This is a genomic window from Candidatus Accumulibacter phosphatis (assembly GCF_000024165.1).
Lineage (GTDB): Bacteria > Pseudomonadota > Gammaproteobacteria > Burkholderiales > Rhodocyclaceae > Accumulibacter > Accumulibacter phosphatis.
In genome coordinates this window covers 3,437,572-3,667,259 of record NC_013194.1, presented here as the reverse complement: position 1 = coordinate 3,667,259, position 229,688 = coordinate 3,437,572, and the positions used below count along the sequence as shown (strand labels likewise).

Below are 229,688 nucleotides of genomic sequence, written 5' to 3'. Positions count from 1 at the left end.
TCAACATCGCCATCGCTGGCGGCATGGAGTCGATGACCAATGCGCCGCATGTGCTGACCACCGCTCGCACGGGCTATCGCTTGGGTAATGGCGTGCTGCATGACCATATGTTCCTTGATGGTCTTGAGGATGCGTATGAGCAAGGCAAGCCGATGGGCGTGTTTGCCGAGCTATGCGTTGACAAGTACGCTTTTTCGCGCGAAGAGATGGACGCCTACGCCGTTGAGTCGGTAACGCGTGCCCAGAACTCCGTCGCCGCCGGGGTGTTCAAGGACGAAATCGCGCCGGTTACCGTCAGCACGCGCAAGGGTGATGTCGTGTTTGATTCCGACGAAACGCCGATGAAGTGCGATGCGTCGAAAATCTCCAAACTGAAGCCCGTGTTCAAGAAGGACGGCGCCGTGACGCCGGCCAACTCGTCGTCGATTTCCGACGGGGCGGCGGCGTTTGTCCTGATGCGCGAATCTGATGCGAAGAGCGCCGGTATCACGCCACTGGCGCGGATTGTCGGACATTCCACCTTCGCCCACGATCCGTCGTGGTTTACAACGGCGCCGGTGTTCGCTTTCCAGAAGCTGCTTGCCAAGCTCGGCTGGCAGGCCGAGGATGTCGACCTCTGGGAAATCAACGAGGCTTTTGCGGCGGTCACGATGGCGTCGATGCGTGACCTCAAGCTGCCGGCCGACAAGGTCAACGTCAATGGCGGTGCCTGCGCTCTTGGCCATCCGATCGGCGCCACGGGTTCGCGCATTCTGGTGACGTTGCTCTACGCCCTCAAGGCACGTGGGCTCAAGCGCGGCATCGCCGGCCTCTGCGCTGGTGGTGGCGAAGCCACCGCGATTGCCATCGAAGTTCTCTGATCGAGTCGCCAACGAGCGTTCCCACCCCGTTGTTCGGGGTGGGTAAGGAGTGAATCGGATGTTGATTGACAAGAAACACATAGGCATGAAAGTGCCGCCACATTCCGTCAATTTGACGGCGTGGCAATTGAAGTGGTTTGCCAAGGCGACGGGAGAAACCAACCCCATCTACTTTGACGAAGCCGCCGCGCACAAGGCCGGGTTGCCAGGCGTTCTGGCGCCGCCGACCTTCTTCTTCTGCATGGACATGGACAAGGAGCATCCCTTCGATTACCTCGAAACCATGGGCTGCGACCTGATGAAGATGCTGCATGGCGAACAGTCGTTCACCTACCACAAGCCGGTGTATTCGGGTGATGTCCTCGACTTCGACGGAGAGATCACCGATATCTACGACAAGAGGAACGGTGCGCTGCAATTCGTCGTCAAGGAGGTCAAAGTGCGTCGGCAGGGCGAATTGGTGTGCGATGTGCGCTCCGTGATGGTCATTAGGGCATAGGGGAAAGTCGATGACAAAACCGAATTTTGATGCGCTGAACGTTGGCGACGAACTTCCGTCGTTCACGACTGAGCCGGTGTCGCGACTCACGCTTGCCCTATATGCCACAGGCTCGGGTGACCACCACCCGCTGCACCTCGATCAGGACTACGTGCGCGCCAACGGCATCCCCGATGTTTTCGCCCATGGCATGCTGGGCATGGCGTATCTGGGCCGTCTGCTGACGCAGTGGGTGCCGCAGGCAGCCATTCGCAGTTTTGGCGTGCGTTTCACGGCCATTACGCAAATCGGCGAGCGCATGGTGTGCACCGGCAAGGTGGTTGAAAAGCTGGAGCAGGGTGGCGAAAAATGCGTTCGCCTGGAACTCACCTGCGCCAACGAGCAGGGTGAGGCGAAGCACAAGGGAGATGCAGTCGTGGCCCTGGCCTGATACGTCAAGAGCCCTAATCTGCGTCATCGCGGCCGTCGCCAGACGGCCGCAGTTTTGTTGTAGAGTGCACGCAGCCTGCCGCTGGGCATCCGCCTACCGTGGCGGTAGGCGAGTCTGACACACTGAAAGGAGATCACCGGAGTGGAAAACAAGAATCCGAATGAGCAATTGGGCGGCGTCGTCAACGCTTGGGCTGATATGCAGAAGCGCATGTGGGGCGATTGGTCCTCGCTGTTGCAGAATCTCCCGGGCGGCAGCGAAGGCCCAGTCGAAGCCGCAAAGAAGGGCGTTGCCGCCGCCAGCAAGGGTACCAACGAAGCAGCGCGCATGCTGATGGATCGCATGACCAGCAGCCAGGGCGCCATGAATCGCGTCATGGACTTCTTCTTCAAGTCGATGAAGATCGTGGCGCCGAATCTTGAGGCAAACAAGGACTGGCGCCCTGATCTCAAGGGTTTCGCCGAGCAGTGGGCCAAGGAGTCGACCGCCATGCTCGAGCGCAGTTTTGGCATGGGTTCGCACCTCGGTAACCTCAGCAGCACCTTGAGCAAGGACTTGCCCGATGCCATGGGCCCCTGGCTGTCGTTCCTGATGCAGGCGGCTTCCTCCGGTCACGTCGGCGAAGCGATGCTCGGCGGCACCTCGGGAATCAATCGTCTGTTGTCGATGGAAGGCGATGCCGCCCTGGCCGGCGTCGGAGAAATCCCCCTCTTCGGTGCGTCGCGTGAAAAGAACGCCAAGCTCTTGCGTTTGGTCGACGCCGTCGTCGATCTGCGCAAGAACAGCCTGACGTTCCACACCGCGTTTGGCGACGCACTGGCCAAGGCCGTCGAAGCGACCGTCGAGGAACTCGGCAAGGTGGCTGCCAAGGGCGAGAAGATCACCGCGGTGCGTCAATTGATGAGCCTCTGGTATCGGACAGCCGACAAGTCGTTGCTGGTGACTTTCAATACGCAAGAGTTCCTCGACAAGCAGAACGCGTTCACCGCGGCGCAGCAGCAATTCAAGCTCGCACAGCGGGCAGTCGTCGAGGACATCTTCCGCGGCCTGGACATGCCGACTCGCAGCGAACTCGACGAAACCTATCAAGTCATCCACGAACTCAAGAAAGAGGTCCGAGCTCTCAAGAAGGCACTGCTTCCGGCAGCACCGGCTGCCGTCGCCAAGAGCAGCCCGGCGCCTCGCAAGGCTGCGGCAGCGCGTGCCAAGAGCGAATGAGCCGAGAAGCCTGAAATTCGTTATCCGGCTGATAAGCTAATAGACCTTTAGGAGGGTGCTACCGATGTTTTCTTTTCCAATCCAGATTCTTCCCGCTGACGTTGCGGCTGAAACCGCAGCCCTGAACGAGAAACTTGCCAAGGGCATCAGCAATCTCACCAACCTGACGGACGACGATATCGATATCGGCAGTACGCCGAAGGATGTGGTTTTTGAACAGGATGGGATCAAGGTCTACCATTACCACGCGCTGGCCGAGCCCTCGCAGATCATGAAGACGCCGCTGCTGATCGTGCCGCCGCTGATCAACGGCTACGAGGTGGCCGACCTGCAGCCCGATCGTTCGCTGGTGCGCAACTTGCTGAACCAGGGCATCGACGTATACCTCAATGACTGGGGCTACCCGCGTCAGGTCGACAAGTACCGCACACTCGACGATTACATCAACGGCTACTTCGACGATACGGTGGACTTCATTCGCAAGCACCACGGTGTCGACAAGATTGCCCTGTTCGGGATCTGCCAGGGCGGCGCCATGTCGACCACCTACTCGACGCTCAATCCAGACAAGATCAGCCACCTTGTCCTGACGGTTTCGCCGATTGATTTCGACGCCTACAAGGCGAATCACAAGCCGCACGAGGGCTTGATGTTTACCATGGGTGCCGACGCCGACGTCGAAAAGATGGTCGCCGTGCATGGCAACGTGCCGGCCACCGTGCTCAACGAGTCGTTCATGATGGCGTCGCCGTTTATCCTGAACTACGGCAAGTACGCCGACGTGATCGATATTCTCGATGACCGTCTGGCGTTGCAAAACTTCCTGCGCATGGAGAAGTGGCTGTTTGGCGGTCCCGACGCGGGCGGTCAGATGTTCAAGGAGTTCATCCGCGACTTCCTCAAGGGAAACAAGCTCGTCAAGGGTACGCTCGAAATAGGCGGCCGCAAGGTCGACCTCAAGGAACTGACGATTCCGATCCTCAACATCTTTGCCGAAAAGGACCATATCGTGCCGCCACCGTGCACGGTCGCCCTCGGCAAGCATGTCGGCAGCAAGGACTACACCGAGTTCGCCATTGCAACGGGGCACATCGGTATCTACACCGGTGGCCTGTCGCAAAAGGTCTTGGCGCCGACGGTCGGCAAGTGGATGCGTGAACGCGGCGCCTGATGCCGGTTGAGCTTCGCGTTCGCCAGGACGCGGAGCGGTAAGCTGCAAGCAAGGTGGGAACGCGCGTCAATTCGCTGCGCGGTGACGGTTTCGGCAGTCAGGAGCCGCGCAGCCCGTTCCCACCGGTTTCACCAGTTCGGCGATTCGCCGAGAAATGAGCCGGTGGGCGTCTGGTTGAGCCAGCCGCCACGGATTGCGAATCCCTGGCTGCGTCGTGTCCCTGGCCAGAGGGCGGACGTTCGCGGCCGACACCGTTGCTTCGATTGCCCGCGCCGTTGGCCCCAGGCTCTGCGCGGCGGGAGGAGCAGTATTGCTGGTCGAACTAGCGCGGGTTCCTGTGCGCGACCACCACCAGACAACCCAGGCCAGGGCCAGTGTCGCCATACCCCAGAGACTCTCGATCGGTTGCAGGGCGACGGCGCTTGCGGTCATCCACGATACACCCCCCAGGAACAGCAGCGGTGCCACCGGCCAGCCGATGACCCGGAGTCGAACGCCCTCGTTCAGCTTGAGGCGGATCAGTCCAACTATGGTGGCGGCAGCGCACAGGTTGAGGGTGAATCCGATATAGGTGAGCAGGCTCTTGAAGCTGGCGCTCCATAGCAGGACCAGCGCCAGAGCGCACTGCAGGGCAATTGCGCGGTGGGGTGCACCGGCATGTGTCGCCAACATTCTCGGCAGCATTCCGTCACCTGCCATCCGCGCATAGACGCGTGCGCCGGCTATGGTCATCGCCGAGACCGAAGCCGCCAGCGTCAGAGTGATCAAAACCGTCAAGGCGTCGGCCCAGGCCGTTCCCCCCAGAGCCTCGGCGGCAATACGGCCAATCTCCACCTTGCCGGCCAGGGTTTGCCAAGGCGCGGCGAACACGAAGGCGGCGTTCAACGCCAGATAGACCGTCGTCACCAGCGCGGTACCGGTGAGCAAGGCCCGCGGCAGGACGTGCTGCGGATCGCGAACCTCGCCAGCGACATAGACAGCGGCATTCCAGCCGTAGTAGCTGAAGGACACCCAGATGAGCCCGAGGGCAAACGCTGCTGGGCCGCCGCCGTTGGGAGTTGGTTGCCGCACCACGTCGGCGGGAAGTCGCGACCAGGCCAGGACGACGAAGACGACGATCAGCATGATCTCGATACTGACAGTGACATTGTGCAGCCACGCGCCGCTTTCCATTCGCAGCGCGTGGATCAGGGCGAAGCTGCAGAGCAGCCCCGTTCCCAGCCATTGCGGCGAGCAGCGCGGAAACCAGTCCTTACCGTATTCCCCGAAGCCAAGAGCCGCCGCCGCCAGAGGGGCGGCGAAACCGACGATGATCGACACCCAGCCGGCGATGGCCCCGGCGGCCGGATGGAGGGTACGTGACAGGAAAACGTACTCGCCACCGGACTCGGGCATCCGCTGCGCCAGCGCGCCATAACTCAGGGCACCGCAACTCGCCAGGGCGCCACCGACCAGCCAAGCGAGCAGCACCTGCCAGGGTGACTGCAGACTGGCCAACAGGAAGCCGCTGGTGGTGAACACGCCGCTCCCCAGCATGCTCGCCACCACCAGCGTTGTCGCCGAGAACAGCCCAAGGCGGCGGGGTGCGGGCGAAGACATCACAGGGTGGATATCGCGCCAGCAGTAGTCATCGGCATCAGACGCAGCGGCAGCAAGCGCACACCTTGGATGGCTTCCTCTCGGAGCCGGTACCTGCGCGCGAGTGACTCCCGCTCACCGATCAGCAGAGCGGGGCAGGCGGAAGACGAGCGCAAGCGCGATGTCCATCGCCCCGGCGATGCGACCTTGCCATTCTCACGGCAGTCCCTTCGATGCCTCTTGCCGCTCCTCAGCATGGGCAATGACTCTGCTGCAGCTTCCGCGCACCTTCGAGCACCGCCTGAGAAGGCAGTTCAGCCGTCACCTGAAGACGCTGCATGGTCTGCAGGTGGGCGCCCATCTTCTTCAGCGCCTGAAGCGACGCAGGGTCAACGGTATTGACGTCGGGTCGCGACGTGTCTGCCGGCGTTGGCTCGCCGAAGATACCGGGTGCAGCGCGCGAGAGTGACGGCCAGCGGACCAGCACCCGTGTCGCTGCCGGAGAGTGCGCTGATTGACGCGTACCAGGCGACGGCATCACGGTGCGGGCTTCCTACCGGCACGGGTCATCGGCACGAAGCGTACCGGCAGCACGCTCTCACGTTCCAGCTTTGCACCACGCTTTCTCAGCAGACTGAAGTTTAGACACTCGCGATCGCCGGCGGATGCCGAAGGCATCCCGGCGCCGTGAAAAAACTTTTTTTAAAAAATGCAAAAAAAGACTCGACGTGACACGGGAATCGTGAGGTCGCCGCGCGCTGCTTGCGCATGGTTCTCGCGCAAGCAGCGCGCGGCGACCAATGAGGGATCGTTTTCGATCTCGGACTTTCCCTCATGTCGCTCGCTGCCAACGTTGGCTTGCTGCTCTCGGAATGGATTTCCTTTCTCCTGGTGGCCGTACCACCGCGTTCCCGCCGAACTTTCGTCGAACTCCTGATCGGCGGCATGCTCAACCCGGAGGGCTGGGTTACGCGGGCCATCGGGGCCATTCGCCGAGAGGCGCACTGGACGACCTATTACAAGCTCATCGAGCGGGCAAACGTGTCGGTCACGGAACTGTCGTTGCGTTTGTTGCAGCTGGTGCTGACGGTGTGCCCGACCGAACTGGTCACCCTGATCCTCGACGATACGCTGGTTCCGCGCGGCGCGAAGGTCGGGCCGGGGATCAGTATCAAGCACGATCACAGCCACAAGGCCAATCGGCCGACCTTTCTGAACAGCCAGTGCTGGGTCACGCTGGCTCTCGTTGTTCGCGTCCGGCTGGGCTCGGCGCTGACGGTGCCCATTCGCTCGTGGCTGCTCGAAGAGTCAGGCCAACGGGGCAAGCTCTGGGTGGCACGGCAGTTGATGGACTCGATCCGGGGGCAGGTCAAGGGGGTACGCTTGTTGATCGATGCCTGGTTCATGCGCAGCACCCTGATTCTTCCTTTGCTCGAACAACAGGTCCGGATCATCGGACAGGTGCGCCGCGATACGGCCTTGTTTCTGCCGCCCGAGCCGGAGCCGAAACGCCGAGGACGCAAGCGCAAGTACGGCCTCCGGATCGATGCCGCGGTACTCGAAGCCTTACCGGTGCAGGAGATGGAACTGGTGCTGTACGGCAAGGTGCAGCGGGTTCGGGTGCGCTCGGCCCTCGCCGTGGCGCGATTCTTGAAGGGTGTCCCGGTACGGGCAGTGTGGTGCGAGATGTTCCTGTCCGACCACACCTGGTCGCGTCGGCGCCTGATTCTGGCGACCGAGACCGAGCTCTCGGCGCAACAGGTGGTGGAGATCTACGCCGAGCGCTGGGGGATCGAGCCCTTGTTTCACAACCTGAAGCGCTGGTGGGGAGTAGCCAATCTGTGGCAGCGGTCAAAGGCTGCCCTGGAACTGTGGATGCAGATTCGCTCCACGGCCTATGCCTTGATGCAATTGCTGGCTCTGCAGTTGTGGCAGTCCTTTCCGCTGATGGCCATCGCGCCCTGGCGAAAGGGCGCCATGATCACCGCGGGCCTTTTCGCCCAGTGGCTGCGGATTCAATTTATCGGACTTCCCGTGCGTGACGCCTATGACCCGAAGTCCGGTCAATTCGTGATGCCTTTCCCCGGTCAGGATCAGCGTTTGCAGTGTTGAGGCGTCTGGCCCAGCGCCGATCGGCGCTGGGGAATGCCCTTGTCGTGCCGGTCATCGATCGCCTCCGCGGAAATCCCGACCGGCGGGACCCGCGCGTGTCTAAACTTCAGTCAGCAGGAACAGCTGCTGATCATCGAGTTCGCCGACCGGGATGATCATTCGCCCGCCGTCCCTGAGTTGCTCGACGAGTGGCTGCGGTACATGATCGGGTGCGCAGGTGACGATGATCGCGTCGAAAGGTGCGGCTTCCGGCCAACCCTGATAGCCGTCGCCGTAGCGCACCCTGACGTTGCGGTAGCCGAGGCGAGCGAGGTCGTTTTCAGCCCGTCGAGCCAGCGGTTCAACGATCTCGATGCTGAAGACTTCTTTCACCAGGCCCGACAGGACCGCCGCCTGGTAACCCGAGCCGGTACCGATTTCGAGGACGCGGTCGGCAGGTTTCGGGTCCAGCTTTTCGGTCATGAAGGCAACCACGTAGGGCTGGGAGATCGTTTGTGCGTGGCCGATCGGGAGCGGGTGGTCGTCATACGCGTAGCGGCGTAGCGGCAGCGGCACGAACTCATGACGTGGGACCGTAGCCATCGCCTGGAGCACTCCCGGATGGGTGATGCCGCGCCAATGGGCGCGCAGTTGCTCGCTTACCATGCGTGTCCGCGCCGCAGCGTACTCATCTTCGACAGCGCGCACCGGCGCTGCCAGCGACGTTGCCAGCAGCGTAAACCATAGTGCCAGCGATCTGCCGACGCGCAGCACGCGTGATTGACCCGACCAGCCGACGCGTGTGGCCTGCGGGCTGCGGGTGCGGCGAATTCTCTCGAACACCGGCTCTCCCAGGGAGGTTGGCGAGGCGGCAGAAATGGCCGGCTGCCACACGTCGGCAAGCATACCTGGGAAGCGTCGCCCCCCCGTTTGCCGACGACGATCGGTCTACCTCAGACCCCCCGTCCAAAACACATGGGGCCACTCATCAAGTATAGGTGGTCCAGCCGCTCAGTTCCATTGGCTGGTGGTACGCAATTCCCAACGTGCGCACGCTAGCCAGGGGCGCCAAACCCGCCGCGTCGTGACCAGTGGTGGCAAGCCTTCTAGCGGTCCGTCGGCAGTGATGGCGGCGAACCGGGCGATGGCGGCGCGTCAATGGCGATGGCCCGCAGTCCGTACCGGCGGCGCGCACTGGCGCACTGCGTGTCACCAGCCTGCACTTCGCGGCAGGGCGAGGGGCGTTGCGCGTAGAGCCGACAAACCACATGCTTGCCGATCTCGCCGGTCAGGGCGAGGCAGCGTGGCAAAGCGGAATTCGTTCCGGTCATGCAGACGTGCCAAGGAGTGATCTGTTCGAGCGCGCCTTCCGGCAGGCCGATGGCATCAGCCTCGGCCCAGTAGAACGATACCCGAAAGCTCGCGCAGCAGGCGCCGCAGTTGCGGCAGTCGACGCTGTCGGGCGTCGTCTCCGGCGACACGTCCGATAGCGCCGGCGAGTTCGTGCTTGGCATCATCCGAGGATCAGCGGGCACGCGCTGCGGAGGTGGGGAACATTCATTCGGTCGCCGCCCCAGTGGAGTTTTCGCTTCCGTTCGGCAGGTGCCGGCAGCGGTGGTTTGCGCAGGTATCGCCACGGCTCGCCGTCGGTCGGGTGAACTATAATGTCGCGCGGCAGCCAGCATCCGCCGGCGCCACGACCGCCACGACAACCGATTATTGACAGGTAGACCACACAATGACTACGCATCCGTCCGACTTGCTGGTGTTGAACGAACGAGGCGCGGGCCTCCTTCTGACGCCTTGCCCCGGCAGCAAGAGTGTCGCGCCAGGGGACGCCCTTGAGCAACTGAAGGCAGCCGGTGCTGACGCACTGATCACCCTGATGCCCGAGAATGAAATGGCCGCCAACGCTGTCACAGATCTCCCGGAACTGTGTGCGAGGCGTGAATTGCCGTGGTTTCATCTCCCGATCGAGGACGACCATGCGCCTGAGGCCGATTTCGTCCGGGCCTGGACGGTGCAGCGAGCGGCCGTCCATCAGCTTCTCGATGCGGGAAAGACAATCGCCATCCATTGCAAGGGGGGTTCTGGCCGGACCGGCCTGATGGCAACGCAAATCCTCGTCGAACGTGGCTGGTCCAAAGACGATGCCATTGCCGCCGTCAAGGCGCTACGACCGCAGGCCATGAGCCTGCTCGCGCATCAGGCCTACATTGCCCGGTTGCCTCCTGCCGAGGCAGCGCACCCGGGCTCGGGATCAGGCTTGGGCTGAACTGAACGCGTCGGCCGCTGGTCGACGCTTGTGGGAACGCTTGTGCCTGTGCGCATGCAGCGCGGCCACGAAGAGCTTGTCGTCGTCACTGATGTGGCGTTCGAACCAGTACTCGGAGTAGCGCAGGAAGGAATGCGCGTCGTGCGCGCCACTGATGACTTCGCCCAGTGCCTTGCGCAGGATACGCAAGGTATCGCGGTGAACCTTGGTATGGTCGACGAAATCGAGAGCGGCTTCCTCGGCAAGCCGCTCTTCCGTCGCAAAATGCTGCTCGAAGAGTTCGAGAAGGGAGTGGAATTCGTCTATGGGGACGTAACTGCTTTCGAAGCAGGCCGTTTTGAGCGTCTCGATACGGTCGAAGATCTCTTCATGCTGGGTGTCGATTTCCGGCAAATCGACCAGCAGAGCCTCCGGTAACAAGCTCGCAAGATAGCTATTCATGACAAGTCTCCTCTGCCAACCAGTGGTTTTTTTGCTTATCCGATGAGTATAGAAAGACTAACGGCAAAATTCCAGAAAAATCGGAGTTAAGTCAGCCGGCTAGTGCTGCATGGGTAGGCGAGGCCAGCTTCATCGGCGACGGCGACCCGCCGCATGGCCGCAGATCGATCTGGCGCCGGGCGGCCTTGCTCCGGTCAGGGCATCGGCCATGCCTCGGGTGAGGGCCGTGCATCCGCTTACCGCAGTTCCGCGTAGGACAAGCATCAGGAACCAACGGAGGAATCCATTGATGCCCTTTCCGACCGACGATCCCCGCCGCGACTGTCAACAGATCGCTCGTCATCTGGCCAGGGTGGACTTTCCCTGGGATACCACGCGCGCGCTCGAACTTGCCCTGTTTCGTACCTTCGCCTCACCGCGCATCGGCGGCCTCCTGCATGCCACGGGCGAATTCGCGGCGCGACCGCAGAAGCGCTACGACGATACCGACCTGCTGGTCAGCGAAATCATCGAGGAAGGTTTCGACAGCCCACGCGGGCGCCGAGCCATTGCACGCATGAACGCTCTGCACGGGCGTTTCCGAATCGCCAACGGGGATTTCCTGTACGTGTTGTCGACCTTCGTCTTCGAGCCGATCCGCTGGAACGAGCGCTTCGGCTGGCGGCGCATGAGCGAGTCGGAGAAGTTCGCCTGGTTCTGGTTCTGGCGGCAGGTCGGCGAACGCATGCAGATCCGGGACATACCGGAGGCGTACGACGAGTTCGAGCGTTACGGCCGCGACTACGAAGCCGCGAATTTCCGTTATACCGACAGCAATCAGCGCGTCGCACTGGCCACCCGCGAACTGTTTGCCGGCTGGTTTCCGGCCTTGCTGCGGCCACTCGTTCGCCGTGGGATTCACGCCCTGCTCGACCCGTCGCTGCTCGCCGCCTTCGACCTGCGCCCGGCGCCGCGCTGGGTGGTATGGACGGCCAACGCGGCATTGCGCGCGCGTGCTCGCCTGCTGCGTTGCCTGCCCAGGCGCCGGCGCGTGCAGCGGCGCACGCAGATGCCACGCGCCGACTATCCAGCGGGATATCGCATCGAGTCCCTGGGGCCTCCCCCTGTCGACTGACGGCTAGCGGACACGGTCTGCGGGCTTGCGGTCGACCGACGAGTGTGCATCCGGAAGCATCTCGACGACGTATGATTGGCAGGGGCCGCACATCTGGCGGCACATTCGGAGAGGCACTTACGAAGGAGACGCAGATGGTCAGGATCATGGCCAGGATTTCAGCCCTGGCGGGTAGGGAAACGCAATTGCAATCGGTGCTGCAGGATCTGGTCGGTCCCAGCCGCAACGAAGCGGGCTGTGTCAACTACGAGTTGTTCCAGAATGAGGACAATCCGCTCGAATTCGTCACCATCGAGCAGTGGAGCGATCAGGCGGCTGTTGACGCGCACCTGGCAACGCCGCATGTCGGCGCGGCGATCGCGCGGGCCAGCGAACTGCTGGCGCAGCCACCACTGATCCACCGCTTCCGGCAGGTCATCGGATGAGACCTGGGTCTGCGCCACACAGCGTCCGCCGGTACTTGTTGGCTGGTTCGGATGGCGGGTGAGGAACGCCTGGACACGGCGGTCGCCGTCGCTTGGCGCGCCAACCGACGCGGCGGCCGGCCGGGCGCGGTAATCGTCGTCATCGCGCTCGCCGTGGGGATCGGTGTGGCTGTGCTGGCGTGGATCTACACGTTCCAGGAAAGCCTGATCTTTCATCCGGAGCGGCTGCCGGCCGAGCACCGGTTTGCTTTCAGCGATGTCAGCGAAGTCAGCATCGACGTCGGCGGCGAAACCCTGTCGGCCCTGCATCTCAAGCTGCCGGCGCCAAGAGGTGTGGTGTTCTTCCTGCACGGCAACAACGGCAACCTGGCGACCTGGTTTACCAACAGCGACTTCTACCGCGCCGCCAACTACGACCTGTTCATGCTCGACTATCGCGGCTACGGCAAGAGCAGCGGGCGCATCGATAGCGAAGTCCAGTTACGTGCCGACGTGCTTGCCGCGTGGCAAGTCGTCGAACGTCAGTACGTCGGCAAGCGCCGGGTCATCTATGGCCGCTCTCTGGGTACGGCACTGGCGGCGGGACTCGCGGCACAGGTACAGCCCGACCTGACGATCCTCGTCTCACCCTACTGCAGCCTGGCGCAGGTGATGCAGGCCCACTATCCGCTGCTGCCGACCGTCCTCCTGCGCTATCGCCTGGAGACCTGCGCCGATGCCGCTCATCTGCGCAGTCCATTGCTGCTCGTGCATGGCGAGGACGACACGGTTATCCCCGTCTGGCATAGCGAGCAGCTACTCGCGGTGGCGCCGCAGGCTCGGCTGCTTCGCCTTCCCGGTGCGGCGCACGCCGACGTCCATCGCTTCAGCGCCTACACCAGCGAACTCCTGCGCACGCTCGATGCACTCTAGGCCCGCATCCGGCGCCCGTTGCGGGTGCACGAAGCCGTGCGGAGTATGCCACCGCCTGCTCTCGGCGCGATCCCGGTTAACCAGTGCCGTCCGACGCCATTCCACCCTTGACCAGACACACGAGGAGGAGCACCGATGCTCAAAGGATTGATGCAAGACCGCCCATTGCTGATTTCGTCGCTGATCGAGCACGCCGCGACCTGCCACCCGCGCGGCGAAATCGTCTCCCGCACAAGCGAAGGACCGATTCACCGCTGCACTTACGCCGACATCCAGCGCCGCTCGAAGCAGGTGGCACAGGCGTTGACGGCGCTCGGCGTGCAGCCCGGGGAGCGCGTCGCCACCCTGGCCTGGAATGGTTACCGGCATATGGAACTCTATTACGGGGTCTCGGGAATGGGCGCCGTGCTGCACACCATCAACCCGCGCCTGTTCCCTGAACAGATCGAGTACATCGCGAACCACGCCGAAGACCAGTACCTGTTCTTCGATCTGAGCTTCGTGCCGCTGCTCGAGCGGCTGGCTGGTCGACTGTCGTCGGTGCGCGGCTTCATCGTCATGACCGACCGGGCGCACCTGCCGGAATGCAGCATCCCCGGCCTGCTCTGTTACGAGGACCTGATCGCCGGACAAACCGGCGAGTACGCCTGGCCGCAGTTCGACGAGACGGCGGCCTCGTCGCTCTGCTACACGTCGGGCACCACTGGCAATCCCAAGGGCGTGCTCTACTCGCACCGCTCGTCCGTGCTCCATTCCTGGGCGGCCTGCGCCGTCGATGGCCTGGCTCTGGGGGCCGGCGAAACGGCCTTGCTGGTCGTGCCGATGTTTCACGTCAACGCCTGGGGAATGCCCTACGCCGGCGCCATGTCGGGTGTGCGGTTGGTGATGCCGGGTCCGGCGCTCGACGGCAAGAGCGTCTATGACCTGATGCGCGACGAAAAGGTGACGCTGGCGCTCGGCGTACCTACGGTCTGGTTGATGCTCCTGCAGCATGTCGATGCGGCCGGGTTGGAGCCCAAGGAAGAACTGTGCCTGCGGCGCGTCGTCATCGGTGGCTCGTCGGCGCCGCGCGCGATGAGCGAATGCTTCGAAACCCGGTTCGGCGCTTTTGTCGTGCACGCCTGGGGAATGACCGAGATGTCGCCGGTAGGTACCGTTTGCAATCTGCTGCCCAAGCACGCCGGCTGTTCGCTGGAGCAGCGTTTGGCCATCCAGGAGAAGCAGGGTCGCGCCGTGTATGGGGTGGACATGACGATCGTTGACGACGACGGTGCGCCCCTGCCGCGGGACGGCCGGTCTGCCGGCCACCTACTGGTACGAGGTCCGTGGATCGCCAGTGCCTACTTTCGCGACGAAGGCAGCGTTCTCGACGCCGACGGTTTTTTCGACACCGGCGATGTGGCGACCATCGACGCCGACGGCTACATGCAGATCACCGATCGCTCGAAGGACGTGATCAAGTCCGGAGGAGAGTGGATTTCGTCGATAGCGCTCGAGAATGCGGCCATTGCTCACCCGGCGGTCGCCGAAGCCGCGGTGATCGGCGCGCCGCATCCGAAGTGGCAGGAGCGGCCGCTGTTGATCATCGTCAGGAAGCCTGCTCAGGAACTGACGCGGGAAGCCATGTTGCAGTTTCTCGCGGGCCGGGTGGCCGCCTGGTGGTTGCCCGACGATGTCGCCTTCGTGGAGGAATTGCCGCATACGGCGACCGGCAAACTGCACAAGCTCAAGCTGCGTGAGAGGTTCAAGGACTATCGCCTGCCGGGCGCGTGAGCGGTAGCCAGGGCGTATGGTGGTATGCCCCCTTTGCTCGGCGAGGGCGTCATTACTCGCTGCCGCCAAGCGTGGAGCGTCTTGTTCCGTAACTCGCTACCAGCGGTTACCTGGCAAATGAGAATTCGGACGCTGCGCTTGAGGTCGTGTCCTGTTCTCGCGAAAATGGGAAGTCAGGTGCCAACAAGAAATGGAGAGTGGCATGAGCACAAGTTACGAAGCCGACGTGGTGGCGTGGGCCAACGAGCAGGCCGAGTTCCTTCGGGCTGGGCGCTTCGATCTGCTCGACCGAGAACATCTTGCGGAGGAGATCGAGGACGTGGGCAAGAGCGAACAGCGCGAACTGGCGAAGCGGATGGCGGTGCTCTTGGCGCATTTGCTGAAGTGGCAGTATCAACCCGGCCGCAGAGGGTCGAGTTGGGAAAGCACCATTCGCCTCCATCGGAAGGAGATTTCCTGGGTTCTCAACGAGGCTCCAAGTCTGGCCAGTAGACTTCGCGACCCGATGTGGGTTGATCGGTTCTGGTCAAACGCTGTTGCTCAGGTCATTTCCGAAACCGGTCTGGACTGCTTTCCGGAGGCTTGTCCCTGGTCGATTGAAGGTGAAGTCGTCAAGGAAGGCTGGTTCCCGAAGGCCTAGAATCACGCGTCGGACCGGCAGCCGGGGGTCGCCGAAGCAGCGGTGATCGGTGCGCCGCATCCGAAGTGGCAGGAGAGACCGCCGCTGATCATCGTCAGGAAGCCTGATCAGGAACTCAAGCGCGAGGTCATGCTGCAGTTTCTTGCGGGTCGGGCAGCCGCCTGGTGGCTACCTGACGATGCCGCCTTCGTGGAGGAATTGCCGCATACGGCGACCGGCAAACTGCACAAGCTCAAGCTGCGTGAGAGGTTCAAGGACTATCGCCTGCCGGGCGCGCAAGCGCTGGCAGGGGCGGGCCCAGGGGACGCCGGATCCCTGGCGAGCACCACGCTGGATTCTCGGCGCTGTCCCTGCCTGCCGTTCCCGGCAGCCGGTCCACCCCGTGCCCGACCCCGGTTGACACTGTCAGGCGCGCCGCAGATACTCTTGAGGGTGCCGTCGAGTCGCTCAGCCTTGGCCAAGTGCGCCGGCCATACCAACCCACGCCGACACCGCCACGGGTGGCGCAGAGCGGTGACGGACAACCCGATGCGTCGGAATGCGGCGCCTTGCCCCGAACGGACAGCTCCGCCCGACATCTTCAATGCATTTTCCTGGAGGGCTTGATCTCTCATGATCCATCGACCATTGATCGTCGCCGGAATCGTCGCAACCTTGTTGGCGGCACAGCCATTCTCCGGCGTGGCCGCGCCGATCCTGTTGCCGGGCTCGCCAATGACGCAGCTGCCTAGCGGCTCGCCGGCGCAGGGCAAGGTCGAGGAAGGTCTGAAGGCGCTCAACGCCGATGACCTGCCGGCGGCCGAAGCGGCGTTCACGGAGGCCGCCCGGGTCGATCCGGGTTTGTCGGCGGCCTACATTGGCCTGGCAGAAGTGGCGGCCCGCCAGGACAAGCCGGCGCAGGTCGAATATTGGCTGCAGAAGGCGCTGTCCGCCGACCCCAAAGGTGCGTTGACGCAGAGAATCTGGGGTCGCTACAAGTTTCAGCGCGGTCAGTTTGGCGATGCCGAAACCGCGTTCAAGAAAGCAGTGGCGCTCGACCCAAAATCGGCGGACGCTCATCTCAACCTCGCCGAGAACTACCTGCTTGGCCTCAAGAAGCCGAAGGCCGCCGAAGAGGCGTATCGTGCCGCCATCGCGCTTGATCCCGGTAACCCGCAGGGTCATCTGGGCCTGGGCGTAGCGTTGGCAGCGCAAGGGCGCCCGGATCTGGCGCTGGCGGAGTATGAGGCGGCGGTCAAGCTGGCGCCGACGGACCCGAAGTTCACGCATGCGCTGGCACGGTTTTACGCGTCGCAGGGCAAGTTCGACCCGGCACTCGCCGCGCTGCAGAGGACCATCACGATGGCTCCGGACTTTCTGGCGGCACATATCGATCGCGGTGACCTGTACCTGGCCAAGAACGATCTCGAGCAGGCGGCGGCGGCCTATCGTGCCGGCGCCAAGGCGGTGAAGAACCCGGCGATTGCCTACTTCAAGCTTGGTACCGTGCTCGAGGGACAGCAACGCTGGGCCGAGGCCGAGCAGGCCTATCTCGACGCTGTGAAGAGCGATCCGATGATGTACGGTGCCTACAACAACCTCGCCTTCATGGCCGCCGTGCGCAAGGAACGCCTCGATCAGGCGCTGGTGTGGGCCAAAAAGGCCGTCGAACTCGCGCCAAAGGTGACGACGCTGCAGGACACCCTCGGTTGGGTCTACCGTGCGCGCGGCGAGCTAGGGCCGGCGGCACAGGCGATCGAGAAGGCCGTTGCCGACAATCCAGGGAAGGCCAGCTTCCGCTATCACCTCGGAGTCGTCTACGCCGAGCAGGGAAAGAAGAAGGAGGCGGTAGCGGCGCTGCAGAAAGCGCTTGAACTCGACAAGAACTTCTACAATGCGGCGGACGCGAGAAAGCGCCTGCAGCATCTCTCGACGAAATAAAAAAAAGCGGCCCCGAGGGGCCGCTTCTTCTTGGTGCGCCCGGCAGGGCGCACTTACTTGGAGGTGAAAGTCCTCTACTCGCCCGACAAGGGGAAGAGTTAGCTGAACGGCAAGGGTGTCGCGGGTGACTGCGAATCTGGAGGAAGCCGAAGGCAAAGCGCTGGCCTGACGAACAGGAAGCGGATACGAGGCGGCGTAGCGGGGTGAGGTGTCCGAGATCATCAAAGCCCGAAACTTGTACGGAACGCTGCGACGTAGATCCGACAGGCATAAGCGTGAAGGTGGGTGCGCGATACCCGGGGAGATCTGCATGCGTGCCTTGTGCTACCGACCCCGAGAGGTGTCGGGATGCGCCTGCAGAAGTCAGCAGAAGGCATAGTAGGTTGGGGACGAAGCGGAGAGCCCGAGAAGAACTCTGACCGAAGGCCTGAACATTGAACCACGCGATTAGGACATTCGACCTCGATGCAAATCGATGAAGCAATAAGGCAGACAACTGCACCTGACCCGGAGGGAGGCGGACGGATTTCGCCATTGACCGAGTTGGGCGCCGAGGTTAGCACGGCGGCGGATGGGCAAACGAAAGCGGAAGGGCTGCGGCAGATGGAGGCCGTAGTTGAACGAAGCAATCTCTGGCAAGCGTATGAGCGGGTCCTGCGGAACAAGGGCGCGGCAGGAGTCGATGGGCTCACCGTGTTCGAACTCAAGGCATGGCTGCAACAGCACTGGCCAAGCGTCAAGGCAGCCCTCCTGGCAGGCGATTATCTGCCAGCGGCAATCCGGAAAGTGGAGATGCCGAAACCCAACGGCGGGGTGCGGATACTGGGTATCCCGACGGTGCTGGATCGACTGATCCAGCAAGCGCTGCTGCAAGTTCTACAACCGGAATTCGAGCCTGAATTCTCCGAACACAGCTACGGGTTCCGACCGGGCCGCAATGCATGGCAAGCGGTGCAACGAGCGCAAGGCTACATCAGGGAAGAACGCCGTTGGGTGGTTGACCTTGATTTGGAGAAATTCTTTGACCGGGTCAATCACGACATTCTGATGTCGAGAGTGGCGCGCCGGGTAAAGGATGAACGGGTTCTGAAGCTGATCCGGCGTTATCTGGAAGCGGGCATGATGTCAGAAGGAATGGTCAGCGCAAGGACGGAAGGCACGCCGCAAGGCGGACCGCTGTCACCCCTGCTGTCGAACATCCTGCTGACCGACCTGGATCGCGAACTGGAACGTCGGGGGCATCGGTTCTGCCGCTATGCCGATGACTGCAACATCTACGTCAAAAGCAAGATGGCAGGGCAGCACGCGATGGATGCGATCACCGATTATCTGGAGCAGAAATTGAAGCTTCGGGTCAATCGGGACAAGAGCGCCGTCGCGCGGCCTTGGCAGCGGAAGTTTCTGGGGTATAGCGTCACGTGGCACAAGCAGGCACGTCTGAAGATCGCTGATGGCAGTGTGAAGCGACTGAAAGACAAAGTGCGTGAAATCGTCGTCGGGAATGCCTTTCGCAACCTCGACCAAACGATCGCCGCCCTTAACCCCGTGCTGCGTGGCTGGACATCCTATTTCCGGCTGACCGAGGTCAAAGGTGTGTTGCAGGACCTGGACGGATGGATACGGCGCAAACTGCGTTGCCTTCTCTGGCGGCAATGGAAGCGTCCGGCCACCCGTAACAAGCGACTACAAGCGCGGGGGTTGGACGCGACGCGAGCATGGAAATCGGCACGCAACGGACGTGGCCCCTGGTGGAACGCCGGCGCGAGCCATATGAACGCGGCCTATCCAAAACGCTTCTTTGATGCAATGGGGTTGGTTTCGTTGCTGGACACTCAGCGACGCTTCCAGCAGGTTCAATGAACCGCCGGATGCGGAACCGCACGTCCGGTGGTGTGAGAGGGCGACGGGGGTAACTCCGTCCCCTACTCGATCCAGTGCTCTTTCAGGAAGTGCGACGACGACGCGCTGCACCGATGCCCAGAAGGCTGACACCCATAAGAACCAGGGTGGCCGGCTCGGGAGTCGTGAAGGTGTCGCGTTCCGCCGCGACGATGCCGCGGTCGACGATGGCGTAGGTGTCGAAGGTGAGGTCGCCACCGGCGAGACGCGTGAAGGTCACGTCGAACTCGAAGGTACGTTCCACCGAGCGGTCGTAGGTACCGACAGCATCGGCACCGACGCACGCACCGGTATCGGCCGACACGCACTTGGTGTCGACATCGATGATTCCCGCGCCGCCGCCGACGTCGTCGACCGTGACGATGGTGTGATGGTGTACTTGGCGAAGCCGGCCGTGATGCCGGCCGTGATCGCTGCGGCGATGGCGTCAGGGGTGGAAGCCGACGTGAACAAGCTACCACCCAGACCGGTGATGCTGGCGTCGAACGACGTGTCGCTGTCGAACCGGATACCAACCAGCTTGGCGTTGGTCGCCAGTAGCGCGGCTTTGGTACTGGCCTCCGTGGCGCCGCCGGGGTTGCTCTTGAATGGCGCGTCACCCAAGGCGGTGATGAAACGGTTGGAGCCGGGGCGCTATCCACCACCGGTGGCAGCGGCACTGACGCCGTCGTAGCCCAGTTCGGGCGTGTCGCCGCCGCCGCCGGCGCTCAGCGTATTGATCGTCGCCTGGGTCGTCGCCGCATTCAACGAGACGGTCTGCTTAACCCATGTTTAACAAGGCCCAGAAAACCCATAACTGAATCAATTGGTTGCGAGCCAATAAGGTAACTTCTCAAAAACCCCGGGCATGAGGATGGCTCTGGGTTGGTATCGGGGCGACGCGCTCACCCGCAGAGCACCCGTCTGAAGTGCCTGTCGAGCGGATAGACCCAGGCGGCTTTGATAGGCAGCAGGGCTTGGTGGTGAACATCGAGCTTGCCGCGTCCGGTGGTCTGTCCGAGGCAGATCCAGTTGGCCGCTTGGTAGGCGGTGCCGCGAAAGCGCTCTTGCTCGACGAAGGTTTCGAGCAAGAGCGGCCGGTAACCGTATTGGATTGGCCAATCGGTGTTGATCTGCCGGGCAGCGCGAGCCAGGAGGGATGAGGCCAGATTCTTGCATTCGATCCACGGCAGGATGAGGAATCGAGCATTGTTCACGACCCGGTGCAGGTTCTCCTGGCGTTGCGCAGGCGTCCAGCCGATGTAATGGTCGCGCGGCTGAGTCTTCCAGGCGGCAGCCCCGAAGCTGAGCAACGCGACGAGGCGTCCGCCGGCGCGAACGAAGTAGCGCAATTGGGCACCGGGCAGCGGTTGATAGCCGAGGTAGTGGTAGCGGTCGATGTACTCGTTGTGCAGCTGCGATTCGGCGCGATGGCTGACCCGCCGCAGTTGCAGCGTGCCCAGGCTACGCGGGCCGTCGGCGCGCAGGGGCGCATCGGGTTCGGCCAGCGCGGTACGACGGTGCCAAGGTTTGCCGTTGTGATTACCGTTGCGCGGCGACGGCAGGTGCAGCAAGCCATCGGTCTGCATGCGCAGCATCGCCACGCGGCAGCTCATCTCCTTGAGCCGCCCGTCCTCGCGGCTCCAGCCGAGCTCGCCACAGACCATCCGGGACAACTGGGCGCGCGAGGCGGCAGGATTGGCTGCGATCAGCCGGCGGATCTGGTCGAGCTCAGCGGTGCTGAAGAAGCGCCCGCAATAGCGAGCGGACGCCGTTTCAGGGGCCATGAACGGGAACCTTCGCCCCCGTCGGCGTGGCCTCGAAGATCCACTGCGCCAGGGGAGCAATCCGATGCCAGCCGAAGACGCGGTCCTGAACGTATTGCCAGAAGGACAGTCCGTTCTTTCGGCAGGTCTTCTTGAGACTGGCGAAGGTGTCGCGGCAGCGGCGGCCGGACTCGCTACGGGTCGAGCCGCTGATCTTGCGTTTCTTGACGTAGTCGCGGATATCCGACTCACTGAGGTTGTTGTGCAGGGGAAGCTCGGGACGTTGCAACACGCGCAGCAACTCCTCCTGGTTACGGCGCATTCGCTTCAGGGCCCGGTCGAGGCTGGCATAGCCGGTGCGGGTGGCACAGAGCTTCTCGAAGCGGGCTTCGATCGCGGCCGCGGTGAGCGCATCAGGCGCTTCCTTGTACGCCTTGAGCGCATCGTAGATCGCCCACAGTTCGCTGCGCACCGAGGCCAGCGCCTGGCGTTGCGGCTCGTTGAAGCCGAGTAGTTTGGCCAGCACGCGTTCGGCATGGATCCAGCACAGGGCATGGGTCAGCACATCGAACTGCCCGGCATCATCGCTGAGGATCGCCAGATCGGGGGCGGCGCCCCGCGCGACGACGGTACCGAGCAAGGCGCCTTCGGTCACCAGGCGAACATGGCGCGGATCGGTGATGGCCTGCTGAGCCAAGACCGCCTGCCAGGCGGTTTGACCCGTCCATACCGCCGGTGCCAGCGCGGTGAGTGCCTGGAGTTGGGCGCACGGCAGCTGGTGCTCGGCCAGGTAGGCCAGCGCGGCCGGATTCAGGGTGTAGGCCTCGTGCCCGGCACGGAGCAATTCCAGGAAATTGATCCGACTCTTGCTGTCGGTACTTGCGAACCAGGCGAAGCGCTCGTTGCCAATATGCGTACAGTACCCATTCTTGCCCTGATGGCGCGCCCCGGTATCGTCCACATGAACGTACCGGCTGCGCTGCAGCCCCGCTTGCAGCAGCGCGTCCTTCTCGCGATGGAACTCGCCATGGCCGTCGGTGATCAACGCGCTGAGCTGCCCGGCCGAGATAGCGATCTGCCACTCCTGCAGTTGCTCAAGCAAGAGCGGCTGCGTCACATGCGCATGGTGGTACTGGTACAGGATGAAGGCGCGCAGCTGCGGGCCGAAGTGCACACCACCGATCTCGACAGGCAACTGGCCGATCAAGCTCACGCCCTCCGGGGTGACCCAGCGCTCCAGCCGATACCGGGTGTTGTGCACCCCCATCCGGAGCTCCTGTACGACGAAATCCTGGTAGCCCTTGAAGCGACTGTTCGGCGGAACCTCAACGCTCATCAAAACGGACCCATTTTCGCTCGCGAAAACTGACCCATCACTTGAGTCTTTTTTTGCGCGCGCCAACAGTGTTTTTCGCGGCATTATGGAGCAGCCACCCCCAGCGGCTGACGCTCAGCCCGGCGAAAATTCTCTTGTTTTGAACGAACAGGAGCATTGTTCATGGCGGAGAGCCACGTGGTTACGGCCCTGATCAGCAAGCGCGCCGAACTGGCTGGGCTGATCGAGCATCATCAGAAGGAAATGGATCGTCTGGCGGATGATCTGGCCCACCTTGACGCCACCCTCAAGCTGTTTTCCCCGGAAATCGACCTGCGGACGATCCGGGCCAAGGCCCACCGGATGCGGAGCCGTTTCTTCCGGCCGGGGGAATGCCAACGCCTGGTTCTGGACATCTTCCGCGAGGCTCAAGGCGCAGCGCTGAGCAGCCGCCAGATCGGCCAAGCGCTGGTGGCACGTCGGGGACTGGAACCGACCACCATCATGATCGAGCAGATGCGCAAGAACGCCATTGGCGTCGTGCATCGCCTGGAGCGTACCGGCACCCTGATCCCTGCAGGCCGTGACGGGCACGGCGCCACCTGGGCGGTCGCCTGACGCCTTCACACCACCAGGCTTTCCCCCAGTCGGTGGTTGCCCTGCCAGTACCCACACCAATCCCGACTCACCAGGGCACGGGCGCACTTGCCGAGGATGTCCCGGAAGATGTCGCCGTTGCTCCAGCGCCGGGTGTCTTCCCGGTAGGCCATCTCGTTGGCGTAGTTGTCGAGGTACTTCGGAGCCGCCTTGTGGATCTGGCCGATGTGGAAACGGCGGAAGCGAGAGAAATACGATTCCGCCAGGTTGTTGGTCGTGCCGTCATCGGCGCGGTACTCCTTGCCGTGGTTCACCCGGCGAACCGCGTACTTGGCAGGGAGCCGGTCGTAGGCGTCCGATTCGTCGGCACAGATCACCGCACCTGGCGCGATGTAGGCTGGCGCCAGTTTGCCGAGGTCGGCCTGGTTCTCATTCTTGACGATGAAGGTCAGCGTCTTTTTGGCCCCGGCGTTGCCGGCCTCTACCTCCGCCTCGGTGTGCGCCTGACGCATCACCAGGATGCAGCGCTTGTCCGGGTCTTGATTCTCCGCCAGGCGCCGGTCCACCCGGTCTTCCTTCTTGTTCTCCGGCCGGACCTTCCCGCCGACATACGCGCCATCCACGTGTATCTCGCCCTGCAGGGCGGATTCCTCCCGGCCCACCAGCAGGCTCTCCCGGATCTTGTGCAACAGCACGTAGGCAGTTTTGTGGGACACGCCCAGGTCGCGACCCACCTGCAGCGCGGAAATGCCCTTCACGGCGTTGGTAAACAGGATAACGGCCGCCAAGTACAGGCGCAGCGGCAGCTTGTGGAAGGCGAAAATCGTTCCAGACGTGACCGAAAAATCCTCCTGGCAGCCCGCACAACGCCAAATCTTGCGGGCCGGGCGAAAGTAGTGCCGGCGCGCCATGCCGCAGTGCGGGCAGACCACTTCATCCCCGTCGCCCCAGCGCACCTCGCGGAACAGGGTAAACGCGTCGTCGTCACTCATCGCCAGGACCTGAACCACGGACAGGGTACGGGCTTTGGCTTTCAGGAGGAAATGTAAACTCATCGCACGGGCTCATGGGGTTGGGGCATGAGCCGCAGTGTAGGGCGCTATAGGCTCACAGAATGAGCTCGCCAGAAAGAACAGGGGCGGCGGCGTCGCCAAGCCCGGCGGACGAGTGGGGTGGCTGCTCCATAATGCCGCAGAAGAAGCTCGCAGGCGTCCAAAAGCGTGATGAGCGTCAGACGCAGGCCAAACCGATCGTCGAGCGCTTCTTCGCCTGGGTCGATGAGCGCTTCGAAGCCCAGGGGTTGCTACCGAGCAACCCGCTGACCAAAGCACTCGCGTATGCCCGCGAGCGACGAGGCGGGCTGGAAGTCTATCTCTCCGATCCGGAGGTGCCGATCGACACCAACCACCTCGAACGCGCTCTGCGGGCGATTCCGATGGGGCGTCGCAATTGGCTGTTCTGCTGGACCGAGTTGGGGGCCAGGCACGTCGGCATCCTCCAGAGCCTGATCGTCACCTGTCGACTGCACGACATCAATCCCTACGACTACCTGGTCGATGTGCTCCAGCGTGTCGGCCAACATCCGGCCAATCGTGTCCCGGAACTCACGCCCCGGATGTGGAAGAAGCTCTTCGCTGCCACCCCGCTCCGCTCGCCACTGGCCAGCTTGGGCAAAATAGCGGCTGATGCCGTGTAGTTACCGGTTACGCTGCAACAGATCGAAGCCAAGTAGCGCGTTCGGCATCGAGCGGCCAAAAAAAACCGGCTCCTTGCGGTGCCGGTTTTTTCTCGATGGCGACCGGCGGTTCGACTGAACCCGTCGCCGCAACCGAACTCTACACGCCGCGACGCCGGCGGGCCAGCCCCAGGCCGAGCAGGCCAAGCGCCGCCAGGGACAGAGACGCAGGCTCGGGAACAGTGCCACCGAAGACATCGCGCTCGCGCGCGACGATGCCGTCATTCACCAGCGCGGAGGTGAAGAAGGCCTTGTCGCCCGCGGCCGTCCGCTTGAACGTGACGTCGAACTCGAAGGTGCGGTCCTTCGAGCGATCGTAGTCACCTGTGGCCAACGCACCCGAGCAGGTGCCGATATCGGCGGACACGCAAACGGTGTCGACGTCAATCTCCGGCATGCCGAAGCCAAGGTCGTCGACGGTGACCTTCGTGTATTTCGCGAAGCCGGCAGTGATGCCATCGGTCACATCTTTGATGATGTCTGCCACGCTCGTGCTGCTTGCGTACACGGTGCCTCCGAGCGGCGCGCCGTAGGACGAGTTCACGGAAGTGAACCCGCTGTTGTAGGCCAGCGCCACCAGCGAGATGTCGTCGGCAGCGAGCGCGGCCTGAGCAGCGGCAAGGCTACCCTTGGCCGTCGCGTCCGTGAACACGAACATGAAGCGGTTGGACCCGGTCCGCCAGGCGAGATCGCCGCCTGCCAGCGAAATGGCGGTATAGCCAGACTCGGGGAAGTCCCCGCCGCCGTCCGGAACGTTGAGGGTCACCGTGCCCACGTTCGTCACGAAGGTCGGGACGTCAGTAGTCAATCCGGTACCGATGACGGCGCGGCCGTTGGCCGGAAGACCGGGGGCGAGATAGGCACCCTCGGAGAACACTCCGACGCCCGCCGAAACGTCACCAAACTTGACTTTCAAGCCGGTGAACAGGCCCTCGGCCGCGAGCTTGGCCGCAGAGACTTGCGAGCCCATGCTTCCCGACGTGTCGATTAGGAAGTGGACGTCGACCAAGGCGTCCGTCGGACCGGTGGACTCAACGACCACCGTCTTGCGGACGGTGACGCTATCGCCCACGCCGAGCGTGGCGCCGAAGCTGGCCGGCGAGATGGTGTCGGCGAACACCGCCGTCGACGCCAGCGCCACTGTGGATACTGCCAGGAATTGGCCCAATCTCAGGACCGAAGTGAATGGACTGAACATAGTTGTTTTCTCCAATAGAGGGACGATGAGGACCGATGACTTTCCGCCAGCGATTGGGTCGAAGAACCGCAACGCAAAACGCACACATTAAGAAGCAATCCGCGTGCCAGCCAAGGCGCCTGATTCTTCTACCCATTGAATTTACTTAGAAATTTCCGGTGATACGGCTGCAGCTTGTTGTCCGACTTGAGGACGGGTCGGTGCTGTCGGGTCATGTATGTAAGAAATTTCGACATCGGTTGCGGTTCAATCGGCGTGCCAAGCCAGCCGTCCGCCAGGGCGCCCGCCTCGAAGGCGTCGAACTCCGCCGCCGCCTCGGCGCTGGGCGCCCGCGCAGACCGACGCAAGCGCCGCGGCCAACGCCTTGCGACCCGGAGGCTGGGTCAGTTCTCACATTCCAACATTTCGCCCGAGCAGTGATGGCAAGTGTATGAATGTGAGAACTGACCCTCCCCGCGCTCTTTGCTTTCTGGTTGAGTGTGATCACCCGATTTGATGTTCTGATGTTCAGGTACGGCGATGTCTTGTAGGGATGATCGTTCGCAATCGAACCCTGGGGCTCCGCCCCAGACCCCGCGCTCGCCGCGAGGCAGCCGCCGGGATGAACAAGTTGTTCCCGGCAACTGCTCGCCAGCATCGGGACCCTGCAAGGCGTCAAGAGGCTTTCGCGGCATAAACGGGCGATGAAGCCCGCCCATTTATTCCACGGTCCTCTTGACCCCTTTTCGGGTCAAAGAGCGACCCCTGCCGTCAGCGTTTTCGTTGAAGGTGCCACGTCAACGCCTGCCGACCGGAGCGTCCTTCTGGGGTTCCGGTTGCCTCTCGTCATTCCGTGACCGTCCGGAATCCGTACCGCTGACCGAAAGCCAGCCAGGCCCGTCGGGCGGAATGGCGAGCCGCTTCGGACCCCTCCACGCGCCCCAGGAGGTCCAGCAGCGCTTTGAGTGGCGCGTCCGTCTCGTTGCCGATGGCGTCAATGACCGCTCGTCGGTCGCGCAGGCGCTGGGCACGCTTGCGCTCTTTGTCCGTCATCGCGCGCTCGCCCTGAGGTGGGCGACCTCCTTTCGGGACGGTCACCAAGGGGTCGGTCATCTTCTCCTCCGGTTCGGGTGATGGTCACGACAGAACACAGCCGCTCGGCGGTCGTGCCTCCCAAGGTTCGCAGGCGTCGTTTCGCTCGGAGCTACTGCCCCGGGTCGTTGGGGGCGATTCACGAACCGCACCATCGAGTCGCCTGCCCGGCGAGTCCTCACCGGCCGGCCCCCACGCGACGCCGCGAGGGCGCCTCGGGGGACGCGAAGACCTCGAGGTAGAGCTTCTCGTCGAGCTGCGGCAACTCCCGCTGCGCCGCGGCGGCGAGCAGTTCGGCGGCGAGCGTGGTCAGGATGCGGTAGTTGCCGGCGGCGTGATCACACAGCGTGTGCGCGAGCGCCGGGGTCATCAGGCTGCTGTTGCCGGCGTGGCTCAGCAGATGGGTCAGGCAGGCCAGCAACTCGTCTCGCGAGGCATACTCGGTGGCGAGGCGGGTACGGATACGAGAACCGAGCGGGATCAAGTCCTCGCGGCGCAGCGTCTCGATCAGACGTGCATCGCCGGCCAGTACGACACACAGGGGCGGCTGCGAGTCGAAACGGGCACTGGCGAGCAGGCGCAACTCGCCGAGGACCGCCGGACTCATCTCCTGCGCCTCATCGACCAGTAACACCGCCCGGCGACGGGTCGTTTCCAGATGCGCGAACCAGACCTCACGCAGGGCCTTGAAGCCCCCCCAGCGGTTGTGCGGGCGCAAGGGCACGGCGAAGATGTCGCCCATTTCCCGATAGAAATCGGCCAGATTGCTCTGCGGATGGTTGATCGCACCGACGCTGACATCCGCCAGGCGCCCCAGACGGTCGGCCAGGAGGCGCAAGGCCACGCTCTTGCCGGTACCCGGATCGCCGTGAATCATCGCGAAGCCGCCTTCGCGGATCTGGGCGTGCTCGATTCGCCAGCAGAAGTTCTCGATCCGGGGCGGAACAAAGAGTGCTTCGATCGGCAATTCGGCGGCGAAGGGATTCCACTTCAGCCCGTAGAGGGCGAGGAGCCGCGGGTTCATGCCGGCTCCTGGTCGTCGGACGGCAGATACGCCGGCGGCAGGCCCGTGGCGGCGTAGTCGGCGAGCAGCTGGCGCAGCAGCGGCGCGATGCCGGTGGACGGTGGCACCAGCGCCGTCGTCGTGACCGGTGCGAGGCGCCGACGCTGCCCATCGGCGTTGGCCGACTTGTCGAGCGCCTTGAGCGGGCAAAGCACGGCGCCGGTGCGCACATCGACGAGGTCGACGTGCGTCAGATCCCAGCGGGCATAGCGCAGAGGCACCACCGGCAGGTGGCGATACGCGGCGGGGATCTCGAAGCGGGTCCCGGCCAGACTGATCGTGCCATCGGCACGCCGCTGGCGGCGCGCGACCTCAATCCGGAAAGCGGCCCGCAGTGTCGTCGTATCCGGGCAGTCCCGGTGGACACTGGGTCCGGCGAGATAGCGCGCCAAGGGGGTGGTGTCGATCTCGGAATGCACCGTGCGGTGGTACTCCTGTTCGACCCAGGCCTGGCTGGCCTGATTGAGCAGGTCGAGCGTCAGCACGTCCTCGCCTTCGAGCATCGCCATCAGACGCCCTTCGATGCGTCCCCAGAACGATTCCTGCTTGGCATTCTGATACGGCGAATACGGCAGGGTCGTCTGATGCACGACCCCCAGACGGGCGAGACCGCTGACGGTCTCTTCGGCGAGCATGGCGGCGCCGTTGTCAGTCATCAGGGCGCGTGGCAAGCCGCGCTTCATGAAGGCCTGCGACAGGCCATGCACGAGACTCTCGGCGGTCTCGTCGAGATACCACTGCAGATGGCAGACCAGCCGCGAGCGATCGTCGATGACGCCAAACAGCAGCGGCTTGACCCACAGGCCGGCGCGGGTGAGGACCTTGCGGGAGCAATGATGGAAGTCGAGATGCCAAAGGGCGCTGACGTAGTCGACTTCGTAGCTCCTGACTTCCAGCCGGTCGAGCCGGTCGCGGGCCAGCAGCGCGCCGGCGGTCGTCCGTTTGGGCGACGCCTGGCGAAACATCCCCTGCGTCTGGAGGTAACGACGGATCGTCGGATACGACGCCAGCGACGCGTCGGTCCCGGCCAGGGCGACCCGCAGATTGTCGAAGTGCAGTTGCACGGTCCAGCCCGGATGCTCGTGATACTGCGCCGTCAGGATCTGGATGACCACGGGGGAGAGGCTCTTGAAGCGACCGAGGTTGCTGCGCAGGCGATTGCGCAGACTGGCCACCGGATCGGTGGCCTTCCGGGCCGCGTAGTACCAGCGCTCGATGGTCGAGGCGCCAAAGCAGACGTCCAGTCCGGAGACCGGATGCCGCCAGGACTTGGTCGACAGGGCGAGGAGTGCCGGGGATAACTCGCCGGCGGCGGGCGGCGCCGCCAGCAAGGGGCCGACGATCGCAAAGCGCAGGCGCGCCCAGCGATCACGTTTGAGGGGATCGTGAGAAGAGGTCAAGAGGGGCTTCCAGAACGTCGGCACCGGCGGCACCAGGACGGGAAGGGAAGCCTACAAGCCCTGGCAGATGTCGCCTATCCCCATCCTCTGCGGGAAATCAGCGACCCCCACGCAACGCGCTCGGTCGGACCGTGATCGGCGTCAGAAAGACGAGGAGATGCCCCATGGCTTCTGCGGCGTCGCCGACAAAACATTCCAGCAGACGGGTCGGAAAGCGCTCCGTCACCGGCGGCATAAAGCGCGCGCCCGAGGCTTGCCAGAGCGTGCTCAGCGGGAACTGGTCTTTCCACCATTGCCGCCAACGTTCCAGGGTACGCAAGGGAATCGCCAGTGTCGCCGACAGCCTCGCCGCCCCGGGGTTCTGCCCGGCATGCCGGGCAGAACCGAGCACCACCAGCAGCGCCAGATAGACGCGCCGGCCCAGGAAACGTACCGACATCGAGGTCGTCCGACGACGACAATCGCTGCAGCAGAAGCTGAACCGCCGAGCAAAGTCGGCGTACCGTTCCGGCGGGCACCCCCGCGGCTTGCGTGGGTAGTCGGCACGGTGCAGAACACCGCCGCAGGCGCAGCCTCCCGCTCGCGTTTCGCCCGCCAACTCCGCGTCAACGCGCAGCAACCAGCTAAAAAAATGAGGATCCTGCAATAGGGCATGGCACACTGGCATGGTCTCTTGGAGCGCAAACCAGAGATTCCCCCAAAGGGCGCGTTTGTTCAAGCTCCCCGAGGGGGGTCGCCCCCGCAACATCACCCGGCTTGATCAGGCAGGCAGGGAAGTCCATCACGGACGTGGACCGTGCTCATCTGGTCTTCTCAACTTGACCTCACAGAATGATGATAACTCAGGCATGAATTATTGGTGCTTAGGTGCCGGGAATACCACTTGTAACGGTGAGACTCCCCCTGCGGAGAATATCGGTCCTAACAGTGCGGGCTTCTTCGCACAGACACAGCAGATGACCGGGCGAGTGATCATTGGCTCGGTAGCTGCGGTTCCGGTTCCGGAGCCGGCTTCTCTTGCGCTTGTTGGGTTCGGCTTGGCTGGATTGGGACTTACAAGACGAAGGAAGCAGCAGATCGCATAGCAGTCTGAGAAGTTGTTGCACGGACGGAACCCCGCTTCGGCGGGGTTTGCTTTTTTGCACCGAGCATCGGAGCGATCTGACGGGAGAAAGTCACGCCGTTGCCTGCTTCGGTTATGCGCGGCTTACCCCGTGCCTGTGTCAAACACGAACTGGAGACCGAGTGAGCAGCCCCAAAGCTAAGACAACGTAAGGCGTTAAGCAAAAATAACTTGAACATTTGTGGTGATTGGCCTATGGTTTCAGCATGGAGCAAGAGCTAGCCATAGAAGCCAAGTATCAAGCGCTGTGCGGCAGGCTGGATGAGGCCACGCTTCGCCTTTGGGCGGCGACGGAGGCACGAAGCCTGGGGCGTGGTGGCGTCACCTTGGTCGCCAAGGCGACTGGCCTGTCGCGCACGACGATTCATGCGGGTTTGAGTGAACTGAACGCACCAGTTTCGGCTGGGGAGCAAGGCGTGCAACTCCGAGCGCGAGCGGTAGGCGGGGGGCGAAAGAGGCTGATTGACAAGGATGCCAGCTTGCTGAGCGATGTCGACGCCTTGGTGGAGCCGACAACGCGTGGTGATCCGATGTCGCCGCTGCGCTGGACCTGCAAGAGCACCTATCGCCTGGCCGAAGAACTGAGGCGGCAGGGGCACACGGTCAGCCAGCGGAGCCTTTGTGATTTGCTGAGTTTGGCGGGCTTCAGTCTGCAATCGACGCGAAAGACGCGAGAGGGTGGGCAGCATGAGGACCGCGATGCCCAGTTCGGCCACATCGCCCGTACTGTTGCGGAGTATCAGGCGGCAGGCGATCCGGTGATTTCGGTGGACACCAAGAAGAAAGAGTTAATCGGCGACTTCAAGAATGGCGGCAAAGAGTGGCAACCCAAGGGAAAGCCAGAAGAAGTCCGGGTTCATGACTTCATTGACCGTGAACTCGGCAAGGTCGCGCCCTACGGAGTTTATGACTTGACCACCAATACGGGCTGGGTCAGTGTCGGCATCGACCACGATACCGCCGAATTTGCCGTCGAAAGCATCCGGCGCTGGTGGCGTGAAATGGGACAGGTGACCTACCCGAATGCTCGCCGTCTGCTGATCACCGCGGACGGCGGTGGCAGCAACGGTTATCGCGTGCGTCTATGGCGAAGGGAGTTGCAAAAGCTGGCAGATGAACTGCGCCTGACGGTTCAGGTTTGTCATCTCCCGCCCGGAACCAGCAAATGGAACAAGATCGAGCATCGCATGTTCTGCCACATCACCGCGAATTGGCGCGGACGACCGCTAGTCAGTCGACAGGTGGTGGTGAACCTGATCGGTAACACGACAACCGAGACAGGCTTGCGAATCCAGGCTGCGATCGATGAAAACGCCTATACGTCGGGAATCAAGGTGTCCGACGAAGAGCTTGCTTCACTTGCTATCGAGCGCGACGCGTTTCATGGCGAATGGAACTACCGGTTGATACCCCGGAAAAATGACGAATAACTCGTATTGTTCAAGTTATTTTTGCTTGCCGCCCAAGTGTCGTGCCTGGGCGGGAAAGGACCACGGCCTTACTTCGGTTTCTCGATGCGCGGGTGTGTCGCTCAGGCGGCAGAATCGCGCGAGTCGGCTGTTGTACGTGCTGCGGCGCCACTTGATCTGGATTCGGCGTGGCCGCCTGTCGTCCTTCGAATCGTCCCGCTTGCAGTGGCGAGATGCCTCGCCGTCGCCAGCCGCTTGACCGAACTCCCTAGCTGCGGTATACGCCGGTAGGTAGTGGGGTTGTTGGCTGTGCGGCGTGAACGATCTGCCTGGTTCGTTGGACCTGTGGGCGGGTCCGGACCGATTCAGAGAAAACCTTGAGGAGTTGCGATGGAACGTGAAGCGATGGAGTATGACGTAGTGGTTGTCGGCGCCGGGCCGGCGGGTCTGTGTGCGGCGATTCGTCTCAAGCAGATCAATCCCGACCTCGGGGTCATGGTGCTCGAGAAGGGTTCCGAGGTGGGGGCGCACATCCTTTCCGGGGCGTTGTTCGAGACCCGGGCGCTCGATGAGCTGCTTCCCGACTGGCAGGCGAGAGGAGCACCGGTGAACACGCCGGTCAGTGAGGACCAGGTCTTCCTCTATCGCAGCCAGAGCGCAGCGACCCGCTTGCCGGGTTTTGCCGTCCCCACGCCGATGCATAACACGGGCAACTTCGTGATCAGCCTGGGGACGCTTTGCCGTTGGCTGGCCGAGCAGGCTGAAGCCCTCGGTGTCGAGATCTTTCCGGGTTTTGCCGCCGCCGAGGTGCTCTACCACGAGGACGGCTCGGTCAAGGGTGTGGCGACCGGCGATCTCGGACGCGACAAGCAGGGCGAGGCGAAGGATAGTTTCCAGCCCGGAATCGAATTGCACGGCAAGTACACACTGTTTGCCGAAGGCGCACGCGGCCAGCTCGGCAAGGAGTTGATCGCCAGGTACGATCTCGCCGCCGGCGCGACGGCGCAGCATTACGGCATCGGTATCAAGGAACTGTGGCAGGTCGATCCGGCCAAGCACAAGCCGGGGCTCGTCGTTCACGGTGCCGGCTGGCCGCTCAGCGAGCACGGCGCCACCGGTGGTTCCTTCCTCTACCATATGGAAGACAATCAGGTCGTCGTCGGTCTGATCGCCGATCTCAACTACGCCAATCCCTATCTGTCGCCCTTCGAGGAGTTCCAGCGCTTCAAGTCGCAGGCCGAAATCCACAAATACCTGGAAGGCGGCAAGCGCCTGTGCTACGGCGCGCGGGCCATTACCAAGGGTGGGCTCAACAGCCTGCCGAAGCAGACGTTCCCCGGCGGTTTGCTGCTCGGTTGCGACGCCGGGACGCTCAATTTCGCCAAGATCAAGGGCATCCACACGGCGATGAAGTCCGGGATGCTCGCCGCCGAGACGGTCGGTGCGGCACTGCACGCAGGCGATTCGGGGCGTAGCGATCTGGTCGCCTACGCGCAGGCCTTCCGGGACTCCTGGCTCTATGCCGAGCTTCATCAGGCGCGCAATTTCGGGCCGGCGCTGCACAAGTTCGGGACCTTTCTCGGCGGTGCCTTCAACTGGATCCAGCAGAATCTGTTCGGCGGGCGGATGTTCTTCACGCTCAAGGACAGGACCAGCGACCACGAACAGCTTCAGCCCGCCGCGCGCTTCCAGCCGATCCAGTATCCCAAGCCGGACGGCGAAGTGACCTTCGATCGGCTGTCGTCGGTGTTCATGTCCAATACCGCACATGAGGAAGACCAGCCGGTCCACCTGCAACTGCTCGACAGCAGCAAGGCCATAGCGGTCAATTTCAAGGAATACGCATCGCCTGAACAACGTTACTGCCCGGCCGGGGTGTACGAAATAGTCGACGAAGCTAGCGGCCCGCGCCTGCAGATCAACGCCTCGAACTGCGTGCATTGCAAGACCTGCGATATCAAGGATCCGACGCAAAACATCCGTTGGGTGGCACCCGAGGGCGGCGGTGGGCCGAACTATCCCAACATGTGAGCGAGCTGGCGACCTGTCCAAGCGTCCCGGCGCGCGTGGAGCGCTTCGGGGCAGGCCAACGCGTGGAATTCTTCGTCAGCGGCCGGCCGGCGCGGCTGGCTGGTCTCTGGCGGCGTGTTGCGCGAGCGCCCAGTCGACGTGCTCGCGTACCAGCAGTGACGGGTCCTGCAGTCGTGAGCGCAGCGCCGCGATGATCGCCGGCGAACTGGCGGCGTTGCCGAGTGCGACGGCGATGTTGCGTAGCCAGCGCGCGTGCCCGATCCGGCGAATCGGGCTGCCGGCCAGCCGCTGGCCGAAGTCGTCTTCGCTCCACGCGAACAACTCCGCCAACGGCACGGCGTCGAGGCCGTTGCGAACGGCAAAATCGCGGTCGCCGAGGCGCGCAAAGCGGTTCCACGGACAGTACAACTGGCAGTCGTCGCACCCGTAGATGCGGTTGCCGACCAGCGGCCGCAGCGCGACGGGAATGGCGCCCGGCAATTCGATCGTCAGGTAGGAAATGCAGCGGCGGGCGTCCACCTCATACGGTGCCACGATCGCCGCGGTGGGGCAGGCCTCGAGGCAACGCCGGCAGTCGCCGCAGTGATCAGCGACCGCGGCGTCATGCGGTAGCGGCAGATTGGTGTAGATCTCGCCGAGGAAATGCCACGAACCGCCGCGTGTCAGCGACAGCGTGTGCTTGCCGCGCCAGGCGATCCCCGATCTGGAGGCAAATTCGGTTTCCAGGACCGGTGCCGAGTCGGAGAACACGCGGCAGGCAAAGGGCTCGCCGTGATCGAGCGCCGCGACTGCCTGCCGGATCCGATCGGCGAGTTTCTGGAGTCGCTGGCGAACCGTCTTGTGGTAGTCGCGGCCAAGCGCATAGCGGGAGACATAGGCCTGGTCGCCGTCGGCGAGCACCTGTCGGGCGTCGGCAGCGGCCGGCCAGTACGCCAGGCGGGCCGAAATGACCGACAGCGTACCCGGCACCAACCGCTCGGGTGCGCCCCGCAGCCCGGCGTGTTTGGCCATATAATGCATTTCGCCGTGACGGCCCAGCGCCAGCCAGCGCCGCAGCCACGGAGTCGCCGCCGTCACGTCGATGCCGGCAATGCCAATCGCGGCGAAGCCGAGTTCCTGTCCCCAATCCTTGATCCTTCTCGCCAATGCGGCGTAGGCGTAGTTTTCGGCGCGCTCGTCAGCCGGGCCGACGTCGCCACCTGTTTGGGAGTGACTTTCTTGCATAGCCCGGATCATAACCAGTCCTCACTCACCCTGCACCTGCCGGACGAAGCGGCGACCAGCGGACTGGGTCGCCACCTGGCCCCGGCGCTGGCGCCTGGCGTGGTCGTCTGGCTCGACGGCGACCTCGGCACGGGCAAGACCACCCTCGTTCGTTCGCTGTTGCGCGCATGCGGCCATGCCGGGCCGGTCAAAAGCCCTACCTACACATTGGTTGAAATTTATGTGATTTCGAGGATATACTGGTATCACTTTGATTTCTATCGTTTCAACTTTCCAGAAGAGTTCTTGGATGCAGGGCTTGGCGAGTACTTCCGTGACGATGCGATTTGCCTGGTCGAGTGGCCCGAAAAGGCTGCCGAATACGGGCCAGCGCCAGATCTCGTCGTTCGCTTCCAGTTTGCCGAGCCGGGGCGGACACTGGAGTTCGTCGCGTGTAGCGAGAAGGGGCAAGAATGTCTGAACATGCTGAAGAGCGGCTTGCCGGACGCCGCCGACTGATCAAGCTGGCCGGCGCTTCGCTGTTTCTCACGGTCACTCCGCTGTCGCAGGCGGCCACCAATCGCAACACGGGCATTCTCGCGGTACGCATCTGGCCGGCGGCAGACTATACGCGGGTGGCCATCGAACATACCGCACCGCTGAAGTACACACACTTCATCGTCAAGGACCCGGAACGTCTGGTGGTCGACCTCGAAGGTGTCGAATTCAACAATGTCCTCGATGGCCTCGGCAACAAGGTGGCCCCCAACGATCCAAACATCAAACTGCTGCGCGCCGGGCGTTACAAGCCGGGTGTCGTGCGCCTGGTGATGGAACTGAAGGGCGAGGCCAATCCCCAGGTTTTCGTCCTGCCGCCGGTTGGCGGTTACGGGCATCGCCTGGTGCTCGACGTCTATCCCTTGAACCCGCCCGATCCGCTGCTCTCGCTGCTTGACGGCAACGAGGCGCGACCCGCGCTGGTCGAGACCCGGCCCGCCATCAAGACCGAGAGCCGACCCGAGGTGGTGGTGGAAACGAAAGCCAGCCAGAAGCCCGAGCAGGTCGCCGAGCAGAAGCCGGCAGCCAAGCGACAGGGCCGGCCAGTCGTCGATCGCCTGGTCACCATCACCCTTGATCCGGGGCACGGCGGCGAGGATCCGGGAGCCATCGGCAGCGGCGGCAGCTATGAGAAGAACGTCACGCTGGCGGTGGCCAAGCGCCTGCGTGCCAAGATCGAGGCCGAGCCGAACATGCGCGCCGTGCTGACGCGCGATTCCGACTTCTTCGTTCCCCTGCACGCGCGTGTGCAGAAAGCCCGGCGAATCCAGTCCGACCTCTTCGTTTCGATCCATGCCGATGCCTTTGTCAGGCCCGATGCGAACGGGTCGTCGGTATTCGTCCTGTCGGAAAGCGGTGCCTCGAGTTCGGCCGCGCGCTATCTGGCGCAGAAGGAGAACGCCGCCGATCTGATCGGTGGCGTCAATATCGACGTCAAGGATCCGATCCTGGCCCGCACGTTGCTGGATCTCTCGCAAACGGCGACGATCAACGACAGCCTCAAGCTTGGCAAGGCGGTACTCGGCGAACTCGGCGGCATCAACCGCTTGCACAAGGCCAGTGTCGAGCAGGCCGGCTTTGCGGTGTTGAAAGCCCCCGACATCCCGTCGATCCTCGTCGAAACGGCCTTCATCTCGAATCCCGAGGAGGAGAAGCGCTTGAACGACGACGCCTACCAGGACAAGATGGCCGAAGCGATTTTCTCGGGAATCCGGAAATACCTGGCCAAGAACCCGCCGCTGGCCAAGTCGACACTGGCCAGACTCGATTAGCGCACCTGCTGACGGGCCACGAAAGCGAGGATTGGGCGGACCGCGACCGCGAGAAATAGAGGTTCCAAATCTCGGTCGGCGCTGCTAGAATACCGCTCCTGCATGCGCCTGAAGCATGGCCGTGCCGCTGTAGCTCAGTCGGTAGAGCAGCGCATTCGTAATGCGAAGGTCGACAGTTCGATTCCGTCCAGCGGCACCAGTAAATCAAGCACTTGGCCCCGGTCACAAGCCGGGGCTTTTTGTTGGGCCGCCGCCGGACCAGCAGCCGGTGGGAGGTTTTTGGGCTTGGCGCAGGCTGTTCTCCCTTCCGGTCGGCTCTTTCTTGGCGCTTGGGGAAGAATTTCTGCCGTGCCCGTGCCCGTGCCCGTGCCTGATCGCCGTCGGCGGAGATTTTCTCTTGTTGCCATCTCTCGGCGGCGCGTGAAGATAGACAGGTCGCTTCTCACCGATGGACGTCGGCGACTCTACTGTGGCCCTGCGCACCGCGCAAGCCGTTGCGCACGAACGCCCATCCTGCGCGAGGATGCGAATGTCGCCCAGGGCAGCGAGGCCTCTGTCTGGTCAGACATTCATGCAGTTCGAAGGCGAAGCTCCCCCCGGCAACCCGCGGTTCGGCAGCCACATCGAGACGCCGCTTGTCGAGATCGAGCCTTTCTGGGCGGGTCAGCGCTGGCGCGGCTCCCACCCCCGCGGCCCGGAGATCGGTCGGTCGAGCAGCACCTCGGCCATGGCGCGGTCCTCGTTCCCCTATGCCGCGACAAAGAGATGAACACAAGACAGGAAGCTCTCGTCGTTAGCGAGTCGTTACCGCTCGGTCAACAACCGCACCTGCACTCGCCCCTTGCCCAGATGCGCGGCCAGCAGTCTGTAGGTGTCCCGGTCGAATCGCCCCTGGCCCGACTGACCCAGAAGGATCTCCTGGACTCCGACCTCGCTGCGCGCGCTGCCCAGGTGCCGCCAGCCGTTGACGACGTGGACTTCCTCCACTCTCCGCAAATCGTCCCGCTCGACGACGCCGATCGCTCCGGGGTAGGGCCAGGCGGTGAGCTTCAGCTTCATCAGCGCCGACAACATGCGATCGCTGTGCACGCCGATGGCTTCCTTGCCCACACAGGCGCCCCGGCAATGCTTGACCTGATGGGAAAAGCAGGGGCGTCCGGGGCCGGCGGGTTTCTCCAGTCCGAGGATTATCGGGCACAGTCCATTTGCTGCAGCCACCTTGCGCAGGCTGTCGGTGGCTTCCCGCCGGTTGGCAAAGAGACCGAAAAGGTCGTTCGAGCGCACGAAATCGGCAGTCTGGCCGCTGACCAGTCTGAGCCGGCAATCGCCTGGCGCCACCTGCACCAACTGCCAGGTGCACAGGTCCGAAGAGCGGCGCAACCGATGATTGTGTATCGGCTGACATTCCTTGATCAGTCGCGATTCCAGCAGCAGGGCGCCCAGCTCACCGACCGTCTCCTGCCAGCGAAGGCGACGCACTTCCTGACTGAGGCGCATCTCCTTGTACTCACGCAGGTCGGACGCGAAGTGAGCGCGTACGCGCTGACGCAGGTTGACGCTTTTCCCCACGTACAGAAGTGCGTCGTTGTCGCCGTAGAACAGGTACACCCCGGGAGATTCGGGCAGATCGTCGAGTAGGGCAGAATCCAGGTGGGGCGGCAGGCTGGGGCGCTTGAGCTGCTGACGGATGGCTTCGGCCAGAGCCTCTTCGCCGCGTTCCCGTTTCAACACGCACCAGAACTGCCCAAGCAGGTGGGCAGCGGCCAAGGCGCCGGAGTGGACGCCCGTCGTCAAATCATGACGGACCATGAGACTCTCCAGGTGGTGCTTCTGGTGTTCCGGGAAGAGCTTGCGAGACAGACGAACAGTACACAACACGTCGGCCCGGAAGGACTTCCCGAGACGTTGGAATTCTCGCTTGACGAAGGCATAGTTGAAGCGGGCATGATGGGCAATGAACAGACGCCCGTGCAGGCGATCAGCCAGTTCTGCGGCGACCTGGGCGAAGGTCGGGGCGTCGGCCACCGTCGCGTCGCGGCTACCGTTGAGTTGCTGGATGAATTCAGGGATAGGCCGCTGTGGGTTGACCAGAGTGCTCCAGGTCGAGACCCGGTCACCCTCTGCTTCCAGCACGCCGATCTTTGTGATGCGGTCCCGTAACGGATTGGCCCCGGTGGTCTCCAGGCCGATGAAGGCGAGCCGCGCGGGAATCACAAGGTCAAGCCGGGTGAGCGGCAGATCGAACCGTTGAGCGATGTCCTTGCCATGATGGCCGACCGTCCGGACAAGAGGATCATAGGCGATCCAGCGAGTTGCGTAGCTCGCCTGCCTGCTCCTGAAACGAACGTCGCGTTGCCTCATCCATTTTCGCCAACTGCCGATAGACCATGCCGAGGCGCGGATTTCTCGAGAGTTTTTCGGTGTTGCGCGCAAAAAAGTCCCAGTAGAGCGAGTTGTAAGGGCAGGCTCGCTCGCCGGTGCGCAGCTTCTTGTCGTAATGACAGCCCTTGCAGTAGTCACTCATGCGATCGATGTAGGCGGCGCTGGATACGTACGGCTTGGTGGCCAGCAGCCCGCCGTCGGCGAACTGGCTCATGCCCAGGGTGTTGGGGAGTTCGACCCATTCGAAAGCGTCGACGTAGACGCCGAGATACCAGCGATGTACCCCAGCGGGGTCCAGTCCGGCCAGCAGCGCAAAGTTGCCGATCACCATCAGTCGCTGAATGTGGTGGGCGTAGGCCTGTTCGAGAGACTGGCCGATGGCGTGGGCGAGACAGCGCATCTTGGTCTGACCGTTCCAGAACCATCCCGGCAGCGCCCGCGTGTGGTCAAAGACGTTCTGCTCGACATACTCCGGCATGTGCGCCCAGTAGAAGCCGCGAACGTACTCGCGCCAGCCGATAATCTGCCGGATGAAGCCCTCGGCTGTTGCCAGGGATACGCATCCCGCGTGCCAGGCGGCTTCGGCCCTGGCGACGACCTCGCGCGGGTCGAGCATCTTGGTGTTCAGTGCAAATGACAAGAGCGAGTGAAACAATCGCCAGGCGCGATGGCTCATCGCGTCCTGAAAGAGACCGAAGTGCGGCAGCGCCTTCTCGATGAAGGCATCGAGTTGCTGCAAGGCGTCGGCGCGATTGAGCGGCCAGGCCAGTTGTCCCGCGTTGGCCTCGCCGAAGCTGTTGACGCCTGCGGAGACGATCGTCTGCCAGAGCGCTGAATGGTCGTGAGACGCCCGGAAGTCGGCGGGTTCGGACGGTAGCCCCGGCCAGGGCTTGCGGTTGTCGTGGTCGAAGTTCCATTGGCCGCCGACGGGTTGGCTGGCGCCATGGGTCAGCACTCGATGTTGCACCCGCATATGGCGGTAAAACTTCTCCATCACCCATTGCTTACGGCCCGAAAACAGCCGCGCCGCCTCGTCGCGCAGGGTGTAGAAGTGCTCGCTTTCCACCATGCGGCAGGGGATGGATCGGCTCCGCCCGTAGTCGGCCAGTTGCGCGTCGAGTCGCCATTCGTCAGGCGTCTGGTATTCAAGGGCTCGAACGTTGAAGCGAATCATCAGCGCATCGAGGTTATCCGGCAGCGCTTGCCGGTTGTCCGGATCATCGATCGTCAGGTAGTGCACTCTGTGTCCGGCCGCACGCAACTGACGCGCCAGATCGCGCATCGCGGCAAAGATGGCGATGATTTTCTGGGCGTGGTGCAGCACGTAGTCGGTTTCCTGGCGCATTTCCATCAAGACGTACAGAACGTCGTCGCGCTGTTGCTCGAACCAGGTGTGCCGTGGGTTGAGCTGGTCCCCGAGAATCAGCCGAAGGGTTGTGCCGGGACTCATGCGGTTTTCTGGCAAAGCCCGCGGCGCCGGCGTTGCGGCAAGCCGTGCTGCCGTTCCAGGCCGGGCCAGTCGCGCGTCAGAGGGAAAGGTCTGTCGCGCGGCCGCGACTGAGCAGGTCCGGTCGTCAGCATCGCGCGAACGACCGCAACACCTGTTCGGCGAGCGTCCGGCCGCTGCGCCAGGCACCCTCCACTTTGCCACCGTTGAGCCAGTCACCACAAAGCCCCAGACCAATCTCCGGGCGCCAGACGCAAGCCTCGGCGAGGGCCGGTTCGGTGTCGGCGTAACGCCAGCGGTGCGCATTCCATTCTTGAGGGGACGGACCGCCCAGTTGGCCAAAGGCGTACAGCAGCGCTGCGGCGACGCTCTCGGGATCGTCTTCCAGATGCGCCTCGCTCCATTCTGCGCGGGCATGCAGAAGCCAGGTTTCCTCGCCGCTGCGGCCCGGCTTGCTGTTGTTGCGGGCGATCCAGCGCAGAGGGCCGTGATTGACGAAGGCGGCATCGAAAGGCAGGTCCACCGGTGCGGCAAAGCGCAGGAGCAGCGCCCAACAGCCGCGCATCACGGCACTGCCGGCCAGTGCCGCCAACTCAGGGGCCAGCCGCTCCAGCAAGGGTACCGCCTGCGGCGCCGGGACGGCCAGCAGGACGGCAGCAAAGCGCGCCTCCAGCCAGCCCTGTTCGGCCGAGAAGACCTGCCAGCCCGGCGCCCGGTGCCTGAGCTGCTGGATGCGCGTTGTTGCTTGCACGGTCAGCGTGCTGGCCAGATAACGGGCAGGCGCCGTCATGGCCGGCGTGCCGACAAAACGCTCGACCGTCGATTCGCGTCCTGCCGGCGAGTCGCCATCAAACAGCCATAGCCTCGGCGTCCACAGGCCGGCCACCCCGGCCTTCTGCCAGCGTGCCACTTCTGCACGGAAATCGGGGTGGCGAGCGGTGAAATACTGGGCGCCGTGATCGCACTGCCAACCGTCGCCGCGACGGGTGTTCATGCGTCCGCCCGGGCCGCGACTCTTGTCGAAGAGACTGACGTCGAGGCCAGCCTGTTGCAGTGCCGTGGCGCAGGACAGGCCCGCGATGCCGGCACCGATCAGCGCCAGATGGGGAGTGGGATTCATGGTTTCCTTGTCAGTCATCGATCCGACGAGCGTGCGCGCAGATCGTTCTCGGCACAAGTCATTGCCAGCCTTGCAGCCAGTGCTTGCGGTCGGTCAGATGGCGCCAGGGCAGCGAGACCACTCGACGAGAGTACACCGCCTCCAGTTCGATGCTCTCGATTCGAGTCGCCGGGGGCTCCGGCTGAATCACCCCGGTAACGATGAAGTGCTTCTCCTTGTCGTGCGGGGTAGCCGCTGTCCACTTGCTGAGCAGCAGCTTCTGCGGGTTCAGGCGGCGAGTAGTCGGTAACCCGGAAGCCTTGACATCGATTCCGGATGGGGCGGATGATCTTTCAGTCTTGTTCATAAATGTCCTAGACAAAACATGCGTTGAGTAGTATTGTAAGGGCAAATGTACGGTACAGTTCGATAAATTGTCTATAACAATGGATATTTTCGAATCGATCAGTCTGCTGATGTCTGGGGCTGAACACGAATCCATTCCTGCAGAGCAGGCGAAACTGGAGGAGAGACGTCATGGAAAAAGTAGCTTTGGTCACCGGCGCGGCAGGCGGGCTGGGTCAGTCGGTAGCGGTCAGGCTGGTAGAGGCAGGCTGGCGATTGGTCGTAACCAGCCGGGAAGGCGAGCGACTGGCCAGCAGCTACGGCGACCGCCACCTTCAGGTGGTCGCTGACTGCTCCAGCGTGGCCGGGGCGCGCCACATTCTGGAGGTGGCCAAAGCGCACGAGATGCTGCCGACGGCCTTCGCGCACTGCGTCGGGAATATTCGCCTGGGCGCCTTGCATCGGCTGTCCGAGGCCGACTTTGCGGCCTGCCTCAACGCCAACCTGATCAGCGCCTTCCATACGCTGGCGGCTTTCATCGGCGCCGTGCGCGACGCGAAGTGTCCGGGATCGGCGGTGCTGGTCTCGTCGGCGGCCGCACGCATCGGCACGCCCAATCACGAGGCGGTCGCGGCAGCAAAAGCCGGCGTCGAAGGACTGGTACGCAGCGCGGCAGCGACCTATGCGGGTAATGGCATCCGGATCAACGCCGTCGCCCCCGGCATCATGGACACGCCGGCCGCGACGGCTATCCTGGGCAGCGCGATGGGCCGCGACGCGGCGGCTCGCCAATACCCCTTGCCGGGCATTGGCTCGCCGGACGAACTGGCGGAGCTGATGGTCTGGCTGCTTTCCGAGAAGGCGGCCCGGGTGACCGGCCAGGTGTGGTCGATGGACGCTGGCTTTTCCACGATCCGGCCACTGGTCAGGTAAGGCGGTATGGAGCACTCGCTGCCTGGTCCCATGCCGCACAGCGTTGCCTGGCTCGGTTACGGAGGACTGCTGCCGTTTATCGTCCTGGCGCCCGCGAGCCTCGTCGACCCACAGCACGCAAGGCTCTGGAACGCGGCCCTGCTTACCTACGCGGCGGTGATCCTGACCTTCGTCGGTGCCCTGCATTGGGGATTCGCGATGGCTTTGCGGGATCTTGGCGCGAGTCGGCGGACGCGCTGCTTCGTCTGGAGCGTCGTCCCGGCGCTTCTCGCCTGGTCGGCATTTCTGTTTTCGCCGATGCTGGCGAGTCTTCTTCTGGTGACCGGGTTTCTGGCCCATTACTGGCAGGATAGACTTCTGGTCGCCGCGAGCCATTTGCCGACCTGGTACCTGCCCTTGCGCTTCCGGCTGACCACCGTTGCCTGCCTTTGCCTGATGGCGGGTGCTTTCGCTGAGACCTCGTAATCGGTCAAGAACTGTCGAGCAAAGGAGTAACGATGAACGCCTTCAACAGACTTCCGGGATTCGTGCAGACGCCGGCTGGGCGGGAGCGTGACGTCCTGCGCCTCTTGCCCCGCGTGCTCGTTTTCGGCACGCTGCTCTTGGCCCTGCCGTCGCTCGGCGCGAGGATCTTTTTTGGGGAAGGGGATGCCGTGGTGGCTTCTTCTCTCCTCCAGATGGTCGATATTCTGGCGATCAGTATCCTGGTCCTGCACTGGACGGCAGTGTTGACCATAGCCATCGCTGCATTCATCGTCATGATCATGAAAGGGCCCGCTTATGTGGCGGACGCGTATCCCGTCGAGGATTCGGAGAGCCCGGATTCTTCGGACCGGCGTTAGCATTCTTCGTGCCGAAGGGTTGTTCGCCAAATGCTCCGGGCTACTGTGGCAGCGAATGGAAGCCGAGCCAAGATGGTCGACGATGAGCAAAGCAAGCGCGATGTGAATGCCTCGGCTGTTCCCGGCGGACGCGGGTCCCGGCTCGCTCGCTTGGGCACTCTCGCTGGTGGTGTTGCCGGGAGCATGTTGGCCGAAGGCGCCCGCCAGTTCGCCCAGGGGAAGCGACCACGAATCCGTGATCTGCTGCTGACCCCGGCCAACGCCCGCCGTGTTGCCGATCAGCTTGCGCAGTTGCGTGGTGCGGCGATGAAGTTTGGTCAATTGCTGTCCATGGATGCCGGCGACCTGTTACCGCCGCATTTTGGCGATGTCCTCGCCCGCTTGCGCGCGGACGCGAAAGCCATGCCAATGAGCCAGCTCGTCAATGTACTCGAGGCCAACTGGGGAAAGGGCTGGGACCGTCACTTCCGGCAGTTCTCCTTCACGCCGCTGGCGGCGGCATCGATCGGACAGGTGCATCTCGCGGAAACGAAGGACGGGCGGCGCCTGGCCATAAAAGTCCAGTACCCCGGCATTCGCCGGAGTATCGACAGCGACATCGACAATGTCGCCACCTTGCTGCGTTTTTCCGGCCTGCTGCCCAGCGGCCTGGATGTCGGGCCGTTGCTGCGCGAGGCGAAACGTCAGTTGCACGCCGAAGCGGATTACCTGGGCGAGGGAGTCTGGCTGCGCCGCTACGCCGGACTGCTTGCCGACGCGCCCGAGTTCATGCTTCCCGAGGTGTATGACGACATGACGACGGACAGCGTCCTGGCGATGTCCTGCATGGGTGGAGTGCCGGTCGAATCCTTGCTGGATGCCCCGCGAGCAGAGCGCGACCGTGTGGCCGGGCTGCTCTTCAGCCTCCTTTTTCGGGAGATCTTCGAATTTCGATTGATCCAGAGCGACCCCAATTTTGCCAACTTTCGCTACGACCGCGCCACCCGAAAACTGATTCTGCTCGACTTCGGCGCCACCCGACCCTACACGGCAGAGATCGTCGACGCCTATCGCCGGCTGATGGCGAGTGCCATCGTCGGAGAGCGGTCGGAAATGAGTGCGGCCGCCAGCGCCATCGGCTATTTTCGGGCGGACATCGGGGAACGGCAGCGGCAACTCGTCCTTGATGTCTTCCTGCACGCCTGCGAACCCTTGCGCCATGCCGGTGCCTACGATTTCGGCAATTCGGATCTGGCAGCGCGCATCCGCGATGCCAGTCTGGCTTTGAGCACCGAAAGGGATTCCTGGCATACGCCGCCGGCGGATGCGCTGTTCTTGCACCGCAAGGCCGCCGGTCTCTATCTGCTGGCGGCAAAGCTCAAGGCGAGGGTGGATGTTCGCGCCCTGTTCCTGCCTTACGCGTCCCGGCAGGCGCCGTCATGAGCCGGCGGTGAGATGCCTGCCGCCACCTGACCCGTCGTGCGCTCGACAAGTCGGCCTTCTGATTGCCGATCCACCGTTGGGGTCCTTCAGGCTCGATCTGCACGCCATCGATCGAGCAAGGGCTGCGGCGCGCTCGAAACCGCTCGCTGGCCGGAACTTGGGCCGGTAGACTCCTTGCCGCCGCTGAATTCCTTTGTCGAACGGCAGGAAGATCGACAAAGGACTGTGGACTTCAGACAAGAAAATGAGCCGACCCACGAGGTCCGGCTTTTTGCTTCAGGGGCGCGGAGGATGGGTCGGGAAGCGATCGGCGGGCGGCTCGCTGCCCGCGTCCGTCACTTCCACATCGCCCGCATCCGGGCGGCGAGGTCCAGCGCCTGCTGTTTCGCGTTCGGATTTGCCGGCGACGCTGCCGCCGGCGCCGGCCAGGCGACCTGCTCGAAACAGGGCAGCAACGCGTTGGGAATGAAGCGTGTGCGGTTGGCATAGAGATGGCGATCGCCGAAGCCGGGCTGGTGGGAAACGTAGAAGCGCTGCGGCACGATGAGGTCGAGGTGTTCCTTGGCGCGGGTCATGGCAACGTACAGCAGGCGTCGCTCTTCCTCGATTTCGGCTAGCGAGCCGGTCGCCATGTCGGAAGGAATGCAGCCGTCGACGACATTGAGGACGCTGACGGCGGTCCACTCCTGGCCTTTCGCCGAGTGGATCGTCGACAGGATCAGGTAGTCCTCGTCGAGCAGCGGCGGCCCCGCCTGGTCGCTGGTGGCCTCGGGCGGGTCAAGCGTCAATTCGGTGAGGAAACGTTCGGCGCTAGGATAGGTGACGGCGATGCGGGCGAGTTGTTCGACGTCGGCCTGGCGGACTTCGGCATCATCATGCAAGCGGTCCATTTGCGTCTGGTACCACGCACAGATCCGGTCGAAGGTCGCCGGCCAGGGTGTGGCCGCCGGTTCGCTGGCGGCGACTACCGCCGCGAACTCGAGCCAGCCGGCCGTGGCGCTTTCCGGGACTGGCTGTTCGGCAAGCAGCGTGCAGCCGGGGCTGGCGCTGGCGATATTGTCGAGCACCCGGCCGGCGGTCTTCGGGCCGATGCCGGCAACCAGTTGCATGGCGCGGAAACCGGCAAGGCGGTCGCGCGGGTTCTGCGCCCAGCGCAGGAGCGCCAGCACATCCTTGACGTGCGCCGCTTCGAGAAACTTGAGGCCGCCGAACTTGACGAAAGGAATGTTGCGCCGGGTCAATTCCAGTTCGAGCCGGACGCTGTGCTGGGCGGTCCGAAACAGTACGGCCTGTGCCTTCAGCCGGATACCGGATTCACGTCTGGCGAGCACCTGCTCGACGACGTGCAGCGCCTGATCGGCATCGTCGCGCACCGCAATCAGCCGCGGTTTGCCGGTGGACGCGCGGTCGCTCCACAGGTCCTTCGTGAAGCGCTCGCTGGCGAGGGCAATGACCTGGTTGGCCGCGGCGAGTATGTCCTGGGTCGAGCGGTAGTTGCGGTCGAGCGTCACGAGCTGCGCCGGCGGATCGAAATGCGCCGGAAAATCGAGAATGTTGCGCACGGTGGCGCCGCGAAAGGCGTAGATCGACTGCGCATCGTCGCCGACGACGGTGAGACCGCGGCCGTCGGGCTTCATCGCCAGCAGGATTGCCGCCTGCAGGCGGTTGGTGTCCTGGTATTCGTCGACCAGCACATGGCTGAAGCGTTCGCCGATTTCGCGACCGAGGGCAGGGTCGCTGACCATCTGCGCCCAGTAAAGCAGCAGGTCGTCGTAGTCGAGCACCCGCTGCGCCTGCTTGGTCTCGACGTATTCGAAAAACAGGCGTCTCAGATCGGCTTCCCATTCCGAACACCACGGAAAGGCCGACTGCAGTACCTCGCCGAGGCTGGCGCGGGTGTTGACGACGGCGGAGTAGATCGCCACGCAGGTCGCTTTCAGCGGAAAGCGTCTGCTCTTCGCCGACAAGCCGAGGCCGTGGCGAACGAGATTCATCAGGTCGCCCGAGTCCTGCCGGTCATGGATCGTGAACGCGGGGTCGAGCCCGATGCGGCCCGCGTACTCGCGCAGCAGGCGTGCGCCGATGCCATGGAAAGTGCCGGACCAGGCGAGTGCCGGTGTGCCGGCCGGCGTGCGATCGGCCGCCCGCCGGACGAGAATGCGTTCGACGCGCCGTGTCATCTCGCTGGCCGCGCGTCGCGAGAAGGTGAGGAGCAGGATCCGGCCGGGGTCGGCACCCTGGGCGACGAGATGGGCCACACGGTGCGCGAGGGTACTGGTCTTTCCCGATCCGGCGCCGGCGATGATCAGCAGCGCGCGCGAGTCCGGAGCCTCGCCGGAAGGATCGGCGGGTCGGCCGATGCCGAAAGTGGCAGCTGCGCGTTGCGCCGCGTTGAGTCGCGCGAGCGGATCGGCGACGGGGGGCGGAGTCAGGTCGGCTGGCAGCATCATGGCTTTGCCGGTCGCGCCCGCAGGAGCCGACTGGGTGGAGGGTGCTGCCGATGCGTCTGTCGGGCGTGTTCGACTGCCTGAACCATTCTGACCGAGATCTCCTCAACTACTGTGGGTATCGACAGTATAGCGTGGTGGCACGGGTTCTCAACGGATCGGGTATCCGGGAAACGGCAAGTGTGTGCTCGTCAGCACGGGTCGAGGTTCGCGAAGACCAGTCCATCGCCGGGAGAGAAGCCCAGGCCGCAGACATCAGGCAGCATCAGCCGGCCTGCCGCAATGGTAGGTGGTACTCCGGTGTCGCGACTGAGCCACGCGGACGTTGCCAGTCCGTGCTCCCGGCGATTGTCGAGGGCGGCCGCGAGATGCCCGGCGGCGATGACGCCGCAGGCGCTGTCGACGCTGCTGGTGACGATGCATTCCAGGCCCGCACTGGCCGCCCGCCGGGCGATGGCGATGGCGGGCAGCAGGCCGCCCGAGCGTGTCGGCTTGATCACCAGCCGGCGCACCGTGCGCGTGCGCAACAGTTGGTCGAGGTCGAGGCTGGCGGTGGACTCGTCGACGGCGATGGCGATCGGCGTGCTCGCCTGCAAGGCTTGCAACTGATCGAGTCGCGGCTCGGCCAGTGGCTCTTCGATCATGTCGATCGGCAGGTCAGCGCAAGAGCGCAGGAAGCGCTCGGCAGCGCCGGCGGTCCAGGCGCGGTTGGCGTCCAGTCGCAGTTCGACGCCAGCCGGTAGCAGGCCGGCGATCTGTCGCAGGCGGTCGATTTCGCGATCGACAGCGGCGACGCCGACCTTCAGCTTCAGCACGCAAAAACACTCGCCGCAGGCAGCCAGAACGGCGGCGTCGGTAACTTCGCCGAGACTGCCCAGCGCGGCATTGACCGGTACCGCGCGCCAGTCGGCCGCCGGCCCGGCTGCCTGCCGGGGGTCTTGGAGGTAAGCCGCAAGTGGCCGTCCGGCGTGCTGCGAGAGGAGGTCGAGGAGCGCCATTTCGATCGCGCAGCGGGCAGCCGGCGCATGCCGGCTGGCGGGGTTGTCCAGCGCGGCCAGAGCGTCGCTGGCCGGCCTGCCGATCAGCCGCCGCGCTTGCGCGCGCAGGGCAGACTCGGCTTCGGCAGGCGTCTCCGTGCCGCTCGCCGGCAGCGGCGCGCAATCGCCGTAGGCGCGGGCGCCGTCGTCGGTGTCGAGGCGCAGCAAGCAGCCCCGACGTTGCGTGAAGGCGCCGGTGGCCGTCAGCCAGCGTGCGCGCAGCGGCAGACAATAGCGATGCACTGCGGCAGCGGCGATCTTCATGGCGCTGGCCGCGCCGCGTTCGCGCCTTCGGCGCCGACCGGCGATGCGGCATCCGATCGGTCAGCCGGGCCCTGGCGGACTTGGCACCCGGTCAGGGGCGCCGCCGGTAGCGCGAGAATCGGGGTGCCCGCTTTTCGAGCCAGGCGTTGCGTCCTTCCTGGCCTTCTTCGGTCATGTAGAAGAGGCCGGTGGCGTTGCCGGCGAGTTCCTGAATACCAGCCAGGCCGTCGGTATCGGCGTTGAAACCGGCCTTGATCATGCGCAGCGCCATTGGTGAGAGTTGCAGCATCTCGCGGCACCAGCGTACCGTTTCTTCCTCGAGCTCGGCGAGGGGAACGACGGCATTCACCAGACCCATGGCGAGCGCCGCCGGGGCGTCGTACTGGCGGCAGAGCAGCCAGATTTCCTTGGCCCGCTTCATGCCGATGGTGCGCGCCATCAGGCCGGCACCGAGTCCGGCGTCGAAGCTGCCGACGCGCGGTCCGGTCTGCCCGAAGCGGGCGTTGTCGGCCGCAATCGTCAGGTCGCAGACCAGATGCAGCACATGCCCGCCGCCGATGGCATAGCCGGCGACCATCGCCACCACAGGCTTCGGGCAGCGGCGGATCTGCATCTGCAGATCGAGGACGTTCAGGTGCGGCATTCCCGACTGGTCGTGGTAGCCGCCATCGTCGCCACGCACCGTCTGATCGCCTCCCGAGCAGAACGCCTGGTCGCCGGCACCGGTCAGGATGATGACGCCGACTTCCGTATCGAACTGTGCTCGGTGCGTGGCATCGATCAGTTGTTGGATGGTTTCGGGCCGAAAGGCATTGCGTCGTTCGGGCCGATTGATGACAATGCGGGCGATGCCTGCGGCGGTGTCGTAGCAGATGTCGGAGTAGGTCGGGTCGGCAGGGCGTGGCTGCCAGTCGAGGGCGGGGCGGATCATGTCGGCGGTGTCATCAACGAGGGGTGAGGACGGCAGTATAGCGGCTGACGGTAGTCGGTCGACGGCGGCAAGTCGTCGGGCAAGCTGAGGGGTACCGGCGCCAACAACGACGAGGGGGGGATGACATGCAGCGCAGGATCCTGGCTGGTGACCGACTGATTGCGGCCTTTCTGGTCGGCTGTGTACTCTTCAACTACCCCGTGCTTTCCCTCTTCGACCGCAACAGCGAGGTCTTCGAGATCCCGCTCATCTATGCGTATGTTTTTGTCGCCTGGGCCTTTGTCATCGCCTTGATGGCGTGGGCCGTCGAGCGCCGCGTCAGGTAGTCGGCCCAGATGCTCGAAGCTCCGGTCGTCGTCGCCGCTGCGCTGTTCTACCTTGGGCTGCTGTTTGCCGTGGCCTGGTGGGGTGACCGGCGCGCCGACCAGGGCAAGTCGATCATCGCCAACCCGACCATCTACGCGCTGTCGATGGCCGTTTACTGCACCACCTGGACGTTCTACGGCAGCGTTGGCCGCGCCGCCGTTTCCGGGATCGGTTTCCTGCCGGTCTACCTCGGTCCCACGCTGGTGATGGCGCTCGGCTGGTTCGTGCTGCTGAAGATGATTCGCATCGTCAAGGCCAACCGCATCACGTCGATCGCCGACTTCATTTCCTCGCGCTACGGCAAGAGCCATCTCCTCGGTGGCCTGGTCACGATCATCGCCGTGGTCGGCATCATTCCCTATATCGCTTTGCAACTCAAGGCGATGTCCGGCACCGTCAGCCTGCTGCTCAGCTACCCGGAAATCGTCATGCCGAGCCGCAGCGCCACGATGTCGGTGGCGGCCGACATGAGCTTCTACATCGCCCTGATCCTGGCGGCTTTCACGATCGTTTTCGGAACCCGACATCTCGATGCCACCGAACGTCACGAAGGCATGGTGGCGGCGATCGCGCTGGAGTCCGGCGTCAAGCTGGTCGCTTTCCTTGCTGTCGGCGTCTTCGTCACCTATGGTCTCTACGACGGCTTCGGCGACATCTTCGAGCATCTCGCGACGCATCCGGAGTTGCGCCATCTGATGACGGCGATTCCGTCCGGCCAGGGCTACACGGGCTGGTTTTCGCTGATCCTGCTGTCGGGGCTGGCGGTTCTTTTCCTGCCGCGCCAGTTCCAGGTTGCTGTCGTCGAGAATGTCAACGAGGCGCATCTGAAACGCGCGGCATGGCTCTTTCCACTCTATCTGCTGCTGATCAACATCTTCGTCCTGCCGATTGCGCTCGGTGGTCTGCTGCATTTCTCCGGGCAGGGCGTCGATGCCGATACCTTCGTTCTCACGCTGCCGATGTCGCAACGGCACGAGGGACTGGCGCTGCTGGTCTTCATTGGCGGCCTGTCGGCGGGGACCGGCATGGTCATCGTCGAAACCATTGCCCTGTCGACGATGGTCTGCAACGACCTGGTGATGCCCCTCTTGCTGCGCCACAAACGCCAGTCGCTCGACGAGTCGAAGGACCTCTCGGGAGTGCTGCTCGGCATTCGACGCGGCGCTATCGTCGGCATTCTGCTGCTCGGCTACCTCTATTTCCGATTGGCAGGCGAGGCCTATGCGCTGGTCGCCATCGGTCTGATCAGCTTCTCGGCAGTCGCGCAGTTTGCGCCGGCGATGATCGGCGGCATGTATTGGCGCGGTGGTACGCGCGGCGGCGCGCTGGCCGGCCTGTCGGCGGGTTTCCTGATCTGGGGCTATACCTTGTTGTTGCCGTCGTTTGCCAAGTCGGGCTGGCTTCCTGCCGCCTTTCTGACGCAGGGGATATTCGGGATCGATCTGCTGCGGCCGCAGCAACTGTTCGGTCTGACCGGTCTGGACGAAATCTCGCACTGCCTGTTCTGGAGCCTGCTCGCGAATATCGGCGCTTACGTCGGCGTCTCGCTGCTGCGGCCACCGATGGTCGCCGAGGCGACGCAGGCGACGGTTTTCGTAGACGCCCTGAAGGATACCGGGAAGCTCGGTGCGGTTCTCTGGCGAGGCCGCGCAAAGGTCAGCGATCTGCAGGAACTGGTCGGACGCTTCCTCGGGCCGGCGCGTGCCCAGTCGGCCTTTGCTGCCTATGCGCGTCGGCAGGGTCGTGGCAAGCTCGTCACGCTCGAGGCGGATGCGCAACTGGTCCAGTTCGCCGAATCGCTGCTCGCCGGTGCCATCGGCAGCGCGTCGGCGCGCGTCATGGTCGCCTCGGTGGCCAAGGAGGAGCCGCTCAGTATCGACGAGGTCATGCACATCCTCGACGAGGCCTCGCAGCTACGCACTTATAGTCGCGAGCTTGAGCGCAAGTCGCGCGAACTGACTGCGGCGACGCTCGAGTTGCAGGAGGCCAACGAGCGTTTGCAGGAGCTCGATCGCGTCAAGGACGACATCATGTCGTCGGTGACGCACGAGTTGCGTACGCCGCTGACCTCGATCCGCGCTTTCTCGGAGTTGTTGCGCGACGATCCGAAGATGCATCTCGCCGACCGCGAACGGTTTCTCGGGTTGATCGTCAGCGAAGCCGAACGTTTGTCGCGCCTGATCAATCAGACGCTCGATCTGGCGAAGATCGAGTCGGGCAGAGCCGACTGGAACGGCTGCGAGCTCGACCTGAAGGAGGTTGTCGAACAGTCGCTTGCCGCGACCAGTCAGCTCTTCCGCGAGAAAGACGCGCACGTGGATCTCGATCTGCCCGATAATCTGCCGCTGATTCTGGCCGATCGGGATCGGCTGATCCAGGTGATGCTCAACCTGCTCTCGAACGCGGCGAAGTTCCTGGTGCAAGGCGCTGGCCGGGTCAGCGTCAAGCTGCGCGTGCTGGCGGATGCGCTCGAGGTCAGCGTAAGCGACAACGGGCCGGGGATTCGTCCCGAAGATCAGGAACTGATCTTCGAGAAGTTCCGCCAGGTCGGCGATACGATGACGGCCAAACCCGCCGGTACCGGTCTGGGCCTGCCGATTAGCCGCCGGATCGTCGAGCACTTCGGCGGCCGGCTGTGGGTGGAAAGTGTGCCGGGTGAGGGTGCGACGTTTCGCTTTACCCTGCCTTTCGCGGATGCGCAGGTGGAGGAGGCTGCGGTCGCGTAGTTGGTTAGCGTGGTTCAATGATGATCGGAGTGTTGATGAGCAAAAAAATACTGATTGCCGACGACGAGCAAAACATTGTCATCTCGATCGAGTTTCTGCTGCGCCGCGAGGGCTTCGAGGTGCTGGTGGCCGGTGATGGGGAGGAAGCGCTGGCCAGGGTGCGTGCCGAGAGACCCGATCTCGTCCTGCTCGACGTGATGATGCCGCGCATGAACGGCTTCGATGTCTGCCAGGCCCTGCGGGCCGACCCCGACCTGAGCGGCACGCGCATCCTGATGCTGACTGCCAAGGGGCGCGATACCGAGGTCAGCAAGGGTCTCGGGCTCGGGGCCGACGGTTACATGACCAAGCCCTTCTCGACCAAGGAACTGCTCGCCGAGGTGCGCAAACTGCTGGGGATGTAGGCGGTGAATCCCACGCGCAAGCTCGTACTGGCAGCCGTGGCGGTCTGCCTGTTCGTGCTTGTTCTGGTCGTTGCGACGGCGGGCTTGATGCTGGCCAGTGAGGCCGGCGAGAGCGGCGGCGGCCGAACGCCCGAAGAGCGGGTCGTGGTTCTCGTCGTCGTGGTCCTGGCTGGCGCTACGGTGGGCTGTTGGGCGTTGATCAGACTGCACGCACTTTACGTCGCCGCATCTCTGCGTATGGCCGAAGAGCTGGCGGCGACGGTTGCCTACAATGGGCTGCGCCTGCCCGAGCAGAGTGCCCCAGAACTGCGGGTGCTGGCTCAGGCGGCCAATCAACTGCTGTCCGTTCGCGACGCGCTCGAAGAGGATGTCGCCGAGCGGGTAAACGAAGCGCGCGCGTCGCTCGAGGAGGAGCGCAGCCGTCTGGCGGCGCTGATGGCCGAGCTGAGCCAGAGTGTCGTGGTCTGCAACCTCGACGGTCGCGTACTCTTGTACAACCAGCGGGCAAAGCAGGAACTCTCGGGTGGCGCTGACGGCAGCACTCTCGGGCTGGGACGTTCGATCTACACCGTTTTCGATCGGGCGCTGATCGAGCATGCGCTCGAGCGTCTGCAGCAGGCCGGTCGCGACCAGGCGGGAGGCGAGGAGAGCAGGAAGCTCGTCGGGTCGGCGCAGTTTGTCACCGCCACGCGTGCCGGGCGCTTGCTGCGCGCGCACATGTCGCCCGTACTCGGCGGCGATGGTCAGCATGGTGCACGCGTTGGCGGACTGTCGATTACCGGTTTCGTGCTGGTACTCGATGACGTGACGAGTACCAACGAACGGCACGGGCGACGCGATGCCCTGATCCAGTCATTGATCGAGGGCGGGCGCGGACCCCTGGGCAGTATCCGCGCGGCCGCCGAGATGCTGTCCGATTTCTCGGACATGCCGCCCCGGCAGCGGGACCGTTTCCTGAGCGTCATCCGCGACGAAGCGAAGGCGCTGTCGGTTCATCTCGAGAGCGCGGCGGCAGCCTTTTCGAATGACCTGCGCGAACGCTGGTTGCTCGAGGAGATCCACGGCGCCGAACTGCTCGACGTGGCGGTACGCCGCATCGGCGAGCGACGTGAAGGCGAGCGGCGCGCGCTCGCCGTCAAGACCGAGGACGTCGACGAAGACCTGTGGCTGCGCGTCGACAGCTTCGGCCTTTTGCAGGCCTTGCGCTACCTGGCTCTGCGCTTGCAGGATGAGTATGAGGTACGCGAGGTGCGTCTCTCGCTGGCGCGCAGTGGACAGCTGGCACAGCTCGATCTGTCGTGGCTCGGCACCTTCATGAACAACGAAACCGCGATGGGCTGGCTGCAGGATCCCATGACGACCGGCGGCGAAGCGTCGCCACTCAGCGTCGTCGACGTGATCGAGCGCTGCAATGGCGAGATCTGGTTTCAGCGCGTGCGCGTTTCGCATCGCGCGATCTTTCGCACGATGCTGCCGGCAGCCGAGGCACCGACAGATCTGCCGCGGGCTATTGTGGCTGCCGAGGAGGGCGACCGGCCCGAGTTCTACGACTTCGATATCTTCAGCTGGTCGGGGGCCAGCCATGAGCTCGACGATCGGCCGCTGACGGAGTTGTCGTACACGGTGTTCGATACCGAAACCACCGGCCTGCAACCGTCCCAGGGAGACGAGATCATCCAGATCGGCGCGACACGCATCGTCAATCGCCGCCTACTGCGCCACGAGTGCTTCGACCAGTTGATCGATCCGCGGCGGCCGCTGTCGCAGCAATCGATCGAGGTGCACGGCATCACGCGCGAGTTGCTCGTCGGGCAGCCGACCATCGATACCGTTCTGCCGCAGTTCCAGACTTTTTGCGCCGACACGGTTCTCGTCGGCCACAACGCGGCCTTCGACATGCGCTTCCTGCAGCTCAAGGAAAAGCAGACCGGGGTACGTTTCGACCAACCGGTGCTCGATACCTTGCTTCTGTCGGCGGTCCTGCATCCCAATCAGAACTCTCACCGCCTGGAGGCGATTGCCGAACGTCTCGGCGTCTCGGTATTTGGAAGGCATACCGCGCTCGGTGATGCGATGGTGACGGGCGAAGTGTTCCTGAAGATGCTGCCGCTGCTTGCCGAGATGGGCGTGACGACGCTGCGGCAGGCACGCGAGGCCAGCGAAAAGACCTACCATGCCCGGCTCAAATACTGAGGCGGCAACGCGGGTTGCCCCCTACTCGCCGTACGTCGCGCTGCGCCATCTGGTCCGCGGTCGGCCACTGACCGTCGGGCCGGCGGCGACCGTGCGCGAGACGCTGCTGCTGCTTGACCGGATGCGCGCCGATGCGGTCGTCGTCGTGGATGAGGGCAGCCGGATGCCATTGGGCATCATCACGCTGCAGGATGTGGTGCGCCGGATCGCGATCGAGACTTGCGATCTGCAGGCGCCGATTGCTGCGGTGATGACCGGGGGCCTGATTACCATTCCGGCCGACAGTACCGCACATCAGGCGAGCGTCGTCATGGTGCGGCGCAGCGTACGCCATCTGGTGCTCACCGAAGCCGACGGCAGCTATTTCGATCTGGTCTCTCAGACCGATCTCTATACCTTGCCCGGAGCGCAGAGCAGTGACCTGGTCCGCTCGATTCTGGCGGCGCGCGATCTGTCGACGCTGGTCGCGCTGGCTGGCGAGATCCGCGCCTTTATTGCCCGGCTGGTTGCCGAGCGGCTCAGCGCTGACGCGCTCTGCCATCGCCTCTCGTCGCTCAACGACCTGCTGACCCTGCAGGTCATCGAACTGGTTGCCGGCCAGTTCGAGTTGCCGTACGTGCAGTGGTGCTGGCTGGTCTTTGGCTCCGAGGGGCGACTCGAGCAGACGCTGGCCACCGATCAGGACAACGGCCTGATCTTTGTCGCCGAGTCCGATGCCGAGGCGGCCAGCCTTCGCCAAGCCTTCCTGCCGTTCGCCCGGGCGGTCAACGAGGCACTCGATGCCTGTGGCTTTCCGCTGTGCAAAGGCAACATCATGGCCAGCAATGCCCAGTGGTGTCTCTCCAGCGACGAGTGGCGAGTCGCGTTTTCAGGGTGGCTGGAAGCCCCGCACCCCGAGGCCTTGCTCAACTCGAGCATCTTCTTCGACCTGCGCGCCCTCTACGGACAGGAGTCGCTGGTCAACGATCTTCGTCACTGGCTCCTCGACCGTACGCCGTCCTACCCGATTTTCCTGCGCGCGATGGTCGAAAACACGCTGAACTGGGAGTCACCGCTGAACTGGTGGAAGGGATTCCGCTACGATGCCGACAAGGAGTTTCCGCACACCATTGACTTGAAGAAACACGGCTCGCGTCCCTTCGTCGACGCCGCGCGTATTCATGCGCTGGCTCGGCAGATTCCCGACACGAATACCGTCGAGCGCTTGCGCATCACCGGCGAGCAGACCGGCATGGCGCCGGACCAGATGGCGGCGCTGACTGATGCGTTCCAGCATATTCAGCGGGTCAGGCTTGAACAGCAGGTGAAGAGTGGCACCGGTACGGCCAGCAACCGTGTAGATCCCGACGACCTGCACGAACTCGATCGCCTGATCCTCAAGGAGTCCTTGAAACAGGTCGGGATTCTACAGCGGCGACTGGTCCGGGAGTACGCTCCGGCCTAGCCGCTGCTCCGCGCGACTGGCAGCGCCGGCCTTTCGGCCGGCGTGCGCAGCCGGAGCGGGAAGATGACCGGCAAGCGATCAGATGCCGGCACGCGTGCGGAAGCTTTCGGGAACCGCCGCCGTCTTGCGCGCTGCGTAGTCGAAGAAAACGATGCCCGTTTTTCCGCAGGCCACGTCGCGCTGAGTCGCCTTGTCGCGCATCCGCCAGACCAGATCGCAGCCTTTGCTGCGGAATTCGTCGGCGACCATGTCAACGACCATCACCTCGCCGTGGAACGCTTCCGACTGGTACTGGAGCGCTGCGTCGGCAACAACGATCCCGCGTCCCTCGACGTCCAGTTCGGTGTAGCCCAGCGACTTGAAGAAGCGCACGCGTGCCTCGGAAACCAGGGAAAGCAGCAGCGCGTTGTCGAGGTGGCCGCCGTAGTTGATGTGGCCAACGTAAAGCGCAATGTCGGTCGAGAATACGAAGTGGTCGGGCAGGTGTATCTGTACTCTTGCCATGGCTGCTTCCTTTGGCCGACGGACGCCGCGACAGCGTTCCGGCGAGCGTGCGGCGTTGACTAGGTCGCGAATTCTCTCACGCTTTCGGCAGCAGGCTGGCGAGCGCTGTCCTTACTGGCGCGCGGTCGGCGACATCAGCAGGATGTGCAGGAACCGGTCCACCCAACGGGCGAGTGTGACAAGCGCCTTGCGAGTACCGGCGGCAATGACGTCCCCGGCGGCGATGCTGCGTTGTTGACGTGCGCGCTCAACGATCATCATCATCTGTTCGCGGGTGAGGTCGGTTTTCATGCTGGTCTTCCTTTGTAGTGGTCTCGGTATCCGAGAATTCACGGGTACTGTATTTCCTTGGTGGCGGGCTGGCAAACGATCTAATATCAGCCAATGCGTGAGAAAATTTCAGCCATATGACCTACCGCCTGCCTCCGCTGAACTCCTTGCGTGCCTTCGAGGCCGCCGCTCGTCATCTGAGTTTCAAGGATGCCAGCGACGAGCTGTCGGTGACGCCAACCGCGATCAGTCACCAGATTCGCGGCCTCGAGGAGTACCTGGGGTTTTCCTTGTTCCACCGCTTGACACGGGCGCTCGAGCTGACGCGCGAAGGTCGCGCCATGCTGCCGAAGGTGCGCGAAGGCCTGGAGTGCTTTGCTGCTGCCATCGAATGCACCCGCCAGCAGCAAACGGGCGGGCGTCTGATCGTGACATCGCCGCCGGCTTTCCTGACGCGGTGGCTGATCCGCCACCTTGAGAAACTGACGGCCTTGCACCCGGAGGTGGAACTGCACCTGACGGCATCGCTGGAAACCATCGACGGGCGTGATGCGTCCGGCGTTTCCGGTCTTGAAGGAATCGACGTGCGTGACGACGAAACCGAAGTATTCATTCGCTTTGGTCGTGGTCAGTACGATGGTTGTCGCGTCGATCGCCTGTTCGCACCGGTCTACGTGGTGGTGTGCAGTCCCCGTCTGCTGTTCGGGATGCGGCCGCTGAATGTGCCGGCTGATCTGCGCCGTCACAATCTCCTTCATGACGAATCGATCATGGAGCTGATGGATCGTCCGAGTTGGGAGGAATGGCTGCAGGTTGCCGGCGTGACAGGTATAGACGCTGACGCCGGCACTCATTTCAGTGATCCCGGGCTCGTCCTCTCGGCGGCGATCGATGGTGTCGGTGTGGCGTTGGCGTCGAAGCCGCTGGTCGAAGCCGAGGTGGCGGCCGGTCGCCTGGTAGTGCCATTCGACATCATCATCCGGCGGACGCAGGCTTACTATCTGGTCGTGCCGGAAGCCGTTGCCGATCGTCCGGTGGTCAGCGCCTTTCGGCGATGGCTGCTTGGCGAGGCGGCGAAGGTGCGCGCCGACTAGGCAGCGTGCCGTTGGGGCGCTGCCGGACCGGCGACTGCGCCGATCTCTTGTCGGGTGCCTCGTGGCGACCGACGCGACGAAGGGCCAGGCGGCTTCGCTGGCCCCTCATGAACCTCATGCAAGCAGTGTCAGGAAGTCTTGTCTGCGGTCGGTGCGATCTCGGCAGTCGGCGACTCGCTTGCCGACTTGGCCGGTGGCTCGACCATCGGCTTGGCCTTGCTGCTGACCAGACTGTGCACCTCCGAGGCGAGCTGGACCACCCGCATCGACAACTGCTCGACATCACGCCTGGTTGCCAGAACCAGGAAATCGAGCGGCCGTACGACGCGTTCCTTGACCAACTCTTCACCACGCGCAATAGTCGCCGTGGCGCTGCTCTTCAGTTCGGCGGACTTCTCCTCGATTTGCCGACGCGCCTTGGGGCTGAAGGCCTTGCCTTCACGTACCAAGTCGCCAAAAGCCTGCGTACTGGTCCTCGTGGCCAGCGAGTAGGCGCCAAGACCGCACAGCCAGAGTTTGCGTACGGATTCGCGGCCGTTCGTCAGGAGTTGCTCATTGCTAACCCGGTCGACCAATGTTGTCAGTGTGTTGCTCATCTGTTTCTCCTTTATCCAACGGGATCCGAAAGTTTGCGTAGCTGCTTGACCAGCCAACACAGCCAGTCTAGCGACAAGCCCTAGAGCGCACACACTAAAGTGCTGGGTGCCTTCCTCTAATTGAGATCTGCCGTGATGATGTATCCTTGGCGGGCCTCAAGGGCGGGATCGTCTGCCATTGCCCGGTGACCGGGCGATTGTGTGGTCAGCGCGCCGTGCGTCGGTCGGCGCCATGCCGCCGGTGGCCGCGGCCAGGCCGATGGCGTCTGTACGGCAGGAGGCTTCGCCGGGAGGGGAGTCGCTGCTGCTGTCCGCCGGCCGGTCGGATGGCTGCGCAGGCGTTGTCGCCGCGCCAAACACAGGGGGATGCATGCACAAACTATCGTTGATTGATCTGGGCTTCTTCCTTGCCGAGTCGGAGGCCAGTCCGAAGCACGTCGGCGGACTCATGATCTGCAAGCGGCCGCCTGGGTCGCGAGCGGCTTTCGTCGGCGACCTGCACCGGGAGTTCCTGACGTTCACCGACGTCGAGCCACCGTTCAACCGCGTGATCCATTTTTCGCTGACGGGCATGCCCACCTGGCAGGAAGCCGAGTCGGTGGATCTCAGCCAGCATGTCTTCTACCACCGCCTGCGCAGAGGCAAGAACGGCAGGCGGGAACTGTACGAACTGGCGTCGCGTCTGCATCAACCGATGCTCGATCGCTCGCGCCCCCTGTGGGAATTGCATGTCATCGATGGCCTGAGTGAAGCGCGTTTCGCCTTGTACCTGAAGATGCACCACGCTTGCGCTGACGGTGTGACGATGATGCGGTGGGCAGCGGACTCGCTCTCCCGTGCCGCGTCGGATCTTGAAGTGAGGCCGCTCTGGTCGATCCGCCACCGTACCGGCGAGGGCAAGGAAAGGCGCTTGAAGGACAAGATGGCGCAGTCGCTGCTTGGCGAACTGGCGGGCGCCGGCAAGCTGGCGCTGGGCGTTGGCCGTCTGGCCGGGATGCTGCTGCTGGAAAGCGTCAAGCTCACCAAGAACGCAATTTCGCTACCTTTCGTGGCCGATGGCAACACCCCGCTGACCGGGCAGGTGACTGCCGGCCGCCAGTTCGCCACGGCTGGCGTGGCCATGGACAGGGTCAGCGGCATTCGCACGAGGACGCGGTCGACGCTGAATCATGTCGCGCTGACCTGCCTGGACGGTGCCCTGCACCGCTATCTGCGAGACGAAGGGGTCGACCTGAAGCGGCCAATCACGATTCAGATGCCGGTCAACCTGCGCAAGGAAGGCGAGGAGGGCGCCGGCAATAAAATCGGCTTCGTCCAGGTCGAGTTGTCGCCGCCAACCGACGATCCCTATGTTCGCCTGCGCAACATCGGCTTCTCGCTGCGCAATGTCCGCTCGATGATCGATAGCGTCGCGCCAGAGGCGATCGAGTCCTACACGGTGCTCACGTCCCTCGTCGGCCTGCTCACGGAAAAGCTGAACCTGAGCAACCGCCTGCCGCCGACCGGTAACACGCTGGTGTCGAATGTCCCGGGTCCGAGCGAGTACCTCTACGTCAAGGGAGCGCGGATCGACGAACTGCATCCGATCAGCACGCTGCCCCCCGGCAATCTGCTCAACATCACCTTGTTCAGCTATGCCGGGCAACTCTTCTTTGGCCTGATCGCCACGGACGAACTACCGAACCTCGATCGCTTGAGCGAGTACGTGAGCGAGGCCTTCACCGAGCTCGAACAATCGGTACTCGACGCCTTCAAGCCGTCTGCGTAAATCTGCGGTCGGTGCGGGGTCCGCGCGACGGCAGAGTGTGCCGTCGGGTATGGGATCGCTCGTCGACCTGGTCGGCGAACGCGAGTGTGCCCGCGATCGGCAACTGGCTGGCACCGCAAGGCGCGAAGCCTGGACGAAAAAAGACCGGGCATTGCACCCGGTCCAACGCTCGGTATCCATGTCGCTGCAGGGCTTGATTCCGCCCCTATTGGACTTTCGCTACATCATTAGCGCGATAGGCTGGGCGCTACTCCGAGCAGGACACCCGCGACGTGGTGTCGTTCGTTGGCTTCTTGAACTGGAGTGGAGTGAAACGACGACTTGAAGGCCTGCTGGCCGAGTGCAGCCATTTGCGACTCGTATTCCTCGAGGGAGATCGCGCTCCGGGCGCTCTGGCGCCGATGGAATTCGCTGCATGGGTTCTCGGTTCTCATGAAAAGTGGCCTTGTGATGACAGCCCCGGAAGGGACAGGCGAACGATACCGCTGGCCGTCAGGATGTTCCGTGCCTAATGTCACAGTGTCAATAAATCAGCGCTATCCGAGTAGTTTGAGCGTGGACCGGGAATGCTCTGCCAGCGGCCATGCGCCGCGCGGGCTTGCCGGTGGTGGCCCGTCGCGGCGCCCTTCGCCACACTTCGTCCCGATCCGTGACCGTGGCGTGTGGTCCCGGCAAGTGGCGGCGGCAAAAACTGTTAGCATGCGGCTACGCTGGGCTGACACGGAGCGCGCGCCTGTAGTGACCAGCGCTGGCGCCTTTTCCTCAAACTGAACGAGATGATCAACGATCTTCCTCTCGATAATCATCCAAGCACCCCGTTGGCCGAGAGACTGCGACCTCGAACGCTGGCCGAGGTGATCGGACAGACGCATCTGCTGGCGCCGGGGAAACCTCTGGCGACGGCGTTCCAGTCCGGACAACTGCACAGCATGATTCTCTGGGGACCCCCGGGTGTCGGCAAGACGACACTGGCGCGATTGATGGCTGATGCCTTCGACGCCGACTTCATGGCGCTCTCGGCGGTCTTTTCGGGCGTCAAGGACATTCGTGCCGCAGTGGCGCGTGCCGAAACGACACGCGCGCTCAGTGGTCGGCGGACCATTCTCTTCGTCGATGAAGTACATCGTTTCAACAAGGCTCAGCAGGACGCGTTTCTGCCGTATGTTGAAGGCGGGCTGCTGACCTTTGTCGGTGCGACAACCGAAAACCCGTCGTTCGAGGTCAACTCGGCGCTGCTCTCGCGGGCTTCGGTGTACGTTCTGCACCCGCTCTCGGCGACTGAATTGGGCCAGTTGTTCGAGCGCGCGTGCCGGCTCGCGCTTCCCGGTCTCGGCTTCGACGCTGACGCGCGTGCGCGTCTGATCGGTCAGGCTGATGGTGACGCTCGGCGTCTGCTCAACCTCGTCGAGCAGGTCGGTACGGCGGCCGCTACGGAGCGCGTGACGAGCGTTGACGGTGCGTTCGTCGACCAGACGCTGGCGCAGAGCCTGCGTCGTTTCGACAAGGGAGGTGACGCGTTCTATGACCAGATCTCGGCCCTCCACAAGTCCGTTCGTGGTTCGTCGCCGGACGCCGCGTTGTACTGGTTTTGCCGGATGCTCGATGGGGGTGCCGATCCCCGCTATCTGGCGCGGCGTCTCATCCGCATGGCCTGGGAAGATATCGGTCTGGCCGACCCGCGCGCGGCACGCATCGCCCTGGACGCCGCCGAGACGTTCGAGCGTCTCGGTTCGCCGGAAGGCGAACTGGCCCTTGCCGAAGCGGTGCTCTATCTGGCGATGGCGGCCAAGTCCAATGCGGCCTACCTCGCGTATAATGCCGCGCGCGCTTTCGTCAGTAGTGACGGTTCGCGCCCGGTGCCGGTCCGTCTGCGCAATGCGCCGACGCGCTTGATGAAGGACCTGGACTACGGCAGGAATTATCGCTACGCGCACGACGAAGCCGGCGCCTATGCCGCTGGTGAGAGCTATTTCCCCGAGGGCATGCCGGTGGTCGATTGGTATCGACCGGTCGAGCGTGGCCTCGAGATTCGGATCGGCGAGAAGCTGGCACAGCTGCGCGAACTCGATCGACGTGCAAGAGAGAAAAAGAGCTAGACCGATCACGATCGCGGCCACCCCGCCAGACCTGCCGGTGCTGCTTCGCGGCGGGCAGATCCGCGAGTCGGCCCGCCGCCGCCAACCCAAGGACTGAGCATGCTTGACATCCAATTGCTGCGCACCAACATCGACGCCGTCGCCGAGCGACTTGCCACGCGCGGCTTCGCCCTCGACAGGTCGACCTTCCTTAAACTCGAAAGCGAACGCAAGGCCTTGCAGACCCGCACCCAGGATCTGCAGGCCAGTCGCAACAGCCTCTCGAAGGAAATCGGCCTGCTCAAGGCGCGAGCGCAGGATGCCTCGGCAGGGATGGCGCAGGTCTCGGCCCTGAAGGACGAACTGGCAGCCAACGAAGTCCGCCTTGGCGAGCTGCTCCGCGAATTCGACGCCTTTCTGGCGGTGGTTCCCAATCTGCCGCAGGACAGCGTCCCGATCGGACGCTCCGAGGCGGACAACGTCGAGGTGAAGCGCTGGGGTGATCCGCGCCGCTTCGAGTTCACGGTCAGGGACCACGTCGACCTCGGCGAGGCGCTCGGGCAGCTTGACTTCGCCACGGCGGCCAAGATCGCCGGCACGCGCTTTTCACTGATGAAGGGGCAACTGGCCCGCCTGCATCGGGTGCTCGCCCAGTTCATGCTCGACACACATGTTGGGCAACACGGCTACACGGAGGTTTACGCGCCTTATCTGGTCAACGGAGCCAGCTTGTTGGGCACGGGCCAGCTGCCGAAGTTCGAGGAGGACCTCTTCAAGATTCTGCGCGCCGACGCTGAACCGCTGTACCTGATTCCGACGGCCGAAGTACCGGTCACCAACATTGTGCGCGGCGAGATCCTGCCCGCAGAAGCGCTGCCGCTCAAGCTCGTTTGCCACACGCCGTGCTTCCGTTCGGAAGCGGGATCCTACGGTCGCGATACGCGCGGCATGATCCGCCAGCACCAGTTCGACAAGGTCGAGCTGGTGCAGATCGTCGCTGCCGAGGATTCGATCGCTGCCCACGAGGAACTGACCGCCCACGCCGAACGAATCCTCGAGCTGCTCGATCTGCCTTACAGGCGGGTCGCGCTGAGTACCGGCGACATGGGTTTCTCGTCGGCGAAAACATACGATCTCGAGGTTTGGCTGCCCGCTCAGAACGCCTACCGCGAGATCTCGTCGTGCTCCAATTTCGAAGCGTTTCAGGCACGTCGCATGCAGGCTCGCTATCGCAACGAGCGCAACAAGACCGAGTTGGTGCATACACTCAATGGCTCCGGGCTGGCCGTCGGACGCACCTTGGTGGCGGTCATGGAAAACTTTCAGAATGCCGATGGCAGCATCTGTATTCCGCCCGTACTACGTTCCTACCTTGGTGGTCTGGAGACGATCGGCAAGCCTTGATGGATCGGACAGGGCGAGGAAGGAAGCGAAAAGTCTTGCCCGAGCGCATATCATCCGCGCAGGTTGTGCTACCATTGCGCGCCTGCGGAGAGGTGGCAGAGTGGCCGAATGTACCTGACTCGAAATCAGGCGTAGGTGTGAGCCTACCGAGGGTTCGAATCCCTCCCTCTCCGCCAGGACACCAGACCCAAATTGTCTGCACCAAAAACGAATACCCCGCTGAACGCCTTGTTTTGCGGGGTTTTTCGTGTAAACCTGTTGACCTCGCTTACTCCACAAATGTCATTTCTGCGCTCTTAACGGCCATTTCTCTCGAAACCTCCTGACTTCTCAAATTTGGTACGGTTTTTTCAAGCGGTTGTTTTGACGTGACTTTCCGAGGGGCCTGGACGGGTTTTGCGATGGCGTGTGCCCTGGTTTCGTGAGGTACGCCAACGCGAAATGAGGCTCATCTGGTGCGCCTTTGTAGTGCGATAATGACTGTCGCACAACAACAAAAAATCCTAAAATCATGCACATACCAGAGCTTGCCAGCCAATGACGACGCCTCCACCACACCCCGGCGTTCTGACCGAAGCGGACACCTGTCGCGAATATGTCACCCCTCGGCTGGTCGCAGCCGGCTGGTCGACCGAACCGCACGCCATTGGCGAACAGCGCAGTTTCACCGACGGACGGATCATTGTCACCGGCGGTCGGGTTCGCCGCGGAAAGCAGAGGCGTGCCGACTATATCCTGTACTACCGGCGTGACTATTTGCTCGCTATCGTCGAAGCGAAGGCCGTTGGCCTAGCCGTCGAAGCCGGCGTGCAACAGGCCCGCGAATCCGCCGAGATGCTCGGACTGAAGTTCGCTTACGCGACCAACGGTCAGCGCATCATCGAGATCGACTACCTCAGCGGCAGCGAGCGCGAGGTCGAGCGCTTCGCAACGCCCGCCGAACTGTGGCAACGTCTGAGGGCTGCCGCGCAGGTGCCAGAATCTGCTACCGCACATCTGCTTGAGCCGTTCAATCTCGTTTCCGGGAAGGTGCCACGCTACTATCAGCAGATCGCCATCCATCGGGTCATCGAAGCCATCCTACTCGGAGAGACACGCATCTTGGTCACTCTGGCCACGGGCACCGGCAAAACCTGTGTCGCTTTCCAAATTTGTTGGAAGCTGTGGAACAGTCGCTGGAACCGGACCGGCGAGTACCGTCGTCCGAAGATACTGTTTCTGGCCGACCGCAACATTCTCGTCGACGACCCGATGGCCAAAATGTTCGCGCCCTTCGGTGAGGCTCGCCACAAGATCTCTGGTGGCGACGTCAGCAAAAGCCGCGACCTGTACTTCGGCATCTATCAGGCCCTGTCCACCGCCAGCGAAGACATCTTTCGCCAGTACCGCCCCGATTTTTTCGATCTCATCATCGTTGATGAATGTCATCGCGGATCGAGTCGCGATGACAGCAGTTGGCGAGTCCTCCTCGACTACTTCGCGTCTGCCGTCCAGTTCGGCATGACGGCGACGCCTCTGCGAGACGAGGCGCGTGATACTTATCGGTATTTCGGCAACCCGGTTTACACCTACAGCCTGCGCCAGGGGATCGAGGACGGCTTCCTCGCGCCTTATCGTGTGCATCGTGTGATCACCAGCGTAGATGCCGCGGGCTGGCGTCCGTCAAAGAACGAACTCGACCGCTTTGGCCGCAAGGTGCCTGATGAGGAGTACCAGACGAAGGATTTCGAGCGTGTCGTGGCACTGCGCTCGCGCACGCGGGCGATTGCTCGGCACCTGACCGATTTCCTCAAGGGCACAGACCGTTTCGCAAAGACGATCGTATTCTGCGTCGACCAGGAACACGCGGCCGAGATGCGGCAAGAACTGCTGAACCTCAACAGCGACCTTGTCAGCCAGTACCCTGACTACGTCTGCCGGGTGACGGGCGACGAGGAGGCCATTGGCCTGACCCATCTCGCGCACTTTCAGGACGTAGACAGACCGACCCCGGTCCTCCTCACCACCTCCCAATTGTTGACCACCGGCGTCAATGCCGAGATGGTGAAATACGTCGCGCTGGCACGCGTCATCGGCTCTCACACGGAGTTCAAGCAGATCATCGGCCGTGGAACGCGCCTAAAGGTAGATTACGGCAAGGAATACTTCGTCATCATCGATTTTACCGGCACTGCCACCCGCCACTTCGCCGATCCTGATTTCGATGGCGAGCCGGCACGTATCGAGGAAGTCACCGTTGATGAGAGCGGCGAAACGTTCGACACCATCGTCGAAACGCCCCCGCACGTTAGGCAGCCCGAAGTGGAATACCGCGTCGAAACGAACGATGGCGAAGTCGGTAATGGCATCATCCTGACCGACCCGCCAGACGAGCCGCGCAAGTTCTATGTCGACGGCGGCGAAGTCGAGATCATCGGCCATCTCGTGTACGATCTCGACTCCGACGGCAAGAAGCTGCAGGTCGTACGCTACACCGAGTACTCCGGACGTACCGTCCGTTCGCTGTACCGTGAGCGCGCCGATTTGCAATCCGCGTGGGCCAATCCCGATACCCGTAGCGAAGTTCTCCGGGAACTGACCGAGCGTGGCATCAGCTTTGAGGAACTCGCGGTGAGCGCCGATCAGCCCGACGCCGATCCATTTGACCTGCTGTGCCATCTGGCCTGGAATACGCCGTTGCTGACCCGCCGCGAGCGGGCGAAACGCGCGCGCCAAACCACGCCGGACTTCTTCGGCCAATATAGCGAGACCGCCCGCGAAGTCCTTTCGCTGCTGATCGACAGGTACATCGATCGCGGCATCCTGCAATTCAACACCCTGTCCGAACTGATGAAGGTCACGCCCTTCGACCGCTTCGGCACCCCCTCCGAGATCGCCAGCCGCCACTTCGGCGGTATGCGCGGTCTCAGGGAAGCCGTGTCGGGATTGCAGGCAGCCCTTTACCAATGAAAAGCCCCGACTGAATGCCCCTGTCAACAGCCCCCAAAGCGAGAACACCCCGAAGAGTCAAGGCAGCGCTCACCACCCGCGAGAACTTGTCGTCGCTAATCGGCACTGCTCGCCAAATTCTGCGCAAGGACAAGGGTCTCAACGGCGATGTAGATCGTCTGCCCCTGCTCACGTGGGTGATGTTCCTCAAGTTCCTTGACGACCTCGAAACCGTTCACGAGGAAGAAGCAGACCTCGATGGCAAGCGCTACCAGCCGATCATTGAAGCGCCGTATCGCTGGCGCGACTGGGCGGCGAGGGAAGACGGCATCAATGGTGATGAGTTGCTGGCGTTCATCGGTCAGGAAGTCACCGTACGTGCCGATGGGAAAGTGGGCAAAGGGCTGTTCTCCTATTTGCGTGGTCTGGCAGGCCTGGGCGAGAAGGGTAGCCAGCGCGAGGTGGTGGCCAACGTCTTCAAGGGCGTGCAGAACCGGATGGTCAGCGGCTACCTGCTGCGTGACATCATCAACAAGATCAACGGCATCCATTTTCGCAGCAGCGAAGAGATTCACACCCTGTCGCATCTCTACGAATCGATGCTGCGCGAGATGCGCGACGCGGCCGGCGACTCGGGGGAGTTCTACACACCGCGCCCGGTCGTCCGTTTCATGGTCCAGGTTACTGACCCGAAGCTCGGGGAAACCGTGCTCGATCCGGCGTGTGGTACGGGCGGTTTTCTGGTCGGGGCCTACGACCATATCGCCGCACAGGTCACCACACCGGCTGAATGGCGCAAGCTGCAACGGGAAACCCTCTTTGGCCAGGAGGCCAAGCCGCTGCCCTACATGTTGGTGCAGATGAACCTGCTGTTGCACGGCCTGGAGGCGCCGCAGATCGCTTATGGCAACACGCTGGATCGCCGGATCAACGAGATCGGCCACGGCGAGCGCGTGGACGTGATTCTTACCAATCCGCCTTTCGGGGGTGAGGAAGAGGTCGGCATCAAGGCCAACTTCCCGCCCAACATGCAAACGGCCGAAACTACCCAGTTGTTCCTGCAGTACATCATGCGCAAGCTGCGCGTGGTCGGCGCACCGGTGCGGGGTGGCAAGCCTGCCGCACGCGGTGGCCGCGCTGCTGTGGTCGTGCCCAATGGCACCCTGTTTGGTGATGGCATCAGCGCTGTCATCAAGGAGGAAATGCTCAAGGAATTCCGCCTGCACACCATCGTGCGCCTGCCGCAAGGGGTGTTTGCACCTTACACCGATATTCCGGCCAACCTGCTGTTTTTCGAACGCGGCGGCCCCACTGACACCATCTGGTACTACGAAATGCCGCTTCCCGAAGGCCGCAAGAAGTACACGAAGACTACGCCACTGCAGTTTGATGAGTTTGCCTCGGCACTGGCTTGGTGGGACGCCCGCGAGGAGGGCCCGCAGGCCTGGAAGGTGGATTTCGCAGCCAAACGCCAGGCTGCCGTCGACGTTGCCACGCCAAACTGGCAACGGGCGGAAAGCGAACGCAATGCCGCCATTGCGCTCGGCAAACCCATTCGCGGAATCGAGCAAACCATCCAGGCGGCAGCAAATGGCGACAAAGCAGCACTGCAAGAACAACTGCGCGCCCTGAAAGCCGGGCAGCAGGCTCACGAACAGGCCGCCAAGGTAGCGCAAGCCGAAGGCGACGCGCTGTACTGGCCGATCTACAACCTCGACATCAAGAACCCCAATGCCAAGGCCGGCCTGGAGCATGCCGACCCGAAAAACCTGATCGCCTCGATGCGCAGCCACGAGACCGAGGTCATGCGCCTCCTGGGCGAGATCGAAGCCTTGGTAACCGAGGTTCAGGAATGACAACGGCGCCGCCGAATCACACCGACTACGCGGTCGTCCACGCGGACATCGTCGCCCTGCTGGAAACCGCCCGCCGTGCCGCAGCGCGCAGCGTCAATGCGGTGATGACGGCCACCTACTGGGAGGTCGGCCGACGCATCGTCGAGTTTGAACAGGGCGGGCAGGAACGGGCGGCTTACGGGCTGGCGCTGCTCAAGCGCCTGTCTGGCGATCTGTCCGCCCGCTTTGGCAGAGGCTTTTCTGAGCGAAACCTGGAGCAGATGCGGCTGTTCTACCTGTCTTGGTCGCCGGAGAAGATTTCGCAGACGGCCTGTGCGAAATTGGCCACCCCCCGGATTTCGCAGACGCTGTCTGCCAAATCTGCGGCACCGGGAAATCTCCAGACAGCGTCTGGGCCATCCCCGGACCTGCCCGTGCTGGCACAAGCCTTCCCTTTGCCCTGGTCCGCCTACGTCCGTCTGCTGTCGGTCAAGAACCCTCAGGCCCGCGCCTTCTACGAGACCGAAGCCCTACGCGGTGGCTGGAGCATCGCCCAGCTGAATCGCCAGATCGGCAGCCAGTTCTATGAGCGCACCGCCCTGTCGCACAACAAGGCAGCGATGCTGGAGAAGGGCGAAAAGGCCGAACCCGGCGATGCGATTACGCCTGAGCAGGCCATCAAGGATCCGTTCGTGCTGGAGTTCCTGAACCTCAAGGACGAGTACTCGGAATCCGACCTTGAGGAAGCTCTTATCCAGCACTTGGCCGAATTCCTGCTGGAGCTGGGCGACGGCTTCGCCTTCGTCGGCCGCCAGCAGCGACTGCGCATCGACGACACCTGGTTCCGCGTCGATCTGCTGTTCTTCCACCGCAGCCTGAAGTGCCTGCTGATCATCGACCTCAAGGTGGGCAAGTTCAGCTACGCCGATGCTGGCCAGATGCATCTGTACCTGAACTACGCCCGCGAGCACTGGATGAAGCCCGGCGAAAACCCGCCGGTGGGCCTGATCCTCTGCGCCGAGAAGGGCGCCGCCGAGGCCCACTACGCGCTGGAGGGCCTGCCCAACAAGGTGCTGGCTGCCGAGTACCGGACGGTGCTCCCGGATGAAAAGCTGTTGGCTGAGGAATTGGACAAGACTCGGCGGGAACTGCAGGCGCGGCGAATCATTCGGGGTGGTGACGCTGGGGACGAAGCATGAAAGCGTGGCCCATTATCCCGCTACGTTCGGTGCTCTATTCGCACATCGATGCTGTGGTGAGCGCACAACTTAATACCGTAAATTTGGCAGGCGTGTATGGGTTTGGTCGTGGACTGTTCAAACGCGGCCCGATCATGCCGCTGGACACTACTTACAAATCCTTCCACCGCTTGAATGCTGGCGACTTTGTAATCAGCTCGCCGAAGGCATGGGAAGGCGCTGTCGCACGCATTTCTGAAGAGTTTGACGGTTGGTTTCTGTCACCCGTCTTCCCAACATTTCGAGCGGATGCAGAAAAACTCGATACACGCTTCCTCGACTGGTACTGCAAGCGTGACGCTGTGTGGAGACAGCTACAGGGCAAAGCAAAAGGAATGGGCGCTCGACGCGAGTCCGTCAGCCCAGATCAGTTCCTCAGCATCGAGGTGCCTCTACCACCTCTCGCTGAACAGCAAGCCATCGTCGCCCGCCTCGACGCGCTGGCCGAGAAAACCCGTCAGGTCGAGGCGCATCAGGATGCCGTTGAGCACGATGCCGAGCATCTGCTGGCCCTGCGCTTCCGCGATGCCATCGCCAATGCGGCGACACGGACGATGGCGGAGGTGGCGCCGCTGGTGCGACGGGAACCGTCCATTGACCTCAATGGCAGCTATCCGGAGCTGGGCATCCGCTCCTTCGGCAAAGGTACTTTCCACAAACCGCCACTGTCTGGCAGTGAAGTTGGTACCAAGCGCCTGTATTGCATCGAACCGGGCGATCTGTTGTTCTCCAACGTGTTCGCCTGGGAAGGTGCGATTGCCATCGCCCAGCCCGAAGATGCTGGCCGCTTCGGCTCCCACCGCTTCATCACCTGTCAGGTCCACCCTGATCTGACGACTGTCGCGTTCTTGCGCTACTACTTTTTGACCGACGAGGGGATGCTGAAGATCGGGGAAGCGTCGCCTGGTGGGGCTGGCCGCAACCGTACGTTGGGGTTGGAAAAGCTGATGGCTATCGAAGTGCCCCTGCCGACGCTGACCACGCAGCAAGCCTTCGACCGACTGCAGGCCGAGGTCGCCGGCCTCAAGGCCAAACACGCCGCCATCCGCAGAGCCAGCACCGCGCTGCTGCCTGCGACGCTGGAGCGGGTGTTTGCCGGAGGCGATTGATGCAGTTCATCCGCCAGGGCCCCGATATTCCGGAGCGTCTGCTCCAAATGCACGAGGACGGGTGCGTGGTGTTGTTCTGCGGTGCCGGGATTTCCTTCCCCGCTGGGCTGCCGGGCTTTGCCGGTCTGGTGGAAAGCCTGTACCAAGCCCTTGCGGTTACGCCCAGCGCCGTGCAGCAGTCCGCGATCAAGGTCGGGCAGTTCGACACCGCCATCGGTCTGCTGGAAGCCGACGTGGTCGGTGGTCGCGAAACCGTGCGCCCGGCGATGGCGGCGATCCTCACTCCCGACCTCACGCTCCCTAGCGCGACCGCTACCCACGAAGCCTTGCTGACGCTGGGTCAAGACCGCAAAGGTCGCACTCGACTCATCACGACCAACTTCGACCGCCTGTTCGAGCAAGTGATGGCATCGAAGTCGCTAAAGCTGCCGACCTATCAGGCACCGCTGCTGCCCGTGCCGAAAGCGCGATGGGATGGACTGGTGTATCTGCACGGCCTGCTGTCAGCCGCGCCCACGCCGGGTGAACTGGATCGACTGGTCATTTCCAGCGGCGACTTCGGGCTGGCCTACCTGACCGAACGCTGGGCCGCCCGCTTCGTCAGCGAGCTGTTCCGTGGCTATACCGTTTGTTTCGTGGGGTACAGCATCAACGATCCGGTGTTGCGCTACATGATGGACGCGCTGGCCGCCGACCGCCTACTGGGCGAATCGCCGCCGGAGATGTTTGCCTTTGGCAGCTATTCCAAGGGCAAGGAGGCGGAGCGCGCCAATGAATGGAGGGCAAAGAACGTCACCCCGATTCTTTACCGCGAACACCGGTATCACACCTACTTGCACAAGACATTGCGCGCCTGGGCCGCGACCTATCGGGACGGCGTGCGTGGCAAGGAACGCATCGTTGTCGAATGCGCCATCGGCCGCCCTCTTGCAAGCACGAAGCAGGATGACTTCGTCGGCCGCATGTTGTGGGCGCTGAGCGATTCGCGCGGTTTGCCGGCGAAACGGTTTGCGGAACTGGACCCCGTGCCATCGCTGGATTGGCTGGAACCTCTGAGTCAGGATCTCTACCGCCATGCCGACCTGGGCCGGTTCGGCGTGCCTGCCCAGTCCGCCGTTGATGAAGCGCTTGCGTTTAGCCTGACGCGCCGGCCAGCGCCCTACCCAGTTGCTCCGTGGATGGCGATGGCAGACGGCGGGAATCGCGTCAGCGGCTGGGACGAGGTGATGCGCCATCTGGCCTGTTGGTTGACGCGGCATCTCGACGACCCAAAGCTGCTGTTGTGGCTGGTCAAACGCGGTGGGCAACTGCACGATCAATTGATCTGGTTGATCGAGCGACGCCTAGAAGAACTCGGCAAGCTCGAACGTGATGGCGATGCAGCCGAGCTGGCGCGTATTCGCAAGAACGCGCCGAATGCCATCCCACGTCCTGCGATGCGCACCCTCTGGCGTTTGCTGCTCAACGGGCGCGTCAAGTCGAGAGCACGCAATCGGGACCTCTATCGCTGGCGCGAACATTTCAAGCGCGACGGGCTTAACGCCAGCATGCGGTTGGCCTTGCGCGAGGCCCTGACGCCGTACGTTTTAGTGCGCGAACCGTTTCGCTGGGCAGAGGAAGTCGAAGGAGGAGACGCAACAGAGCACATCAAGGATATTGTCGAATGGGATATCGAGCTCGCATCAGATCACGTCCATTCCAGCTTCTGCGACATGCCCAAGGATGAACGCTGGGCGGCAGCGCTTCCGGACTTGCTGAATGACTTCAGCTCCTTGCTACGTGATGCACTCGATTTGATGCGCGAGTTGGGCGGCGTGGATAGCCGCAGTGATCATACCTACCTGTCTCAACCATCGATCTCCGAACACCCGCAAAACAAGGGCTTCCACGATTGGACTGCGCTGATCGAACTGACCCGTGATGCGTGGCTGGCCACGGCCGCGCAGTTCCCGGAACAGGCAAGGATCGCCGCCGAAGCTTGGGCGCACGCTCCCTATCCGGTGTTCCGCCGCCTCGCGTTTTTCGCTGCTGCACAGGGGGATGTCGTTCCCGCTCGGCTGGCGCTCGACTTTCTGCTCAAAGACGATCACTGGTGGCTTTGGTCGGTGGAGACCCAGCGCGAAACGATGCGCTTGCTCGTTGCCTTGGCACCGCGTCTCAACGAAGCAATGCTCGCCGAGTTGGAGCGAGCCATTCTCTGGGGTCCGCCACGCACTATGTTCAGGGAGGACATCGAGGACGATGATTGGACTCAACTCGTCGATCGAAATGTCTGGTTGAGACTTGCCAAGGTGGCCCAAGCCGGCGCGGCGTTGGGGGCCAATGGCAATGCCCGGCTCGCAGCACTGGCTGCTCAATATTCAGTGTGGCAACTTGCGGCGGACGAACGTGACGAGTTTCCCTCATGGATGGAAGGCGGTTGGGTCGGCGATCGTGATCCATGGGAGCTGTTTGCCCCGGTACCACGCACCCGACGTGGGGTACTGGAATACCTGCTCGCGCATCCGGTGCTGGGAGCGTCGGAGCAAGACGACTGGCGGCAACGGTGTTCCGAGAGTTTTCAGGCAACCGCCTACGCCCTATGCAAACTCGCGCAGCAGGGCAACTGGCCCGTCGAACGCTGGCGCGACGGGCTGCAAGCCTGGTCGGAAGAAAAGCTGCGCGATCGCTCATGGCGCTACATGGCACCGGTTCTGGCGTTGGCGCCGGATGAGATCCTGCCAGCCCTGACACACGGCATCAGTTCATGGTTGCGGTCGATTGCCAAGACCTTTCAGGGCCACGACGCGCAGTTCCTGACGCTGGCCAGACGCACTCTGCAACTGGATTTTGGACCTGAACACAGCGTCGACGACCCCGTCTTTCGTGCCATCAATCACCCAGTAGGCCATGTGACGCAGGCGCTTTTGGATTGGTGGTATCGACAAGCGTTGGAAGACGGGCAAGAGCTACCCAACGCCATCAAACCCGTCTTTTCCGAGCTATGCGATACGGGGGTCGCCAAGTTCAAACACGCTCGGTTATTGCTGGCGGCTCACGTCATCACCTTGTTCCGAGTGGACGGAAACTGGGTGCAGCAATACCTGTTGCCGTTGTTCGATTGGCGGCGATCCGAAAACGAAGCGAGCGCGGCGTGGGAGGGTTTTCTGTGGTCACCGCGTCTGTATCGGCCGCTGATGGAAGTGCTCAAATCTGCCTTTCTTGAAACGGCCAATCACTACGCACAGCTGGGAGAACACAGCAGGCAGTACGCATCGCTTCTGGTCTTTGCAGCTCTTGATCCGGGAGATACGTTTACCATCCCGGAATTGGCCAGCGCGGTCCGCGCGCTCCCGTCTGAAGGATTGCGTGAGGCTGCGGAGGCGCTGACAAAGGCGCTGGAAGGTGCCGGCGATCGACGCGAAGACTACTGGAAAAACCGGATTCAGCCATTTTGGGAAAGGATCTGGCCCAAGTCCAACGATCGAGCATCGGACACGAACGCCGGGTATCTGGCGCGGCTGTGCATCGCCGCGGGCGATGAATTTCCGTCGGCGATTGCACGCGTCGGCAACTGGTTGCGGACCGTTAAGCATCCCGATTACGTGATTCGCCGATTGCATGAATCTGACCTTTGTGCCCGTTTTCCAGAGAACGCTCTGCAGTTGCTCGACGCCATCCTGGCCAACCAGCCATCCTGGCTACCTCCGGATCTGCGCCAGTGCCTGAATGCCATCGCTCAGGCGGCCCCGAACTTGCGTCAGGATCGTAGGTTCATTCGAGTGGATGAATTGGCACGGAGATTTGGGGTTTGATGTCGGGACTTTGTTGACGAACGATCCGAATAATACGCTGTAAGGCGAACGGTGCACGTACCACTGCTCATGCCCAGAAGTGGCCGGACTGAGGCGCTGAGGGTGATGTTGATCACGATTCTAGCCCACGTCTCGGAAGCCCAAAGCTCCTTTTCAGGCGGCTTCGAATCTTGGCGGGATCACCCAACACCACCCATTCCAAACCGTACCCGCTGCCCCGCCCACTCCACCGGGAACGGCGCCATCAAATCCTTGACCGCCAGTGACGCCGGTTGCTTGCCCCCTAGAATGGCTTCTCTGCGCGGATGCGAATCAGCAGTTGCCTTTCTTGGCCTGGCCCGGTGGACAGTGCCCGCCACCCTGATGTGAGACGCCGTGGTTGCCACGGCCGGTGTAGTACTTCTCCCCACGAGGACCGTTATGCTGCTTCCAGTAGCCCGGATCGCGCCACGCATAACCGTCCCAGTAATAGCCACGGTCGTTGCGGCTGCCGAAGGTGATGGTGACGCCGGGCGCCTGAACTCGCACTTCGCCGAGATTGACGTTGACATCCACTGCGTTCGCCCACATGGGGCAAGCAGCGATTACTGCTGCAAGAAAGAACTTTTTCATTTGCCATTTCCTCATGGATCGAGACGGTCGAATTAGGCGCCCGTCTTCTGAAGGATTGCGACGATTTCCTTGGCGTGTGGAGCACAGCTTTTCGCGTCAAGGCTCAGATCAAACGCCTGGTTGAGAACGTCTGCAACGAACTGCTCCGCTTTCAAGGAACGGCCTCGTATCTTGAGCCCGAAGATGATGTCTCCTGCCTCGATCCTGTATCCGTCAAGGTCCGGCGCCTCTTTTGCGGCAGCCCCGAGTGGATTCCACTTCGCCAGAACCTTTGCGACCGCATCAACTTGTTCTTCGTTCATCTTGTTCGCTCGCTTCCAGCGTCGCGCGAGATTCCAAGAGCCTGCCAGAGAAAGTCGAACGAAATCGTGCGTCGGCCCTGCTGTGCCGCTTGCCGCTTTTCGCTGGCTTCATACATGCGGATCAATCCTTTTACACGTTCCAGCCCTGCGGGCGTGTTGATTGCCTGGCGGGGAGTCTTGCCAGCGAGCGCCGGGATGGGCTCGTCGGACCACTTGGCGTACATTTCCCGGAGGGTGCTTTCGACCACTTCCGCAAGCGCCTCCGGTGACAAATCGAGGCCAGCGCCGGCGGGCTTCGCTCTTTGGCCGGCAGGCATGCTGCGCAGCAGTCCCGCGGGGTCGGACAACTCGCGGGACAGGAATCGAACCGCATTGCCGGCAACGGACTCGAACCAGAGACGACCTTCATCTGCGTAGCGCTGCGTCTTGTAGAACACCGTGATCTTGTTGGGACTCTTCTCGACATTGATCGTCGCCACCGAGCGTGTCTGCCCTTCTTTGCAGTCGATGAGGCGATTCCACGCGGAATCGCGGTCACCTTCAACGTCGTTCTGCGCAGACAGGGACTGCGTCAAGGCCGCCCAATCCTGGACGCGATAATGGTCCGTGATCAGCAACATGGGCTCGCCAGAGTAGGCGTCCCTGAAAGCCGGCATTGGCAGCGGAGCGAAAAACTGTGTGAGCCATTGGCGTTGGATGATGGAACTCAGCAGGTGCGGCAGGTCGCTGCCTTGCCCGTCGAAGAGATGCATCGCCTCGCGTATTCTTGCCGCAACGGCCGGCCCGGTAAGATGCGAAAACGCGTATATCGCGCCAGACAATTCGTAATGGCCATCGACCGCCATGATCCGTACGCCGATCTGTACTCCCAGTAAGGCGGCTTGGCTCCCAGATCTCTCGCGCACGATGATCGGCGGCGCTTCTACGTCGAGCGAATCGCAGAGCGTCAGTTGTTGGCCGGGAACAACGTCGGTCACGTCGTAGAGGCGCAAAGGGCGCTCAGCCAACTGCGTGATCCAGCGGCGTTGATCGACCGTGAAGAGCGGCCCCCCCGGACCGAGCAGGTATTCGGATACTGGCCTGGGCTCGCCATGCACCAGAATCTCGCCTTCGGCCAAAAGCCATTCCGTGGCGTTGCGTTGAATGCTGCTCCACGTCTCCTGGTCATTCGCGTTCAGAGCTTCTTCTTCCTCGGGGCTCAATTCATCGAAGAGCCTTTCTGTAATGGCGACGCTGACCGCCTTGCGATGTTTGTTCATCAGCCAGTCGATGGCGCGCTCCGCGGCTCCTGCATGGCCTTTCCGTTCTGGTTCAACGAAGTCTGCGGGGCTGTTTGCACAGCACTGCTTGTATTTCTTGCCGCTGCCGCAGGGGCAGGGATCATTCCGACCAATCTTGTAGGTCATCTGCTGGGCTCCACCCTCTCTCGTAGTTCCTTACCCGGCGTGAAGTGAGGCACCCTCTTGGCGGGAACCGGCACTGTCTCACCTGTCATTGGATTGCGCCCGTTTCGCGGTGCGCTGTCGTTCAGCGCGAAGCTCCCGAAACCATGAATTTCGATACGACCTCCGCTGACCAGCGCTTCGCTCATCCCTTCCAGAATGGCCTTGACCGTGAGTTCATCGTCTTTGGCGGTGAGTTGCGCGAAATGTGAGTGTGCGGCGAGACGAGTGATGAGTTCGGAACGGGTCATGCCGACATTTTACTTGGTCTGCCGGTGTCGGATGGCACGCGATCTCTCGTTGAACGGTTCGTTGCGCAGTTGCACGGTGGGTGGTGTTGGGGTGGAGGGAGAGAACTTCCAGCTACCCGATACGGTCTCGCTGCGCAATCCTGCGGATAGCGGCGAGCGTGCTCTTCATAGAAAAATCCTGTGGGGGAATTTCATACGTACCTGATGGCCGGCCTGCCTCTGGTGTTGGGTGTCGAAGTGCATGCGGGCAACGCGCATTCGTCGAAGCACGGCCAGCCGGGGCTGCTGAAAATTCTGGATGCGCTGCCCTGGGCGAAGAAGCCGAAGCTGGTACGCGGCGACAACGGCTACGGAACGGACGGCCTGATGAGTGCGCTGGAAGAGCTGTGAGCAGCCTTACCTGTTCAAGCCCAAGCTATCCAAGACCGTCAAGCGGCACATCAGCTGCCTCTGTGACGAAAGCGATTGCACGGATGCGGGCCAAGGCTGGGAGGGGAAGGCGGGGCAATGGGCGCTCCAGGGTTGGAACGGAAAACGATGTGTGGTCGTCCTTCGTCGTCCGCTCACCAGCGAGAAGGTGGCACAGGACGATAGCGGACAGCTGATGCTGTCCTCATCGACGCCAAGCGAAGAAGGGCAAAGGAGATCAGCGGCTACGAGTACGCCGGTGTCGTCACCAACACCAGCTACGCGATTCTCAGCCTCGGTCAGCTCTACCCGGATCGGGCCGATGCCGAGAGCGCCTTCGATGAACTCAAGAACCAGTGGGGCTGGGGCGGCTATACCACGCACGACCCGCATCGATGTCAGTTGGCTGCTCGTGCAGTGGCACTGATCCACAACTGGTGGAGTCTGTTCGTCCGACTGGCACATCCGGAAGCGCGGCGCGAGGCCATCACCAGCCGTCCCTGGCTGATGACCTGCGTTGGGAGAAAAACTGAACATGCCGGGCACACCACCGTTACCCTAACCGGATTGCATGCTCACTTCGCGCCAGCGTGGGCGGCACTGACGCGAGTCTCTGCCTTGCTTCAAGGCTGGGTGGCCGAAACTGCGAAGCAGTTGACCCAGCCCTCTGTCTGGCATCGGGTCTGTGATCACCTCAAGCGGTTTCTCGCCGGCATCGGTGCGCTGCCAAGCCAGCCGTTGCTCAAAAAAATATGCGAATGGGGTCGACTGACTGCGGTTCTAGGTTGATCAGCAGGCTGGCCATGAGCGTCTTGCCGACGCCGGGATCGTCCGCCAGGAGGAAGCGCAGTGGTTGGCGACGTAGCATGGTTTCGTAGAGGCGGTGATCTGATACGGCAGCGGCTGGACGATCGAGGTATGCACCGCTTGCATCGGGTCGAACAGATGTGCGAGGCGAATGCGCTGGGCCTCGGAAACCACGCGGAAGAGGGCGCCTTCGAGGCTCCAGGGTCTACCCTGTTCGACCAGTTCCGGGCGGGGGTCGTCGTGGCGGTAGGGCAGCTCGTTGGCTACCTTGCCGGAGGCGGTCTTGTCGGTCAGCTCTAGTGCTTCCGAGCCAAACCAGTGGACGCTGACCAAGCTCACCAGGGCGTCAGGGACGATACCGCGGATCGCCGTGTTGGTTTGAAGTTGTTCGAGTTTCATGCCGATCGACGTTTGGAGTTGTTGTTATCTGCCGTGCTCGTCAGACCTTACCCATCAAAGTTGGGGGCTGGCGCCACAGTTTGCCGGAGTCACCCTTGCGCGCAGATGATTTTGCGCTTGCTGGTTTGCCCTCGCTGACAGGGTGTCCGGGCTACCGACTGATGGCGCCCCCGATAGCGGTCGAGATCGGCAGAGCAAGGTGCACAGTCGAGATTGACGCTCCTTGATGGAGGCTCCTATACTCTTCATGGTGCCGTTGGATTTCCCATCCTTGTGCCGATCGGGCCGTGATGGAAAACCCGTTCTTCGAAGACCACTTCAATATGCGCGACCATTTTCGTGCCGTAGATTCCTGAAGGGGCGTGGTCATGCTCTTCACGGCACTCTCGTGTCCTCAGTGCGGCGCACCGCTTCCCCGGCAGGCCAGTTGGCGGACGGTGAGTTGTGCCCACTGCGGAGCAACGGTAACCCGCAGCAAGTCGGTGGTTGAAGCAGCCCGGTTTCGCGAAGCGCGTGCACGGGTCTATGCGCAGGCGTGCTCCGCCTGCGCGCCTGCGTCACGAGTGGTAAACTGGCGCGCACAGCGTTTTCGGATCCTGGCCCCCCTGGGCAGGGGAGAACACGCCGAGGTGTATCTCGCAGAACGCATGGGTCCGCTGCCGCAGCGACTGACCTTGAAGCTGGGCTACCCGGAAACCAAGCCGGGAGTGCTGGCGGCAGAGGCGGATGTCCTGGCCAGCTTGCAGCAGAGCAGCGTTCAGGGCGCCGCCTATTACACCCAGCACCTGCCTCGACCCATGGCCGCAGGCGTGACGGACGATGGCAACGGGCCGGAGCGCGAAGTCCTGCTGCTGTGCCATCCCTCCGGGTACTGGGGCAGCCTCGCCGACGTCATGCACTACGCGCCGACCGGCATCGACCCACGGCATGCCGTCTGGATCTGGCGTCGTATTCTGGAAGTGCTGGCCTTTGTGCATGCAAGTGCCTGGACGCACGGTGATCTCGCTCCCGAGCATCTGCTGGCGCATCCGCGTGATCACGGCGTCCTCATCATCGGATGGTCGAGAGCGCAGCCGATCGCGAATTCATCGGCCGTTGCCCGCGACCTCATGCAATCGGCGTGGGCAGTTCGCGCACTGCTCTGCGGCGGCGACGATCTGCCGACCTTGTCGGAGCGGATTCCCGCCCCCCTGGCAGAACTGCTGCGCCGGAGCAGCGAGGAGGCCGCCTGGTGCGCTCGCGCGGGCGCGCGTGGGCTCGACGAGGCGTTGGTCGTCGCAGCGCGCGAGGCTTTCGGGCCAGCCCGGTTCATTCCCTTCAACCCTACCGCCGCTTATTGCGTCTAGGAGATCATCATGGGCTACGGAAATTACTCGCAAACCGCTCACGAGGCGTTGACTGCCGATCGTGCTTCGTTGCCGCGTACGGAGGTTTTCCGGCAACGCGGCTGCCATGCCTTGATGGACCCGCGCGGGCTTGCTGTGCGCGAATCACGCGACAGCGACGAACACCCGGTTTCGCTGGCCATCACCTTTGCCCTGGACGTGACCGGATCCATGGGCAATATTCCAGAGCTGCTGGCGCGTCAGGAGTTGCCGACGTTCATGAAACTGCTGGCCGATTGCCGAATTGCCGATCCGCAAGTGCTTTTCATGGCCATTGGTGATGCGTATTCGGACGGTGCGCCATTGCAGGTAGGCCAGTTCGAAACCACTGCCGAGCTGATCGATCAATGGCTGACCTGGAGCTATCTCGAGGGTGGGGGAGGTGGCACGGGCTCCGAGAGTTACGAGCTGGCGTTCTATGTGCTCGCTCAGCACACGGATATCGATTGCTGGGTCAAGCGCAAGAAGCGGGGATATCTCTTCATGACCGGCGATGAACTGCCTTATCCCATCGTTTCCCGCCGCCAGGTCGAAGGCCTGCTCGGCGATCAGCTTGACGAGGACCTTCCGATCGAAGACGTGATCGCTGCTGCGGCGGAGACCTACCACCTGTTCTTCCTGATCCCGGATCTGCAGCGACGCAGGCAGTGCGAGCAGCGGTGGCGCGAACTGCTGGGTGATCATGTGATTTGCATGGAGTCGCACGAAGACACCTGCGCCGTTGCGGCAGCGATCGTCGGGCTCACCGAAGGCGCGTTGGCCAATATCGACGCGGTGGCCCAGGTACTCCAGGCGAATGGCAGATCGCGCCAGCGCGTGGCAGCGACAGTCCGCGCGCTGCAACCCTACGCCGACCTGCTTGATCCGACGGCGATCAGGCGGGTCCACGCGCAGCCCTCGTCAGTCAGGCAGGCCAGGCCGAATTGGTGGCGACGGCTGTTTTCCTGAGCGGGGCCAGCGATCAGCGCGCCGCGTTTCGTCTCATTGCTGGGTCTTGGCTTCGGCGATTGCGGCAAGGGCCTGTTTACGGATGCGCTGTGCCGCCGCTGGTCGGCGCACACGGTGGTACGCTTCAACGGCGGAGCACAGGCGGGGCATAACGTGGTGCTGCCGGACGGCCGGCACCATACGTTTGCGCAGTTTGCCGCCGGAACACTGGTGCCGGGCGTGGCGACGGTGCTTGCCTACCCGGTGGTCGTGCATCCCGCGGCGTTGTTGGTCGAGTACGCCCGTCTGCGGACGCTCGGAGTCGAGGATGCGCTCGAGCGCCTGAAGATCGACCATCGGTGCCGCATCAATACCCCTTTTCATCAGGCTGCCGGCCGCCTGCGCGAATTGCAGCGAGGAACCCAGGCGCATGGTACTTGCGGTGTCGGGGTTGGCGAGACGGTGCGGCACGCCCTGTGCTTCCCGGATCATGTCTTGCGCTATGGCGATCTGGCACGTCCGGCCCTGGCAATGAAGAGGCTGGACCTCATCCGGCGCGATCTGCTGGCAGAATTCTCCGCGATGGCCGAGAAGCCGGCGAGGCAGGGCCTGGCCAGGCTTGAATACCAGGTACTCAGCGATGAAGGGGCTGCCGAGCGCTGGCTGAGTGGCGTTGTGGCACTGCTCCGCCAGGTGCCGCCCGCCTCGCCCGCGCGCATTGCGGAACACCTGAATCGGCCGGGCTGCGTGCTCTTCGAGGGCGCGCAAGGCGTATTGCTGGACGAATGGCGTGGCTTTCACCCACATACGACGTGGAGCAGCATCCATCCCGAAGCGGTCGAAGCGGTTGCTGCGGAATATGGCTTCACGGCACGGGTCGAGCATCTGGGCGTGCTTCGTTCCTTCCTGACTCGCCACGGCGAGGGGCCGTTCCCTACGTGCGATAGCGCATTGGGCTTGTTGTTGGAACCGCACAACACCAGCGACGGTTGGCAGGGGCAATTCCGACGAGGTCATCCGGATGCCTTGCTTCTGCGCTATGCGTTGTCCGTTCTTGGGCCGCTCGATGGATTGCTGGTAAGTCATCTCGATGTGTTCGACCGGGTCAGCGCCCTGCAGTGGTGCGACGCCTATCAGGCCGCACCGACTGGCGATGAGGCAAACCTTATGCACCGAGATGCCGCGCGGCCAGACTTGGTCACCCAGTTGTTACCCGGTGCGCCGGGGAATCTGGCACATCAGGCGGCGCTGACCCGCTTGCTGTCGTTGGCCGCCCCGAGATACGGCGCCGAGCTGATTACGTCGTCACCGGCTCTGCTGGAGCGTACTGTCGCGCTGGCAAAGTGTCCGGTCTGGTTTGGCGCTTACGGGCCAACCTATGAAACCGTCAGGAGCGTTGCCGCGTCGCCTTAGCGGGCTGCTCGGGTAAGCGAAAAAGGGTCGGCTTTCGGGAGCGTCGAGACGATCCTCTGGTGCAGGAGTGTTCTCGATATGGCAACATGATCGATGCTGCTGTCGGTGAGCCGACAACAGGCGAGCCGAGCCGTTGGCGCGGGTCCTGAGAGCTATCGACAGACCGGCGGCCTGCCGGAGTGGTAATGGGCAGTTCTCGAACAGCGGGGAGTTTGGCAATGAAGATACTGGTTCTGGCGCTTTCTCTGGCGATGCAGGCTGCGCTGCTTGCCCATGCCGAGTCGTCGGTACCCACGCCCACGGGCATCGGGATCAAGGACTACCCGTGGCAGGCGCTGGCCGGCGAGAAGAATGAAGCGCTGGAGCGCAAGGGTGACAGGAAGCGCGGTGAGCGACTCTTCGCGCTCTGCCGTAGTTGCCACCTGCCGTCGACTGGCGGACGTCCCGACGGCAGCATCCCGCAACTCGCGGGCCAGCACAGCAGCGTTCTGATCAAGCAGATGGCCGACATTCGCGTCGGTGTCCGGCACAACCCGACCATGTACCCGTTCGCCGCGGTGCTGAACGATCCGCAGGATCTGGCGGATCTCGCCGCCTATCTCGAAGGGCTGTGCATCCCCCGCGAGCATGAACAGTACGAAGCTCACGACGCCGTTCAGCAAGTAGCAACCGGCAGAGAGCTTTACGAAAGGGCGTGCAGGGTATGCCACGGGCCGCGCGGTGAAGGCTCCCGCCATAAGCTCTATCCGGCGATCGCAGGACAGCACTACAACTACCTCCTGCGCCAGATGACCGCGATCCGCGACGGCAAGCGCCCCACCGCCGATCCCGAGATGGTCAGGGTCATCAGCGGGTACAACGACGATCAACTGCTCGCGATTTCGGCGTACCAGGCGAGCCTGGTGATGCCGGGAAAGATGTGCAGGGCCAGGACGCCGGTCACGAAGGAGTGAGCACGCGGTTCGCGTGCGACTACCGGCAAGCGCTAACACAGGTGCGGCATGGATGAGTTTTTCTTGGTCATCGCATGAGAATCGATCGTTTGCCGCGCGCTACCCTGCCTTGTATGGTGGCGACATTCCCTCACGAAGGGCAATTTCAAGCGCCAGGAGCCGACACCATGAACCATCCCACACTCTTCGTAGCCCGGTCTCAGGGTGGCCAGGAACAGCGTGGCGCCCGCGGCCCGCTTGGTCGCTCCGCATGGCGAGTCGCCCTGCAGAAGCTGTTCGCCGGCCTTTGCGAACCGACCCAGACCATTGTCAAGAACGCCGCCGCCTATCCGGCCACCTTCATCAACCTTCCCTGATCCCGACGTTCCTACTGGCGGGTCCTTGCCTCTTCCCGCCGCGCCAGTTCCGACCACGTGAAGTCGATGTGCCCGAGCATCGCCTGTCTGGCCTCGTCCGGCTGCTGCGCGCGGATCCGCTCCCAGATGCCAAGGTGCTGCCGGCGAAGGTGTTCGGTGACGTCGCCCGTCGGATCTTCCATGGCCATCAGATTGAGGCAGATGTGCTCGCGCAGCATGCGTACGACGCCTGAGTGCAGGTAGAGAAACATGCTGTTGTGCGAGGCTTCGGCGATGGCCTCGTGGAAGTCGGCGTCGGCCCGGTACTCCGCCTCCTTGTCCCCCGTGTCGTAGGCTTTGGTCAGGCGCCTGACGATACCTTCGATCTTCTCCAGATCGCTGGCGTTGGCGCGCAGCGCGGCGTAGTAGGCGGTCGCACCCTCCAGTTCGCGGCGAAACTCCAACGTATCCCAACGCAAGTCCGGATGCGCGGCCACCAGTTGCCGCCACGGTGACGAGATCGCCGCCTGCAGGCGATCGCTGACGAAAACGCCACTGCCCTGCCTGCTGAACAGCAGGCCACGCTCCTTTAGGCAAAAGATCGCCTCGCGTACCGAGTTTCGCGAGACGCCCAGCGATTCCGCCAGGACCCGCTCGGCCGGCAAACGCATGCCGACCGGCCACGAACCATCCAGAAGGTGCACTTCGAGTGCCCGCCGGGTCTGTTCTGCAACGCTGTGCGATGCCATGGTCATCCTCCCTGAGCTTCCTCGACGACCCGCCTGGCGCCAAGAAAAGAATTGGTACTACCAATTTCCGGTGAATTCTATCCCTGGTTAATCTTTGCGCCATCGGTTTTCGTTAAGTGCAACGTATTACTATGGAGTGAATGCCCCGCTGGCGTTGCCAGAAAAAGGGCGTAATCACCCGTCGGGTCTCTGGAGGAGGAAGCCAAGAATGAACTCACTCATTTCTGCACTGCGTGCGCATTTCCCCGCAGCAAGCGTCATTACCGACGAACTGCGATTGCTGGCCTGGGGCACCGATGCCAGCTTCTACCGGCTGATCCCGCAGGTCGTGGTCGTCGTGGAGAGCGAAGATGATGTGGCGCACGTCCTGGCGGTGGCCGCGCAGCAGCGTGTTCATCTGACCTTCCGTGCTGCCGGCACCAGCTTGTCGGGGCAGGCGGTGACCGACGGTATCCTGGTCCTCATCGGCGAGGCCTTCGCCACTTGTGAAATCGCGCCGGACGCCGCCACCGTGCGCGTCGGGCCCGGCATCATCGGCGGCGAGGTCAACTACCGTCTGGCACCGCATGGCCGCAAGATCGGTCCCGACCCGGCCTCGATCAGCGCCTGCAAGATAGGTGGCATCGCCGCCAACAACGCCTCCGGTATGTGCTGCGGTACGGCGCAGAACAGTTACCGCACCCTCGCCGGCTTGCGCGTGGTGTTTGCCGACGGGGCGGTACTCGATACCGAGGACCCGCTCAGCGTCGCCCGTTTCCGCGCCAGCCATGCGGCCCTGATCGGCGAACTGGCACGCCTGGGTGCCACCACGCGTGCCGACGAAACGTTGGCGGCGCGCATCCGCCACAAGTACAAGATCAAGAACACCACCGGCTACAGCCTCAACGCGCTGATCGACTACGAAGACCCGATCGACATTCTCTCTCACCTGATGATCGGTTCGGAGGGGACGCTCGGCTTCATGTCACGCATCACCTACCGCACCGTCGTCGAGGACCCTTGCAAGGCGAGCACGCTGGTGTTCTTCCCGACCATCGAGACCGCCTGCCAAGCCGTCATCCGCCTCAAGCAGGAGCCGGTCTCCGCCGTCGAGATGCTCGATCGCCCGGCGCTGCGCTCGGTGGAGGACAAGCCCGGCTTGCCGCCCATCATCCGGACGCTGGGCAACGATGCCGCTGCTCTGCTGATCGAGGTGCGCGCGGAAAACGCCTCGCTCCTGCAGCAACGCATTGACGCAGCACTCGGCGCCTTGACCGGCATTGCCACCGTCGAAGCGCCGGTGTTCTCCACTGACCCGGCGACCTGCGAAATGTACTGGAAAGTGCGCAAGGGCACCTTCCCCTCGGTCGGCGCGATGCGTCGCGCCGGCACCACGGTCATCATCGAGGACGTGGCCTTCCCGATCGAATCCCTGGCCGCCGCCACGCTCGACCTGCAGGCGCTGTTACGCCAGCACGGCTACAGCGAAGGAATCATCTTCGGGCATGCGCTCGAAGGCAATCTGCATTTCGTGTTTACCCAGGATTTCTCGGATGCCGCGGAGGTGGAACGTTACGCCCGCTTCATGGACGACGTCTGCAAACTGGTCATCGACAAGTACGACGGTTCGCTCAAGGCCGAGCACGGGACAGGCCGCAACATGGCTCCCTTTGTCGAGATGGAATGGGGCCGGCAGGCCACTGACCTGATGCGCCGGATCAAGACGCTCTTCGACCCCAATAACCTGCTGAATCCCGGCGTGATCATCAACGACGACCCGCAGGCGCACCTGAAAAACCTCAAGCCGATGCCGGCCGCCGAAGACATCATCGACCGCTGCATCGAATGCGGCTTCTGCGAGCCGCTGTGCCCCTCGCACCGCCTGACCCTTTCGCCGCGCCAGCGCATCGTCAGCTGGCGGGAACTCTCACGCCGGGCCGCCGCCGGCGAAGAGGCCGCCGACGTCGGCAAGGATTTTGCCTACTTCGGCCTCGACACCTGCGCCGGCTGCGGTCTTTGCTCCACCGCCTGTCCGGTCGGCATCGACACCGGCGAGCTGACGCGCCGCCTGCGCGGCCGCGGGCTGGGCAACAAAGCGCCTTCGCATCAGGTCGCGCACTGGACGGCGGAAAATTTCGGCAAGGTGGCCACCGTCTCCCGCGTCGGCCTGTCCATCGGCCATGCCGTCTCCAGCGTGGTCGGCGAAAGCCTCGTCGCGCGCCTCTCGCGTGGCGCCTGGAAACGGGGAATGCCACAGGCGGGCAGGGCGCCCAAACCCCACAGCGGTACCGGTGCGGGCGATCCGGTGGTGTATTTCCCCGCTTGCGGCGGCCGCATCTTCGGCGCCAACACCCCCGACGAGGCAACCCTGCCGGAAGTCATTATCGAGTTGCTGGTGCGCGCCGGCTACGATCCGCGCTTGCCGGAAGGCTTCGACAAGCTCTGCTGCGGGCAGATGCTGGCCAGCAAGGGCATGGCCGAGGAGGCCGAGCAGATGGCCGACAGCGTGACCGCTGCGCTGCTCAAGGCTGCCGACGATGGCAATGGCGGCCACTATCCGGTGATCATGGATGCCAGCACCTGTTCGGTGCGCATGCAGAAGCTCCTCGCCGGTCGCCTGACGGTGCTTGACTTCCATGAATTCGCTCACGATGCGCTGTTGCCCCGCTTGATGGTCACGCGCAAGCGCGGCCCCATCGCCCTGCATATTAATTGCAGCGTCCGCCGCGTCGCTTCCGACAGCAAGCTGCGCCGCCTGATCGCGGCCTGCGCCGAAGAAATCGTCGAACCCGCCGGCGTCACCTGCTGCGGCTTCGCCGGCGACCGCGGTTTCGTTGTCCCAGAACTCAACGTGCACGCCCTGCGCAAGGTCCACGAGGCACTGCCCGCCAACTGTTGCGAGGGGGTCTCGACCAACCGCACCTGCGAAATCGGCCTCACCGCCGAAACCGGCCGCCCCTATCGCTCCATTGCCTACCTGCTGGAAGAGTGCAGTCGTACGGAAACCATGGGAGCCTGCTGAGCCCTGGCAACCGCCGCCACAACAGCCACACAAGTGGCTTATTACAAAGGAGACTCCCATGACGTGGCAAATGAATGTTGATCCCCTCGGCAACATCGGATTGTCCGCGCTTGTCGCGGCAATCCCGATCTTCTTCCTGTTCTGGGCCTTGGCAATCAAGCGCATGAAAGGCCAGTTTGCGGCAATGGGAGGCACCGGACTGGCCATCCTGATCGCGGTGTTCGTCTACAAGATGCCCGTGGATCTGGCGGCGCTGGCGACACTGTACGGTGGCGCATTCGGGCTGTTCCCGGTCTGCTGGATCGTCATCACCGCGCTCTTCATCTACAACATGTCCGTGAAGACAGGGCAGTTCGAGGTGATCAAGAACTCGCTCGCCTCGATTTCGGACGACCGGCGCCTGCAAGCGCTGCTGATCGCGTTTTCCTTCGGTGCCTTCATCGAAGGTGCCGCCGGCTTCGGTACCCCAGTGGCGATTACGGCAGCGATGCTGGCCGGGCTCGGCTTCAACCCGCTCTATGCGGCGTCCATCTGTCTGTTGGCCAACACGGCGCCGGTCGCCTGGGGTGCCATCGGGATTCCGATCGTGGTCGGCGGGCAGGTCGCGGGAATTCCCGACTTCGCGCTGAGCCAGATGGTCGGCCGGACACTGCCGATCGTCAGCGTCTTCATCCCCCTCTATCTGGTTGTCGTCATGTCCGGGTGGAAGAAGGGCCTGGAAGTCTGGCCCGCTTGCCTCGTCAGCGGTGGCTCGTTCGCCATTGCGCAATTCTTCTCGGCCAACTCGCCGGTCACCGCACCGCTGCTTCCCGACATCATTGCGTCGCTGGCGTCGATCGTCTGCACGGTCGCCTTCCTCAAGGTCTGGCATCCGAAAGAGAGCTGGCACTTCGCCGATGAACCCAAGAGCCTCGGCAAACAAGCGCTCAAGTTCACCGGCGGGCAGATCTTCCGCGCCTGGGCACCCTTCATCATCCTGTCGCTCTTCGTCTGCGCCTGGGGTATCAAGCCGGTCAATCAGGCGCTCAACCAGACGACCAAGATGATCTTCGACTACGCCATACCGATTTCCGGTCTCGACAAGATGGTGATCGATCAGGCCGGCAAGCCCAAGCCCGCCGTCTATAACTTCAATTTCCTGAGCGCCGCCGGCACGGCCATTCTCTTCGCCTGGTTCTTCTCGATCATGGTCATGGGCGCGTCGCTCAAGACGGCCGCAGGCGTCGCGGGCGATACGCTGAAGACCCTCAAATGGCCCATCGTGACCATTGCGACGATCCTCGGCTTCGCCTACATCATGAACTTTTCCGGCATGGCGATCACGCTCGGTTATGCGTTCGCCACGACCGGCGCGGCCTTCCCCTTCTTCGCCAGTCTTCTCGGTTGGCTGGGAGTGTTCATGACGGGTTCCGATACATCGACCAACGCCTTGTTTGGCAAGCTCCAGGCGGTCACTGCCGAGAAGCTCGGTATCGACCCGGTGATCACGATGTCGGCCAACACCTGCGGCGGCGTGTGCGGGAAGATGATCTCGCCGCAATCGATTGCCGTTGCCACAGGCGCCACAGGACTGGTCGGTCGCGAATCCGAGATCTTCCGGTTCACGTTCAAGCACTCGGTCTTCCTGGTGGTGATCATCGGTATCCTGCACATGCTCTGGACGTACGTATTCCCCGGTATCGTTCCGGCTTACGTCAAGCCTGTGGCCGCCGCCGCCGCTGCTGTGGCCGCCGCCACCGTGAATATGGACGGCCTGATGTGGCTGGGGATATTCGTCGGCATCGTCGCTCTCGTCACCGTGTTCTCGCGAGTCGTCGGCGCCAATCTGGTTGGTGCGGTCAGAGGCGCCGATCAGGTCCATTTCCACTGAGAGGGCTTGCCGGACTACATCCAGCCCGGCCCTGGACTGCTCCTCAGGGGACCGGCTGGAGATGAACTCCGAGGTCAGTTCAGGATTGACGCCGTTTGCAGGCGGTGCCTATACTCTCGATGGGACCGGCCGACTGGTTTTTCCTGGCGAAATTCCGGGGACGCGCAAGACGGCCAGTGCGGCAGCCACCAAGGCGGGATTCGTCTTCCGCCCGGTCCCGTCCACCAGATGATGGGCTCTACACAGGAAGGAGGGCGGAACATGCAACGCGCACTTCCCGATCTCACGATCACGCCGCCGGTAGCAGGCGAAAAAGTGACCCTTGTCTTGCACGCCGACGGGAAGCAGTACGACCTTCCGGTGCTCGGAGGTACGCACGGTCCCAAGGTCATCGATGTCCGGCGGCTCTACGCCGAGACGGGCTATTTCACATACGACCCGGGATTCCTGTCCACTGCCAACTGCGACTCGGCGATCACCTACATCGACGGTGACCGCGGCATCCTCCTGCACCGGGGGTACCCGATCGAGGAGCTTGCAGCGCATGCCGACTTCCTGGAGGTTTGTTATCTGCTGCTCTACGGGAAACTGCCCACGCCGTCGGAACTCGCGGACTTCGGCTACGTGATTGGCCATCACAGCATGGTCCACGAGCAGTTCAAGCGATTCTTCGCGGGCTTTCGCCGGGATGCCCACCCGATGGCGGTGATGGTGGGCACCGTTGGCGCACTCAGCGCGTTTTACCACGACAAGATCGACATCACGGATCCGGAAGCGCGGATGGTGTCTACCCACCGGCTCATTGCCAAAATGCCGACCATTTGTGCCATGGCGTTCAAGTATTCGCTTGGACGACCGTTCATGTACCCGCGCAACGATTTGAGCTACGCCGCGAACTTCCTCCGGATGGCTTTCGGCATACCCGCGGAGCCCTACGTGGTAAACCCTGTACTGACTCGCGCCATCAACCGTTTCCTGGTGTTGCACGCCGATCACGAACAGAACGCTTCTACCGCGACGGTGCGCATTGCCGGCTCCAGCCGTGCCAATCCGTATGCCTGCGTGGCCGCCGGCATCACGGCGCTCTGGGGGCCGGACCACGGAGGCGCGAACGAGGCGGTGGTGAACATGCTGGAAGAGATCGGCAACAAGGACCGCATTCCCCTCTACATCAAGCGCGCGAAGGACAAGAACGATTCGTTCCGGCTTACCGGCTTCGGCCACCGGGTGTACAAGAACTACGACCCGCGCGCGGCGATCCTTCGCGAATCCTGCCACGAGGTGTTGGCCGAACTGGGCAAGACGGACGAGCCCTTGTTCGCGCTGGCGCTCGAACTCGAACGCATCGCCCTCGATGACGACTACTTTGTTCAACGCAAGCTGTTCCCGAACGTGGACTTCTACTCCGGCATCATGTTGCGGGCGATCGGCTTCCCCACAGCGATGTTTCCGCCCCTGTTCGCGCTTGGCCGCACCATCGGCTGGATTGCCCAGTGGAAGGAGATGATCGAAGCGTCGGATCAACATATCGCCAGGCCGCGGCAACGTTACATCGGCGAGGCGATTCGGCCCTATGTGCCCATCGCGGAGCGCTGATCCGCCAGAGACCGGCGACAGACGCTGCTCGGCAACGACGACGGCCCCGCCGAACGCCACGTTCGGCGGGGCCGTCGTGTCAGCGTGGTTGACCGCGCCGGCCCGATAGACAGCGTTTCCCGGTGATGAAGCGCCGACAGCTACTCGCCACGGCTGCGCTATAGTTTCTGGTTTCTTTGGGGGTACCGATGCGGCATCTGCACGGTCTGGTCATTGCGGCATGTCTTCTCCTTCTCCTTGGGTCGCTCGGTTGCGGACATCTGACGCCGTCCGAGCGGGTGCCCGCGACGGGCAGTTTCAATGCCATTGGTATGTCTCTGGTGCTGGTGCCGCCCGGCGAGTTTCTCATGGGTGGCACGGAAACCGCCGAAACCCTGGTTGCGGCCTACCCGGATTCGGGGAAGACGCCGGACTACTTCGCTGACGAGTATCCAAGACACCGCGTGCGTATCACCCGGGGATTCTTTCTCGGCCGCTTCGAGGTTACGGTGGCGCAGTTTCGCCGATTCACCGACGAAACCGGTTACCAGACCGAAGCGGAGTCGGACGGGGCCGGCGGTTGGGGATGCGACTCTTCCACGGGGCGGTGCGAGGGGCGGCGACCGCAATACACCTGGAGAAACCCCGGGTATGCGCTAGTGGACACACAACCGGTCGTCAATGTCAGCTACAACGACGCGCTGGCGTTCTGTCGGTGGCTGAGCGAGAAGGAGGGCAAGCGCTATCGCCTGCCGACGGAAGCGGAATGGGAGTATGCCAATCGTGCCGGCACCGGCACACGCTACGCGAACTCCGACGATCCGGCGCATTTGCCGCACTTCGCTCGCGCCATCGATCTGTCGCGGCATTCCGAATTCGGGCACGTACAGGAAATCGTCATCAAGCCCGACGACCCGACCGCGTTTCCAGCGCCGGTCGGCAGCTACGCGGCGAACGCACTCGGGCTGCATGACATGCACGGGAACGTCTGGGAGTGGGTTGCGGACTGGTACGGCGCCACTTACTATGCCGAGTCTCCCGTCGACGATCCGCAAGGGCCGGTCACGGGCCACTTGAAGGTGCGCCGAGGAGGCGCCTGGAACAGTTTTCCGATCTGGTTGCGATCGTCCTTCCGCAACTGGAATTCGCCAGGCAGCCGGTGCGTGAACCTCGGCTTCCGCGTTGCCCGGGACCTCTAGGACGATGGCCAGCGGGCTTCGGTGCAAGCCCTCCGAAAGACCGCGATCGGATTAGCCCAGGAGGCCGGCGGCGATGTTGACGGTCAGGGCCAGCAGCGTGGTGTTGAAGGCGAAAGCGATCATGCCTTGCGCCATCGCCAGGCGACGCATGCGTGTGCTGGAGATCGCGACATCCGCGGTCTGCGAGGTCATGCCGACGATGATGGCGAAGTACAGGAAGTCGGTATAGACCGGCGGCTCGTCGCCGGGGAATTCGAGGGGAGGGTTGCCATTTCTGCTGCGGGAGCCGTAGTAGGCGTGAGCGTAATGAAGCGCGAACGAGGTGTGCACGAGCAGCCAGGACGCCACGAAAGTTCCCGTGACCAGGGCCAAGCGCAGGCTCTGTCGGAATGGGGTGAGGTTGTCCAGGCCGGAAAGTTCGATGACGATCGCTGCGAGACTGGCCAGCGCAGCAGCCACCGTGAGAAAGAGGACGACGGCAGCACCGTCATCCTGGATGCGAGCCCGCCACCGCATATGTTCCACTGATGCTCGGGCCATCATCACCCAAGCCAGTGCCAGAAAGAGACCTGCTCCGACGTCCCAGGTGACCAGGGCTCGGGTCGAGGGGGCGAGTTCCGGCGGCAGAGCCAGGAAGGTGAGCGCGCCGGCGACACAGGAGGTCACCAGCCGTGGCCGCGCTCGCACTTGATGCCAGAGCTTGGTGAGTGGGGGGTGGGTGGGAGTCATCGCAACGCCATTATGCAGGCGACGGCCGTGGGCCGGCAATGTGCCCGGCGCCGCCTGGACGCCCGGACCTGCAAGTCGCCGTCCGCTTGGGAGGCGCCGCCCGCAAGCCGTCGTCGTGAAGCGGAAGGGACGCCAAGCCGGGCACTCATCCGCCAAGCATGACGACATTGGCGGCGTCGCCAAACACCTCCCGCACGGCCGGAACGAGATGGGGATGGTGGCTGAGGAAGATCACCTGCGTCGTCTTGGAGAGGTCGGCGATGGCCTCGATACCCGCCCGGGCGCGCACGTCGTCGTAATTGATGAACAGGTCGTCGGCGATGAACGGCAGCGCGCACGCCTGGCTGATGTGCATTTCCAGCGCGGCCAGGCGCAGGGCGAGATACAACTGATCGCGCGTGCCCTCGCTCATGCCGCCGATGCCGACGGTCCGCCCGTCGGCCCGCAGGCCTTCGAGCAACGGCGGCCTGGCCTCGAAATCGACGGTCAGCTTCGCGAACGATCCCAGCGTCAGGCGGCAGAAGATCTCGCCGGCGCGCGCCAGCATCGGCCCCTGGCGGGTTTCGCGGTAGCGATCGATTGCCCAGCGCAGCAGGCGCCCCGCGGTATGCACCTGGATAAAGCGCTCCGCGGCATCTGCCATGCTGGCGAGCGCCTGCTGGCGCGCCGCCTCGGCGCGTGCTGCGTCGTCCTGGCCGGCGATTCTCGCCAGCGACGTGCCGGCGGTAGCGAGTTCGGCCGCCAGCGTCACCTGCAGTTCGCGCTCGCTGGCCAGCTGACGAGCGATTTCCGCGAGGCGGACGGTGACCTGCGTCATGTCGGTGGCGTCGACTGCGGCGGCAAGTGCCGCCAGCGGCAGCCCGTCGCCTGCCTCTTCGGCGGCGCGCCTGGCCGCAGCGGCGGACAAGGATAGCGCGCGCGCCGTGTCGGACCGGGTGACCGCGGCGTGCAGGTCCGCGTGACTGGTGGCGCGGGCCAGGCGCAGCAGGGGATCGACCGCCGCCCTCGCAGTGTCGATGGCGCCGGCCACCTCGGCGATCTGCTCGCCGGCCCTGGCGATCTCGCCGGTCAGGCGTGCCGCCTCGCGTGCATCGTCCCTGGCCTGGAGCAGGCGAGCGTTGAGCCGCCGGGCTGTCTCGTCGGGTGACTCGCCAACCATCGCGGGTGCCAGCAGGTCGGCCAGGCGGCGACATTCGCTGCGGAAATCGTCGAGGTCCTTCTGCATGGCGGCGATGCGTGCCTGACGCAGTTCGCGGATCGCCTGCCGTTTGTCGTCGATGTCGTCGAACAGCTTCAGCGTCCCTTCGAGCGTACCGACGTCGGTATCTCCCGCCAGGCCAGCCGAACGCAGGCCCTGCTGCCAGCGTTCCTGCCAGTCGGCAAGCGCTGCATCGGCGGCGTCGCGTCGTCTGGCGAGATCGGCGGATGCACTCTTCGCGGCCGCCAACTGACGGGTGAGTTCGGCTCGTCGTGTAGCCGTTGCCGCCGCTTCGTCCACCAGGTGCCTGGCTGCGAGGATCAGCGCTTCCAGATCGCTCGGCAGCGCCACGCCGACGTCGGCGATCGCCGCGCGCAGCGCTGCCTGCGCGCGCGCCACCGCGTCGGCCGTCTGCTGCTGCTCGGCGCGCGCTTGCAGGGCGGCATCTGCGGCGCGCAGGGTGGCGGCGCGGGCCTCCTGCCAGCCTTCGAAGGCGGCCAGGGGCAGCGTCGGGACGCCGAGCGCTGCCGCCTGCGCCGCCCACTCGCCGTCGATCGTTGCGGCCTCGTCAGCCAGCGCCCGCAGACGTTCGGCGATCTGTTCGGCCTGCCGATGCCGGCGCTCGGCATCGTCGAGCTTTGCCTGCAGTTCGGCGGCTTCGTGCGCCTTGGCGTGACGCTGGTCGGCCAGCCGATCGGCCGTCTCGACGTGCTCCTCGTAGATGGCCGCGCTGTCGGTCAGCGCAGCGCCCCCGGATCTGATCGCCGTCCACACCGCGTCGCGCACGTGGCGGGCATCGGCTACCTGGCCGCTGGTGACCGGATCGTGCGCGCGCCGGAATTGCGTCGTGGCGAGTTCCAGGCTTTCGATCTCGGCAGCGACTTCCAGCGCTCTCTGCCGCAGGGCGGTCTGCGCTGCCTCGTTCTCGGTGGCGCGCCGCAGCAGGCGCTCGGCCTGTGCGGCGGCCGGCAGGGCGAGCTGGCCCGGCGGCGACAGGTCGGTCTTCCAGGCGCCCAGGCGGCTTTCGGCCTGGTGCAACTCGCGTTCGGCCTTGGCGACTCTGCCTTCTTCACGCTGCTGTGCGGCGCGAAAGTCGCCGAGTCGGAGCGCCGTCTCGAGTGCGGCCCGCAGGCTCGGGGAGATTACCAGCGTCGGCAAGGCCGCCAGGTCGGCCTCGATCGCCTCGACTTCGCGTGCCTTCTGGTGCGCCGCGTCGGTGGCCGCGGCCAGGGCCAGTTCGAGGGTGGCGTGCCGGCGCGCCAGCGCGGCCAGCGACGAGCGCACCGGTGCCGGAGGCAGTCGGCTGGCGAGGTGATCCTCGTCACCGGCCGGCCAGCCCAACTGCCGCACGCAGGCCTCGATATCCTGCCAATGCACCTTCACTTCCTGCTGCCGCTTGTCGATGTCGCGCGTGTGGAAGCGCGTCTGTTGCCGGCGCTCGGCGAGCGCCGTGATGTCGGCTGCGCAGGCCAGCACGGCGTCGTCAAGGACGATCGTGGCGAGCAGCGCCTGCAGTTGCCCGGCACGTTCCACGAGGAGCTTCTGCCGCGTCGTCGCCGAGGCCATCTCGCGTTCGGCGGCGGCGAGACTGGCGCCGGCGTCCGCGGGAAGCTGAATCACCTCGCCGAGGGCAGCCAGTTCCTGCTGGCTGCCTTGATGGGCACGCACCGAGGGCGCTACCCGACGCACCCGTTCGAGAGCGGCGCGTTCGGTCTCGAGGGCCCGTACCTGATCCTGCAGGCCGGCCATGCGGTCCTGCAATGCCTGTACCTTGCCGCTGGCGTCGAGCCAGTCGCGTGTGCGCATCGTCGCTCGCTTCAGCTCCGCTTCAGCGACCGCCAGTTCATCTTTGGCCGCGTAATAGGCGCGGTCACGGGCGTGGCGGCGCGCCCAGAGCTTGTCGGCCTCCGCTTCGAGCTGGTCGCGGACGGCGCCGAGACTGCCGATGCCGGCCGCTGACTGGAAAAGGATTCGGCCGATGTCGTTCGAGGCATTGAGGATCTCGTTGCCGCCACGGATCAGGCGCAGATGATCGAGAGCGAACATCTGGTCGAAGAAGGAACGCTCGGAGTTGCCCAGGAAGGGCAGCAATGCGTCGTCGCCGAGCGGCTGGCCGGCCGCGTCGAGCAGCGACTTGCTGCTCTTCCGCAGCCGCTGAAAGTCGAGCGAGTCGGCAGCGTGGGTGATCGACCCGGCGAGCCGCAACTCACTGCGCGGATGCAGGAAGTCGTAGGTCGAGCGGGCTTCGATGCCGAACAGCAGGTCGAGGATGGCGGCCCGGATCGTCGACTTGCCCGCCTCGTTGGCGCCGACCAGCATGTGGAAATCACACGGCGCGGCCGGCAACGTCAATGAGCAGTCGGTGAACTTGCCGTAGCGATGCAGATCGAGTCGGTTGATTCGCATCGCCGTGTCACTCCGTTTTCATCAGATAGGCGATCAGCCCGGGAGCGACGGCAGCGACCAGCGGTGACACGTCGCCACTGCGGATCGCGGCAAACTCCGGCACGCATGCGGCCAGTTCGTGCGGCGCGCGGTCCACCAGTTGTCGCAGTTCCGTCGTCAGCGAGTCGAGGAACTCCCGGTCGCCCGGCGCCTCGTCGAGTAGTGCCTGGAGATCGGCGATGGCGTCGGCGCGCGCGCGGATCGTCTCCCGATCATGCGCCGGTGTCGTTTCGATGCGCACCTTCTCGATCCAGATTCTTTCGCCGGCGAGGGCGGCGGCCAGAGCGAGCGTCTCGGCGCGCAGCCGCGCCTCCTTTCCGAACAGTTCGCCGTGCGCCGTGCTGCGCCCCTGCAGGACGACACGCAAGGCCAGCGGTTTGCCATCCGCAGTTTCGTCGAGGAGAGCTTGCAGGCGGCCGGCGATGGCGTGCACCGCGGCGTCGAGGTTGCTGGCGGTGGCGAGATCCACGGTCAGCCGGTGCCAGCGCAGGACGTCGGTAAACAGCCGTTCGACGGCAACGATGCCAGTCTCGGTGGCGCTGACCAGCACGGCGCCGCGCGCTCCGGTTTCGCGAATGTGCCGGCCCTGCGTATTGCCCGGATAGACGACCCACGGTTCCCGGCAGACCTCGGCATAGTCATGCACGTGTCCGAGGGCCCAGTAGTCGTAGCCCTTGGCGACCAGTTGCGCGAGCGAGCAGGGCGCGTAGCTGGCGTGTTCGGCGTTGCCTTCGAGCGCCGTGTGCAGGACGCCGATGTTCAGCCAGCCGGGGATGCGATCGGGATAACCGACGGCCAGGTTTTCGGTCGTGGCGGCGTCCCGGAAGCTGCGGCCGTGCAGCGCGACGCGCAGGTGCTCGATACGGAAAGTTGACGGCTTGCGCGTGTCGAAGGCGCGGACGTTCGGCGGCAGCGCTAGTCGCCGGGTCATCTCGCTCTCGGCGTCGTGGTTGCCGTAGAGCAGGAAGACCGGAATGCCTGCCGCGTGCAGGCGGCCCATCTCGCGGGCGAAGAAGTAGCCGGTGTTGTAGTCGCGCCAGGTGCCGTCGTAGAGGTCGCCGGCGATGATCACGAAGTCGACCGTTTCGTCGATCGCGGCGGCGACCAGGTTGCGGAAAGCGTCGCGGGTTGCCGTGCGCAGCATTTCGGCAGGCGCGTCGCGGTAGGCGGCCAGCCCGGTGAGCGGGCTGTCGAGATGGATGTCGGCAGTGTGGATGAATTTCAAGGAGAGCTCCGGGGCCCTGAGCTTGTCGCTGGGAAGCGGCAACGGCTTGCTGCCCGCAAGCGGATGATGGCATCTTCACTCCGCCGCGTCGACCCGACCTGGCGGTCGCTCCGGCCAGGTCGCCGTCAACTTCGCCTTCGCTGGCGCGTTGTAATAGCATTAACCAGATTCCGGGCCAGGCCGCAGTGACCAGCCCCGTCGTTCCGGGGTGTTGCGGGAACCCCTGGCGCGAAGCCGGTGCCCGACGGCCCTTGGCCCGCCGGAGAAGGATCTTCCGGACCCGGCGCCTGCCACCCGGTTTTCTTTTTTGGCGCCTGCGGACGGCGCTTGGCGCGTTCAGTCACCGCCATCAATCCGACACCTGGCAAGGTGATCATTTCTGCCGAGTCCGTATTGACCGGCATGGAAGTGATCGCTGAACCTGCATGGCCGACTGGCCATTCCGACAACCGAGCACGCTGTGCTCTCCCCGGCGCGCGGGAACCCGTGCTGCCGATGAACCTTCCCGACAGGTCGATAGCTATCCATGCTGAAGGATCTCGGCATGATGTTTGCTTCGCAGTCGCAGGGGAAGGACATCAAAGGAGTTTGATAGACAATGTCCAGGAAACTGTTTTCGCGTTACTCGCTCGGCGGCCGCGCGCTGCCAAACCGCGTCGTCATGGCGCCGATGAATCGCAACCGTGCCAGCGACTGGCAACTCGCACCGACGGCGCTCACCGCCAGGTACTACGCCCAGCGCGCGTCGGCGGGGCTGATCATTGCCGAAGGCACGCCCGTCTCGCCGCAGGCGCGCGGCTGCGCGCGTACTCCGGGGATCTACAGCCAGGCACAGATTGCCGGCTGGCGCAACGTGACGCGCGCCGTCCATCGCGCGGGTGGAAGAATCTACCTGCAACTCTGGCACGTCGGTCGCGTCGGCCATTGCAGCCTGCGCGCCGACGGTTCGCCGCCGGTCGGGCCGAGCGCGATCGGCCTGGAAAAGGACCGGGTGCCGATCCTCAGGGCTGGCGCCGAGCCGGTGCTGGTTCGCTGCGACCCGCCGCGGGCGCTGAGCAGTGAGGAGGTCAGGGCGACCGTCGATGATTTCGCGCGAGCGGCAGAAAACGCCATGGTGGCCGGCTTCGACGGCGTCGAGATCCATGCCGCGAACGGCTATTTGTTCGATCAGTTCCGCTGTCCTTACCTCAATGACCGTGCCGACGAGTATGGTGGCGCTGCCCGGGCGCGCTGGCGCTTTCTTCTCGAGACGGTCGAGGCCGTCGCGGATACGGTCGGCAAGGCGAAGGTCGGTGTCCGTATCTCGCCGCTCGGCACGGCGCACGAGATGCAGTTCGACCCGGCGCCGCTATTCGCCTACGGCTATCTCGCCTGTCAGCTCGACCGGCTGGGGATTGGCTATCTGCACGTCTATGACCAATCCGGAAGCTGGATGCACGACCCGCAGAGCGACCTGCTGCAGCACCTGCGAGCCTGCTTCTCGCAGACCTTGATCCTCTGCGGCGGCTTCGACCGCGCGCGCGCCGAAGCCGCCTTGCGCGCGGACTGCGGCGACCTGATCGCCTTCGGCAAACACTTCATCGCCAATCCCGACCTCGTCCAGCGCCTGCGCATCGGGGCGCCGCTGGCGCCTTGGGATTCGGCGACGATCTACAAGGGAGGTGCCAGGGGTTACGTCGATTACCCTACTCTCGAGGAGGAGGCGGTCGGCGAGACGTGATCACCGCCACGCGCATTGCCGCTCGTCGCAGCGGACATTGAGTGATGAAACTCCTTTGCGACGAAATGCTCAAGGGTCTGGCGCGCTGGCTGCGCACCGCGGGTCACGACGTCGCCATGGAGCCGGACGGCACCGCGGACCGGCGCCTGATCGAACGTGCCATGGCGGAAGAGCGCCTGCTGCTGACACGCGATCGCAGTCTCCTGGAGATTCGCGGCGCACAGAAGGTCGTCCTGCTGCTGGCCAGCAACGACCTCGAGAGCAGCGTACGGGAACTGACCGGCCGGCTGGGGATCGACTGGCTGCACCAGCCTTTCAGCCGCTGTTCGCTGTGCAATACGCCCTTGGTGGCCGTCGAGCGTCCGGCCGATCTGCCGAGCGATATCGTGCGCGCGTGGTTCTGCACCACCTGTGGCAAGTACTACTGGCGCGGTGGGCATGTGGATCGGATGCGGCATCGCCTGCAGCGTTGGCAGGGGATGCCCGGAGGCGAGTCCTGAGCGCGTGTCCGGCGTGCGGCGAGAGGCCGGCGAAGCGCGGTGCTGGCCGCTCAGTGCCCCATGATCACGACCGTATCGCCTTTGCGATTGGTGAACTGTCCGAGAACCGGCTTGCGCTGTTCAGTCAGCCAGAGGTAGAGAGGATCGCCAGGTTTCGGTGCCAGGACGAAATAGCGAAATTTGGCCGCCTGATAGGGAGTCATCAGTTCTTCCCGCGTCACCGGCATATACGGGTAACCCCGGCCCGCGTAGTAGGCAATCCGCAAGTCCTCGTAGTAGATGGGATCGGCGGGATTGGTGTTGCGCGACAACCAGCTTGCTGCCTCGAGATAGTGTGTCTTCTTGGTGCCCAGCGAGATCACGTTGCTCAGCATGACGACGACGGCTGCCACGGCCAGGGCCTTCGCCAGACGCGGGAAGCTCCTGGCAAACAGCAGGCAGGCAACCGCCAGCAGGGGCACCGCCAGCAGATTCAGCAAGCTCAGATAGCGGGAGTTGATGAAATGCTGTTGAATGAAGAACAGGAACAGCACGCCGTAATAGGCCAGCCAGGCCCAGACGAAGGGCCTCAGTCGTTGCCAGCAGGCGCGCACCACCTGCCCACTTTGCGGGTGGAGCAAGGGTAGAGCCAAGGGCCCGCTGAGCGTGAAGAACTTCGCCAGCATCGTCACCGTCACGCCAAAGAAGACGATCTTGCCGGCGTCGTCTGTCGAATACTTGGCCAGCGCCGCGCTGGCAAACTGGCTGGCCATCAGGTTGAAGCCGGCGACCAGGGTGCGGGGATCGAGCAGGGACAGATAGTATGCGATCCGCGGTTGGGTGATCCCTCCGCGGGCAAGCATCGCCAGCGCGGCAATCAGGACCGCAGCCAGCGGCAGCGCAGACAACTGCACGAGCCTCAGCCAGCCCGCGCGCCGATGCAGGTCACCGACCAGGCAGAGGGCGATCGCCGGCAACACGAGAACCGCTTCCAGGCGAAACAGGCAGGCACAGACCGTCGCCAGTTGGATCAGCGCGGCGCGCCGCCAGCCACCGCTCTCCAGCCAACCCAGAGCCAGGGAAAGTGCGAGAAGGCAGAAAAACCAGAAGCCCTGCTCGCGGATGATGTCGTCGCGAAAGTGGTTGAACGCGGGCATCGACAACACTACCAGGCAAGCCCAGTAGCCACTGCCGGCGGCGAAGCGCTCGCTGACCGAGACCAGCAGAGCACAGGTTGCCGCCATGAAGAACGCGCCCCAGAGATAGGCCGCCGGCTCGAGCGGGAGGGCGGACAGCCAGTGAGTGCCAGCCAGCAACAGAGAAAACCACGGCCAGTCAAAGCCCTGAAAAGCCGCCTGCGGGCCTTGTTCGAGAGCCTGCTGGGCAACCGCCAGATACAGCGCAGCGTCCTTGCCCACGGTGACGGTGCCGGCAAACGCCACCAGCGAGAGGAGCAGGCTACCCAGGAAAGCGAGCGCCGTCGGCGGCAACCGACGCACTCGCTCCACGAGATCCGACATCACGAAATCCTTTCCAGAAGGTGGCACCTGCAGGCGTCAGGGCCAGGCGAACAGGCGAATGGCCTTGCGCAGGTAGGTCCAGCGCAAGGCCTGCGCTACGCTCAGGTGCACGGCGGATCGATAGAAGCGGCGGGCCGTCGCCTTGTCGCCAGCCAGCACGGCGGTGCGAAACAGCGACAGATAGCGTTGCGCCGCGTAGCGCTTGCGCAGCGACTGGCATGACGCGGGCAGGGCAGCGAACACCTCCCGCACCATGGTTGCGGCGCGTTCCTCTTCCTGATCACGGTCGTGGCGCAAGCTGTCGGCATGCTTGTGGATGCGCGCCAGCGGTTCTCTGGTGATCACCACCGGCGCGCTGACCAACAGGTAGGCAAAAACCGGAATGTCCTCGCCGGCGCGCAGGTTCTCCGGGTAGGGCCGCTGCAACAACAGATCGCGGCGAAACAGCGAGCAGCCGTGCGAGACCGAGAGGCGCTTCTGCAGCAGATAGCGCCGGGCGAGTTGCGCCGGCGAGGCGACGGGAACGGGGCTCGGTAGGCGCAGCCGCTCGCGTCCATCGGAATACACCGATAGTTGGGCGCCGAGAAACATTCCTGCTCGCGGGTGCGCAGCGACCAGCTTGCGCAGCGTCGCCAGGGCATTTGGCAACAGCTCGTCGTCGGCGTCGAGGAGCAGCACGTGCGAGCCGCGTGCCAGGCCGATGCCGCGATTGCGTGCCGCGGCCGCCCCGGCGTTGGCCTGGTCGATGACGCGCAGGCGAGGATAGCGGGTCGCGTAGTCCGCCAGCACATCGCCGGTATGGTCGCTGGAGCCGTCGTTCACGACAATCAGCTCGACATCCTCTGCCCCCTGCGCGAGCACCGAATCGAGCGCGCGCGGCAACAGGCGAGCGTAGTTGTAGGCCGGAATGACGACGCTGATCAGTGGCTCGACCGGCTCAGTCATGTCCATTCACCGCCGCACCGAGCCGCGGATGCCTGGCCTGGCCGGCGATCGACGGCCGGCGGACGCCGTTGCGTGTCGCCGCCGCTATGAATCCTCGCAGCCAAGCTGTGCCACCTCTCTCTGTCGGGGAGCCTGCCGGGTGGTTCCGGCACTGAAACCCGCATTGTCCGCGATCCGCACCGAGATGCAACAGCGCCTGCCGGCCAGCGGGCAAAAGGTGTACATTGGCGCCTTCCGACACAGGCGAGGACGGCGCGGAGCATGTGGCAGGACGAACAATGGCATCGATAGTCGGCTTGACGCGCCGGAGGGCGGACGCGCGCCGCTGCTTGGCCACTGCCGGCGATGCCGATCGAGCGCCGCCGGAACGCGCATGCTGAGCCTGTTGCGCGCCTGGCGGGAACGCGGCTGGAGCGAAATCGATGCCGCGGCCTATGCGCAGGCCTGGCAGCGCTTCGGCGGCAGCGTGGCGACTCATCCCCTGATCGTCGAGCGACTGGCGGCTCTCGCGCGCATTCCCGTGCGCTACCTCGGCTGGTTCGCCGGCGGCGAGTTGCTGGCGGCGATTCCCTGCTGGGGCAACCATCTGGCGCTCGCCAAGGAGGTGCTGAAGAAACGCCGTCAGCGCGGCGCCTTCGACCTCGGCAACGCCGAGGTCATTCTGCCGATCGCCGAAAACGCGCGCGTGCCCGTGCGCCAGGTCATGCGCTACGTTTCCGAAGTGAACGCCGGTCAGATCGCCGGTCTCAAACCACAGCCCGAAGGGCTGGCGCTGGCCCGCGCGCCCGAAGAGTACTCGACCAAGTTTCGCTACAACCAGCGGCGCGAGCTGCGCCTGCTTGCCGAGGCTGGCGGCAGTCTGCGGCCGATGCTCGACTATTCCCCGGTGCAGCAGGCCCTGATGTACGCCGACCTGTTTCAGCGCCGCTGGGGCTTCGCCCCGCGCGGGAAGGCGCATCTCGGCGAGGTGTTCGGCCTGCTGCGCGAATTCATCACCGGCTCGGTGCTGCTGCATGACGAACGGCCGATCGCCATCCAGATTCTCTATCGGGTCGAGGCGCCGAAGTGGGTTTCGCTCGAATTCATCAACGGTGGCGTTGACCCGGCGACCCGCGACTTCAGTCCGGGCAGCGTGTTGAGCTTCGTCAATACGCAGGCGGCCTGGGCCGAGGCGCGGGCCCTCGGCAAGCCGCTGCGCTACTCCTTCGGTCGCGCCGACCGCGGCTACAAGGACCGCTGGTGCCATCGCGTGCCGGTCTATAGAATCTAGAATCCACAGAGACTTGTCTTCCCCGCGTCCTGCGCGGGTTCATCGTCCGGGTCCGCCATGAGTTCACTGAAACAACAACTGCTGCGGCGTCATCGCCGGCAAAAACACCTCGTCCTGCTGGCGACCCTGCTGCTGCTCGCGCCAGTCGGTATCTTCGTCGACTGGTGGCTGGTGCCCCTGGTGCTCTTCGTCGGCTGGATCGCGCACGAGGCCTGGTTCGCCGACCACCTCTTCTATTCGCCGCGCGACGACTACCAGTATGCCTTTCCGGCCGACACCGTGGCGCAGAACGTCTCGCTCGCCGACGGTGTGCTGCGGTTGAGCGCACCGCTGGCGGCCGGCGAAACGCTGATTCTCGCCGTCGAGCTGCGGAGCACGCGGCTGGGCCACTTCCTCGACCCGCATGTGTGGATCGGCGACGACCGCCAGGATTTTGAACGCGGCGTGCGTGGCCGGCGCTTCCTGAACCTCTCGGGACAGGCGGTGGCGGTCGGCATGGGCGAGTTGGCGATCGAAGGCCGCTTCTGCCGCCTGCCCGCGATGGCGACGCTCTACACGTTCGACAATCCCGACTACGCCGAGCGCCGCATCATGGTCCTCGCGCCGCACGCTGACGATGCCGAACTGGCGGCGTTCGGCCTGTATAGCCGGGCGTCCGAGGCAGTCATCGTGACGCTCACGCAGGGCGAAGTCGAGGCGGCGAACTACCAGCGCCTCGGGCTCGCTGCCGCGCCGGCGGCGCAGCTCAAGGGGCGCCTGCGCACCTGGGACAGCCTGGCGATACCGCTCTGGGGCGGCGTTCCGCAGAGCCGCTGCGTGCAGCTTGGCTACTACTGCCTGCAACTGCCGGCGATGCTCGCCGAACCCGAATTGCCGGTCGGCTCGCGCGAGTCGGGTGAGCAGGATGTGCGCAGCGCCCGTCGGCACAATCCGCTGCGCCTGCCGGCGGACAGCGACGGACTGCCCTGCGGCAGAAACCTGCTGGCCGACCTGGTCGCGTTGATCGAACATTTCCGCCCCGAAGTGATCGTCACCCCGCACCCCGAACTCGACCCGCATCCGGATCATTTCGCCACCTCGCTGGCCATCGATCAGGCTGTGCAACGGGCATTCTGGAAGCCCGAGATCGCCCTGCTCTATGCCAATCACCTGCTCGACAACGATCGCTGGCCGATGGGTCCGGCGGGCGACGGCATCGCCTTGCCGCCGGCGCTGGCGCCGCTGCCGGCCGACGGCCTGTGGAGCCCGCACCTGAGCGCCGAACACCAGCTCGACAAGGCGATGGCGCTGGCCATGCAGCACGACCTGCAGCGTCCCCTGTCGCTCAAGCATCGCCTGCGCCGGACCATCCAGCAGCTCCTTGCCGGCCGCCGCTGGCCGGCGACCGGCGAGAACGACTTCTTCCGCAAGGCTGTTCGCCGCCACGAACTGTTCTGGGTGCGCCGCTTCGACTCCTGACCGCCGCGACCACCCCATCGATCCCATGACCCACGCTACCCGTTCCGTGCCCGGTGCGCCGACGAGCGCCGCGCCATGCCCCAGTTGCCAGGCGCCGATGTCGGCGCACAGCTTTCAGCGCCAGCTCAACGGCCAGGTCACCCTCGACATCTGCTTTCCCTGTCAGGGTATCTGGTTCGACGAGTTCGAGAGCGCCCAACTGGCGCCCGCCGGCGTCCTCGAGCTCTTCCGTCTGCTGCACCAGCATCACGCCGACCTGCGCCAGCCCTGGCGCGACCCGCTGCACTGCCCGCGCTGCCGCGAGTCGCTGCTGCACTGCCTCGACAACACGCGCAGCGGTCGCTTTGCCTACAGCCGCTGCCCGCAGCGGCACGGCCGCTACAGCGCCTACTCGGCATTCATGATCGAAAAAGGCTTCGTTCGCCAGCTCAGCGGCGCCGAAGTCGAGGACCTGGCGCGGCGGGTGCAGACCATCCGCTGCTCCGGCTGCGGCGCGCCCGTCGACATCCGCCGCGAGCACGTGTGCACGCACTGCCGGTCGCCGATCGTCATCCTCGATCCGGACGCCGTGCAGAGCGCGCTCGACGACTTCGGCAAGAAGGCAGTACGGCAGCAGACTCTCGACCCGCACGCCCTCGCCGATGCCCTGATCGCCAACGAGCGCGCGCGCTCGCAGACCCGGCGGCAAGAGCGCAACGAAGGCGTCGACGGCGGCATTTCGGACCTCGTACTGGGCGGCATCGAGATGGTGTGGAATCTGCTGAGGCGATAGCGTGGGAGAGGCACCGACCCGCTTGCAGGAGAACCTGCTCGCCCGTTTGACGGCACTCCACGGCGACCGGGGTCTGTGGGAAGACTTCGCCCAAGGGTGGGCGCAGGAATGCGGAACGGTCGTTCCAGCCGACCCGCAGGCACTGATCGAAGAGTGTCTGCAGCACGATCCTCTGGACCTGCTGGAGGCGACACTGGGCATCGCACCAAGGCTCGGCATCGCTCCGGCTGTCACGGGGAAGTCGAATCCACGCTGCGAAGTGGCCATTGGCATGTGCCTGCTCGCGTGCGAAAAATACATCGTGCAGCAGGCCAGGATCGTCGGCGCCGCTCCACCCGACGACATGCTGATCGGTGTCGGTCATCAACTGGCGGCAGCACTGGTTGCTGGCGTATGGTGCCAGAATGGGGTCAGGATCAACATTGACCCGAAGGTGCGCAAGCCGGTCGCGGTGAACGTCCTGCCGCAGCACGCAGCACCGCTGGAATATGGTTTCCAAGGCGACCGCGAATGCGCCAAAGCCGAACTGCAAGCGCTGGTCAATGCGTCGCTTGCCGATCCGGCCCTATTCGACAGGCCAGCGCGTCTCCAGGAACTGTGCGAACGCGGCGCACTGCCCTCTGACGCGGTTCTCAAGCGGGGCCTGGATCGTTATGAAAGCCAACAGGGCGCGCGCCCGATGTTCGGCCTGAACTCTTCAGATCATCACCCGATGGCTGTGACTGTCCTTCGGCAGGAGTTTGCGACGCAGTTTCGCGTGCCGACTTTCTTTTATGCTGCGGCGACTCGTGGTCGCCTGCAGGACGCCGAAGCAGATGTTTGGAACGGCCTGCAGGGGGACCTGCTGCACTATCTCGAAACCCTGTTTCAACAACTCTACCCGCAGGAGGCGAAATCGATGCAAGCTCTGGAGGATATGCGTTTTCGAGTGGCACTGTCGTTTGCCGGTGAGCATCGTCTCTATGTCCGGGACGTCGCCTCGGCACTGACGGAGAAACTGGGCAGAGAGGCCGTTTTTTACGACTACAACTTCAAGTCGCAGACGGCCGTTCCGGACTCGGACCTCCTGCTGCAGCACATTTATCACGATCAATCCGACCTCGTAGTCGTCTTCCTGGGCGGCAACTACCAAGGCAAGGAATGGTGCGGACTCGAATGGCGGGCGGTGCGCGACCTGATCAAGAAGCGCGACGGGAAGCGGATCATGTTCTTTCGTTTCGACAATGTGCCAGTCGACGGTGTTTTTTCGCTCGATCTCGCCATCGACTGCGGCGAGCATTCCAGCGCCGAGGCGGCGAGCCTGATCCTCGAACGTCTGCAGGTAACTTTACCGAAACCGTAGCGTCGTAGGTTGGGTTAGGCCGCAGGCCGTAACCCAACATCCCGCGGCAGAAACGTTGGGTTACGCTGCGCTAACCCAACCTACGAAGCCACGCAGCCACGAACCCACGAAGCCACGCAGCCACGGCACTCCACTTCCGGAATGAACCACCCTACAGGCAGAACCCCATGGCACGAGACGTCAAGAAACTCCTCCAACACCTGGAAGCCGACGCCATCCAACCGCTCGACAACGGCGCCGTGCACCAATGGTCGCAGAACGAAATCGATGCCCTGCACCTGGCGCTGGCGGCAGAGCGGCCGCTGCTGGTGCGGGGAGAACCGGGCACAGGCAAGACGCAACTCGCGCTCGCGGCGGCGGCAGCGCTCAAGTGGCACCTGCAGTGCGTCACCGTCAGCCCGCGTTTCGAGGCGCAGGATCTGTTCCATCGTTTCGATGCCGTGCAGCGGCTGGCCGACGCGCAGGCAGCCGGTGCCGGCGGCGGTGGCGTCAAGCGCGACGAGGACTACTGGCTGCCGGGGCCGTTTTGGCGAGCCTTCGACTGGTCCGGCGCAAGGGGTTACGGACCTCGATCTGGCGAGTCTCCGGCAGACGAGGCTGCCACGCCCCCCGGCCACGTGATCCTCATCGACGAGATCGACAAGGCCGACAGCGACGTGCCGAACAGCCTGCTCGAAGTCCTCGGCAGCCGCGAGTTCCCGAACCCGGTCAACCAGCAGCCGATCCGCCCGCAGGACGGCCTGCTGCCGCTGGTCGTCATCACCACCAATGAAGAGCGCGAGCTGCCGGCCGCCTTCCTGCGCCGCTGCGTGGTGCTGACGCTCGAGCCTGACGAGTCCTACGTCGACTTCCTCGTCAAGCGCGGGCGGGCGCACTTCCCGAGCACCTTGCAGCCGGCTGATCGTCGGCAGAAGGAGGAGGAGATTTTCCAGACGGCGGCCGAGCAGCTCGCCGAGGACCGCAAGAACGCCAAGGCGGCCGGCGTGCCACCGCCGGGCCTCGCCGAATATATCGACCTGCTGACCGCGCTTCGCCGCCTGGCGCCGGGAAATCCGGAACAGCAAGGGGATTGGCTGGCCCGCCTCGCGCGCTACGCCTTCCTGAAGAACGGCGTCGTCGAAGACAACCCGAAGCTCTCGCAAAACCCCTCGGCCGCCGACAAGACGGGTTCATCGAAGGGATGAGACGCTCGCCGTTGCTGGCGCGCGCCGACCTGCTGCACGCGCTCGAACTCGCCGGCGACGATGGCGACAGTGAGCGGCGCTATGCCGGCGCGCTGGCCTTTTTCGAGCGGCCTGGAGATGCCATGGTCCGCTTCGCCATCGGGATAACGGCCCGCATCGACGCCGACGTTGTTACAGGCGTGCCCTCCGGCGCGACTCCCGAACCAGCCGCAACCGACCGTCTGCAAGCGCCGCTCTTCGCCATCACCGCCTGCCGTCGCCTCGACGTGCCGGCCGACTCCGACGACACCCTCAAACCCTCGCCGCTGACGCCCGCGCAATGCGCGCCCCGCGCCACGGACGGCAGCGCCGCACCCTTCGTGCCGCTCGTTCGCCGCGCGCGCCTGTGGTCGGCGCTCAAGCGCTCGGCGCTCGAAGTCCGCCAGAGCGGACTCGACATGCCGCGCCTGCTCCGCGAACTGGCGCGCGCCCGACCGGTGCGGCGGCTGCCGAACAGGCGTCAGGCGATCTGGGGCGGCGAGTTTGTCATCGTCTGGGATCGCGCGCCGCATCTGCTGCCCTATCAGGAAGATTTCCAGGAGATCGTCGACGATCTGCTGCTGCAACGCGGTAAGGCCGGCTGTACCCTGTGGCTGGTCGACGGCAGCCCGCAGCAGGTCACGTGGCGCTGGCCCGCCAGAGCGGACGCCGCCGCCTTCGCGGCCATTCCGCGGCCACCGGCGGGCACGCGCGTGCTGATTCTCTCCGACACCGGCGCGCTTGCCGGTTGGCCAGGGGCGGCGCGTACCTGGGCCGAGTTTACTCGCCGCCTCGCACAGCACGGCGCGCAGCCGGTCGTTTGGGCGCCGCTGGCGCCGGCACAGATCGAAGTCGAACTGGCGCGGCGGGCGCACGTCTTCTGCCTGCAGGCGGGGGGCGGGCTGCGGCGCCAGCGTGGGCGCATCGCCGACGACGAGCAGCGGCGTGCCGAAGCCGCGCGCCTGGCGGCGCTGCGCGAGCGCCTGCTCGCGTGCATGGCCTTCTGCGTGCGCGTCGAACCGGCGCTGCTACGTGCCTTGCGCGGAGTCGCTCCGGCCACCGCCGGCGAGCCGGGGCTGGAAGCGCTGGTCTGGAGCCACCAACCGGTGGTCTACGACAGCCGCGTTTCGCGCGCCGTCACTGCCGGGCATGTTGCCCACTACCGCCAGGCGTTTGGCGAACTGACGGCCGACGAGCAGGTCGCGGCGCTCGAGCGGACGCTGCACATCCACGCCTGGCGCGGGCAGGCGACCGAAGCGGCCGAGTTGCTGATCTGGCAGGCGCACGCCAGGGACGAGGCGAAGAGCGCCCGCGACGCCCAGCTCGAGAAGGCGTGGCGCTGGTTCCAGTCGTTCCGCGCAACGGCGACACGCTCGACGACCCCGGACCCGCAACTGCGCCAGTACACGCTCGACCTCGTTGCCCGCAATGGGGCCGACCTGAAGTGGGTCGAGGATAACTCCGAGTGGTTGGCGCCGGTCTGGGTCGCCACCGACGAAACGTCGTCGCCGGCCGGGCTGCGGCCCGCCGACCTGCTGCGCGCGATCGGCGCCCGTGAGGATCTGCAGCCAGTCACCTGCCAGCTTGGCGTGCAGGCGGCAGGACTGATGCTGTGGGCCGCCGAGCGCCCTTCCGGGCCCGCGCATTCGCGTGTCGGTTCTCCGCTGCAGATCAAGCGACTGCTGGTCAGCGACGGCGAGGGGCGACCGGCGCGTCTGCTCGACCCGGCCGCCAGCCCGCAGCAGCCGGTCGCGTCGCTCGCCAGCCTGCGTGACCCGGCAGCCGCGCTGACGCTCACGGCCGGCCAGCACAGCTACCGCGTCAGCCACATCGAACGCCCCGTCTGGGCGCAGGAAATCGGCCGTGATGCGAGCGGGCTGTACGCCGACCTGCTCGTTCCGGTCGAGTCGGGAGAGGCGCCGGACGGCGCGCAGCCGATCGTCCAGCGCATGCGCTACATCGAGGCCGGGCACTTCCGGATGGGTTCGCCGGCTGCGGAAGCCGAGCGCTATGAGGATGAAGGCCCGCAGCACGCGGTGACCCTGACGCAGGGTTTCTGGCTCGCCGACAGCGCCTGCACGCAGGCGCTGTGGCAGGCGGTGATGGGCGACAACCCCAGCCATTTCACCGCCGAGAACCAGGGCGGCGCGCAGCATCCGGTCGAGCAGGTGAGCTGGGATGACGTCCAGCTTTTCCTGCGCCGGCTCGAAGCGCGGTTGCCGGCGGGCTGCGGCGCCAACCTGCCGAGCGAGGCCGAGTGGGAGTACGCGTGTCGTGCCGGGACCACGACACCGTTCAGCTTCGGCGAGACCATCACGCCCGAGCAGGTGAATTACGACGGCAGATACCCCTACGCCGGTGGCAGCAAGGGTTTGTATCGCCAGGCGACGGTCCCTGTCAGGAGCCTGCCGGCGAACGATTGGGGCTTGTACGAGATGCATGGCAATGTGTGGGAGTGGTGCGCCGACGGGCGACGCGCGTATGCCGAGCGCGACGAAACCGACCCAAGGGGGGCGGCGGGCCAGGGTGTGTCCGGGCGCGCGCTACGCGGCGGCTCCTGGTACGACTTCGCCTGGAGCGTCCGCTCGGCGTACCGCTTCGCGTACGCGCCCGGCAGCGCCGACCGGGGCGTCGGTTTCCGCTTTGCCCTGAGGTCCACGAGCCCAGCCGGGGCCACGGAGTGGCCGGCGCCGCGGAGCGGCGCTGACGGTGCCGCGGGACGCGGCACCGTGCCGCCCCCGGGACGGGGGCGGCAACGAAAAAGCGCAGGAAGCGCTGAGGGACGAAGCGCGCCGGGCCGCCAATGACCCCTCGATTTCTCGAACCCACACCGCGAAGGGAGAACGCCGCATGAGCTGCGAGTTGCATTTTTTCGCCATCCCCGCCCTCGACAGCCGCGCGGCACAGGACGCGCTCAACGGCTTCCTGGCGCAGCACCGCGTGCTGAGCGTCGAGAAGCAGTGGCTGGAGGCCGGCGTCAATTCGCACTGGGCGCTGTGCATCGGCGTCGACACCGGCGTCGGTCCGCTGCCGGACGCACTGAAAGTGGGCCAAGGCAAGGCCGGGCGGCCTGGCAGGGTCGATTACCGCGAGGTGTTGTCGCCGGAAGATTTTGCCGTTTTCGCCGCCTTGCGCAGCCTGCGCAAGGAGTTGAGCGAGCGCGACGGCGTGCCGCCCTATACGCTGTTCACCAACGAGCAGTTGGCGTCGATGGCACGCGATCGACCGGCCAGCGAACAGGCGCTGCGCGCCATCGACGGCGTCGGCGAAGCGCGCTCGCGCCGGTACGCGCCGCCGTTCCTCGCCGCCATCGCCGCCGCCTGCGGCGGGCCGGCGGCGTGAAGCGACTGGCGATTCGCCTCGAGGAGGTGGCCGAGCGCAGCAACCTCATGCTCGCCACCTGGAAAGCGGCGCGCGGCAAGCGCCAGCGACCGGCCGTGGCGCGTTTCCTCGCCGACCTCGACGGCCAGCTCGATCATCTGGCAGCCTGCATCCTCAACGGCCAGGCACCGCAGGGGCAGTACACGAGCTTCACGATCCACGACCCGAAGCGACGCCTGATCCACGCCGCGTGTTTCGCCGACCGTGTTCTGCAGCACGCGATACTGAATCTCGCCGAGCCGCGCTTCGAAGCGATGCTCGTCGATTCGACGTACGCCTGCCGGCCGGGCAAGGGCGTGCACGCCGCGGCCCGGCAGGTGCAGCGCAATCTGCAACGCTTCGCCTGGCGCGTACAGGTCGACGTCGACAGCTACTTTCCGAGTATCGACCACGCCTGCCTCAAGGCGTTGCTGGCCACACGCTTCAAGGGTGCCGGCTTCCTGGCGCTGCTTGGGCGAATCATCGACACCGCCGGCGATGCCGGCCGCGGCCTGCCGATCGGCTCGCTCACTTCGCAGCACTTCGCCAATGCCTACCTCGACACCGCCGATCGTCGCCTGCTCGAAGATCGCCGGGTGCGCGCCCACGTACGCTACATGGACGACATCCTCTGGTGGTGCGACAGCCGCGCCGACGCGCTGGCGACGCTTGCCGAGTTGAACGATTTTCTCCGGCGCGAGCGCGGCCTGCAACTCAAGCCCAAGGTCAGCATCGCGCCGAGCCGCACCGTCGTCGCCTGGTGCGGCTTCCGCATCGACCAGGCAGTGATCCTGCCGAGCCGGCGCAAGCTCGCGCGCTATCGCCGGCACGCGCGCCAGATCGAGTGCGCGTGGGCCAGCGGTCAGGTCAGCGAGGCCGAAGTACAGCGTGCCAGCGCCAACTCGCTCGCCACGCTCGCGCACAGTCGCAGCCTCGGATTTCGCCGGCGCTTCTGGCAGCAGCACCCGAGCCTTGACGATCTGGCAGCCGGTCAACCCGATCACCCGTAGGTTGGGGTGAGCCCGCGAACCCCAAGACCCAGGCGATCCACTATCATGCCGCCATGCGCTATCGTCGGGCCAATGTCGCCGGGGCGACGTACTTCTTCACGGTCAACCTCGCCGACCGCCAATCGAGCCTGCTCGTCGACCACATCGATGCCTTGCGCGAAGCGCTGCGACGGGTGCGCCAGGTGCATCCCTTCGGTATCGACGCCATGGTCGTTCTCCCCGATCACCTGCACGCCCTGTGGACGCTGCCGCTCGGCGACGCGGACTTCGCCACTCGCTGGATGCTCATCAAGGCCGGCTTTTCGCGGCAGATTCCGGCGACCGAGTTCCGTTCGCCAAGCCGTGTGGCGAAGGGGGAACGCGGGATCTGGCAGCGCCGCTATTGGGAGCATGTGATTCGTGACGAGGAGGACTTCGCACGGCATGTCGAATACATCCATTTCAATCCCGTCAAGCATGGGCTGGTGCGGCAGCCGGTGGAGTGGCCCTATTCGTCGCTGCACCGGTATGTTCGGCTTGGCTTGGTGGGGGCTGAGTGGGCGTCGGATGGCCGTGGCGAGGGGCGGTTCGGTGGGTGATGGCGAGGTGTTGGGGTTCGCGGGCTCACCCCAACCTACGACGTTTTCCGGACCGGGAGCCATGGCTGGCGCGATGGGCAGGCGATATTCACCTATTGATGCCGGCCGAGTCGCGGATGATGGATGCCGTGATCAGCAGCCTGCAACCCGTAGGTTGGGGTGAGCCCGCGAACCCCAACACCCGATCGTCACACGACCGCTCCGCCATCGTTTCGCCATGCGTGCGCCGGCGCGGCGAGCGGTGGAGTGGCTGGATTCACCCATTCGTGCTTCCCGGATCGGCGATAATGGATGTCGTGAACAGTGCCGATTGCCAGCAGAGCAAGAAGTGTGTCCGAGCGCGCGCTACGCGGCGGCTCCTGGAACAACGACGCCAGGAACGTCCGCTCGGCGAACCGCAACGCGAACGCGCCCGACAACGCCAACCAGGACGTCGGTTTCCGCTTTGCCCTGAGCTCGATCGGCAGCGGGTGTCGAAACACCCCGGCATGGACTTGCCGTTGCCGATGGACCAGGCGCTGTTTCCGGTGGTGGGTGCCGCGGGGCGCCTGCCCAAACTCGAAGGCTCCCGGGGTGTGGGTAGTGGCGGCGCCGCAGCGCCGTCGCGACAGCTCCCCGGGAAGCCGCTTTCCGGTAACGGGCAATGAACGCCGTCCTCGATGCGGAAACCTGGCGCCGGCGTGGGCCGGCGGCCTTCCCGCCGCCCTGGGCGAGCGCCTGGGGTGGCGATCGCTTCGGCCTGTGGGCCGATCTGGCGGTTGCCGGCGTCGTGCAGCGCCTGCGCTGGATCGAGCCCGGCAGTTTTCTGATGGGCGACGAGACGCAGCCGGAGAGCCAGGTGCTGACGACGATCGACGCCGGTTTCTGGCTGGCCGATACGGCCTGCACGCAGGCGCTGTGGCTGGCGGTGATGGGCGAGAATCCGAGCTATTTCAGCGAGGCGAATGAACGTCAGCGAGGCAGTCCGCAACATCCGGTCGAGTGCGTGAGCTGGAACGATGTGGTGTTGCCGCCGGACGGTTTCCTTGCCCGCCTGCGGCCCTTTACTGCCGGCGTTGCGCCCGAACTACCGACCGACGCCGAGTGGGAATACGCGTGCCGCGCCGGCACCCGGACGGCCTACAGTTTCGGCGACCGGATCACCTCGGAGCAGGTGAACTGCTTCGGGCGGTTTGGTGAGGGCATGACCGTGGCGGTGAGAAGCTTGCCGGCGAACCTGTGGGGACTTTACGAGATGCATGGCAACGTGTGGGAGTGGTGTGCCCATGCCATTGATCGGGAGTGGCGAAGCACCCAAGGCGATGGCAGTGTGGCCGCGCGCACGCTGCGCGGCGGCTCTTGGCTCTACGATCCCATGGGCGCCGGCTCGGCGTTCCGCCGCGGGTTCGCGTCCGACGGCTCTCTCCAGCACGACGGTTTCCGCTTTGCACTGAGGTCCACGGGCCCGGCAGCGGCCCGCTAAGGCGGCAAAACGGCACCCCCTGCGGGACGTTTCGCCAACATCCTGCCAGCCCGTCGAGGCATCCTGGAGAACTTCCGAAAGCGTCGCCTGTTCTATACATCCGCCTGCTTTTCCCGTAGAATCTGGTCCTTGACTTGCGGCCCGCGGACCGTTGCGCGGCGGGTCGGAGTCTGGTGGTCTGGGGTCCGAGTGGTTGTCTCGTTATCCGGCGGCGCAAGCCGCCGTTTCAGTTTCAAAGCCTCCGCAATGGGTGGTCCATGTCGCACCTGATGAATACCTACGCTCGCTTGCCGATCGCCTTCAGTCATGGCGACGGGAGTTGGCTGACCGATACCGAGGGCAAGTGCTATCTCGACGCCTTGTCGGGTATCGCCGTCAATACATTGGGGCACAACCATCCGGATCTGGTCGCGGCGATCGCCGCGCAGGCCGGGCGCCTGCTGCACACCTCGAACCTCTACCGCATCCCGCAGCAGGAGCAACTCGCCGACAAGCTGGCGGCGCTGGCCGGCATGGACGAGGTCTTCTTCTGCAACTCGGGTTGCGAGGCCAACGAGGCGGCGATCAAGCTGGCGCGTTTCTACGGCCACCAGCAGGGCATCGACAGCCCGGCGATCGTCGTCATGGAGAAGGCGTTCCACGGCCGCACGATGGCGACGCTGTCGGCGACCGGCAATCGCAAGGCGCAGGCCGGTTTCGAGCCGCTGGTTTCGGGTTTTGCGCGCGTTCGCTACAACGATCTGGAGGCGATCAAGGCGGTTGCCCGCAACAACAAGAACGTCGTTGCGGTGATGCTCGAAATCGTCCAGGGGGAGGGCGGCGTCAACATCGCCGATGTCGGCTTCCAGCGCAGCCTGCGCGCGCTCTGTGACGACCGCGGCTGGCTGCTGATCTGCGACGAGGTGCAGTGCGGCACCGGCCGCACCGGCACCTGGTTCGCCTTCCAGCACGCCGGCATTCGCCCGGACGTGGTGACGCTGGCCAAGGGGCTTGGCGGCGGCGTGCCGATCGGCGCCTGTCTGACGGCGGGCAAGGCGAGTCGCCTGTTCAAGCCGGGCAATCACGGGTCGACCTTCGGCGGCAATCAACTGGCCACGACGGCGGCGCTGACGACCCTGGCCGTGATCGAGAAGGATGGCTTGCTCGCCAACGCCGTTGCCGTCGGGCAACTGATCCGCGATGGCCTGGCGCAGGCGCTGGCCGGCACGCAAGGCCTGGTCGACATCCGCGGCCAGGGACTGATGATCGGCATCGAACTCGATCGCGCCTGCGGCGAACTGGTGACGCGCGGCCTCGAGGCGGGCGTGCTGATCAATGTCACCGCCGACAAGGTGGTCCGCCTGCTGCCGCCGTTGACCTTCAGCGCCGACGAAGCGCGCGAGCTGGTGGCGCGCCTGGCGAAGCTGATCGGCGATTTCCTCGCCGCCCGATAGAGAACCGCCATGGACAGCGTCAAACATTTTCTCCAGTTCCGGGATTGCACGCGTGCCGAGTACGCGCATCTGTTCGAGCGGGCGCGCTGGATCAAGGCCGAGTTCAAGGCCTACCGCAAGTACTGGCCGCTCTGCGATCGTACGCTGGTGATGATCTTCGAGAAGGCGAGTACGCGCACGCGCCTGTCGTTTGAAGCCGGCATGCAGCAGCTCGGCGGTTCGGCGATCTACCTGAACAGCCGCGACTCGCAACTGCAGCGCGGCGAGTCGGTGGAGGACGCCGCGCAGGTGATCTCGCGGATGAGCGACGTGGTGATGATCCGGACTTTCGAGCAGGCGATGATCGAGCGCTTCGCCGCCAATTCGCGCGTGCCGGTGATCAATGGCCTGACCAACGAGTATCACCCGTGCCAGATCCTGGCCGACATCTTCACCTTCATGGAACATCGCGGCTCGATCCAGGGCAAGACGGTCGCCTGGATCGGCGATTCGAACAACGTCTGCAATACCTGGCTGCAGGCCGCCGAGGTGCTCGATTTCCGCGTCCATGTGTCCACGCCGCCGGGCTATGAGGTCGAGCCGGCGCGTGCGGGCCTGCATGGCACGGCGCATTTCGAGCAGTTTGCCGATCCGATGGACGCGGCACGCGCGGCCGATCTGGTAACCACCGACGTGTGGACCTCGATGGGTTTCGAAGCCGAGAACGACGAGCGCCGGCGCGACTTTGCCGACTGGCAGGTTGATGTCGAGATGATGCGGGCGGCACGGCCGCAGGCGCTGTTCATGCACTGCCTGCCCGTGCATCGCGGCGAGGAGGTCGCTGCAGCCGTGATCGACGGCCCGCAGAGCGTCGTCTGGGACGAGGCCGAGAACCGCATGCACACGCAGAAGGCCTTGCTCGAATACCTGCTCCTCGGCCGTGTCGATGCCGCCGGGCCTGGCACCAGTGCCAGTGCAGACTCCAACACCAAGACGCGGCCCTGAGCGGCCCGATGCAGGAATAAATCATGAGTGACATCAAGAAAGCCGTACTCGCCTATTCGGGCGGTCTCGACACTTCAGTGATCCTGAAGTGGCTGCAGGATACCTATGGCTGCGAAGTGGTGACCTTCACCGCCGACCTCGGCCAGGGCGACGAACTCGAGGCGGCGCGTCCGAAAGCGCTGCAGTTCGGGATCGCGCCGGAGAACATCTACATCGAGGACTTGCGCGAGGAGTTCGTGCGCGATTACGTCTTTCCGATGTTCCGTGCCAACACCGTGTACGAGGGCGAATATCTGCTCGGCACCTCGATCGCCCGGCCGCTGATCGCCAAGCGGATGATCGAGATCGCCAACCTGACCGGCGCCGAGGCGATCGCGCATGGCGCGACCGGCAAAGGCAACGATCAGGTTCGCTTCGAACTCGGCGCCTACGCGTTGCGCCCGGACATCAGGATCATCGCGCCGTGGCGCGAGTGGGACCTGCTGTCACGCGAGAAACTGCTCGCCTACGCCGAGCGCCACGGCATCCCGGTCGAAATGAAGCACCGGCAGGGCGGCTCGCCGTATTCGATGGATGCCAACCTGTTGCACATCAGCTACGAAGGCCGCCACCTCGAGGATCCAGCGGCCGAAGCCGAGGAGTCGATGTGGCGCTGGACGGTGTCGCCGGAAGCGGCGCCGGATGCCGCCGAGTACCTCGACCTCGAGTTCGCCAGGGGCGACCTGGTGGCGATCAACGGCAAGCGCCTGCCGGCCGACGCGCTGCTGGCGCTGCTCAACCAGCTCGGCGGCAAGCACGGTGTCGGCCGCATCGACCTGGTCGAGAACCGCTACGTCGGCATGAAGTCGCGCGGCTGCTACGAGACGCCGGGCGGCACCATCCTGCTGCCGGCGCACCGCGCGATCGAGTCGATCACCCTCGACCGCGAAGTCGCGCACCTGAAGGACGACCTGATGCCGCGCTACGCCAGCCTGATCTACAACGGCTACTGGTGGAGCCCGGAGCGCCTGGCGCTGCAGACGCTGATCGACCACACGCAGCAAGCGGTGAACGGTTGGGTGCGGGTCAAGCTCTACAAGGGCAACGTCATCGTCGTCGGCCGCGATTCGAAGACCGATTCGCTGTTCGACTCGACGATCGCCACCTTCGAGGACGATGCCGGCGCCTACGACCATAAGGACGCCGGTGGCTTCATCAAGCTGAACGCGTTGCGCATGCGTATCGCGGCCAATCTGGCGAGCCGCAGGAGCTGATCCGGGGAGGATCCGTCGATGTTCGGGCTGACGGAAGAGCAGATTTCGGACTTTGGCATGACCTTCGGGATCGGTGCCTTCATGCTCTTCATGCTGTTCATCATCGGCGAGATCGCCTGGAAGTCGAAAGCCGGCAGGACCGGGACGATCGTGCTGTTCTTCGTGCTGTCCTTCGGCATGATCGGTTTCATTACCAAGACGATCCTCGAGAAATTCTGGAGAATGTGAAGATGTCGCAATTCGACAATGTCAGCGTCGTCAAGCAGGCCAATGTCTACTTCGACGGCAAGTGTGTCAGCCATACGGTTTTCCTTGCCGACGGTACGCGCAAGACTGTCGGCGTCATCCTGCCATCGACGCTGACCTTCAACACCGGCGCTCCCGAAGTCATGGAAGGGGTCGGCGGCGCCTGCCGTGTTCGTCTTCAGGGCGAGGGCCAGTGGCGGGACTACGCGGCCGGCGAGTCCTTTGCCGTGCCGGGCGATTCGGCGTTCGAAATCGCCTGCGACGAGCCCTATCACTACGTCTGCCACTTCGCCTAGGGCGAGCGGCGGGGCGCCCGCCGCTGCCGCCTGAAACCGCCCATTGACCATCAGAAACCACCGAACGGACGCCGCATGCCTTCATTCGATTTTTCTTCAGAAGCCGACATGGCTGCACTGACCAATGCGATCGACGTCACGCGTCGGGCCATCGACAATCGCTACGACTTCAAGGCAACCAGTGCCAAGGTCGAGTTGAACGAAAAGGACAAGCTGATCACGCTGCACGGGGACTCCGACTTCCAGCTCGACCAGATCAAGGATCTGCTGTTTCCGGCGATGGAGAAGAAGGAGAAGGAGAGCACCAAGCGGCTCGACAGCCAGCCGGTGCAGCGGGTCTCGGGCAACAAGGTCAAGCAGGATCTGAAGATCAAGGTCGGCATCGAGTCGGAACTGGCGAAGAAGATCGTCAAGCTGATCAAGGATTCGAAACTCAAGGTGCAGGCGTCGATCCAGGGCGATGCGGTGCGCGTCAGCGGTGCCAAGCGCGATGAGCTGCAGGCCTGCATCGCACTGGTCACCAAGGAGATTACGGACTTTCCGATCAAGTACGGAAACTTCCGCGATTGATCGACGGGGCGGGCGAGACCCTGTGCCAACGCGCCTTTCCCTTGCTGCAGTGCGAGATGCTGTGCTAGCGTATGCGGTTGATGTTTACGAGGAGCACCCTGTGCCGCGTCGAGAAAAGTGGCCAGCCGTTGATTGCCTGGCGGCGATTGCCGGTCCTGCGAATGCGGGTCGTTCGCTCGCCGCCGGTACTTCGCGAGTACGGCAGCGATTGCTGCCGACGAGCGCCTGATGCTCGATAAGCCTGCCAAGCATTCCCCAGCCGAGGACAAGGCCGACCTCGGCGTCCTATCCTGGACTGAGGAACTGCGCCGGGTGGCCGTGGCGGTCAGCAAGAAGGACCGTCGCCCCGCCGCTTCCCGCCAACAGCTTTTCTACCTGCTGCACTGGACTCCCGATGCCCGGGGTTTCGGGATCAGCGTGCACAAGGGCCGTGACCCGGAGAGCGCCGATGCCTTGTGGGCCATCGATCGCGCGCTGAGCAAGCCGCCGCGCTTTGTCGGCGACGAGGATCGGCCGATCCTCCGCCTGCTGTGGGCGGAACGTTCCTTCGACAGCGGGTTGCGCGCTTTCGGGCTCGGGCCCCGGCACGGCGGCGAGGTACTCGATCTGATGGCGCAGACCGGTCGGCTGTGCCGCAAGGACGACTTTTCGGTGCTGACGCTCGCCGAGGCGCGCCCGGCGACGCTCGGCTGGCAGCTCAATGCCGACGGACGACGCATCCCCTTGCTCAAGCCCGAGCCTCCCGCGAAGCTGATCATTCCTCTGCTGGCGCCGTGGTACCTCGATCTCGACAAGCGCCAGATCGGTCCACTACTGGTGCGCGGCAATCAGGCAGTCGTCGCGCGACTGTTCTCCCTGCCGCCGCTGTCGGCGACGGCGGCGGCGCTGGTTGGTGAAGCACTCGCGGAACCATCGGGAGAACTGCCCGGCGACCCGGAAAATGCCAGCGCCAGTATGCGCAGCCTGGAGGCCGATCTGGTGCCGGCGCTTCGCCTGGAGACGCTGAGTACGCACGGCAACCGTGCCTGGCGCGACTACTTGGCGAGCTACGGCGGCGGGCCTTTCGATATCGCCTTGCCGGTTTTCCGCTACGCGGACGTCGAATTGCGGCCCGACGACACGCACGATGTCGCAACTCTGACGACTGGCGAAATGGTTCGCATCGTCCGCGACAGCCAGCGGGAAGAGCGGTTGATGGACGAACTGGCCGCTGCCGGTATCGAGAAGATCCCGGGTTATGTGCTGCAGACCTTCGGCAAGCCGCCGGACAACGCCTACGGGCTGGCTTTCGAAGGCTGTTGGCCGGTGTTGATGCGCGAGTGTCTGGCGCGCCTGCGCGGCGCTGGCTGGCAGGTCGAGTTCTCCGCCGATTTTCGCCATCGCGTGCTCGAGGTGGAGTCGTGGGACGCTGACCTGGTCGAATCGGACGACGGCTGGTTCAGTCTCGACATGGGCGTCATCGTCGAAGGCGAGCGCTTGCCGCTGGCGCCGCTGCTGGCAACGCTGTTCCGGCGTGACGGGCGGTGGCTGGATGCCGCCTTGCTGGCGCAGATCGACGATGCCGAAACGATCGAGCTGGTGACTCCCTCGTGCCACCGTATTCGTGCGCCGGCGTGGCGTCTGAAGCCACTGGCAGGAACGCTGATCGATCTTTTCGATGGCTTCTCCGGCGGCACAGCCTTGCGTCTGTCGCGTTTCGATGCGCCCCGTCTGGCCGAGTTCAACGACAGCAGTCGCTGGCGCTTCCGGGGACAAAGCGATGTCCAGGCGCTCGCCGAGCAGCTGACGGCGGCGCAGGGAATCAGCCACATCGCGCCCCCGCTTGGCCTCGGGCTCGAACTGCGCCACTACCAGACCGAGGGGCTGGCCTGGCTGCAGTTCCTGCGCGAACAGAACCTGGCAGGGATTCTCGCCGACGACATGGGCCTCGGCAAGACGGCGCAGACGCTGGCGCATCTGCTGCTGGAGAAGGAAGCCGGGCGGCTCGATCGCCCGGCGTTGATCGTCTTGCCGACCTCGCTGATCTTCAACTGGAAGAACGAGGCGGCCCGCTTTGCCCCCGGCTTGTCGATCCTTTCGCTGCATGGTCCGGAGCGCAAGCGCCGTTTTGCCGAGATCGCCGGGCATGACGTGGTGCTGACCACCTACCCGCTGCTGTGGCGCGATGCCGCCGAGTTGACCCGGCACAGTTACCACCTGCTGATCCTCGACGAAGCGCAGACGGTCAAGAACGCGCGCAGCCAGGGTGCTGAAGTGGTGCGCAAGATTACCGCCCGGCATCGCCTCTGCCTGACCGGTACGCCGCTGGAGAATCACCTCGGCGAGCTGTGGAGTCAGTTCGATTTCCTGCTGCCCGGCTTTCTCGGCAGCAACCAGAGCTTCACCAAGCACTGGCGGACGCCGATCGAGAAACAGGGCGATGCGCAACGTCGTGACTTGCTCGCCCGCCGGGTTCGCCCGTTCATCCTGCGCCGCAAGAAGGAAGAGGTGGCACGCGAGTTGCCGCCGAAGACGATCATCGTGCGCAAGGTCGAACTCGCCGGGAGCCAGCGCGACCTGTACGAAACGGTGCGCGTGGCAATGGACGAGAAAGTCCGTGAGGAGATCGCCAACAAGGGCTTCAACCGCAGCCAGATCGTCATTCTCGATGCCCTTCTGAAGCTGCGCCAGGTGTGCTGCGACCCGCGCCTGGTCAAGGCCAGGTCCGCCCAGAAGGTCAAGGAGCGGGCCAAGCTCGATCTGTTGATGACGATGTTGCCGGAGCAGGTGGAGGAGGGCCGGCGCATTCTCCTGTTTTCGCAGTTCACCAGCATGCTGGCGCTGATCGAGAAGGAGCTGAAGCTTGCCGGCATCGACTACGTCATCCTCACCGGCGACACCCGCGATCGCGAAGCGCAGGTTCGCCGCTTTCAGGCGTGCGAAGTGCCGGTCTTCCTGATCAGCCTGAAAACTGGCGGCGTCGGCCTGAATCTGACCGCCGCCGATACGGTGATCCACTACGACCCGTGGTGGAACCCGGCTGCCGAAAACCAGGCTACCGATCGTGCGCATCGTCTCGGCCAGGACAAGCCCGTCTTCGTCTACAAGCTGATCGTCGCCGGCAGCATCGAGGAAAAGATCCTGGCTCTGCAGGAGCGCAAGGCTGAACTGGCCGCACACATTCTCTCGGAAGACCGTGGCGTCGATGCCAAGTTCGGTCGTGACGACATCGCGGCACTTTTCGCGCCGCTTCCCGACTGAATCGCTCGGCCGTCGGCGATTCGTTGGCAGCGGTTGTCGCGGCTTGGTGACGGTCAGCCGAAGTGACGCCTTAAGCCTGGTTTAACCGGGCAGGCGCACGATCAAATGTCATGCCATCGAGAAGCGATGGGCGACGAGCCCGCGCCGGCGCTGCCCAGGGCAGCCGCGGCCACGATAGAATATTGCCCCCTGCGGAAAATGACGAACGACCATGAGCGCTTACAAGGATGTCCCCGCCGTCTCTTTCGACGACCCGGCACGGCACGGCATGACCCAGCGGTGTACCTGGATCAGCGTGGTAGTCAATGTCTTCCTGACCGCTGCGCAGGTGGTCGCCGGCATCCTTGCGCATTCGCAGGGCCTGATCGCCGACGGACTGCATTCGCTTTCCGATCTCGTCTGTGACTTCCTGGTTCTTTTCGCCGCCCATCACAGCAAGGATCCGGCCGACGAGAGGCATCCCTACGGCCACGCCCGCGTCGAGACGGCGGCATCGTTTGCCCTCGGAGCGATTCTCGCGGCGACCGGTACCGCCATCATCTGGGGTGCCGGGATGAAACTGCACAGTCTCGACGAGTTGCCGCCGGTGGCGCCGCTGGCCCTGTGGACGGCGATCCTGGCGCTGGCCGCGAAAGAGGGGCTGTTCCGCTACATGCTGCGGGTCGGCGAGCGCCTGCGCTCGCCGATGCTGATCGCCAACGCCTGGCATGCGCGCTCCGACGCCGCTTCCTCGCTCGTCGTTGCCGTGGGTATCGTCGGCAACCTGATGGGCTTCAATTTTGCGGACTCCGTCGCCGCGATCATCGTCGGCTTCATGATCGTCCGCATGGGCGTGGTTTTCTCGTGGGAGGCGATTCTCGAGTTGATCGATACGGGCTTGTCGGTCGAGGAAGTCGATGGTATCCGTCAGGTGATCATCGACACCCCCGGGGTGGGCAGCCTGCATGAATTGCGTACCCGTCGTATGGCACATCGCTCGCTGGTCGATGCGCACGTCTGCGTTGACCCGCGGATCAGCGTTTCCGAAGGGCACCGCATTGCCGAGATGACCCGCAAGCGGGTGCTCGACAGCCATCCGACGGTATCCGACGTGCTGGTGCACGTTGACGTCGAGGACGATCTGGACCATGACAGCAGCAGTCAGAGCATGCCCGATCGCGCCGAGCTGATGGGCGATCTGGCGCCGGTGCTCGCCGGACTGCCGGAGCCGCAGCGTGTGGTCCTGCACTACCTCAACGGCCGGGTCGAGGCCGAGGTGTATCTGCCGCACGAGGCACTCGCCGACCGCGCCGCGCTCGGCAAGGCCGAGCGCGAGTTTGCCAGGCGCCTGGCGACGCATCCGCAGCTTGCGGCGCTGTCGATCAATTTCCGCCGGCGGGTTGTTCCTGCCGAGGGCGGCTGACGCTCGACGACGGCCTGCCGAGCGGCCGCCTGCCAGCGGGATCGCGCGCGCAAGAATCCGGCTGTGCCGCTGCGACCGGCGCGCTCGTGGACGGTCGCGCTTCGTTTGGTGAGCGGAGCCGGCATTCAGGATAGAATCATGCGCTTTTTGGGCGGACGCCGCGCATGCCAACTGGAATCATTGAGTCGCTGGACCACGAGGCGCGGGGAATCACCCGCCTCGACGGCAAGACTGTCTTCGTTGAGGGTGCCTTGCCCGGCGAAACGGTCGAGTACGCCAGCTTTCGCCGCAAGCCGAGCTACGAACTGGCGCGAACGCTGCACGTTCTGAAACCCTCGGCGGAGCGTGTGGCGCCGCGCTGCCCGCATTTTGGCGTCTGCGGCGGTTGCAGCATGCAGCATCTCGATCCCCTGGCGCAGGTGGCCGCCAAACAACGTTTGCTCGAAGACAATCTGCGGCATATCGGCCGGATCACTGCCGAGCAATTGTATGCACCGATCTACGGTCAACCGTGGGCCTACCGGTTTCGTGCCCGCCTGTCGGTCCGCTTCGTGGCAAAAAAGGGTGGCGTGCTCGTCGGCTTCCACGAAAAGAAGAGCAGCTACGTGGCCGACATGCGCCAGTGCGAGATTTTGCCAGCGCACTTGTCGGCGATGCTGCTGCCCTTGCGCGAGCTGATCGGCCGGATGAGCATCCGCGATCGTCTGCCGCAGATCGAGGTCGCCGTCGGTGAGCGGATGACGGCGCTGGTCCTGCGCATCCTGGAGTCGCTCGATGCCGCCGACGAGGTCTTGCTGCGCGATTTCGCCGACCGCCATCAGGTCGTCTTCTACCTGCAGCCGCAGGGACCGGCGACCGCCTACCGCTTTTGTCCGGTCGACGGGCCGCGCCTGTCGTACCTGCTGCCGGATTTCGCCGTCGAGCATTTCTTTTCGCCGACGGAGTTCACGCAGGTGAATCACGCGATCAACCGCGTTCTGGTGCGCCGGGCGCTCAGCCTGCTCGACCCCCGGCCGGGTGAGCGCATCGCCGACATGTTCTGCGGGCTGGGCAACTTCACGCTACCGATTGCCCGCGCGGGGGCCAGTGTCGTCGGCATCGAGGGCAGCGCCGAACTGGTTGGCCGTGCTGCCGAGAATGCGACGGCGAATGGCCTGCACGACCGCGTCGAGTATCGTGTGGCGAACCTGTTCACGGCGACGACGGAGAGCATCGGCGCTCTCGGGCGCTTCGACAAGATGCTCATCGACCCGCCGCGCGAAGGCGCCCTGGAACTTGTCAAGTCGCTTGGTGCCGACGGTCCGGGCCGCATCGTCTACATCTCGTGCAGCCCGGCGACACTGGCGCGCGACGCGGCCATTCTGGTCAGTCAGAAGGGCTATCGCCTGCGCGGTGCCGGCGTGGTCAACATGTTCCCGAACACCTCGCACGTCGAGTCGATCGCCCTGTTCGAGCAGGACAACTGCTCAGGCCTGTGACAGAATGCCGGCGAGGGTTCTCGTTACGGTTGAAACACAGGGAGGTGTGCGATGCATATGGCGGATGCACTACTGTCGCCGGCGGTGGGCGGCACATTGTGGGCGGTGTCGGCGGCTGGCATCGCCTATTGCGCGAGAAAGGTAAGGGACGATCTCGACGAGCGCAAGGTGCCGCTGATGGGTGTTCTCGGTGCCTTTCTCTTCGCCGCGCAGATGATCAACTTCAGCATTCCCGGCACCGGCTCGAGCGGTCATCTCGGGGGTGGGCTGTTGCTGGCGATTCTCCTCGGCCCGCACGCGGCCTTCCTGACGGTCGCCTCGGTTCTCGTCGTGCAGGCGCTGTTCTTTGCCGACGGCGGGCTGCTGGCGCTCGGCTGCAACATCTTCAATCTGGGCTTTCTCCCGGCCTTCGTCGCCTACCCGCTGGTCTACCGCAGAATCGCCGGCGCGCGACCGGGCCCGCTGCGCCTGAGCGTGGCGACGATCGTCGCCGCCGTCGTCGGGCTGCAGCTCGGCGCCTTCGGCGTCGTTGTCGAGACGGTGGCGTCGGGAATCTCGTCGCTGCCGTTTTCCACATTCGTTCTCTTCATGCAGCCCGTTCATCTGGCGATCGGCATCGTCGAAGGTTTCGTCACGGCAGCGATCGTTGCGTTCGTCCATCGTGCCCGGCCCGAGCTGCTCGACGCTCTGCCGGCTAGCGCGGGCGCCCGGCCGCTGCGCGCGCTGCTGCTCGCCTTCCTGGCCGCCGCGGCAGTCACCGGTGGGGTGCTCTCATGGTTTGCGTCGAAAAACCCGGACGGTCTCGAATGGTCGATTGCCCGGGTCACCGGCGCCGACGCGTTGCCCGCGCCGGAGCAGGGTGTCCACGCGGCCCTCGCCGCTCTCCAGGAGAGGATCGCGGTGCTGCCGGATTACGCCTTCCGGAAGTCGGCAGAGGCAGCCAGTATCGCCACGGGCGACGAGGCCGGCGACGATCAGGAAAGCCGACTCGGCAGCAGTGTCTCGGGAATTGTCGGCGGTTCCGTCGCGCTGGTGCTTGCCTTCCTGATCGGCTTCTTGCTCAAGTGGCGGGTCCGAGCAGCAAGCGGGGGCGGCGGATCGCGACGATGAGCGGCCGGCAGGTGCCGCGCAGCGACGGTTCGCCGTCCCTGCCCTGAGCCCGACGCATGGCGTCGATCGATTCGATTGCCGAGAATCTCCGTCACCTCGACGAGTTCGCGCGGGCCGATACCGTCGTCCATCGCCTCGACCCGCGCGCCAAGGTGGTGGTGACGCTGGCCTTCGTCGTGATCGTCGCGTCTTTCGACAGGTATACGGTGGCGGCGCTGATGCCGTTTGCTGTCTTCCCGATCGCCCTCGCCGTACTCGGCGGGCTGCCCGCAGGCTATCTGGCGAAGAACGTCGCGCTGGCCATCCCCTTCGCTTTGCTGATCGGTCTGTTCAACCCGTTTTTCGACCGCGAGGTGGTCTTCCACCTGGGCTCGCTGCCCGTGACCGCGGGCTGGATATCCTGTGCGTCGATTGCCGTCCGTGCCGTGTTGACGCTCGGCGCGGCGCTTGTTCTGGTCGCCCTGACCGGATTCCCGGCCGTTTGCGCGGCCCTCGAAGGGCTCGGCATGCCGCGCGTTTTCGCGGCACAAATGCAGTTCCTTCATCGCTATCTGTTTGTCCTGGTTGATGATGCGGCGCGCAGCACACGCGCCCTGGCGCTTCGCTCGGGTGGCAACGCTCCCCGGCCGACAACTGTCGCCTCGCTGCTCGGTCTTCTCCTGCTGCGAACCTGGCAGCGGGCAGAGCGGATCCACCTGGCGATGCTGGCCAGGGCCTATCAGGGCGAGTTGCACAGCCGGGAAACTTGGCGTTTCGCTGCTGCCGAGGTCGCCTTCGTCATCGGCTGGGTCAGCCTTTTCTGCATCTTGCGCTATTACGACCTTACGCGGCTACTGGGTACGCTAGTCGCACGGGTGTTGCCGTGAGTCACCATCTGGTTGAGTTGCGGAGCGTTAGCCATGTCTATCCCGATGGCAGCGTGGCGCTGCGCGATGTGTCTATCCGCGTCACGCACGGCGAGTGCGTGGCGATCATCGGCGCCAATGGCGCCGGCAAGTCGACACTGCTGCTGCACTTGAACGGTTGTCTTGCCGCCAGTTCGGGCGAGGTGCGCGTTGGCGACTTCCCGCTGACGCGCAAGACCCTGACGCAGGTTCGCCGCACGGTCGGCATGGTCTTCCAGAATCCCGACGACCAACTGTTCATGCCGACCGTTCTCGACGATGTCGCCTTCGGACCGCTCAATCTTGGTCTGCCGCAGGCTGATGCCGAGCAGCGCAGCCGCGCCGCGCTCGAACGCGTTGGCGCCTGGCATCTGCGCGACAAGCCGCCGTACCTGCTTTCCGGCGGCGAAAAGAAGCGTGTGGCGATTGCCACGGTGCTTTCGATGGCGCCGGACATCCTCGTCATGGATGAGCCGACGAGTGGGCTCGACCCTGTCGCCCGACGTCAGTTGATGGCGCTGGTGAGCGAGTTTCAGCACACCAGGATCCTCGCCAGCCACGACCTGGACATGGTGCTGGCGCTGTGCGAGCGCACCGTCGTCCTCCACGAGGGACGGGTTGCTGCGGACGGGGCCAGTCGCGACATCTTTCGCGACGATGCGCTGCTCGCGCGGTGTCGCCTGGAAAAGCCCTTGGCCATGCAGGGGTGCCCGGTCTGTGGTGTCGTCCGGCTGTTGCCGAGGTCAGGCGCCGCCTGAACACGGCGCACTGCAGGTCCGGGCAGAGGCATCTTCCGAAGCCTGGATAAACCGCCGTGGGGTGTCGATAAATCTTACACGGGGGAGCAGATTTCCCGGTTTTCTCCGGCCATCCCCATGTTTTATCGATGTACTTAGTAGATGGCACGTTATGTGCTTTTCTACAGCTGAGTCGCCTAGCCAGAATCGACCATAATTCAAACGATCGCTACCTTCCCCCCGAGGAGAAAACAATGTCCGCCGTCCGTTCCCTGTTTAAAAAATCCCCCCTTGTGGCTGCCGGAGTGCTCGCCATGTCCTTGTTGGCATCGACAGCCGAGGTGTCGGCCGCCCCGGTACTCGGTGGCCAGCTTTTCTGGTCCGGTGGCGACGTCACGATCACCGTGCTGCCGGCGACAGCCGGTTACACCAGCCAGCTCAAGCTCTTTTCCGCAGATCCCGATCTGTTCATAGCGCGCAACGTGGACGTCGGCGCCAGCCTGACGATTGGGGCGAGCTTGATCGACGTCGCTCACAACATCGGCGATGAACTGGTGTTCGGTATTTTTGTCGAAAATACCGGCGATACCTTCCTGATGGGGCCTGGTTCACGGAACGGCGATGGTCTGTTGCATGCTGGTGTCGACAGCCTCGGCGGTGGGGTGTTCCAGGTCGGCTTCGAGGATATCCGTGGTGGTGGTGACCGCGACTACGACGACAACGTTTTTCGTTTCGAAGGCGGCGTGATTACCAGCGTTCCCGAGCCCGGATCGCTTGCCCTGCTGGGTCTGGGACTTGGCCTTGCCGGGTCTTTCCTGGCACGCCGGCGCGTCAAGGTCTGACCGACAGGCTGCCGACGAACATGAAAAAGCGGGGCTCTGCCCCGCTTTTTCATTGTCCGACAGGGGAAGCAACGATCCCTTTCCTGCGACCACAGCGCCAACCACGAGACACGCGACCGGGGGTCGGCGAGCGTCAGCGGCGGCGCGGCGGCATTGAACCGATCGTCGTTTCCGCAGCCGGAGGTGCAGGCATCACTCGCCTTCTCGATGGTAGGCGACGATCCTTTCGACCTCGTTCCGCGAACCCATGATCACCGGGCAGCGCTGATGCAGGCCAGTCGGCTGCAAGTCCATGATCCGCTGGGTTCCGGTACTCGCCAGACCACCTGCCTGTTCGACGATGAAGCTCATCGGATTGCCTTCGTACATCAGGCGAAGTTTGCCTTCCTGGCTCTTGGTGCGCAGCTTGCGGTCCATCGGATACAGGAAGACGCCCCCGCGGCAGAGGATCCGATGTACATCGGCGATCATGGCGCCCGCCCAGCGCATGTTGAAATCCTTGTTGCGCGGGCCTTCCTTGCCGGCGATACACTCGTCGATGTAACGTCGGACAGGGGGATCCCAGAATCGCATGTAGGACGCGTTGATCGAGAATTCCTGGGTATCGGCGGGGATCTTCATGTCGGGATTGGTGAGGATGTACTCGCCGATCCGTTGGTCCAGCGTGAAGCCGTTGACCCCGTGACCGGTGGTCAGCACGATCATCGAGGACGGTCCATAGAGGGCGTAGCCGGCGCAGACCTGACGCGTGCCCGGCTGCAGGAAATCGTCTTCGGTCGGTTCGCCAGTGGCTCCCTCGGGGCGGCGCATGATCGAGAAGATGGTGCCGACCGCGCCGCAGACGTCCGTGTTCGACGAACCGTCCAGCGGGTCGAAGACCAGCAGATACTTGCCGCGCGGATACTGGGCGGGCAAGTGGTACACGTCGGTCATCTCCTCGGATGCCAGGGCGGCGACATGCCCGGCCCACTCGTTACGTTTGATGAAGAGGTTGTTGGCGATCACGTCCAGCTTCTTCTGGGTTTCCCCCTGGATGTTCTCGGTGTCGGCCGTTCCGAGAACGCCCACCAGGCTGCCGTAGCGCACGGCGCTGGAAATGGCTTTGCAAGCGATCACGACGTCGTTGATCAGGGCGGTGAAATCGCCCGAGACGCCCTGGATTTGTCGTTGTTCCTCGATGATGTATTCAGTGATGGTGGTGCCGATTGGCATGATGGTTACCCCTGGGTTGTCTGGAAGTACATCGGTTGCCGGCCCCGCCTCTACTTGTGCCAAGCCGACAGAGTAAGATTTTACCCCTACGCACCCAGTGGTTGAAAGGCCGCTGCGCGAATGCCTGGCCGTGGCATCTCCGCTTCCGGGGTGCCGAGCGCGTCGGCGCTTTGTCGCCGACGGCGCTGATTCGTCGCGACGACGAAGAAACGTGCCGGCATCTTGTCTTCCGTGAACTTGTGCACGGCGTTGACAGGGTAGCGGTGCTAGTCTGGCATCGGATCGACCGGCAACAGTTCGGCAGCGCAGTTGGTCTCGGGAGCCGTTTGCAGCGATCGCCCCAATGACGAAAGTAGATGAAGAACCCAACTTTTTTTACCAGGAGTCGTTATAATGATGTTGCACTGCAACAAGACTGAGTTCACGAGACTCCAGCCGGACCATGAGAGTGTCCAGTGTCACAAGTACCTGAGGAGTAAGCGTATGAAAGCACCGAAAATCCTGCCGTGGATCGCCCACAAGACCGGCATCAGCGAAGCACTGGCGCTCAAGTTATGGCGTCGGGCTGCCGGAGAAGCCGAAGTGATGACCGGTTGCTGTGACAGTTCCGATTACTATCGCCTGGCCGTCGAGCGTTTCATCGACTTCGCTGAGGCCGAGGGCGGTCGGGCTGTCGTGCGTGAAACGCGCGGCGCGAAAACGTGCATCTCCTGGCTGTGGCGTCACCAGCACCGCGTCTCGAAACTGAACCTGATCATGGCTCAGTGCCTCGCCCGGCTATGGCAATCGAACGTGAACTCGTTGTTCGGTGTGCGCCAGCACGCTGCCTGAAGCTGTGATGCGGCCCAGGCAGCCGGTCGGGCTCAGTGGCGACCAGCGATGGGCAATGGGACTTGTAGAGAAGCCGCCAGTTCTCGGCTCAAGCTTGTCGCGTCCACGCCGGCCGCCAGTCGGCTGATGCGCACCGAGTAGCGGTAGCCGCCTCCGCCGTTGGCCTGCGGCTTGATGCGTGCATCGTAGCCGGCCTCGCGAGCACGATCGTACAGGGCCAATGCGTCTGCCTCACTGTCGAGTGTTGCCAGTTCGATGCCCCATCTTCCACGCCGCGCGGCGGCGCGCTCGCTGGTCGGCGCTCGCGCCAGAGCGTCGCCAGGTATGGCGGTCAGCCCTGTCCAGACTGATACCTGCTGTCCCGTAACGATCTCCAGTGGTAGGGGTGAGGCGTCCTTGGGCGCCACATAACAGCGTAGTGGTTCGTTGATCTGCTGCGCTTCTTGCTGCGGGTGCACGACGGTGATGCTCCCTTCGAGCAGACAGATTCGGTCGCGTTCGCCGTCGGCGCTGCCCCACAGATCGGTGCCTCGCAGCCCCGCCGTGATCGTGCCGATGCGCAGGTTGACGGCTCGCCGTTGACGACTCCTGGCATCAGCACCCGTCGTGAGGCGCAGTGCTCCTTGTGGCACGTCGAGAGCTGCGGTGAATACCTCTCCCTCGCGGACACCGAGTGCGTTCAACTGGAGGATGGTATCGGCACCCAGGGCGACCACGCTGCCATCGGCCAGTCGGATCCGTACGCGGGCGGTGGCCCCGGTGATGATGCGGTCGCGATTCTGCAGGACCACTCCCGGGCTGAGTTCCTGCCGCGTTCCCTGCCGCTCGACCCAGGCGGGTACCTGTACACGTTCGACCACAGCGTCGGCCTGAGCCCCGCCGGTCGACGCCTGCGTCGGCAGGCTCGCCGCCAGCAGACAGGCGGCAAGAAAGGCGTGCATGCGATGCCTGTTCATTGATGCTCCCCAGTGGCGAAGCCGAGAATTCTACACCGTGACTGCGCTGTTCGGCATGCTGCGTTGGCGGCGACTTGCGTTTGCCCGGGCAGCCGGTAGACTGAATGGATGCGAGGAGAGTGGAGCGATGAGCGACTGATGCTGGCCTACCGTACTGGGGACGCAGACGCGTTCACGACGCTCTACAGTCGTTATCGGGGTTCCCTTTATCGCTATCTGACCCAACATTGCGGCAATGCGGCGCTTGCCGAGGAGCTGTATCAGGATGTCTGGATCAAGGTGGTCAACGCGCGCACCGATTATGAGCCGTTGGCTCGCTTCTCGACGTGGATTTTCCGGATCGCGCATAACCGTCTGATCGATCACTACCGAAAACATGCTCCCCAGTTGGCGGCGAGCTTCGCGCCGCAGGCGACGGACGACGATCCTGACGCTCTTGATGACCTGATCGACAGCCTGCCGGCACCGCTTCACGAGACGCCGCACGCCTTGCTCGAGCGGCGTACGACGGCCGAACGGATCAGCCTCGCGCTGGCCGACCTGCCCCCCGCGCAACGCGAAGTCTTTCTGCTTGCCGAGGAGGGTGGCCTGACGCTCGAAGAAATCGCTGCCGCCACAGAGACCGGACGCGAAACGACGAAGAGCCGCTTGCGCTACGCGCTCGGCAAGCTAAGACATTCGCTGCAGGATTTGCTATGAGCGAACTGCTCCAGGACTCCCCTCGCGATCCGCAAGTCTCGCGGCTGTACCGGGAATTCTCGACAGCCGAGCCGTCGGCTGCGCTGGACCAGCGCGTCCTCGCGGCCGCGCGCACCGCGCTTGCGGATCGCTCAAAAAGCGTCCGCAGCCAGGGCTGGTGGCAACGCTGGCGTACGCCGCTGGCCCTGACCACGACGCTGGCGCTGAGCTTGACGCTGGCTTTGCTGCATGAACGGCAGCCCGGCCCCGTGCCTGTCGAGCGTGCTGTGGACCGGCAACTGCCGGACGTGCGACGCGACGCTCCGGGCACCAAGGCCGTCGAACAGGCGAAGCCGGAGCTGCCCGCGGCACCCGCCGCCGCACCCGCCGCCGCAACAGTGGCCATACCCGCCGCTGCGCCGGCGAACTCTCAGCCGGAGACGAAGGCGCGGGTAGCTCGCCCTTCGCTCGCGGTCGGTGAACACGACGCCCGAGCAGGAAGTCAGGTCGCTGCCGAGCAGGCGTCGCCAGTGGTCGCTGACTACCAGGCCCGGTCTGCCGCACCTGCTGCGGCGCCCGCCGTGGCGCCTGCGGAAGCGAAGCGCGAGAGCCTGCCGGCAAGCCCGGCCGCCAAGAGCAAAGGCGGCGTTGCCGGCGCGGTTGACGAGGCACGCCTCGACAACGCCGTCACGCCGACGCCCGCGATGCGCGAGTCGGCGGCGGCACTGGGCAAGTTGCGCGCCGAGGTACCGCGTTCGCCGGCCGCCTGGCTCGAGGAAATCCGCGCGTTGATGCGCGAAGGCAAGGCCGAGGAAGCTGCCCGGCAGCTGCGCGAGTTTCGGCGCACACACCCGGACTACCCGCTGCCTGAAGAATTTCGCCAGTAATCTGAACCCGTTTGGCGGTCGCCCGCGTTTACACGGTCACCTAGTCACTTCATCCCAGGAGACCCTCATGAACAAGCTCGCCGCCCTCTTTGCCGCCCTGCCGCTGGCTGCCTGCGTCAGTCTTGCCGACGCCGGCGCCTTGGTGGATATCAGTGTGCTCGACCGCAGCAGTGGTCAGAGACTCGAGGTGTTCCGCCACCAAGGCCGCCTCTATGTCGCCGGCACTCCCGGCAACCGCTACGCCGTCATGCTGCATAACAAGAGCGCCGGCCGGGTGCTGACCGTCGTTTCGGTGGACGGCGTCAACGCGCTCAGCGGCCAGACTGCCGCCACGTCCCAATCGGGTTACGTCCTTTCGCCGTCGCAGTCGGCCGAGATCAGCGGCTGGCGCAAGAGCATGGACGATGTCGCCGCCTTCTACTTCACCAGCGTTGCCGACAGCTATGCCGGGCGCACCGACCGGCCGCAGAACGTCGGGGTCATCGGCGTTGCCGTGTATCGGGAGGCCGAGCCCATCGTCGCCACCCCGCCGGTGGCGATGCAGCCGCGCGAGCGTGACCATGTCGGCGCTGCCGAGGGCGCTCGCGCGTCGACCGCCGAGGCGAGCGTGGCGGCGCCCGCCCGCGACGAGGCGCCGCTCCGGAAAGCGGAGTCTCGCCTGGGTACCGGTCACGGCGAGCGAATCAGCGCGCCGACCCAATACACCGAGTTTCGCCGCGCCAGCGAATCGCCGGCGGAGATCGTCACGATCCATTACAACAGCCGCTCGAATCTGCTAGCGCAGGGAATCATTCCTCGCCCGCGGCCGCAACCGCCGCTTGCCAACCCGTTCCCGGGAGGCTTCGTTGCCGATCCGGGGCGCTGAACCGACCATCGCAGACCGCCTGCCGGTGCCAGCGGAGGAGGGCTCGAATGCGTATAATTCGCCGTTCAGCCCCTTTTCCGGATCGTCATCAGCCATGCCGCAAGAGCATCAACCCGCCATGCAGGACAATTCACCACCCGTGCTGCAGGAGAAGTATCAGCCCGCGGACCTGGAAACGGCCGCTCAGGCACTCTGGACCAGCAGTGGCGCCGCGCGCGCCAGCGAAGACCCAAAGCGGCCCAAGTATTACTGCCTGTCGATGTTCCCCTATCCTTCCGGCAAGCTGCACATGGGGCACGTGCGCAACTACACGATCGGCGATGTCCTGGCGCGTTTCCACCGCATGCTCGGCTACAACGTTCTGCAACCGATGGGTTGGGACGCGTTCGGCATGCCCGCCGAAAACGCCGCGATGCAGAACAATGTGCCGCCCGCGCAGTGGACCTACGCCAACATCGACTACATGAAGGCCCAGCTCAAGCGTCTGGGCTTCGCCATCGACTGGGATCGCGAGATCGCCACCTGCCGGCCGGAGTACTACCGCTGGGAGCAATGGCTGTTCACCCGCCTCTATGAGAAGGGCTTGATCTACAAGCGGCTGGGGACCGTCAATTGGGATCCGGTCGACCAGACCGTGCTCGCCAACGAGCAGGTGATCGATGGCCGCGGCTGGCGTTCGGGCGCGTTGATCGAGAAGCGCGAGATCCCGATGTACTACATGCAGATCACCGCCTACGCCGAGGAACTGCTGGCTGACCTCGATACACTCGACGGCTGGCCGGAGCAGGTCAGGCTGATGCAGAAGAACTGGATCGGCAAGAGCACCGGCGTGCGCTTCGCCTTCCCGTACCAACTCGATGGCGACCCAGGTCTGCTGTGGGTGTTCACGACGCGCGCCGATACGATCATGGGCGTCACCTTCTGCGCCGTCGCTGCCGAGCATCCGCTGGCTGCCTACGCGGCGGCGCGCGACCCGCAGGTCGCTGCTTTCGTCGAGGAATGCAAGCAGGGCGGCGTCGCCGAAGCGGATCTGGCGACGATGGAGAAGAAGGGCGTGCCGACCGGCATTTTCGTCACGCATCCGCTGAGCGGCGAGCAGGTCGAGGTGTGGATCGGCAACTACGTGCTGATGAGCTACGGCGATGGCGCCGTGATGGCGGTGCCGGCGCACGACGAACGCGATTTTGCGTTTGCCAGGAAATACGGCTTGCCGATCCGGCAGGTGATTGCGGTCGACGGCGAGGACTTCTCGCTCGATGGCTGGCAGGAGTGGTACGCCGACAAGCAGTGTGGTGCCTGTGTCAATTCCGGCAAGTACGACGGCCTGGCCTGGGCGGCGGCGGTCGACGCCATTGCTGCCGACCTCAGCGCGCAAGGGCTGGGTGACAAGAAAGTCCAGTTCCGTCTGCGCGACTGGGGAATTTCGCGACAGCGCTACTGGGGCTGCCCGATCCCGATCATCCATTGCGCCGCGTGTGGCGACGTTCGCGTGCCCGACGAAGACCTGCCGGTCGTCCTGCCCGAGAACGTCACGATCACCGGCGCCGGCTCGCCGCTTGCGCGCCTGCCCGAGTTCTACGAGTGTCGTTGCCCGAAGTGCGGTCAGCCGGCGCGCCGCGAGACCGACACCATGGACACCTTTGTCGAGTCGTCGTGGTATTTCCTGCGCTACTGCTGCCCCGACAACGATCGGGCGATGGTCGACGAGCGTGTCGCCTACTGGTGTCGGGGCGGCATCGACCAGTACATCGGCGGTATCGAACACGCCATCCTGCACCTGCTCTACTCGCGTTTCTGGACCAAGCTGATGCGTGACCTCGGCCTGTTCGGCGAGCAGCCGCTCGACGAGCCGTTCGCCAGGCTGCTGACGCAGGGCATGGTCGTGGCGCCGACCTTCTACCGCGAAGACAGCCATGGCAAGAAGCAGTGGATAAATCCGGCCGACGTCGATGCCGTCCACGACGAACGTGGCCGGGCGAGTGGCGCCAGCCTGCGCGCCGACGGCCTGCCGGTCGTCGTCGGCGGTATCGAGAAGATGTCCAAGTCGAAGAACAACGGCGTCGATCCGCAGGCGCTCATCGACCAGTACGGTGCCGACACGGCACGCCTCTTCATCATGTTTGCGAGTCCGCCCGACCAGTCCCTCGAGTGGTCCGATGCCGGTGTCGAGGGCGCCTTCCGTTTCCTCAAGCGGCTCTGGCGAATCGTCTTCGAGCACCTCTCGGCGGGTCCGGTCGCGCCGCTCGAGGCTACGGCCCTTACCGCGGAACTGAAGGCGCTGCGCCGTCAGCTGCATCAGACGATCGGCAAGGTGGCCGATGACTACGGTCGGCGCAAGCAGTTCAATACCGCCATTGCCGCGGTGATGGAATTGCTCAACGCCTACGTCAGAATTGCCGGCGATTCGGCCGTCGTCCGCGCCGTGCGACAGGAAGTGCTCGAGGCCGTGACGCTGATGCTCAGCCCGATCGTCCCGCATGTCTGCGAAGCGCTCTACGCGGCGCTCAAACCCGGCCACGTTGCCAGTAGTACGCCCTTTCCCAAGCCCGATGCCGATGCCCTGGTGCGGGATGAGATCGAACTGGTACTGCAGGTCAACGGCAAGCTGCGCGGTAGCCTGCGGGTGCCCGCTGACGCCGACCGCACGAGTATCGAAGCCGCCGCGCTGGCCAGCGAGGCGGCACGCAAGCATCTGGCCGGTGCGGCAGCGAAGAAGGTCGTGGTCGTTCCCGGCCGGCTGGTCAACATCGTCGCCTGAAACCGTGAGGAAGACCCCGATGCGTGTCGCCCTGCCGTGCAACACCTTGCTGGCCCTGCTCTTGGCTGTTGCGTTGCTTGCCGGCTGTGGCTTCCAGCTGCGTGGTTCCTACTCCCTCCCCTACGAAAGCCTCTACGTGGAAATGCCGGACTATTCGGTGATCGGCGCCACGCTCAGGCGTGCCATTCGTTCATCGGGCACGACGCGGCTGGCTCTCACGCGCAGCGACGCCGAGGCGACGCTCTTGCCGGGTGCCGAGTATCGTGACCGGGTGATTCTCTCGGTTTCCAGTGGCGGCCGCGTCAGCGAACTGCGGCTGCGCTATCTCTACAACTACCGGCTGATCGATGCCCGCGGGCGTGACTTGGTGCCGCCGGGCAGCATCGAGATGGTCCGCGACCTGACCTACGACGACTCCAACATCCTGGCCAAGCAACAGGAGGAAGCGCTGCTCTGGCGCGACATGGAGAATGATCTGGTGCAGCAGCTGATGCGCAAGCTGGCGGCCGTCAAGCCGGTGTTTCAGCCGGTGGACGGCTAGCGGCCCCGGCCATGCTGCTCAAGGGCGAGCAACTCGCGGCGCATCTCGAGCGCGCGTTGAAGCCCGTCTATCTCGTCTACGGTGACGAACCTCTGTTGGTCATCGAAGCCGCCGACGCGATTCGTGCGGCAGCGCGCCGCAACGGTTTCGACGAACGCGAGGTGCTTACCGCCACCGGTGGCTTCAACTGGAACGACCTGTATCACGCTGCCGGCAGCATGTCCCTGTTTGGCGGCCGCAAGGTGATCGACCTGCGGATTCCCACCGGCAAGCCCGGGCGCGACGGCAGCGCCGCGCTGCAGGAGTACTGCGCGCGCCCGTCGCCCGATTCGCTGTTGCTGGTGACCCTGCCTGGCGTCGACTGGCGGGACGAAAAGTCGGCCTGGATGAGCGCCCTGGCGGCGGCCGGAGTCGTGGTGAAACTGATCCCGCCGCTTGTCGCCGACCTGCCGGCCTGGATCGCCGGCCGCCTGCGTCGCCAGAAGCAAAGTGCCGCTGCCGAAGGGCTGCGTTTCATTGCCGAACGGGTCGAAGGCAACCTGCTCGCCGCGCATCAGGAGATCCTCAAGCTTGCCGTTCTCTACCCGCGCGGCGCACTGAGCCTCGAGCAGATTCGCGAGGCCGTGCTCAATGTCGCGCGTTACGACCTCGACGGACTGCGCGAAGCGATGCTGGCCGGCGACGTGGCGCGGCTGACGCGAACCATCGACGGACTTCAGCAGGAGGGCGAGGCACCGCTGCTGGTTCTCTGGGCGATGACCGAGGACGTGCGGGTGCTGGCGCAGATCAACGCCGGACTTGCCGGGCGCCAGTCGCTCGATCTGCTACTCAAAGAGGCGCGTGTCTGGGGGGTGCGTCAGCCCTTGGTCAGGCGCGCCGTGCAGAGGATAGACGGCACGCGGGCGACGGCCGCGCTGGCGCATGCCGCCCGCATCGACCGGATGATCAAGGGACTCGCCAGCGGTGACGTCTGGGACGAGTTTCGTCAGCTTGGCCTGCACATCGCCGTCGGCTGAACGACGGCCAGCGCTCCGCTGCGGCGCCCGCTCACGAACTGGCGCCGCTTTCCGGGTCGCTTGACGGCGAATCGGGTGCCAGGTGTTCCCAGGCGCAATTCGCGCCTTCGCCACGTGCATCGGTGAGACCGTGGCTGTTCGTGGTGCGTACCAGGCACTCGCCCTCGCAATCCTCTCCGACGACAACCAGACGCAGTTCGCTATCGACGGTTCGCTCCCCGTCCCAATAACTGCAGGTCGCGCAGACCTTGACTTCAGCAGGCAGAATCAGCTTCTTTTTCATGATCTTGATCGGTACAGGCAGGTAACGATGGGGTTAAGAGTACGTTTCGTGCAAGTGGTTCCCTTGACGCCCATGCGCCGGCGATGGCTATAATCAGCCTGTCTGCAGAAAAGAGAAGGCTCATGGACATCGAGCAGTACATGCAAACCGTCGGCGAGCAGGCCCGCGCCGCGTCACGGCGCGTCGCACGCGCCGACAGCAATGCCAAGAACAGCGCGCTGCGGGCCATGGCGGCGGCAATCCGGCGCGAGGCAGACGTCCTCGTCGCGGCGAACCAGGACGATCTTGCGGCCGCGCGCGCGGCTGGCCTCGAACCGGCGCTGCTCGACCGTCTGACGCTGTCCGCGAAGGGCGTTGTGGCCATGGCCGAAGGTGTCGAGCAAGTCGCTGCGCTGGCCGATCCGGTCGGCGAAATCAGCGAACTGAAATTCCGGCCCAGTGGTATCCAGGTCGGCAGGATGCGCGTCCCGCTTGGCGTCATCGGCATCATCTACGAGGCGCGTCCCAACGTGACGGCCGACGCTGCTGCCCTGTGCCTCAAGTCCGGCAATGCCTCGATCCTGCGTGGTGGCTCCGAAGCGATCCGCAGCAACCAGGCGATCGCCGCGCTCGTCCAGGAGGGACTGGCCAGCGCCGGCCTGCCGGCCACCGCCGTGCAGGTGCTCGAGACCACCGACCGGGCCGCTGTCGGGCATTTGATCCGTATGCGCGAGCATGTCGATGTGATCGTGCCGCGCGGCGGCAAAGGACTGATCTCGCGTTTGCTCGCCGAGTGTCGCGTCCCGATGATTCAGCACCTTGATGGCAACTGCCACGTCTTCATCGACGCTGATGCCGATCCCGAGAAGGCGCTGCACATTGTCGAGAATGCCAAGACGCAGCGTTACGGCACCTGCAACACCGCCGAGTCACTGCTCGTGGCGCGTTCGCTGGCAGGGCGCTTGCTGCTGCCCCTGGCGACGATGCTGATGCGCCAAGGCGTCGAGATTCGCGGCTGTCCCGAAACACTTGCCATCGTCCCGCAGGCGACGGCGGCGACCGAGGACGATTACGCTACCGAGTTCCTGGCGCCCATTATTTCCGTCAAGATTGTCGCCGGGCTCGACGAAGCGATCGCGCACATCAATCGCTACGGGTCACACCACACCGACGCCATCGTCAGCGAGAACTACACCTCGGCAATGCGCTTCCTGCGTGAAGTCGACTCGGCTTCGGTAATGGTCAATGCCTCGACGCGCTTTGCCGATGGTTTCGAGTACGGTCTTGGTGCCGAGATCGGCATCTCGACCGACAAGATTCACGCTCGTGGTCCGGTCGGCCTGGAAGGACTGACCAGCCAGAAATGGATCGTTCTCGGCAACGGCGAGGTGCGCAGCTAGCTGCCTTGCCGGCGGCGGCGCTGCTTGCCGTTTCGTTGCACACCTGCAGCGGCGGGCGGATGCCGCTGCGGTTTTCCCGGACCCGCCGAATGAAGCACCCCCTAAAGGAGACCGTATGAAACATCTGCTGCTGGCGGCCGTTGCCGCCCTGTCCTTCAACCTGGCGGCCGCGGTCGAAGTTGCCGGCGTCAAGTTCGACGACAAGACCCGCGTCGGCAACGGCGACCTGGTCGCCAACGGCGCCGGTTTGCGCAAGAAACTGGTCATAAAGGTCTATGCGATGGCCCTCTACCTGCCCGAGAAGCGAGGCGATGCCGAAGCCGTGCTGGCCGCCAAGGGGGCGAAGCGGATTTCGATCAGCCTGCTGCGCGACCTTACTGCCAAGCAGTTCGTCGAGGCGCTCGAAGAAGGCATGGCCAACAACCACACGGAGGCCGAGATGGCTGGGCTCAAGGACCGCCTGAAGCAGTTTTCGGACACCCTGCTGGCGATTGTTGAAGCCAAGTCGGGGACGACCGTCGTCATCGACTGGCTGCCGGAGACTGGCACGCGCCTGACCGTGAACGGGCAGGTGAAGGGCAAGGACATCGCTGGCGAAGACTTCTACAAGGCGCTGCTGAAGATCTGGCTGGGCAACAAGCCGGTGCAGGATGACCTTAAGCAGGCGCTGCTCGGCAAGGCCTCCTGAGCGACGGCGGTGAGCACGCACGCCGCGCCCGAGTACCAGGCCGTGGTCGCCGCTCCCGGCTTTTGCCTCGGCGTGCGCTGCGACGAGTGGGAGATCCACGGCATCAGCTTTCTCCCGGCAGTGGCGGAAGTCGCCCCGGCGAATCCTCTGGCTGCCGAGGCTGCTCGCCAGCTCACCGCTTACCTGGTCGATGCCGACTACACTTTCCTCTTGCCGCTGCGCGCGGCCGGGACAGTGTTTCAGCGCCGTGTCTGGCAGCAGATCGCGGCCATCCCGACGCACCAGACGCGCACTTACGGCGAAGTGGCCCGGGCGTTGGACAATGCGCCACGCGCCGTCGGCCAGGCCTGTGGTGCCAATCCGTATCCGGTCGTCGTTCCCTGCCATCGCGTGCTGGCAAGTGGTGGCGGCCTTGGCGGCTTTGCCCGCCAGCGCGGCGGTTTCCTGCTCGACATCAAGCGCTGGCTGCTGACGCATGAAGGCTGCTGAGGCGGATCCCGCCGATCTGGCCGAGATCGACGCCTTCTGCGACACGCTCTGGCTCGAGGACGGGCTGGCCAAGGCGTCACTGAGCAGCTACCGCAGCGACCTCGGGCAACTTGCGGGCTGGCTCGCCGAACAGCGGCTCGGCTCCCTGTGCGGCATCGACGAAGCGACGCTGCTGCGTTTTGTCGCCACGCTCGCGCAGACACTGCGCGCCTCCTCACAGGCCCGCTACCTGTCGACGCTGCGCCGCTTCTATCGTCATCAAGTGGCGCACGGCCGGCGGAGCAGCGATCCGACGCTGCGCATCGCCATGCCGGTGAAGCCGTCGCGCTTGCCGAAAGTTCTTTCCGAGTTGCAGGTCGAGCGCCTGCTCGGCGCGCCGCCGAGCGAGACACCGCTTGGCCAGCGCGATCGGGCGATGCTCGAAACTCTCTATGCGACCGGCCTGCGCGTTTCCGAACTGGTGGGCCTCAAACTGCACGAGGTCAGTCTCGACATGGGCGTCGTGCGTGTTTTCGGCAAGGGTGCCAAGGAGCGACTTGTCCCGCTGGGCGAGGAGGCGCGCGACTGGCTGCGTCGCCATCTCGCCGACGGGCGGCTGGCGCTGCTCGCGGGACGCCAGTCCGACGACGTCTTCGTCACCGCGCGCGGCGCGGCGATGACTCGGCAGGCTTTCTGGCAACTGATCAAGCGTTACGCGCTGCAGGCCGGGATGGATCCGGCCCGCCTGTCACCGCACGTGCTGCGCCACGCCTTCGCCACGCACCTGCTGAACCACGGTGCCGATCTGCGCGTCGTGCAACTCCTGCTCGGTCACTCGGACATCTCGACGACGCAGATCTACACGCACGTCGCCCGCGAACGGCTCAAGATTCTGCACGCCCAGCACCACCCGCGTGGTTGATCGGCGCGCTCGCGGCAGCGCCATCATGGCCGCCTCAGCGGTTGATGAAACGCAGCACGGCGGCGGCCCCGGGCTCGACGTCGATCAACGTCACGCTGCCGAAGTCGAGCGCCAATTGGCTCCACTCGTCGACCGGCAGTTGCAGCCAGTGGCCGAGTGCAGCGCGGATGGCACCGGCGTGGCTGACGAGCGCGACGCTGGTCGCGCGCAGCTCGGCGACGCAATCGCTGAAGCAATCGATGACGCGCGCCTGCAGCATCGCCGCCGATTCGCCGCTCGGCGGCGAGAAGTGCAGCACGTCGGCGGCCCAGGCGTCGAGCAGCGCCCGCTCGACCTGGTCCCAGCCTCTGCCCTCCCATTCACCGAAGTCGATCTCCATCAGGCGCCGATCGAACAGCGGGTGCGCGTGCAAGGCCTCGGCGAGGCAGCGGCTACGGCGCAGCGGACTGGCAACCACCGGCGTGCCGGCCGGCAACAGTGCGCGCAGGCGGTCGGCAGTCGGCTGCGGGTCTTCGGCCTCGACGTCGAGTTGCCCGTAGCAGATGCCCGCGCCGACCAGTGGTCGCGGATGGCGAATCAGGAAAACCTGCACAGCAACCCGCAGTAGAAGGCAACTTCCGAGAGCTGCTGCGTGGCGCCGAGGCAGTCGCCGGTGTAGCCGCCGATCCGGCGCCCGAACAGGCGTGCCAGCCAGAGAGTCGCCAGTGCCGCGAACAGGCAGCCGAGCAGCGCTTCGGTTGCCGGCAGCAGAAGCAGCGGCAGAACGGCCGTGACCCCGGCGAAGAGGAGTTCGCCCCAGCCGATGCGCGTCGCCAGAGGCTTCGACTTTCCCTCGTCACGCACATAGGCCAGGCCACGCAGCAGCGTGGTTGCGGCAAAGCGGGAGATGGTGTGGCCGGCAAGCAGGGCGGCAGCGACTACCGCTGGATCGAGTTCGATCAGCGCGCAGAACCTGGCGAGCAGCAGGATGACGAGCGCGATGGCGCCGAAACTGCCGATGCGTGAATCCTTCATGATCGCCAGGATCTGGGCTTTCTCCCAGCCACCGCCGAAGCCATCGACCATGTCGCTCCAGCCGTCTTCGTGAAACGCTCCGGTGACGTAGAGGGCGCTGCTCATCGACGCGAGCACCGCCAGCGTCGTCGGCCAGACCTGCGCAGTGAGGACGAAGACCAGCGCGGCGATGGCGCCGACGAGCAGCCCAACCGCCGGGAAGTAGCGTGCTGCCCGGTTTAGCGCCTCGCTGCTGTGGCCGACCCAGGCCGGTACCGGCAGCCGCGTGAAGAAGCGAATGGCGCCGAAGAAGTATTCGATCTCGCGCCTAAGCATCGGCTGCTGCCTTTCTGGAAGGGGCAGCCCGCAGTGGCCGACGATGACTCGAGGGATACGGGCTGCCAGCGGAGGTTCCTGTCGGTGCCGTCAACGTTGTCGGGAGGGAACACGTCTCGGGGCGCTGCCCTTTCGCTGCAGGCATCTGTTTGGCTTGTTGATGAGAAGTCGCGATGGTATCGCGATATGTGGGCTGGGAGCCATCGTCGGCCCTGGCCAACAAAGGCTTGGCGATAGCGCTACCGACCGGTTAGGATCCCCGGAGTATTCCTCGAAAGCGACGATGGGCATTGATCTGCTCCCCGATTTTCTGCGCCAGAACTACGAAGTTCACGAATGGAAACACGCCTGCGCTATCCTCAAGCAGGATTTTCCCAAGGAGTGGGATGAGATCGTGGGGACGCTCACCACATTCCGCTTTCGCCGCAGTTGGATTACGGTGGGCGGGGGGCGAAAGTCGAAGGTTTCGGAAGCCATAGACAGCGAGCTGTACAGGCTGGGATGGGAGGAGAAGCAGTTCGAAACGGAGATCGTGATCGACAAATCCCATACGGCAACGCCGACGCACCAAGTGGACTGTTTCAAGAATCGTGTTGCTCTGGAGATCGAATGGAACAACAAAGACCCATTTTTCGATCGAGATCTGAACAACTTTCGCCTGCTGTTTGAACTGCGAGCAGTCTCTGTTGGAGTGATAATTACGCGTTGCGACGCCCTTCAGGAGATCTTCAAGGAAATTAAGCGTGGGTCGAGTTATGGTGCCTCCACGACGCATATGAGCAAATTGCTGCCGCGGATAGCGGGCGGAGGTGGGGGCGGTTGCCCGATCCTCGTTTTTGGGATCAGCAAGTCCCTTTATCTTGAAGATTAACAGTGATGACCAAGCACTTCCCCGAAGCGGGCACCGACCTGCTGCAGCGAGTCGGCGAGCGAAAATTCCACACCGTTCTCGCCGATCCGCCGTGGCAGTTCCAGAACCGCACCGGCAAGATGGCGCCCGAGCACAAGCGCCTGAATCGCTACGCGACGATGACACTCGACGACATTCTGGCGCTGCCGGTGGCCGCGATCGTCGAAGATACCGCACACCTCTACCTGTGGGTACCCAACGCGCTCCTGCCCGAAGGCCTGCGGGTGCTGGTGGCCTGGGGCTTCGAATACAAGAGCAACATCGTCTGGCACAAGATCCGCAAGGATGGCGGTCCGGACGGGCGCGGCGTCGGCTTCTATTTCCGCAACACCACCGAGTTGATCCTCTTCGGCGTGCGCGGCAGGAACGCGCGCACACTCGCGCCCGGCCGGCGCCAGGTCAATATCATCAAGAGCCGCAAGCGCGAGCACTCGCGCAAGCCGGACGAAGCCTACGAGCTGATCGAAGCGTGCTCACCCGGCCCCTTCCTGGAAATGTTCGCCCGCGGATCGCGCGCCGGTTGGAGTACCTGGGGCCAACAGGCCGACGCGTACTCGCCCGACTGGCCAACCTACGCCCATCACTCGCAGGCCGAAGGCGAAGCCGACGGCCTGCCGGCGAAGGGCTGATCGCAGCCCGTTCGCCGCTCTCCCCGAAGTTTGCTTCCCTGCCCTGGCGCGAACCCAGGCCAGCAGGCCGAGCATGGCCGCGAAGAGGGGTAGGCTGGCGGGTTCCGGAAGTGGCGCCTCGCCCGGCAGGTACTGGTTCAGGCGGAAGTCGTTGAGGCCGACGACCAGCCAGTTCGGCTGCTCGTCGGTTGGGATCGTGCCGTCCTGCAGGACATTGGTGATGTGATAGGTGTGCTCGTTCCAAACGTCGCGCGTGTCTACCCAGTTCGCGTCGTCGCCCCAGAGATAGACGCCGCGTTGGCTTCCGAAGCCGCAGTTGTTGTTGGCGACTCCGAGGATCTCGGCGTGCCCGTCGGCATCGACGTCCGCGACGAGCGGATACTCGTACCAGGTGCACGAACTCTTGGGGGTCTTGAAGCGCAGGCTGCCGTTGCTACCGTCCAATACCCACAGATAAAGCTCGTCGCCATAGACGACTTCGGCGGCGCCGTCGCGGTCGAAATCGAAGACCGAGGAGCCGGTGCGATTCGAACTGCTATCCTGGACCACCGTTTGCCACTTCACCGTGCCGTCGGTTTCGAAGACGACATAGCGCGAAGCGCCGGCGACACCGATCTCCGGCTTGCCGTCACCATCGAAATCGGCAATTGTCGGGGCGCCGCCATAACCTCCGCCCGGGATGGCCACCGGGCCCCACTTGACGGTCATGTCGTGGTTCAGGAGCCACACCTTGCCATCGGCGACGAGGACGATCTCGGCCTGCGGCGTGCCGTCAAAGTTGGCCACGGCATTGTAGCCGTTGGGCAGGCTCACATTCTGGGCCTGGATGGTTCCGTCGGCCTTGTACACGGTGTTTCCGGCCACCACGTCCGGCTTGCCGTCGAGATTGACGTCCGACACCAGCGACAGCGGGCCGACGTTGCCGCCGGACGCCGAGCCCGCTGTGCCGGTCCACAGCAGCGTTCCGTCGTTCCTGAGCACCTGCCGCCCAATGATGATCTCGGGCTTGCCGTCCTTGTTGAGATCCGCGATCGCCGGTGCGCCCCAGTAGATCCCCTCCAGGATGCCGCTGCGCCACTTGAACGAGCCGTCGTTGTTGAAAGCGATCAGTCGCTGTCCCGAGCTGTCGACGGCAATGATGTCGGGCTTCTTGTCGCCATCGATGTCGCCAGTGGCGACCGATGCCGCGGTATTGATGCGCAGCGACGGATCGGCGACGGTAAACAATTCTGTTCCATTCGTCCCATTCAGGGCACGCAACACGCCCACTTCGACAAGACCGCCACCTGTCGACGCCGTCGAACCGAACACCACGTCCGGCTTGCCATCCCCGTTCATGTCCATCACCGATGGTGTTCCCATCACGTTCAGCGAACCCGGCTCCACCGCGCTCGAGGTCCAGGACCATTCCAGCGTGGGGGACAGCGGACCGGCCCCGACAGGCAGGGCGAGTGTTGCAAACGGGATGGCGAGAAAGAGACTGTGGACTGGGTTGACGCGCCTGGCAGGCGGTTGCGGCTTCACGGAATATCTCCTCAGGAAGAAGGTTGGAGGACTTGGCGGGCGCAGGAAGTTGCCCCAGCGGGAGGGCAAGCATGGAGTATGCCGGGACCAACGCACCGGCAATTAAATCAGTGCCGTGAGTCAGCAGCGCAGCACTCGCTGCAGGTTCTCCGGCACCCGGCTGTCAAATTTTCCGACAGATCTCTGGCCGGCCGGGCGGCGGCCCGACGGCGCCCCAGGTCAACCGGCGGGATCGTCACGAGCAGAGCCTCGCCGGCGGCGCTGTACCGGTGCCAATAGACGTGAATAGCGGCAAACCGGCACGCCACCGCATCGATCCATCCACTCCGAGAGGGGGCAACCGCTGCGGCCGGGGGCTGCCGACCTATTGCATTCGCGTTTCCTTACACCCCTCGTCCCGAAGAGGGCCAGGTAAGCACATCAATTATTGAAAGATTTGCAGAAGTTGCCTGTCCATGGGTGTCGAGTCTCTTTACACGCGCCACGTTCCCAGGCACATGAGTGCTTCGCGTGTGAGTGTAAACCGAGGATCGGAAGAAGGGTTTTTGGTGTGGGCGCAAGACTTGCTGAGATTTCCTGGCGAGGCCCGCGGGAGGACGTCACTAGCGCGGCGGGTGGCTGCAACGAGAGGCAGGTACCCGCTGCAACCATTGCCGTGATGGACCGCGGTCGGCGTCTCTTCGTGCGCGACAGCCGCCGCCGGTGCCTCAGGACGGTTGCGGGCCGTCGTACCCCTCGATGATGACCAGATCGATGCTTGACGCCGCCAGCCTGAGCTGCAGTGCCGCCTGATACTCGGGAGACTGCCGGCAGTCGAGCGCCGCCTGGTACGAGGGGAACTCGATGACGACGTTGCGGGCACGGCAGGAACCTTCCGGATTCTCGAAGCGACCGGCGCGGACCAGGAACCTTGCGCCAAACGTCTTGAACGGCCCGGCATTGGCCGCGACATACGCCTTGTATTGCTCCGCATCGGTGACATCGACGCGGGCGATCCAGTATCCCTTGGGCATTTTCATCTCCTGTAAGCCGTGGGCTGGCAGAAACGTGCAGGAACTCGCCTCGGGCCGAGTGACGGAATCGTTCGACTGTCACCCGGGGTCATCGTGGCTCCTGCCGGAAGCCGGTCAGGCAAACGGTCCGCACTGTTCATCTCCGCCGCCGTGCTTCGATACTCGTTGTGCCCGCCGCCAGGCCGCCGGGGGCGTTCCCGCTAGGCGCTTGAACGCGCGCGCGAAGGCGGCCTCCGAGTCGTAGCCGACCTCCTGGGCGATCGTCGCCACCGTCGCATCGCCCTCGCGCAGCAGGCAGGCGCCACGCTGCATGCGCCAGTTGGTCAGGTACTGCATCGGCGGCTGCCCGACCAGTTCGACAAAACGCTGGTGCAGCGCCGAGCGCGACAGCCCGATTTGCCGGCCCAATTCGTCGATCGTCCACGGCTCGGCAGGCCGCGCATGCAGTAGGCCGATAGCCTTGCCGATGTGGCGGTCGCGCAGACCGGCCAGCCAGCCCGAGGCATCCGCGGGCAGCGACTCGAGATGGCGCCGTGCGGCGTCGACGAAGACCATTTCGCTCACCCGTTCGAGCACGGCGGCGCTACCTGCCCGGCACTGGCGCGATTCCGACACGGCCTGGTCCAGCACCGGAGCGACCCAGGCGCCGACGCCGCCGGCGCCCAAGTGCAGCAGCCGCGGCAGGGCGTTGATGAGCGGGTTGAAAGGGCGCAGGTCACAGCCGACGAAGCCGCAGACGACGACGGTGCTGGCCTCGTCGGCGGGCAGTGGAGCGCCTGGTCGCAGCACCCCGCGGTGGTAGGCCACCGCAATCGGCTTAGGGTCGTTGCGCGTCGTGACGCGCCAGTCGTCGTTGTCCGGCTGCGCGCGCAGGCCCGGCGCGCTCGACAGAACATGGCTGTCGCCACGTGGAAACATTACGATGTCGCCGCTGTTCAGGCGCACCGGGGGCTCGCTGGCGGTTGCCGCCCAGCCGCTGCCCCTGGCGATCAGATGGTAGGCGAGTACATGTTCGGCACCCGGCATCAAGGCATCGGCGAGCTGGCGCGACGCCGGCGTTTCGGCGGCCCAGTCGTCGCCGAAACTGACGTAGTAGAAGACCGCGCCGCGTAGGCGGACGCTGCTCAGCACATCGGACAAGGGGTCGTGGTTCATGGTCGTCGGATTGCCGGTGGGTGGCTGGAGCCAGGATCAAGAGCGGCGGACGGTCGATCAAGCGACCCGGAAATCGCGGACGCACGGGCAAATCTGCAGGATGTTCGGGGAAGTGTCAACGCCGCGAGCGGCGAATAATGGCTTCGTCGACGCCCTGCCGCGACGACCGCCTTTCCGGCGCCGGGCCCGCCCAGCGAGCCATTCGAGAAAACACTTGAGGAGACTGCCATGAACCTTGTCGTCGCCCCCCCCTTCGTCACCCCTGACTTCACCGCGATCAAACAGCGCCAGCAGGCCACCTGGGCCAGTGGCGACTTTGCGGTCATCGGTACCACCCTGCAGATCGTCGGCGAATCGCTTGCCGAAGCCGCCGACGTCCATGCCGGCAGCGCCGTGCTCGACGTCGCCGCCGGCAACGGCAACGCCACGCTCGCCGCGGCGCGGCGCGGCGCTTCGCCAATGTGACCGCGGTCGACTACGTGCCGGCGCTGCTCGACAAGGCCCGCCAACGCGCCATCGCCGAAGGCCTCGAGGTGCGGTTCGAGGTGGCCGACGGCGAGGACCTGCCTTTCGACGACGGTCGGTTCGATGTCGTGCTCTCCACTTTCGGCGCGATGTTTACGCCTGACCATGCGCGCTCCGCCGGCGAGATGCTGCGCGTCTTGCGCGCCGGCGGCCGCCTCGGTCTCGCGAACTGGACCCCGGAAGGCTTCATCGGCCGCCTGTTCAAGGTGATCGGTCGGTACGTACCGCCGCCGGTCGGGCTGCAGTCGCCGGCGCTGTGGGGTTGCGAGCCGCACGTCGTCGAGCTGTTTGGCGCCCGCGCCGCGCAGATCCAGTGCCAGCGTCGCATCTTCAACTTCCGCTATCGCTCGCCCGCGCACTGGGTGCAGGTGTTCCGCGATTTCTACGGACCGACGCTCAAGGCATTCGCCGCGCTCGATAGCGTTGGCCAACTGGCGCTGGAGCACGACATCACGGGGCTGCTCGAGGAGCTGAACATCGCGGGTACGGCGTCGCTGGTCGTACCCGGTGAGTACCTCGAGGTCGTCATCACCAAGGCCTGAGTCGCGTCGTAACGGTGAGTGTCATCGGTGGCCCAGATCCGGCCAGTCGGCGCTACGCTGGTGGCACCAGCCTGCGCGCCGGCGTGTTTCGCCCAGGCCGGCCGTTCTGACAGGCGACGCGCGTCCTGGGCACGGCCGCGGCTTGGCGCGTGGACGGCGCCGGCCTGAGCGAGGAGATGCATGTCGCTGCGGCTCCGGCCGGCACATCAGTGACCGACTTGGCCTGCGGCGATCGGCAGGGTCCTGATCCCCTATCGTCCCGCGCGGACGTCGTGTTACTTGGCATCCCCGGCTCGCCTGCTCGTTGAGGCATCTGCCACCGCGTCTTGCGGCGGATCACGCCAGATTCGCAGCAGCAATTGCGTTCTGTCCCACCAGGTCAGCCGCTTGTCCGCCAGTGCTTCCAGGAAGTCCGATAGAACCTTCGAATGGGCAACTGCATAGTTGACCAGCAGCGTGCTGGGAATGAACACCGCGATCAAGATCAACAGCTTGACCCATAGTGGATTGTTGGCCTCGTCAATGATGTTCATGCCGAGGAAGCCGGTCGACACGGTGGCGATCAGCCCCAGTGTTGTCACTACCGTCAGGCGCACCACGGTGTTCGCCTGCCGTCGGAGACTGTCGCTATCCAGGTACTGATTCATGTCCTTGATCGACGCACTGACGTCCTGATAAATCCGGTCGGTGTCCAGATGGCGAGTGAGCAGCCGGAAAAGGTCGTGCACCTGCGCCTGATTGGAGACAACGGGGAACCAGTAGCGCTCGGTGAAGCGCAGAAACGACCCCAGGAGCAGCCGGATTTCCCGCTTGAAGGCCTTGATCGAATCGAGTTCACGGATGTCGAGCTTGCTGATCGCCACCACCAGCCATTCCGAGAACAGCATCAAGGCCGCTTTCTGAAAATGGGCCATCAGGTTCATCAGGAAGTATTGGTGGCGGAATTGTCCCAGTATGCCGGTTTCCGAGTCGGCGAAGAAGGCATCGCTGGCTTTGCCGACGACCACGAAGGCGTGATCACAACAGAGGTAGCGACAAGACAACGCAGGGTTGTCGGGATCCCAGAATCTGTCGTAGCAGTAGCGTTCCTCGAAATCGGCCAGTTGCTTCGTGGAGCACGGCAAGGTGTCTGATGGCCCAGCTTTGGAGACCAGCGCCAGTCGGGCGCAATCGCCACGTGTCAAGACCTGCGGATCGTCGAAGCTGAGGTAGGCCAGCAAGGGCATTCGGTGATACTCGATCTGCCGGAAGCGAATTGGACCTTCACTGTCGGAAAGGTAGAGGGACAGCGGTTGCAGGAGGTACTCCCAATGGGCAGCGACGTGGGGCGAACGCTGCTGACAGGTGAACTCGAGGTACTTCTGCCGGTCCTCGTAGTCGGATACCGCCAGCGTCTCTCCGGTCGCGGACAGCCATTCCACCCGGTACGGACAGTGTGCGCCTTGACCACTTGGCTCCCAATAGCCCGGATAGGCCCGACCGACCTTGAACAGTACATCTTCGGCTAACAGCAGGGGCAGGTCGTCGGCGAAAAATTCGACGACCAGAATGATGATGTCGGTGTCGTAGAAGAAATGCAGATCCACGTGGGCGATCTGGAACAGCAGCGGCGGCAGTTGCCCGTCGAGCATGACTCGTATTTGGGCGATATCGCAGCGGCGCAATACTCGCATGGGGGACTTGCCAGAGGCTGTTTGTCCTTCGCGGGGTGTCCCTTCGCCATACAAAAAGCGCTGCACGAAGGGCAGAAAGGTGATGAATTCCTTGTAATGCCTTTCCTGAAAACGCTTCGGATCGTCGAATTCGTCCTGAACTTCCCGCCACGGACAGTCCTCGCCCGATGTCTCGAGCAATTCCCAGTGTTTCGAGATGTGGATTCCTTCGAGTTGCCCAGGCATTACCCGCAATGGCCACATCAGGATCTGTCGGAAGTGCCGGACAAGAACCTCGGTCGAAGCAACCGATGTCATGCCGTTGTCAGGCTCAAACTGCGCCGTTCGCGGGATCTGAGCAATTTCGCTCATGGTCGACTTCCCTTGGTGATGTGAGATTTCTTCAGGAGATAGTGGCGCAGTCGGGCCGGCGAACCTTCTCGCGACACTCTGTTCTCGGTCGCCTCGAGGCCGAGCATTGCCGCGAATTCGACGCGAAAGGCCGGGATGCGAAGGGCGTAGCCCGGATGGAATGCAATGGAATCCGGGGGGGGGGGGGAGGACTGCGACCCCGGATTCCGCTTTCGCTGCATCCGGGCTACGGTGCCTCCGCTTACCCGGGCAATGGCTCGGGATTGCCCAATGCTGTGGTGTTCAGCCCGCCATCGACATACATGATCTCGCCGGTGATTGCGCTCGCCAGATCCGAGAGCATGAAGGCGGCGGCGTTGCCGACTTCGTCGATGGTGATGTTGCGGCGTAGCGGCGCGTTGTGCGCGTTGTAGGCGAGCAGGCGTGAGAAGTTGCCGATGCCGGAAGCGGCGAGGGTCTTGATCGGACCGGCCGAAATGGCGTTGGCGCGGATGCCCTGCGGGCCGAGGCAGAAGGCGAGGTAGCGCGTGGCGGCTTCGAGGCTGGCTTTGGCGAGACCCATGGTGTTGTAGTTGGGCAGGGTACGTTCGGCACCCAGGTAGGAGAGGGCCAGCAGGGCGGGATTACGGCCTTTCAGCAGCAGCGGCCGGGCGGCCTTGGCGAGCGCCGGGTAGCTGTACGAAGAGACATCGTGCGCGATGCGGAAGGCGTCGCGCGTGATGCCGTCGAGGAAGTCGCCTTCGATGGCTTCGCCGGGAGCGTAGGCGATCGAGTGCACGAGCCCGTCGAGTCCGTCCCAGTGCTCGGCGAGATCGGCGAACAACTTGTCGATCTGGGCGTCTTCGGCGACGTCACACGGAAAGGTCAGCGTGCTGTCGAATTCCTTGGCGAACTTGCCGACGCGATCCTGGAAGCGCTCGTTCTGGTAGGTGAAAGCCAGTTGCGCGCCTTCCCGGTGGCAGGCCCTGGCGATACCGTAGGCGATCGAGTGTTTGGACAGCACACCGGTGATGAGGATGCGCTTGTCGGCGAGGAATCCCATGGCTTCTCCCGTAACTAAAATTGGCTGGGTTTGGAGGGGTGGTTGGAAGCAGCTTAACCTTCGCATTATAAAGGATTTGCCCGGGCTGCCGGCGATTGTCGGGCGCCTGACCGCCGCCATGCCGGCGCCCTCGCCGGAGCCACCGCTGCCGAGTTCGCGCTACACTTCGACCCATGCCGCTTCTTCGCCTCGCCCTCCTGTCATTACTGTCGCTGCTCGCCGCGTGCAGCAGCGAGCAGAACGAGCCGTATCCGACGGCAGAGCGCGGCAAGAACATCCTTTACTCGGCGTTCACCGATCGTCCGAAACATCTCGACCCGGTGCAGTCGTATACGGAGGACGAAATCACCTTTACGGCGCAGATCTACGAACCGCCGCTGCAATACCACTACCTGAAGCGGCCCTACACGCTGATTCCGGCGACCAGCGAGGCGGTGCCGGTACCGCGCTATGTCGACGCGCAGGGTGGGGAACTGCCTGCCGATGCGCCGGTGGCGCAGATTGCGCACAGCGTGTACGAGATCCGCATCCGTCCGGGGATCCGCTACCAGCCGCATCCGGCATTTGCCACCGACTCGGCCGGCGAGCCGCTCTATCGCGACCTCTCCCGCGAGCAGTTGCGCGCGATCGAGACCCTTGCCGATTTTTCCAAGACGGGAACGCGCGAACTCGTTGCCGACGACTACATCTACGAGATCAAGCGTCTCGCGCATCCGCGCCTGCATTCGCCGATCTTCAGCATGATGGCCGAGCGCATCGTCGGACTGCGCGAACTCGGCGCTGCCCTGCAGGCGGAGGCGAAGGCGCTGCCGGCGGGCGCCTGGCTCGATCTCGATCGCTTTCCGCTGACCGGCGTCACGCGCGTCGATCGCTACACTTATCGCATCACGCTGCGCGGCAAGTACCCGCAGTTTGCCTACTGGCTGGCGATGCCTTTCTTCGCACCGGTGCCGCGCGAGGTTGACCGCTTCTACAGCCAGCCGGGAATGGCCGAGAAGAACCTGACGCTCGACTGGTATCCGGTCGGTACCGGCCCGTTCATGTTGACGCACAACAATCCGAACAGCCGCATGGTTCTCGAACGCAACCCGAACTTCCACGGCGAGACCTATCCCTGCACCGGCGAGCCGGGCGACGAGGCGGCGGGGCTGCTCGCCGACTGCGGCAAGCCCTTGCCGTTCATCGACAAGGCGGTCTTCTCGCGCGAGAAGGAGAGCATTCCCTACTGGAACAAGTTCCTGCAGGGCTATTACGATGCTTCCGGGATTTCCTCGGATAGCTTCGACCAGGCGGTTCGTCTCGGCGTCGGCGGTGACGTGCAGTTGAGTGACGAGATGCGCGAGAAGGGAATCAGCCTGTTGACGAGCGTGCGTGCGTCGATCTTCTACATGGGTTTCAACATGCTCGACCCGGTCGTCGGCGGCCTGTCGGAGTCGACGACCAAGCTGCGTCAGGCGCTGTCGATCGTCATCGATCAGGAGGAGTTCATCTCGATCTTCATGAACGGTCGTGGCATCGCCGCGACGAGCCCGCTGCCGCCGGGGATCTTCGGCTATCTCGAAGGTGAGGCGGGCAGCAACCCGGTGGTTTACGACTGGGTCGACGGGCGGGCGCAGCGCAAGCCGCTGGCCGTCGCCAAGCAACTGCTCGCCGAGGCGGGCTGGCCGGATGGCCGCAACGCGACGAGCGGCGAACCGCTGGTGCTCAACCTCGACACGACCAGCGGCGGCATGGGCGACAAGTCGCGGCTCGACTGGTTGACGCGGCAGTTTGCCAAGCTCGACATTCAGCTCGTCGTCCGTTCGACCGACTTCAACCGTTTTCAGGAGAAGGTGCGCAAGGGCGCGGTGCAGCTTTACTACCTGGGCTGGAATGCCGACTATCCCGATCCGGAGAACTTCCTGTTCCTGCTCGCCGGATCCGAAGGCAAGGTCGCCAAGAGCGGCGAGAATGCGTCGAACTACGCCAATCCCGAGTTCGACCGCCTTTTCGAGCGCATGAAGAACATGGAGAGCGAGGGGCCGCGCGGCGCCGAGCGGCTGGCCATCATCCGCCAGTCGATCGCGCTGCTGCAGCATGACGCACCGTGGATCTACGGCTTTCACCCGAAGAGCTACACGCTCGGCCATGTCTGGCTGCACAACCGCAAGCCGACCGACGTCGGCAACAACATCCTGAAGTACCAGCGCCTCGACGTGGCGCAGCGGCAGCGCTTGCGCCAGGAATGGAATCGACCGGTGCTCTGGCCGCTGGCGGCGGCGGCGCTCGTTCTCGTCGCCGTGCTCCTGCCGGCGGTGATCGGTTATCGCCGCCGCGAACGCGGTACGGCCTGAGGCTCAGTCACCGACCATGCTCGCCTACATCGTTCGCCGCCTGCTCTACGCGCTGCCGATCCTGATCGGTGTGAACCTGATCACTTTCGCGCTGTTCTTCGTTGTGAATACGCCTGACGACATGGCGCGCATGCAACTCGGCGTCAAGCGCGTGACGCCGGAAGCGATCGCCAAATGGAAAGCCGAACGTGGCTACGACAAGCCGCTGTTCATCAACGGATCGGCCGCCGGCGTCGGCGTGCTGACCGACACCATCTTCTTCGACAAGTCGGCGCGCATGTTTGCCGGCGACTTCGGACGCGCCGAGGACGGCCGCGACATCGCCAGGGAGATTCGAACGCGCATGGGGCCATCGCTGGCCATCGCGCTGCCGACCTTCGTTCTTGGTCTGCTGGTGACCGTCTCGTTCGCCTTGCTGCTGACCTTCTTCCGCGCCAGCTATCTCGACTTCTGGGGAGTCGTTCTGTGCGTCGCGATGATGTCGATCTCGGGCCTTTTCTACATCATCGGGGGCCAGTATCTGATCAGCAAGATCTGGAAGCTGGTGCCGATCTCGGGCTACGGGGGCGGCCTCGATGCCTGGAAATTTCTCATCCTGCCGATGGCCATCGGCGTCATCTCCGGCATCGGTTCTTCGGCGCGCTGGTACCGTACGATCTTCATCGAGGAGATTTCCCGCGACTACGTGCGCACGGCGCGCGCCAAGGGGTTGTCGGAAGTGACCGTGTTGTTCCGTCACGTGCTGCGCAACGCGATGATTCCGATCCTGACCGGCGTCGTCGTCGTCATTCCCTTGCTTTTCATGGGTTCTCTGCTCACTGAGTCGTTCTTCGGCATTCCCGGGCTGGGCAGCTACACGATAGACGCGATAAACGCGCAGGACTTTGCCGTGGTGCGCGCGATGGTGTTCATCGGCTCGGTGCTCTACATCGTCGGCCTGATCCTGACCGACATCTCCTATACCTTCGTCGACCCGCGGATTCGCTTCAACTGATGACTTTCCTTCCCGTCATTCTTTGGTCCGACCTGCTGATCTGGCTGCTGGTGCTCGCGGCGATCGTGGTCGGCTGGCTGTCGACCGGCAATCCACTGCTGCGCGCTGCCTGGCGGCGGGTCGGCCGGAGCCGGGCAGGGATGGCCTCGGCGACGGTGCTGGTCGTCTTCGTCGCGGTCGGTCTGCTCGATTCCATCCACTTCCGGCCGCGCCTGGAAAGCCGCGAAGGGCAGGCGGTTGCCGGCCAGCCGTCGACGGCTTACGCCATTGAGGTGCTGTCGCTCCTCGATGCGCTTCTGACGCCGCTGCGCACGCGCACCGAGAAGACCTACTCCGAGCCGCTGGCGACGCGCGCCTACGCCAAGGAAGCGATCGAGGTGCGCGACGCCGATGGGCGGATTCGCCAGACGCGCGATTATCCGCGTCTGAAGCACGGCGGCGCGCACCTCGGTGCCGACGAGTGGCGCCGCGATGCCGATGTCGGGCAGCGCTTGCTCGCCGCGCTGGCACTCGGTGTCGTCGCCTGGTGGGCTGTGGCGGCGATGACGGCGGCCGGTCTGGCGCGCGCCCATGCCTGCTCGCACCGCGCGGCGTGGCGGCGAATCTGGCGCAACGAGTGCGATTTTGCCTGGAACGCCGTGCTCGCGGCGATGGCCGCGCTGCTGCTGCTCCTGTTGCCGGTGGCGATGCTCGCCGCCGATTACCACGTTTTCGGAACCGACAAGGTCGGCCAGGACGTGCTCTATCAGATTCTCAAGAGCGTACGCACGGCACTGGTCATCGGTCTGGTGACGACGCTGGTGATGCTGCCGCTGTCGATCCTGCTCGGCGTCCTCGCCGGTTACTTCCGCGGCTGGGTCGATGACGTGATTCAGTATCTCTATACGACGCTGAGTTCGATCCCCGGGGTCCTGTTGATCGCCGCCGCGGTGCTCATGATGCAGGTGCTCATCGATACGCATCCGCAGTGGTTCGAAACCGCCGCCGAGCGCGCCGACCTGCGTTTGCTGGCGCTCTGTTTCATACTCGGCGTCACCAGTTGGACCGGCCTGTGCCGGTTGTTGCGCGGCGAGACGCTGAAGCTGCGCGAGCTCGAATACATCCAGGCGGCGCAGGCCTTCGGCGTCTCCGACCTGCGCATCATCGCGCGCCACATCCTGCCGAACCTGATGCACATCGTGATCATTGCGCTGGTCATGGACTTCTCGAGCCTGGTGCTCGCCGAAGCAGTGCTCTCCTATGTCGGCATCGGCGTCGATCCGACGATGATCAGCTTCGGCACGATGATCAACAATGCGCGCATGGAGCTGGCCCGCGAGCCGATGGTCTGGTGGTCGCTGGCCGCCGCTTTCGTCTTCATGTTCACACTGGTGCTCGCCGCGAACCTGCTCGCCGACGCCGTGCGCGACGCCTTCGATCCGCGCCTTGCGGGGGCGGCATGAACGAGAAAGTCGACGTGGGTGGAACGCGCAACGAGATCCTGCTCGCCGTAGACGATCTGCGCCTCGCCTTCGCGAGCGGTCGCTCGCTGCTGACCGCCGTCGATGGCGTGTCGTTCAGCGTTGCCGCCGGCGAGACGCTGGCCTTGCTCGGGGAATCAGGCTGTGGCAAGTCGGCGACGGCGCTCGGCCTGCTGCGCCTGCTGCCGGCTGCCGGACGGATCGTCGGCGGCCAGATGCGTTTCGCCGGGCGTGATCTGCTGCGCTTGCCGGAAGCCGAGATGCGCGGCGTGCGCGGCGGCGGCATGGCGATGATCTTCCAGGAACCGGCGACAAGCCTCAATCCGGTGCTCACCGTCGGTCACCAGTTGAGCGAGGTACTCGAGCGCCATCTCGGGCTGGCCGGGCAGGCGGCGCGCGCGCGCGCGCTCGAGCTGCTGATGGCGGTCGGCATTGCCGATCCAGAACGTCGCCTCGGCGAGTACCCCTTCCAGCTCTCCGGCGGCATGAAGCAGCGGGTGATGATCGCCGTCGCGCTCGCCGGCAATCCGAGCCTGCTGATCGCCGACGAGCCGACGACGGCGCTCGACGTCACCATTCAGGCGCAGATTCTCGAGTTGCTGCGCCGCCTGCAGGCCGAGCGGGCGATGGGCATGCTGTTGATCACGCACGACCTCGGCGTCGTCGCGCAAATGGCGACGCGTGTCGGCGTCATGTACGCGGGCGAGATCGTCGAGGAAGCGCCACGCGCCGCGTTCTTTTCCTCGCCACGTCATCCCTATACGCAGAAGCTGTTTGCCGCCCTGCCGAATCTCGCCCAGCGTCGCGGTCGGCTGGAGACGATTCCGGGGCAGGTGCCGTCGCTGTCGGAGATGCCCGGCGGCTGTCGCTTCGCGGCGCGCTGTCCGCACGCCTGGGATCGCTGTCGGCAGCAGTCGCCGCAATGGCGGCAGGTGGCGGTCGGGCATCGCGTGCGCTGTCATCTCGACGACGGACAGGGTGCCGGGGCAGGAAGCGGCGGTGTATCCGGAACCGCTGTTGGCGGCGCAGATGCCGTTGCCGTGCAGCCGATGGGCGAGCCGGCGCTGCTCGCTGTCGACGATCTGCGCGTGTACTTCCCGATCCGCCGCGGGATCCTGCAACGGACCGTCGGGCACGTGCGGGCGGTGGACGGGGTTTCGCTTGAACTGGCGCGTGGCCGGACACTGGCGCTGGTCGGCGAGTCGGGCTGCGGCAAGACGACGGTCGGCAAGGCGATCCTGCAACTCATCATGGCCAGCGCCGGCAGCGTGCGCCTGCTCGGTCAGGAACTCGGCGGCCTGTCGCGCAGCGCGCAGCGGCCGCTGCGCCGCCGCATGCAGATGATCTTCCAGGATCCTTTCGCTTCGCTCAACCCGCGCATGTCGGTCGGCGAAATCATTGGCGAGGGGATGCAGGCGCTCGGCGTCGATCCCCAAGGCGAGGGCAGGGCGGCAGCAATCGCTGCCGTGCTGCGGCAGGTCGGGCTCGATGTGGCCGCCGCCGGGCGCTATCCGCACGAATTCTCGGGCGGTCAGCGGCAGCGGATTGCGATTGCGCGCGCCCTGGCGGTGCAACCGGATCTGGTGATCTGCGACGAACCGACGTCGGCTCTCGACGTTTCGGTGCAGGCGCAGATACTCAATCTGCTCGCCACGCTGCAGGCCGATCTCGGTCTGGCCTACCTGTTCATCACGCACAACTTCGCGGTTGTCGACCACCTGGCACACGCGGTGGCGGTGATGTATCTTGGCCGCATCGTCGAGCGTGGTACGGTCGATGAGGTTCTGCGGTCGCCGAGTCACCCCTACACGCAGGCGCTGTTGTCGGCCGTACCGAGCCCGCGTCTCGACGCGCGGCCAGACTACATCCGCTTGCCGGGCGAGATTCCTTCACCAGCCAATCCGCCGGCCGGTTGTCATTTTCATCCGCGTTGCCGGCAAGCCAGCGCGGCATGCCGCGAGCGCTACCCCGAGACGAGCACGCTGACCGCGACGCATACGGTCCGCTGTCATCTCTACCGGTAGGCTTGCTGGTCCGCCAATGCGGCGCCGGGGTACCGCCCCACACCTGCGGCGGATGCCATGCGAGGAGGCCCCCGGCTCCCTGGCGGCGCCAACGCGGCGTGCCGTACTGGCGCCGGCGCTTCGCCGCGTCAGAACGTGTTCTGCACCAGCTGGATGGTGAGCGTCTGCCCCGCCTTGATGTCATTGGGTTGAAGGCGGTTCCAGCGCAGAAGATCGTCTTTTTCGACCTTGAACTGCTTGGCGATCGAGACCAGCGTGTCGCCGCGGCGGATCGTGTATTGGGCGAGCTTTGCTGGTTTCCTGGCGGCTTGCCGGTTCTGCTCAACCAGGGCTTCGCCCTTCTTTCCAGGCTTTGCCTCGGCCTTCGCGTCGCTCTTGGCCAGGCTCTGGCGGCTCTCGGTGGCGGCCTTGCCTTGCCTGCTCTCGAGCTCGGCGACGTCGGTGCGATTCCTGGCAGGGGAGGCTGGCTTGCTGGCAGGCTCGGGCGCCGCGACAGCCAGTCGGGTTCCCGCGTTGATTTGGTCCACACGCAATCTGTTGACCTGCTTCAGTTCGCTCATACTCATGCCATAGCGCTGGGCGACACTGAACAGAGTCTCGCCCTTCGCCACGGTGTGCATGCGCGTGGCAGAGGCCGGCTCTGCACGGGGTGCGGCAGCTTTGTTGTCGACTTCAGCCAGCGTCGTGCGTTGGACGGCCGCCGTCGGCTTGCTACCTGCTTCGGGTGCGGCCACGGCCAGCCGCGTTCCCGCGTTGACCTGATCGGCGCGCAGCTTGTTGATCTGTTTCAGCTCGGCGAGCGTCATGTCATAGCGCTGGGCGATCACGCGCAGGGTTTCGCCCTTGGCGACAGTATGCGTGCGCGTGGTAGCCACTGTGGCCGGCTCGGTGCGTGCGGCAGTCTTGCTGTCGACCTCAGCCAGTGCGGTGCGTTGGCTGCTGGCTGGCGCCTTGCCGGCGGGGTCAGCGACCACGACGGTCAGCCGCAGGCCCGGGGCAAGACGGTCGGCGCGCAACTTGTTCATTTGTTTCAGTTCGGCGAGGGTCATGCCATAGCGCTGCGCCAGCCCGGGCAGGGTTTCCCCCTTCGCCACGGTGTGCGTGCGAGTCGTCACGACCGGCGTCGGCTCGACCTTCGGCAGGCGAGGCGCCGTTTCGGCGATGCGCTGCGTTTCGGCAGCGAGCGGCTGTTCAGGCAGCGCGGCCAGGTCGGCGACTTCCGCGCCTTCCTGTGCGGCAACCAGCAAGGTCTGTCCGGCGGAAACCCTGATCCGGCCATTGATGCCGTTGACCGCCCTGAGGTTCGCCAGCGTCATGCCGAAGCGCGGCGCGACCTCTTCGAGCTTCTCGCCGGCACGCAGCGTGTAGGGCTGCCAGGAGGAGAGAGGCTTCTCGCTTCCCTCGTGGGCCTCGAGGTTGCTGATGAAGGTATCCACCCGGTCAGCCGGGATTACCATCGGAGTTTCCGACTTGATCACCGGACGGTTGTGCGCCGGGTTCAGCGCCACGAATTCCTTCAACGGCATTCCGGCAAGCTCGGCCGCCAACTTGACGTCGATGTTCGCGGTGTTGGTAACGGTCGCAAAATACGGGCGGTTGGGGACGCCGCGAAGATTGAGGTTGGCGAGGATGTTCGGATTGCTGAAGATGTTTTTCAACGCCTGCAGCTTGGGTACGTACTGGCGCGTCTCCTCGGGCATCTTCAGGCTGAGGTAGTCGCACGGCAAGCCCTGGGCGGCGTTCTTGCTGATGGCTCGCCCGACAGCGCCCTCACCCCAGTTGTACGAGGCGAGCGCCAGATGCCAGTCGCCGTGCAGTTCATAGATGTACTGCAGGTATTCGAGTGCGGCAGCCGTCGAGGCGACGATGTCGCGTCGTCCGTCGGCCCACCAGTTCTGCTCGAGTTTGTACTGCTTGCCTGTCGCCGGAACGAACTGCCACAGGCCGGACGCATGACTGCGCGAGTACGCCGTCGGGTTGTAGGCGCTCTCGACCATCGGTAGCAGGGCCAGCTCCATCGGCATGCCGCGCTTCTCGATTTCTTCGACGATATGGTGCAGGTAGCGGCTGCTGCGCTCGACCATGCGGCGCAGCGACTCCGGGTGGTTCAGGTACCACTGCTGATGATGGAGGACCAGCGCGTTGTTGATGTTCGGCATCGCGAAGCCCTGGCGCAGGCGCTGGTACAGTTCCTCGGGTTCGGACGTGAGGTCGATCGGCTCGGGCAGCGCGCTGGGTGCAACGAGTTCGATGACCGGCAGAGCGCCGGCCGTGCCGATCTGCAGCGCCGGGTCGGCGGCGCTGCCCGACGCGCCGTTGCGACCGGGGGGCGGTTGCAGCAGCGGAGTAAAGCCTTGGCCAGTGGCTTCGTCAGAAGCAGCGGCACCGCAGGCAAGAGAAAAAGCAATTGCGAACGCGAGTCGTGGCGTCATTCGTAGTTCCTGTTCTCGTGGTCGGGCGGGCGCCAGTTCATCCCGATAGCGTGGGATCGCCTGGGCAGATGGTGCAGACTGGAAGCCGATGATTATAGAACAAACAGGCGAAGAAGGTGGGGGGCTTTCGCACGGCCAGCCGACGCCCGGCCAAGTGCGGGCGCGCACCGATGCGTGGAGCGGCTCCACCTTTGTCGCGCGAGGCCTGGCTGAGCCATGCGGAAAGCCGGCCCGGAAAACGCAAAGCCCAGTCGTTGACTGGGCTTTGCGCATGATCCTGGCGGAGTGGACGGGACTCGAACCCGCGACCCCCGGCGTGACAGGCCGGTATTCTAACCAACTGAACTACCACTCCTTGCTTCCGGGCCAGCGTGGATGAATCTTCTCGCGGCTGGAAAGGTGCGCATTATAGCGACTTTCGCCGGGCAAGCAAGAGGTATGTCGTGGCACGTTCGGCGGCGTATGTCATTGGATCGCGCCGACGAAGGCTTCGATCGCCGGCCTGGCCTCCTGGAGGTGGTGCAGGCAATCGTCCCATTGCTGCGGGCCGAGACCGAGCGTGTCGAGCAGGGCGCTCAGTTCGCTGTCGCCTGCCGTTGGCGTGTAATCGACGGCCTGCGCCGCGTAGGCCGCCTGATCGGCGAGTCCGATCAGGGCACAGAACGTGCGCTCGCTACCAGCGTCAAGCGGGTCGTGATGGTGAGCGATGGCGGCGACATAGCGCGCCGGCAGATCCCAGCGCTCGGCGACCATTTCGCCAACCTCCGCATGCGTGAACTCGAAGAGAGTGCGCTCGGCGTCGAGGCTGCTCATGGCGGATCCCCGCCGGAGCTCGAGTACGCGCTGGTAGGCGGGTTCCGCCTGGACGGCGAAGATCAGTTTGCCGATGTCGTGCAGGAGGCCGGCCATGAATGCTTCGTCGGGCAGACAGGGCAGCCGCGGGGCCAGGAAACGCGCCGCCGTTGCGGTGGCGATCGAGTGCTTCCAGAAGTCGACCAGGCTCAGCCGTTCGGTCCGGAACACGTCGAACGCGGCAACCGAGATGATCATCCCCTGCACGTTGGTGAAGCCAAGCACGCGTACGGCGTCGGCGATGGTGCTGACGCGGCGCGAGAAACCGAAGAACGCCGAGTTGGCGACACGCAGGAGCTTGGCCGAGAGCGCGAGGTCGTTGACGATCACGCGCTCCACTGCCCGGGCGTTGCTGCCGGCGTCCTGCATCACTCGCAGCGCCTGCAGGACGACCGCCGGCAGGGTGGGAACCTCGTAGAGGTCGATCGGCCGGAAACGCGCCACCGGCTCTGCCTCCAGCTTGTTGCCGCCGGAGGTGTCGCCCAGTTCGAGCAGGCCGGAGGACAGGCCGGGATGCATCAACTGAAAGACATGCACCGGATGCGGCAGATCGCGCAGGCGCAGCATACCGGTGTCGCGCAGGCTGGTGCCGGCGGGCAGGGTGGTGCGAAGCAGCGCCTCGGTGGCCGAACTGAGCAAGGTCTGGCCGCCGCGCGTCACCGCCAGCAGGCGGGCGCAGCGGTTGACCGTCGTGCCGAAGTAGTCGCCTTCGCAGAGGTACGCGGGGCCGGTATGCAGGGCGGCGCGCACGCGCAACGGCGCACGCGTCGGCCACTTCTCGGCACCCAGGCTGGTCTGGATCTGGCAGGCGGCACCGAGCGCGTCGGCGGCATCGTCGAAAGTGGCGCAGAACGCATCGCCGACGGTCTTGAAGACGCAGCCGCGGTGAGCTTCGATCGCGGCGAAGAGCAGTGCATTGTGGCGCTGCAAAGCGGTGCGCATCGCCTCGGACTCGCGCTCCCAAAGGCTGGTCGATCCTTCGATGTCGGTAAACAGGAAGGTGACCGTGATCAGCGACGCATCGCCCAGCGTCAGTTCCGCCTGTCCCATTCTCTCCCTCGCTCCGTGTACCCGGGGTTTCCCCGGCGCTGCTCGTCGATAGCCATGGCGGTGCCATGGTGATAAACTCGGGCGCCGGCCGCGGCAGTATCCGGGCTTCTGGCGCCTGCCGTCAATCGCTGTTCGATGTCGGTGGTGGGTGTCACGGTCGACGCACCGTTGCCGGGGTGTCGGACCAGAGGCCTCAAGTCTGCCCGGGCTTTGCCGTTATCCCAGATGGCTGCTGCCCGAGATGCCCTCCAAAAATATCAACAGGAATGCCATCATGCTCAAACTGTCGATCAGGCGACTGGTTGCCCTCTCGGCGTCGATTCTCTGCGCGCTGTTACTGCTCGGCAATCTCATCGTCTGGAACAGCAACGCCTCGCTCGCTGCCGCCGCGGAGGAAGCGTCGCGCGTCGAACAGAGTATTCGGGCCTTCAAGGACACGCGCTTCCATGTCGTGCAGATCCAGCAGTTCCTGACCGACGCGGCGGTCGTCGGCGAAGCCGACTTCTCCCAGGCCACGGCGCAACGCGAGAAAGCCTTGTCGCAGTTGGAGCGCCTGGCCGGGCTGTGGCCCGCCAGGCAGGCTGCCATCAACGAGCTGAACGTGGCGGTCAAGCGCCTCTACGACACCGGCGAGCGCATGGTGAAAGCCTATGTCGGGCAGGGCCGCGAGGCCGGCAACGCGATCATGAGGGCTGACGATGGCTTCGACGCTGCCGCCGAGAAGGTGACGAAAGAGCTCGAGAGCCTCGCCGGCGAACTCGCGATAGTGGGCGAAAGGAGTGACGCCGCGCAGCAGCAGACGCGCACCTGGATGTTGCGCTCCAGCCTTGGCGTCGGCGCCCTGGCGCTGGTTTTCGTGGTTCTGTCGCATCTGTGGTTGTTGCGGATTCTGATGAAGCTCCTCGGCGGCGAACCGGCCTATGCGGGAGAGATGGCTGCGCAGATCGCCGCGGGCGACCTGACGCAGGGTTTGCAGGTCAGGCCAAACGACCAGAGCAGCCTGCTTGCCAGTATCGGCGGCATGCAGCAAAGCCTGCGGGCGACGGTGGCCTCGATTCGCGAGAACTCGCATGCCGTTCTGACTGCTGCCGAGAGCCTGAACAGCCAGGCTCGCGTCGTCGTCGACAGCTCGCAGACCCAGAGCGACACGGCGACCTCGATGTCGGCGTCGGTCGAAGAGATGGCGGTGAGCATCACCCAGGTGGCGGACTACGCGCGCAAGGTCAGCGCCCACACCACCGAGGCGGGCAGGCTGGCGGACAATGGCGGCAGGGAAGTGCATGCGGTCACCGAAGAAATCGGCCGCGTGGCGGCTTCCGTGAATGTGGCGAGCCGGGTCATCGGTGCGCTGGGTGAGGAGTCCCGGCGCATCACCGCGATCGTCGACACGATTCGGGAAATCGCCGAACAGACCAATCTCCTGGCGCTCAACGCCGCGATCGAGGCGGCGCGAGCCGGCGAGCAGGGGCGCGGCTTCGCGGTGGTTGCCGACGAAGTCCGCAAGCTTGCCGAGCGCACCGCCAACTCCACGCGGGAAATCTCGCAGATGATCGAAGCCATCGGCAGTCGCTCGGCGGAGGCGGTGCAGGGTATGGAGCAAAGCCTGACCGCGGTTGGCCAGAGCGTGACGCAAGCCGAGAAGGCGTATGCGGCCATGTCGCTGGTGCGCGAGAACCTCGGCGGCGTCGCGGGTGAGGTCAGCGAGATCACCCTGGCAGTCGAGGAGCAGCGCGCTGCGAGCACGACGATCGCCCAGAACGTCGAACAGGTGGCACAAATGGCCGACCAGAACCGCCATGCGCTGGCGGCAATTGCCGCCGACGTGCGCAGCCTGGAGCAACTCTCCAGGAGCCTCGACAACGTCACGAGCCGGTTCCGCGTCTGATCTGGTCACCCGGCCTCGCGTCGGCGACATCGGCCAGTGCTGCCAGGCGCTGGCCGCCAGATCGACTCAGGGATCGATGCGCGTTCCCAGCACCTGCAGGAATTTTGCCAGCCAGGCAGGGTGTGCCGGCCAGGCGGGTGCGGTGACCAGATTGCCGTCCGTATGTGCCTGGTCGACCCGAATCTCCGCATAGGTGCCGCCGGCTGCCCGGACCTCGGGAGCACACTCTTGGCTGCCATGAGGGTCTCCTTGGTTGGGTGGCGACCGGAGGATCAGGCGAACGCGAGACCCATGGCGCGGCCGATGGCGCGCCAACCGAACACGGGAACGCCCTTGCGCGGCTGGTCAGCGTCCCCGCCGTAAATGAGCAGGCGACGCGGCGAGCCAGCCAGGGCGGCAAAACGTTCCGGCGGCGCGAACCAGTCTCCCGCGACGGTGCGCCCGGACTTGCATTCGATGGCAGCGACGACTTCCTCGCCGCGCGTGATCAGCAGATCGACCTCGTTGCCGGCTGAATAGCGCCAGAAGTGAAGCTCCTCCGGGCGCAGCCCGTTGCGCCGACGCTTGAGGAATGCGCTCACCACCCAGGTTTCGAAGAGCGGCCCGCGCAGGCTGCCGACCACCAACTCCGGGGCGCTGCGCACACCTGCTAGCCAGGCGGCCAGACCCGGATCGAGGAGGTAAAGTTTTAGCGTCTTGCTCAGACGCTTGCCGAAATTTCGATGAAAGGGTGTGAGCCGCGTCGCGATGTAGCTCGCTGCCAGCACGCCGATCCAGGCATGGGCGGTGTTGTGCGTGATGCCGCAGTCGGCGGCTAGCGCGGAGAGGTTGAGCAGTTGGCCACTGCGCGCGCCGCACATGAGCACGACGCGGTGAAAGTGGTCGAGGTCACGCTGGGCTTCGTCAATCACGGCGCCGTCGGGTTACTGGGCGAGAAAGCCACGCGCGTCGGCGGTGGCGAGTGCGCGCACGTCGGCGTCGTCGAGGCTGGCGTAAGGTTTCTGCGGAAACATCGCACGCGCCAGCGTGGTCCCGCCGGACTGACGCGGCCCGGTAATGGCGACGATGGGATGGTAGCCGGCCAGTTCGATGAGGCGCCGCGTCGCAGGACGGGGAATCATGCGCTCAGCTTAGATGGGGGTGTTTGCAGATTGTCAAATCAATTGACAATCTGCAAACAGGCGCGTCTCGCCCAGTCCAAGCCGTGACGCTCACTCTTACAAACAGGCGTACCTCACAACGCGTAGATGGGCGCGATCTTCTGTTTGTCGATCGTCTTGCGGAAACGCTTGAACGGTTCGCCGCCGAGTTGAACGATGAACACGTGCATCGGCCATTCGAGTGCGGCGAGGCGCTTGACGACGGCCGGCCCCTTGTTGCCGAGCGTGAAACGCGCGGTTTCGATGCAGATCACGTAGTCGTGGCAGGCCGGATTACTCGTCAGGATGCGGCGCAGCAGGTAGGCGCGACGGATGTGCGTGGCGTTGCCCGCTACGATGTGGCGCACGATGTCGAGCCGATCTTCGGGCAGGTCGTGCGGCGCCAGCGTGGCGTCGGCCGGCAGTTGCGACAACTCGGCGTTCACCGTGTTCTCGTAGGTCGAACGTTCCATCCAGCGCTTCTGCCAGGCCTCAGCCTGTGCGGCGTCGCCGTCGGTGCCACGGCGGCGATAGAACTGCCAGGCGATGTCGCAGCCAGGGAGGGTAGCCGAGGGGTCGGCGGCGATTACACGTTCGAGGTCGCCGATGCCGGCTTCGTCGCCGCGATCGAGGCGCAGGCGGCCGCGCCGGAACAGCGCCGGCAGGTGCGCGGGCGCCGCCGCGAGCAAGCCTTCGAGGAGCGGCATCAAGTCGCGGTCGGGGTCGGTCTCCTCGACCGCGCAGAGGTAGTCCCAGCGTTCATCGTCGCTGAGTTCAGTCCGTGTCGCCAAATCGGCAACGCGCGCCGCCTGTCGCCGCAGGTGCTCGTGGCGTTCCTTCCACTGATCGGCGACTTCGTCGCGCCAGCGCCGGTCGAACTCGGCCGACAGCGCCGGCAACTGCGTTCCGAACCAGGACTCGGCGGCCGAGACGGCGGGCGGCGCCAGGCGCTCGGCGGCCTGCCCGTCGGCTGCGGCGCCGATGGCGGCGAGGCGGTCGACGAGCGCCGGGTGGGTGTCGAAGGGATCGGTTGCCTCGCGGCGTGCGGCATCCAGGTAGCGTTGTCGCGCGTCGGCGTCAAGCGCCTCGCGCTGGCTCTGCCGCCACATCAGCCCGCGGCCCGCGGGCGGCTCGGCCTCGGCCGCGATGCGGCGCTGGATGGCCGGCCAGAAGCCCTCCGACTCGTAGCGCGCCGCAATGCCGGTGCGCATCAGCGCGTCGGCCGCCGCTCCGGCGCCGACGAGTTCGACCGAGGTGCGGTCGGCCAGGTATTCGTGCTGCCGCGCCAGCGCGAAGGTGTAGGCGTTGAAGCGCGGCGCGTACCAGCGGAAGAGTCGGGCGATCAGCCGCGAACCCCAGTCGTTCCATTGCTGCGACATCGCCTGCAGGCGGCCCCAGGCGTTGCGGAGGCGGTAGATGAAGGCGGCGAAGCGGCCATGGTGGCCAGCCAGGTGGCCGTATTCGTGCGCCACCACCGCCATCGCCTCGTCCTCGGAAAGTGCCTGCAGGAGGCGCAGGCCGAGGATCAAGGTATTTTCCTGCCAGCCCAGGAGGCCCAGGCGCGGACGCTGGACGATGGCGGCGTTGAGTTCGTCGGTGAGCAGCACGCGATGCACGCGAGGGCCGCCGGTCCGCTCGCGCATCGCGTCGAGGCGGGCGAACAATGCCGCCGCCTCGTCGCGCCGGATCGCGCGCCCCTCGGGCCGCGGAAAGCGCGCGAAGACCAGCGTCCAGGTGGTGCGCAACATCAACCAGACGGGGATCGCGAGGACGATGACGAGCTTGCCGAGTTTGGCGAAGAAGAGCAGGGCCTTGCCGCCGGTGAAGACGACCAGCAGCACGACGCCACCGATCAGCGCGACGTTGAGCATTGCCATGGCGATCACGAGGCCGAGGATGACGAAGCCCAGCGCGGCGATAGCGAAGACGCGCAGCACGTAGCCCTTGGGGTCGGCTTCGGCCAACCGTTCGACGCGGGCGACGAGCGCCTGGAATTGTTGCGCTTCCATTGCGGAATTCCGGGTCATGCGGGGCAATCATCGTAACCCACGCCCCCGGGGGCGACAAGAAAGGTGGCGAGGCGGTCGACGCGCGGCTGGAGCGCGCCGGGCGAAGGGCCGACCCGGTGGGCCTGGGCGCAGGCGCGCCGCGCCGGTCGGCGAAGACGGTGGCCAGTGGTCCCGGAGCACGCGCAGCGGCCGGTGGTCGGGGGTGAGCGGCGCGGGGAACGAGCGCGGTGGCGTGATGTCAGTTGTTGAGTGCCTGCGCGCCGCGCGTGCCTGTGGGGAGACCTTCGATGCTGTGTTCGCCGTTCAATACGCTGTCCCGCTTTACCCCTCCCGGTCAGCCGGAGGTCCTCTTCTATTCCTTGCCGGCGCTGGCGGCCGCCGATATCGCCGCCGTCGCCAGGCTGCCGGTGTCGCTGCGCATCGTCCTCGAAGCCCTGCTGCGGCACTGTGACGGTCAGCGTGTCAGCGAACGGCACGTCCTCGAACTCGCCGAGTGGCGGCCGCGGGCGCCGCGTAAGGACGAGATTCCTTTCGTCGTCGCGCGCGTCGTCCTGCAGGATTTCACCGGCGTGCCGCTGCTCTGCGATCTCGCGGCGATGCGACATGTGGCGCAGGCGCGCGGGCTGGACCCGCGACGCATCGAGCCGCTCGTGCCGGTCGACCTGGTCGTCGATCATTCGGTGCAGGTCGATTACTACGGCACGCCGCAAGCGCTGCAGCAGAACATGGCGCGCGAGTTCGAGCGAAACTTCGAGCGCTACCAGTTCATGAAGTGGGGCATGCAGGCTTTCGACACCTTCCGGGTCGTGCCGCCTGGCGTCGGTATCGTCCATCAGGTCAATCTCGAGCATCTGTTCAGCGGCGTGCGCCAGCAACAAACGGCCAGCGGCAGACTTTGCTATCCCGACACCCTGGTCGGCACCGACTCGCACACGACGATGATCAACGCCCTCGGCGTCGTCGGTTGGGGCGTCGGCGGCATCGAGGCCGAGGCGGCGATGCTTGGTCAGCCGGTGTACTTCCTGACGCCGGATGTCGTCGGCGTCGAACTCACCGGCCGCCTGCGCGAGGGAGTCACCGCCACCGATCTGGTATTGACGGTGACCGAGTTGCTGCGCCGCGAGAAAGTCGTCGGCACCTTTGTCGAGTACTTTGGCGACGGTGCGACGACGCTGTCGGTGACCGACCGCGCGACGCTCGCCAATATGGCCCCCGAGTACGGGGCGACGATGGGCTTCTTCCCGGTGGACGAGAAGACGGTCAGCTACATGCGCTCGACCGGCCGCAGCGAAGACGACTGCGTGCTGTTCGAGGCGTATTTTCGTGCCCAGGGAATGTTCGGCATCCCGCGCGCCGGCCAGATCGACTACTCGCGCAGCGTCCGCCTCGACCTGTCGAGCATCGTTCCCTCGCTGGCAGGGCCGAAGCGACCGCAGGACCGCATCGCCCTGCCCGAGATGGCGAGCCGCTTCAATGACCTGCTCAGCGCGCCCGAGTCGGCTGATGGTTTCGCTCGCCCGGCGGCGAGTCTGGCCGAGCGCTACGCTACCGGTCTGCCGGGAGTTGCTCTCGGGCATGGCGACGTGCTGATCGCGGCGATCACCTCGTGCACCAACACCAGCAATCCGGCGGTGATGATCGCGGCCGGTCTGCTCGCCAGCAAGGCGGTGGCCAGAGGCCTGCGGGTGCGACCGCACATCAAGACGTCGCTGGCTCCCGGCTCGCGCGTGGTGACCGATTATCTGCAGACGGCTGGTCTGCTGGCGCCGCTCGCCGAACTCGGCTTCGCGCTCGCCGGCTACGGCTGTACGACCTGCATCGGCAACGCCGGCGACCTCGATCCGGCGTTCAATCAGGCGATCGCCGACCACCAGTTGGTCGCGGCCGCGGTGCTCTCGGGGAATCGCAACTTCGAAGCCCGCATCCATCCCAATCTGCGCGCCAATTACCTGGCCTCGCCGCCGCTGGTGATTGCCTTTGCGATCGCCGGCCGCGTCAACATCGACCTCGACAGCGAGCCGCTCGGGGTCGGCAGCGACGGCCAGCCGGTCTACCTGCGCGACGTTTGGCCGACGTCCGAGGAAATCGACGCCGTCCTGCCGTTCGCGCTCGACCCGGAGACCTTCCGCCGCCGCTACGCCGACGTCACCGTCGACCAGGATCTGTGGAAAGCCATTCCCGCACCGGTCGGCGAGGCGTACGACTGGCCGCCATCGACCTATATCGCCCGGCCGCCGTTCTTCGAACTCGCCGAACAGGCCGCTGGGGACATTCGCGGCGCGCGCGCGCTGCTGCTGCTCGGCGACTCGGTGACGACCGATCACATCTCGCCGGCCGGTTCCTTCGGTGAAGCGACGCCGGCCGGCGCCTGGTTGAAGGAACAGGGGGTCGCGCGCGCCGACTTCAACTCCTACGGCGCGCGCCGCGGCCACCACGAGGTGATGATGCGCGGCACCTTCGCCAATGTGCGCATCCGCAACCTGATGTTGCCGGCAGATGCCGACGGGCGCCGCCCGGAAGGCGGCTATACGCTGCTCGACGGCCAGCAGACGACGGTCTTCGCCGCGGCGATGACCTACGTGCAGCGGGGAACGCCGACCATCGTCATCGCCGGCGAAGAGTACGGAACCGGCTCGTCGCGCGACTGGGCGGCCAAGGGAACGCGCCTGCTCGGGGTGCGTGCGGTGATCGCGCGCAGCTACGAACGCATCCACCGCGGCAACCTGGTCGGCATGGGTGTGCTGCCACTGCAGTTCATCGGTGACGACTCGGCGGTCTCGCTCGCGCTGCGCGGCGACGAGACCTTCGACATCCTTGGCCTCGGGCCCGGCATGCTGCCGATGCAGAAGCTCACCCTGGTGATCGAGCGGACGGACGGACAGCGTGTCGAGCGCCCGGTGCTGTGCAGAATCGACACGCCGATCGAAGTCAGGTATTACCGGGCGGGTGGCATCCTGCCGTTCGTTCTCGACGCGCTACTCGGGGATCGCACCTAGCGACCGAGGATTGCCGACAGGAATCGATCGGGACGAACTTGCCGTTGCGCCTTTCGATCCGTACCGCCACGGCGGCCAGCGCCATACCGCGCGAGGTGTGGGTACGCCTATGCCCGGCGGGCCATCCTTTCCTCAATGCGGACTTCCTGGCGATCATCGAGCGCCACGGCGCTGCCGCCGACGCCTGGGGTTGGGGGGCCAGGCATCTCGTGGCGAGCGACGAACTGGGTCGGGTCGTCGGCCTGCTACCGCTGTATGTCAAGAGCCATTCGCACGGCGACTTCATCTACGACTGGTCATGGGCAGCGGCGTATCGCCAGCTCGGCCGCGAGTACTACCCGAAATTGATGACCTGCCTGCCACACACACCGGTAGCCGGACCTCGCCTCCTCGTCGCCGATGGACCCGCGGCGGCCGGCATCCGGCAGGCTCTCGTCGACGGCGCGAGAACACTCGCCGATCGCCTGGGCACGTCGTCGTGGCATGTGGCGCTGCCGACCGAAAACGAAGCGACGCTGCTGCAAGGTGATGGTTTGCTGATCAGCCACGACGTGCAGTTTCACTGGATCGATCCGGGCTGCGGCGATTTCGACGGCTATCTGGCGACTTTCAGCGCCGCCAAGCGGCGCAAGGTGAAGGCCGAGCGGCGGCGCGTCGAGAGCAGCGGCCTGCGCCTTGAGACGCGGCATGGAGACGAGATCGACCCTGCCGAATGGCCGCTGCTGCACGCTCTCTACGCCGCCACCTTTGCCAAGTTCAACAATCACGCGGTTTTTTCCGCCGCCTGCTTCGCCGATCTGGCGGCCGCCCTGGGTCGCCGAATGGTCGCTTTCATTGCCCGCGATGGCGCCATTCCGGTCGCCGTCGCGCTTTGTTTCCGCAGCGACGACGTGCTCTACGGGCGTTACTGGGGCTGCCTCGGCAACTTCCACAGTCTGCATTTCGAGCTCTGTTTCTACCAGGGAATCGCCTATTGCCTGCGCCATGGCCTGCGTCGCTTCGAGCCCGGCGCCGGCGGCGAGCACAAGCTTGCGCGTGGCTTTACGCCGACCGCCGTGTGTTCTGCGCACTGGATTGGCGACGCGACGATGCGCGAACTGATCGGTCGCCATCTGCAGCTTCAGGGCGAGGCGGTTGCCGACTACCGGGTCGAAGTGGCCGAGCGCCTGCCGTTCCGGCGAGACTGTCTGCCACCGCCCGAAGGATAGATGAATGCAGACATCCTCGATGCGCTGGTGGCGAAGCTGTAGTCTGCTGCTGCTTCTCGGCGGATGCCAGGCTGAGCCACCACCGGACACGGCGCAACATTTCCGCGCCGAAGTGCAAGGGTTGCCGGTACACCTGGCGCTGGACGATTGCGAGGTGTTCCGGGTGCTGCCGGATGGGCGGCGGGAGCGAGTGCTGACGACGGATTTCTACCCGATGCTGAGCGTTTGCCAGCGGCAGGATGTCACTGCCGATTCCGACTACATCCGCGTCGAGCTCGGCCGTCAGGCGTTGGGCGCCGGCGGCTGCTGCGCTACCGGCGGCACCTGGCGGAGTCGGGATGGACGAGACTGGCAGCGACGCGTGCAGGGACGCTGGGTCGAAACCGGCGCCACCCCGCCATGAAAGGAGAGGGCATGCATGGCGTTGGCCGTTTCTGGCGTGTCTTCGGCGTTGTCGCTGGCCTGCTTGCACTGCCGTTCCAGGCAGGGGCCGATGACGCGGCGGCACTGGGTCGGGCGGGCGCGCTGCTGTGGGAAATGAGCGAATTGCACCACGAGTTCGGCGACCGTCACATCGCGCGTGGCGTAACTCCGGAGAAGGCGCGAAAGATGGCCGCGTCCACGGCTGGCAGCCTGGCCGACAAGCGCGACGAACTGGCTGAACTGCTGCCGCAACTGTCGCCCGACACGCGCTTCGCCGCCGATCTGGCGCGCTTTCTGCAGAAGTGGCCCGACCGCCAGACCTTCCTGGAGGATCTGCTGGTCTTCTACAACGGCGGCCAATCGGGCGTGGACATCACCTCACTGGCCATGCAGGTGTCGGATACGCGGCGCGGCTGGAAAACCCCGTTCCCGATGTTCCGGCCATGAAGCCGCGACGCCTCCTGTTTCGCGCTGCCGATCTGGCACTGAGCGCTAGGACCGCTCACGCCGGTCGCATCGCCTTCAGCTTCTGCTGATCGGCAAGTATCGCCAGCCATTCGCCGGCCTCGGTGAAAGCTCGCGACGAGCGTTCCGCCCTGCAGCGCACATAGGCGCCCTCGATGGACGTCAGAATCAATCCGGCAAACGATCGGGTGCGGACCGCATCGCCGAGATCGAGGTGTTCGCCGATCAAAGCCGCCCATTGCGAAAAGGCGTCGCCGAGAATGGTTTGAAGTTGCTGGAGATCCGCGTCGAGATCGAGAGTGACGGTGCCCACGGCACAACTCTGGCGGAAATCGCCCTCTTCGACGCGGCGGGCAAATGCCCTGAACAGGGCACTCACTTTGGCGCCCTCCTGGCGCTCGCTCGCCAACGCCTGATCGATGAAGGCCATCACCCGCTTGGAATAGACGGTGAGCGCTTCGCTCGCGATCTGAGCCTTGCCTTGCGGAAAGAAGTGATAGACCGACCCCTTTGGCGCACCGCTGACGCGGACGATCTCGTTGATTCCTGCGCCGGTCAAACCCGAGCCGCGCATCAGGCTGATTGCTGCCTCGAGCATTCTGTCGCGACTACCGAGCTGCGCTTTGCCATCCATCTTGACTTCCCAGCTAGACCAGTCTATATATTAGCGTACTTTCAACGAAAGGAGCCAGCCATGAACGATCAGACATCGGAGATTCGATCGCAGGTGAGCGAGGCAGAATGGCTGCAACGCGTTGACCTTGCGGCTTGCTATCGTCTCGTCGCCATGTTTGGCTGGGATGACTTGATCTTCACGCATGTCTCGGCACGCCTGCCAGGGTCGGAACATCATTTCCTGATCAACCCCTACGGTTTGATGTTCAGCGAGATCACCGCGTCCAGTCTCGTCAAGGTCAATCTTCAAGGGAACAAGGTGGTCGACAGCCCTTACGAAATCAATCCGGCGGGCTTCACCATTCACAGCGCCGTGCATGCCGCTCGCGAGGATGCAAACTGCGTTCTGCACGTGCACAGCATCAATGGCGTCGCGGTGTCTGCACAGCAGGATGGCGTGCTGCCCTTGTCGCAGCACTCGATTTTCGTGCTGTCGTCGCTGGCCTACCATGACTACGAGGGCGTCGCGCTACAGGAAGACGAAAAGCCGAGGCTGGTCGGCGACCTGGGAGAGAAGCGTTTTCTCATGTTGCGCAATCACGGCCTGTTGACGGTTGGCCGCTCGGTGGCCGAAGCCTTCGTGGCGATGTATTTCTTCGAGACCACCTGCATGATTCAGGTGCGTGCGATGAGCGGCGGGCAACCGCTTCGCCGCATCAGCCAACAGATCATCGACGGTGCTCCGACGCAATGGGAACAGGTGACGCGCGGCGCAGGCGGCGGCCTCGCCTGGCCAGCCTTGCTGCGCAAACTCGACCGAGCCGATTCCAGCTATCGAAGCTGACGGTACCGGGCGATTTAACGATGTAGTCGCGGCTACCGTCTGGAAAACCTGAGAGCTGTGCTGACAACGTTGATGGCTCGGTTGTACGGCTCGGCGAGAGAGTGCTCCCGCACCGATCCGATCGCCGAGTCGCTCGCAACGAGGCGTGCGAACTGGCTACTTGTCAGGCGATGGCGGCGCTTGCCGCCGCCTGCGTGAGGTCCAAACCGTTCGGCGGCAAGCAGGACTGACCAGACGTCTGGAGAACAGGCGCATCGTCGTGTTGGCGACGACAGAGAGTGGCCTGTGCTGGGGCGATCGGCACCGTCCTGTCAGGGTTGGCCGGAGAACTGTGTGGCGTCAATTGGCAGGATGATTCCCGGCAGCATACGCGAAGTCCAGATGTGTACGGCGGCTCTTAGATCGATCGCGTCATCCAATGATCCGCCCTTGACGCTGATGGTTTCAGCGGCACCAACACGCTGATGCCACAAGCGCGATCCACAGTGTGGACAGAAGGCGCATTCCAGTGCGTGCCCGCTGTCGGTTGGGCGAATCCAGAACTTTGGCGAGCCACGCGTTAGTCGCAAGCGCTCGCGCGCGACGAACACCGATATGCCGAATGCCGAGGCTGACTGCTTTCGGCATTCGCGGCAATGGCAGATAACGAGCTTGAGCGGGTCACCTGCCAATTCGTAGCGAATCGCTCCGCATTGGCAGCCACCCAGACGAAGAGTTTGCGGGATGCTATCGTTCATTTCGTCTCCTTCCCTGAGCAGGCAATCGGACTGTTTGCATCAATGATACTTTCCGGTTCGTTCCGTTCTCGGACGTTCAGTCCCGCTTCTTGGCCATAGCCCGCTCATCACGGCGCACTTCACTTCGCAGCCACGCTACGAATGCGTCACCGACGGCGCCACGGCCAGTCGCAGAAGGCGCCACAACAACGTGGAAGCTGCCCAGTGATGCCACGCCGTGCGTACCGAAGGGCGCGCAAAGCGTGCCGGCCTGCAGCTTGCTATTCAGATGTGGTCGCTTCCCGATCGCGACACCGCTACCGGCCATGGCCGCCTCGACGACTTGGTCGTAGTGAGAAAACCGTTGCCGCCCGGCAGGCTTGAATTTGGCAACCTTCACCGCGCTGAACCACTGCTCCCAGTCGTACCAGGGACGGCCATGTACAGTGGTCTCAAATTCAAGCAGTACATGCTGCGCGAGATCGGCAAAGGTTCGTAGCGGGCGAGCCGGGTCGCGCATGAGGGCCGGCGTGCAGACTGGAAAGGTGCTGTAGCCGACCAGCGGCCTGCCAGGGGGAGCGGCCCCGCCGGGACTTGCGTAGCGGATGGCGATGTCCATATGCGCCTGCACGAGATCAAGCACGTCGTTGCTGGCTACAATCCGAACGTCGATTGCGGGCTGCCGTTGCGTGAATCGTGGTAACCGGGGTACGAGCCAAAGCGAGGCCAGTGGAATCGTTGTCGTCACGGTCAATGATCGCTCAACGCCGGCGAGACGGTCCGTTGCTGCATCAATCAGCGCCAGCGCCTCGTCCACCGCTCGATACAGTTCCTCACCAGCCTGCGTAAGCTGCAACGTACGGTTCACGCGATGGAACAGCGGCTGGCCAAGCTGCTCTTCGAGTTTCTTGATCTCACGACTGACCGCCGACTGCGTCACGAACAACTCCGCCGCTGCCCTGGTAAAGCTCAGGTGACGAGCCGCTACCCAGAAGCCACGAACTAGATGCAGGGAGACTCTTGGCGTTGTGTTCATTCCGTAAACGCATGCGAGCTATGACAAAAGGTCGTTTGCGGTGTGCATGTGCATGGGCTGACAATTCTCCGTGAGATCGCGAGACCCGAGCGGCGTTCAAGGTGAACGAGCCGCCGTGGAACTGGAGGAGAGAGACATGAACGCACACCTGATCCCATTGCATCTTCAGATGGGCCTGATCGTCGGCGGGCTCGCCCTTGTTATTGCGCTGTCTGCAATTGCAGTCGACACCGTGCCGGAAACGGTAGTTCAGGTGAAGGTTCTTCCCGCCTACTATTCGCTGAACAAGCAGCGGCTCGGCGACGTGGTTGCATTGGAAGCCCTATTGGGGCCGGCCTACGACCGTGTAGTGCGTCTCGATAACTGCGGGCCAGGGACCACCCAGGCGCTTCTTGCTGCTGTCGCCGCGTTGCACGGAGTCCGTACCGCAGTCATCGAGATTCACACCCTGCCCGAAGGTGATCCGGAATGCTCCCGAACCAGGAAAGACCTCATTGATGAGGGCGGTGCCGGCGGTTCAGTGGAAGGTTCTGCATCCATGGGCACGGACGTTCTCGGGCGAATATTCATGCCTTGAGAACGAGGCGCAGAGCATGGCTTGCCCACCATGGCCGTTGCGCGGCGGCGCCTGGGCTCGATCGCTGGGGAAAATGCGCTAGTCGGAGGCGAGGACAGAGGAGGGCGCGAACCAACGACAAGTTTGCACTCCTTGGCCGTCATTCATCGACAACCTCTGGTGGGCAAGTGCCTTATAGGTGCTCCCTGGCGTAGTCTGCCGGCAAGCGGTCGCCTGGCAACCAGTTGCTTCGGTTGGCAGGCGAGCCCCATCAGAAGGCAGCGATGGCGGTCTGGGCGCGGCCGAGAATCAGCGCGTGGATGTCGTGTGTTCCCTCGTAGGTGTTCACCACCTCCAGGTTGAGCAGGTGCCTGATGACCCCGTATTCGTCGGCGATGCCGTTGCCACCGTGCATGTCGCGGGCAAGGCGGGCGATCTCGAGCGCCTTGCCGCAGCTGTTGCGCTTCATCAGCGACGTGATTTCCGGCGCCGCCTTGCCCTCGTCCTTGAGGCGGCCGAGGCGCAGGCAGCCTTGCAGGCCGAGCGTGATTTCGGTCTGCATGTCGGCCAGCTTCTTCTGGATGAGTTGGTTGGCGGCCAGCGGGCGGCCGAACTGCTGCCGATCGAGGACGTAGCGACGGGCGCGTAACCAGCAGTCCTCAGCGGCACCGAGGGCGCCCCAGGCGATGCCGTAGCGGGCAGCGTCGAGGCAGGCGAACGGCCCCTTGAGGCCGCTGGCGCCCGGCAGCTCGTTGTCCGCAGGGACAAAAACGTCGTCCATCACGATCTCGCCGGTGATCGAGGCGCGTAAACCCATCTTGCCGTGGATGATCGGCGTCGAGAGGCCGGGCATGCCCTTTTCTAGAAGGAAGCCGCGGATCCTGCCGGCGTCGTTCTTCGCCCAGACGACGAAAAGATCGGCGATTGGGCTGTTGCTGATCCAGGTCTTGGTGCCGGACAGGCGATAGCCCCCGTCCGCCGGATGTGCTCGAGCAAGCATTGAGCCGGGGTCGGAGCCGTGATTGGGCTCGGTCAGGCCGAAACAGCCGATCAACTCGCCGCGGGCAAGGCCGGGGAGGAATCGGCGCTTCTGGGCTTCGCTGCCGAAGACGAAAATCGGCAACATGACCAGCGAGGACTGAACGCTCATCATCGAGCGGTAGCCCGAGTCTACCCGTTCGATCTCGCGCGCAATGAGTCCGTAGCTGACATAGTTGAGGCCGGCGCCACCGTACTCGGTCGGGATGGTCGGACCGAGCAGGCCGATCTCGCCCATTTCCCGGAAGATCGCCGGGTCGCTCGTTTCCTGCCGGAAAGCCATCTGGACTCGCGGCGCCAGTTTGCCCTGGCAGTAGTTCCTGGCGGCGTCGCGGACCAGACGTTCGTCTTCGCTGAGTTGCTCTTCGAGCAGCAGCGGATCTTCCCAGCGAAATGCGGTCATCTACACCGAGAAGGAAGAGCCGCAGCCGCAGGTTGAAGACGCATTCGGGTTCTTGATCACGAACTGCGAGCCCTCGAGGCCCTCCGTGTAGTCGATCTCGGCGCCAACCAGATACTGGTAGCTCATCGGGTCGACCAGCAGGGTGACCCCGTTCTTTTGCAGGGCCGTGTCGTCGTCGTTGGCGACCTCGTCAAAGGTAAAACCGTACTGGAAACCCGAGCAGCCGCCACCCGTGACAAACACGCGCAGCTTCAAGTCCGGATTGCCTTCTTCCTCAATCAATTCCTTGACCTTGCCGGCCGCACTGTCGGTAAAGACAAAGGGCAAGGGCATTTCTGTCGCTGCATTCATTGCTGATTCCTCCTGAATCTGATGTCCGCGATTGCGCAAGCCGGCTGCGCTTGCTGGTGGCGAGTTTGCGTTTCAACGCCTTGGTGGCAGCACGATGAGCCGCGAGGTACTCAACCGGCACGCCCTGTGAGGCGGCGGTCCGACAATTCCCTGTCGCCCCGTCAGACCCCCGTACTCTCTGCGAGTTCCAGCGATCACCGGTCAGTGGACGTTTCCCGGTGTGATCGTGAACTGCGGGCCCTATTTTACCTTCACTGGCCTGCTTGCGTCCCAAACAGACGCCGCTCGGCCTCGCCCCAACCGGGTCGGCGGGCGACGTCCAGGTGCCGCGGCAGGCGCGCGACCGTCAGGGCAGCACCGGCAGTTGCCACAGGCCCTCGGTCTCCGGCAGCCCGAACATGAGGTTCATGTTCTGTATCGCCTGGCCGGCAGCCCCTTTCACCAGGTTGTCGATCACCGCCAGCACCACCAGTGTATTTCCCCCCTGCGGGCGGTGCACCGCAAGACGGCAGACGTTCGCCGCCCTTACCGAGCGCGTGTCCGGATGCGAGCCGGCTGGCAGGACATCGACGAAAGCCTCGCCCCCGTAGCGTTGCTCGAAGACTTCCTGAAAGTCGGCTTCCGTCTCGATGCGTGCGTAGAGAGTGGCATGGATGCCGCGGATCATGGGCGTCAAGTGCGGGACGAAGGTCAGGCCGACCGCTCGTCCGGCCATCGTCGACAGACCCTGCGCGATCTCCGGCAGATGCCGATGTCCGGGGACGCCATAGGCCTTGAAATTGTCGGAGGCCTCCGCGAAGAGCGTAGCAACCTCGGCCTTGCGGCCGGCACCGGAGACGCCTGACTTGGCGTCGGCAATCAGGTGGTCGACGTCGACGAGGCCGGCTTCGACCAGTGGCATGAAGCCCAGTTGCACCGCTGTCGGGTAACAACCCGGGTTGGCTACCAGACGGGCATTGCGGATGGCGGCCCGAGAGAGTTCAGGGAGCCCGTAAACCGCCTTTTCGATCCAGTCCGGACTGGCATGGCGCATGCCGTACCAGCGCTCCCATTCGGCAAGGTTCCTGATGCGGTAGTCGGCGGCCAGGTCGATCACTCGCACCCCCGCGTCAAGCAGGGCCGGTGCCTGTTCCATCGCCACGCCGTTCGGTGTGGCGAAGAAGACGAGATCGCAGCTCTGCAGGTTGGCACTGGCCGGATCCTCGAACTTCAACTCCACTCGCCGCCGCAGGCTCGGGAACATGCTCGCCACGGGAGTTCCGGCATCCCCACGCGAGGTGATCGCCACGATCTGCACCCCTGGATGCTGGGCAAGGAGCCGCAGCAATTCGACACCGGTGTAGCCGGTTCCGCCGACAATTCCCACTTTGATCATCCGAGCCTCCACGCTATCGTTCGATGATAGCTTCCACCTTCGGAAAACACAAAAGCCGCCCAGAGGCGGCTCCTGCAATGCGGCCGAAGCCGATCAGCGCTTGGAGAACTGCTTACGACGCCGTGCCTTGTGGAAGCCGACCTTCTTCCGTTCCACCTCACGCGCATCGCGAGTGACGAAACCGGCTTTCGACAGCGTTGGCTTCAGCGAAGCATCGTATTCGATGAGCGCCCGCGTGATCCCGTGCCGGACCGCACCAGCCTGCCCGGACTCCCCGCCGCCACCGACATTGACCATGATATCGAAGCCGGTCAACTGTTCCACGAGCTGCAGCGGCTGCCGGACGATCATGCGGCCCGTGACGCGGGTGAAGAACTCATCGACGGGCTTGCCGTTGACGACAAAATTGCCGCTCCCGCGCTTCATGAAAACGCGTGCTACAGCGCTCTTCCGCCGCCCGGTGCCATAGAAGTAATTATCAGCCATTGCGATCCCTTAGAGTTCCAGAACTTTCGGCTGCTGGGCAGCGTGCGGGTGCGTCGCCCCCGCGTAGCACTTCATCTTCTTGATCATGGCGTAACCCAGCGGGCCCTTGGGAAGCATGCCCTTCACGGCCTTTTCGAGGACGCGCCCTGGAAAACGCTGCTGCATCTTGGTGAAGTTGGTTTCATATATTCCGCCCGGGTAGCCCGAGTGGCGATAGTACTTCTTGTCTTCGGCCTTGTTGCCGGTGACGCGCAACTTCTCGACGTTGGTAACGACGATAAAATCGCCGGTATCTACGTGGGGAGTGAATTCGGGCTTGTGCTTGCCGCGCAGGCGACGAGCGATTTCGGTCGCCAAGCGACCCAGCACCTTGTCGGTCGCATCAACCACAAGCCACTCGCGCTTCACTTCGTGCGATTTGGCGGAGAAAGTCTTCATCAAAAGCGCCGTCCTTTTTTGCCTGATAACGGAAAGCCCAACATCTTATTGCACAGTCGCAACGCGTGTCAATCGGTGTTTGGGTCCTGCGCAGGTTACGGCGGTTCCCACCGTCCTCGCCAGGCGGCAGGTCAATCCGGTCCGGTTGCTGGTTCGGGCGGCACCGACCGGGCCGCGGCGAGGAGTCCGACCTGCATCGGCCAGGCGCCACCGGCTTCGTTACCGGCGCCAGATCATGAAGCGGCGGAAACGAGCCAACACGGAGTAAACTTGCCGGTGGCGGCTCGTCGGGAGTCGCAAGAGGCTTTCGGCGCGTCCGCAATTGTGGCGGAACGGGCCGTCGAACTCGATGCGTCGGCCGACGCGTCAGGGCAAGACGGGGGCCTGTCTTGTCGATGGCAGACTCCGGACGGGTCGTCTCCGGATCGATTTGCGCAACAACAAGCGCGCACGCGACGCGAGTCCACAACGCTTGGCGGGAACAGGGACGGCGATTCGATGAACGAAAGGTCGTGGGACAGGCTGCTCAGGTCGATCGAGGACGGTCTCGTGGTACCGGTTGTCGGTCGGCAGTTGTTCACTGGCCCCGGCGGCGGCGATGGGCTGCAGGCTCGGGTGGCGCGGCGCCTGCTCGAGTTTCACGGTCGCGACCCGGAGGCGGAACCGCTGCCTCTCTTCCGCGAACTGGACGACGCCGTCAGCCGGATCAAGCATGACTGCGACCTCCAGGATCTCTACGCGGATGTCCACGACATCATCGACGAGTTGACGGCCGAGGGCGAGGGCGCTGCCCCCGAGTCGATCCGCCAGATCGCGGCGATTTCCCACTTTCGGCTGTTGGTGACGCTGACGCCCGACGACCTGCTTGCCCGTTGTCTGCGGCGACGCTGCGCGGTGAACGAGATCGTCCACTCGCCATACCTGCCGACGAGCGAAGGTTCCGACCTGCCTGGCGACTGGCAAGCGCGCCAGGGCGAGGTCCAGTTGCTCTATGTGTTCGGCAAGTCCAGGCCGGCGCCGATGTTTGCCATCCACGCCGAGGACGTTCTCGAGTACGCCCACAACATCATGGCGCGCGGCGGGCATGTGCCGGTGCGGTTTCTCGGCGAACTGCAGCAGCGCAACCTGTTGCTGATCGGCTGCAGTCTTCCCGAGTGGCTGGTGCGATTCTTCCTGCGGCTGACCAACCAGCGCCGGCTGTCGGACACTCAGCGGCGGCGGGAATGGCTGATCGAGCCACTGCGTCCGGAAGGGGGGCTGGTACGATTCCTGAAGACGTTCAGCCAGGAAACCGAGATCCTTTCCGATATCTCGCCGCCCGAGTTCGTTGGGCAGTTGCATCGCCGGTGGCTGGAGCGACACGGCGGAGCCGAGCAGTCAGCGAACCCCGCCGCCGCGACTGCGCCCGTTTCGCCCAGTTGCATGTTCTTCATCAGCTATTGCCGATGGACCGATCTGCCGGCCGCCGAGATGTTCTTCGAATCGCTGCTGTCGGCAGGCGTGGCGCGCGAGGAGATCTGGTTCGACCGAACGGCGCTGGAGCCGGGGAACGACTTTCGTGACCGCATCCTCGAAGGAATCCGCACCTGTCGTTATTTCGTGCCACTGATTTCGCGTCCGGCCGATGCGCTCGAAGAGAAGTTCTTCCGCCGCGAATGGGGCGAGGCCGTCGATCGGAGCAAGGGGATCCAGGGCCGCACCTTCATCGTGCCGCTGATCGTTGATCGGGATTACCAGCCGCAAGCCTACGAACGCGTGCCGCGTGAATGGACGGACGGGCTGGATTTCGGGCATGCGCCGGTCGGGCAGCCCGACGAACGAACGGGCGGTCTGCTCAAGCGCCTGATTCGCGCCGAACGACAGCCGCGAGCCTGATCGATGACGACTCCACCGACACTTTCCACCGACGGCGCCGCGGTCGACGCGTCGTCGCCCGCTGGGGCGACGCTTACGATCGAACTCGATGCACAGGCTCCCTGGCCTGGCCTGGCGGCATACGACGAGTCGTCGCGTGCGTTCTTCTTCGGTCGCGACGAAGAGAGCGGCGAACTGCTGCGCATGGTTCGCCTGGCGCCGCTCACCGTCATCTATGGCAAGTCGGGGCTCGGCAAGACGTCCCTGCTGCAGGCCGGGCTCTATCCGCTGCTGCGCGCCGGGCATTTCCTGCCGGTGCATTTGCGGCTCGACTTCGATCCTGCGGCGCCGCTGTCGCCGCTCAGGCAGGCGGCGCGGAAACTGCAGGCGGCCCTGACGGTGGCGGGCGCGGACTTTCCCGCCCAGAACGACGACGAAGGGCTCTGGTGCTACTTGCATCGTCGCCAACTGGAAATCTGGAGCCGGGACAACTACCCGCTGACGCCCGTACTGGTCTTCGACCAGTTCGAGGAGATCTTCTCGCGCGCGCAGGCGGATCCGCAGCGTAGCCAGGCCACCCTGGATGCCCTCGCCGACCTGATCGAGAATCGCATACCGGCCGAGCTGACAGTCGGTGGGCGAGGACGACGAGCACTCTCCGACCTCGACCTGCAATCGCAGCGCTACCGTATCGTGCTGGCTTTTCGCGAGGATTTCCTGGCCGATGTCCAGGGCTGGAAGCGGCAGGTACCGTCATTGCTGCGCAACCGTCTGCGGCTGTTGCCGATGTCGCGCGAGCAGGCCGTCGAAGTCGTCGGGTGCGCCGGTGTGGCGGTCCTCGCGTCGGGGGTGGCCGAACGGGTCGTCGACTTCGTCGGCAACCTCGATTCGACCACGGCCGGCGCACCGCCGGTGGTCGAGCCGGTGCTGCTGAGCCTGTGTTGTTATCAGCTCAATCAACGTCGTGCGCCTGGCGGGAAGATCGACCTCGAACTGCTCAATCAGGCCGGTCAGGACATCCTCGAGGACTTCTATGACGAGGCCCTCGCCGGCATGCCGGAGGGCGTGGCACGTTTCATCGAGACGCACCTGATTCAGGGCGACCGCTATCGCGGCAGCTATCCCGTCGAACAGGCGCTGCAGGACGGTTTTCTGAACGGCGAGCAACTGTCCTTGCTTGCCGACAGGCATCGCCTGCTGCGTGTGGACCAGCAGCTTGGCACGCAGCGGATCGAACTGATCCACGACCGGCTGGTCGGGGTGGTGCGCAAGGCGCGTGACGCACGCCTGCACCAGGAGGAACTGCAGCGCCTGCATGCGGCGGAGGAACTGGAGCGAGAGGAGGCGGCTCGCCGCGAGGCCACCGAGCGCGAGCGGCGGATAGCCGCCGAGGAACTGGCTGAAGAGCAGCGCGCGCGCGCCAATGCTGAGGCCGAAGCACGGCAGCTGGCTGAAGGCAGCCGTGCGCGTCTGGCGCGGATGAGCGGTGTGCTGGTGCTGCTGCTGGTCGCTGCCGTGGCATCGGCGGGTTGGGCGCTGTGGTCGGCCGACAAGGCGGCGAGCGAGCGAAACCGTGCCAACCTCGAGTCGCAGCGCGCCACGGGCCTGCGGCTCAGTGCCGAGGCGCAGGGAATGCTGGCGGGGACACGTGCGGGTGGCGCAGTGCCCGGCTTGTTGAAACTGCTCGCCTCACAGCGGATTGCCGCCGACACGGAAACCGAGGGCGCGATACTGAGTCAGTTGCTGGCCCTTGGGGATCTCGAAAGGATCATCGAGGTGGGTGCGCAGGTGAATGCGGTCGCTTTCAGTCCCGACGGCAGCCGCCTGGTCTCCGGCAGCGGCGACGGGAGCTTGCGTCTTTGGGACACGGCGACCGGCCAGCCGATCGGTCCGCCGATCAGGGGCCACCAGGGCAGGGTGGATAGCGTGGCGTTCGACCGCGACGGTACGCGGATCGTTTCTGGCAGTCAGGACAAGACGCTGCGCCAGTGGGATGCGAAGACAGGACAGGCCATCGGCGCCCCGCTGGTCGGCCATGAAGACTGGGTGTCGAGCGTCGCCTTCGACAGCGAGGGCAAGCGCATCGTCTCGGCAAGCGTCGATGGGACGCTGCGCTTGTGGGATGCCGGCAACGGTCAGCCGATCGGCGCGCCGATGGTCGGACACGAGGATATCTGGGTGACGAGTGTTGCCTTCGACCATCACGGGCTGCGCATCGTCTCGGGCGGAGTCGACGGAAGCGTACGGCTGTGGGACGCCCGACTGCTGAAGCCGATCGGCGCACCGATGAACGGCCACCGCGACTCGGTGCTTGGCGTCGCCTTCAGCCGCGACAGCACGCGTGTCGTTTCGGGGAGCGAGGACGGCACCCTGCGTCTCTGGGACGCGAACAGCGGTCAGCCGATTGGTGCGCCGATGACCGGGCACGAACGTGGCGTGCGCAGCGTGGCTTTCGATAGTCAGGGGGCGCGTATCGTCTCGGGGAGTTCGGACCGGACGCTGCGCCTGTGGGATGCCACGACCGGGCAGGCGATCGGCGTGCCGCGCAGAGGTCATCTGGGCCAGGTGCGCAGCGTCGCGTTCAGCGGCGACGGTAGGCGCATCGTTTCCGGTAGTGACGACGGAACGCTACGCCTCTGGACCGTCGGACAAGGGCCGGCCGCCGCTGTGCTACCGATCGCCGAGAACAAGGAGTCGGTGTTCAGCCTTGCCTTTGACCGCGGCGTCACGCGCATCGTTTCGGGCAGCGCGGGTGGCATCCTGCGGTTGTGGGAGGCGAGGACCGGGCAGTCGCTGGCTGCGCCGATGGAAGGTCACGAGGACTCGATCTCGAGTCTCGCCTTCGACTGGCAGGGCGAGCGCATCGTCTCCGGAAGTGCCGACCGGACACTTCGGCTTTGGGACGGCCGGACCGGCGCACCGATCGGCGCCCCGCTCACCGGGCATCATGATGCCGTGCGCAGTGTCGCCTTCGACCGCCAGGGCCAGCGCATTGTTTCGGGCAGCGAGGACGGAAGCGTGCGCCTGTGGGATGCGAGTACGGGTCAGCCGCTCGGTGCGCCGCTGACGGGCCACGAGAACTGGGTGACCAGCGTTGCCTTCGACCGTCAAGGCACCCGCGTCGTCTCCGGCGGGCGGGACGGCACCCTGCGCCTGTGGGACGTGCGGACCGGCCAGGCGATTGGCGCGCCGATGGCCGGCCATGATGATGCGGTGCTCAGTGTCGCCTTCGACGACAGCGGCACGCATGTCGTTTCGGGCAGTAGCGACGGCAGCTTGCGACTGTGGGACACGACCACCGGACTGGCGGTCGGCGTACCGATGAAGGGACATGAGGGGTCGGTGCGTAGCGTCACTTTCAGCGAGGACGGCAGCTTCATCATTTCGGGAAGCGGAGACCGCACGCTGCGTCTGTGGGATGCGACGACGGGCCGGGCGATCGGTGTCCCTCTGAGCGGCCATCAGGGCCCGGTGCTTGCCGTGGGCAGCGGCGAGGGCGGTACCCGCATCGTCTCGGCGAGCGGTGGCGAGCCGGTGCGCTCTTGGCCTGCGCGCAGCGCCTGGACGGCGGAACTCTGCGCGCGGGTCGGGCGCAACTTGAGTCGCCAGGAATGGCGGGAGGTGGTGTCGGCAAACATCCCCTATGTCTGCCAGTGCCCCGGACTGCCGATTCCGGCGGATAATCGAGGGACGGTAGTTCCGGCAGAACTCTGCCCGCCGGCCGGATGATCAGCCGATTGCTTTGCCAGGTCGGCAAACTGCGGCAGAATGACGTGCTTGGCCGCGTTGCCTAGAACAGGGATTTCGATGTCTGAATCAGAAGAATACGAAAGGACTTGGGTCCAGCGTCCGCTGGCGGCGTCGCCGACTCCGGGTGCGGATGCTGCTGCGGGCAGCGAGCCCGACAACAACGCGCTGCCGGAAGGCACCAAGATCGATGAATTTGAAATCATCGACCTGATCGGCATTGGCGGCTTCGGAATTGTCTACCTCGCCAACGATCACTCGCTGGGTCGGCTGGTGGCGCTGAAGGAATACATGCCCTCGTCGCTGGCGGCGCGCATCGAGGGTCTGACGGTGGCGGTCAAGTCCTCGCGCCTCGCCGAGACCTTTGCCATCGGCCTGCGCAGCTTTGTCAATGAAGCGCGGATGCTGGCCCAGTTCGACCATCGGTCACTGGTCAAGGTCTATCGATTCTGGGAAGGCAATGGCACGGCCTATATGGTGATGCCGTTCTACGAGGGTGTGACGCTCAAGCAGTCCTTGCAGAAAATGCCCGGGCCCCCGGACGAGGCCTGGCTGCGGGGAGTGATCGACCCCTTGCTGGAAGCACTGGAAGTGCTGCACCACGCCAACTGTTTTCACCGCGACATCGCCCCCGACAACATCCTCCTGCTGACGGACGGGAGACCACTCCTGCTCGACTTCGGTGCGGCCCGACGCGTCATCAGCGACCGGACGCAAGCGCTGACCGTCATTCTCAAGCCGGGCTACGCGCCGCTGGAACAGTATGCTGAAGTGCCGCACGTCAAGCAGGGCGCCTGGACCGACCTCTATGCCCTGGCAGCCGTCGTTTATAACGCCATCACCGGCCGGCCGCCGATGCCGTCGGTCGGTCGTTCGATCAAGGACACCATGGTGCCGCTGGCGAAGGCGGCGGCAGGCCGTTACAGCGACTCCTTCCTGTACGCCATCGATCGCGCCCTGGCCGTCAAGCCGGAGGATCGCCCGCAGAGCGTCAGCGAGTTTCGTGCCCTTCTGGGCTTGAGCCAGGTTCCCGATGCCAAGCCGGCCGCGAGCGAGGTCAAGGCAACGCCGGTGACGCCGCAAGCGGGCAGCCAGCAAGCCAGCAGGATGCCGCTGATTGCGGCGGGTGTCGGCGCCCTGCTGGTCGCCGCTGCCGGCGCGCTGTACGTACTGCAGCCGAAGCCGGAGGGGCCGCTGCCAGCGGTGGCCAAGCCCGTTCCGCCACCCGCCGAGGCGCCTGGTGCCGCGCCGGTGGCAGCTCCTGCCGCGCCTGCGGCTGCCGTTCAGGCCACATCCGGCGCCAGTGAATCGCCGCTGCCGGCCGCGCAGGTGCAGACCGCGGACCGCAAGGGCGTGACGGAGCAGCAACTGGTGGACATGCTGCTCGGAAAGAACGGAGCGACCGATTCGGCCAAGCACGCCGCGAAGGCTTTCGATCCGCTCGACATGCTGCAGGAGATCTACCAGCAGCGCGATACCAATGCTCGGGTGGCGGTGGTGCCGGAAAAAGCGAAGGTCAGGATCGGCACGGACAAGCTCCGTTTTCGGATCACTTCGCTGAAGGCCGGCTATGTTTACGTCCTGATGGTGGGCACGGACGGGCAGTTCAACTTGCTGTTCCCCAACGCGATCGACGCCGACAACGGCATCGCGGGTGATGGCGAACTGAGCCTGCCTCGACCGGGCTGGGCGATGACGGCCAGCGGGCCACCGGGAAGCAATCGTTTCGTCGCCATCGTGTCCGAGAACCGGCGCGATTTTTCTGCCGCGGGCCTGAAGAAGGTCGATCCCTTTGCCCAGTTTCCGCGCAAGGCGGCCGAGAAAGTCGCCATGCAGTCAGCCGCAGGCGCGGCCAATCCTTTTGCTGGCAAGGTGGTCTGTCCTGCGGGCCGTACTTGCTCGTCCGGCTATGGCGCCGCGCTGTTTGCGATCGAAGAGATCGAGTGAGCCGCCAGCGCTTTGCTGCCTTCGCGGTCCAGCCTAGTTGTCGAGTCGCTTGATGGTTACGCGGCGGTTTTCAGGGGCTTCCGGACGGGCGGGATTGAGGAGTTGCGTCGGACCTTTGCCGACCGGCTTAAGGCGCGCCGGCTCGATCTGATGGCTCTGTTCGAGATAGCCGACGACGCTCTCCGCTCGCGCCTGCGATAGCCGCAGGTTGTAGTCCTCGCCGCCACGCGGGTCGGAGTGCCCTTCGATTGCAAACTTGTAGGCCGTCAGCTTCTCCGAGTTGAGCGCTCGCCCGACGACGTCGAGCGACTGCTTGCCTTTCGGCGTCAAGCTCGCCGAGTTGGTTTCGAAGATGATCAACAACGACGCTGCCGCCGGTTTGGCGGCCGGTAGCGAGCTTTCGTCGCGGGTGACGCTGATCGCACGCGTCTTGCGTGCTGCTGGCGCCACCGTTGCTTCCGGAGAGAGCAGATCGACCAGCGCCCTCTCATTGATTTCCTCGGGCTTGAGGACTCGCTCAGCCTGTGCGAACGAGACTACCGGAACCAGCGTGCAGCAGGCCAGCCCCAGAATCGCGACATATTTCATTTGCTTACTCCCAGAAGGCAAGTCGAGATGGATCGAAAAAGCTCGGACCACGCGCAAGGCATGGTCGTCGCGGCCGCATGATGCCGTGCGCCCCGCTTGACGCGGACAGGTCTGCTGGAAGCAGGGTAGCGAGCAGGCGCGTGCGGCGGGACTGATTGCATAGGATACGCCGTTCACCCTTGGCCAGGTCGACAAGACATGTCAACGCATGACCGGCGGATTGGTTGCACCGACAAGCGCCTGGCGCCCGACAATCCACACGGCATGCCATCGATCGGCGGCGCCGGGGCAGGGCGGAAAAGGGTCGTCAGCGAGATTCGTTGCCTTGTGTCGGGCGGGCAGGAAGCGATCGCTCGACGACTGCTCAGCGGTTCCTCGTGGCGTCGGGTACGGGGCTGATCGCCGACCACTCCTCGATATCCGAGACGCGGCAGGCGAGTTCCCTGGCCATCCCGGCGGCGCCGCCCGCCATTACCGCGAAGTGACGCCGAGCGAAGACGCGCCGTAGCAGCGGCGCCAGGCAGCGCATCCAGGGTTTCCTCAGTTCGACGTCCCAGCGGTAGGTGAGGCGTACGGCGCTCGGGGGGTCTTCTTCGATTACCCACAGGCCGATGCCGCTCAGGTCGCCGTTGGCTGTCCCCTCGAGTTCCCGTGGGGCGTCGGCCCGGCGGGTGGTCATCACGATACGGACTGTGTAACCGATGCCGCTGCGCCAGCGAAAGGCATATCCCGTACCAATACCGTCACTGTCGCCGCTGGCGACTCGCCTGACGCCGACCAGATGCGGCCACCAGCGTGGCCAGCCAAGCGGATCGACGAGCAGTTCCCAGAGGCGCTCCCGGGAAGTCTCCAGACGCCAGCGGCTGATCAGTACCAGGCGCCGGCTCACGGTCCCGGCGGCAGAGGCAGCGGAGGGCGGCCGCGCACGAAGAGCAGGGCGCCGTTGTCGCTGCTGACCTCGCCGTGCTCGCTGCCGGCGGGCGCCAGGTGGAACTCTCCGGCCTGCACCAGCAGGTCGCCGAAGAAGGCGTCGCCGGTGATCATCATGCACTCTTCATTGCCGGCATGCGCGTGGCGGGCGAGGCGGCTTCCCGGTGCCAGACGGATGAACCGAGAGACCGTGTCGCCGTCACGCCAGACGATTCTCTCCTCGGCGCCCGGTGCAATGCCGCGCCAATCACCCTGGTTGGCTCGAATGGTGTGTACCGCGGGCCCCTTGCCCGGCACCAGACCCCCAAGCAACTCACCGATGACTGCTTTCGCGCGTCCCAGCGAGGTGCCGCGCAGGTACGCCAGCCCCCCGTCGGGTGATGAAATGCGACCATGGCGACTGCCGGCCGGTGAGACGTGATAGTCGCCCGGGCCGAGTTCAAGATCACCCAGTTGCAGTCGGCCGTGGAGGACGATGCCCTCCTCAAGATGGTGGTGGCGGTGTACGGGCAGACCTGCACCGGGGGCGAATTCGATCAGTACCGAGGCTCCTTCTGGACCTTCCCAGAGGAGTTTGGCGCGGATTCCGGCCTTCACCGCTCGCCAGATGCCGTCACCGTTGCGCACGACGAGCAAGCGCGCATGTCGGCGAACGCTTTCCCCGACCCGCTCAAGCAGCGCCTGGCGAAGTCCGGCCCGCTGCGCTGCCGGCAGCTCGATGGCCGCCAGTCCGTCGCAGATCAGACTACTGATTTCCCGCTCGGCGCCATCGTCATCGGTGGCGTCCGCGTAATCCTTGGGCTCGCTGTTCATGGGGTCACCATTGGGGAATGGGGGTCATCGGCGCCGAGCAACTGGCGCAGGCGAAGGAGCGCGCGCCGGATGTGCGACTTGACAGTGCCAAGCGGCAAGGACGTCTGGCTCGCGATTTCTTCGTGCGACAGGCCACGAAAGAAGGCGAGCGCGACCAGTTGGCGGGGCAGCGGATCGAGGTTGCGCAAGGCGGCATGCAGGCGGTGTTCGCGCTGTACGGCGGCCAGGAGATCCTGCGGGTCGCTGCCCGCCTGGAGGTCGGCGAGGCACTCCTCGTCGAGTGGTTCGGCGGGATCGCTGCGGCGCAGGGCATCCAGCGCGCGGCTCCGGGTGATCGTCAGTATCCAGGTCACGGCACTGCCGCGGGTCGCGTCGAAGCGTGGCGCCTGTCGCCAGACCTGCCAGAAGGCATCCTCGGTCACCTCCTCGGCGGTCTGCACGTGCCGGGTGATGCGCAGCGCCAGCCCATAGACGCGCCCGGCCATTGTTTCGTAGAGTTCGCCGAGGGCCTGCTGGTCCTGGCGCACCATGCGGGCGATCCAATCCTGCAGACGCTCCTCGTCGGCGAACGGTCGCCGCGGTCGCGATTCGCCCATCGTTGGGCCGGGTTCGCCTGCCGTCGTGGCTGTGCTTGGCTCGGCCTCGTCGATTTTCCTGCTCTGATCTATCTCTGGCATGGGTGCATTCTGCCCGATGATCGGCACGCCGCCAAACGCCCTGGCCAATCTACCGTCTGCCGACGCTCGCACGGCGTGCTCGTCGCTGGCGTGGCGGCCACTGCCCACGCCGGGCGGCGGTGAGGAAGCCGCGTCGGGCTCACCAAGGGTGCGTGGCGACATTGGCTGGGCGCGTGAAGAAGCCGGAACTGCTGCCCCGCGCGCTTGCGTTTGCCGCGGGCGACGCTGGTCGGGACGTTCGCCGTCGGTGTCGGCTTGGTCTGCCTTCCCGGCGGACTGTCCCTGCGCGGAAGGGACGCCCGCGGCGACCGGGTTGCCCCGTCGGGCTCGCGTCGTTGGTCATGATCGGCATGTCGATCCCTTTCGGGGGTTATGGGTGAGCGCTTGGTAGAGAGGCGCCAGGCCGCGGGCGTTGAGATCGGGGGTCGGCGGACGAGGCACTTATCCGGGTATACGCGCCAGCGACCGTTGCGGATGCGCGGCGGGCCCTCATCCTCGCTGCGCCGGTACGCGGGCGTAGGTCAGCCGGCCGGCCGGGCATAATGCTGACGGTCGGTGTTGTCGGGGCGTCGTCTCTTCGGCGCCGCGCTGGTTTGCGCCGCCGGCCGGAAGCGAGACACGATCATGTACTTCGGATCATGCACTTAGCGCTTGGGCCGTGGACTAGAATGGAAAGCAGCAAAGACAGCCACCGGCTCGCCAGGAGCGCGACGGTCCTACCCGCAACCAACAACAAGGAGATAGCCATGGCACGAATCGAGAAGGACTTCCTGGGCGAGAAAGAGTTGCCCGACAGCGCGTACTACGGCGTTCAGACCTTGCGCGGCAAGGAGAACTTTCACATCACCGGTATCCCGATGTCGGCGGAGCCGTATTTCGTCAAGGCTTTCGGCTACGTGAAGAAGGCGGCAGCGCTGGCCAACCGGGATCTCGGGGTGCTCGACGCCAGAGTGGCCGACGCGATCGTCGGCGCTTGTGACCGGCTGATCGCCGGCGAGATGTGCGACCAGTTCGTCACCGACTTCATTCAGGGCGGCGCTGGTACCTCGACCAACATGAATGCCAATGAGGTGATCGCCAACCTGGCTCTGGAGAGCCTGGGACACAAGAAGGGTGAGTACCAGTTCGTCAGCCCGAACGATCACGTGAACTTCGGGCAGTCGACGAACGACATCTATCCGACGGCTTTCCGGCTGGCGCTGATCCTGCGGCTCGCCAGCTACATGGATGCGCTACGGCGTCTGCAGGACGCTTTCTACGCCAAGGGCAAGGAGTTCGGGCGGGTGCTCAAGATGGGTCGCACACACCTGCAGGATGCCGTGCCGATGTCGCTGGGGCAGGAGTTCCATGGTTGGGGAACGACCATCGGCGAGGAAGTCAACCGCATCGCCGAGGTGCGCCAGTTGTTGCACGAGATGAATCTCGGAGCGACCGCCATCGGCACCTCGGTGACTGCTGCGCCGGGCTATCCCGAACTCGTCACCCGCTACCTGTCGGAGTTGACCGACATCAAGATGATCCTGGCCGGCGACCTCGTCGAGGCGACCTCCGATACCGGGGCCTACGTGCAGTTGTCCGGCGTGCTCAAGCGCACTTCGGCGAAGCTGACCAAGATCTGCAATGACATCCGCCTGCTCGCCTCGGGCCCGCGCTGCGGCTTCAACGAGATCAACCTGCCGCAAATGCAGCCGGGGTCGTCGATCATGCCGGGCAAGGTCAATCCGGTGATCCCGGAAGTCGTGAACCAGACCAGCTTCCTCGTGATCGGGCTCGACCTGACGGTTACGCTCGCCGCCTCGGCGGGGCAGTTGCAACTCAACGTGATGGAACCGGTGATCACCTTCGCCTTGTTCACGTCCATTTTCACGATGGAAAACGCGGTCAATAGCCTGCGCATCAACTGCGTTCAGGGGATCACGGCCAATGTTGAACGTGCCCGCGACATGGTCCTCAACTCGCTCGGCATCGTCACCGTCCTCAAACCCTCGCTGGGCTACAAACAATGTGCCGAAATCGCCCGTGAAGGGTATGAAACCGGCAAGTCGCTGCACGAGATCGTGGTCAGGGAGCGAAAGCTTCTGACTCAGGAAAAATGGGACGAAGTGTTCTCGTTCGAAAATCTGATCAGTCCGAAGTTCGACCAGGAACTGTAGCGCTCACACGGAGACACGGACATGTCGCTCACCATCATTCTGCAATTCGTGGTCGTCCTTGGCGCCATCTGGATGGGCGCTCGCTACAGCGGGGTTGGGCTGGGCCTCTGGGGTGCGGTCGGACTCCTGGTGCTGATCGTCGGCTTCGGAGTCACGCCCACCTCGCCGCCGATCGACGTGATGCTGATCATCCTGGCGGTGATCATGGCGGCGTCGGTGATGGACGCTGCCGGTGGCATCGACTTCCTGGTGCGGGTCGCCGAGCGAATCATCCGCGCCAACCCCAAGTACGTCACCATTGTCGCCCCGTTGACCACCTGGAGCTTCAGTTTCGTCGCCGGCACGGGCCACATCGTCTATCCGCTACTGCCGGTGATCTACGAAACGGCGCACCAGAACGGCATCCGTCCGGAGCGCCCGATGGCCGTCGCCACCATCGCCTCGCAGCAAGCGATCACGGCCAGTCCGGTAGCGGCGGCGACGGCGGCGATGATCGGTTTGTTCGCCGAGAAGGGGCTCAACGCCTGGGGTCTGCCCGAGATCCTGATGATCTGCGTGCCGGCCACGCTGGCCGGGGTGGTCGCCGCCGCCTTCATTTCAATGTTTCTGGGCGAGGATCTGAAGGATGATCCCGAGTATCAGGCGCGCTTGCTGGCGGGCCAGATTCCGGTGCCGAAGGCGGCTTCCGATCGGCCGCCACTGAAGCCGGCGGCCAGACTGTCCGCGTTTCTGTTTCTGGCCGGCGTGGCGCTGGTTGTGCTCTTCGGGTTCTTTCCCGAGTTGCGCAAGCTGCCCGGTGCGAAGAGCGCGCTGGGCATGCCGATCGTGATCGAGGTCGTGATGATGGCCGTAGCGGCGATCATGCTGATGCTGACCAGAGTGAATGTCGACGAGATCCCGCGGACCGCGACGCTGCGTGCGGGCGTGGTGGCCGTGATTGGCATCTTCGGGCTGGCCTGGCTTGGCGACAGTTTCATCGCCGCGCACAAGGACGTCATCGTGCCGGCGATCGGACACTGGGCGGAAGTGGCGCCATGGACCTTTGCCTTCGGCCTCTTCTTCGCTTCGGTGCTGCTCTACAGCCAGGCCGCAACGACCCGCGCGCTGATGCCGCTGGGTATCGCTTTGGGGATTCCGCCACAGTTTCTGATAGCGATGTTTCCATCGGTCAACGGGTACTTCTTTATCCCGACTTACGGGTCGCTGATTGCGGCGATCAACTTCGATCTGTCGGGTACGACGAAGATTGGCAAGTACGTGCTGAATCACTCATTCATGATCCCCGGCGTGGTAGCGACCGTCGTTGCGGTGACTACCGGCCTGCTGCTGGCACGCGTCATCTTCTGAACTGTTTGCTGCGCAGGGACCACGATGGTCCGGAGATTGCGGATCGGTCGCCGGGAGGACGGTTCGCCGCCGGCACTGAACCGGACGCGCGTCGGCGATGCTGTTTTCAGGGCAAAAAAAAGCGCGATTCGTTGGAATCGCGCTAAATCCACACCAAAGGAGGAGGGTGGAGGAGACAACCGGAGATGACCAAGACAGAACACCAATCACCAAATGCATCTGTTGAACGGATTATGGTTCACCCAAAGGGAAAGGTCAAGTATTTTTTGTGCGCTGCGCCATTTTCTTTTCGGACAGTTGGGTCATGCCTAGTCGTCGGCATCAAAATTATTAATGTTCAATTGGTTGCATACACAATAGGACATGCATTTCATAGTATGCAACCGTGTTGAGCGAGATCCGGGAACCATTTCTTGCTTTGTATGTTGCGACGCAGCATGAGGTGGCTGCCCTGCAGGCGGCCGCCTCGGGCTACAATGGCGCCTTACTGCGGAAGACCTGCGCGCTCTTGTCGCGGGTGCTGGTGAGCGCGGCAGCAGGCGGCAGCGGTTCATGCGCGACCTGGTTCCCTGGTCGTTTCTGGCCCGTCTTGGGTCGCATCGCCGGACTCGCACGCCCGCGTCGCGTTGGTCTGGAGAAAGGGAGCAGCACATGGAGTGCAGAGTGAAGTGGGCCGGCGAGGGGATGTCGTTTGTCGCTGAAACCGGGAGCAACCACGTGGTCGTGATGGACGGCGCCCCCGAGGCGGGTGGACGCAATCTGGCGCCCCGTCCCATGGAACTGGTGTTGGCCGGAACCGGCGGGTGTGCCGCCTTCGACGTCGTCCTGATCCTGAAAAAGGGGCGCCAGGCAGTCACCGGCTGTGAAGTCAGCCTGCAGGCCGAACGTGCGGAGGCCGAGCCGCGGGTGTTTACCCGCATCCACTTTCACTTTCGCGTCACCGGCAAGCAGTTGAAGGCGGAAGCTGTGGCTCGTGCCATTGAGTTGTCGAAGGAAAAGTACTGCTCGGCTTCGATCATGCTCGGCAAGACGGCCGCAATCACGCACGACTTCGAGATCGTCGAGGCTTGAGGCGCGACGTCGCTGCCGGCGACCGCCGTGCCCCGGCGGCCGTTCCACCTTGACGGAGCCCTGGGGCGAGCGATCAGCGCCAGCGGCGACCCGATGGCAGCCGAGAAGTTGCCCTGCCTTGCCGCACCGGGCGCGGGCGCTGCCGTGCCGGCCTGCGTGCCCGGGCCTGACTACAGGTGATAGGCGGTGCGCGTCATCAGCAGCGAAGCGAGCTTCATGACCCGCTTCATCACTGCGGGCAACTCCCGTGCACCAAGGCGTACGGCAGTCTCCGCATGCGCTATCTCGTCGCTCCGCATCTGTTCGACGATAGCGCGCGACTTGATGTCCTGTATCGGCAGATCGCGCAGATGACTGTCGAGGTGCGCTTCCACCTGTCTCTCCGTTTCGGCGAGAAAACCCAGGCTCCATGGGTCGCCCAGCTTGCCGGCTGCGGTCCCGATGGTCAGGGCGCCAAGGTACCAGAGCGGGTTCAGTAGACTGGTGCGTTCGCCGAGCTCGGCCAGGCGATGCTCGGTCCACGCCAGATGGTCGGTTTCCTCGCCAGCCGCTTGCGCGAGCGCCAGGCGAAGTTGCGGATCGCGAGATGTCAGCGCCTGCCCCTGGTACAGCGCCTGGGCGCACACTTCCCCGACATGGTTTATGCGCATCAAGGCGCCGGCATGCGCTTTTTCCTCGTCCGACATTGCCGCTTCCGGCGCTCTGCTCCCCGGTACCTCGCGGGTGGTCGTTGCCGGCGCAAACAAGGTGCGCAGTGCCCTGTCAAACTCGATGATGATGTGGTCGGTACGCATGCGCTTCTCGTGTTCTGCGGGTTCGCCTTCCAGGCTTGGCTAGTGCTGTCGAGTCAACTCATGGCCGCCCTGTCGGAGAGCTCTGCGGGCGTCATCGGCATCACGGATGTTGACGCCGACGGTACAGAAATACTGGGAATACAGTTCCGCGTGATGCCGGTTGAGCGAACTCTCCTTGATCCTTGTCCATTCGTCGTTGCGCGCTTTCGACCAGGTCTTGTCCGAGCGGCCAAGCGCATAGATCCGGCGTTCGCCCGTGGCGCAGCGAATGCCCTCGTAACTGATCGTCTGCGCGCCCGAAGGACTGACGATCACCAGGGTGAAACGGACGACGCCGTCGGCGGCCACGACCAGTGATTCGCCGTCGATCAGAAACTTGTTGTCACTGGCCGCGCTGACAAAGAACGGGATCAGGTTTTCGGTCTGTGGAAACGGTGGCAACTGCGCCTGGATCTCTATCCAGGGCTTTTCCGCGAAGTCACGGTCGGAACTGGCCGACCAGCACACCGACGGCAAGGCGATGGCCACGGCCAGGAGCCAGCCCGAGATTGTGCCGCTTGACGACTGAGGGCGACTGGCCGCTGGGTGCGTCGCGGCGGCAGTGAGCGCGTTCATTCCTTGCTTACGCTTTCGATCAGCGGACGGTTGGCATGCTCATGAAGGTGCGGACGGCGTTCGCGGCGGTGATCGGCGTTGAGGAAACGAGCCAGTTCGTTGAGGGCCTGTTCATAGACCCGGCGCTTGAACTCGATCACGGCATCCAGCGAAACCCAGTAGGTGTTCCAGCGCCAGGCGTCGAACTCGGGATGATCGCAGGCGCGCAACGAGACGTCGCTGTCACGCCCAACGAGACGAAGCAAAAACCAGATCTGTTTTTGCCCACGGTAACTGCCACGCCATTCACGTCTTACCCAATGCGTCGGCACATCGTAACGCAACCAATCCTTGGTGCGCCCAAGAATAGAGACATGCTCCGGTAGCAGCCCGATCTCCTCATGCAGTTCACGGTACATCGCCTGTTCCGGCGTCTCGCCCCGCTGGATGCCACCCTGCGGGAACTGCCATGAATGCTCCCGGATACGCTTGCCCCAGAATACCTCGTTCCTGGCGTTACAAAGAATGATGCCGACGTTCGGGCGATAGCCTTCACGATCAAGCATTTCTAGAACCTGCAATATGATTTGTTGGACGCATTTTTTCACATTTCGCCAGGCTTGGAAAGCGAACCATCACCGCTGCGCTGGTGTAGGGAAGTGGTCTTTCACGGACTTGACCTGGAAGCCTCGCCCGAACCCACCGACGAACTCCTTCGACAACGTTTCCCGGCTTTTTATCAATGCGTTGCCTGATCTTTCCGGGGAGCGCTCGAGGCGCAATCGGATCGTCGCTGGGAAGCCGCTGCGGGCGTGTGCACCGGACGAGCGGCTTGCCGTAGCCGACCCGTCGTGTCGCCGGTGCGAGCGCCCCCCGCCCAAACCATCTTCGTCGCGAGGCTGGCCGGTGGCTGCAATTGGCCTTACGGCGCCCGCATCTGTCGAGTAAAATCGCGCTTTGCTCCTTGCCCGGCCGATTCCCATGCGTACTTCCCGGTTCTTCCTGTCAACGCTCAAAGAGGCGCCTTCCGACGCGGAAATCATCAGTCACCAGCTCATGCTGCGCGCCGGCATGATCAAGCGTCTGGCTGGCGGCATCTATACCTGGATGCCGATCGGGCTGCGGGTGATGCGCAAGGTCGAGAGAATCGTGCGTGAGGAGATGGACCGCGCGGGCGCGATCGAGTTGTCGATGCCGGCGGTGCAGCCGGCCGAACTCTGGCAGGAATCGGGACGTTGGGAAAAGTACGGGCCGGAACTGCTGCGCTGCAAGGATCGTCACCAGCGCGATTTCGTCATCGGTCCGACGCATGAGGAAGTGATCACCGACGTCGTGCGCAAGGAAGTCAAGAGCTACCGGCAGTTGCCCCTGCATTTCTACCAGGTCCAGGTCAAGTTTCGCGACGAGATCCGGCCGCGTTTCGGGGTCATGCGCGGACGCGAGTTCCTGATGAAGGACGGCTACTCGTTTCACAGCGGCTTCGAAGACCTGCAGCGCGAGTACCGCAACATGTTCGAAACCTACACGCGCATCTTTACTCGCCTTGGCCTGCAGTTTCGCGCCGTCGCGGCCGACACGGGCGCGATCGGCGGCACCGGATCACACGAGTTTCACGTCCTGGCCGATTCGGGAGAAGATGCGCTCGCCTATTGTCCTGACTCCGACTTCGCCGCCAACGTCGAACTGGCCGAGGCCGTCGCGCCCGCCGGGGAGCGGGCGCCGGCGTCGGCAGCCATGCGCAAGGTGGCGACACCGGGTCGCACGCGCTGCGAGGACGTGGCGGCTCTGCTCGACATGCCGCTGACCCGGACGGTCAAGGCGATTGCCATCGTGCTTGATCTGCCGCCAGGTAGTTCGGGGCAGTTTGCCCTGGTCCTCCTGCGCGGTGACCATAATCTGAACGAGATCAAGGCACAGAAGGTCGTCGGCGACTTTCGTTTCGCGCGCGACGAGGAGATCGTTGCCGCGCTTGCCTGCCAGCCGGGCTACATCGGTCCGCTTGGCGTTGGCGACATGCCGGTTTTCGCCGATCGCAGCGTGGCGGCGATGAGCGACTTCGTCTGCGGTGCCAATGAGGCGGGGTTTCACCTCGTCGACGTCAACTTCGGACGTGATCTGGCCGAGCCGGCGGTTGTCGCCGACCTCCGGAATGTCGTCGCCGGCGATCCTTCGCCCGACGGTCGGGGAACGCTCGAACTGTGCCGCGGGATCGAGGTCGGCCACATTTTTCAGTTGCGTACGCGCTATGCGGAAGCGCTGAAATGCACCTTCCTCGACGAAAGCGGTCAAAGCCGCGTCATGGAAATGGGTTGCTATGGCATCGGCGTGACCCGTATCGTCGGAGCGGCAATCGAGCAGGGTCACGACGAACGCGGGATCGTTTTCCCGGCGGCCATAGCGCCCTTCGAGGTGTGCATCGTGCCGATGGGTTACGCCAAGAGTCAGGCGGTGCGAGACGCTGCGGACGCGCTGTACGGCGAACTGATGCGGGAGGGTATCGATGTGCTGCTCGACGATCGTAACGAGCGACCGGGAGTGATGTTCGCCGAAATGGAACTGATCGGTGTGCCGCACCGGGTCGTCGTCGGTGAGCGCGGACTCGCGCAAGGCAAACTCGAGTACAAGGGGCGCGTTGACAGCGAGTCGCAGATGCTGCCGGCGGCCACGCTGGGTCGATTCCTGAAGGATCGGTTGTGCGCTGGCTGACCACGCTGGCGCTGCTCGTGCCGCTGCTGGCGCACGCCGGCGCGCAGCAGTATCAGCCGCTGTCCGCCAGCGTTCAGGCGGTACTCTCGCGTTCGGTCTCCGACCGCGCACCGCCAAAGAGCTCCTTTCAGGATTCGCTGGCGGCGATCGACTGGCTGGCGGAGATGTCGCGGCGGCTCGAGAAGCGCATCCCCGACCGTGAAAGTCGTCTTGAGTTTCTGCGTTCGGTGCACTACGAGGCGACGCGTGCCGGCCTCGACCCGCAGTTGGTGCTTGGGCTGATCCAGGTTGAAAGCGGCTTCAAGAAATACGCCGTGTCCACTGCCGGCGCACGTGGGTTCATGCAGGTGATGCCATTCTGGGTCAAGCTGGTGGGCCGCAGCGACGACAACCTGTTCCACTTGCGCACCAATCTGCGTTACGGGTGCACGATTCTCCGCCACTACCTCGACATCGAGCGTGGCGACCTCTATCGCGCGCTCGGTCGCTACAACGGCAGCCTTGGCCAGCCTGGCTACCCAAACATGGTGCGTGCGGCGTGGGATCAGCAGTGGTCCTACACGCGGAGCAAGCTGGCGATGCGCTGATCTCGCCGCTGTGGTGACCTGTCGCGGTGGCCGTGCCGCGATGCGGTTGCCACGGGATGTCCGGTCGCGGCCTGCGCCCTGGCGAGCCTGCACAAGCCCGCGACCGGGAGTTCAGCGATGCCTGCCGGACCCTATCGCATCCCCGGCAGCATGCCCTTCATGCCGCGCATGAGCTGTGCCATGCCGCCACGCGAGAACTGTTTCATCATCTTCTGGGTCTGCTCGAACTGCTTGAGCAGGCGATTGACCTCCTGCACCTGAACCCCGGCGCCCATCGCGATGCGGCGTTTGCGCGTTGCCTTGAGCAGTTCGGGCCGGCTGCGCTCGGCGGGGGTCATCGAGTTGATGATCCCTTCGATACGCGCCACGGCCTTCTCCTCGCCACCTGCCGGCAACTGGCCGGCGGCCTGCGAGAACTGCGCCGGCAACTTCTCGATCATCGACGAGAGGCCGCCCATTTTGCGCATCTGGCCGATCTGATCCTTGAAGTCGTTGAGATCGAAGCCCTTGCCCGACCTCAGCTTCTTCGCGAACTCGAGTGCCTTTTCCTCATCGATTCCCTTCTTGGCGTCCTCGATCAGCGACAGCACATCGCCCATGCCGAGGATTCTTGAGGCCATCCGTTCCGGGTGAAAGGCTTCGAGTCCCGTCAGCTTCTCGCCGATCCCGGCGTACTTGATCGGCCGACCGGTGACGTGGCGAACCGACAGCGCGGCGCCGCCGCGCGCGTCGCCGTCGAGCTTGGTGAGAATGACGCCGGTCAGCGGCAGCGTCTCGCTGAACGCCCGGGCGGTGGTGATCGCGTCCTGACCCTGCATCGCATCGACGACGAAAAGCGTTTCGATGGGCTTGATCGCCGTGTGCAGCTCCGCGATTTCCCTCATCATCGCCTCGTCGATTGCCAGGCGGCCGGCGGTGTCCACCAGCAGCACGTCATGGTAGTGACGCTTCGCCCAATCGACGGCATTGCGGGCGATGTCGACCGGTTTGTCGGTCGGCGTCGACGGAAAGAAATCGGCGCCCGCCTGCCCGGCAACCGTCTTCAACTGCTCGATGGCCGCGGGGCGGTAGATGTCGCAGGAAACCACGAGCACCTTCTTCTTCTGCGTCTCGCGCAGCATCTTGGCCAGTTTCCCGACCGTGGTCGTCTTGCCCGATCCCTGCAGGCCGGCCATCAAGATGATCGCCGGCGGCTGCGTGGCCAGATTCAGCCCGCTGTGTGCCTCGCCCATGAGCCGCGTCAGCTCGCGATGGACGACGCCGATCAGCGCCTGTCCCGGACTCAGCGAGCCGATTACTTCCTCTCCCACGGCCTTTTCCCGTACTGCGGCGATCAGTTCCTTGATGGCGGGCAAGGCTACGTCGGCCTCGAGCAGGGCGAGGCGAACCTCGCGCAAGGAATCGGCGATATTGGCTTCAGTCAGGCGCGCTTCGCCGCGTAGCGTCTTCATGACGCGGGCAAGGCGTTGGGTCAGGTTGTCGAGCATTTGGTTTCCGGCTTGGTGTAAACTTCAGAGATGGCAGACATTCTACTGCAGCTTCTCCCACACGTCGTTTCCTCCCTCCTCTATGCTGCTCTGGGGCTCCATTTCTGGCACACGCGCTGGCGGGAGACCGACCGGCCGCTGGTCACCCTGCCGATGCAGCCATGGGAGCGGGCAGCCATTTTCGTTGCGCTGGTGGTGCAGGGCTACGGGCTCTACGAGGGCTTGTTCGGCGCTGGCGGGATGCGCTTTTCGTTCAGTTTCGCGCTGTCGCTGATGCTCTGGCTGGCGGTGCTGATCTATTGGCTGGAGAGTTTCCGGTCGCGCATGGACGGCCTGCAGCCGATGGTCCTGCCACTCGCGGCGCTTAGTGCCGCCGCACCGGCGTTGTTTCCGCAACTGCGGGTAGTGGCTCATGCCGGCGCCTGGGGTTTCCAGCTGCATTTTCTCACCGCCATGCTGGCCTACAGCCTGTTTACCCTCTCCGCCTTGCACGCCGTATTCATGGGTTTCGCGGAGCGCAAACTGCATCAGCGGGCGATAACCAAGAGCCTGACCAGTCTGCCGCCGATCCTGACCATGGAAGCCTTGATGTTCCGGATGATCTCCGTCGCCTTCGGTCTGCTGACGGTGGCGCTGGTCAGCGGCGTCATGTTTTCCGAAGCGATCTTCGGCAAGGCCATGGTCCTCGATCACAAGACCCTGTTTGCCTTCGCCTCGTGGGGAATCTTTGCCGCCCTGCTGATCGGTCGGCAGGTCTATGGCTGGCGCGGACGGGTTGCCCTGCGCTGGACGCTGGCCGGTTTCATGGTCCTCCTGCTGGCGTACATTGGCAGCCGATTTGTCGCCGAGGTCCTGTTGGGTCGTCTCTGACCAGGGAAGCACGGCGTCTCGGTCGAGGCTTCCTGGGCGATCTCGATCCAGGTCTGTGGAACTCCACGACATTGCTGCGGTCACCCGGTGGGTCGGTGTCGGCGACGCCGGCCGGTCGCCGTCCGGCAGACGATCGCCGGTCCGCCAGTTTCGCCACGGCTTTTGCGGGCAGCGTGGGGCGGCGCGGGGCCGCCCGGGCGTGGCTGACCCGGCTATCTCCGGAATCGTCGTGCTTTTTCAGTGATCAACCGAGGAGCAGGAACATGGACAAACCAGGTAACCCCGTCGGATGGTTTGAAATCTACGTTGCCGATATGGCGCGTGCCAGAGCCTTCTACACCGCCGTTTTCGGTCGCGAAATGATCTCGCTGCCCGAGATCGGTGAAGGTGGCGAGATGTACGCCTTTTCCTGGATCGAGGGTGCAGCCGGCGCGGCCGGGGCTCTCGTCCGGCACCCGATGGGCGGGTCCGGGAAGGGCGGCACGATGGTCTACTTTTCCTGCGACGATGTCGCCGAGGAAGCCTCGCGAGCGGCCCAGGCGGGCGGCCGGATCATCCAGCCGAAGATGGCCATCGGGCAGTACGGCCACATCGCGCTGGTCGAAGATACCGAAGGCAACACCATCGGCTTGCACTCGATGCAATAGTTGCCGTTTGGGCGTGCCGCTCGCGGCGGTGCCGACCGGCGCCAGTAGCGAGCCGACCGCTCCTCAGGCGAGTCGGATCAAAGTGTCGGCCGCGCGCGAGCCGCTGTCGCCTGCCGTCCGCAAGGCCTGGCGAGCCTCGGCGGCGGCCCACCGGTTGGCTTGCCGGAGAGCCGGCGAGGAGGACCAGCATCCTGAGTGATGAGCCTTGCTGCCGATCATGGGGTTTGCTTTCGCGCCGCTTTCCGTGCCACGATTCGGAGGATGGATACTTCAGACTCCTTGCGGAATACGCGGGCGGCCTGGCTATTGGCGGTGGTGGAGCTCTTCTTCTCGCTGAGCTGGGTGGTCTATGTCATCTTCCTTCCCGAGTTGCTGGCGCGTGGCGGTGTGGACAAGCGCTATCTGCCGTGGATCCTCGCTGCCGACCAACTGGTGTTTGCGCTGGCCGACTGGTCGATGGGGGTGGCGGTCGACCGGGCCCGCTCGGCACTGCGCCGGATCGGGCCGGTGCTCGTGCTTCTGGCGGCGGTCTCGGCCGTAGCGATGCTGCTTCTGCCCTGGCTGGCGGTGATGCCGATGCTCTTTCTCGCGGTCACCAGTCTGTGGGTGGCAACCTCGTCGGCCTTGCGCGCGCCACCCTACGTACTGCTCTCCCGCTATGCGGGCCGCTCCGCCATGCCACGCCTGGCCGGCATACAACTGCTCGGTCTCGCCGTGGCGTCGGCGTTGGCTCCCTACCTGGCGATCATCCTGAAAGGCGTCGATCCATCGCTGCCGTTCTTCTTCAGCGCCGCCGCGGTCGGCGTGTCGGCGCTGGCGCTGGTCGTCGTCGAGCGCGGCCAGCCGGCAGCTGAGCCGTCGGCGGTCGCGGCCGAACCGCCGGGGCCAAACAAGGCCGCGCGCGGAGCGTGGGCTTTCCTGCTCGGCATCGCGCTTCTCCTCGCCTTCGGACAGCAGGTCCATACCGCCATCAACGCCGCGTCGCAATTCAAGCGTCTGGCTGATCCGGCGCTGCTGTCCTGGTTGATGCCGGTCTTCTGGATTGGTTTCAGCTTCGGCCTGCTCGTGGTCGACCGGCTGGTGCGCCTGCGCGGGCCGCTGCCGGTGCTGCAGCTCGCCTGCGTCGCCGGCGCACTGGCGCTCGCCGGGACGGCGCTTGCCGGTTCGCTGCCGCTGCTGGTCGCCAGTCAGTTTGCCGCCGGAACGTTTTGGGGCTGCATTCTCTGTGCGTCGATCGGCGTCGCCGCCGAGCGCGGCTATCCGCTGCAGACGGGCCGCAACACCGGTGCGCTGATGGCCACTCTGGCGGTCGCGGCAATGTCGCGGCTGAGTCTCATGGCGTCCGGTGGCGCGGCAGGCGGCTCCCTGGTGGAATGGCTGCCGGCGGTGACGTGGGCAGCGGCGGCGCTGGTCCTCCTCCGCCTCCGATCCGTGTAGAAGAGGATCAGCCTGCTGGCGCGCGCCGCTGCCGCCGCTCAATGCTCCTTGCCGTCCACCCGCGGTCGCCAGAGGAACGGGATGTAGCGCCATCCGAGGATGGCAAAGCACGCGCACCAGCATGCTGCGGCGAGGCCGATCCAGAACACGTAGCCGCCCGGCAAGAACTGCGGGGCGATGATGCGGATCACGAAGCCGGCGATCATGATCCACAGCACGCTCTTGTCGAGGCGGTCGAAGACGACTTTTCTGCCGGTGTGGCCGTTCGCGATGCGGATCAGCATCGCCGGAATGATCAGTCCCATGACGCCGAAGGTGAAAACGTGCATCGGCAGCGAGCCCAGCCATTCCGGCTGCGCGACCCGGTCGACGGACTCGAGCAGCAACTGAACGACGATCGCCAGGTAGCCGAGATACATGATCCCGATGTCGAGCCGGCGGAAGGCCAGCAACGGCTTCCAGAAGCAGAAGCGGGCGCTCAGCAGCAAGGCCAGCAGCAGCGCGAGCGACGATGCAAGCGCTGCCGGCAGCAGGCTGGCGAAGACCAGCACCAGGGCAAGCAGCTTGATCGTCCGGTCCAGGCCCGCATGGCGCAGGATGTTCACCTGCAGCGCATTCATCATGAACTGGCTGAGCGTGCGCTCGAGCATGACCAGAAAGGCGACGCGGAAGAGCCCCAGGGTGACGCTCGCGCCGATCTGGAAATGATCGGCGCTGAGCAGCAGGTTCTTGGCGACCAGGAACAGCGGCAGGATGATCAGGAAGAAATAGTTGTCGCGGAAGGAGTCGCTTTGATGGTGGCGGATCAGCGTCCACAGCAGCATGCCGACGATAGCCGCCAGGAACAGGTTGCTCGACAGCCTGAACAAGACCGGCGGCAGCTCGCCGGCCCACCAAATGCCGGCGCGTTCGAGCAGCCAGGCGGCGACCAGCAGCATCAGCGCCGTGCCGTGGTAGCCGCGAGTCTTCACCCAGTTCTTGGTCGAAGTCAGCAGGAAGCCGCCCATTACCGCCCAGCCAAAGCCGAAGAACATCTCATGCGCGTGCCACTGGATGGGCGAGACGGGCCAGGAGGGCGGCGCCAGCGTGCCGGAAAAGAACAGCGCCCATAGCGCCGGCAAGGCGACACCAGACAGGCAGGCGAGGGCAAAGAACGGCCTGAAGCCGACCAGCCAGAGGGGATGTTGGGAGAACGGCATGCTTGAGGCTTTACGATGATCGCGCGCGCGCGGGGAGGCGAAGTATAGCCGGATGTCGGCGGCGGGTGCCGGCGGCGGGCCATGCGCCGGTCGCGCGTGCCCAGGCGGACCAGCGCCGGTGCTGGTCAGGCGATGGACACCGGCGCGGACTCTGGCGGGCCGCCGCCGCGCCGCGTGCTCAGCGTCAGCAGGGAGCCGTAGGCCAGCGTGAGGCTGACCGGCCCATCGCCGGCGGCGACCGCCAGGGGATAGCGCGCAAAGCGCGGAGCCGGGCCGTGCTCCTGTCGAAAACGTCGTTGCGGATCCCAGGTCCGGCGGTTCTCGATCGCCCAGCGTACGCTGGCCCGCTGATCCTCGCGGTTGTTCCAGACGACGGCAAAGGCCTCGCCGCTGTTCTCGCAGACGTGCACCCCGGCGCCTACCAGAACTTCCAGGAAAGCGCGCAACTGCGTATCGGTGAGAGCCGTACGGTAGGCGCCGAGCGCTTCGAAGTCGGCGAGGATCTCGTCCAAACGCAGGCTCAGTCCACGCTTCGCTTCGCTGCCGCAACGGAACGCCTTGAGGAGCTTGGCGAGCAGTGGTCGGGTGGCGTCGTCGTGGCGCTGTAGGCTTCCCGAACTGCCTTCCAGCGTCACCTCGACGATGCTGCCGGGCGCCGCCGGCGGCAGGCGGACGGTGAGTGTCCCGTTCGTGTCATCGTAATGCGTATCGACGGGCAGGCGCACGCCATCGCAGGTGGCGGTCGTCTGCCCTGGCGCGTCGATCGCATGGAAGACCAGCGTGTAGCCGCGCGCCCCGGGCAGGACGCCGGGGTCGCCGCGTACCGGGCCGATACGCAGTCGCAGCGCGCTGCCCGACCACTCCTGGCGCAGCGGCATCACCGCCTGCGCCCCGTGCCGGTAGTGGCTGCTTTCCCCGTCATCTTCATACAGCTCGAAACAGTTGTCGGCCCCGGGAAAGACATGCACGCAAAGCGCGCGCGGGTTGCCGACAGTGCTCGCCGCGAGCTCTTCACCGCTGCTGTCGGCGAGTGCCACGATGGCGCCCGCACGCGCAAAGACGGGGATTTCATCGAGCCCACCCGGCAGGCTGTGCCACGTCGCGCCGGCGTAGTGTTGGCCGCTGAAGAAGTCGTACCAGTCGCCGTCCGGCAACCAGACGACCTGTCGGCTGAGGCGCGTGTCCGGGTCACGCGGGGACGTAAACGGCGCCACGATCAGCTCGCTGCCGAAGGCGTATTGGCCGGGGCACGCGTAGGCGGCAGGCGCCTCCGGGTGCAGGTGGTACATTGGCCGGAGCAGGGTGCCGCCGCCCTGATGTTCCCGCCAGGCCATGCTGTAGAGATAGGGGATGAAGGCGTGCCGCAACTGCATGGCCGCGCGGGCAACCGCGAAGGTCTGCGCATCCCAGCCCCAGGGCCGGCGCTCGTGGAAGGGATTCTGTGTGCTGTGCAGGCGCAGGATCGGGCTGAAGACGCCGAACTGCAGCCAGCGCGCGTACAGCTCGGGATCTTCGATGCCGTCCATGTGGCCACCGATGTCGTGGCTCCACCAGCCAAAGGCGACGTTGGCCGCCGTCGCCGTAAAATGAACCTGGAAGGCCAGCGAGCGCCAGGAGACCACGGTATCGCCCGAGAAGCCGATCGGGTAGCGATGACTGCCGAGTCCGCCCCAGCGCGAGAACGCGAATGAACGTTTCGCCGGCTGGCGGCCCAGATCCAGGAAGTGCAGATGATTGAGCCACCACAGCGGATCGAGCCCGGACAGGGGCGTGCGCCTGCCCTGCTGCCAGTCCATCCACCAGAAATCGACACCCTCCGCCTCCAGGGGATGGTGCAGGACTTCGAAGTAGGCCAGCACGAAGGCGGGATCGGTGATGTCGAAAGCGACCGGCTCGCCCGTCGCCGGGTCGCCGCCGAGGCGGCGGACCATCGCCGGGTAGGCGTCCTCGTGCGGCCAGACACCGTCGGCCGGATGCAGGTTGAGCGCCGTCTTCAGCCCCAGCGCGTGCAACTCGGCGAGCAGGGCGCGGTGGTCGGGAAACAGCTCCCGGTTCCAGGTGTAGCCGGTCCAGCCGCGCGAGGCATTGCCGGTGCGGGTGATGTGCCAGTCCATGTCGATGATGCAGACCGACAAGGGCAGATCGTGCGCGCGGAAAGTGCGTAACAGGTCCAGCAGCTCGTCCTGGCGATAGGGCCAGTAGCGGCTCCACCAATTGCCGAGCGCCCAGCGTGGAATCAGCGGCACGGCGCCGCTCACCTGCCGGAAGTCGCGCAGGCAGGCCGAGAAGTCGCGACCATAGCCGAAGAAGTGAAGATCGAGGCTGTCCGTCCGGTTGCCGCGCGCCGCGATCCAGCCGCCTTCCAGCACGGGCGCCTGCGAGTCGTCGACCACCGTCCAGCCGGCCGTCGACAGCAGACCCGGGTCGAGCGGGATTGGGCCGTCGCTCTTGTCGAGCGTGCGCGCCGTGCCGCCCAGGTTGCCGTTATCGTGGTCGCCGTAGTGCCAGACGAGGCCAGACTCGAGCAGCGTCACCTGCAGCCCGTCGCGTGTGAAGCCGAGTCGGGAATCGTAATGCAGGCGCAGGTGCTCGGTCCGGATCTCGACGACGTCGCCGTTGCGTGACACGTCGAAACCGAGCACAGGCTGGCGGCGATGCCAGAAGCTGCGGCTGGGCCGATCTTCGAAGCGCTCGTCGGCAGCGAACTCGAGACGCAGGAGTCGCGAGGTCAAGACGGTGAAGCGGGCGTACCGCGCGTCCACCATGGCCGCCGGATCAGCCGGCGGGCTGGCCTCGACGCGTCGGTGATCGGATGCTCTCATCGCTTCTCACGGTCCTCCGGGTCCTCCGGGTTGTCCGGGTTGTCCGGCACGGCATCACTCTTGCCTTCGGCGTACCTGCGCATGGCCTGGCGCAGGAAGGCGAGGTGGCTGCGGAAGTTCCGACAGGCGACGCACATCATCAGGTGCGTCCTCATCGTCACGCGCTCGTTCAGCGTCAGCTCCCGTTCGAGGGCGTCCGAGCACAGACGGGTCACTTTCCGGCAACTGCGCATCATCGATCGCTCCCGGCGCCGACGCCAACCCGCTGGCCGCCAAGGCGCGGCGAACGCTTCGCGGCCGCGCGGCGGATTCGTCTCAAACGGCAGTCGGCCAGCATCGTCAGCGGGTCCGTCGGGCCAACATCCACTTGCTCACGGTTCCTCTCCTCGCGCGAAAGTGTGCGCCGGGCGATCAAGAAGCTGGGCGGCCGGCGGGGCGAGCGCAGTTCGCCCAGTCGCAGTGACCGGACGACAACCGGGCTGCCGATTCTTTGTCGGCTCGCGGCGCCGATCCTTACAGTCTTGTTGCCGAAAATTCGCGGCACGGGCCTGGTCACGCCGATTCCTAGCCGAGATGGAGCAGCCTGGCCAGGAAGTCGAAGAACAGGCAATAGACGGCGATCGGCAGAGGCATGCCGAGCAGCGTGCCGAGCATGTACTGGCGGAAGCCGACCCCGGACATGGCGAGGGCGTAGTTGAGCGCCGGTGCCGTCTGAAACAGGATGCGCAGGCAGAGAACGCTGCGGATCGGGTGGCCATCCAGTTGCTCCAGCAAGCGGCGCGCGGGCCGGTTCTTCAACTGTCGCAGGGCATCGCCACCGACCAGCCGTATGCTGAGGAAGGTCACTGCACAGGAGATGTTGGCGGCGAGGTAGGTGACGACGCCGCCCCAGCTCCGCCCCAGGGCCAGCACAGCGGCAGCGAGAAAGATCCACCCCGGGATCTGGACCAGGTTGCCCAGCGAAAACAGCACGACAAAAATCAAGACTCCGTTCAGCCGGTGCTCGATGAACTGGTCGTGCAGGAACTGCCGACTGAAGTGGTCGCGCCAACCGGACAGCTCGAAGGTCGCGAACAATACGCCGAGAAACAGCGCCACCGCGAGTAGTCGCAGGTAGGGTAGGGTCGATCGGTTCAGCATGCGGCCCCGCGCTGCCGGCCTTTCCTTATCCGGTGTGTCGACAGGTCACCTCGCCGGCCGTCGCGCGCAGGCGCGGACGGGGGGTGGTCACCCGGTCGTCTCCATGGCCTTTGCCGGTGGTGCGCGATGGCTTCAGGAGACCATGCCGAAGCCGAGCGAGCGAACCTTCTCGCGGAACTTGTCGAGCTGGTTGGTACGCACGACCAGCGTCTTGGGCCCGGCGCGCAGACACAGCGAGCCCGTCTCCCGGCGGCCGGCAATCTGCTCGGCGGTGTCCGCGTCGCGGCACTCGATCAGCAGGGCGCTGCCGAGCGTCTTCAGCGCCTTGCCATTGTGCTCGCAAAGCCCGATGAACGATTCTACCGGCGCCGGCAGCGGCAGGCCGCCGGTGCTTTCGAGAAAGCCCTTCAGTTCGCCGATGTCGTGGCCTTTCTCGATCGCGGACAGCGACTTCTCGCGATCGAGTCGCCAGGTTCCAGCCTGCACCGGGACCGCCCAGTTGTCGAGCAGCAGCGTTTCCTCGGCCGCCAGAACACCGCGCACGACGTCCACGTGCAGCCCGGGTGCGAACGACAAGGCGACGCTGCTGGCAACGGCGGCCGGCTGATAGGCAGCCTCGCGACCCAGCAGGTACGCGCCGAGCGGTGTCACCCGGAAGGCACTGAGGCCGTCGTAGCGGCTCAGGAAGGCCAGGTCGTCGGCGCCCCACATGCCGCCAAAGTCGGCGCGCGCCTGTTTCGGATGAAAGTAGGCGACATCCACCAGGCCAAGCGTTGCCGCGTACTCGAACAGGAAGGTGAGAATGTAGCGATCCTGCAGGATGTTCCAGCCGCCCGATCCATCATAGCCGAGGCTGCCGTATTGGCGCTCGCAGAGATAGAGCTTCCAGGCATCGTGGGTTACCGCAAAGATCCGATCGGACGCCCGCATGTGCCGCGAGAAATCGTCAAAGGCGACCCAGCGGCCGATCGGGCACACGCGCAAGGTGTCTTCGATGGCTGCCCGCCGCGGTGCGACGGCGGTCATCACCCGCCCCTTGGAGTTCTGTCCCTTGATCGCGTCGACGCGGCTGAACTCGTCGAACAGCGTGCTCTTCAGCCACTTCTGCCAAAGCCCGCGCAGCACCTGTGCCGGCGGCAGGCCAAGGGCCTTGACACCGCTCGGGCTGAGTTGCAGACGGCCCGCCACGCCAACCGCCAGACCGCCGGCCTGCAACAGCATCGGCCAGGCAAATGCCTTGATCGGGCCGACTTCCTGGTCCCACGAGTTCTGCTTCACTTCCCCGGCGTAGTGGTCGCCACTGGGCAGCTTGTCGCCGAGCAGGCGCAGGGTGGCGGTGCCCGGCAGCGCCGTCTTGTCGCTGACCTGGACGCGCGTCTGCTCGATGGTGCGCAACATGATCACCACTTCCTGCAGGGCTTCGCGCTCGGTCAGGCGCACGGTCAAGCGTTCGTCTTCGGCCAGGGTATCGGAGCTGTCGATGCCGGGCGGCGCTGGCGGCGGCACGAAAGCCTGCAGGCGGGCGCGCAGGTCGGTCGGGACGACATAGCAACCCTCATCCCGCGAGTACTGAATGAACAGGCACAAGGCCGTGCTCTTGCCAGCGGAATAGCCGTACGACTTCGCCACAGCGACGCGAAAAGCCGGTGCGCGCTGGTATCTGGCGCGAAACCGCCGGTCGGAATACTCACCGAGCGGGTGATGCGCCGCTTCGGCGACGGCAGCCTGCTGCGTCTCGTCAAGCCGCGACCAGATTGCCGTCAGTTCCGGACCGAGCATGGCGACGGCGATGCGTTCGATCAGATCGTCCTTGCGCGTCGCCGTTGTGCTCCCCGGCAGGTGGCTCACCAGGTCTTTCAAATCCGGCACGGTGAGGGATGCCAGCGAGTCTCGCAAAGTAATCGACATATCCAGTTCCCTGGCCACTGAGGCCAGAGCCTTCGAGAAGTCACAAATGCGCGATGGCCTGAGCGCCGCGCGCCGGAGTTGGGCGGTTGCCTGGCGGTCGCGCCGCCCGATGCCTCGGTATGAACCCTTGCGCCAGCCGCCGAGGAGCGGCAAGACCTGCTGCGGCGTCGGCACCACGGCGCGTCGAGAGACGATGACCGGAGCGTCAGGCCTCGACCGGGAGGGAACTACCGGGAGCCGCCGCGGTGCGCGGATAGTACCGGTTGCGGCCGCTTCTCGTAAAGCGCCCTGTCGGCGAACTGTCGGCGAACTGTCGGTGGTTCCGGCGACCGTGCGGGCGCCGTTACAATGGCGACTTGGCATCCCGGTTTCGTCGATGCCGGCCTGGCGCCAACCAGCCGTCTGGGCGCAACCGCCTGGCTTTCTTTCACCTTCCCGACCCTTCCTCCTGGAGAAAACGATGCATGACGACCACCCGTGGTTAACGCGGCATGCGAAGCTGGCTGACGACCCGATCATGATCGAATGGGCGGTTCGCCATTTCGACCTGTTGCCCAGGCAGTCCGCAGTGCGGGAGGCGCTGGCGCCGCTATGGTTTCCCGACGAGACGCTGGCGCACTGGATCGAGGGAACGGATGCCGACATCCTCGAGATGCTTTTCGCCATTCTGCCGGTTCGCCGTTTCGCCAGCTTTGCCCCGTTGATCGCGGCACGCTGGGAACGCTGGCCGGACCGGCTCGCCGAGGCCGCGACGCGGGTGTTGGCGGGAATCGCCCCCGAACTGGCTGCCGAGATCTTCCTTCGGCATCTGGAAAAGCTGCAGTTCACGCGCGCCGGCGCCATTCTGGCGCGCCTCGACCAACTGCCGCCCGCCGCCGCCATGGCTCTGGCAGACCGACTGATTCCGTTGGCCTGGGGCCGGGATCCCTGGCAGCGTTTGGCGCTGGGCGCCGACGCTTTCCGGATGGCCTTGACGCTTGATCGGGACGATGCCGTCGTGCGCCTGCTCGACACACTTCTCGCGGACGAGGGGCGTGCGCATGGCGTCGAAGCGGGGGTCCGTTGCGCCGCGCGTGCCTTCTTCGGTCACGACGGCTATGCGGATCTCTTCTTCGAACGCCGCGAGGGTCACGCGACGACCACCTTTCGCCAGCTCGCCTGCCTGTTCGAGAATGACGCGCCGATTGCCGGCATGGACGCGGTGCTGCTCGCCGAGGATCCCGTAGGCCCGGCGCTGGACTTGCTTGCTGCCTGTCATCAGCGCTCGCCGGCGTCGGATCGCGCCTGGAAGGCGATATCGCGGAGCAAGACCTACGCCGCGCCCGAACGGCAGGTCGCCCTGGCGGGGCTCGTTCTCGCCGCAGTGGCGGCCACCGGCGAGCGCGCGACGATCGACACCGATGGCATGGCGCTTGAGCAGGTCCTCAGCCTGCTGGCACTCGATGTCAGCAGCAACATCCACTACGCGCCACTCGTCGCCCGCCTGGCCGCCCTGCCGCGGACGCAAGCGGCGCCCGCGCTGGCGCAACAGTTGCTGGCCAACCGGGAAACCCGGGGCGGGGTTACCCTGGCGCAGGCCATGGGCGAGCTGGCCTGGCCGGAATCGATTCCGGCACTGATCGCTTGCCTCGGCGACGAGGATGGCGACTTCCTTTGCGAGGAGGCGCAACGGGCACTCGTCGCCATCGGCGAGGCGGCGCGTGACGCGCTGATCCGGCAATGGGAATCGCTCGACGAATCACAGCGGATCTACGGCTTGTCGGTGATCTCCGCCGTCGGTGGCGAGCCCGTCGTCGAGTTTGCCGTGGAGCACTACGGCGATCTGCTGGCGGACGACGTCGCGCGCTGGTGCCAGCTTGCCCTCGCCACGCCCGACCAGCGTCTGCTCGAGCGCCTGCGGCCGGAGCTGGAGTGCAAGCACGCGACGATCGATGCGTCCTTCTATCGTCTGTGCCGTCTGCTCGACGCGTCGTACCCGGAAGCGGAGCCGCTGCGCGCCCGGATCATGCGTCACCGCCAGGACGCGAAGCAACGAGCCGCCCTGCTCGACTTCGCCTTGCGTCCCCAGCCGCCCAGCAGCCTGTGCCTGGCCTTGCGCTGCCCGGCCTGCGGCGCGGCCAACGACTACGAGGTCAAGGGCGTCGTCATCGGTGATCTGGCGCGGAACGAGATGCTGCTTGCCGACGAACCTGCCTGTCTCGCCTGTGGCGAACTGCCCGAGTTCGACTTCGAACCGTCGGCGCGCGCCACGCTGCTGACGGCAGTGGCCAGTCTGTCGGCGGCGGACGGCGCGAGTGGGAGCAAGCCACGGAGCCTGATCATCGCCGATCGGGTGCACGCCGCGGATGGCAGCCGGCAGTCGATCCCGAGTGCCTGTGCGAGCCTGCAGGAGAAACTGCGGCGCAACCCGCAGGACTGGCGCTCGTGGCTTGAACTCGGCAAGCTCTGGCAACAGATCAACCGACCGCGGGCCGCCGTATCGTCACTGGAAAAGGCACTCGCTCTGAATCCGTTGGCGCTCGATGCCGTCATCCACCTGGCCGAGACGCTGGTCCGGGCCGGCAAAAAACTCGAAGCCCTGGATGTTCTGGAAGAAGCGCAGAAGAACAGCAGCCGCTGGCAGACCGGCGCCGCGCGGCCGCTCGAGAGACGCGGCGAATTCACCCGACTGCACAACGATCTCCGGCGGCAACTGCGGCCCGGCGACTCGTCGCCAGCACCGATTGCGGCTGCCGCTGCGGCGCCGGCGGCGTCGCCTGGGTCGCCCGTATCCCCGCAAAAAGTCGGCCGCAACGACGCTTGCCCCTGCGGTAGTGGCAAGAAATACAAGAAGTGCTGTGGAGCATGATTCGATACGGTCGGTCAGGAGGATCCGCGGGTTGAGCCGGTGCCCCGATGGCCCGAATGGCCCGAATGCGAATCGCAAAGTTGACGGCGATGCAGCGGACTTCATACCCTTCCGGGGCTCCGTCGGCTTTCCTCTCCGCTTGCATACGAAGGAAGTATCAAGGCCATGTCCAAGGAGCCAGCAGCAGAAGCCTACAAGGTGCAGGATTACCTGCAATGGGAAGGCGACTGGGAGCTGATTCACGGCCAACCGGTGCCCAGGGTTCCGTCACCCAGCTTCGATCATCAGCAGGTAAGCGCCGCCGTATTTCGGCAAATCGACGAGTTGCTCGACGAGTGCCCGCGCTGCCAGGCGGTGTTTGAGATCGATGTGGAATTTGCGCAGGACACCGTCGTCCGCCCCGATGTGCTGGTGATCTGCTACCAACCGGAAAGTGAGCGGCTGACCCGCGCCCCTGATCTGATTTTCGAAGTCCTCTCGCCCAAGACGACCCGCCGGGATGAAGTCGTCAAATTCGATCTCTACCGCACGGAAGGCGTGTCTCATTACGTGCTGGTCTACCCGGAAGCGAAAAAAGCCAAAGTGTGGCGGCTCGTAGAAGGGGAATTTGGCAAGGTAGGCGACTTCCACGACGAAACCCACAGTTTAGAACTGTCGAAATACGCCTTCGATTTCGGCCGCTTGTGGAAGCGCAAGGGCGGCCAAGCGTAAACGCCACGCCGGTTGCTCGTGATGGTCTCGCCTGACGCTCAAGCCGTACGGTCGGTGCGCCATCGGTCGCGATCCTGATTCCAAGACGTCGCCTAAATGGAGCCTGGCCCCTTATGTGTGGCCTGGCCCCTTATGTGTGGCCCTTATGTGCTTCGGAAGACCGGGAAAGAGCGACATTATGGAGCAGCCACCCCACTCGTCCGCCGGGCTTGGCGACGCCGCCGCCCCTGTTCTTTCTGGCGAGCTCATTCTGTGAGCCTATAGCGCCCTACACTGCGGCTCATGCCCCAACCCCATGAGCCCGTGCGATGAGTTTACATTTCCTCCTGAAAGCCAAAGCCCGTACCCTGTCCGTGGTTCAGGTCCTGGCGATGAGTGACGACGACGCGTTTACCCTGTTCCGCGAGGCGCGCTGGGGCGACGGGGAGGAAGTGGTCTGCCCGCACTGCGGCATGGCGCACCGGCACTACTTTCGCCCGGCCCGCAAGATTTGGCGTTGTGCGGGCTGCCAGGAGGATTTCTCGGTCACGTCCGGAACGATTTTCGCCTTCCACAAGCTGCCGCTGCGCCTGTACCTGGCGGCCGTGATCCTGTTCACCAACGCCGTGAAGGGCATTTCCGCGCTGCAGGTGGGTCGCGACCTGGGCGTGTCCCACAAGACTGCCTACGTGCTGTTGCACAAGATCCGGGAGAGCCTGCTGGTGGGCCGGGAGGAATCCGCTCTGCAGGGCGAGATACACGTGGATGGCGCGTATGTCGGCGGGAAGGTCCGGCCGGAGAACAAGAAGGAAGACCGGGTAGACCGGCGCCTGGCAGAGAATCAAGACCCGGACAAGCGCTGCATCCTGGTGATGCGTCAGGCGCACACCGAGGCGGAGGTAGAGGCCGGCAACGCCGGGGCCAAGAAGACGCTGACCTTCATCGTCAAGAATGAGAACCAGGCCGACCTCGGCAAACTGGCGCCAGCCTACATCGCGCCAGGTGCGGTGATCTGTGCCGACGAATCGGACGCCTACGACCGGCTCCCTGCCAAGTACGAGGTTCGCCGGGTGAACCACGGCAAGGAGTACCGCGCCGATGACGGCACGACCAACAACCTGGCGGAATCGTATTTCTCCCGCTTCCGCCGTTTCCACATCGGCCAGATCCACAAGGCGGCTCCGAAGTACCTCGACAACTACGCCAACGAGATGGCCTACCGGGAAGACACCCGGCGCTGGAGCAACGGCGACATCTTCCGGGACATCCTCGGCAAGTGCGCCCGTGCCCTGGTGAGTCGGGATTGGTGCGGGTACTGGCAGGGCAACCACCGACTGGGGGAAAGCCTGGCGGTGTGAAAGCGTCAGGCGACCGCCCAGGTGGCGCCGTGCCCGTCACGGCCGGCAGGGATCAGGGTGCCGCTACGCTCCAGGCGATGCACGACGCCAATGGCGTTCTTCCGCATCTGCTCGATCATGACGGTGGTCGCTTCCAGACCCCGGCGTGCCGTCAGCGCTTCGCCGATCTGGCGGCTGCTCAGCGCTGCGCCTTGAGCCTCGCGGAAGATGTCCAGAACCAGGCGTTGGCATTCCCCCGGGCGGAAGAAACGGTTCCGCATCCGGTGGGCCTTGACCCGGATCGTCCGCAGGTCGATCTCCGGGGAAAACAGCTTGAGGGTGGCGTCAAGGTGGGCCAGATCATCCGCCAGACGATCCATTTCCTTCTGATGATGCTCGATCAGCCCAGCCAGTTCGGCGCGCTTGCTGATCAGGGCCGTAACCACGTGGCTCTCCGCCATGAACAATGCTCCTGTTCGTTGAAAACAAGAGAATTTTCGCCGGGCTGAGCGTCAGCCGCTGGGGGTGGCTGCTCCATAATGCCGGAGGATGCCGGTGATGGCGGCAACACGGTCTCCCGGAGCGTTCATCTTCAAGCCCACCATTCCTTCCGCGCGCAACGTCGATTGCAGCAGGGTGGCGATCTGCTCGATCTTGACCCGCTTCCAGGGGTCTTCCCATGCCCGCTTGTTGGCGATCATGACGGGCAGTGACTCCATCAGGTCGCAGACGATGCGCAGCCCATTGGCACGAATGGTGGAGCCCGTCTCGGTGACCTCGACGATGGCGTCGCACAGCCCCTCGACCACCTTGGCCTCGGTGGCCCCCCATGAGAATTCAACGGTGACCGGAATATTGCGCTCGGCGAAGTAACGCTGGGTGAAGCCCACCAGTTCCGTCGAAACGGTGCCGCCGCGGAGATCCTCCGGTGAGCGCACCCTGGAATCATCCTTGACCACCAGGACCCAGCGCACCGTGCCGCGGGAAACCTTGGAATAGACCATCTCGCAGATTTCCACGACATCCGAATCGCTCTCCCGGACCCAGTCCCTCCCGGCAATGCCGACGTCGATGGTGCCGCGTTCGACATACCTGCCCATCTCCTGGGGACGGATGAGGCTGCATTTCATCTCTTCGTCGTCGACGCTTGGAAAGTAGCTGCGCGATGCGGTGGTGATCCGCCAGCCGGCCTTGCGGAACAGCTCGACGGTGGCCTCCTCCAGGCTTCCCTTGGGGATGCCGAACTTCAGTAGATTGTCCATCACGGCTTGCTTCATTTCTTGTACACCTGCGCCGGGTCAAACAGGGGATTGGAATGCTCCACCCAGGCCCCGCTTTCCCATTTCACGAAAAAGCAGCTGCGGTTACCGGTATGACAGGCCGCGGGGCCGTTCTGCCTGACCTTGATGACCACCGTATCGGCATCGCAGTCGGTGAATACCTCGACAACGTCCTGCGTGTTGCCGGACTCTTCGCCTTTCATCCAGTACTTGTTGCGCGAGCGACTGAAGAACCAGGTCTTGCCGGACTCCAGGGTCAGATTCAACGTTTTTTCGTCCATGAAGGCGACCATAAGCACCTCGCCGTTCTCGGCATCCTGGATCACGGCGGGAATCAATCCGCCCATCTTTTCAAAATCAATCTTGATCATGAAGCATGCATTCCTTGTGCGTTGAATGTTGACCAATGCAACAGCTTCGAGCGGCATTGGCGCCTGACGGCACCCTCGTAGGCGCGGACCCGTCATTTTAGTCTCTGCGGGTCGTTGCGCCGAGAAGAGAAGCGATTCCACATCAGACTACCTGTGCTTGCACCCGGTCAACAGCCTTTCTCCATGAGCCGAAGACATCAACCGGGCGGTACCGCAAGGTGGCAGAGGTTGGGACTGTCGGGCAATGGAGGCTGCGGCAGCAAAGGGCTGCATCGCGGAGCCGGTCCCTGCCGGAATGTCACACGCTTATGGTGATACCCGACGGACGTCCGCTGCCGCGCAGGTTTGGCCCCGCAAGCCCTGCACCGCTCGAGCGCACCGCTGTCGCTGGCCGCCCCTCGAAACATCGTCGGCGTCAGCGCGTGCTTCTGCAGCAAACGGTAGAACTCGGTGCGGTTGCGGTTGGCGACGCAAGTGGCGTCGCCGACGTTGCGGTTTATCGGTTCAAGCGACGCAGAGCAGTCTCTCAGTTCGACCCCTGCTGGGAGGCTACGCCTTCAGTGTGGTCGGCGTGCCCCGTAGAACCTCCAGCGCCAGTTGCAGCGCAGGATTGGTGGATGCCGTGTGCCATGCCGCCGCGGTGGTGACGACGTCAACGGACTCGTGCAAGGGCCGCAGGACGACATTGGCGGGCGCCAGGCGCCGCAAGCCGGCAGGAACCAAAGCGATGCCCTGTCCACAGCTGACGAAAGCGACCTGGGTCGCGACGCTGCGAACTTCGTGGAGGATCCGCGGAGAGAATCCCTGGCCTTGGCAAAGCGCCACGATGCTGTCGAAGTAGACCGGGCTGACGCGACGAGCGAACATCACGAACGGCTCTTCGGTCAGGTCATTCAGCTTGATGCGCCGCCGCGTTGCCAGCCGGTGGGCCGTTGGCAGAGCCACGGTCAATTTGTCCTGGGCCATGGTCATCGTGGCAATTGAGCTGCCAAGATCCCCCTGCACTCGGGCGAACGCCAGATCGACGTCTCCGAGTTCCAGCGCCGACAGTGCCTCGACGCTGTCAATCTCCCGGACGGAAATCGTCAACCGCGGATAGCGATCGCGCAGCCGGTCCAGGAACGGTGGCAGGACCTCCAGCATCGCCGACGAGATCGCGCCGATGGTCAACAGACCGGTCTGGCCGGCCGTGGCCTCGCGCACTGCCAATTCCAGCTGCTCCATCTGCTGTGCGAACTTGCGCACTGCCGGAAGAATGGTCTGCCCGACGGGAGTGAGTTGCGCGCCTCGCCGCGAGCGGACGAACAGCTTGCTCTTCAGCGCCTGTTCAAGAATCTGGATCTGTTCGGTCAACGGTGGCTGGGACATGCCCAGACGCCTGGCAGCACGACCGAAGTGCTGTTCCTCGGCCACGGCAAGAAAGAGCCAGAGATGGCGCAACAGGCGAAAGTTGATCATCACGGTTCCATAGTTTCGGCGTATCAAACACTTCCTGAAATCGGAATTTACAGAACGATCGGCGAATCCGATAGTGTCGGCACCAGAACCCTTACAGACCTCTTGCGATGAAACCATCCCACCTCGACCGTTTGGAACGGCTCGACACGAGCACGGTGTCGGACGCCCTCGACTTCCTGACGCTTCCCGGCGCCACCGTCGGCCTGCGCCCGCTTTGGAACTGTCCGAAGATCGTTGGACGGGCCAGCACCGTCCAACTCGGCGCCAAAGTCGGCGATGCGCCGACCGTGCACCTGATCTCGCCGGTGATCGCGGCCATTGAAACCGACGAGCGCGTTCTGGTGATCTCCGGCGGCATCGACGGTGTCTCCTGCTGGGGAGACATCCTCGCCAACGCCGCCAAGGTCAAGCGTGTTCGCGGGACGGTGGTCGATGGTTTCAGCCGCGACATCGAGGCCAACGACGCGATCGCCTATCCGGTCTACGGCCGCGGCGTGACGATGGTCAGCGCGCGCAATCGCGTTGTGCAACTGGCTTCGGGTACGCCGATCCAGGTCGCGGGTGTGCAGGTGCGCGAGGACGACTACGTGATCGCCGACCGCTGCGGCACGGTGTTCGTGACTTCTGATCGCATCGACGAGGTGCTCGACCTGGCCGAGCGCATCGCGCATCGGCAGGAGGGCATGGTGCGGGCGGTATGCTCGGGCCGGTCGGTCGCGGACGTGATGCACGACAAGGAATTCGCAGCCATCAAGGCAGGAGCCGCGAAGTGAAAGCGCAAGACAACGAGCTTGTCGCTCTGTTCGAGGGCCTGGACACGCCGGGCGTTTCCGACGCCATGGACAAGCTCGGCATCCCTGGGCAGTGCCTTGGCATCGCGCCGCTGGACAACTACCGTAGCACGGTGGTCGGCCCTGCGTTCACCGTCAAGTACGTGAGCTGCGGTCAACCGGCCGGGACGGTGGGGGACTTCATCGACGCTGTGGTCGAGGGCGACGTCATCGTCATCGACAACGATGGTCGCACCGACTGCACCGTCTGGGGCGACATCATGACCCAGTACGCCGGCATCAGAAAGTTTGGTGCAACGGTGATCGACGGTGTCTGCCGCGACGTGGCCAAGGCGCTGGCTGACGGCTATCCGCTGTTCACGCGCGGTCGCTTCATGCGCACGGGCAAGGACCGCGTCGAGGTCGCGGCGGTCAATGAGCCGGTGTCTGTGGGCACGGCGCGGGTCTGCGCCCGCGACATCGTGGTCGCGGATGCCAACGGCGTGGTCGTCGTGCCGCGTGCGCGTGCCCGCGACGTCGCCGAGGCGGCCCGCAGGATCGAAGCAACCGAGTCGAGGATCCGCGAACAGATCGTCGCCGGCAAGACGCTGGGCGAAGCACGCGCTACGCTCGGCTATCACACGCTGCAGAGGAAGGGCATATGAGCGCGGATCACCGGGACGTGGGGCTCCGCGCACTGGCGCTCGGCACGTCTACGCTCTACGAAGCTTCGGGCTTGGCCTGTTCGGTCGATCCGATGATCCGCGCCGCTTGGCCGGGTGCAGTCATCGCAGCGCCTGCCTACCCGGTGCAATGTTCGCCTGGCGACAACCTCGCGATTCATATTGCGCTGGAGCGCGCCCCGCGGGGCAGCGTCCTCGTGGTCGGTACGGGTAACTTCGTCGCCGGGTACTGGGGTGAGGTGCTTACCGTGGCGGCCGAGGCCGCGGGTCTGGCGGGTCTGGTGATCGACGGCGGTGTGCGGGATGTCGCGGCGCTGGTGCGACGTCGGTTCCCCGTGTTCACACGAGGCGTGTCGGTGCGTGGGACGGTCAAGGCCAGCGCCCCCTCCGTCGGCAAACCGGTCCCGTTCACGGGCGTTACGGTCGCCGCTGGCGACCTGGTGGTGGCCGACGACGACGGAGTCATCGTCCTCCCGCGAGCCGACGTCGAGCGCACGCTGGCGGCCGGCGAGGCACGTGCCGCCAAGGAAGCCGAGATGATGAGGAGGCTCGCCTCGGGTGCCACGACCCTCGATCTGCTGGGGCTGTCGCCGTGGCGAGACCGCGCATGAACACCTATCCGCAGCGCTCGATGGGCATCGAGCTTTTCCATCTGCTTGGTCATTCGCTGCTCGATCTCTCGCTACCAGTCGGCAAGCGTCTGCCGAGCTCGCTGAAGCGGACTTGACCCGGCCTTTGCTTCGACAAGCGCGGGGCGCCGTTTCCCTGAAGCGCAAGTCGGTTTGTCGTTCGGGCGAATTTTGGCAACGGGACGGCTGTCGTCGGCCGAGCACGAGAATTCGATGGCCGCTCATGGCGCCTGCCGACCGACCGACGCCCGCTGCCGCGCCCGGTTTGGCGCCGCAAGCCCTTCACCGCTCGACCACGCCGCTGTCGCCGGCCGCCCCGCGGAACATCGCCGGCGTCAGCTCGTGCTTCTGCAGCAGACGGTAGAACTCGGTGCGGTTGCGGTCGGCGATGCGGGCGGCGTCGGCGACGTTGCCGTCGGTCAGCTTGAGAAGCTGCACCAGATAGTTGCGCTCGAAGCGCTGCTTTGCCTCGGCGTAGGACAGCGCTTCCATCGTCGGCACGCGCAGGGCGCGCTGGATCAGGGTCAGCGGAATCAGCGGCGTCGTCGCCAGCGCGCAGGACTGCTCGACGACGTTGTAAAGCTGGCGGACGTTGCCCGGCCAGGCGGCGCTGGCGAGCGTCTCGAGGGCCTCGGGGGCGATGCCGGCGATCGGCTTGCCGTACTTGCTGGCCAGTTGCTGGACGAAACAGGTCGCCAGCAGCGGGATGTCCTCGCGCCGCTCGTCGAGGCGCGGCAGCGTCAGCGTGACGACGTCCAGGCGATAGTAGAGATCCTCGCGAAACTGGCCCTCGATCATGGCGACTTCGAGGTCGCGGTGGGTGGCCGAAAGCACGCGCACGTCCACCGGCTCGGCCCGCGTTGAACCCACCGGACGCACCGCCCGATCCTGCAGTACGCGCAGCAGCTTCACCTGGAGGGCGAGCGGCATGTCGCCAATCTCGTCGAGAAGCAGCGTGCCGCCGTCGGCCGACTGGAACAGGCCGGGGTGCGCGTTGGCGGCACCGGTGAAGGCGCCGCGGACGTGGCCGAAGAGTTCCGACTCGAGCAACTGCTCCGGGATGGCGCCGCAGTTGATGGCCACGAACGGCGCCCGCGCGCGTCGGCTGGCGCGGTGGATGGCGCGCGCCAGCACCTCCTTGCCGGTTCCGCTCTCGCCCCGGATGAGGACGCTGGCGTCCGAGGCGGCGACCACCCGCGCTTCCTCGAGCAGTTCCGCCATGCGGCTGCTGCGGAAGACGATGCCTTCGCGCCAGGCCTCGCCGCTGCCGGTCTCGTGTCCGGCAGCGGCCGGCGAGAGCTGCAGCGCCTGCTCGATCTTTTCCAGCAGCACCTTGCTGTCGAAGGGTTTGGTGAGATAGCCGAAGACGCCGCGTGACATCGCCTGCACCGCATCCGGAATCGTCCCGTGGGCGGTCAGCAGGATCACCGGCAGGGTCGGTCGGGTCGAGCGGATCTCGTCGAACAGGGCTAGCCCGTCCTGGCCCGGCAGACGGATGTCGCTGACGACCAGCTGCGGGGGTTCGACGGCGATGCGTGCCAGCCCTTCCTCGGCAGAGGCGGCCGTCGACACCCGGAAGCCCCGGGCGTGCAGGCGCATCGACAGGAGCCGCAGCAGATCCAGGTCGTCGTCGATGACCAGGACATGCGCGGCGTGGGCTTTCGGAACGAGGTTCATCGCGGGACTCCGGGCGCGTTGCCGGCGGGCGTCGGGCGCACCGGCAACGAACGTTCGATATCGGTCAGGGCGTCGAGCTTCTCCTGCAGTTCGCTGCTGCGGCGCTGGCTGTCCTTCAACTGCTGCAGGAGCTTGTCGTTCTGCGACTCGAGCTTCAAACGCTCCTGGTACTGACTGGCCAGTGCCCGCGCCAGCGGGTGCAGGCTGGCCGCCGCCGGCTCCCGGCTCTTCAGCACGCCGTCGAGAAGACCGAGCGCGCGCAGGAGATCGCCCGGGCCGCGCGCTTGCCCGAGCAACATGGCCAGGCGAACCTGCGTCGCCGGCGTTTGTGGAATCGCCGCCAGGACGCCGCGCTCCCGCTGCAGTTCCTGGGGGGACATCTGCAGCAGCAGTTGCAGGTAACCGAGCAGCGGCAACATGGCGCCCTCATCGACCTTCTTCGACAGCGTGGGGGTGGGCGGCGACTCCGGCTCCGGCGCCGGCTGGCCGGCACAGGCGGCGAGCAGCGCGGCGGCGAGCAAGCCGAGCCCGTGGCGGCGCAGGCGACCGGCGGTCAACGCGCCATCCTCCTCTCCGCGGAGCGGCTATCCACAGGGCACCTCGATGCAGAAATGCGCTCCCGGAGCCTGCCCATCGGAACGCACGAGCATGACTCGCCCGCCCATCGCGGTCATCAGTTCGCGGACGATCGACAGGCCGACGCCGCTGCCCTGGCGCGGTGTCGGCGAGGCCAGGCGCCCCTGGACGAAAGGCTCGAAGATGCGTTCCGCATCCTCGGCGGCAATCCCCGGTCCCTGGTCGATGCAGGAAATGCGGATGCTCTTGCCGAAGGCGGCGGCCTGCAGGCGGATGACACCGCCTTCCGGGCTGAAATCGATGGCGTTGGAGAGCAGGTTGTCGACGACCACCAGCAACTTCTCGCCGTCGAGGTTGCGAGCGATCGCCGGTGCTTCGCGCAGCACGGTCAGTTGGCGTGCCTGGATCTGCAGTTCCCGGCCCTGGACGACATCGGCGAGCAGCTTGCGCAACAGCAGCGGGCGGTAGGTCGGGCGGCGGGCCTCGAAGCAGGCGGCGTTGAGTCGGAGCAGGCTTTCGATGTGTCCCTGCAAGGCCATCACGTTGTGCTGAAGGATATCGACGACCTCCTGCTGGGCTCCTTCGAGAGGCCCCAGCACCTGTTCCTGCAGCAGCGCGATGCCCTCGCGCAAGGCGGTCAGGGGCGTCTTCAATTCGTGCGAGACGTGCCGCAGCGTGCGCTCGCGGTCGGTCTCGAGTTCGCCCAGGCGCTGCCTCAGCCACTCTAGCCGGCGCCCCACCCGCCGCAGGTCGGCCGGGCCGCCGACCGCCACGGGCATGTCGAAGCGGCTCTCGCCGAGGCACTCGATCGAGCGCACGATGCTGCCGATCGGCCGCGACAGCCACCAGCTCATCGCCAGGGCAACCACGAAGGCACCGCCGACCGTCACCGCCACCAGCCCGGCGAGTTGCAGGCGGCTCTGTTCGAGCTGCGCCAGCAGCATGGCATTCTGCAGGTCGATCCACTGCCGGCCGGCGTGCGCCAGTTCGCCGTTGATCTCGGCAAGGCGTTTCAGCAGCGGTAGAAGTTCGACGGCAGGCGCCGCTCGGTGCAGGCCCGCGCTGAGCTCTTCGGCGGCCGCGCGCCAGTCGCCCGTGAGCGTCCCCAGCGCTTCGCCGGGAATCGACTCCAAACGCCCGACCGCCGCCAGGGCATGCACGAGGTGCGTGTCGAAGCGTGCGATCAGCGTCGCTTCGTTGAGGACCACGAACTGGCGCGCGCTACGTTCGAGGTCCACCGTCCGGTCGGCGAGCTCCTGGATCGATCCGCTGAGCTGCAGCACATGCTCGCCGCTAAGCCGGCTCGCGTCGACAAACTGCTCGAGGACGAGCCAACTGCGCACGGCCGCCCAACTGAGCAGGGATGCGATCAACAGGAATCCGGCGAGCATGCTCTGCCGGAACGATAGGCGAATCATGGCAACCGATATCTCCGGGCAACGCCAAGCGGAATCCCTTGCCCGTCCGCTGGCGGGACAGGGCAGTCCGATGGAGGCCGGCGCGTCTGGCGCGCGTGGTCGCGGTACCCGTGTGTCCTCGCCAGAAGCGGCGGGCAGGGGCCGCGGACCACACAGCCGGCAGGTCCAGCGCGTGCGCTGCATGCCGCCAGTTTAGCCCGTCGTGACGGCGCGCGGTGCACCCGATGGCCACGGCGCCTGCCGGTGTCGGGCTCGACGGTACGCTGGGATTCCCGGCGAATCAATGCCTTGGCCAGCGTGTCGCCAAACGGCGACACGGCAAGTGGCTGTGCCGGAACGTCTTTGCAAAAAACTCCGGCGATTCTGTCGCTTTTTCCCGACGGTTTTCCGGGGAAAGCGCGGCTTCTGGTTCAATAATCTTCCGCAACATCCTGTTGTGTATAGCTAATCTTGACATGGCACGGATCTCGCTAGGCTCTTCCCGACGTCAGTACCACCACTCCACCGAGAAGGAAGCGCCATGTTCAACAAACCCAACGTCTTCAACCGCAACGACCCGGTCACCCGTCGCGACGTCCAGCCGAGCGTCGGTTCCAGCACCCAGTCCGCTGCACCGTCCGCAGGCTCGCCGGCGAGTGCCGGCAGGGA

At 64.6% G+C, this 229,688-nt stretch carries 189 protein-coding genes, 3 tRNA genes and 9 pseudogenes (2 of these 201 only partly in view); 122 read left to right on the top strand and 79 right to left on the bottom strand.

Translation table 11 applies throughout. The features are described from left to right. The 5 genes from CAP2UW1_RS15860 to phaC form a co-directional block, all read left to right on the top strand. On the top strand, positions 1-860 hold the 3' portion of the coding sequence (locus tag CAP2UW1_RS15860) for an acetyl-CoA C-acyltransferase (protein WP_015767636.1). It extends 322 nt beyond the left edge of the window; the window shows 860 of its 1,182 coding nt (coding positions 323-1,182); its start codon lies beyond the left edge, outside the window; its stop codon occupies positions 858-860. A 58-nt stretch (positions 861-918) separates the two neighbouring features. After that, positions 919-1,359 (top strand): MaoC family dehydratase N-terminal domain-containing protein, encoded by a 441-nt coding sequence (locus CAP2UW1_RS15855; RefSeq protein WP_015767635.1) that lies wholly within the window; start codon positions 919-921, stop codon positions 1,357-1,359. Between the two features lie 10 nt (positions 1,360-1,369). Then, entirely contained in the window at positions 1,370-1,789 is a 420-nt protein-coding gene (locus CAP2UW1_RS15850) for a MaoC family dehydratase (RefSeq protein WP_015767634.1), read from the top strand. 141 nt (positions 1,790-1,930) lie between these two features. After that, positions 1,931-3,007, top strand: a complete 1,077-nt coding sequence (locus tag CAP2UW1_RS15845) for a poly(R)-hydroxyalkanoic acid synthase subunit PhaE (protein ID WP_015767633.1) — start codon at positions 1,931-1,933, stop codon at positions 3,005-3,007. Between the two features lie 64 nt (positions 3,008-3,071). Beyond that, positions 3,072-4,178: a class III poly(R)-hydroxyalkanoic acid synthase subunit PhaC gene (gene phaC, locus CAP2UW1_RS15840; RefSeq protein ID WP_015767632.1), complete on the top strand. Its 1,107-nt coding sequence runs from the start codon at positions 3,072-3,074 to the stop codon at positions 4,176-4,178. Positions 4,179-4,244: 66 nt separating this feature from the next. Here phaC and CAP2UW1_RS15835 read toward each other — a convergent pair whose 3' ends face one another. Next, positions 4,245-5,777: an APC family permease gene (locus CAP2UW1_RS15835; RefSeq protein ID WP_041567877.1), complete on the bottom strand. Its 1,533-nt coding sequence runs from the start codon at positions 5,775-5,777 to the stop codon at positions 4,245-4,247. 813 nt (positions 5,778-6,590) lie between these two features. On the opposite strand from CAP2UW1_RS15835, the gene CAP2UW1_RS15825 reads away from it, so the two are divergent. Continuing rightward, positions 6,591-7,868, top strand: a complete 1,278-nt coding sequence (locus CAP2UW1_RS15825) for an IS701 family transposase (RefSeq protein ID WP_015767630.1) — start codon at positions 6,591-6,593, stop codon at positions 7,866-7,868. Positions 7,869-7,967: 99 nt separating this feature from the next. Here CAP2UW1_RS15825 and CAP2UW1_RS15820 read toward each other — a convergent pair whose 3' ends face one another. Next, the gene (locus tag CAP2UW1_RS15820) at positions 7,968-8,690 is read right to left on the bottom strand and encodes a protein-L-isoaspartate(D-aspartate) O-methyltransferase (protein WP_015767629.1); all 723 of its coding nucleotides are present in this window, start codon (positions 8,688-8,690) and stop codon (positions 7,968-7,970) included. 263 nt (positions 8,691-8,953) lie between these two features. Continuing rightward, positions 8,954-9,364: a YkgJ family cysteine cluster protein gene (locus tag CAP2UW1_RS15815; protein ID WP_412566827.1), complete on the bottom strand. Its 411-nt coding sequence runs from the start codon at positions 9,362-9,364 to the stop codon at positions 8,954-8,956. A 221-nt stretch (positions 9,365-9,585) separates the two neighbouring features. Between CAP2UW1_RS15815 and CAP2UW1_RS15810 the strand changes: the two genes are divergently transcribed. Beyond that, positions 9,586-10,122, top strand: coding sequence for a phosphatase domain-containing putative toxin (locus CAP2UW1_RS15810; RefSeq protein ID WP_015767627.1), 537 nt, complete (start codon positions 9,586-9,588; stop codon positions 10,120-10,122). Here CAP2UW1_RS15810 and CAP2UW1_RS15805 read toward each other — a convergent pair. Then, positions 10,108-10,563 carry a bacteriohemerythrin gene (locus CAP2UW1_RS15805; protein ID WP_015767626.1) on the bottom strand — a complete coding sequence of 152 codons (456 nt, stop codon included), beginning with the start codon at positions 10,561-10,563 and terminating at the stop codon, positions 10,108-10,110. The two genes, CAP2UW1_RS15810 and CAP2UW1_RS15805, sit on opposite strands and share 15 nt — an antisense overlap. A 289-nt stretch (positions 10,564-10,852) precedes the next feature. On the opposite strand from CAP2UW1_RS15805, the gene CAP2UW1_RS15800 reads away from it, so the two are divergent. The 8 genes and pseudogenes from CAP2UW1_RS15800 to ltrA all read left to right on the top strand — a co-directional run bounded on the left by CAP2UW1_RS15800 (position 10,853) and on the right by ltrA (position 19,207). Next, complete coding sequence (locus tag CAP2UW1_RS15800; protein WP_015767625.1) at positions 10,853-11,677, top strand: oxygenase MpaB family protein; 825 nt, start codon at positions 10,853-10,855, stop codon at positions 11,675-11,677. Positions 11,678-11,811: 134 nt separating this feature from the next. Further along, entirely contained in the window at positions 11,812-12,102 is a 291-nt protein-coding gene (locus CAP2UW1_RS15795; protein ID WP_015767624.1) for a putative quinol monooxygenase, read from the top strand. 51 nt (positions 12,103-12,153) lie between these two features. Continuing rightward, positions 12,154-13,014: an alpha/beta hydrolase gene (locus tag CAP2UW1_RS15790; RefSeq protein ID WP_015767623.1), complete on the top strand. Its 861-nt coding sequence runs from the start codon at positions 12,154-12,156 to the stop codon at positions 13,012-13,014. A gap of 135 nt (positions 13,015-13,149) precedes the next feature. Next, complete coding sequence (locus CAP2UW1_RS15785) at positions 13,150-14,787, top strand: 3-(methylthio)propionyl-CoA ligase (protein WP_015767622.1); 1,638 nt, start codon at positions 13,150-13,152, stop codon at positions 14,785-14,787. A 202-nt stretch (positions 14,788-14,989) separates the two neighbouring features. Further along, positions 14,990-15,427 (top strand): DUF29 domain-containing protein, encoded by a 438-nt coding sequence (locus CAP2UW1_RS15780; RefSeq protein WP_015767621.1) that lies wholly within the window; start codon positions 14,990-14,992, stop codon positions 15,425-15,427. Between the two features lie 27 nt (positions 15,428-15,454). Beyond that, positions 15,455-16,033, top strand: a pseudogene (locus CAP2UW1_RS26170) (AMP-binding enzyme); the annotation flags it as partial. 6 nt (positions 16,034-16,039) lie between these two features. Then, positions 16,040-17,347, top strand: a complete 1,308-nt coding sequence (locus tag CAP2UW1_RS15770; RefSeq protein WP_015767620.1) for a tetratricopeptide repeat protein — start codon at positions 16,040-16,042, stop codon at positions 17,345-17,347. 465 nt (positions 17,348-17,812) lie between these two features. Further along, a complete protein-coding gene (ltrA, locus tag CAP2UW1_RS15765; protein WP_015767619.1) occupies positions 17,813-19,207 on the top strand; it encodes a group II intron reverse transcriptase/maturase in 1,395 nt (464 codons plus the stop codon). Positions 19,208-19,289: 82 nt separating this feature from the next. Here the strand turns inward: ltrA and CAP2UW1_RS15760 are convergent, their stop codons facing one another. From CAP2UW1_RS15760 to CAP2UW1_RS15745, 3 genes are all read right to left on the bottom strand, one after another. After that, positions 19,290-19,550: a PEP-CTERM sorting domain-containing protein gene (locus CAP2UW1_RS15760; RefSeq protein ID WP_015767618.1), complete on the bottom strand. Its 261-nt coding sequence runs from the start codon at positions 19,548-19,550 to the stop codon at positions 19,290-19,292. A gap of 580 nt (positions 19,551-20,130) precedes the next feature. Further along, the gene (locus CAP2UW1_RS15750) at positions 20,131-21,012 is read right to left on the bottom strand and encodes a DUF4338 domain-containing protein (RefSeq protein WP_015767616.1); all 882 of its coding nucleotides are present in this window, start codon (positions 21,010-21,012) and stop codon (positions 20,131-20,133) included. Then, on the bottom strand, positions 21,002-22,327 hold the full coding sequence (locus CAP2UW1_RS15745) for an IS66 family transposase (protein ID WP_015767615.1): 1,326 nt from the start codon (positions 22,325-22,327) through the stop codon (positions 21,002-21,004). The genes CAP2UW1_RS15750 and CAP2UW1_RS15745 overlap by 11 nt, the downstream gene beginning before the upstream one ends. Positions 22,328-22,489: 162 nt before the next feature. Here CAP2UW1_RS15745 and CAP2UW1_RS15740 point away from each other — a divergent pair, with 162 nt between their 5' ends. Beyond that, positions 22,490-22,924, top strand: a complete 435-nt coding sequence (locus CAP2UW1_RS15740; protein ID WP_015767613.1) for a hypothetical protein — start codon at positions 22,490-22,492, stop codon at positions 22,922-22,924. Between the two features lie 5 nt (positions 22,925-22,929). Here CAP2UW1_RS15740 and CAP2UW1_RS15735 read toward each other — a convergent pair whose 3' ends face one another. After that, on the bottom strand, positions 22,930-23,958 hold the full coding sequence (locus tag CAP2UW1_RS15735; RefSeq protein ID WP_015767612.1) for an IS1595 family transposase: 1,029 nt from the start codon (positions 23,956-23,958) through the stop codon (positions 22,930-22,932). Between the two features lie 146 nt (positions 23,959-24,104). Here CAP2UW1_RS15735 and CAP2UW1_RS15730 point away from each other — a divergent pair. Beyond that, positions 24,105-24,599: pseudogene (locus CAP2UW1_RS15730) on the top strand (IS66 family transposase); the annotation flags it as partial. 139 nt (positions 24,600-24,738) lie between these two features. Here the strand turns inward: CAP2UW1_RS15730 and CAP2UW1_RS15725 are convergent. The 5 genes from CAP2UW1_RS15725 to CAP2UW1_RS26165 form a co-directional block, all read right to left on the bottom strand. After that, positions 24,739-25,836 carry a PEP-CTERM sorting domain-containing protein gene (locus tag CAP2UW1_RS15725; RefSeq protein ID WP_015767610.1) on the bottom strand — a complete coding sequence of 366 codons (1,098 nt, stop codon included), beginning with the start codon at positions 25,834-25,836 and terminating at the stop codon, positions 24,739-24,741. Positions 25,837-26,661: 825 nt separating this feature from the next. Continuing rightward, positions 26,662-26,928 (bottom strand): hypothetical protein, encoded by a 267-nt coding sequence (locus tag CAP2UW1_RS15715; protein ID WP_015767609.1) that lies wholly within the window; start codon positions 26,926-26,928, stop codon positions 26,662-26,664. Between the two features lie 157 nt (positions 26,929-27,085). Further along, a complete protein-coding gene (locus tag CAP2UW1_RS15710) occupies positions 27,086-27,931 on the bottom strand; it encodes an ExeA family protein (RefSeq protein WP_015767608.1) in 846 nt (281 codons plus the stop codon). After that, on the bottom strand, positions 27,928-29,370 hold the full coding sequence (locus tag CAP2UW1_RS15705; protein ID WP_015767607.1) for a DDE-type integrase/transposase/recombinase: 1,443 nt from the start codon (positions 29,368-29,370) through the stop codon (positions 27,928-27,930). Before CAP2UW1_RS15705 ends, CAP2UW1_RS15710 begins: the two co-directional genes overlap by 4 nt. A 97-nt stretch (positions 29,371-29,467) precedes the next feature. After that, positions 29,468-29,809 carry a hypothetical protein gene (locus tag CAP2UW1_RS26165; protein WP_291914316.1) on the bottom strand — a complete coding sequence of 114 codons (342 nt, stop codon included), beginning with the start codon at positions 29,807-29,809 and terminating at the stop codon, positions 29,468-29,470. A gap of 541 nt (positions 29,810-30,350) precedes the next feature. On the opposite strand from CAP2UW1_RS26165, the pseudogene CAP2UW1_RS25645 reads away from it, so the two are divergent. From CAP2UW1_RS25645 to CAP2UW1_RS15690, 3 genes and pseudogenes are all read left to right on the top strand, one after another. Next, positions 30,351-30,455: pseudogene (locus CAP2UW1_RS25645) on the top strand (PEP-CTERM sorting domain-containing protein); the annotation flags it as partial. 244 nt (positions 30,456-30,699) lie between these two features. After that, positions 30,700-31,923: an ISAzo13-like element ISCap1 family transposase gene (locus CAP2UW1_RS15695; RefSeq protein WP_015767605.1), complete on the top strand. Its 1,224-nt coding sequence runs from the start codon at positions 30,700-30,702 to the stop codon at positions 31,921-31,923. 369 nt (positions 31,924-32,292) lie between these two features. Continuing rightward, positions 32,293-33,933: an electron transfer flavoprotein-ubiquinone oxidoreductase gene (locus CAP2UW1_RS15690; protein WP_015767604.1), complete on the top strand. Its 1,641-nt coding sequence runs from the start codon at positions 32,293-32,295 to the stop codon at positions 33,931-33,933. 75 nt (positions 33,934-34,008) lie between these two features. Here CAP2UW1_RS15690 and queG read toward each other — a convergent pair whose 3' ends face one another. Further along, positions 34,009-35,157: a tRNA epoxyqueuosine(34) reductase QueG gene (gene queG / locus CAP2UW1_RS15685; RefSeq protein ID WP_291912632.1), complete on the bottom strand. Its 1,149-nt coding sequence runs from the start codon at positions 35,155-35,157 to the stop codon at positions 34,009-34,011. Between queG and tsaE the strand changes: the two genes are divergently transcribed. The 3 genes from tsaE (at position 35,143) to CAP2UW1_RS15670 (ending at position 37,164) form a co-directional block, all read left to right on the top strand. Then, a complete protein-coding gene (gene tsaE / locus CAP2UW1_RS15680; RefSeq protein ID WP_041567871.1) occupies positions 35,143-35,655 on the top strand; it encodes a tRNA (adenosine(37)-N6)-threonylcarbamoyltransferase complex ATPase subunit type 1 TsaE in 513 nt (170 codons plus the stop codon). The genes queG and tsaE overlap by 15 nt on opposite strands. After that, a complete protein-coding gene (locus tag CAP2UW1_RS15675; protein WP_015767601.1) occupies positions 35,610-36,965 on the top strand; it encodes an N-acetylmuramoyl-L-alanine amidase in 1,356 nt (451 codons plus the stop codon). The genes tsaE and CAP2UW1_RS15675 overlap by 46 nt, the downstream gene beginning before the upstream one ends. 123 nt (positions 36,966-37,088) lie before the next feature. Further along, positions 37,089-37,164 (top strand) — tRNA-Thr (locus CAP2UW1_RS15670). A gap of 605 nt (positions 37,165-37,769) precedes the next feature. On the opposite strand, the gene CAP2UW1_RS15660 is transcribed toward CAP2UW1_RS15670, so the two are convergent. The 4 genes from CAP2UW1_RS15660 to CAP2UW1_RS15645 form a co-directional block, all read right to left on the bottom strand. After that, entirely contained in the window at positions 37,770-39,326 is a 1,557-nt protein-coding gene (locus tag CAP2UW1_RS15660; protein WP_199931484.1) for a 3'-5' exonuclease family protein, read from the bottom strand. Continuing rightward, complete coding sequence (locus tag CAP2UW1_RS15655; protein ID WP_015767598.1) at positions 39,259-40,797, bottom strand: cryptochrome/photolyase family protein; 1,539 nt, start codon at positions 40,795-40,797, stop codon at positions 39,259-39,261. Before CAP2UW1_RS15655 ends, CAP2UW1_RS15660 begins: the two co-directional genes overlap by 68 nt. Before the next feature lie 124 nt (positions 40,798-40,921). Next, positions 40,922-41,914, bottom strand: coding sequence for an NAD(P)/FAD-dependent oxidoreductase (locus tag CAP2UW1_RS15650; RefSeq protein ID WP_041567869.1), 993 nt, complete (start codon positions 41,912-41,914; stop codon positions 40,922-40,924). A 58-nt stretch (positions 41,915-41,972) separates the two neighbouring features. Further along, positions 41,973-42,260, bottom strand: a complete 288-nt coding sequence (locus tag CAP2UW1_RS15645) for a TIGR02450 family Trp-rich protein (protein WP_015767596.1) — start codon at positions 42,258-42,260, stop codon at positions 41,973-41,975. 170 nt (positions 42,261-42,430) lie between these two features. Between CAP2UW1_RS15645 and CAP2UW1_RS15640 the strand changes: the two genes are divergently transcribed. From CAP2UW1_RS15640 to CAP2UW1_RS15625, 4 genes are all read left to right on the top strand, one after another. Next, the gene (locus tag CAP2UW1_RS15640; RefSeq protein ID WP_015767595.1) at positions 42,431-43,171 is read left to right on the top strand and encodes an SDR family NAD(P)-dependent oxidoreductase; all 741 of its coding nucleotides are present in this window, start codon (positions 42,431-42,433) and stop codon (positions 43,169-43,171) included. A gap of 6 nt (positions 43,172-43,177) precedes the next feature. Continuing rightward, positions 43,178-43,636: a DUF3429 domain-containing protein gene (locus CAP2UW1_RS15635; RefSeq protein ID WP_015767594.1), complete on the top strand. Its 459-nt coding sequence runs from the start codon at positions 43,178-43,180 to the stop codon at positions 43,634-43,636. A gap of 32 nt (positions 43,637-43,668) precedes the next feature. Beyond that, positions 43,669-44,013, top strand: a complete 345-nt coding sequence (locus CAP2UW1_RS15630; protein ID WP_015767593.1) for a hypothetical protein — start codon at positions 43,669-43,671, stop codon at positions 44,011-44,013. Positions 44,014-44,085: 72 nt separating this feature from the next. After that, a complete protein-coding gene (locus tag CAP2UW1_RS15625) occupies positions 44,086-45,435 on the top strand; it encodes an ABC1 kinase family protein (RefSeq protein ID WP_015767592.1) in 1,350 nt (449 codons plus the stop codon). A gap of 335 nt (positions 45,436-45,770) precedes the next feature. Here CAP2UW1_RS15625 and CAP2UW1_RS15620 read toward each other — a convergent pair whose 3' ends face one another. From CAP2UW1_RS15620 to menB, 3 genes are all read right to left on the bottom strand, one after another. Then, the gene (locus CAP2UW1_RS15620) at positions 45,771-47,885 is read right to left on the bottom strand and encodes an ATP-dependent helicase (protein WP_015767591.1); all 2,115 of its coding nucleotides are present in this window, start codon (positions 47,883-47,885) and stop codon (positions 45,771-45,773) included. A gap of 188 nt (positions 47,886-48,073) precedes the next feature. Continuing rightward, complete coding sequence (menC, locus tag CAP2UW1_RS15615; protein WP_015767590.1) at positions 48,074-49,183, bottom strand: o-succinylbenzoate synthase; 1,110 nt, start codon at positions 49,181-49,183, stop codon at positions 48,074-48,076. Positions 49,184-49,274: 91 nt separating this feature from the next. Then, positions 49,275-50,114, bottom strand: coding sequence for a 1,4-dihydroxy-2-naphthoyl-CoA synthase (menB, locus tag CAP2UW1_RS15610; RefSeq protein ID WP_015767589.1), 840 nt, complete (start codon positions 50,112-50,114; stop codon positions 49,275-49,277). A gap of 125 nt (positions 50,115-50,239) precedes the next feature. Here menB and CAP2UW1_RS15605 point away from each other — a divergent pair, with 125 nt between their 5' ends. The 5 genes from CAP2UW1_RS15605 to CAP2UW1_RS15585 are packed head-to-tail and all read left to right on the top strand — an operon-like array spanning position 50,240 to position 57,247. Next, on the top strand, positions 50,240-50,440 hold the full coding sequence (locus tag CAP2UW1_RS15605) for a hypothetical protein (RefSeq protein WP_015767588.1): 201 nt from the start codon (positions 50,240-50,242) through the stop codon (positions 50,438-50,440). Positions 50,441-50,449: 9 nt separating this feature from the next. Continuing rightward, positions 50,450-53,206, top strand: a complete 2,757-nt coding sequence (locus tag CAP2UW1_RS15600) for a sensor histidine kinase (protein WP_015767587.1) — start codon at positions 50,450-50,452, stop codon at positions 53,204-53,206. Between the two features lie 35 nt (positions 53,207-53,241). Next, positions 53,242-53,610, top strand: coding sequence for a response regulator transcription factor (locus tag CAP2UW1_RS15595; RefSeq protein WP_015767586.1), 369 nt, complete (start codon positions 53,242-53,244; stop codon positions 53,608-53,610). Positions 53,611-53,613: 3 nt separating this feature from the next. Continuing rightward, positions 53,614-55,803 carry a 3'-5' exonuclease gene (locus CAP2UW1_RS15590; protein ID WP_015767585.1) on the top strand — a complete coding sequence of 730 codons (2,190 nt, stop codon included), beginning with the start codon at positions 53,614-53,616 and terminating at the stop codon, positions 55,801-55,803. Then, positions 55,784-57,247 (top strand): DUF294 nucleotidyltransferase-like domain-containing protein, encoded by a 1,464-nt coding sequence (locus CAP2UW1_RS15585; RefSeq protein WP_015767584.1) that lies wholly within the window; start codon positions 55,784-55,786, stop codon positions 57,245-57,247. Before CAP2UW1_RS15590 ends, CAP2UW1_RS15585 begins: the two co-directional genes overlap by 20 nt. A 78-nt stretch (positions 57,248-57,325) precedes the next feature. Here CAP2UW1_RS15585 and CAP2UW1_RS15580 read toward each other — a convergent pair whose 3' ends face one another. Together CAP2UW1_RS15580 and CAP2UW1_RS15575 are read right to left on the bottom strand one after the other, a co-directional pair. Continuing rightward, the gene (locus tag CAP2UW1_RS15580; protein WP_015767583.1) at positions 57,326-57,751 is read right to left on the bottom strand and encodes an acyl-CoA thioesterase; all 426 of its coding nucleotides are present in this window, start codon (positions 57,749-57,751) and stop codon (positions 57,326-57,328) included. Positions 57,752-57,862: 111 nt separating this feature from the next. Then, positions 57,863-58,042, bottom strand: a complete 180-nt coding sequence (locus CAP2UW1_RS15575; protein WP_015767582.1) for a hypothetical protein — start codon at positions 58,040-58,042, stop codon at positions 57,863-57,865. 116 nt (positions 58,043-58,158) lie between these two features. Here CAP2UW1_RS15575 and gcvA point away from each other — a divergent pair, with 116 nt between their 5' ends. Further along, entirely contained in the window at positions 58,159-59,115 is a 957-nt protein-coding gene (gene gcvA, locus CAP2UW1_RS15570) for a transcriptional regulator GcvA (protein WP_015767581.1), read from the top strand. A 128-nt stretch (positions 59,116-59,243) separates the two neighbouring features. On the opposite strand, the gene CAP2UW1_RS15565 is transcribed toward gcvA, so the two are convergent. Beyond that, a complete protein-coding gene (locus CAP2UW1_RS15565) occupies positions 59,244-59,711 on the bottom strand; it encodes a phasin family protein (RefSeq protein ID WP_015767580.1) in 468 nt (155 codons plus the stop codon). A 370-nt stretch (positions 59,712-60,081) separates the two neighbouring features. Between CAP2UW1_RS15565 and CAP2UW1_RS15560 the strand changes: the two genes are divergently transcribed. The 9 genes from CAP2UW1_RS15560 (at position 60,082) to dsr1 (ending at position 75,862) form a co-directional block, all read left to right on the top strand. Beyond that, entirely contained in the window at positions 60,082-61,479 is a 1,398-nt protein-coding gene (locus CAP2UW1_RS15560; RefSeq protein ID WP_015767579.1) for a wax ester/triacylglycerol synthase family O-acyltransferase, read from the top strand. A 776-nt stretch (positions 61,480-62,255) separates the two neighbouring features. Beyond that, positions 62,256-63,575, top strand: a complete 1,320-nt coding sequence (locus tag CAP2UW1_RS15555) for a replication-associated recombination protein A (protein WP_015767577.1) — start codon at positions 62,256-62,258, stop codon at positions 63,573-63,575. A gap of 99 nt (positions 63,576-63,674) precedes the next feature. Further along, positions 63,675-64,958 (top strand): serine--tRNA ligase, encoded by a 1,284-nt coding sequence (serS, locus tag CAP2UW1_RS15550; protein ID WP_015767576.1) that lies wholly within the window; start codon positions 63,675-63,677, stop codon positions 64,956-64,958. A gap of 86 nt (positions 64,959-65,044) precedes the next feature. Then, a tRNA-Ser gene (locus CAP2UW1_RS15545) sits at positions 65,045-65,134 on the top strand. Positions 65,135-65,495: 361 nt separating this feature from the next. Then, complete coding sequence (gene hsdR, locus CAP2UW1_RS15540) at positions 65,496-67,907, top strand: EcoAI/FtnUII family type I restriction enzme subunit R (protein ID WP_015767575.1); 2,412 nt, start codon at positions 65,496-65,498, stop codon at positions 67,905-67,907. A 14-nt stretch (positions 67,908-67,921) separates the two neighbouring features. Next, positions 67,922-69,742, top strand: a complete 1,821-nt coding sequence (locus tag CAP2UW1_RS15535; RefSeq protein WP_015767574.1) for a class I SAM-dependent DNA methyltransferase — start codon at positions 67,922-67,924, stop codon at positions 69,740-69,742. Next, entirely contained in the window at positions 69,739-70,920 is a 1,182-nt protein-coding gene (locus CAP2UW1_RS15530) for a PDDEXK nuclease domain-containing protein (RefSeq protein ID WP_015767573.1), read from the top strand. The genes CAP2UW1_RS15535 and CAP2UW1_RS15530 overlap by 4 nt, the downstream gene beginning before the upstream one ends. After that, positions 70,917-72,068 (top strand): restriction endonuclease subunit S, encoded by a 1,152-nt coding sequence (locus CAP2UW1_RS15525; RefSeq protein WP_015767572.1) that lies wholly within the window; start codon positions 70,917-70,919, stop codon positions 72,066-72,068. The genes CAP2UW1_RS15530 and CAP2UW1_RS15525 overlap by 4 nt, the downstream gene beginning before the upstream one ends. Further along, positions 72,068-75,862, top strand: coding sequence for an anti-phage defense-associated sirtuin Dsr1 (dsr1, locus tag CAP2UW1_RS15520; RefSeq protein ID WP_015767571.1), 3,795 nt, complete (start codon positions 72,068-72,070; stop codon positions 75,860-75,862). The genes CAP2UW1_RS15525 and dsr1 overlap by 1 nt, the downstream gene beginning before the upstream one ends. Before the next feature lie 312 nt (positions 75,863-76,174). Here the strand turns inward: dsr1 and CAP2UW1_RS15515 are convergent, their stop codons facing one another. Genes CAP2UW1_RS15515 through CAP2UW1_RS24615 form a run of 4 tightly spaced genes read right to left on the bottom strand, consistent with a single transcriptional unit; the run spans position 76,175 to position 78,469 of the window. Continuing rightward, entirely contained in the window at positions 76,175-76,474 is a 300-nt protein-coding gene (locus CAP2UW1_RS15515; protein ID WP_015767570.1) for a DUF2502 domain-containing protein, read from the bottom strand. A gap of 32 nt (positions 76,475-76,506) precedes the next feature. After that, on the bottom strand, positions 76,507-76,776 hold the full coding sequence (locus CAP2UW1_RS15510) for a hypothetical protein (protein ID WP_015767569.1): 270 nt from the start codon (positions 76,774-76,776) through the stop codon (positions 76,507-76,509). Continuing rightward, positions 76,773-78,182: an SEC-C metal-binding domain-containing protein gene (locus CAP2UW1_RS15505; RefSeq protein WP_015767568.1), complete on the bottom strand. Its 1,410-nt coding sequence runs from the start codon at positions 78,180-78,182 to the stop codon at positions 76,773-76,775. The genes CAP2UW1_RS15510 and CAP2UW1_RS15505 overlap by 4 nt, the downstream gene beginning before the upstream one ends. Next, positions 78,179-78,469 carry an integration host factor subunit beta gene (locus tag CAP2UW1_RS24615; protein WP_015767567.1) on the bottom strand — a complete coding sequence of 97 codons (291 nt, stop codon included), beginning with the start codon at positions 78,467-78,469 and terminating at the stop codon, positions 78,179-78,181. The genes CAP2UW1_RS15505 and CAP2UW1_RS24615 overlap by 4 nt, the downstream gene beginning before the upstream one ends. A gap of 204 nt (positions 78,470-78,673) precedes the next feature. Here CAP2UW1_RS24615 and CAP2UW1_RS25090 point away from each other — a divergent pair, with 204 nt between their 5' ends. Together CAP2UW1_RS25090 and CAP2UW1_RS25640 are read left to right on the top strand one after the other, a co-directional pair. Beyond that, positions 78,674-78,859, top strand: a complete 186-nt coding sequence (locus CAP2UW1_RS25090; RefSeq protein WP_015767566.1) for a transposase — start codon at positions 78,674-78,676, stop codon at positions 78,857-78,859. A gap of 435 nt (positions 78,860-79,294) precedes the next feature. Further along, entirely contained in the window at positions 79,295-79,666 is a 372-nt protein-coding gene (locus CAP2UW1_RS25640) for a hypothetical protein (protein ID WP_199931753.1), read from the top strand. Here the strand turns inward: CAP2UW1_RS25640 and CAP2UW1_RS15495 are convergent, their stop codons facing one another. Then, positions 79,667-80,083, bottom strand: coding sequence for a hypothetical protein (locus CAP2UW1_RS15495; protein ID WP_015767565.1), 417 nt, complete (start codon positions 80,081-80,083; stop codon positions 79,667-79,669). 629 nt (positions 80,084-80,712) lie between these two features. On the opposite strand from CAP2UW1_RS15495, the gene CAP2UW1_RS15490 reads away from it, so the two are divergent. The 5 genes from CAP2UW1_RS15490 to CAP2UW1_RS15470 all read left to right on the top strand — a co-directional run bounded on the left by CAP2UW1_RS15490 (position 80,713) and on the right by CAP2UW1_RS15470 (position 85,117). Then, entirely contained in the window at positions 80,713-81,429 is a 717-nt protein-coding gene (locus tag CAP2UW1_RS15490; RefSeq protein ID WP_291912593.1) for a protein kinase family protein, read from the top strand. Between the two features lie 9 nt (positions 81,430-81,438). Then, complete coding sequence (locus CAP2UW1_RS15485) at positions 81,439-82,416, top strand: hypothetical protein (RefSeq protein ID WP_015767563.1); 978 nt, start codon at positions 81,439-81,441, stop codon at positions 82,414-82,416. 36 nt (positions 82,417-82,452) lie between these two features. Then, positions 82,453-83,808, top strand: a complete 1,356-nt coding sequence (locus CAP2UW1_RS15480; RefSeq protein WP_015767562.1) for an adenylosuccinate synthetase — start codon at positions 82,453-82,455, stop codon at positions 83,806-83,808. A 218-nt stretch (positions 83,809-84,026) separates the two neighbouring features. After that, positions 84,027-84,761 carry a c-type cytochrome gene (locus CAP2UW1_RS15475; RefSeq protein WP_015767561.1) on the top strand — a complete coding sequence of 245 codons (735 nt, stop codon included), beginning with the start codon at positions 84,027-84,029 and terminating at the stop codon, positions 84,759-84,761. 167 nt (positions 84,762-84,928) lie between these two features. Beyond that, a complete protein-coding gene (locus CAP2UW1_RS15470) occupies positions 84,929-85,117 on the top strand; it encodes a hypothetical protein (RefSeq protein ID WP_015767560.1) in 189 nt (62 codons plus the stop codon). A gap of 11 nt (positions 85,118-85,128) precedes the next feature. Here the strand turns inward: CAP2UW1_RS15470 and CAP2UW1_RS15465 are convergent, their stop codons facing one another. Next, the gene (locus CAP2UW1_RS15465) at positions 85,129-85,845 is read right to left on the bottom strand and encodes a FadR/GntR family transcriptional regulator (RefSeq protein WP_015767559.1); all 717 of its coding nucleotides are present in this window, start codon (positions 85,843-85,845) and stop codon (positions 85,129-85,131) included. Positions 85,846-86,053: 208 nt separating this feature from the next. Here CAP2UW1_RS15465 and CAP2UW1_RS15460 point away from each other — a divergent pair, with 208 nt between their 5' ends. The 4 genes from CAP2UW1_RS15460 (at position 86,054) to CAP2UW1_RS15445 (ending at position 93,490) form a co-directional block, all read left to right on the top strand. Beyond that, positions 86,054-88,846, top strand: a complete 2,793-nt coding sequence (locus tag CAP2UW1_RS15460) for an FAD-binding and (Fe-S)-binding domain-containing protein (protein ID WP_015767558.1) — start codon at positions 86,054-86,056, stop codon at positions 88,844-88,846. Between the two features lie 58 nt (positions 88,847-88,904). Further along, entirely contained in the window at positions 88,905-90,716 is a 1,812-nt protein-coding gene (locus CAP2UW1_RS15455) for an L-lactate permease (protein ID WP_015767557.1), read from the top strand. 261 nt (positions 90,717-90,977) lie between these two features. Continuing rightward, positions 90,978-92,312, top strand: coding sequence for a citrate synthase (gene gltA, locus CAP2UW1_RS15450; protein WP_015767555.1), 1,335 nt, complete (start codon positions 90,978-90,980; stop codon positions 92,310-92,312). Positions 92,313-92,500: 188 nt separating this feature from the next. Next, entirely contained in the window at positions 92,501-93,490 is a 990-nt protein-coding gene (locus CAP2UW1_RS15445; protein WP_015767554.1) for a formylglycine-generating enzyme family protein, read from the top strand. Positions 93,491-93,541: 51 nt separating this feature from the next. Here CAP2UW1_RS15445 and CAP2UW1_RS15440 read toward each other — a convergent pair whose 3' ends face one another. The 3 genes from CAP2UW1_RS15440 to CAP2UW1_RS15430 all read right to left on the bottom strand — a co-directional run bounded on the left by CAP2UW1_RS15440 (position 93,542) and on the right by CAP2UW1_RS15430 (position 99,087). Continuing rightward, entirely contained in the window at positions 93,542-94,219 is a 678-nt protein-coding gene (locus CAP2UW1_RS15440; protein WP_015767553.1) for a DUF1345 domain-containing protein, read from the bottom strand. Between the two features lie 145 nt (positions 94,220-94,364). Further along, positions 94,365-97,823 carry an ATP-binding protein gene (locus CAP2UW1_RS15435; RefSeq protein ID WP_015767552.1) on the bottom strand — a complete coding sequence of 1,153 codons (3,459 nt, stop codon included), beginning with the start codon at positions 97,821-97,823 and terminating at the stop codon, positions 94,365-94,367. Positions 97,824-97,830: 7 nt separating this feature from the next. Then, complete coding sequence (locus tag CAP2UW1_RS15430) at positions 97,831-99,087, bottom strand: metallophosphoesterase family protein (protein ID WP_015767551.1); 1,257 nt, start codon at positions 99,085-99,087, stop codon at positions 97,831-97,833. 598 nt (positions 99,088-99,685) lie between these two features. On the opposite strand from CAP2UW1_RS15430, the gene CAP2UW1_RS15425 reads away from it, so the two are divergent. Next, positions 99,686-100,807, top strand: coding sequence for an alkene reductase (locus tag CAP2UW1_RS15425; RefSeq protein WP_015767550.1), 1,122 nt, complete (start codon positions 99,686-99,688; stop codon positions 100,805-100,807). A 44-nt stretch (positions 100,808-100,851) separates the two neighbouring features. Continuing rightward, positions 100,852-101,307, top strand: coding sequence for a DUF5615 family PIN-like protein (locus CAP2UW1_RS15420; RefSeq protein ID WP_015767549.1), 456 nt, complete (start codon positions 100,852-100,854; stop codon positions 101,305-101,307). 50 nt (positions 101,308-101,357) lie between these two features. Here CAP2UW1_RS15420 and CAP2UW1_RS15415 read toward each other — a convergent pair whose 3' ends face one another. Together CAP2UW1_RS15415 and CAP2UW1_RS15410 are read right to left on the bottom strand one after the other, a co-directional pair. After that, a complete protein-coding gene (locus CAP2UW1_RS15415; protein ID WP_015767548.1) occupies positions 101,358-102,806 on the bottom strand; it encodes a hypothetical protein in 1,449 nt (482 codons plus the stop codon). Between the two features lie 36 nt (positions 102,807-102,842). Next, positions 102,843-103,751, bottom strand: a complete 909-nt coding sequence (locus CAP2UW1_RS15410) for a glycosyltransferase family 2 protein (protein WP_015767547.1) — start codon at positions 103,749-103,751, stop codon at positions 102,843-102,845. Between the two features lie 373 nt (positions 103,752-104,124). On the opposite strand from CAP2UW1_RS15410, the gene CAP2UW1_RS15405 reads away from it, so the two are divergent. From CAP2UW1_RS15405 to CAP2UW1_RS23965, 24 genes are all read left to right on the top strand, one after another. Then, the gene (locus CAP2UW1_RS15405) at positions 104,125-105,021 is read left to right on the top strand and encodes a GNAT family N-acetyltransferase (protein ID WP_015767546.1); all 897 of its coding nucleotides are present in this window, start codon (positions 104,125-104,127) and stop codon (positions 105,019-105,021) included. A gap of 57 nt (positions 105,022-105,078) precedes the next feature. Then, complete coding sequence (locus tag CAP2UW1_RS15400) at positions 105,079-106,479, top strand: PIG-L deacetylase family protein (RefSeq protein ID WP_015767545.1); 1,401 nt, start codon at positions 105,079-105,081, stop codon at positions 106,477-106,479. A gap of 25 nt (positions 106,480-106,504) precedes the next feature. After that, positions 106,505-107,251, top strand: coding sequence for a zf-TFIIB domain-containing protein (locus CAP2UW1_RS15395; RefSeq protein ID WP_199931483.1), 747 nt, complete (start codon positions 106,505-106,507; stop codon positions 107,249-107,251). 1 nt (position 107,252) lies between these two features. Then, entirely contained in the window at positions 107,253-108,593 is a 1,341-nt protein-coding gene (locus tag CAP2UW1_RS25635; protein WP_015767543.1) for a toll/interleukin-1 receptor domain-containing protein, read from the top strand. Positions 108,594-108,760: 167 nt separating this feature from the next. Then, a complete protein-coding gene (locus CAP2UW1_RS23980) occupies positions 108,761-109,777 on the top strand; it encodes an AAA family ATPase (RefSeq protein ID WP_015767542.1) in 1,017 nt (338 codons plus the stop codon). Then, positions 109,774-112,602: a formylglycine-generating enzyme family protein gene (locus CAP2UW1_RS26160; RefSeq protein WP_015767541.1), complete on the top strand. Its 2,829-nt coding sequence runs from the start codon at positions 109,774-109,776 to the stop codon at positions 112,600-112,602. Before CAP2UW1_RS23980 ends, CAP2UW1_RS26160 begins: the two co-directional genes overlap by 4 nt. 43 nt (positions 112,603-112,645) lie before the next feature. Further along, positions 112,646-113,137, top strand: coding sequence for an HRDC domain-containing protein (locus CAP2UW1_RS15375; protein WP_015767540.1), 492 nt, complete (start codon positions 112,646-112,648; stop codon positions 113,135-113,137). Continuing rightward, on the top strand, positions 113,134-114,165 hold the full coding sequence (locus CAP2UW1_RS23970) for an RNA-directed DNA polymerase (RefSeq protein ID WP_015767539.1): 1,032 nt from the start codon (positions 113,134-113,136) through the stop codon (positions 114,163-114,165). The genes CAP2UW1_RS15375 and CAP2UW1_RS23970 overlap by 4 nt, the downstream gene beginning before the upstream one ends. A gap of 53 nt (positions 114,166-114,218) precedes the next feature. Continuing rightward, positions 114,219-114,743, top strand: a complete 525-nt coding sequence (locus CAP2UW1_RS15365; protein WP_015767538.1) for an REP-associated tyrosine transposase — start codon at positions 114,219-114,221, stop codon at positions 114,741-114,743. Between the two features lie 470 nt (positions 114,744-115,213). After that, entirely contained in the window at positions 115,214-115,390 is a 177-nt protein-coding gene (locus tag CAP2UW1_RS25630; RefSeq protein ID WP_199931482.1) for a hypothetical protein, read from the top strand. After that, the gene (locus CAP2UW1_RS15355; protein WP_015767536.1) at positions 115,387-116,205 is read left to right on the top strand and encodes a formylglycine-generating enzyme family protein; all 819 of its coding nucleotides are present in this window, start codon (positions 115,387-115,389) and stop codon (positions 116,203-116,205) included. Before CAP2UW1_RS25630 ends, CAP2UW1_RS15355 begins: the two co-directional genes overlap by 4 nt. A 257-nt stretch (positions 116,206-116,462) precedes the next feature. Then, on the top strand, positions 116,463-117,638 hold the full coding sequence (locus tag CAP2UW1_RS15350) for an aspartate aminotransferase family protein (RefSeq protein ID WP_015767535.1): 1,176 nt from the start codon (positions 116,463-116,465) through the stop codon (positions 117,636-117,638). Between the two features lie 9 nt (positions 117,639-117,647). Next, positions 117,648-118,622, top strand: coding sequence for an ornithine carbamoyltransferase (argF, locus tag CAP2UW1_RS15345; protein WP_015767534.1), 975 nt, complete (start codon positions 117,648-117,650; stop codon positions 118,620-118,622). Positions 118,623-118,645: 23 nt separating this feature from the next. Then, a complete protein-coding gene (locus CAP2UW1_RS15340; RefSeq protein ID WP_015767533.1) occupies positions 118,646-119,875 on the top strand; it encodes an argininosuccinate synthase in 1,230 nt (409 codons plus the stop codon). Between the two features lie 18 nt (positions 119,876-119,893). Further along, positions 119,894-120,103, top strand: a complete 210-nt coding sequence (locus CAP2UW1_RS15335; RefSeq protein WP_015767532.1) for a DUF2788 domain-containing protein — start codon at positions 119,894-119,896, stop codon at positions 120,101-120,103. A 2-nt stretch (positions 120,104-120,105) separates the two neighbouring features. Beyond that, on the top strand, positions 120,106-120,417 hold the full coding sequence (gene ppnP / locus CAP2UW1_RS15330) for a pyrimidine/purine nucleoside phosphorylase (RefSeq protein ID WP_015767531.1): 312 nt from the start codon (positions 120,106-120,108) through the stop codon (positions 120,415-120,417). 75 nt (positions 120,418-120,492) lie between these two features. Then, positions 120,493-120,987, top strand: coding sequence for a YajQ family cyclic di-GMP-binding protein (locus CAP2UW1_RS15325; protein WP_015767530.1), 495 nt, complete (start codon positions 120,493-120,495; stop codon positions 120,985-120,987). A gap of 228 nt (positions 120,988-121,215) precedes the next feature. Further along, entirely contained in the window at positions 121,216-124,227 is a 3,012-nt protein-coding gene (locus CAP2UW1_RS15320; RefSeq protein ID WP_015767529.1) for a DEAD/DEAH box helicase, read from the top strand. Between the two features lie 211 nt (positions 124,228-124,438). Further along, positions 124,439-125,629, top strand: a complete 1,191-nt coding sequence (locus tag CAP2UW1_RS15315) for a cation diffusion facilitator family transporter (protein WP_015767528.1) — start codon at positions 124,439-124,441, stop codon at positions 125,627-125,629. A 164-nt stretch (positions 125,630-125,793) separates the two neighbouring features. After that, positions 125,794-127,107, top strand: a complete 1,314-nt coding sequence (gene rlmD / locus CAP2UW1_RS15310; protein WP_015767527.1) for a 23S rRNA (uracil(1939)-C(5))-methyltransferase RlmD — start codon at positions 125,794-125,796, stop codon at positions 127,105-127,107. Positions 127,108-127,158: 51 nt separating this feature from the next. Then, complete coding sequence (locus CAP2UW1_RS15305) at positions 127,159-128,217, top strand: energy-coupling factor ABC transporter permease (RefSeq protein WP_015767526.1); 1,059 nt, start codon at positions 127,159-127,161, stop codon at positions 128,215-128,217. Positions 128,218-128,273: 56 nt separating this feature from the next. Further along, a complete protein-coding gene (gene cbiQ / locus CAP2UW1_RS15300; protein ID WP_015767525.1) occupies positions 128,274-129,083 on the top strand; it encodes a cobalt ECF transporter T component CbiQ in 810 nt (269 codons plus the stop codon). Next, positions 129,080-129,859, top strand: a complete 780-nt coding sequence (locus tag CAP2UW1_RS15295) for an energy-coupling factor ABC transporter ATP-binding protein (RefSeq protein WP_015767524.1) — start codon at positions 129,080-129,082, stop codon at positions 129,857-129,859. The genes cbiQ and CAP2UW1_RS15295 overlap by 4 nt, the downstream gene beginning before the upstream one ends. A 128-nt stretch (positions 129,860-129,987) precedes the next feature. Then, positions 129,988-130,680, top strand: coding sequence for a DUF4114 domain-containing protein (locus CAP2UW1_RS23965; protein WP_081444201.1), 693 nt, complete (start codon positions 129,988-129,990; stop codon positions 130,678-130,680). A gap of 192 nt (positions 130,681-130,872) precedes the next feature. Here CAP2UW1_RS23965 and CAP2UW1_RS15285 read toward each other — a convergent pair whose 3' ends face one another. Next, the gene (locus tag CAP2UW1_RS15285) at positions 130,873-131,892 is read right to left on the bottom strand and encodes a class 1 fructose-bisphosphatase (protein ID WP_015767522.1); all 1,020 of its coding nucleotides are present in this window, start codon (positions 131,890-131,892) and stop codon (positions 130,873-130,875) included. A gap of 483 nt (positions 131,893-132,375) precedes the next feature. Here CAP2UW1_RS15285 and CAP2UW1_RS15280 point away from each other — a divergent pair, with 483 nt between their 5' ends. After that, on the top strand, positions 132,376-132,723 hold the full coding sequence (locus CAP2UW1_RS15280; protein WP_041567866.1) for a hypothetical protein: 348 nt from the start codon (positions 132,376-132,378) through the stop codon (positions 132,721-132,723). A gap of 32 nt (positions 132,724-132,755) precedes the next feature. Here CAP2UW1_RS15280 and CAP2UW1_RS15275 read toward each other — a convergent pair whose 3' ends face one another. Further along, on the bottom strand, positions 132,756-133,679 hold the full coding sequence (locus CAP2UW1_RS15275; protein WP_015767520.1) for a FecR domain-containing protein: 924 nt from the start codon (positions 133,677-133,679) through the stop codon (positions 132,756-132,758). A 108-nt stretch (positions 133,680-133,787) separates the two neighbouring features. On the opposite strand from CAP2UW1_RS15275, the gene CAP2UW1_RS15270 reads away from it, so the two are divergent. The 6 genes from CAP2UW1_RS15270 to holA all read left to right on the top strand — a co-directional run bounded on the left by CAP2UW1_RS15270 (position 133,788) and on the right by holA (position 140,424). Further along, a complete protein-coding gene (locus CAP2UW1_RS15270) occupies positions 133,788-134,378 on the top strand; it encodes an RNA polymerase sigma factor (protein ID WP_015767519.1) in 591 nt (196 codons plus the stop codon). Then, positions 134,375-135,244 (top strand): hypothetical protein, encoded by an 870-nt coding sequence (locus CAP2UW1_RS15265; protein WP_015767518.1) that lies wholly within the window; start codon positions 134,375-134,377, stop codon positions 135,242-135,244. Before CAP2UW1_RS15270 ends, CAP2UW1_RS15265 begins: the two co-directional genes overlap by 4 nt. Positions 135,245-135,311: 67 nt before the next feature. Then, positions 135,312-136,109: a hypothetical protein gene (locus CAP2UW1_RS15260; RefSeq protein WP_015767517.1), complete on the top strand. Its 798-nt coding sequence runs from the start codon at positions 135,312-135,314 to the stop codon at positions 136,107-136,109. Positions 136,110-136,251: 142 nt separating this feature from the next. After that, positions 136,252-138,867, top strand: coding sequence for a leucine--tRNA ligase (leuS, locus tag CAP2UW1_RS15255; RefSeq protein WP_041568593.1), 2,616 nt, complete (start codon positions 136,252-136,254; stop codon positions 138,865-138,867). 19 nt (positions 138,868-138,886) lie between these two features. Further along, positions 138,887-139,408 (top strand): LPS-assembly lipoprotein LptE, encoded by a 522-nt coding sequence (locus tag CAP2UW1_RS15250; RefSeq protein ID WP_015767515.1) that lies wholly within the window; start codon positions 138,887-138,889, stop codon positions 139,406-139,408. Positions 139,409-139,419: 11 nt separating this feature from the next. Then, positions 139,420-140,424 carry a DNA polymerase III subunit delta gene (holA, locus tag CAP2UW1_RS15245; protein WP_015767514.1) on the top strand — a complete coding sequence of 335 codons (1,005 nt, stop codon included), beginning with the start codon at positions 139,420-139,422 and terminating at the stop codon, positions 140,422-140,424. 31 nt (positions 140,425-140,455) lie between these two features. On the opposite strand, the gene CAP2UW1_RS15240 is transcribed toward holA, so the two are convergent. Continuing rightward, positions 140,456-140,707 (bottom strand): hypothetical protein, encoded by a 252-nt coding sequence (locus tag CAP2UW1_RS15240; protein ID WP_015767513.1) that lies wholly within the window; start codon positions 140,705-140,707, stop codon positions 140,456-140,458. Positions 140,708-140,829: 122 nt separating this feature from the next. On the opposite strand from CAP2UW1_RS15240, the gene CAP2UW1_RS15235 reads away from it, so the two are divergent. The 4 genes from CAP2UW1_RS15235 (at position 140,830) to xerD (ending at position 144,164) form a co-directional block, all read left to right on the top strand. After that, on the top strand, positions 140,830-142,086 hold the full coding sequence (locus CAP2UW1_RS15235; RefSeq protein ID WP_015767512.1) for a glutamate-5-semialdehyde dehydrogenase: 1,257 nt from the start codon (positions 140,830-140,832) through the stop codon (positions 142,084-142,086). Positions 142,087-142,201: 115 nt separating this feature from the next. After that, on the top strand, positions 142,202-142,774 hold the full coding sequence (locus CAP2UW1_RS15230; RefSeq protein WP_015767511.1) for a chalcone isomerase family protein: 573 nt from the start codon (positions 142,202-142,204) through the stop codon (positions 142,772-142,774). Between the two features lie 9 nt (positions 142,775-142,783). Then, positions 142,784-143,263 carry a methylated-DNA--[protein]-cysteine S-methyltransferase gene (locus CAP2UW1_RS15225; RefSeq protein ID WP_015767510.1) on the top strand — a complete coding sequence of 160 codons (480 nt, stop codon included), beginning with the start codon at positions 142,784-142,786 and terminating at the stop codon, positions 143,261-143,263. Next, entirely contained in the window at positions 143,250-144,164 is a 915-nt protein-coding gene (gene xerD, locus CAP2UW1_RS15220; RefSeq protein WP_015767509.1) for a site-specific tyrosine recombinase XerD, read from the top strand. Before CAP2UW1_RS15225 ends, xerD begins: the two co-directional genes overlap by 14 nt. 34 nt (positions 144,165-144,198) lie before the next feature. Here the strand turns inward: xerD and cobC are convergent, their stop codons facing one another. Both cobC and CAP2UW1_RS15210 read right to left on the bottom strand, forming a co-directional pair. Next, positions 144,199-144,756 carry an alpha-ribazole phosphatase family protein gene (gene cobC / locus CAP2UW1_RS15215; RefSeq protein WP_015767508.1) on the bottom strand — a complete coding sequence of 186 codons (558 nt, stop codon included), beginning with the start codon at positions 144,754-144,756 and terminating at the stop codon, positions 144,199-144,201. Then, complete coding sequence (locus CAP2UW1_RS15210; protein ID WP_015767507.1) at positions 144,741-145,493, bottom strand: adenosylcobinamide-GDP ribazoletransferase; 753 nt, start codon at positions 145,491-145,493, stop codon at positions 144,741-144,743. The genes cobC and CAP2UW1_RS15210 overlap by 16 nt, the downstream gene beginning before the upstream one ends. Positions 145,494-145,776: 283 nt before the next feature. Between CAP2UW1_RS15210 and CAP2UW1_RS15205 the strand changes: the two genes are divergently transcribed. Both CAP2UW1_RS15205 and CAP2UW1_RS26155 read left to right on the top strand, forming a co-directional pair. Then, on the top strand, positions 145,777-146,364 hold the full coding sequence (locus CAP2UW1_RS15205; protein WP_015767506.1) for a BglII/BstYI family type II restriction endonuclease: 588 nt from the start codon (positions 145,777-145,779) through the stop codon (positions 146,362-146,364). 5 nt (positions 146,365-146,369) lie between these two features. Then, positions 146,370-147,032 (top strand): MT-A70 family methyltransferase, encoded by a 663-nt coding sequence (locus CAP2UW1_RS26155; protein WP_015767505.1) that lies wholly within the window; start codon positions 146,370-146,372, stop codon positions 147,030-147,032. 345 nt (positions 147,033-147,377) lie between these two features. Here CAP2UW1_RS26155 and CAP2UW1_RS26150 read toward each other — a convergent pair. The 3 genes and pseudogenes from CAP2UW1_RS26150 to CAP2UW1_RS15185 all read right to left on the bottom strand — a co-directional run. Continuing rightward, positions 147,378-148,370, bottom strand: a pseudogene (locus CAP2UW1_RS26150) (FG-GAP repeat domain-containing protein); the annotation flags it as partial. A gap of 893 nt (positions 148,371-149,263) precedes the next feature. Continuing rightward, on the bottom strand, positions 149,264-149,569 hold the full coding sequence (locus CAP2UW1_RS15190; protein ID WP_015767504.1) for a DUF1330 domain-containing protein: 306 nt from the start codon (positions 149,567-149,569) through the stop codon (positions 149,264-149,266). A gap of 114 nt (positions 149,570-149,683) precedes the next feature. Next, positions 149,684-150,724 (bottom strand): AraC family transcriptional regulator, encoded by a 1,041-nt coding sequence (locus tag CAP2UW1_RS15185; protein ID WP_015767503.1) that lies wholly within the window; start codon positions 150,722-150,724, stop codon positions 149,684-149,686. 228 nt (positions 150,725-150,952) lie between these two features. On the opposite strand from CAP2UW1_RS15185, the pseudogene CAP2UW1_RS15180 reads away from it, so the two are divergent. Further along, a pseudogene (locus CAP2UW1_RS15180) lies at positions 150,953-151,791 on the top strand (class I SAM-dependent methyltransferase). Positions 151,792-152,066: 275 nt separating this feature from the next. Here CAP2UW1_RS15180 and CAP2UW1_RS15175 read toward each other — a convergent pair. Together CAP2UW1_RS15175 and fabI are read right to left on the bottom strand one after the other, a co-directional pair. Further along, positions 152,067-153,815 carry a hypothetical protein gene (locus CAP2UW1_RS15175; RefSeq protein ID WP_015767502.1) on the bottom strand — a complete coding sequence of 583 codons (1,749 nt, stop codon included), beginning with the start codon at positions 153,813-153,815 and terminating at the stop codon, positions 152,067-152,069. Positions 153,816-154,056: 241 nt separating this feature from the next. Further along, a complete protein-coding gene (gene fabI, locus CAP2UW1_RS15170) occupies positions 154,057-154,857 on the bottom strand; it encodes an enoyl-ACP reductase FabI (RefSeq protein ID WP_015767500.1) in 801 nt (266 codons plus the stop codon). 173 nt (positions 154,858-155,030) lie between these two features. Between fabI and CAP2UW1_RS15165 the strand changes: the two genes are divergently transcribed. Genes CAP2UW1_RS15165 through CAP2UW1_RS15150 form a run of 4 tightly spaced genes read left to right on the top strand, consistent with a single transcriptional unit; the run spans position 155,031 to position 161,668 of the window. Beyond that, positions 155,031-157,190 (top strand): ABC transporter substrate-binding protein, encoded by a 2,160-nt coding sequence (locus CAP2UW1_RS15165; RefSeq protein ID WP_015767499.1) that lies wholly within the window; start codon positions 155,031-155,033, stop codon positions 157,188-157,190. Positions 157,191-157,206: 16 nt separating this feature from the next. Then, positions 157,207-158,184 carry an ABC transporter permease gene (locus CAP2UW1_RS15160; RefSeq protein ID WP_015767498.1) on the top strand — a complete coding sequence of 326 codons (978 nt, stop codon included), beginning with the start codon at positions 157,207-157,209 and terminating at the stop codon, positions 158,182-158,184. Then, positions 158,184-159,626, top strand: coding sequence for an ABC transporter permease (locus tag CAP2UW1_RS15155; protein ID WP_015767497.1), 1,443 nt, complete (start codon positions 158,184-158,186; stop codon positions 159,624-159,626). The genes CAP2UW1_RS15160 and CAP2UW1_RS15155 overlap by 1 nt, the downstream gene beginning before the upstream one ends. After that, positions 159,623-161,668 (top strand): dipeptide ABC transporter ATP-binding protein, encoded by a 2,046-nt coding sequence (locus tag CAP2UW1_RS15150; protein ID WP_049778586.1) that lies wholly within the window; start codon positions 159,623-159,625, stop codon positions 161,666-161,668. The genes CAP2UW1_RS15155 and CAP2UW1_RS15150 overlap by 4 nt, the downstream gene beginning before the upstream one ends. 128 nt (positions 161,669-161,796) lie before the next feature. Here the strand turns inward: CAP2UW1_RS15150 and CAP2UW1_RS23960 are convergent, their stop codons facing one another. The 3 genes from CAP2UW1_RS23960 to CAP2UW1_RS15135 form a co-directional block, all read right to left on the bottom strand. Further along, positions 161,797-164,100, bottom strand: coding sequence for a LysM peptidoglycan-binding domain-containing protein (locus CAP2UW1_RS23960; RefSeq protein ID WP_015767495.1), 2,304 nt, complete (start codon positions 164,098-164,100; stop codon positions 161,797-161,799). Between the two features lie 278 nt (positions 164,101-164,378). Then, positions 164,379-164,455: transfer RNA gene (locus CAP2UW1_RS15140), tRNA-Asp, on the bottom strand. 110 nt (positions 164,456-164,565) lie between these two features. Next, positions 164,566-166,002 (bottom strand): HDOD domain-containing protein, encoded by a 1,437-nt coding sequence (locus CAP2UW1_RS15135; RefSeq protein ID WP_015767494.1) that lies wholly within the window; start codon positions 166,000-166,002, stop codon positions 164,566-164,568. 274 nt (positions 166,003-166,276) lie between these two features. On the opposite strand from CAP2UW1_RS15135, the gene CAP2UW1_RS15130 reads away from it, so the two are divergent. Beyond that, a complete protein-coding gene (locus CAP2UW1_RS15130) occupies positions 166,277-167,887 on the top strand; it encodes a methyl-accepting chemotaxis protein (protein ID WP_015767493.1) in 1,611 nt (536 codons plus the stop codon). A 66-nt stretch (positions 167,888-167,953) separates the two neighbouring features. Here CAP2UW1_RS15130 and CAP2UW1_RS24595 read toward each other — a convergent pair. The 3 genes and pseudogenes from CAP2UW1_RS24595 to CAP2UW1_RS15120 form a co-directional block, all read right to left on the bottom strand. Further along, positions 167,954-168,112: pseudogene (locus CAP2UW1_RS24595) on the bottom strand (protease); the annotation flags it as partial. 47 nt (positions 168,113-168,159) lie between these two features. Further along, positions 168,160-169,008, bottom strand: a pseudogene (locus CAP2UW1_RS15125) (ATP-binding protein). Between the two features lie 113 nt (positions 169,009-169,121). Then, complete coding sequence (locus CAP2UW1_RS15120; protein WP_015767492.1) at positions 169,122-171,035, bottom strand: M48 family metallopeptidase; 1,914 nt, start codon at positions 171,033-171,035, stop codon at positions 169,122-169,124. A gap of 287 nt (positions 171,036-171,322) precedes the next feature. Between CAP2UW1_RS15120 and acnA the strand changes: the two genes are divergently transcribed. Genes acnA through CAP2UW1_RS15100 form a run of 4 tightly spaced genes read left to right on the top strand, consistent with a single transcriptional unit; the run spans position 171,323 to position 176,109 of the window. Next, positions 171,323-174,031 (top strand): aconitate hydratase AcnA, encoded by a 2,709-nt coding sequence (gene acnA, locus CAP2UW1_RS15115; protein WP_015767491.1) that lies wholly within the window; start codon positions 171,323-171,325, stop codon positions 174,029-174,031. 44 nt (positions 174,032-174,075) lie between these two features. After that, positions 174,076-175,239, top strand: coding sequence for a GNAT family N-acetyltransferase (locus CAP2UW1_RS15110; protein WP_199931481.1), 1,164 nt, complete (start codon positions 174,076-174,078; stop codon positions 175,237-175,239). Between the two features lie 4 nt (positions 175,240-175,243). Further along, entirely contained in the window at positions 175,244-175,642 is a 399-nt protein-coding gene (locus tag CAP2UW1_RS15105; protein ID WP_015767489.1) for a hypothetical protein, read from the top strand. Positions 175,643-175,653: 11 nt separating this feature from the next. After that, entirely contained in the window at positions 175,654-176,109 is a 456-nt protein-coding gene (locus CAP2UW1_RS15100) for a hypothetical protein (RefSeq protein WP_015767488.1), read from the top strand. Positions 176,110-176,164: 55 nt separating this feature from the next. Here the strand turns inward: CAP2UW1_RS15100 and CAP2UW1_RS15095 are convergent, their stop codons facing one another. Next, on the bottom strand, positions 176,165-176,761 hold the full coding sequence (locus CAP2UW1_RS15095) for a TetR/AcrR family transcriptional regulator (protein ID WP_015767487.1): 597 nt from the start codon (positions 176,759-176,761) through the stop codon (positions 176,165-176,167). 60 nt (positions 176,762-176,821) lie between these two features. Here CAP2UW1_RS15095 and CAP2UW1_RS15090 point away from each other — a divergent pair, with 60 nt between their 5' ends. After that, positions 176,822-177,586, top strand: a complete 765-nt coding sequence (locus CAP2UW1_RS15090) for a class II aldolase/adducin family protein (RefSeq protein WP_015767486.1) — start codon at positions 176,822-176,824, stop codon at positions 177,584-177,586. A gap of 311 nt (positions 177,587-177,897) precedes the next feature. On the opposite strand, the gene CAP2UW1_RS15085 is transcribed toward CAP2UW1_RS15090, so the two are convergent. Both CAP2UW1_RS15085 and CAP2UW1_RS15080 read right to left on the bottom strand, forming a co-directional pair. Continuing rightward, positions 177,898-178,323: a GFA family protein gene (locus CAP2UW1_RS15085; RefSeq protein WP_015767485.1), complete on the bottom strand. Its 426-nt coding sequence runs from the start codon at positions 178,321-178,323 to the stop codon at positions 177,898-177,900. 76 nt (positions 178,324-178,399) lie between these two features. Further along, positions 178,400-179,338 (bottom strand): LysR substrate-binding domain-containing protein, encoded by a 939-nt coding sequence (locus CAP2UW1_RS15080; protein ID WP_015767484.1) that lies wholly within the window; start codon positions 179,336-179,338, stop codon positions 178,400-178,402. Between the two features lie 136 nt (positions 179,339-179,474). Between CAP2UW1_RS15080 and CAP2UW1_RS15075 the strand changes: the two genes are divergently transcribed. Next, on the top strand, positions 179,475-179,915 hold the full coding sequence (locus CAP2UW1_RS15075) for a hypothetical protein (RefSeq protein ID WP_015767483.1): 441 nt from the start codon (positions 179,475-179,477) through the stop codon (positions 179,913-179,915). A 250-nt stretch (positions 179,916-180,165) separates the two neighbouring features. Here CAP2UW1_RS15075 and CAP2UW1_RS15070 read toward each other — a convergent pair whose 3' ends face one another. The 5 genes from CAP2UW1_RS15070 to rplM form a co-directional block, all read right to left on the bottom strand. Next, a complete protein-coding gene (locus CAP2UW1_RS15070; RefSeq protein WP_015767482.1) occupies positions 180,166-181,335 on the bottom strand; it encodes an acyl-CoA dehydrogenase in 1,170 nt (389 codons plus the stop codon). Then, complete coding sequence (erpA, locus tag CAP2UW1_RS15065; RefSeq protein ID WP_015767481.1) at positions 181,336-181,686, bottom strand: iron-sulfur cluster insertion protein ErpA; 351 nt, start codon at positions 181,684-181,686, stop codon at positions 181,336-181,338. 346 nt (positions 181,687-182,032) lie between these two features. Then, positions 182,033-183,061 (bottom strand): N-acetyl-gamma-glutamyl-phosphate reductase, encoded by a 1,029-nt coding sequence (gene argC / locus CAP2UW1_RS15060; RefSeq protein WP_015767480.1) that lies wholly within the window; start codon positions 183,059-183,061, stop codon positions 182,033-182,035. Between the two features lie 93 nt (positions 183,062-183,154). Beyond that, the gene (gene rpsI, locus CAP2UW1_RS15055) at positions 183,155-183,547 is read right to left on the bottom strand and encodes a 30S ribosomal protein S9 (RefSeq protein ID WP_015767479.1); all 393 of its coding nucleotides are present in this window, start codon (positions 183,545-183,547) and stop codon (positions 183,155-183,157) included. Between the two features lie 9 nt (positions 183,548-183,556). Continuing rightward, positions 183,557-183,985 (bottom strand): 50S ribosomal protein L13, encoded by a 429-nt coding sequence (gene rplM / locus CAP2UW1_RS15050; RefSeq protein ID WP_015767478.1) that lies wholly within the window; start codon positions 183,983-183,985, stop codon positions 183,557-183,559. Positions 183,986-184,483: 498 nt separating this feature from the next. Here rplM and CAP2UW1_RS15045 point away from each other — a divergent pair, with 498 nt between their 5' ends. The 3 genes from CAP2UW1_RS15045 to CAP2UW1_RS15035 all read left to right on the top strand — a co-directional run bounded on the left by CAP2UW1_RS15045 (position 184,484) and on the right by CAP2UW1_RS15035 (position 191,533). Beyond that, positions 184,484-185,860 carry a toll/interleukin-1 receptor domain-containing protein gene (locus CAP2UW1_RS15045; protein WP_015767477.1) on the top strand — a complete coding sequence of 459 codons (1,377 nt, stop codon included), beginning with the start codon at positions 184,484-184,486 and terminating at the stop codon, positions 185,858-185,860. Between the two features lie 3 nt (positions 185,861-185,863). After that, complete coding sequence (locus tag CAP2UW1_RS23950; RefSeq protein WP_015767476.1) at positions 185,864-189,568, top strand: WD40 repeat domain-containing protein; 3,705 nt, start codon at positions 185,864-185,866, stop codon at positions 189,566-189,568. 78 nt (positions 189,569-189,646) lie between these two features. Continuing rightward, positions 189,647-191,533 (top strand): serine/threonine-protein kinase, encoded by a 1,887-nt coding sequence (locus tag CAP2UW1_RS15035; protein ID WP_015767475.1) that lies wholly within the window; start codon positions 189,647-189,649, stop codon positions 191,531-191,533. 33 nt (positions 191,534-191,566) lie between these two features. Here the strand turns inward: CAP2UW1_RS15035 and CAP2UW1_RS15030 are convergent, their stop codons facing one another. From CAP2UW1_RS15030 to CAP2UW1_RS15015, 4 genes are all read right to left on the bottom strand, one after another. Beyond that, positions 191,567-192,121, bottom strand: coding sequence for an OmpA family protein (locus tag CAP2UW1_RS15030; protein ID WP_015767474.1), 555 nt, complete (start codon positions 192,119-192,121; stop codon positions 191,567-191,569). Between the two features lie 364 nt (positions 192,122-192,485). Beyond that, positions 192,486-193,010, bottom strand: a complete 525-nt coding sequence (locus CAP2UW1_RS23945; protein WP_015767473.1) for an SRPBCC family protein — start codon at positions 193,008-193,010, stop codon at positions 192,486-192,488. After that, positions 193,007-193,864 (bottom strand): cupin domain-containing protein, encoded by an 858-nt coding sequence (locus CAP2UW1_RS15020; protein ID WP_015767472.1) that lies wholly within the window; start codon positions 193,862-193,864, stop codon positions 193,007-193,009. The genes CAP2UW1_RS23945 and CAP2UW1_RS15020 overlap by 4 nt, the downstream gene beginning before the upstream one ends. Next, positions 193,861-194,541, bottom strand: coding sequence for a sigma-70 family RNA polymerase sigma factor (locus CAP2UW1_RS15015; protein ID WP_041568582.1), 681 nt, complete (start codon positions 194,539-194,541; stop codon positions 193,861-193,863). Before CAP2UW1_RS15015 ends, CAP2UW1_RS15020 begins: the two co-directional genes overlap by 4 nt. 746 nt (positions 194,542-195,287) lie before the next feature. On the opposite strand from CAP2UW1_RS15015, the gene CAP2UW1_RS15010 reads away from it, so the two are divergent. The 3 genes from CAP2UW1_RS15010 (at position 195,288) to CAP2UW1_RS15000 (ending at position 199,112) form a co-directional block, all read left to right on the top strand. Continuing rightward, on the top strand, positions 195,288-196,694 hold the full coding sequence (locus CAP2UW1_RS15010) for an aspartate ammonia-lyase (RefSeq protein WP_015767470.1): 1,407 nt from the start codon (positions 195,288-195,290) through the stop codon (positions 196,692-196,694). 21 nt (positions 196,695-196,715) lie between these two features. Further along, complete coding sequence (locus tag CAP2UW1_RS15005) at positions 196,716-198,041, top strand: anaerobic C4-dicarboxylate transporter family protein (protein WP_015767469.1); 1,326 nt, start codon at positions 196,716-196,718, stop codon at positions 198,039-198,041. A 651-nt stretch (positions 198,042-198,692) separates the two neighbouring features. After that, positions 198,693-199,112 (top strand): OsmC family protein, encoded by a 420-nt coding sequence (locus tag CAP2UW1_RS15000; protein ID WP_015767468.1) that lies wholly within the window; start codon positions 198,693-198,695, stop codon positions 199,110-199,112. Between the two features lie 170 nt (positions 199,113-199,282). Here CAP2UW1_RS15000 and coq7 read toward each other — a convergent pair whose 3' ends face one another. From coq7 to CAP2UW1_RS14985, 3 genes are read right to left on the bottom strand one after another with little or no spacing between them, the layout of a single operon-like run. After that, positions 199,283-199,906: a 2-polyprenyl-3-methyl-6-methoxy-1,4-benzoquinone monooxygenase gene (coq7, locus tag CAP2UW1_RS14995; protein ID WP_015767467.1), complete on the bottom strand. Its 624-nt coding sequence runs from the start codon at positions 199,904-199,906 to the stop codon at positions 199,283-199,285. Positions 199,907-199,945: 39 nt separating this feature from the next. After that, positions 199,946-200,521 carry a CNP1-like family protein gene (locus CAP2UW1_RS14990; protein ID WP_015767466.1) on the bottom strand — a complete coding sequence of 192 codons (576 nt, stop codon included), beginning with the start codon at positions 200,519-200,521 and terminating at the stop codon, positions 199,946-199,948. After that, entirely contained in the window at positions 200,518-201,066 is a 549-nt protein-coding gene (locus CAP2UW1_RS14985) for an RNA pyrophosphohydrolase (RefSeq protein ID WP_015767465.1), read from the bottom strand. The genes CAP2UW1_RS14990 and CAP2UW1_RS14985 overlap by 4 nt, the downstream gene beginning before the upstream one ends. Positions 201,067-201,481: 415 nt before the next feature. Between CAP2UW1_RS14985 and CAP2UW1_RS14980 the strand changes: the two genes are divergently transcribed. Both CAP2UW1_RS14980 and CAP2UW1_RS14975 read left to right on the top strand, forming a co-directional pair. Further along, positions 201,482-203,206: a proline--tRNA ligase gene (locus CAP2UW1_RS14980; RefSeq protein ID WP_015767464.1), complete on the top strand. Its 1,725-nt coding sequence runs from the start codon at positions 201,482-201,484 to the stop codon at positions 203,204-203,206. Then, the gene (locus tag CAP2UW1_RS14975) at positions 203,194-203,793 is read left to right on the top strand and encodes a lytic transglycosylase domain-containing protein (protein ID WP_015767463.1); all 600 of its coding nucleotides are present in this window, start codon (positions 203,194-203,196) and stop codon (positions 203,791-203,793) included. Before CAP2UW1_RS14980 ends, CAP2UW1_RS14975 begins: the two co-directional genes overlap by 13 nt. A 131-nt stretch (positions 203,794-203,924) precedes the next feature. Here the strand turns inward: CAP2UW1_RS14975 and ffh are convergent, their stop codons facing one another. Next, on the bottom strand, positions 203,925-205,280 hold the full coding sequence (ffh, locus tag CAP2UW1_RS14970; RefSeq protein ID WP_015767462.1) for a signal recognition particle protein: 1,356 nt from the start codon (positions 205,278-205,280) through the stop codon (positions 203,925-203,927). Positions 205,281-205,310: 30 nt separating this feature from the next. Here ffh and CAP2UW1_RS14965 point away from each other — a divergent pair, with 30 nt between their 5' ends. From CAP2UW1_RS14965 to CAP2UW1_RS14955, 3 genes are all read left to right on the top strand, one after another. Then, entirely contained in the window at positions 205,311-206,150 is an 840-nt protein-coding gene (locus tag CAP2UW1_RS14965; protein ID WP_015767461.1) for a cytochrome C assembly family protein, read from the top strand. 263 nt (positions 206,151-206,413) lie between these two features. Then, positions 206,414-206,797, top strand: a complete 384-nt coding sequence (locus CAP2UW1_RS14960) for a VOC family protein (protein WP_015767460.1) — start codon at positions 206,414-206,416, stop codon at positions 206,795-206,797. Positions 206,798-207,058: 261 nt separating this feature from the next. Next, the gene (locus CAP2UW1_RS14955) at positions 207,059-208,234 is read left to right on the top strand and encodes an MFS transporter (RefSeq protein WP_015767459.1); all 1,176 of its coding nucleotides are present in this window, start codon (positions 207,059-207,061) and stop codon (positions 208,232-208,234) included. A gap of 38 nt (positions 208,235-208,272) precedes the next feature. Here the strand turns inward: CAP2UW1_RS14955 and CAP2UW1_RS14950 are convergent, their stop codons facing one another. The 5 genes from CAP2UW1_RS14950 to CAP2UW1_RS14925 all read right to left on the bottom strand — a co-directional run bounded on the left by CAP2UW1_RS14950 (position 208,273) and on the right by CAP2UW1_RS14925 (position 215,303). Next, positions 208,273-209,433, bottom strand: a complete 1,161-nt coding sequence (locus CAP2UW1_RS14950; RefSeq protein WP_015767458.1) for an NnrS family protein — start codon at positions 209,431-209,433, stop codon at positions 208,273-208,275. A gap of 125 nt (positions 209,434-209,558) precedes the next feature. Then, positions 209,559-212,255 (bottom strand): glycoside hydrolase family 31 protein, encoded by a 2,697-nt coding sequence (locus CAP2UW1_RS14945; protein WP_015767457.1) that lies wholly within the window; start codon positions 212,253-212,255, stop codon positions 209,559-209,561. Continuing rightward, positions 212,252-212,491 (bottom strand): zf-HC2 domain-containing protein, encoded by a 240-nt coding sequence (locus CAP2UW1_RS14940; RefSeq protein ID WP_015767456.1) that lies wholly within the window; start codon positions 212,489-212,491, stop codon positions 212,252-212,254. The genes CAP2UW1_RS14945 and CAP2UW1_RS14940 overlap by 4 nt, the downstream gene beginning before the upstream one ends. 328 nt (positions 212,492-212,819) lie before the next feature. Beyond that, on the bottom strand, positions 212,820-213,395 hold the full coding sequence (locus tag CAP2UW1_RS14930; protein ID WP_015767455.1) for a TVP38/TMEM64 family protein: 576 nt from the start codon (positions 213,393-213,395) through the stop codon (positions 212,820-212,822). 132 nt (positions 213,396-213,527) lie between these two features. Next, positions 213,528-215,303: a hypothetical protein gene (locus CAP2UW1_RS14925; RefSeq protein WP_041568577.1), complete on the bottom strand. Its 1,776-nt coding sequence runs from the start codon at positions 215,301-215,303 to the stop codon at positions 213,528-213,530. Positions 215,304-218,079: 2,776 nt separating this feature from the next. Here CAP2UW1_RS14925 and CAP2UW1_RS24590 point away from each other — a divergent pair. The 3 genes and pseudogenes from CAP2UW1_RS24590 to CAP2UW1_RS14910 form a co-directional block, all read left to right on the top strand. Beyond that, positions 218,080-218,151: pseudogene (locus CAP2UW1_RS24590) on the top strand (SEC-C metal-binding domain-containing protein); the annotation flags it as partial. A gap of 165 nt (positions 218,152-218,316) precedes the next feature. Further along, positions 218,317-218,862 (top strand): Uma2 family endonuclease, encoded by a 546-nt coding sequence (locus CAP2UW1_RS14915; protein WP_015767452.1) that lies wholly within the window; start codon positions 218,317-218,319, stop codon positions 218,860-218,862. Positions 218,863-219,170: 308 nt separating this feature from the next. Beyond that, on the top strand, positions 219,171-220,199 hold the full coding sequence (locus tag CAP2UW1_RS14910) for an IS1595 family transposase (RefSeq protein ID WP_015766238.1): 1,029 nt from the start codon (positions 219,171-219,173) through the stop codon (positions 220,197-220,199). A gap of 5 nt (positions 220,200-220,204) precedes the next feature. Here CAP2UW1_RS14910 and CAP2UW1_RS14905 read toward each other — a convergent pair whose 3' ends face one another. The 4 genes and pseudogenes from CAP2UW1_RS14905 to CAP2UW1_RS14890 form a co-directional block, all read right to left on the bottom strand. Next, entirely contained in the window at positions 220,205-220,639 is a 435-nt protein-coding gene (locus tag CAP2UW1_RS14905; protein WP_015765733.1) for a hypothetical protein, read from the bottom strand. An 84-nt stretch (positions 220,640-220,723) separates the two neighbouring features. Continuing rightward, a pseudogene (gene hisG / locus CAP2UW1_RS14900) lies at positions 220,724-221,440 on the bottom strand (ATP phosphoribosyltransferase); the annotation flags it as partial. An 11-nt stretch (positions 221,441-221,451) separates the two neighbouring features. Continuing rightward, positions 221,452-221,829 carry a phosphoribosyl-AMP cyclohydrolase gene (gene hisI, locus CAP2UW1_RS14895; RefSeq protein WP_015767450.1) on the bottom strand — a complete coding sequence of 126 codons (378 nt, stop codon included), beginning with the start codon at positions 221,827-221,829 and terminating at the stop codon, positions 221,452-221,454. A 549-nt stretch (positions 221,830-222,378) separates the two neighbouring features. Continuing rightward, the gene (locus CAP2UW1_RS14890) at positions 222,379-223,287 is read right to left on the bottom strand and encodes a LysR family transcriptional regulator (RefSeq protein WP_015767449.1); all 909 of its coding nucleotides are present in this window, start codon (positions 223,285-223,287) and stop codon (positions 222,379-222,381) included. A 107-nt stretch (positions 223,288-223,394) separates the two neighbouring features. On the opposite strand from CAP2UW1_RS14890, the gene CAP2UW1_RS14885 reads away from it, so the two are divergent. Genes CAP2UW1_RS14885 through CAP2UW1_RS14875 form a run of 3 tightly spaced genes read left to right on the top strand, consistent with a single transcriptional unit; the run spans position 223,395 to position 225,351 of the window. Further along, positions 223,395-224,060 carry an RraA family protein gene (locus CAP2UW1_RS14885; protein WP_015767448.1) on the top strand — a complete coding sequence of 222 codons (666 nt, stop codon included), beginning with the start codon at positions 223,395-223,397 and terminating at the stop codon, positions 224,058-224,060. Continuing rightward, positions 224,057-224,722, top strand: coding sequence for an RraA family protein (locus tag CAP2UW1_RS14880; RefSeq protein WP_015767447.1), 666 nt, complete (start codon positions 224,057-224,059; stop codon positions 224,720-224,722). Before CAP2UW1_RS14885 ends, CAP2UW1_RS14880 begins: the two co-directional genes overlap by 4 nt. After that, complete coding sequence (locus CAP2UW1_RS14875; RefSeq protein WP_015767446.1) at positions 224,719-225,351, top strand: RraA family protein; 633 nt, start codon at positions 224,719-224,721, stop codon at positions 225,349-225,351. The genes CAP2UW1_RS14880 and CAP2UW1_RS14875 overlap by 4 nt, the downstream gene beginning before the upstream one ends. 300 nt (positions 225,352-225,651) lie before the next feature. On the opposite strand, the gene CAP2UW1_RS14870 is transcribed toward CAP2UW1_RS14875, so the two are convergent. The 3 genes from CAP2UW1_RS14870 to CAP2UW1_RS14860 are packed head-to-tail and all read right to left on the bottom strand — an operon-like array spanning position 225,652 to position 229,040. Continuing rightward, positions 225,652-227,046: a sigma 54-interacting transcriptional regulator gene (locus tag CAP2UW1_RS14870; protein ID WP_015767444.1), complete on the bottom strand. Its 1,395-nt coding sequence runs from the start codon at positions 227,044-227,046 to the stop codon at positions 225,652-225,654. Beyond that, positions 227,043-227,603, bottom strand: coding sequence for a hypothetical protein (locus CAP2UW1_RS14865; RefSeq protein WP_015767443.1), 561 nt, complete (start codon positions 227,601-227,603; stop codon positions 227,043-227,045). Before CAP2UW1_RS14865 ends, CAP2UW1_RS14870 begins: the two co-directional genes overlap by 4 nt. Positions 227,604-227,630: 27 nt before the next feature. Further along, the gene (locus CAP2UW1_RS14860) at positions 227,631-229,040 is read right to left on the bottom strand and encodes a sensor histidine kinase (RefSeq protein WP_015767442.1); all 1,410 of its coding nucleotides are present in this window, start codon (positions 229,038-229,040) and stop codon (positions 227,631-227,633) included. 520 nt (positions 229,041-229,560) lie between these two features. On the opposite strand from CAP2UW1_RS14860, the gene CAP2UW1_RS14855 reads away from it, so the two are divergent. Further along, positions 229,561-229,688: the beginning of a bactofilin family protein gene (locus CAP2UW1_RS14855; RefSeq protein ID WP_015767441.1), read on the top strand. The gene runs 535 nt beyond the window's last position; only the first 128 of its 663 coding nucleotides appear in the window; its start codon is at positions 229,561-229,563; the stop codon falls past the right edge of the window.

Bases quoted from the DNA above. Each gene is read 5' to 3' on its own strand.
- CAP2UW1_RS15445 (WP_015767554.1), top strand. From the start codon at position 92,501: ATGCGGCATCTGCACGGTCTGGTCATTGCGGCATGTCTTCTCCTTCTC.
- CAP2UW1_RS15150 (WP_049778586.1), top strand. From the start codon at position 159,623: ATGAACGAGAAAGTCGACGTGGGTGGAACGCGCAACGAGATCCTGCTC.
- CAP2UW1_RS14925 (WP_041568577.1), bottom strand. From the start codon at position 215,303: ATGTCGATTACTTTGCGAGACTCGCTGGCATCCCTCACCGTGCCGGAT.
- CAP2UW1_RS15240 (WP_015767513.1), bottom strand. From the start codon at position 140,707: ATGAAAAAGAAGCTGATTCTGCCTGCTGAAGTCAAGGTCTGCGCGACC.
- CAP2UW1_RS15510 (WP_015767569.1), bottom strand. From the start codon at position 76,776: ATGAACGAAGAACAAGTTGATGCGGTCGCAAAGGTTCTGGCGAAGTGG.
- CAP2UW1_RS15770 (WP_015767620.1), top strand. From the start codon at position 16,040: ATGATCCATCGACCATTGATCGTCGCCGGAATCGTCGCAACCTTGTTG.
- CAP2UW1_RS25090 (WP_015767566.1), top strand. From the start codon at position 78,674: ATGGCCGGCCTGCCTCTGGTGTTGGGTGTCGAAGTGCATGCGGGCAAC.
- CAP2UW1_RS15660 (WP_199931484.1), bottom strand. From the start codon at position 39,326: ATGAGGCAACGCGACGTTCGTTTCAGGAGCAGGCAGGCGAGCTACGCA.
- CAP2UW1_RS15400 (WP_015767545.1), top strand. From the start codon at position 105,079: ATGAGTTCACTGAAACAACAACTGCTGCGGCGTCATCGCCGGCAAAAA.
- CAP2UW1_RS15045 (WP_015767477.1), top strand. From the start codon at position 184,484: ATGAACGAAAGGTCGTGGGACAGGCTGCTCAGGTCGATCGAGGACGGT.
- CAP2UW1_RS15105 (WP_015767489.1), top strand. From the start codon at position 175,244: ATGCAGACATCCTCGATGCGCTGGTGGCGAAGCTGTAGTCTGCTGCTG.
- CAP2UW1_RS15155 (WP_015767497.1), top strand. From the start codon at position 158,184: ATGACTTTCCTTCCCGTCATTCTTTGGTCCGACCTGCTGATCTGGCTG.
- CAP2UW1_RS14985 (WP_015767465.1), bottom strand. From the start codon at position 201,066: ATGCTTGATCGTGAAGGCTATCGCCCGAACGTCGGCATCATTCTTTGT.
- CAP2UW1_RS15495 (WP_015767565.1), bottom strand. From the start codon at position 80,083: ATGAAACTCGAACAACTTCAAACCAACACGGCGATCCGCGGTATCGTC.
- CAP2UW1_RS14860 (WP_015767442.1), bottom strand. From the start codon at position 229,040: ATGATTCGCCTATCGTTCCGGCAGAGCATGCTCGCCGGATTCCTGTTG.
- hisI (WP_015767450.1), bottom strand. From the start codon at position 221,829: ATGATCAAGATTGATTTTGAAAAGATGGGCGGATTGATTCCCGCCGTG.
- CAP2UW1_RS15575 (WP_015767582.1), bottom strand. From the start codon at position 58,042: ATGAAAACCGACCTCACCCGCGAACAGATGATGATGATCGTTGAGCGC.
- CAP2UW1_RS15675 (WP_015767601.1), top strand. From the start codon at position 35,610: ATGTCTGAACATGCTGAAGAGCGGCTTGCCGGACGCCGCCGACTGATC.
- CAP2UW1_RS15695 (WP_015767605.1), top strand. From the start codon at position 30,700: ATGGAGCAAGAGCTAGCCATAGAAGCCAAGTATCAAGCGCTGTGCGGC.
- CAP2UW1_RS15350 (WP_015767535.1), top strand. From the start codon at position 116,463: ATGTCGCACCTGATGAATACCTACGCTCGCTTGCCGATCGCCTTCAGT.
- CAP2UW1_RS14955 (WP_015767459.1), top strand. From the start codon at position 207,059: ATGGATACTTCAGACTCCTTGCGGAATACGCGGGCGGCCTGGCTATTG.
- CAP2UW1_RS15230 (WP_015767511.1), top strand. From the start codon at position 142,202: ATGAAACATCTGCTGCTGGCGGCCGTTGCCGCCCTGTCCTTCAACCTG.
- CAP2UW1_RS15405 (WP_015767546.1), top strand. From the start codon at position 104,125: ATGCTGAGCCTGTTGCGCGCCTGGCGGGAACGCGGCTGGAGCGAAATC.
- queG (WP_291912632.1), bottom strand. From the start codon at position 35,157: ATGCAAGAAAGTCACTCCCAAACAGGTGGCGACGTCGGCCCGGCTGAC.
- ppnP (WP_015767531.1), top strand. From the start codon at position 120,106: ATGTCGCAATTCGACAATGTCAGCGTCGTCAAGCAGGCCAATGTCTAC.
- CAP2UW1_RS15035 (WP_015767475.1), top strand. From the start codon at position 189,647: ATGTCTGAATCAGAAGAATACGAAAGGACTTGGGTCCAGCGTCCGCTG.
- CAP2UW1_RS15580 (WP_015767583.1), bottom strand. From the start codon at position 57,751: ATGGCAAGAGTACAGATACACCTGCCCGACCACTTCGTATTCTCGACC.
- CAP2UW1_RS23950 (WP_015767476.1), top strand. From the start codon at position 185,864: ATGACGACTCCACCGACACTTTCCACCGACGGCGCCGCGGTCGACGCG.
- ffh (WP_015767462.1), bottom strand. From the start codon at position 205,280: ATGCTCGACAACCTGACCCAACGCCTTGCCCGCGTCATGAAGACGCTA.
- CAP2UW1_RS15585 (WP_015767584.1), top strand. From the start codon at position 55,784: ATGCCCGGCTCAAATACTGAGGCGGCAACGCGGGTTGCCCCCTACTCG.
- dsr1 (WP_015767571.1), top strand. From the start codon at position 72,068: ATGCAGTTCATCCGCCAGGGCCCCGATATTCCGGAGCGTCTGCTCCAA.
- CAP2UW1_RS15080 (WP_015767484.1), bottom strand. From the start codon at position 179,338: ATGAACACAACGCCAAGAGTCTCCCTGCATCTAGTTCGTGGCTTCTGG.
- CAP2UW1_RS15005 (WP_015767469.1), top strand. From the start codon at position 196,716: ATGTCGCTCACCATCATTCTGCAATTCGTGGTCGTCCTTGGCGCCATC.
- CAP2UW1_RS15785 (WP_015767622.1), top strand. From the start codon at position 13,150: ATGCTCAAAGGATTGATGCAAGACCGCCCATTGCTGATTTCGTCGCTG.
- rlmD (WP_015767527.1), top strand. From the start codon at position 125,794: ATGCCAACTGGAATCATTGAGTCGCTGGACCACGAGGCGCGGGGAATC.
- CAP2UW1_RS15085 (WP_015767485.1), bottom strand. From the start codon at position 178,323: ATGAACGATAGCATCCCGCAAACTCTTCGTCTGGGTGGCTGCCAATGC.
- menC (WP_015767590.1), bottom strand. From the start codon at position 49,183: ATGAAGATCGCCGCTGCCGCAGTGCATCGCTATTGTCTGCCGCTGCGC.
- erpA (WP_015767481.1), bottom strand. From the start codon at position 181,686: ATGAATGCAGCGACAGAAATGCCCTTGCCCTTTGTCTTTACCGACAGT.
- CAP2UW1_RS15305 (WP_015767526.1), top strand. From the start codon at position 127,159: ATGCATATGGCGGATGCACTACTGTCGCCGGCGGTGGGCGGCACATTG.
- CAP2UW1_RS14980 (WP_015767464.1), top strand. From the start codon at position 201,482: ATGCGTACTTCCCGGTTCTTCCTGTCAACGCTCAAAGAGGCGCCTTCC.
- CAP2UW1_RS15250 (WP_015767515.1), top strand. From the start codon at position 138,887: ATGCGTGTCGCCCTGCCGTGCAACACCTTGCTGGCCCTGCTCTTGGCT.
- CAP2UW1_RS14940 (WP_015767456.1), bottom strand. From the start codon at position 212,491: ATGATGCGCAGTTGCCGGAAAGTGACCCGTCTGTGCTCGGACGCCCTC.
- CAP2UW1_RS15070 (WP_015767482.1), bottom strand. From the start codon at position 181,335: ATGACCGCATTTCGCTGGGAAGATCCGCTGCTGCTCGAAGAGCAACTC.
- gltA (WP_015767555.1), top strand. From the start codon at position 90,978: ATGCAACGCGCACTTCCCGATCTCACGATCACGCCGCCGGTAGCAGGC.
- CAP2UW1_RS15175 (WP_015767502.1), bottom strand. From the start codon at position 153,815: ATGAGCGAAATTGCTCAGATCCCGCGAACGGCGCAGTTTGAGCCTGAC.
- CAP2UW1_RS15805 (WP_015767626.1), bottom strand. From the start codon at position 10,563: ATGAATAGCTATCTTGCGAGCTTGTTACCGGAGGCTCTGCTGGTCGAT.
- CAP2UW1_RS15120 (WP_015767492.1), bottom strand. From the start codon at position 171,035: ATGGAAGCGCAACAATTCCAGGCGCTCGTCGCCCGCGTCGAACGGTTG.
- CAP2UW1_RS15595 (WP_015767586.1), top strand. From the start codon at position 53,242: ATGAGCAAAAAAATACTGATTGCCGACGACGAGCAAAACATTGTCATC.
- CAP2UW1_RS15470 (WP_015767560.1), top strand. From the start codon at position 84,929: ATGAACCATCCCACACTCTTCGTAGCCCGGTCTCAGGGTGGCCAGGAA.
- cbiQ (WP_015767525.1), top strand. From the start codon at position 128,274: ATGGCGTCGATCGATTCGATTGCCGAGAATCTCCGTCACCTCGACGAG.
- CAP2UW1_RS15270 (WP_015767519.1), top strand. From the start codon at position 133,788: ATGCGAGGAGAGTGGAGCGATGAGCGACTGATGCTGGCCTACCGTACT.
- CAP2UW1_RS15475 (WP_015767561.1), top strand. From the start codon at position 84,027: ATGAAGATACTGGTTCTGGCGCTTTCTCTGGCGATGCAGGCTGCGCTG.
- CAP2UW1_RS15485 (WP_015767563.1), top strand. From the start codon at position 81,439: ATGGGCTACGGAAATTACTCGCAAACCGCTCACGAGGCGTTGACTGCC.
- CAP2UW1_RS15135 (WP_015767494.1), bottom strand. From the start codon at position 166,002: ATGGGACAGGCGGAACTGACGCTGGGCGATGCGTCGCTGATCACGGTC.
- CAP2UW1_RS15710 (WP_015767608.1), bottom strand. From the start codon at position 27,931: ATGAACCCGCGGCTCCTCGCCCTCTACGGGCTGAAGTGGAATCCCTTC.
- CAP2UW1_RS15375 (WP_015767540.1), top strand. From the start codon at position 112,646: ATGAGCTGCGAGTTGCATTTTTTCGCCATCCCCGCCCTCGACAGCCGC.
- CAP2UW1_RS15635 (WP_015767594.1), top strand. From the start codon at position 43,178: ATGGAGCACTCGCTGCCTGGTCCCATGCCGCACAGCGTTGCCTGGCTC.
- CAP2UW1_RS15100 (WP_015767488.1), top strand. From the start codon at position 175,654: ATGCATGGCGTTGGCCGTTTCTGGCGTGTCTTCGGCGTTGTCGCTGGC.
- CAP2UW1_RS15440 (WP_015767553.1), bottom strand. From the start codon at position 94,219: ATGACTCCCACCCACCCCCCACTCACCAAGCTCTGGCATCAAGTGCGA.
- CAP2UW1_RS14910 (WP_015766238.1), top strand. From the start codon at position 219,171: ATGAGTTTACATTTCCTCCTGAAAGCCAAAGCCCGTACCCTGTCCGTG.
- CAP2UW1_RS15565 (WP_015767580.1), bottom strand. From the start codon at position 59,711: ATGAGCAACACACTGACAACATTGGTCGACCGGGTTAGCAATGAGCAA.
- fabI (WP_015767500.1), bottom strand. From the start codon at position 154,857: ATGGGATTCCTCGCCGACAAGCGCATCCTCATCACCGGTGTGCTGTCC.
- CAP2UW1_RS15280 (WP_041567866.1), top strand. From the start codon at position 132,376: ATGAAAGCACCGAAAATCCTGCCGTGGATCGCCCACAAGACCGGCATC.
- CAP2UW1_RS15725 (WP_015767610.1), bottom strand. From the start codon at position 25,836: ATGTTCAGTCCATTCACTTCGGTCCTGAGATTGGGCCAATTCCTGGCA.
- serS (WP_015767576.1), top strand. From the start codon at position 63,675: ATGCTTGACATCCAATTGCTGCGCACCAACATCGACGCCGTCGCCGAG.
- CAP2UW1_RS26155 (WP_015767505.1), top strand. From the start codon at position 146,370: ATGACCAAGCACTTCCCCGAAGCGGGCACCGACCTGCTGCAGCGAGTC.
- ltrA (WP_015767619.1), top strand. From the start codon at position 17,813: ATGCAAATCGATGAAGCAATAAGGCAGACAACTGCACCTGACCCGGAG.
- CAP2UW1_RS15260 (WP_015767517.1), top strand. From the start codon at position 135,312: ATGAACAAGCTCGCCGCCCTCTTTGCCGCCCTGCCGCTGGCTGCCTGC.
- CAP2UW1_RS23965 (WP_081444201.1), top strand. From the start codon at position 129,988: ATGTACTTAGTAGATGGCACGTTATGTGCTTTTCTACAGCTGAGTCGC.
- CAP2UW1_RS15690 (WP_015767604.1), top strand. From the start codon at position 32,293: ATGGAACGTGAAGCGATGGAGTATGACGTAGTGGTTGTCGGCGCCGGG.
- CAP2UW1_RS14890 (WP_015767449.1), bottom strand. From the start codon at position 223,287: ATGATCAACTTTCGCCTGTTGCGCCATCTCTGGCTCTTTCTTGCCGTG.
- CAP2UW1_RS15780 (WP_015767621.1), top strand. From the start codon at position 14,990: ATGAGCACAAGTTACGAAGCCGACGTGGTGGCGTGGGCCAACGAGCAG.
- CAP2UW1_RS15625 (WP_015767592.1), top strand. From the start codon at position 44,086: ATGGTCGACGATGAGCAAAGCAAGCGCGATGTGAATGCCTCGGCTGTT.
- CAP2UW1_RS15790 (WP_015767623.1), top strand. From the start codon at position 12,154: ATGGCGGGTGAGGAACGCCTGGACACGGCGGTCGCCGTCGCTTGGCGC.
- CAP2UW1_RS15750 (WP_015767616.1), bottom strand. From the start codon at position 21,012: ATGGCCCCTGAAACGGCGTCCGCTCGCTATTGCGGGCGCTTCTTCAGC.
- CAP2UW1_RS15130 (WP_015767493.1), top strand. From the start codon at position 166,277: ATGCTCAAACTGTCGATCAGGCGACTGGTTGCCCTCTCGGCGTCGATT.
- CAP2UW1_RS15835 (WP_041567877.1), bottom strand. From the start codon at position 5,777: ATGTCTTCGCCCGCACCCCGCCGCCTTGGGCTGTTCTCGGCGACAACG.
- phaC (WP_015767632.1), top strand. From the start codon at position 3,072: ATGTTTTCTTTTCCAATCCAGATTCTTCCCGCTGACGTTGCGGCTGAA.
- CAP2UW1_RS15620 (WP_015767591.1), bottom strand. From the start codon at position 47,885: ATGATGCTGCCAGCCGACCTGACTCCGCCCCCCGTCGCCGATCCGCTC.
- CAP2UW1_RS15205 (WP_015767506.1), top strand. From the start codon at position 145,777: ATGGGCATTGATCTGCTCCCCGATTTTCTGCGCCAGAACTACGAAGTT.
- CAP2UW1_RS14870 (WP_015767444.1), bottom strand. From the start codon at position 227,046: ATGAACCTCGTTCCGAAAGCCCACGCCGCGCATGTCCTGGTCATCGAC.
- rplM (WP_015767478.1), bottom strand. From the start codon at position 183,985: ATGAAGACTTTCTCCGCCAAATCGCACGAAGTGAAGCGCGAGTGGCTT.
- hsdR (WP_015767575.1), top strand. From the start codon at position 65,496: ATGACGACGCCTCCACCACACCCCGGCGTTCTGACCGAAGCGGACACC.
- acnA (WP_015767491.1), top strand. From the start codon at position 171,323: ATGCTGTGTTCGCCGTTCAATACGCTGTCCCGCTTTACCCCTCCCGGT.
- CAP2UW1_RS15285 (WP_015767522.1), bottom strand. From the start codon at position 131,892: ATGCCAATCGGCACCACCATCACTGAATACATCATCGAGGAACAACGA.
- CAP2UW1_RS15555 (WP_015767577.1), top strand. From the start codon at position 62,256: ATGATCAACGATCTTCCTCTCGATAATCATCCAAGCACCCCGTTGGCC.
- CAP2UW1_RS15165 (WP_015767499.1), top strand. From the start codon at position 155,031: ATGCCGCTTCTTCGCCTCGCCCTCCTGTCATTACTGTCGCTGCTCGCC.
- rpsI (WP_015767479.1), bottom strand. From the start codon at position 183,547: ATGGCTGATAATTACTTCTATGGCACCGGGCGGCGGAAGAGCGCTGTA.
- CAP2UW1_RS23980 (WP_015767542.1), top strand. From the start codon at position 108,761: ATGGCACGAGACGTCAAGAAACTCCTCCAACACCTGGAAGCCGACGCC.
- CAP2UW1_RS15075 (WP_015767483.1), top strand. From the start codon at position 179,475: ATGAACGCACACCTGATCCCATTGCATCTTCAGATGGGCCTGATCGTC.
- CAP2UW1_RS15320 (WP_015767529.1), top strand. From the start codon at position 121,216: ATGCTCGATAAGCCTGCCAAGCATTCCCCAGCCGAGGACAAGGCCGAC.
- CAP2UW1_RS15000 (WP_015767468.1), top strand. From the start codon at position 198,693: ATGGAGTGCAGAGTGAAGTGGGCCGGCGAGGGGATGTCGTTTGTCGCT.
- CAP2UW1_RS15640 (WP_015767595.1), top strand. From the start codon at position 42,431: ATGGAAAAAGTAGCTTTGGTCACCGGCGCGGCAGGCGGGCTGGGTCAG.
- CAP2UW1_RS15735 (WP_015767612.1), bottom strand. From the start codon at position 23,958: ATGAGTTTACATTTCCTCCTGAAAGCCAAAGCCCGTACCCTGTCCGTG.
- CAP2UW1_RS15160 (WP_015767498.1), top strand. From the start codon at position 157,207: ATGCTCGCCTACATCGTTCGCCGCCTGCTCTACGCGCTGCCGATCCTG.
- CAP2UW1_RS14965 (WP_015767461.1), top strand. From the start codon at position 205,311: ATGGCAGACATTCTACTGCAGCTTCTCCCACACGTCGTTTCCTCCCTC.
- CAP2UW1_RS15650 (WP_041567869.1), bottom strand. From the start codon at position 41,914: ATGAATCCCACTCCCCATCTGGCGCTGATCGGTGCCGGCATCGCGGGC.
- CAP2UW1_RS15315 (WP_015767528.1), top strand. From the start codon at position 124,439: ATGAGCGCTTACAAGGATGTCCCCGCCGTCTCTTTCGACGACCCGGCA.
- holA (WP_015767514.1), top strand. From the start codon at position 139,420: ATGCTGCTCAAGGGCGAGCAACTCGCGGCGCATCTCGAGCGCGCGTTG.
- CAP2UW1_RS15715 (WP_015767609.1), bottom strand. From the start codon at position 26,928: ATGACCGACCCCTTGGTGACCGTCCCGAAAGGAGGTCGCCCACCTCAG.
- CAP2UW1_RS15605 (WP_015767588.1), top strand. From the start codon at position 50,240: ATGCAGCGCAGGATCCTGGCTGGTGACCGACTGATTGCGGCCTTTCTG.
- gcvA (WP_015767581.1), top strand. From the start codon at position 58,159: ATGACCTACCGCCTGCCTCCGCTGAACTCCTTGCGTGCCTTCGAGGCC.
- CAP2UW1_RS15630 (WP_015767593.1), top strand. From the start codon at position 43,669: ATGAACGCCTTCAACAGACTTCCGGGATTCGTGCAGACGCCGGCTGGG.
- CAP2UW1_RS15095 (WP_015767487.1), bottom strand. From the start codon at position 176,761: ATGGATGGCAAAGCGCAGCTCGGTAGTCGCGACAGAATGCTCGAGGCA.
- CAP2UW1_RS15420 (WP_015767549.1), top strand. From the start codon at position 100,852: ATGAAACTCCTTTGCGACGAAATGCTCAAGGGTCTGGCGCGCTGGCTG.
- CAP2UW1_RS15745 (WP_015767615.1), bottom strand. From the start codon at position 22,327: ATGAGCGTTGAGGTTCCGCCGAACAGTCGCTTCAAGGGCTACCAGGAT.
- CAP2UW1_RS15505 (WP_015767568.1), bottom strand. From the start codon at position 78,182: ATGACCTACAAGATTGGTCGGAATGATCCCTGCCCCTGCGGCAGCGGC.
- CAP2UW1_RS15435 (WP_015767552.1), bottom strand. From the start codon at position 97,823: ATGCGAATCAACCGACTCGATCTGCATCGCTACGGCAAGTTCACCGAC.
- CAP2UW1_RS14885 (WP_015767448.1), top strand. From the start codon at position 223,395: ATGAAACCATCCCACCTCGACCGTTTGGAACGGCTCGACACGAGCACG.
- argF (WP_015767534.1), top strand. From the start codon at position 117,648: ATGGACAGCGTCAAACATTTTCTCCAGTTCCGGGATTGCACGCGTGCC.
- CAP2UW1_RS15855 (WP_015767635.1), top strand. From the start codon at position 919: ATGTTGATTGACAAGAAACACATAGGCATGAAAGTGCCGCCACATTCC.
- CAP2UW1_RS15265 (WP_015767518.1), top strand. From the start codon at position 134,375: ATGAGCGAACTGCTCCAGGACTCCCCTCGCGATCCGCAAGTCTCGCGG.
- CAP2UW1_RS15190 (WP_015767504.1), bottom strand. From the start codon at position 149,569: ATGCCCAAGGGATACTGGATCGCCCGCGTCGATGTCACCGATGCGGAG.
- CAP2UW1_RS14875 (WP_015767446.1), top strand. From the start codon at position 224,719: ATGAGCGCGGATCACCGGGACGTGGGGCTCCGCGCACTGGCGCTCGGC.
- CAP2UW1_RS15535 (WP_015767574.1), top strand. From the start codon at position 67,922: ATGCCCCTGTCAACAGCCCCCAAAGCGAGAACACCCCGAAGAGTCAAG.
- CAP2UW1_RS15850 (WP_015767634.1), top strand. From the start codon at position 1,370: ATGACAAAACCGAATTTTGATGCGCTGAACGTTGGCGACGAACTTCCG.
- CAP2UW1_RS15210 (WP_015767507.1), bottom strand. From the start codon at position 145,493: ATGCTTAGGCGCGAGATCGAATACTTCTTCGGCGCCATTCGCTTCTTC.
- CAP2UW1_RS15530 (WP_015767573.1), top strand. From the start codon at position 69,739: ATGACAACGGCGCCGCCGAATCACACCGACTACGCGGTCGTCCACGCG.
- CAP2UW1_RS15090 (WP_015767486.1), top strand. From the start codon at position 176,822: ATGAACGATCAGACATCGGAGATTCGATCGCAGGTGAGCGAGGCAGAA.
- CAP2UW1_RS15030 (WP_015767474.1), bottom strand. From the start codon at position 192,121: ATGAAATATGTCGCGATTCTGGGGCTGGCCTGCTGCACGCTGGTTCCG.
- CAP2UW1_RS15525 (WP_015767572.1), top strand. From the start codon at position 70,917: ATGAAAGCGTGGCCCATTATCCCGCTACGTTCGGTGCTCTATTCGCAC.
- argC (WP_015767480.1), bottom strand. From the start codon at position 183,061: ATGATCAAAGTGGGAATTGTCGGCGGAACCGGCTACACCGGTGTCGAA.
- CAP2UW1_RS15825 (WP_015767630.1), top strand. From the start codon at position 6,591: ATGTCGCTCGCTGCCAACGTTGGCTTGCTGCTCTCGGAATGGATTTCC.
- CAP2UW1_RS15355 (WP_015767536.1), top strand. From the start codon at position 115,387: ATGAACGCCGTCCTCGATGCGGAAACCTGGCGCCGGCGTGGGCCGGCG.
- CAP2UW1_RS15645 (WP_015767596.1), bottom strand. From the start codon at position 42,260: ATGAACAAGACTGAAAGATCATCCGCCCCATCCGGAATCGATGTCAAG.
- CAP2UW1_RS15365 (WP_015767538.1), top strand. From the start codon at position 114,219: ATGCGCTATCGTCGGGCCAATGTCGCCGGGGCGACGTACTTCTTCACG.
- CAP2UW1_RS15600 (WP_015767587.1), top strand. From the start codon at position 50,450: ATGCTCGAAGCTCCGGTCGTCGTCGCCGCTGCGCTGTTCTACCTTGGG.
- CAP2UW1_RS14945 (WP_015767457.1), bottom strand. From the start codon at position 212,255: ATGAGAGCATCCGATCACCGACGCGTCGAGGCCAGCCCGCCGGCTGAT.
- CAP2UW1_RS15810 (WP_015767627.1), top strand. From the start codon at position 9,586: ATGACTACGCATCCGTCCGACTTGCTGGTGTTGAACGAACGAGGCGCG.
- CAP2UW1_RS15465 (WP_015767559.1), bottom strand. From the start codon at position 85,845: ATGGCATCGCACAGCGTTGCAGAACAGACCCGGCGGGCACTCGAAGTG.
- CAP2UW1_RS26160 (WP_015767541.1), top strand. From the start codon at position 109,774: ATGAGACGCTCGCCGTTGCTGGCGCGCGCCGACCTGCTGCACGCGCTC.
- CAP2UW1_RS26165 (WP_291914316.1), bottom strand. From the start codon at position 29,809: ATGTCGGTACGTTTCCTGGGCCGGCGCGTCTATCTGGCGCTGCTGGTG.
- CAP2UW1_RS15515 (WP_015767570.1), bottom strand. From the start codon at position 76,474: ATGAAAAAGTTCTTTCTTGCAGCAGTAATCGCTGCTTGCCCCATGTGG.
- CAP2UW1_RS15335 (WP_015767532.1), top strand. From the start codon at position 119,894: ATGTTCGGGCTGACGGAAGAGCAGATTTCGGACTTTGGCATGACCTTC.
- CAP2UW1_RS14905 (WP_015765733.1), bottom strand. From the start codon at position 220,639: ATGGCGGAGAGCCACGTGGTTACGGCCCTGATCAGCAAGCGCGCCGAA.
- CAP2UW1_RS15185 (WP_015767503.1), bottom strand. From the start codon at position 150,724: ATGAACCACGACCCCTTGTCCGATGTGCTGAGCAGCGTCCGCCTACGC.
- CAP2UW1_RS15410 (WP_015767547.1), bottom strand. From the start codon at position 103,751: ATGACTGAGCCGGTCGAGCCACTGATCAGCGTCGTCATTCCGGCCTAC.
- menB (WP_015767589.1), bottom strand. From the start codon at position 50,114: ATGATCCGCCCCGCCCTCGACTGGCAGCCACGCCCTGCCGACCCGACC.
- CAP2UW1_RS14930 (WP_015767455.1), bottom strand. From the start codon at position 213,395: ATGCTGAACCGATCGACCCTACCCTACCTGCGACTACTCGCGGTGGCG.
- CAP2UW1_RS15455 (WP_015767557.1), top strand. From the start codon at position 88,905: ATGACGTGGCAAATGAATGTTGATCCCCTCGGCAACATCGGATTGTCC.
- CAP2UW1_RS15425 (WP_015767550.1), top strand. From the start codon at position 99,686: ATGTCCAGGAAACTGTTTTCGCGTTACTCGCTCGGCGGCCGCGCGCTG.
- CAP2UW1_RS14915 (WP_015767452.1), top strand. From the start codon at position 218,317: ATGTCCAAGGAGCCAGCAGCAGAAGCCTACAAGGTGCAGGATTACCTG.
- CAP2UW1_RS15815 (WP_412566827.1), bottom strand. From the start codon at position 9,364: ATGATGCCAAGCACGAACTCGCCGGCGCTATCGGACGTGTCGCCGGAG.
- CAP2UW1_RS15235 (WP_015767512.1), top strand. From the start codon at position 140,830: ATGGACATCGAGCAGTACATGCAAACCGTCGGCGAGCAGGCCCGCGCC.
- CAP2UW1_RS15395 (WP_199931483.1), top strand. From the start codon at position 106,505: ATGACCCACGCTACCCGTTCCGTGCCCGGTGCGCCGACGAGCGCCGCG.
- CAP2UW1_RS15740 (WP_015767613.1), top strand. From the start codon at position 22,490: ATGGCGGAGAGCCACGTGGTTACGGCCCTGATCAGCAAGCGCGCCGAA.
- CAP2UW1_RS14960 (WP_015767460.1), top strand. From the start codon at position 206,414: ATGGACAAACCAGGTAACCCCGTCGGATGGTTTGAAATCTACGTTGCC.
- CAP2UW1_RS14950 (WP_015767458.1), bottom strand. From the start codon at position 209,433: ATGCCGTTCTCCCAACATCCCCTCTGGCTGGTCGGCTTCAGGCCGTTC.
- CAP2UW1_RS14990 (WP_015767466.1), bottom strand. From the start codon at position 200,521: ATGAACGCGCTCACTGCCGCCGCGACGCACCCAGCGGCCAGTCGCCCT.
- CAP2UW1_RS15015 (WP_041568582.1), bottom strand. From the start codon at position 194,541: ATGCCAGAGATAGATCAGAGCAGGAAAATCGACGAGGCCGAGCCAAGC.
- CAP2UW1_RS15010 (WP_015767470.1), top strand. From the start codon at position 195,288: ATGGCACGAATCGAGAAGGACTTCCTGGGCGAGAAAGAGTTGCCCGAC.
- CAP2UW1_RS15800 (WP_015767625.1), top strand. From the start codon at position 10,853: ATGCCCTTTCCGACCGACGATCCCCGCCGCGACTGTCAACAGATCGCT.
- xerD (WP_015767509.1), top strand. From the start codon at position 143,250: ATGAAGGCTGCTGAGGCGGATCCCGCCGATCTGGCCGAGATCGACGCC.
- CAP2UW1_RS15020 (WP_015767472.1), bottom strand. From the start codon at position 193,864: ATGAACAGCGAGCCCAAGGATTACGCGGACGCCACCGATGACGATGGC.
- coq7 (WP_015767467.1), bottom strand. From the start codon at position 199,906: ATGCGTACCGACCACATCATCATCGAGTTTGACAGGGCACTGCGCACC.
- CAP2UW1_RS15340 (WP_015767533.1), top strand. From the start codon at position 118,646: ATGAGTGACATCAAGAAAGCCGTACTCGCCTATTCGGGCGGTCTCGAC.
- CAP2UW1_RS15795 (WP_015767624.1), top strand. From the start codon at position 11,812: ATGGTCAGGATCATGGCCAGGATTTCAGCCCTGGCGGGTAGGGAAACG.
- CAP2UW1_RS15560 (WP_015767579.1), top strand. From the start codon at position 60,082: ATGCACAAACTATCGTTGATTGATCTGGGCTTCTTCCTTGCCGAGTCG.
- CAP2UW1_RS23960 (WP_015767495.1), bottom strand. From the start codon at position 164,100: ATGACGCCACGACTCGCGTTCGCAATTGCTTTTTCTCTTGCCTGCGGT.
- CAP2UW1_RS15275 (WP_015767520.1), bottom strand. From the start codon at position 133,679: ATGAACAGGCATCGCATGCACGCCTTTCTTGCCGCCTGTCTGCTGGCG.
- CAP2UW1_RS15415 (WP_015767548.1), bottom strand. From the start codon at position 102,806: ATGTCGGATCTCGTGGAGCGAGTGCGTCGGTTGCCGCCGACGGCGCTC.
- CAP2UW1_RS24615 (WP_015767567.1), bottom strand. From the start codon at position 78,469: ATGACCCGTTCCGAACTCATCACTCGTCTCGCCGCACACTCACATTTC.
- CAP2UW1_RS15325 (WP_015767530.1), top strand. From the start codon at position 120,493: ATGCCTTCATTCGATTTTTCTTCAGAAGCCGACATGGCTGCACTGACC.
- CAP2UW1_RS15460 (WP_015767558.1), top strand. From the start codon at position 86,054: ATGAACTCACTCATTTCTGCACTGCGTGCGCATTTCCCCGCAGCAAGC.
- CAP2UW1_RS15655 (WP_015767598.1), bottom strand. From the start codon at position 40,797: ATGAGTCCCGGCACAACCCTTCGGCTGATTCTCGGGGACCAGCTCAAC.